This is a genomic window from Streptomyces sp. NPDC056479 (assembly GCF_042795335.1).
Lineage (GTDB): Bacteria > Actinomycetota > Actinomycetes > Streptomycetales > Streptomycetaceae > Streptomyces.
The window spans coordinates 151,771-382,456 of sequence record NZ_JBHTRZ010000009.1; the positions used below are offsets into that span (position 1 = coordinate 151,771).

A 230,686-nucleotide genomic window follows, 5' to 3' on the forward strand; every position below is an offset into this window, starting at 1 on the left:
AGCTCGTCGACCCGACCGGGCTGATCGGCGGCGTCCGCGGCACCGGCCTGCCCCTCGACCCGGGCCTCCTCGCGGACCATCTTCCGCTGCGCATGGAACTGTGCGATCTGCCGCTCGGCAGCATCGAGGACGACTTCGTGGCCCTGGCCGCGCGGCATGTGGGCCGGCTCCACTGGTGGAACCTGGGCTGGCCGCAGGTGCCCGAACTCGGGCTGCACGCGGATCGCAAGCACGCCGAGGTCACCGCGCTGTTCAACAGCCCGACGCCGGCCCTGCAGGAGCGTGTCGACGAACACACCGTCCTCGTCCACGTACGCGACAGGGACAACGAGGCGTACATGCTGCGTCAGGCCTCCTGGGTCGCCGGGCAGGTCGGACTGACGGTCATCGGCGATCCGATGCGGGGCTGACGGTGCCATGGGCGCGATGGGCGGCGGCCCGTGGACGACCAGGTCACGGAAGCCGCGGCTCCGGCGTAGCCCGGGTCCCTCATCGGCCGTACGTTCCACCGTGCGGGTGCTGGACGACGCGTGACCTCCGCCGCCTCGCCCGTCGCCCCGGTCCCCACCCCTCACAGCCCACCGCCAGTCTCGCCACCAACCCGTCACCCGCGCGATCTTTGCGCCCCCGGACGCACCCTTACGATGGGACGCATGACTGCTTCGCCTGGCCGCCGTGTCCTGCTCGCCGCCCCCCGTGGCTACTGCGCGGGTGTGGACCGCGCCGTGATCGCCGTCGAGAAAGCCCTGGAGCAGTACGGCGCTCCGGTGTACGTCCGGCACGAGATCGTCCACAACAAGTACGTCGTGCAGACCCTGGAGAAGAAGGGCGCCATCTTCGTCGAGCAGACGGAGGAGGTACCCCCGGGCAACATCGTCATGTTCTCCGCGCACGGCGTCGCCCCCGTCGTCCACGAGGAGGCCGCCCGCGGCCGGCTCGCCACCATCGACGCGACCTGCCCGCTGGTCACCAAGGTCCACAAGGAGGCCGTCCGCTTCGCGGGCGAGGACTACGACATCCTCCTGATCGGGCACGAGGGCCATGAAGAGGTCATCGGTACCTCCGGCGAGGCCCCCGACCACATCACGCTCGTCGACGGCCCGGACGACGTCGCCAAGGTCGAGGTCCGCGACGAGTCGAAGGTGGTCTGGCTCTCCCAGACCACCCTCTCCGTCGACGAGACCATGGAGACCGTCGACGCGCTGAAGGAGAAGTTCCCGCAGCTCATCTCCCCGCCCAGCGACGACATCTGCTACGCCACGCAGAACCGCCAGCTCGCGGTGAAGCAGATGGGCGCCGAGGCCGAGCTGGTCATCGTGGTCGGCTCGCGCAACTCCTCCAACTCCAAGCGCCTGGTCGAGGTCGCCAAGCTGGCCGGCTCGCGCGAGGCCTATCTGGTGGACTTCGCCAGCGAGATCGACGAGACCTGGCTGGAGGGCGTGACGACGGTGGGCGTCACCTCCGGCGCCTCCGTCCCGGAGGTGCTGGTCGAGGAGGTCCTGGAGTGGCTCGCCCAGCGCGGCTACGGCGACGTCGAGCTGGTCAGGGCCGCCGAGGAGTCGATCACCTTCTCGCTGCCCAAGGAGCTGCGCCGCGACCTGCGCGAGGAGGCGGCGGCGCTGATCGCCGAGCGCACGGGGTCCGCGGTCTCCGGCGACTCCGGGGAGTGACTGTCAGCCCTGCGTCGTAACGTAGAGCCATGCAGATCTTCGGCTTGGACATCGGTGGATCCGGGATCAAGGGCGCCCCGGTGGACCTGGACAGAGGTGAACTGGCCCAGGAGCGCTTCAAGGTGCTCACTCCGCACCCGGCCACGCCCGACGGCGTGGCCGACGGTGTGAAGCAGGTCGTCGAGCACTACGGCTGGACGGGTCCGGTCGGGCTCACCTTCCCCGGCGTGGTCACCGGCGGCTCCACGATCCGTACGGCGGCCAACGTCCACAAGAGCTGGATCGACACGGACGCGCGCACGCTGTTCAGCAACCGCCTCGGCGGCCACCCGGTGACAGTGGTCAACGACGCGGACGCGGCCGGCGTCGCCGAGATGCACTTCGGCGCGGGCCGCGGCCGCCGGGGCACCGTGATCCTCCTCACCTTCGGCACCGGCATCGGCAGCGCCCTGTTCATCGACGGCACCCTGGTACCCAACACCGAGCTGGGCCACCTCGAACTGCACGGGCACGACGCCGAGAAGCGGGCCTCCAGCAAGGCCAAGGAGGACGAGGAGCTGAGCTGGGAGCACTGGGCGCACCGCGTCCGGAAGTACCTCGCCCATGTCGAGATGCTGTTCTCCCCGGAGCTGTTCATCATCGGCGGCGGAGTGAGCCGGAAGGCCCAGAAGTTCCTGCCCTACCTCGAGGGCATCAAGGCGGACATCGTCCCCGCCGAGCTGCAGAACAACGCGGGGATCGTGGGCGCCGCGATGCACGCGGCGGAGCAGGACGGCTGACCGCACCGGACGGCCGCGGACGCGGCGGACGTCCCGCCGCCGGCTCAATACGGCCGGCGGCGGGCCGCTGCCCTCCTGGCGACCATGCGCACTCTGCGTACGACCACGACGAGAGCGGCGATCAGCGTCCCCGCGTACAGCCACCCGGCCTCCGTGGCGAGGGCGGTCACCAGCCCCATCAGCTGCCCGCCGAGCCCCCCGCCGCCGGCCACCGGAAGCACCCCCACGGCGAACGCGATCGGTACGACCACCGGCGCGGTCAGCAGATCGCCCTCACGCACCCAGACGGCGGTCAGCGCACACACCGGCAGGTACAGCACGCCGTACACCGTGAACGACGACCCGAACAGCAGCACGTCGAGGTAGCCCAGCAGCAGCATCACGGCACCGCAGAAGAGGCCACTGCCCAGCCCGGTCAGCCGGGGGTCGGGAAACCGGCGCACGGCCTGCGGCGCCGGAGCGGGCAGGGGTGCGGGTCGCCGTACCGCCGGCGCGGTCCGGTCGGTCCCCGGTCGGCGCTGGGCTACGGGCCGATCGGCGCGGGCGGGCCGGTCGGAGGCGAGGGCACGGGCCGACCGGGCGGAGCCCGATGATGGAGAGGACCCTGATGAACGGGCGGACCTGGCGGCCGCCGCCGATCGCGACGCCCGGGTGGCCCAGCCGGCCCGGCCCGAACCGCTCTCACCCCGCGCCAACCCGCTTTCGCCGCGCCTCGTACGACCCTCGCGCCGCTCCACACTGCCCCCGTCCGGCCGGATTCCGCCCACGTCCGGCGCGAACCGGCCCTCGCCCCGCGCCCTGGCTTCCTCTACTGCTCCAACCTAGGTCGGTTCATGCGGCGAATCGGCCCGCGGACACACCTTGGGGTCGACCTTGGCCACGTGTTCGACAGGGCGCCGGGGCCGGGCGCGGCACGCCGTAGACTGGTGGATCGGCCCGTGCATCCGCGTCATCTGCATCGAAGATCGAAGAAGGACCGGGCCCCAGCCCAGCCCCTGAAGTCCTCTCACGTACGGGAAGTCGCAACGTGTCGCTCACGATCGGAATCGTCGGTCTGCCGAATGTCGGCAAGTCGACCCTGTTCAACGCCCTGACCAAGAACGACGTGCTGGCGGCCAACTACCCGTTCGCCACGATCGAGCCCAACGTCGGCGTGGTCGGCGTCCCGGACCCGCGTCTGACCAAGTTGGCCGAGATCTTCTCCTCGCAGCGCGTCCTCCCGGCGACCGTCGACTTCGTCGACATCGCCGGCATCGTGCGCGGCGCCTCCGAGGGTGAGGGCCTGGGCAACAAGTTCCTCGCGAACATCCGTGAGTCCGACGCGATCTGCCAGGTCATCCGCGCCTTCAAGGACGAGAACGTCGTCCACGTCGACGGCAAGGTCTCGCCCAAGGACGACATCGAGACGATCAACACCGAGCTGATCCTCGCCGACCTCCAGACCATCGAGAAGGTCCTGCCCCGGCTCCAGAAGGAGTCGCGGATCAAGAAGGACATCGCGCCGAAGGTGAAGGCCGTCGAGGAGGCCCAGGCGATCCTGGAGAAGGGCGACACGCTGTTCTCCGCGGGCATCGTCCAGGGCTCCGGCAACGAGGAGCTCCTGCACGACCTGCACCTGCTCACCACCAAGCCCTTCCTGTACGTCTTCAACGTCGACGAGGACGAGCTGGTCGACGAGGACTTCAAGAACGAGCAGCGCGCCCTGGTCGCCCCCGCCGAGGCGATCTTCCTGAACGCCAAGCTGGAGGCGGACCTCGCCGAGCTCGACGAGGAGGACGCGCTGGAGCTGCTGGAGTCGGTCGGCGCGGAGGAGCCCGGCCTGGCGACCCTCGCCCACGTGGGCTTCAAGACCCTCGGCCTGCAGACCTACCTCACGGCCGGCCCCAAGGAATCCCGGGCCTGGACGATCAAGAAGGGCGCCACCGCCCCCGAGGCGGCCGGCGTCATCCACACCGACTTCCAGAAGGGCTTCATCAAGGCCGAGGTCATCTCCTTCGCCGACCTGGTGGAGACGGGCTCTGTCGCGGAGGCCCGCGCGAAGGGCAAGGCGCGTATGGAGGGCAAGGACTACGTCATGCAGGACGGGGATGTCGTGGAGTTCCGCTTCAACGTGTAGCGGGTGACATATCGCCACGTCGCTGATCTACCAAACGTGCAGGTCAGAGAGGGTCCGGCTCTTCGGGGTCGGGCCCTTGGTTTTTTCCCGTGCTGGGATGGTGCTGGGATAGCTGACCCCTCGTCACCTGTCGTCATCCCTGGTCATCCGTACCGTGCTGGGATCGTGCTGGGATGGGATGAGAAGCCCGTGCTGGGTTTTGGGCAGTGATCTGACCGGTGCGCGGGGAGGACGGGACGGGTTTCATCCACACGTCTTCTTCACGAGTCTGGGGCGCCGCGCGGAGGCCGTGGCGCTTTTCCTACTCGTTTGACACACTCGGGGTATGGGTGAGACGACGTACAGCATCGGGGAAGGCCCGGCGACGCGGGTGAGCCTGTCGCTGCCCGAAGGGACCGCGGAGGCGATCCGTGCCCGGGTGGGCAAGCGGGAGTTCTCCGCGTTCATCGCCGAGGCGGTCGAGCGTGAGCTGCGCGGGCAGGTCCTGGACGAGTACCTGGCGGACTACGAGAGCCGCAAAGGGCCGGTCTCCGAGCCGGCTCGGCAGCGGGCGCGGCAGGTCTTCGACGAGGTGTTCGCTGAGGAGGCCGAGTGGCCCGCCGCAGGCTGAGCCACGAGGGGACGCTGATCCTCGACAGCGAGGGACTCTCGAAGCTGCTCGCCGACGACGAGCAGGTGGTGGCTCTGATCGCTGAGGCGCGCTCGCGCGGCATGGAGGTCGTGATCAGTGCGCTCACCATCATCGAGGCAGTCCACGCCCGTACGAACAAGTCCCGCCTGAACTGGGTGCTTTCCGGACTGCGGGTCGTCCCGGTGGGCGACGAGGAGGCGAGGGCGGCCTCGAAGCTGCTGATGAATGCCGGGTTGCACGGGCACAAGTACGCGATCGATGCGGCGGTCGCCGAGGCGGCGCTGCGACAGCACCGCCCCGTGGTCATGCTGACTTCCGATGTCGACGACATGGCCAAGCTGTGCGGTGAGCGGATCCGGCTTGTGGCGGTGTGAGCTCCCCTGGTCCACCTTCTGTCTTTCGGTGGTTGGCCAGTGAATGGTGGTGGAGCTCCAAGTATTCGGCGGATCACCGGTTTCGGTAACCGGCGATCCGCCTATGTTGCCGCTCTTCCGCCTCTTGGCGCGTTCCTCAGGTCGCGGGCGGAGCCCAAGGCTCAGTAGGAGCGGGGTCCGTAGGGGCTCCAGTGGCCAAGGAAGGGCTTGAGGTCGTCGCCGCTGGGCTTCGGCGGTGTGGGCAGCTTTGGTGCTGAGGCGGATTCGGTGAGGTGTTGGAGGTGCGCGCCCGCGAATGCGAGCCACGCCTCGATCTCGGTCCGTTCCTGCCCGGGCGGCAGTGATGTGGCGCGGTCGCGTACTGCTGTGACGTATTCGGTCAGGTGGTTGGCCTTGTGCCAGGCGTCTGCCTGTTCTCCGAGGTGTTTGACGCGATAGGCGTGGGCGTAGGCGGCGCGGGCTTCCTGCATGGCGGCTTCCCACCGCTTTTGCTGCACCTCTCTGGCTTGCTGGTCTGCAAGACGTTTACGTTCCGCGGCTTCGCCGCGCAGGCCGACCTCTTGCACGATCTCGGCGAGTTGGTCTTCCAGCGGCCGGTCGGGGAGGTCGGCCCATTCGCTGGCGCGGTGCGGGCTGCCCCCGCGGAGCATGAAACGCAGGCGGCTGGAGGGGGTGTAGTCGAAGCGGGCAATGCGCATCCATGAGTATTTCTTGGTGTCGGCGAGTTCCTTGTCCGTGGGGACGTGTTCGCTGCGGTCTTGTTCTTGAAGGACGAGGAATCCGACACTTTCGCCTTGGGCGGTGATGGTGAAATGCGGTGGCGCCTTACGGCGCCGATGTGGCGGGGGCGCGCCCTGTGTGGTTCCGAGCGCCGCCTTATGGCCCTGTGCTTCGGTGGCGGTGATGAGGGTCTGCATGATGCGCAGGGCTCGGCCCTGGAGGGGTTTGGTCAGGCCCATGGGCTGCGGCTGCTTTTGGAGGGCGGCCACGACGGCATGGGGTTTGGTGAGTCTGGCCGGCACGGGGAGCGGGGTGAGTTCGGCGAGGCGCCAGGCGGGGATGTCGACGAGCTTGATTTCGTATCCGCTGTGGGTCGGGTATCCGCGGAGTTCCTGGGTGCGGGGGATCTTGTCGGACTTGCGGGCGGCGCTGACGCGTGATGCCCAGTTCACTGCGTGCGGGCCGGATTCGATGGGCTTGATGAGACAGCCATCGTTCGCGGCCAGTTCTTCGAGCAGTTGGTCCGCGTAGGTCGTACGGGCCTTCGGCACGGCTCTGGGACGGGGTGGTGCCGGCTTCCGGGCGGGCGGTTCCGGCGGCCGGGCGCTCTGCTCCACGGGGTGGATGCCGCGTTCGATGAGATGCTGCCGCCCCTTCTCGGTGAGGTGGGCGCTCCAATTCCCGCGGCGCTTGGTGATTTTGACGAGTCCTCGGTTCTGCAGGGCCTGTCCGCTGGTCTTGTACGTGCTGTCCGGCCAGACTCCGTCGGGGCACCCCTGACTCACCCAGTCGAGCACAGCCTGCTGCCGCTCGTTGAGGGCCTGGTCCATGTAGCCTCCTGCCGTTCCCTGAGTGTGCTGGCCTGGAACCCAATGCCCGCTGCTCCTACGGGAATTCGGGGCCGCCGACAGGACCCCCCGTTCGGATGAGAGGTGCTGGAAGGCGCGCTAAGGGCGAGGCCAGTTCTTGGTGTTGATCAGAAACGGCTTGGGTTCAGAGTCGTTCAAATCGGGCCTGAGCGAACTAACATCCCTGGCCGTGGCGTTGGGTCTGACACTGTTCCTGCGGCTGTGAAAGCGCGAGCCGCGAGATCGGCCGGCATGCCCCGCTCCAGCAGCGTGCGCAGGACGCGTTCGCGCAGCGCGAGGCCATGTGGACCGACGGGCACCTGGGCGATCAGCGCCGGGACCACGTTCGGGTGGCGGCGCAGCACCTCGTAGAAGCGCGGATCCATCGCGGACAGGACGTCCTGCCACGGCGCATCGGGCTTGAGGTGAGGCAGTTCGACCTCGCCGAGGACGCGATTGACGATGTGGGCGACGATCTCGTCCTTGCTCTCGAAGTGCCGATACAACATCGCCGTTCCAGAGTTGAGAGTGTCCGCGAGCATGCGCAGGGAGAAGGCCGGAACGCCGTGCTCGTCGACGAGCTTCAGCGCTGTCGCCACGATGTGACCGGGGTCGAGCGAGGGGCGGCCACGGCGGGGCGTGAGGTCAGGAACAGGGCGGGTCCCACCAGGAGGGCTGCCAGGAGCGGGAGCGGTCATGGAAGGTCTTCCTGTCGATGCGCCGGGACGGGGCGACCGGTGCCCTGGCCTGGTCAGGTGGGCGTCCGTCCGGGGGAGCGGGTCGGGATTGGACTGCCCCACCCGGGCGCACGAAATGCCTGAATCGAGCGCCTAAGGTGCGAATCTGGCTAAATGTGGTTACAGTGTATCCGTAATCAGGTGGGCCGCACGGCGCCCTGTACCCGGCGCCGAGGAGGCCAGATGAAAGCGGCAGTGGTGACCCAGGCGGGCGCCGCCCCCCAGTACCAGGAATTCCCTGAACCGGAGTCCGGACCCGGCTTCGAGATCGTCGAGTTCGTGGCCGCCGCGATCCACCCGGTCGTGCGAGCCAAGGTCGACGGTGTGCACTACAGCAGCACCGGTAAGTACCCGATGGTCCCGGGCGTGGACGCCGTCGCCCGGAAAGCGGACGGCACGCTCGCCTACACCGGCGAGACCCGGCTGCCATGGGGCACCTTCGCCGAGCGGATGGCTGTCACGATGGCCGCTCCGCTGCCGCCGGCGCCGACCCGGTCACGGTTGCCGCGGCCATGAAGCCCGGGATGTCCTCGTGGATGCCGCTGACCGCACACGTGGACGAGCGTGTGCCCGGCACTGTGCTGATCCTCGGTCCGACCGGCGCCGCCGGCGGACTCGCCGTACAGAACGCCCGCGCCCTGGGCGTGCAGAGGATCATCGGCGTCGGTAGGGGCGCCGCGGACCTGGCGCGAGTCGCCGGCATGGGAGCCGAGACCGTCGAGCTGACCGGCGGCAAGGCCCAGGATGCGAAGGCGATCGCTGCCGCCTTGGACGGCCGCAGTCCCGAGCTGGTGCTCGACTATTTGTGGGGCACGCCTGCCGAATCGGCCTTCGAGGCCCTGCACAGCATCCCCGGCGCGGCACCCACCAGCTATGTCGAGATCGGCTCCGTGGCCGGCGAGGACGCTGCTGTACCCGCCTCCCTTCTGCGCAGCCGCCCGTTCCGGCTGTCGGGCAGCGGCATCGGTTCCTTCCCGATGGATCGCTACCTCGTCCAGGGCATGGCCTACCTTCAGGTTCTCGCGGACGGAAAGATCACCGTCGACGCCACCACCTACCCGCTGGAGCAGTGCACCGACGCCTGGAACGCCGGGCCTGGACCTCGCGCGGTCCTGACCGCCGGCTGACCGGCCGGATCCTGTCCGGCCTCCATCGTGACCGCCCCGGCTGTAGCCGGAGCGGTCGCTTCTCTTGGGCGGTCGTCGATGGGCTGATCGAAGGGGGTGCCGCCTCTTCATGTCCAACCGGCGAGCTTCATAGTGGATACGGTGTTGCTGTTATGGTGCTGGCCGAGGAGGTAGACGTTCAGTGGCAGCACCTGGTCCTACGCGAGCGACCACGGCATCGGCTCGGCGCCCGGGGCGTCCGCCCCTGCCGCTGGAGCGCATCGTCTCCACCGCACTGCAGATCGTGGACGATGAAGGGGCCGACGCTCTCTCGATGCGGACGCTGGCCCAGCGCCTGGGCTCGGGCACGGCGACGCTGTACCGGCATTTCGACAACCGGGCAGCGCTGGTCGCCCATGTCGTGGACCGCATGTTCGGCGCCGTGGAGCTGGATGGCGACGAACTCCGCGCGATGGGCTGGCAGCAAGCGCTGCGGACGGTCGCGCACACCATGTTCGAGGCCCTGGCGCGGCACCGGAACGCGGCGCGCCTGATGGTCGAAGAGATTCCCCTGGGGCCGAACGCCATGGCGCTGCGGGAGCACTGTGTCGCGGCGCTGCTCGACAGCGGCTTCCCGCCGCGACTGGCCGCGCACGCCTATGCCACCCTCGCCCGCTACGTCCTCGGATTCGCCATACAGGTCAACGGGCATGGCGGCGGGCAACTCGACGACGCGCAACTGTCCGCCGTCTTTGAGAGCGCCGATCAAGCCTTGTTTCCGGCAACGGTCACCGTCGCCGGGTCGATGCCCGTTCCGATCGAGGACGAGTTCTCCTTCGGACTCGAACTCCTTCTCAGCGGGCTTGCCCACCTGCGCGACGACGCCTGACCAGCCAGGACGATGCGAACCTGAGGCCGCCCGCCCACGGAGTCATCTCGGTCGGCCTGGAGCGTCGCCACAGCTGCTGGTGCTGAGCGCGTGATCTCGTGTGGTCGGCGGCTCGTCAGCGGAAGGCGAAGTGCTCGGCGTGGAGATGCTGGCGGGGGACGCCCTGGCGATGGAGGGCGCGAGTGAGGTTTTCGATCATGGAGGCGGGGCCGCAGAGGAAGACGTGCGTGTCGGGGGTGATCGGTCCGGCCTCGGCCTGGATTCTTTCGGCGTTCAGACGGCCGTGGCTGCGGCTGAACGTCGGGTGGAGCCGGAGCTCGGGGCGGTGTGCTGCCGCTGCGGTGAGTTCCGGGAGGAACGGTGCGTCTTCGGCGGTGGGGGCGCAGTAGAAGAGATCGGTGCGGGGCGGCGCTGCACCGGGGTGGGTGAGCCAGCCGAGGAAGGGCGCGATACCGATGCCCCCCGCGATCCATATCTGCCGGGGTCCACCGAGGGTGTGGTCGAACATGCCGTAAGGACCCTTGAGGGTTGCGGGGTGTCCTTCACTTATGTCCGTGTAGAGGCGGCGTGTACCGCGGCCCAGGGCACGGATGGTGAGGCGTACCGAGTCGTCGGCCTGCATTCCTGCGACGCTGAAGGGGTGTTCGTGCCAGCCGCCGACCCGCAGGTAGACGAACTGGCCCCCTGTCACGGGAAGCGTCGTCTCGCCGGTGGGCGTGAGGGTGAGGGTGAGGATGTCGGGTGTCGGCCGCTCGACACGGTGGATGGTGTAGTCCGCCCGGGGTTCCCTGTGCCGTAGCACCAGTTCGTCGTAGGTGTAGGCGGTCATGCCGATGGTGGCCATCGTGACGTAGATCGCCAGGAGGGGCGTGGACCCGTTGATGATGAGATCGAGGAACCAGCCGTGCAACAGTGCCGACAGGAGCAGCAGGCCGGTGAGGCGATGCAGGAACAGCCAGCGCTCGTAGGGCAGTCGGAGGATGCGGCCGACCTGGCCGAGTGAGATGAGGACGAGCAGCAGCAGGCCGATGGCGGAGACGGCGCCGAGGAGATGGCCCATCCCTACCGACGCGGTCCGGTGGGCGTAGCCGTACTGACTCCCGTCGAAACCGGAGAAAAAGTGGAGGAGCAGGTGGGGGGTGAGCAGGAGTATGGACCATACGGCGTACAGCTTGTGCTGACGGTACATGCGGTCCAGGCCGCCGAACCACTGCTCCAACCACATCAGGCGGGTGGCCAGCACCAGGGTGCAGGACATCAGGTAGACGGACAGGACGCCGGCGAACTCGCCAACGAAATAGACAGCGCTGAAGCCCTCGGGCCTGAGCCAGTCCCAGGCCAGATAGAGCATGACCGCTCCGGTCGTGACCGACAGAGGTCCGACGTGGCGCTTCTTCAGGCGCGCGTCCAAGGGGGCGCGTGCGATCCGGATAGCGTAGATCGCTATCACGATCAGGACGGGCATTGTCTACCCCTCGGGGGTCGGCACTGTGGACGGAGGGGCGCCGGCGAAGGCAGGCGGACCGTGCGGTCGCGGCTTGAGCGCCCTCGAGCCCAGGTGGCTGCGTTCGGGGCAGCATTGCTTTCAGGGCGAAACTGCCGGAGCTGCCCATCCGTGGAGGCGTGGACTCGATCCGCAGCGCTTCAGGCGAACAAGGCCGCGAGGTATGAGGCGACAAGCACCGCGCACACGGCGGCGGGCGCGAATTTGGCAACCGGGTCGCCCTTGCGCAGGTGTACGACCGCAGCTCCGGCGAGCAGCAGGAGAAGCCCGGCCCCCGCGAGGCCGCCGAGCGGCGGCATGACGGGGCCGAGCGCCACGCCGGCGACTCCTGCCAGTTGCAGCACGCCGATGCGGCGGTAGGCGGCGACGGAGAAGCCGGTCTCGGCGGCCAGCTCGCGCGCCTTCGGCAATGCGAGTGTATTGAGCACTCCGATCCCCCCGAAGATCAGGGCGATGGCGCAGGCGAGGGTGATGGTGAGGATCATGAGGTATCTCCAGGGTGCCGGCGTCGCGGCGGCGTGGGCGTCAAGGGTGACGGCCTGATGGCGGGCAGGTCGTCACGAGACCGTTATGGGATGTATCGGGCGCGGTCGAGTTGCCGGCCGGGTGCATCGCTCGGCGCCCAGACGGGCGATTTGGTCGATCGATGCAGCGGCTCAGTCTAGCCCAATAACGGTAACAGTGTAGCCGTTATGATGGTCGGCTTCGGGGTGAGTTCGCGGTGTCGTGGGCGTAACGACGTTCACCCAGCCGGTGCCCGTCGCCAGGTTTCGCGGCCACGCTGAGGTTCCCTCAACGGCCTTGGTATTGGCCCGCAGGCTGATTGACGCTCCGGGGAGAACTGAGTGGCCGTTGGCACTGCCCTTAGAAGCGGAGTGCTCCTTCGGGCAGATCCCGCTCCGCGGTCAGCGGCAACTCCAAAGTGGTGAGCATGTCCCGGTACCGCTCGGCCAGTTGGGAGGGGAGCTTCCTGCTGAACACCACCAGTTCCCGGAAATAGCCGGGCCCGATCCGCCGGGCGTGCCTCGACCAGCGCAGCGGCACCGCGTTCTCCGGTGTCACCGTCACACCGATCCCCTCGACCGCGAACAGGAGCGCTGCGGAGACCTGGCCCGTGCGTGCGACGGCACGCGGCGTGAACCCGAGGCGCCCTGCCAGGCGGTCCACCACTTCGCTCATGCCCTGTTCCTGCTCGTAGAGCACCCAGTCGGCAGCGGCCAGTTCGGCCGGATCAGCCGCTGTTCCCGCCGGGTATTCGGCCGAGCCGGTCACCACCATCTCCTCATATCCCAGGGAGACGACGGGCCCCTCCCACGGGTCGGGCCGTGGACCGACCGCGATGTCGCCCTGGCCACTGCGCATGGCCTCTTCGAGGTCCCGGCGGTGGGAGTAGTCGTGCAGTCTCAGCACGGTGGAGGGGTACGTCGAGTGCCAGCGCGCCGCGGACGGCGGCAGGATCCCCGAGGCGACGGACCGTACGGTCAGGACGTGGACGTCGCCCTGACGGCCCTCCACCACCTCGCGCACCGAGTCCTGCGCGTCCTGCACCGCACGGACGACGTTCTGTGCTCGGGGCAGAAAGACACGGCCCGCGGGAGTCAGCGTCACCCCCTGCCGGCCGCGCTCCAGCAGGACCGCGCCCAGCTCCTTCTCCAGGGCACCGATCTGCTGGGACAGCGAAGGCTGCGTGACATAGAGCCGCGCAGCCGCTCCGCTGAAGGAGCCCGCCTCCCAGACCGCGAGGAAGTACTCCAGCTGACGTAGCTGCATGTGATCAAGTTACTCGGCCGAGCGCTGCCCGGTGCTCGTGCTGTGACCACACATCCGGTGTGGTTCAGGATCAGTCGGCATGGCACGCAGTTCGCGTGTGCGTCATGCCATGAGTGCGACCCTGCTGTCCTTGCGGGTGAGCCGGGACAGCAGGTAGTCGACCTCGGTGCGGGCACGCGCGGACAGCGCGGCCCCGGGCTTGCGCTGGGTGTCGGAGGCCAGGATTCCGCGGCGCTTCATGACGTACTTGCGCACGGCCAGGCCGATGCCCGGCTGCTGTTCGTAGCGCAGCAGGGGCAGGTGGGCGTCGAAGATGTCATGGGCGGCGTCACGGTCGCCGGCGGCGGTGTGGCGCACCACGTCGACGAGGAGCTCGGGAACGCAGTAGCCCGTCATCGCTCCGTCGGCTCCGCGTTCGGTCTCGAAGTCCAGGAAGAGGCCGCCGTTTCCGCACAGGATCGACAGGCGGGGCATCGCTCCGTCGGCTTCGAGTTGCCGGAGCGCGCTGATCTTCTCCAAGCCCGGCCAGTCCTCGTGCTTGAGCATCACGCACCCTGGCGCGGCGTTCGCGATGCGGGCGATGACGGCAGGGGACATGACGACGTAGAAGGACAGCGGATAGTCCTGGATCACGAACGGCACGTCCGCGCCGATGGCGTCCGCCGCTCCCTCGTAGTAGCTCACGATCTGGTCGTCGGCACGCAGCGTGTTCGGCGGGGCGATCATGACGCCGCCGGCACCGGCTGACATGACGTCGACCGCGAGAGCCCGCATGGCGGCGTAGCCGGGTGCGGAGACGCCCACGATGATCGGCAGATCGGTGCGCTTGAGGACGTGCTGGACGATGCGCACGCTTTCCTCGTGGGACAGCTTGGGTGCTTCGCCCATCTGGCCCAGGAGGGTCAGTCCGGTGACGCCGGCGTCTGCGTAGAAGTCGACGAGTCGGCTGAGCGAGTCGAAATCGATTGCGCCTTCCTCGTCGAAGGGCGTTGGTGCGATGGCGAAAACACCATTGCTGTTGCGGTCCAGGGGTGCCATTGTTCTGCCTCCTCAGAATTCCGATGTCTTTTTCAGAGGCTGGCGATGAGTCCGCCGTCGACGCGAATGACCGAGCCTGTGATGTAAGAGGCCTGGGCGCTTGCGAGGAAGGCGACGGCGGCGGCGTATTCCCGCGGTTCGCCGTAGCGGCCCACAGGGATCGACGCGACGCTCTCGGCGGACGTCTCCGCGACGGATTTGCCCTCCCGATCGGCCTTGGCCTGGTCGAGGAACTTGGTCCGCTGGGTGCCGATCCGCCCCGGAACGACCACGTTGCAGGTGACACCCTCTGCCGCGACTTCCCGGGCCAGCGTCTTGGACCAGCCGAGCAGGCTGCCCCGCAAGGCGTTCGACAGCCCCAGGTTGGGGATGGGGGCGATCACTCCCGAGCTGGCGCTGGTGATGACCCTGCCCCAGCCGCGGCTCCGCATCAGCGGCACGACCCTGTCCGTGATCGCGATGACGGACAGCACCATGGACTGGAAGTGCTTCAGCCAGAGGTCGGGGTCCTGCCCCGCAACCGGCGAGGGCGGCGGCCCTCCCGTGTTGTTGACCAGGATGTCCACAGGACCGAGCGCCCCTTCGACTGCCGTGATGTGCTGGTCGATCGCGCCCAGGTCCGCGAGGTCCCATTCCAGGGGCACGGCTTTCCCGCCCGCGTCGGCCACCGCCTCGGCGGTGCGCTCGGCGGCCTGTGGGCTGATGTCCGCGACGGCGACAGCGGCGCCTTCCGCGGCGAGAGCCTGGGCGATCGCGCCGCCGAGACCCCCACCTCCGCCCAGTACGAGCGCGGTCTTGCCCGAAATTCCCAGATCCACAGCTTCGCTCCTTGGGCGGTGGCCCCGTTCGTCGTTTCCAAATGACACTGCCACGAGGTCGTGATGGGTCTCCAATAGGAATCTCTCGCGACATGCATAAGGGATGCCTATGCGCCGCGAATAGGGAATAGGGGTTGTCGGCGTGCAAGATGAGGTGGGGAACAGGGCCGTTTCGGTCCGTCGATTCCCGAGGCATGTTCATGGCCGTAACTGGAGGCCCCTATGTCCTTGCCGGAAACCATGCAGGCCGCGGTGCTGGGCGAGCCCGGCACCCTCGCCGTCACGACGCTTCCCGTGCCGCGGGTGGGACCGGAAGACGTTCTGGTACACGTCCGCAGGGCGTCCCTGTGCGGAACGGACTTGAAGATCCGCAGTCGGCGCTTCTTCAAGGACGGCGGCCCGGCCGCGGGCGAGTTCGTACCCGGCCACGAGTACGCCGGCGTCGTCGCCGCGGTGGGCAGCGCCGTGGACGAGCTCCGGGTCGGCGACCGGGTGGTGACGGAAGCCCACCGCGGCTGCATGCGCTGCGCCAACTGCCTGGCCGGGGCCTACACGGACTGTCTCAACTACGGCCTGCGGCACACCGGGCACCGCGTGCAGGGGATGACCGTCAACGGGGGTTTCGCGGAGTACGCGCTCAACCACGTGGCGACCCTCCACCGGTTGCCGGACACCTTGGACTTCGACGCCGCGGTCGTCCTCACCACCGTGGGCACCGTGATGCACGCCTTCGACGTGCTCGACACCCTGCTCGTCGGATCCACGGTCGCGGTGATCGGCCCCGGACCGATAGGTCTGCTCGCGGTACAGGTCGCACGTGAACTCGGGGCCAGGACCGTGGCCCTGGCCGGCACGCGGGAAGCCAGGCTCACCATCGGCAAGTCCTTCGGCGCGGACCTGGTCGTCAACTCCCGGGAGGAGGACGCCGTAGCGGCGGTTCGGGAGGCGACCGACGGGATCGGCGCCGACATCGTCCTGGAGTGCTCCGGCGCCCCGAGTGCGGTGGACGACGCGCTGCGCATGGCCAAGCGGTCCGGGAAGGTCGTCCTCGTCGGCTTCTTCGAAGAGCCCGTACGGGCCGACCTCAACCACGCCGTGATGAACGGCATCTCGATCCACACGGTCCGCGGCGAGGGCACCCGTTCGGTGGCCCGCGCCGTGGGCCTGGCCGCCCGGGGCCGGCTGCGCACCGCGGAACTGGTCACCCACCATTTCGGGCTGCCCGACGTCGCCGAGGCGTTCGACACCTACGCCGAGCGCCGGGGCAACGCCATCAAGGTCATGCTCGACATCTCCGAGGACCCGGAGTCCACCGGTGACCGGTGACCGAGAGGGCACCGTGCCCGACGCCGCCCTGGCAGCCGAGCGGGAGAAGGCGGCGACCGCCATGGCCGACGCCGCCACCGCCTGGCTGAACAGCCTGAGCGAGGACCAACTCCCGCTCGCCGCCTACAACTCCCCGCTCCACCCGGACGCGGAGGCCGAGCGGCTGCGCTGGTTCTACACCCCCACCGACCACGGCGGGCTCGCCGTCCGAGACCAGAACGCCCGCCAACAGAGCCTGGCCATGCGGCTGGTGGCCACAGGACTGTCCATCCCGGGCTACGCCACGGTCACCACCGTGATGGGACTGGAGAACGTCCTGGACCAGTTGGAAGGGTGGCGGGTCCACTGGGGCCGGCAGCGCGGACGGGACCCCGGCCTGTATTGGCTGAGGATCTTCGGCCGCCCCGGCGACCGGGTCTGGGCATGGCGGTTCGGCGGCCATCACATCTCCCTGAACAACCTCGTCGTCGCCGGCCGGCTCGTCTCCACAACCCCCTGCTTCATCGGTGCCGACCCGGCCACGACCGAGCTGATCGGAGGCACCCTGCGGCCCTTGCAAGGCCCTGAGGAGACGGCCCGTCAACTGGTCCGCAGCCTGGACACGGGCCAACTCCACAGCGCCCTGCTCCACCCGTCCGCAGTCTCGGACATCGTCTCCGGCAACCGCCCACGCGTCGAACACGGCGACACGATGATGCACATGCAGGACCTGTGGCGCGGCCAGTTCGCCGACCCTGAGCTGGACCGGCTCGTCAACGACATCGACCGTTGGGCGGAAGCAGGCAGCGGATACACCGAGAACGATCACGCGCGCGTGGCCATCACGATTCCCCCCAAAGGCATCAGCGGTCGCGACCTGAACAACGAGCAGCGGCACCTGTTGCACCGGCTGGTCACCCTCTACACCGGACGGGCACCCGAGTTCCTCGCAGACGCCTACGACACCCACTACGCCTCTGACACCGTCCTCGACGCGGTGCATTTCGGCTGGGCAGGCAGCACGGACGCGGGGGAACCGCACTACTACCGGGTGCAGGACCCTCGCGTCCTCATCGAGTACGACAACACACAGCGGTACGCCAACCACGCCCACTCGGTGTGGCGTGACCTGACCTCCGACTTCGGACTGGACGTGCTCGCCGAACACCGCGCACACATCGCACACGAGTAGGGCGTACTCGGGGAGCGCTGTACACGCCCGTACCGCCGGTTCCCCCACCACGAAAAACCAGCACCATGACCACACCCTGCTGATCGCCGCCGACGAGTCCCTGCCACGCCTTGCCGCGCGCATGATCCGGCGGTGGCTTTCGCCTACGAAGTAGGGCTCGTCAGACCGGTCCTGCACATGTGACAACCTCCGCGAGGCGGACGGCATCGCGGTGCCAAGAAGGAGAGCCGTACATGAGCAGTCCCCAGATGAACGTAGTCGCCGCGTACCTGCGGTTGACCCGTAAACGCAGGACGGCCCCGGGCCCCGTGGCTGCATCGAAGGAGCCGCCTCGTCCGCCCGCCAAACTGGTACAGCGGCACGATGTGGGATCGCGCAGCATCGACGGTTTCGAATGCCACACCGTCAGTCCGCGCGGGCGCCGGGCGGAGCGAGCGGTCGTCTATCTGCACGGCGGCGCCTACATCAGCCACATGTTGCCCCAGCACTGGCAGTTGATATCGCAGCTTGCGGATGCCGGTGTACGAGTCGAGGTGGCGCAGTACGGGCTGGCGCCGAAGTACACCTACCGTGACGCCTATCCCTTCGTCACTGCCGTCTACCGCGACTTGCTCAGCGACCTGGACGCCGGCCAGGTCACGATCATGGGCGACTCCGCCGGCGCGGGCTTGGCTCTGGGCGTGGCGCAGAGCCTGGTCGGCTCGGGTCTGCCCCAGCCGGCCCGAGTAGTACTGATCTCCCCCTGGCTGGATCTGACGCTGACCAACCCTGCGATTCCCGAGGCCGAAGCCCGAGATCCATTTCTCACCACCAGCGACCTGCTCGCGGCCGGACGTGGCTGGGCAGGCGGGGATGACCCCGCCCAACCCCGGCTCAGTCCCGTCAATGGCCCGCTTGCCCCCCTGGCGCCCATCGACGTCTACATCGGCACTCGCGACTTGTTCTACCCGGACGTCCGGCGCCTGGAAGAACGGGCTGCTGCGGAAGGGGCGGCCGTGAATGTCATCGTGTGCGACGGGGCAGTCCATGCCTACCCGCTCGTCCCCGCTCCCGAGGGGCGTGCTGCGACCCTTGCCATCGTGCGGTCCGCGGCCTCCTGAGCGGGTGAGAGGCGATCTTCAGCCGACGTCGGGCGAGCCCTCGCCCCGCTTTTCGAGAGCGGTGTTGCACACCGACCAGCAGCTGTTTCCGAACTCCTGGTACGACACAGCCTGTGGAGGCGTGAGGTTGAGGAGAGATCAGGTCTCCTGCCCGTCGCCCTGTCTGTGCAGAGGAAGGTGGTCGAGCTGGGCGTCTGCCTCTTGTGCTGTGTCGGGTCAGGTAGGGGCGACAAGCCTGGCTTCGACGCCGTCGAGAAGCGACTGCAGTCCGAAGGACACATACGGGCGAGGGGTGGCTGCGAGGGCGGCGCCGATCGCGAACGTGACGACGCTCTGGGCGGCTTGCTCGGCATCCCGCCTGGTGAGGCCGGACGCCTCGCAGACCGCGAGCAGGTGCTCGTCATGGCGGTCCTTGGCCGGGCCGTCGAGAGGCTGGACGGTCATGGCGGCCAGCAGCCAGGGGTGCCTGAGAAGCATCGAACGCAGGTTGTCGGCCATGGCCAGGAGGGCCGGACGCCATTCGAGGCCGTCGAGAGCGGGGAGAGGCGTCTGCCCCCAGACGGTGTCAGCGGCCAGCAGGAGCAGATCGTGTCGGCTTTTGATGTGCCAGTAGAGTGCCGCCGCGGTGATGCCGAGACGGCTGCCGAGTCTTCGCATGGTCAGACTCTGGATGCCGCCCTCGTCCATAAGGGCGATGGCCGCCTGGATGATCTGCTCCTGGTGCAGAGCGTCGCGGGGCATCCTCGCGGTAGTCGGGATGGGGCTGCTCACGGCACCTTCTTGCTGTGGGAACGAGGCCGCGGTGTACGGCTCTGAGGGCGCCTGGCCATCGCGTCGACGAGGACGGGGTGTCGTGTGTGTCGGCGCGCGGTTCATGGGTGGGGGCCGTTGCGGTCTGTCAGCCGGCGGCGATGGTGTCGCCGTCGACGAGTATGTCGACATGCTCGGCGTCCGGCCGGTCCGGCGTCATCGTGATGACCTGCGCCCCGCGCAGCAGTATGCGGCTCATTCAGTGGCCCCCGAACCGGGGGAGGTGTGGCTCGACTGGGACATGGTGCGGCTCCTTGCCTGCGGCGTCATTGCCCGCACGGCGGCTTGTGTGGAGGTGAGGAAATCCCGAGTGGCGATGTGCCCGATGTAGCCGTCGGGACGGATCAGCAGCAGGGTGTCGCCGGTCAGGCCGTAGGCACTCTGCAGCGTGTTCTTGGGGTCGGAGAAGGCGCGGCCGTCGCCCGCGGCCGATCCGACGGTCAGCCGCTTCAGCTCGGCGCCCGTCGTCGGCCAGTCGAGGAGTTCGAGGTCCCGGGCGGCGCCGGGGCCGTAGGCGATGGCGGTGAAGTGCGGTCCCTGGAAGAGGTTGAACAGGCGGGTCTCGCCGCCGTCGGCGCCGAGCAGTCGGGCGTCCGGGGCGCGGTCGCCCACGTGCAGCGTGCTGGTGTCGCCGCTGTCGGCGGGGGCGAGCGGGCCGCCGTAGTAGGTCAGGGAGAGCTGCTGCTCGTCCTTGCCGCGCTTCATGCTGGAGGGGTCCAGCTTGGCGATGCCGCCCCATTTCTCCGTGGACAGGCCCAGGACCCTGGCGGCGATCGGCTGCCGCTCGGCCTCGTAGGTGCTCAGCAGGGCCGGGTCGGCTCCGGCGAGGACCTGGCCGAGCTTCCAGCCGAGGTTGTAGCCGTCCTGCATACCGGTGTTCAGGCCCTGGGCACCGGCCGGGGTGTGGACGTGCGCCGCGTCGCCGACGAGGAAGACACGTCCGCGGCCGTAGTGCTGCGCAAGACGGATGTTGGGCCGGAACACGGACTTCCAGTGGATCTCGTGCAGCTGGATGTGGCGGTTGCGGGTGTGGGAGTGGATCCGGTCGATGATGGCGCCGATCTCCTGGGGCGGTTTCTCGTCGGGCGTGAGCCGGATCATCCACTGGAACATGTCGCTGTCGGGGAGCGGGCAGGCGCCGATGAGCTTGCCGCCGAGGCCGGGCCACATGTGCCACCGGTTGCGGGCCAGGCCGCTTACGGAGGCATCCACGATCAGCACGCGGTCGGACTCGTCCGTCGTCCCCACGAAACCGATGTCGAGCTGCTTGCGCACCGCACTGGAGCCGCCGTCGGCCCCCACGGCATAGCGGGTGACGATCTCCTCGACCCCGTCCGCGCCCACCACCTTGGCGACCACCGTGTCCTCGTCCTGCGTCAGCTCGGTCAGTTCCTTGCCGAACTCGACCTCGCGGCCGAGCTCACCGAGCCGGGCGTGCAGGGCGCGGTCCGTGCGGAACTGCGGGATCAGCCAGGTGTTCGGGTACGGGACGTCCGGGGTTGCCTCTTTGTGGGGGAACATCTTCCACGGCACACCGATGGGTCCTGCATGGAGCCCGAGCTTGGGATAGATGTCGCCGCCGGTCAGCACGTCGTCGAGAGCGCCGAGGTCTTCGAGGACTTCGAGGCTGCGGGGCTGGATGCCCTTGGCGCGCGAGCCGTCGAAAGCGTGGGGGGACCTGTCGACGATCCGGACGTCGAGTCCGCGGCGTACGAGGTCGATCGCCAGGGCGGAGCCCGAGGGTCCGGCACCGATGATCAGTACGTCGATGGCCTGCGGGTTGTTCATGAGTCGAGCCTTTCGGTGCGTGCGGACACGAACGGGACGAGCTGATCGGCGATGTCGCGAGGCCGTTCGAAGGGGGCCATATGCCCGCATTTGGTAATTACATGATGTTTCTGGGGCTTCAGTAGAGCGTGCGCCGTGTCGAACTGCGTCAGCGGCGTCACGTTGTCCTCGTCGCCCCACAGCAGCAGCGTCGGAATGCCCAGTGCCCCCGTCCGCCGGAAGAGGTCGTCACGGCCGGTGAAAGGCAGATGCTGCAGCGTGTCGAAGACCGCGTACAGCGAGCCCTCGAAGCGGAAGGCGTCGAGGACCATCTCGGTCAGTTTCGCGCCGAGCTCGGGGTCGCGGATGTTGTGCCCCAGGTGTCCTTGAAGGATCTGTCGGCCGCGCCGCCGGGCGATGAGGCCGGCCAGCCGGTCGTTGCGCAGCAGCCGGTGGGGAGAGGTCAGGCGGGGTTTCGCAAGACCGGCAGGGCCCACGATGGTGAGCGTGGACAGCGACGAGCGGTACTGGGAGGCGTACGTCATGCTGACCAGCGCGCCCATGGAGGTGCCGACCAGGTGCAGGGGCCGCGCCGTCAGGCCGAGCCGGTCCGTCAGCTCGGCCAGCTGCCGGGCGAACAGCCTCTCGTCGTAACGCGCCTGTACCCGGTCGGAGTAGCCGCGGCCGTAGGCACTGCAGGTCAGCGTGCGCAGCCCGCGGGCGTGCAGTTCGCTGACGAGGCCGTCCCAGTAGAACAGCGGGATGGTCAGACCGCCCGCCATCAGGACCACTTCTCCGTCCTCGGGCCCCGTCAACTCGTAGTGGGTGACGCCGTCGGACAGCTCGATGAAACTGCCGCGCAGCGCCTTGCGTGAGTCGGCGGTGAGCTTGCGGTCCTCGCCCGAGGCGACGAGGTACTTCATGGAACGGGCCTCCTTGCCCTCAGTTCGCGGGGGTGTCGGCGCAGGAGCCGAGGAACTTCGCGATCGCGTCCGCGACCAACTCCGGTTCCTCCTCCGGCAGCAGATGTCCGCCGTGGGGGTGGACGAGCTCCTGGGCGCTGGGGACGTCGCGGGCGAAGTGCTGGCCGTCGATGCTCGCGCTGCGCAGCACCAGCGTGGGCACCGTGATGCGGGGGATCTGCGCGCTGCGGTCCGGCTGGTCGGTGTTGCAGAAGTCGACGAACGCCGAGCGGTTACCGGGGCGGCTCATGAGCTGATAGGCGCGGTCCACCATGGCGTCGTCCACGATCTGCGAATGCGGCCCGACGGCCTCGCGCAGGCTGCGCTCGATCGCCCCGCGCGGCATCACCCGCCTCAGCAGGGGCCGCACCAGCGGGTTGCGGGTCAGGCGCATCCCCGCGGGCACCGTCTTCTCCGGGTAGCCGGTGGCATTGACCAGTACTAGGCCGGTCAGCCGCTCCGGATGATCCAGCGCGACGTTCCAGGCGATGTTGCCGCCCAGGGAATTGCCGCCCAACGCGTAGCGCGGCACGCTCAGCGCCTCCGCGAAGCCCGCCACCGTCGCGGCGTACGCCGGAACACCGTAGTCGCGGTCCTTGCGCGGGCCCGTCAGTCCGAACGCCGGCAGGTCGGGTCGGATGACATCGAACGAATCCGACAGTAGATCCGTCGCGCGGTCGAAGTGCTGCAGGGATGAGGCACTGCCGTGCAGCAGCACGAGTGCCGGGCCGTGCCCAGCACGCTTGTAGTGGATCCGCAGGCCGTCCACCTCGACGAACCGGGAATCGGGCTGGGGCTCAGACCAGGTACTCATAATGGCTACACTGTTACCGATATGGTTTGGTGTCAAGAGGAAGTCCCCGCGTGTTACGGCCACGGTGGTCTTGAGCGAGGAGACGGATCAGTTGGTGCGCCGCGCCGCGCCGCGGTTCGTCCGCCGGCCCCACCGGACCGGATCGTCGCCATGGCGCTGCAGGTCGTCGACGAGGAGGGCGCGGACGCTCTGTCGATGAGGGCCCTGGCCGAGCACCTGGGCTGGATCTGTGGACGCTCGCGCGGGCCCCGAGGTCTGGACGTGCATCCTGGACGGTGGCCAGGCGGCGGAGCTGGCCGTCGGCGTCCTGGGGGGCCGCGAGCGAGCGCGGACGCTGTGGCGTCCGGTGAGGTTCGACGCGGTGGCACGAGCCTGATGTGGCGTGCGTAGAAGTTCCTCAGACTTCAGGCACGTGCGGGTACTGCCGGGTAGCGTTGGCGACCTTGGGTCTTCTTGTACTTTGTCGCGCATCCCGTGCTGGGATGGTGCTGGGATGCGCCCGCATTTCCGCAGGTCAGAGCCTTGTCGTGGAGTTCCGCTTCAACGTGTAGCGGGTGACACACCATCACGATGCCGGTCTGGCAGACGTGCGGGTCGAAAGGGGTCTGACTCTTCGGAGTCGGGCCCCTGGTTGGCATCAAGGGCCTGGCGGACACGCTGCTGTTCGGTGCCCCGCCGCGCTTCGTGAGCAGGATGCCCGACCGGCGCAGGACGTCCCCTTCGGCGCGTGACTGACACCCGGCGCCGCGACAGCATCACGGCCGCGCAGCAAATGTGCGGGACTTGACGCTGCCTACGGCCCCGATGAATTGCTGACCGCGTGGTCGCTGTGAGCGGCGGACTGCGGACGAGGCATAAATTGGAAGTGCCACGTAATGCAAGGCGAATTTCCGCCATAGGTGGGGTTGCAGATAATCGAGTGCTGCCTTTCGAAGGGCGGTCAGGGGCGGAATCCCCGGTTTCGGCAGCCGACGACGCCCGATGGGGAAGCTAACGGGAACAGGGTGGGAAGGCCCCCGTACACAGTGCCGTGTATGTGTGCACACTCCCCGAAAAGCTCGCAGTTCAGGCTGCTCCTGGTGATGCCGAGTCACCAACTTGTGCGAAGAGGGTTGGAGTTGGGGTTCCGAATCTGGTCGGTATGGGATCCGTCGCAGCTCGAGGCCGATTTCGCGCCACGCGTCGAAGAGGTCTCCGAACAGCTGCTGCTCACCGATTTCGCCGACGAGGCCGGGCTGCGCGAGGTCATCAGCCGTACCGCCCAGCGCCATGACATCGGCGCAGTGCTGCACTGCGGACACGGCGGCTCCGTCCTGCCGGTGGTCCGGGAGGCATGGCGGCTGGGCCTGTCTCCGAACCCTCCGGCGGTGTACGAACGGCTCCAGGTCCGGGAAGAGGGCGAGCGGGCCCCGGCAGAGGCTCCCAGGGTGAGCGTCGAGACGCTGACCGTGAACGGGACCCATCACATCGTGGGGATGACGGCTCAACGCACCACGGGGCCACCGCACTTCGTCGTGACCGGCCACCTTCATCCGGCGCCGTTGACCGACGTCGAGCAAAAGATGATCGGGGCGGCGGTCGAGGAGCGGCTGACGGCGAGCGGATACCGTTTCGGCCCGGCCCACACGCAGGTGGCGCTGCTGCGCGACGGGCCGCGGATCGTGTCCTGCCACGCGCACCTGGGCGCCGACCGCATCCCCCTGCTCATCGACATCGCGCGCGGATTCGACCTGGAGGCGGCGGTCTTCACGGGCCTCCAGGGCGACCGTCCGGTCGTGCCGAGCGCTTCCGGGTACGCGGAGGTCGGCTTCTTCCTGCTGCCCGAAGGGCGACTCGAGACGTACACCGGCACGGAGGACATCGCCGTGACCCCGTGGGTTCGCGGCGCCCGCTTCCCGTACACCGTCGGTGACCGGATTCCTCCCGTCGGCGATCCACGCGCCCGGCGCGCCTATGTGGTCGTCGAGGGTGACACACCGGAAGTAACCCGCGAACGGGTCGCCAAGGCGCGAAAGGACCTTGTCGCCGATATCCGGCCGGCCGCCCGATGACGCGTGCCGGGTAGTTGTGTTCTCCTTCTGAAGCGGTGAAGGCACGGAGACGGACCGCGGAAGTTAATCTGCCTGGTGCAGGTTCTCCGCGAGATGATCTAATCTCACGGTGACGTGTGTCGCATTTCATTGCTGACGGGGGAGGTCAGGGTGCGGGCCGCGACGTCAAAACTTATTGAAAATAGTACAAGCCCTAAACCGGAATTCGCGGTTCTGGGATCTCTGGAAGTTCGTAGCGGCAGCGCTCTCGTATCTCTCACGGGAGCTCTGCAACAACGTGTCCTTGTGACGCTGCTCCTGGAGGCGGGGCGCGTCGTGCCCGTCTCCCGTCTGGTGGCGGCCGCATGGAGCGAGGAACCGCCCGACAGCGCCGAGCACCAGGTGCGCAAGACGGTCGCCAAACTGCGCAGCCGTATTCCGTACGGCCCCGACATCATCGTCACCGACGGGCCGGGGTACCGCGCGGTCGTCGACACCGGGCAACTCGATCTGCTGCGCTACCAGGAGCTGTTGCGACAGGCCAGGTCGTCGGGGGACGCGGGGGAGACGGAGCGGGCCGCCGCACAGTTGCGTGAGGCGTTGGCGCTGTGGCGGGGGCCGGTGCTGGCCGGTTCCGGCGGCCGGGTGGTCGACGCCGCCTCGACGGCTCTGGAGGAGCAGCGGCTCACCGCCGCCGAGCAGCTCTACGATCTGTCCATCGAGGCGGGCGAGGCCGCCGGGATCACGGGCGAGCTGCGTGTCCTCGTCGACGAGCATCCGCTGCGCGAGGCGCTGCGCAGCCGGCTGATGCTCGCCCTCTACCACTCCGGCCAACAGGCCGCAGCGCTCGACGAGTTCGCCCGTGCCCGAGGGCACCTGGCGGACGAACTGGGCATCGACCCCGGCGCGGAGCTGACCGGACTGCACGAACGCATCCTGCGCCAGGACCCCTCGCTCAGCCGCCCGGAACGCGCCGTGCCCCGTGTCCCGCACCAGGTGACCGAGGCTCCGCACGCGCTGCCCTTCGACGTGCCCGACTTCTCCGGCCGCAGCTTGGAGCTGCGGTGGATCTGCGACGCGGCCCGACGTGCCCCGGAGGGCTGGCCGACGGTCCTGGCGCTCGACGGCATGGGCGGCGGCGGCAAGACGGCCCTCGCCATCCGGGCCGCCCATCAACTGGCCGAGCAGTATCCGGACGGCAGTCTCTTCATCGACCTGCACGGCTTCACACCGGGCCAGACGCCGCTCAGCGCGTTCCACGCACAAGGAGATCTGCTCGCCGCCGCGGGCATCCCCAGCGATGAGATTCCGACGGTGCCGGCCGGACGCGCCGCGCGGTGGCAGTCGTACATGCGGGGCCGTCGCATGCTCCTGGTGCTGGACAACGCCGCCGCCTCGGAGCAGGTACGGGAGCTGATCCCCGCCTCGTCCGACAGCGTGGTCCTGATCACCAGCCGCCCGCGGCTGACCGGACTGGACGGGGTGGAGTGGCTCTCCGTGGGCGCCCTTCCGGAGCTGGACAGCCAGCAACTCCTGCGCAACACCCTCGGCGCCGCACGGGTCGAGAAGGAGCCGGACGCGGCCCGTGAGCTGCTGCGGCTGTGCGGAGGACTCCCGCTGGCGGTCCGGATCGCCGCCGCCCGGCTGGCGAACCGTCCGCACTGGACCGTCCAGCGACTCGTCGAACGGCTGCGGGACCACGACCGGCGGCTGGACGAACTCACCAGCGAGGGCAGGGGAGTGGCGGGCGCGCTGCTGCTGTCGTACCAGTCCATGCCCCGGGAACAGCGCACGGCCTTCCGGCTTCTGGGGTACCACCCCGGACGCTATCTGGACGCCGAGGAAGCAGCCGCCCTGCTGGACACCGATGTCCTGACGGCCGAGGACGTACTGGAAGAACTGGTGGACGTACGGCTGTTGGAGGCCCGGGAGCCGGGCGTGTACGCGCTGCACGACCTGGTGCGCAGCTTCGTGCAACGCGTCGCGCAGGGCCAGCGGGCGCCGGAGGACGGGCAGGCGGTGCGGCGACTGCTGGACCACTACCTGAGCACGGCGGAACGCGCGTGCGACACGCTGTTTCCCGGACGGCGCCACTTCGGAGACCGCGACGAGGAAGTCCTGCCACACGACGAGTTCGACCACGAGGACACGGCGCTCCAGTGGCTCGACCAGCACCGCGACAGTCTGCTCGCGGCGGTGGACGCCGCGTACCAGGGGGGACTGCTGTGGCACGCCGCGCGGCTGCCGCGTGAGCTGGGCTTCCACTCCAGCATCCGCGGCTACGACGCCAGGGCGAACGCGGCACTGGAGACAGGGCTCAAGGCATCGAGGCGCCTCGGGGACCAGTCGTTGACCCGGCTGAACCTGATGAATCTGGCCATGGGCAAATGGCGGCAGGGACAGCTGCGCGAAGCGGTCGCCCGGCTGGAAGAAGCGGTGGAACTGTCCCGGCAGATGGCGGACGAGCACAGCGAGGCGGAGTGCCGGGCCCGGCTGGGGCAGGCGTACAACAGTATGGGGGAGCTGGAACGCGCGCTGCAGCTGAGCCAGGAGGCCAACCGGCGTGCGCAGGAGCTCGGTTTCACCCGGCTCGACGGTTCGTCGCTCAGCACGCTCAGCCTGATCCAGGTGCGGCTCGGACGGTTCGAGGAGGCGGCGGAGTCGGCGGTACGGGCGGTGACCATCTTCGAATCGATCAAGGAGATCCAGCTCTCCGTGGACGCGCTGAGCAATCTCTCCCAGGCGATCGAGGGCCTGGGCCGCTTCGAGGAGGCGCTCGCCCGGGCCGACGCGGCGCTGGAACGGTGCCAGCGCATGAGCATGCCCTCCGTACTGCCGCTCGTACTCGCCCGCAGAGCCGATGTACTGGTACGCCTGGGGGAGTTGGAGGAGGCGGCGGAGAGCGCCGACCACGCGCTCGCCAAGGCCACCAGCAGTACCGACGACATCCACCGTGCCACCGTGCACCTCTCGGTCGGGCGGGTGCTGTACGCGCAGGGCGACCTGGACACGGCTCAGGCTCAGCAGCTGCTGGCCCACGAGATCGCCTGCCGTATGGAGTTGCGCTACGACGAGGCGTGCGCGCTGTGGGGCCTCGCCCGTACCGCCGAGGCCCAGGGACACCCCCAGGCGGCCCAGCACCACCGCTCGGCGGCGGACGACCTCTTCTCCCTCATGAACGTGCCGGAGACGGCCCGATGACGGCCTGTGCGTCGGGCGGCCCACGACGCGGGGATCGGGCGGGTGTCCAGAGGGGAACGGGCCGGGAAGACGAATCGGGAGCATCAGCGGAGTCGAAAAGGCCTGCCGTTCTGAAGGAGCTCACACTTATGCGCGCCACTCCTATCGCCGCCTCCGCCCTCGCTCTCGGCGCACTTCTGGGGGGATTCACGGCCTCCTCCGACGCCGACGCGCCGGAGAGCGTCCAGCAGCGCACCGTCGCCGCCGGCTCCGCGACGGGCGGGGTCGTCCTCGCGCACCGTGGCAACAACGGCAACGGCTGATCGAACCCGCGTCCGGTCTCCCTTCACGTCACACAGGTTGCTGCATGTCACGTCGATGAGGCCGTACAGATGCCTTCCGGAGCGAGCCTCGCACCCTCGCGCACCGCGATCCGGTTCAGGACAGCGAGGCTGCTTCGTCATCCTTATCGAGGGGGAACACAATGACCATTCGGGTTCTCATCTGTGACCAGTTGCCTGTTATCGCGGACGGTCTGAGGACCCTCCTCGACGCGGTGCCGGACATCGACGTGATCGGCACGACCGACAACGGCATGGAAGCCATCGTTCGTGTACGCACCACGCGGCCCGATGTCGTGGTGACGGACCTGAACCTCCAGACCATCTCCGGCCTGGAGATGATCCGCAGGCTCGGCAAGGAGGACGAGCCGCCCAACGTAGTCGTGTTCACCGCGTCCGACGCCGACAAGACCGTGAGCGACGTGCTGCACGCCGGCGCGAGCTGCCTGCTCGGCAAGGACGCGAGCCCGCAGGAGCTGATCACCGCTATCCAGGCGGCGGCCGCCGGGCAGACCATGCTCGCACCGAGCATCGCCCAGCGCCTCGTCAGCTGGTTCCGTGCGCAGCCGGAGCCCCAGGAGGCCGCGGCCTGCCCGGAGGTGACCGAGCTGACCCCGCGGGAACGGGAAGTGACCCGGATGGTGGCGCAGGGCATGTCCACCGAGGAGGTGGCCCGCGAACTCATCATCGGTGAGGCCACGGTCCGTACCCATCTCTACCGAGTGCGCACCAAGCTCGGCGTCCGCGACCGCGCCGAGCTTGTGTCACTGGCCTACCGGACCGGGCTCATCCACTCGGCCGGACAGCCCCTCGCGGACGAGAGGCTGGAGCCGGCCATCGGCCTGCGCGCGAGTTGACCCCTACTGCCGGGCCGCCGCCGTGACCGGAGAACCCGCCCCGGCGGCGGCGCCCCGGGCCGTGCGGACGCGGTCGGCGCCGACGATCCGCCACAGTGCGGCGGGATCGCCGTACCGGGCCGACTCGGCCGCGGCCAGCCGGAAGTACCGGTGCAGACCCAGTTCCGCCGTCATCGCGCGCACCCCGCAGCTCTGCATGCTCAGCCGCACCACCTCGCGCGCGGTCTCGGCGGCCATCGCCAGCGCCACGACCGGTGCGGTACCGACCTCGTCCGGGTCGGAGTCGACCGACCAGGCCGCCTGGTACACCGCCGCCCTGGTCGCACGCAACGCCACCATGGCCCGCGCCAACGGAAAGGAGACCGCTGACAGATCACGCAGCCTGGTGCCGAACTGCCGCCGGAAACCGGCGTATCCCACGGCGATCTGGTGCGCGCCGTCGGCGATGCCCAGCAGGTAGGCCGCCTGCCGGAGCCGCGCTCGCGCGAGCGGACCGGTGGGCGAGTCGTCCAGCGCCCCGACCATGTCGGCAGCGGTGACCGGTGTGGCCGCCAACCGGACGACCGGCGGCCGGCACTCGCTCTGCGTGGTGCGGCCGGCCGCCCCGCGTGCCACCGCGACGAGCACCGGCTCGCCGCCCGTCCTGGTGGCCACGAGAAGCGTCCCGGGTTCCGGGTCGTCGACCGTGACCGTGCCGGTCAGCTCCCAGCCGCCCGCGCGCGGGGTCGCGGTGACCCGGTTGCCGACCGGCAGTGCTTCCAGTCCGGCCAGTGCCGCGCCTGCCGGACCACCCATGTCGGCCGCCATCGCGTCGGCCCGGTAGGAGTTGCCGCGTGCCGCGCGGCCGAGTTCCTCGCTGACCAGCGCCCCGGCGGCCAGGCCGAGGCCGAGTCCGCCGGCGGAGGCCGGCCGTTCGAAGTCGGCCGCGCCCAGCGCGTCGAGGACGGTCCGGGTCGGGCCGGTCGCTCCGTCGGCCACCGGCGCGCCATGCACCCCGTCCGGGGCGGGCACGCCGGCGAGGCCGTCGCGCAGTGCCTTGCGCAACTGCACGAAGAGAGGGTCGGGGGTGAGGTCCATGTCAGTGCTCCTCCTGTCCGAGGGAGTCGAACGCGGCGGCCATGATCTGGAGCATCACCTCGGAGGTACCCGCCGACAGCGTGAGCCCCGGCGCCTCTCGAAAGGCCGAGTCCAGGGTCAGAGCCGCTCGTGTGCGGTCGGCCCGCTGCTCAGGGGTGGGGACGTCGGCGGCCCACGCCGCGACGCTCTGGGCGAGTTCGCTGCTGTGGTACTTCGCGACGGCGGTCGAGACCTGGTCGACCTGTTCCGACGCCAGGCCGGTGAGCACCTCCCAGGCGAGGACGTGGTCGGCGGTGAGCGCGCCGTACCAGCGTCCGATCTGTTCGAGGTGCGCGTCGTGCGGGTCGTCGGCCCCGTGGTCGGTCAGTGCCTCCAGTGCCGCCTCCAGCCAGTGTTCGGCCTTGAGGTAGTAGTCGAGACCGGTGCGTTCGATGGCCAGTGCCTCATTGAGCAGCGGCCACCCCTCGTCGCGCGGCCCGAGGAGGTTCTCGCCCGGCACCGGCACCGCGTCCAGGTCGATGCGGTGGAAGTGCTCGTCGCCGATGCCCGGGATGAGCGACACCGCTACGCCGGGAGCGTTCATGTCGACCAGGAACAGACTGATCCCCTGGTACTTCCCGGCACCCGGCGTCGTGCGGGCCGCGCACAGCCCGAGGTCCACGAACCGGGTCTTCAGGCTGAACACCTTGGTGCCCGTGATCCGGTAGCCGTCGCCGTCCGGTTCGGCCACGGCCCGCAGCGCGCCGAGATCCGATCCCGCGTCCGGTTCGGTGTAGAGCACCGAAGCGAAACTCTCACCGCGGGCCAGCGCGGGCAGATACCGGCGCTTCTGCTCGTCGCTGCCCGCCATCACCAGGAACTGGCCGACGATCTGGATGGTGTTGACATGCAGGGTGTCCGGCACCCCCGCGCGCACCAGTTCCTCGGCGACGATCGCGGCATCTGTCAGCGGGCGCCCCTCTCCGCCGTACTCGACGGGCCAGTGCACGGCAAGCAGCCCCAGCTTGCCGAGCAGGCGGTAGAGCGGGCGAGCGTCCGGCTCGACACCGTCCGCGCCGGTGGCCTCCGCCGCCGCGGCCCGCACCTCCGCGGACCGCAGCGTCCTGCGTACGTCCGCCCGGAACCGTTGTTGATCCTCGGTGAACCCGAACCGCATGTGCGTCTCCTCAAGAGGCGAGCGTCTCTTCGATCGCCGCGACTACCCGGCTCAATGCCGGTTCTGTGAAAAGGGTGTAGTGATCGCCGGGCACGTTCTCCGCCCGGAACCGGCCCGTGCTCACCGTCCGCCACCGCTCACCCACGGCGTTGTCCGGCGAGGCGGCGAGCACCGTGACCGGTCCGCCGTACGGACCCGGTGGGCGGTACGCCTGCATCGACAGGGCGCAGGACCGGAAGGTCGCGAAGCGGGAGGCCAACTCCTGCTCGGTGAGGTCCAGTTCGACGCCGACGCGCGACAGGGTCCGCGCGACGTCGGCCGTGCCGGCCACCGGATCGTCCAGCACCGCCCGAATCGACGGGGTGTCGCGCCCGGTCAGCCTGGCGACGTCGTGCACGAACCGCTGGCGTACCGTCGGCTCGTCGAGCGGGTCGGTGTCCTCGTCGTAGTCGGCGTCCAGCAGCACCACCGGTGGCCGTAGCCCGGTCTCCCGCTCGATCTGCCGGGCGACCTCGAAGGCGAGCACACCGCCGTAGGACCAGCCGGCCAGGCAGCACGACTCCGGCAGGCCGCGCGCGGTCAGCGCCTGCGCGATCCTGGCGGCGGTCGCCGCCATCCCCTCGTGCGGGGCGACGGCGGCGTCCTGCGGATCGGCGGAGAAACCGATCACGCCGATGTCCTCGCGCAGCGCCCGGAGCAGCGGCATGTAGCAGAACAGCTCACCGCCCGAGGGGTGCAGCAGGACGACCTGAGCCGGGCCCGACGAACGCATCACCACCGGTGCCCGGTCGTCGCCCGGTCCGGCCAGGCTCGCCAGCGCGTCGAGCGGATCGCCGTCGTCGTCGCGCCGTGCGGCGCGGACGGAGTCGATGGTGGCGGCCAGGTGCGCGACGGTGGGGGAGACGAAGAAGTCGCCGAGCGAGATCTCCACCCCGAACCGGCGGTTGATCGCGGACATCAGCTGAACGGCCTGCAGACTGTTGCCGCCCGCCAGGAAGAAGTCGTCGCGCACACCGATCCGGCCGTCGTGCAGCAGGGGAGCGAGCACGTCGTGCAGCAGCCTGCGCTCCGTCTCGGTGACCGTCGCGTCGCCCGGTTCGCTGTCCGTACGCGTCAGGTCCGGCGGCGGCAGCCTGCGCCAGTCGACCTTGCCGCTGCTGGTGAGCGGCAGCTCGTCGAGCACCACGAAGTACGACGGGATCATGTACGACGGCAGGAGCGTGCCGAGATGCTCGCGCACCGACGGCACCTGCTGCTCGGCGATGCCCGTCACATAGCCGACCAGGTGCTTGTCACCGGAGTCGTCGGCCCACGCCCGTACGTTGACCGGCCCGATCCCCTCGAAGCCGGTCAGCGCCGACTCCACCTCGCCCAGCTCGATCCGCAGCCCGCGGATCTTGACCTGCTGGTCGAGCCGGCCGAGGAAGACCAGCCGTCCGTCCGCCAGCCGCTTCACCAGGTCGCCGGTGCGGTACAGCCGTCCGCCGGGCGCGGTGCCGAACGGGTCGGTGACGAACTTCTCCGCGGTGAGCTCCTCGCGTCGGAGATAGCCGCGCGCGAGCCCGGCACCGCCGATCACCAGCTCACCCGGCACACCGACCGGCACCTGGCGAAGGTCACCGTCCAGCACATGCGCCACATGGTTGGTCATGGGCAGACCGATCGGCGGCGAGGCCTCCCAGGTGCCCCCGCACTCCTCCACGATCATCGTCACCGTGCACTCGGTCGGCCCGTAGCCGTTGAACAGCCGCCTGCCCGGGTTCCAGCGGTTCACCAGCTCACCGCTGAACGCCTCGCCGCCGACGAACGCGATCCGCAGGGCGGCGAACTTCTCCGGCGCCAGCAGCGGCATCACGGTCGGAGGCAGATCGATGACGGTGATGCCGGCCCGTTCCATCAGCGCTTGGAGCCGGTCGATGGACAGCCGCTCGTCCTCGGTCGCCAGGTACAGCCGCGCTCCGGTCAACAGCGCCGAGAACGTCTCGAACACGGAGACGTCGAAGGTCACCGAGGCGAACCCGAGCACCCGGTCGGCCGGCGTCAGATCGAACAGGTCGCGCGTGGAGTCGATGAAGTTGACGACGCCTCGGTGTTCGAGCAGTACGCCCTTCGGCCGGCCGGTGCTGCCGGAGGTGTAGATGACGTACGCGATGTCGCCGGGCTTCGCGGCGAGCGGCGGGTTCCCGTCGGGCATCGCGGCCAGGTCGTCGCGGACGTCGTCCAGCGTCACGACGGGCGCGTCGACCTCGCTCACGGTCTTGACGACGTCGGCGTGCGCGAGCACCGCGCTGACCTCCGCGTCGGCGGCGATCTCCGCGACCCGGGCGGGCGGGTGTGTGGTGTCGAGCGGCACATAGGCCGCGCCCGCCTTGAGCACCGCGAGCATCGCGGTCGTCACGTCCACGTTCCTGCGCAGGCACAGGCCGACCCGTGAGCCCGGCTCGACGCCGTGCTTGCGCAGCAGGGCGGCGAGCCGGTTCGCGCGGGCGTTGAGCTCGGCGTAGCTGGTCTCGACGCCGGCGACGACGACCGCCACGCCGTCCGGCGACTCCTGGACGCGTGCCTCGAACTCCTGCACGACGGTGGATTCGCGGATCGGCCGCATCGGCCCCTGGCCGACCTCGGCGAGGAACTCCTTGTCCGCCGTGCTCAGCACCTCGGCGGTGGACAGCGGGGCGTCCGGCGCGGAGGTCAGGGTGCGCAGCAGTCCGTCGTAGTGCCGGGCGAACCTGGCGATGCTGTCGGCGTCGAACAGGTCGGTGTTGAACTCGATACGCAGCAGCGCCTCCCCGGCGGCCGACGGCCGCGTCAGGCTCCAGCTCATGTCGAACCGGGAGGCTCCGGACCGGACGCGCTCCTGCGAGGCGACGAGACCGGGCCAGGAGGCGGTGCGCACGCCCTCGGCGCCGAAGTCCTCCGTGCCGAAGACGATCTGGAAGATCGGTGAACGGGAAGGGTCGTGGACCGGGTTCACCGCGTCGACCAGCCTGTCGAACGACAGCCCGCCGTGCTCGTACGCCTCGGACGACACCCGCGCGACCCGCCGGACCAGCTCACGGAACGTCGGGTCGCCGGAGACATCGGCGCGCAGCACCCTCATGTCGGTGAAGAGTCCGACCACGGAGGACAGGGCGTCGTGCGGTCGGCCCGCGTCCGGCGAGCCGATCACCAGGTCCTGCAGGCCGGAGTAGCGGTGCAGCAGGGTGAAGAAGGCGGCGACGAGGACGTCGAACGGGCTCGTGCCTTCCTTTCGGGCCAACTCCCCCGCCCGCTCCAGGCCTTCGTGCCCGACCGTGAAGTCGCCGCTGCCGCCGGCGAAGGTCCGGCTGTCACCGCGGGGACGGTCGGTCGGGAACTCCAGCACCTCGGCGCCCGCGAGCCTGTCCCGCCAGTAGCCGCCCAGCCTGTCCAGGTCACCGCTGTCGAGCCGGCCGCGCTGCCACACCGCGTAGTCGGGGTACTGCACTTCAGGACGGGACAGCCGCGGCGTGTCGCCGTCGCACGACGACCGGTAGCACTCCGCGAGTTCCCGCAGCAGGACCTCCTGCGAGTGGGCATCGCACACGAGTCGGGGGATGTCGAGCACGAACAGGTGATCGTCCTGCGCCACCCTGATCAGCATCGCGCGCCACATGGGCGTCCGGCTCGGGTCGAAGGGCGCCCCGGCCCGTTCCTGGACCAGGGTCCGGGCGGCGGCGAGTCGCTGCTCGTGGTCGTCGCCCGCCACCTCGACCAGCGGCAGTTCGACCGGGACCTCGGTGGCGACCACCTGCATGGGGCGGCCCTCGCGTTCCACGATCGCGGTCCGCAGCGACTCGTGCCTGGCCACGACCCCGGCCAGCGCCGAGCGCAGCGCGGTCACGTCCAGTTCGCCCTGGAGGCGCAGGCACAGCGGCGCGTCGGAGGCGGGGCCGTCCGGGGCCGGGCGATCGAGGAACCGGAGGGTGCGCTGCGCGTGCGACAGCGGCGCCGGACCTGAGTCACCGCGCGGCATCGGACCCCGCCGGGCCGCGGCCTCCACCTGTTCCCTCAGCCGGGCGAGAAACCCTTCGCGGCGTTCCGCGGGCAGCGCGGCGAGGCGCTGGGTCATGCCGGTCACCTGAGACTCCTAATGGGCTGCGGCGCGTTGATCACCCGGTCGTCCGGGCGGGCGGGCAGGTGTGCCAACTCGGAGACGGCGAGAGTGAGCACGTCGATGCCGCGCATGAAGTCCGACAGGATGATGTGCTCGTCGTCGGAGTGATCGAGGCTGCTGTCGCCCGGTCCGTAGGTCGCCATCGGGATGTCCCAGACCTCGGCGAGGGTGTTCATGTCCGAGGTGGCCGTCTTCACCACCAGCCGTGGCTGGGCGTGCAGCCGCCGGACACCGGTCACCAGCGCGCGGACCACCGGGTCGGCCCGGCCCACCCGGCAGGCCGCCACCGAGTTCAGTACTTCGAGGTCGCCGGCCGGCAGCCGGTCCCGCAGTTCGCGCACCAGCCCGTCGACGTCGAATCCCGGCGGGATGCGGACGCTGAGGTCCGCCGTCGCCGTGGTCAGATCGCCGTTGAGTTGACAGAGCGTCGCGCCCGGCTGGGCGAACACGTCATGGCTCGCGTCCGGGCCGAGCAGCTCGACCAGCGCGTCCCAGCAGGCGACGGCCAGTTCGGACGCCTTCGGCGCCGGGTTGCTCGGGTGCGTGGCGGGACACTTGACGGTGTAGCGCAGGTCGAGCTTGCCCTTGTAGCCGAGCACCACGCTCGACCAGCCGCTCGGTTCCCCGATGATCAGCGCGTCCGGCCGGTCGTGGGTGGCCCGGATCGCCATCGCACCGCGGGAGCGCGGGGTCTCCTCCTCGACGACGCCGATCACCACGATCCGCCCGCGGAAGTCCACCGCGCCGGCCGCCGCGCAGATCATCGCCGCGAGCGGTCCCTTCGCGTCCACCGCGCCACGGCCGTAGAGCCTGCCGTCCTCGGAGCGGACCGGGACATGGCCGGAGACGGTGTCCATGTGCCCCAGCAGCATCACGGTGGGGCCGTCGCCGCGTTCGATCACGCCGACGACATTGCCGACCCCGTCGATGTGCGTCCGGAAACCCAGGTCCGTCATCGCCTCGGCCAAGTAGTCGGCCAGCGCGCGCTCCTGGTAGGACGCGGAAGGGATCTCCAGCATCTTGCGCAGCAGTCCGAGCGCGTAGGTCTCGGTGACACTGCCGGATGAAGTGAACGCCCAGTTCATCGCTGTGCTCGTTCCAGTAGATGGCCGACGATGTGGTCCGCGACATCGACGCGGTCGGCGAGCGCGGCCTGGAAACCGCTGAACTCCACCCGGTGATTGACCTCCAGCACCAGCAGCCGGCCGTCACGGTCCTCGATCAGGTCCACACCGGCGATGTCGGCACCGACCGCCGCGGCGGCGTCGATCGAGAACTTGGTGATCTCCGGTGTCACCTCGCACGGCCGGGCCTGTCCGCCGAGCGCCACATTGGTGCGCAACGACTCCCCGGTCCGGTAGACGGCGCCCAGCACCTCACCACCGACCACGATCACCCTGATGTCCCGGTCGGGTTTGTCGATCAGCTCCTGCACGTACCCGAGATGGGACTGCGGGCCGGGCAGCGCGGCGACGTACTCGAGCACGCCCTCCGCGCCGGCCCGGTCGGGCAGCCGCGCCACCAGCCGCCCCCAGGAGCCGACCAGCGGTTTGATCAGAGCCGGGTAGCCGATGGACTCCAGCGCGGCCAGCGTGGCCTTCGGCGTGAGGGCGAGCGCGGTGCGCGGCGTCGGCACCCCGGCCGCCTCGAGGACCTGGCTGGTGCGCCACTTGTCGCCGCACACCTCGGTCGCGTCCGTGCTGTTGACCACGACGACACCGGCCGCGGCGAGGCAGCGGGCGGCGTACGTCGCGCGCACCTGGCCTATCTCCCGGTTCAGCGCGTAACTCCAGGGCAGGTCGCGCTGCCCCGCCAGGAACCACTGTTCGCGTGTGTCGACATGGTCGAAGGGGACCCCACGCCGGTCGAGGGCGTCGAACAGTCGTTTCTCGTCCGCGCCGACCCTGCTGGCGAGTACGGCGATCCCGCCGTCACCTGAGCGCTTCGGTGTCGCTGACACGTGACCTCCGTATTGGGAACACTGACTGACCGGACGGCATTACCGGCCTGCCGCGTCAAAAGGACGGTACGAGCACGCCGATACCCCGTGCGTCCGCGGCAAGTTCATTTGCGGGGACGCATCGCGTTGACTTACCCCGCCGGTGACTGCGCATTTCACTTACCCGGCCCCGGTGACGTCCGTGGCACGCTGGACGGGATTCGAATACCTGCCGCAAAAGTCACTGCGCGCTTTCCGACCGGCTGCATTCAGTCGAGCCAGACAAGAGGGGAAACGTGGGACACACACCAGAGCAGATCCCGGTGCTCGCACTGTGGAGCGCGCCGCGCTCTCGCTCCACCGCGTTCGCGCGGATGATGACGGAGCGGGGCGACCGCGTCGTCGTGCACGAGCCCTTCTCCCAAGTCGTCGACTTCGGTGAGGCGGAGGTCGCCGACCGGGTCGCGCACAATGAGCAGGACGTGCTCGCGGCGCTGCGCGCCATCGCGGCCGAGAAGCCCGTGTTCTTCAAGGACACCACGGACTTCCACTACCCGACGCTGCTGGCCGACGAGGCCTTCCTCTCGGCCGCGACACACACCTTCATCATCCGGCACCCGGCCGAGGCCATCGCCTCGCACCATGCGCTCAACCCGAACCTCGGCCGTGACGAGGTCGGCTTCGCCTGGCTGTACGAGATCTTCACCGCCGTGCAGGCCGCCACCGGCACCACGCCCGTCGTGATCGACTCCGACGACCTGCTCGACCGGCCGGCCGAGACCGTACGGGCGTACTGCTCGGCGGTGGGCATTCCCTACCTCCCGGACGCACTGAGCTGGGACCCGGGCATGCGGTCGGAGTGGCAGGCGACCAGCAAGTGGCACCAGTCGACCAGTCGGACCGCCGGATTCACCCGCGGCACCGGCGACGGACACGAGAAGGTCGAGGCGGACCCGGTCCTGCGGGCCTACCGCGACCACCACCTGCCCTACTACGAGAAGCTGCGCGCCGCCGGGCTCCGGCCGTGACGTCCAGCGGAATAGTCAGCGTGATTACCCGGCGAGTACGCCGGAACAGAATTCGGGTATTCAAGGTAATCACCCTGCGGACGAGACGTGCGAATCGGCGGCCTAGATTTGAAACGTAAAACTCCGTTCCAGCGAGGTGGTCACTTGACGGGCATTTCGGTGTCCTCCGCCAAAAGCAGGCTGTGCGATCCGGTCGACATATCCGGCCATCGCAACAACACAGCCATCTCCGCGGCGACGGAGACCAAGGCGGGGGCATTCAATGTGTGGGGGAACTCGTTTGCGGCCGAATATCTGCCGGCCGGCAAGAGCCTCGTCCACGTGGACGGTGTTCCCTTTGATTTTCCTCCGGTCTGCGACGGACCGGACAACGTCCGCTGTGCCGGGCAGTTCATCGCCGTCCCGGCGGGTCGCTACGACTGGATACATGTCCTGGCCGCGTCCGAACGGCGCTGCGAGGACACGGTCGACCTGAGCTTCGCCGACGGTTCGGTCGACGCGGAACCGCTGCGGGTCTCCGACTTCTGGGCGGCGCCCGGGTGGTTCGGCGAGGTCAAGGCGTTCGAGAGCCTGGTCATGCACTACCCGCACCACGTGCAACGAGGCATTCCCGCTGTCATGTGGGCGCAGCGGGTGCCGGTCACCCGGCGCGCCGAGCTGACCGGCATCCTGCTGCCGCGCAACGTCGCGGTGCATGTCTTCGCGGTCACCCTCCAGCGGACGGAGATCTGACATGACCGTCGACACGACGGCACGGACGTACATGATCACCGGCCCGGAACCCGAGTTGTGGTACCGCGACCTCATCAGCTGCCTCCAGGCCACGTTCGGTTCGCTGCTGGCACGGGCGGGCGCCGATCCGCTGGAGGTGCTCGGAGCGGGCTGGCGGTTTCTGCACCTGCCGGGCGACGTGCGGTCCGAGGAGTTCTACTACCCGTGCCCGCCCGGCGAGTCGGAGAGCGTCGACCTCGGGGCCGCACTGGCCCCCCACCACGAACTGCACTCGCGCTGGTGGCAGCCCGCCGACGAGAACGACGTCTGGCGGGAGGTGCGCGAGACGCTGGCCGACGACCGGCTGGTCATCGCCGCCGTGGACAACTTCCACCTGCCCTTCCGGCCCGCGTACGGAGACGTGCACGCCGCGCACCTCGTGGTGATCTACGGCCTCGACGAGACCCGCGGCGTGGTCTACGTCTCGGACGCGATGCCGCCCGCCTTCCGCGGTGCCGTCCCGATCGAGGAGTTCCTGAAGAGCTGGGGTTCGGCGAACCCCACCGACGTCCAGGACGCCTTCTTCAGTGACTCGCGGATCGGCAGGCGCTGCCTCGACGTCCGTCTCGACGCCCCGCCCGCGCCGCTGACCCCCGAACTGCTCGGCGGCTACCTGCGCACCGATGTCGAGGCCTTCACCACGGCCGGTTCGGCGCGCACCGGCCTCGCCGGCTACGACGAATTCGCCGGCGAACTGCTCGACCGGTGCCGGGCCTCGGACGCCGGGGCGCTGCGCGAGCTGTATCCGTTCGGCTGGGGCATGCAGGCGCAGGCCTCGCTCCACGGTGAACTGCTGCGCCGCTGCGGCCACCGATGGAACGATCCGGCGCTCGCCGGAGCGGGACGGGCGGTCGAGGCCGTCGCGCACGCGTGGACCGGACTGCGGTTCACCGGTGCGCACGGCCTCGCGGACCCGCGAGCCGCCTCGACCGACATCGCACGCCACGCCACGTTGCTGCGCGGCGCCTACGCGCGCGCGGTCGACGCCGTCGGCGCGGCGGCGGCACGACTGTGACCGCGCGCGGATCGATCACCGTGACCCTGTGGAGTGGAGAGTGATGAGCAAGCTGGCAGCGTTCGGCGGTACGGCGACCGTGCCGAGGGAACGGCGCCGTGTGGAGTGGCCGCTGGTCGAGGACGAGGACCGCAAGGCCGTCCTCGACGCGCTCGACGGCGCGAGACTGGTGTCCGACACGGACGGTGTGAACCCGGTGTCCCTTCTGGAGGAGAACTGGGCCCGCCGCTTCGGATTCGAGCACTGCGTCGCGGTGTCCAACGGCACCGCGGCACTGTCCCTCGCGCTGGCCGCGCTCGGCGTCGGGCCGGGGGACGAGGTGATCGTGCCCGCGCTCAGCTTCATCGCCACCGGGCTCGCACCGGTGCACCAGATGGCCGTTCCCGTCTTCGCCGACATCGACCCGGTCACCTTCAACATCGATCCGGACGACGTGGAGCGCCGGATCACGTCCCGCACCAAGGCGATCATCCCCGTGCATCTGCACGGTGCGCCCGCCGACATGGACCGGATCACCGAGATCGCGCGCAAGCACGGCATCGCGGTGATCGAGGACGCCGCACAGGCCCCCGGGGCGACCCACCGTGGCCGGCCGGTCGGCGGGATCGGCGACGCGGGTGCCTTCAGCCTCCAGGTCAGCAAGAACATTCCGACCTGTGGCGAAGGCGGCCTGCTGGTGACCCGCGACGCCGATCTGGCCGAGGCGATGCGCCGCGGCAGGCAGTTCGGCGAGGTGATCGAGAGCGGTCGCGAACGCGACTACGTCTCCTACGGCCTGGGCTGGAACTACAAGATGAACGCCCTCCAGGCCGCGTTCACCGACGCACAGCTCGCCCGGTTCGACGAGTACGAGCGCGCCCGGCAGCACAACATCACCGGGTTCCTCGCGCGGCTCTCGAAGCTGCCCGGCCTGCGGGTGCCGACCGCGCTGCCGGACACCACCCACGCCTGGCACATCCTGCGGTTCCGGTTCGACCCGGCCGCGTTCGACCTGGACGGGGTGCGGCCCGAGGCGCTGCGCTCGGCTCTGCGGCGGCTGCTGCGCGCCGAGGGCGTACCGATGTCGCAGTACCAGCTCATGCCGCTGCCGGACCAGAAGGTGTTCGTGGACCGCCTCGGCTTCGGCTCGGGCTACCCGTGGTCCGTGACCGGCGCGCCCGGAACGGCCGCGGGTGAGGGCTACCCGGTGACCCGCGCGGTCATCGCCGACTCCCTGACCATCCAGAAGCGCCACCTCCACCCGGGATCGGGCGAGCTGCTCGATCTGTACGCGGACGCCTTCGAGAAGGTGTGGGCGAACAGCGAGATGGTGGCGACGCTCGCGAAGGCGGCCTCATGACCGTCACCCAGCTCCTAGAGCGGGACACCCTCGACACCGTCGCCGCACGCATCCGCTCGCACGTCGTCGACATGTGCGCGGGGCCCGAAGGCGGCCATCTCGGCGGCGCGTTCTCCAGCGCCGATGTGCTCGCCGCGCTGTACTTCTCGGTGCTGAACGTGGACCCGCAGCGACCGGACGACCCCGATCGCGACCGCTTCCTGCTCAGCAAGGGCCATGCCGCCGTCGGCCTCTACGCGACGCTGGCGGAACGGGGCTTCTTCCCGGTCGAGGAACTCGCCGGATACGCACAGCCCGGCAGCAGACTGATGGGGCACCCCGTACGCGCCGTGCCCGGTGTGGAGATGCCGACCGGTTCGCTCGGTCACGGACTCGCGCTGGGCTGCGGATTCGCGCTGGCCGCCCGGTACGCCGGCCGTGACGCGCGCAGCTTCGTCCTGCTCGGCGACGGCGAGCTCCAGGAAGGCTCGGTCTGGGAGGCGGCCATCGCGGCCGCGTCGCTGCGCCTGGACCGCCTAGTCGCGATCGTGGACCGCAACGGACTGCAGCTGACCGGCTCCACCGAGGGCATCGCGCCGATGGAACCGCTGGCCGACCGCTGGCGCAGCTTCGGCTGGGCGGTACGCGACGTGGACGGCCACGACCCGGACCAGCTGGCGGACCATCTGGGCGCCGCACCGTGGGAACTGGGCAAACCGAGCGTGCTGATCGCGCGCACGGTCAAGGGCCAGGGGCTCCCGTTCCTCGCCGGCCGCAGTGCCAGCCACTACGTGACGCTGTCGCCGCGCAACCACGCACGCGCGGTCCGCGCGCTACAAGCCACGGAGGCCGCCGAATGAGCCGCGCGACCCGGGAGGCGTACCGGGACACCCTGCTTCCGCTGCTGAAGCGGCATCCCGAACTGATGTGTCTGGACTCCGACACCGGCCTGTTCAACGCCGAGCACGCCGCGGCGGCCGGCGACCAGTACCTCAACATCGGGATCGCCGAGCAGAACCTGATGGGCGTGGCCGCCGGGATGGCCGCGAGCGGGCGGGTCCCGTTCGTCAACACGATGGCCGCCTTCGCCACCTCCCGGGCACTGGAAGCGATCAAGATCGACATCGCCTACAACCGGTTGCCGGTCCGCATCATGGCCACCCACGGCGGCCTCGCCGCGGGCCACCTCGGTCCGACGCATCAGGCCCTGGAAGACCTGGCCGTGATGCGGGTACTGCCCGGAATGACCGTGGTGGTGCCTGCCGACGTCACCGCCACGGAGGCGTTCGTCGAGCAGAGCCTGAATCTCCCCGGACCGCTCTACGTCCGGCTCGGCCGCAAACCGACCCCGCCACTGCCCGCGGCCCCGCCACCGGTCATCGGACGGGCACAGACGCTGCGGCAGGGCGGCGACGTGGTGCTCGCGAGCTGCGGCCCGTACCCGGTGCACGCCTGCCTCGCCGCGGCGGACGTCCTGGCCGAACAGGGCATCGAGGCCACCGTGTTGAACATGCACACCCTGCGGCCGTTCGACACCGAGACGCTGGTGGCCGCCGCGCGGCCGGCCTCGCTCGTGGTGACCCTCGAGGAGCACTGGCGCAGCGGCGGTCTCGGCGGCGCGGTGGCCGAGACGCTGGCGGAGGCGGCGCCCACACGGGTGTTGCGGCTGGGAATGCCGGATCAGTTCGTCGACGAGGTGGGCAACCAGGAACACCTCGTCGCACATTACGACCTCACCGCGGAGCGGGTCGTGAGGGCGGTCCGTACCGCTCTCGACACGGCGGCCCGCTCCGGGAGGACCGATCGGAAGGAACACATCTCATGACCACGACCACTGCGCAGGCCTGCCCGGAGTGCGAGGAGCCGGTACAGATCGGCGATTCGGTGCGGCTCAACGAGATACTGGAGTGCGCGGGCTGCCGGAACGAGCTGGAGATCGTGGCGCTCAGCCCCACGGTGCTCGCCCTCGCGCCCGAGGTCGAAGAGGACTGGGGCGAGTAGTCGTCCGCGGCAACCCGCCCGTCGACACTTTCCCTCGCGGTACTTCGCAACGCGACGACCCGACAGGACCCGGTCCGCCGGCGCCAGGCTTTCACAGCCGGCCCATGCGGACCGGGTCCGCTTCGTTGTGAGCCAAGGTCGCCTTATCCGGCCCCGCACATACAACTGCGCGGTCGTCACACGGATGAAGAATCCCGTGGACGCCGCGCAGCCAGAGCCACTTCTTCTGCGGACTCCCTACCGGGGGCCGATGTCGTAGAGGTAGTCCCGTTCGATCTGCCGCAGCTTCTGATAGTCGGCGAGAATCTGTGCCGGATCGTCGGAGATGAGAAATACGAACCCCGGCTGTGTGGCGACGTCGATCGTCCGGGAGATCGGCTGCCCTTCCGAATGCCTCATGACGGTGAAGACATGGGACGGGAGCGCCCGGATGGCGGCCATCGCCTCGTGGGACGGGGTGATGCCCTGTTCCCGCGGATTGATGAGATGCACGAAACGATGGTGCTCCAGGATCCGGTACGCGGTGGTGGGCAGGCGGTCGAACGCCTCCGGGTTCGCCACGGACAGGGCGAGGAGCTCCACCTGGTTGGTGCCGTAGCAGCGTGTGTTGATGTCCAGAACCTGGCCGCCGCCCATGCGTGCGGCGCTCTCGACGAGCACCGGTCCCCTCGCGGTCAGCATGACCTCGGTGTGACCGGCCGCGTTGTGCACCTCCAGCGCGTCGAGCACCTGGTGGGTGTAGGACTCCAGCTCTCGGGCGACCGGATCGTCCGGTGAAAGGGGCTCGTTGTAGTCGTAGATGATGCTGCCGCCGGGGATGCGAAGCTTGTAGTACCGGCATATCTCGACCGTGTGGTGCCGGCCATCCCGACTGACGGTATTGACGAAGTACTCGTCCCCCTCCAGGAACTCCTGTGCGAGCACCGTGGTGTTGGGCATCCCATGACGGTCGATGCTGTTCATGATTCTCTCGTGAACAGCGCGAATCTGTTCCGGGGACGTGCAGGCCACCACGTTGTCCGTGCTGGAGCTGGCGACCGGCTTCAAGATGACCGGATAGCCCACCGTCTTCTCGGTCCACGCGATGATCTCGTCGACATCGGTCGAGATCAGGCCGGCCGCGTGGGCCAGGCCGGCATCGCGCAGGGCCAGGGCCATCTCGTGCTTGTTGCGGCGGGCGGTCGGTCGGCTCATCCCGTTGCCGGGGGTGCCGAGTTCGGCGGAGAGCCGGTCGGCCAGTTCGACGCCCGCCTCCTGGCCGGCGATCACATGGGTGACGTCGTGCTTGCGCAGTACTGACGCCGTGGCCTCGACGTCGCCGAAGTCCTGGACGTCGTCGATGAAGCCCTCAGGGGCGCTCGACAGGATGACGTCGGGGTTGGGCGAGCGGACATGCACGCACTCGATGTCGTACCGGTCCAGTACGGCCGGCAGGAGGCTCCCTGTCGAGTAGGCGTCGACAATCGCCACTCGCTTCGTTCGTGTACCGAGGCTTGTCGGCATCGTCAGCCACTTCCCTTCTGAGTTGGGCTGGTCCCCGGGACGGGGCCCGCGGGGGAGTCGGAGAGCGAGTCAGAGGCGGTGGAGGCCGGGGAAGGTCAGGCCGAGGGTTTCGGATAGGCCCATGCGACACAATCCGCCGCATTGAAAACGCAACCTACAAACCCACCCCCACCGCGCGCGTCCGCGACAAGCGCATCCATGACGACGCACCCGGCTGACACCACCCGCACCGGACTACGCACACCGATTACGCGATCTGAACCCGGCCCGTGCCACCCTCGAAAGCGGACCCGGCATCCCTCTGCGCCAGCCCGTGCAATTCTCGACGCCGGTTTGAGCGCCGCCTGAAACCGGTCGCGCCACTCTCCGGCCGGATCCTGCTCGCCTTCGCGTGACCTTCTCCGCGACGCCGAGAAGAAGCCGGGCATCAATCGATCACCACTGCCGAACACCGAACCTCGGGAGGTCGCGGCTTGAAATCCGTACTCATCTTCTCCAAGCTGCACTTCGGCGCCGTTCCCCTCGTTGCCGAACAACTACGGGCCCGCGGGCTGCGTTCGGTACTGGTCTCCGAGCTTCCCGACAATCGCCACCGTGACAAATGCGATGACCATGTCGTGGTCGACTGGGAAAGCGAGGACCTGTCCACACTCACGACCCAGCTCGAAGAGCGCGGCATCGCCCCCATCGCCGTCGTCAACATCCTCGAATCGCTGGCGCCCTGGCAGACGGCCCTGGCCACGCACTACGACATTCCGGGGGCCGGCGAGAATCGCCAGGTGCTGTTCAGCAAGGTGCTGGTCCGCGAGCACATGCGGGACCTGGGACTTTCCGGCATTCGCTTCTCCAGCGATCCGGCGGCGGTGGACTTCTTTCCCTCCATCATCAAGCCCTCACGTGATTCCGGGGCCTCGCGCCTGGTCAGCCGGGTGGATGGCCCGGACGAGATTCTCGCCTACCGGCGTCAACTGGCTGAAGCCGGCTTCGCCGACACCGAGTTGATCGTCGAGGAGTATCTGCCCGGTGTCGAGTTCTCCGTGGACGGCATTGTCGTCGACGGCCGTTTCCATCCGCTCCTGACGGTCGAGAAGCCCGAGCACGACCACATCAAGCACCACGATGCGGGACTCGAGTTCCATCCGCCTCAGCAGGATCATGTGCGCGAGGGTGTGCGCGTCCTGTGCGAGAGGGTCGACACGCTCTGCGCCGACCTTCGTCTCGACCAGCTCTGGCTGCACTTCGAGGGCCGCTCCACCGATGACGGCCGGACAGAGCTCATCGAGATCAATCCGCGCTTCGGCGGCGGCATGATCCCCGCGGCGGTCCGCGAGATCAGCGGGATCGACCCCATCGAGGCATTCGTCTCCATGGCGCTGGGTGAATTCACGCTGGATCGGCCGATTCCCCTTCGCGACCGGCCGGTCATCGGCTGGATCGACATGGAGGGCGACGAGCTCGGCACGGTCGAGGTCACCACCACGGAGGAAGATCTGCGCGAACTGCCCGGCGTAGTCGGCGCACAGATCACCAACGGCTACCAGATCACCGACCTGGAGCGGGAGAACTTCTTCCTCCGCTTCGCGGTCACCGCCGATTCCGTGAGTGAGTTGCGGGACCGTGTGGAGACCGTCCGGAACAAGATCGATTACCGCATCACTGCGCAGCCGCAGATGAATTGAGCGCGCAGCCGGCCCGGGTGGTAAGCGAAATCCACAGTCGCCGAGACAAAAGTCAACGTGATGCGTCCCCGTGAATGCACTTGTCGCGGAGGTGCACGGTGCCGGTGTGCCCGTAGTGTCCGACGAGATGGAGGTAAGGAGGGCGAGTGAGTACCGACACAACGAATTGGGCGTATACCGGTCGGCGATACACCATGTATCGCTTCCCGACGGACGTGGCAAATGACCTGAAGGCGTTGAACACGCCTGACAATTGGCACGCACTGCTGGCATGGTTCGAGGACCTGGTGTGGATGGCCGGCTGTGTTCTGCTGTGCGTCTACGGGTCCTATTGGTTCTACCCCGTGGCAGCCCTCATCATCGGGGCCAGGCAGCGCGGTCTGTCCACGATTCTTCATGACTGCGCGCACGGGGTGGGCATATCGAACCGCAAGCTGCAGATGGCCGTCGGTACCGTGCTGACCGCGTACCCGATCTTTCAGCAGCACTACGCGTACAAGGTGTCGCACGTATACACGCACCACCCGCGCCTCGGCAGCCCTGACCTCGATCCCGATCTGCGGTTCTTCATCGAGCAGAGGGCCTACGAGAAGGCCACGGCGCCGACGTACATACGGCGGGTGGTGCTCATGCCGCTGTTCGGTTCGCAGACGTGGGCCTATATCCGCTATCTCATCCGCAATCGCTACAGGGTGCTCACGGGGGCGGAGAAGCCGTCGGCCCCCACGAATCCCGTGCAACGGCGGAAGCGGGTACTCGACGGGCTCGGCTTCTGGGCCTTCTGGGCGACGGTCTCGGGAGTGGCCTGGCAGGGAGACTGGCTCTTCGAGCTGCTGCTGTTCTGGGTCATCCCCTATCTGACCAGTTTTCAGATCCTGGGGTGGTACATCGAGTTGTCGGAGCACACACCGCTGGTGCGTGACTCCTCGGTGGACCTCTATATGACACGCAATCGCAAGAGCCGTCTCTGGGAGCGGCTGCTCACCGGGATCCACAACGACCACTATCACCTGGAGCATCACCTCGATCCCCGCACGCCCTTCTACAAGCTCCCCCAGGCACGCGACATACGAATGCGCGACCCGAAGTACGCAGAGGTGGACGCCCAGTTCGGCGGATTGTGGCACCGCGGTCCACAGGGGCAGCCCAGCGCGATCACCGCGATAGTCCGCTCCATGGTCCGAGTTGAGGAGGACAACGGTGTCCCGGTATGAGGTACCCGCACGACCCAAGGCATTCCGGGCCGCGGAGACAGCGGCCATCCACGGCGGATACGAATGGCGGCTCGGCATCACACCGCCGGTCGTCACGCCGATCTACCAGACCTCCGCGTACGAACTGCCCAGCACGGCCGATGCGGCCGGCATCTTCGACCTGCAGCAGGACGGACATGCCTACACACGGCTGAACAACCCCACGTGCGATGTGCTCGAAGAGCGCATGGCCGCGGTGGACGGGGCCGCGGCCGGGCTCGCCGTCGGCTCCGGGCAGGCGGCGATCTCACTCGCGCTGCTCAACCTGTGTCAGGCCGGCGACAACATCGTCAGCTCCAACGAGCTGTACGGCGGTACGTGGAACCTGCTCGCCAACACCTTCAAGCGGTTCGGCATCGAGACCCGGTTCGTCAGTCCGTCCGACCCGAAGAACTTCGCGGCCGCCACGGATGAACGCACCCGTTGCTACTTCGGTGAGACCCTGCCCAACCCGCGGCTGAGTGTCTTTCCCATCGAGGCCGTCGCCGAACTGGGCGAGCAGGCAGGTGTGCCGCTGATCCTCGACAACACGATGGTCCCGTACGTATGCCGGCCCATAGAGCACGGCGCGCACATCCTGGTCTACTCCGCCACCAAGTACATCGGGGGACACGGATCGACCCTCGGCGGGCTCATCCTCGATTCCGGGCGCTTCGACTGGGAGGCGCACGCGGACCGGCACCCGCTGCTCACGCAGCCCGATGCGGCACATGGCGGTGTGGTGTGGACGCGTACCGGAAAGGACCTGGACAGTCCGCTCGGCCGGAGCAGCTATCTGCTCAAGGCCCGCGAGACCCTGCTGCGTGACCTGGGTCCCTGTCTCAGCCCCTTCAACGCCTGGCTGTTGCTCCAGGGCCTGGAGACCCTCCACCTGCGGATGCGCGCCCATGGGGAGAACGCGACCGCGGTGGCCGACTTCCTCAGGACCCACCCCAAGGTCGGGGCGGTGCGCCACCCCAGCCTCACCACCGGCGAGGAGGCCCGGCTCGCCGCACGCTACTTCGGAGGGAACGGCGGGCCCCTGGTTCAGTTCGAGCTGACCGGCGGACGCGAGGCCGGCTGCAGGTTCATCGAGTCCCTCCGGCTGATCTCGCATGTGACCAACGTCGGTGACGTTCGCTCGCTCGCCACCCACCCGGCCTCCACCACGCACGCCCAGCTTCCCGAGCAGGAGCAGCTCGCCGCCGGGGTCACCCAGGGATCCATCCGGCTGGCCGTCGGCATCGAGCACATCGACGATCTGCTGGCCGACCTCGGTCAGGCGTTGGACGGCTCATGACCCGCCCGCTCGTCGCCCTCGCATGCTCGGCCGAGACATGGGACGGGGTGCGTCATGACGCGGTACGTCACGCCTACGTCGCCGCGTTGGAAGACGCGGCCGAGTGCACCGTGGCGCTCGTCCCGGGGGCCGGTCGCACCTTCGTCGCCGAGTTGGACCGGTTCGACGGACTGGTGCTCGGCGGCCATGAGACGAACGTCGCCCCGGAACGCTACGCGGCGACGGACGGGCCCGGTCCGTTCGACACCGATCGCGACACCCTCGCCCTGGCGGCGATCCCGGCGGCCATCGAGGCAGGTCTCCCTCTCCTCGGCATCTGCCGAGGGCTGCAGGAACTGAACGTCGCCTACGGCGGCACCCTCCGCGTCCTCGACCCACCGACTCATCGCGAGGACGTTTCGCTCCCGCGGGACCAGCAGTACCTGCCCGCACACGAGATACGGATCAGCGCGGGCGGAACGCTCGACGAGTTGACCGGTCGCATCGGTTCGGCACGGGTGAACTCCCTCCACGGCCAGGCCATCGACCGTCTGGGACCGGGGCTTCGGATCGAGGCCGAAGCCCCCGACGGCGTCGTCGAGGCGGCGTCCGTCGCCGATGCCCGGTCCTTCGTGCTCGCGGTGCAGTGGCACCCCGAGTGGTATGCCACCACGGATCGGCTGTCCAGGAAGATCTTCCACGCTTTCGGTGACGCTGCCCGAAAACATGCGGCGGGCCGCTGACTTCTGGAGGACAAGGAATTGAACGCGTTTCCCGTCATCGAAGACCACAGGGCTGCCGTATCCGGTATTCCCGCCACTCTCAGCCGTCATCTGAAGATCGCCACTCTCTTCACCCCGGAATATCCGCTCATTCTGGAGTCGGGCCGTACGCTCTCCCGTGTGCAGGTCGCGTACGAGGAGTACGGGACCCCGTCACGGCACCACGACAACACGGTGTTCGTCTGCCATGCCCTCACCGGGGACTCGCACCCGGCACGGCATGACCCGGACGACATACCGGGGTGGTGGGACCTGATGGTCGGTCCGGGCCGGCCGATCGACACCGACACCTTCCACGTCGTGAGCGCCAACGTCCTGGGCGGCTGCGCGGGGACGACGGGCCCGCTGTCCCCGGGGGAGACCGGACGCCCGCTGGGCCCTGACTTTCCCGAGGTCACGGTCTCGGACATGGTCACCGTGCACCGGGCGCTGCTCGCCCATCTCGGCATCGATCGCCTGCACTCGGTGGTCGGCGGCTCGCTGGGCGGCATGCAGGCGCTGGAGTGGCTTCTGCGTCACCCCGGCGACGCGGGGCGCTTCTTCCTCATCGGTACGGCGGCCTGTCTCACCGCCGACGGCCTGGCGGCCCATGCGGTCGGCAGAGCGGCGATCCGCTCCGACCCGCGTTTCGACGGCGGTCGCTATGTGGACGACCTCATCGAAGCGGGTCCACGCGACGGCCTCGGTATCGCGCGGATGGTCGCCCATCTCACCTACATGTCTCCCGAATCGCTGGAGAAGAAGTTCGGGCGTACCGTCCAACCCGGCCGCGAACCCACCGGCCCGGCCCACGGCCGCTATGCCATCGAGCGCTATCTCGAACACCAGGCTCGCAAGTTCGTGGACCGCTTCGATGCCAACAGCTATCTCCATCTGACGACCGCGATGGACCGGTTCAACGCCTTCGACCGCCCGCACGCCCTCACACCGGACGACGACCCGGCGGTCCACGTGTTCAGCTTCGCTTCGGACCGGCTCTTCGGCCACACGGTCACCAGCGCGCTCCTGGCGCAGCTGACGGCCACCGGACTGACGACGGTCACCCACTACCGGGACAGCACCTCGCCCGCCGGCCACGACGCCTTCCTGCTCAACGTCCCCGGATATCTGCGGGAGATGAGCGACATTCTCGCGCCGTCGGTCGTGTGACGCCCTCCGCCCCAAGCCATTCGATCCATCATCCGCAACGTCTGTAGGGACATGCCTTGATTGACTACGCGCCGACCGTACTGGACGCACAGGGCGGGGACTTGAGGAATCTCCCCGCCCGGGAGTATCTGGACCTGGGTACCTGTGTGAACCGCTACGGCCCTCCACCCGCCGTGGAGACAGCCCTGCGTTCCATCAAGCCGGAACACCTTCTCGCACACCCCTACGGCTCCGAGGAGAGCTTCACCGAAGCCTATGCGGAGTTCATGGGAACGGCGTCGGACCGGTTGATACCCGGACGCGGGATCACCGAGTTCATCCGCGTCCTCGCACAGCTGCTTCCGACGGAGCAGGTCGCCGTCATCACGCCTGACTACACCGACACCATCCGATGGTTCCCCACGCATCTCGACCCCCCGGCGGGAACCATGGAGACGCCCCGGTCACGCCTGGACCGGGTGGACCTGGCGATGCGCACCTATCCGTACGTCATGCTGTCCAACCCGAACAATCCACTGGGTTTCTATCTGCACCGAGACGACCTGATCGAGATCTGCCGCGCCAACCCGGACTCGGTTCTCATCGTCGACGAGGCGTACATCGAATTCCTGCCCGACCACGCCGAACTCTCGATGACGCAGAGCGGCCTGTCGAATGTGGTGGTGCTGCGCTCGCCGAACAAGTTCTTCGGTATCGCCGGCACGCGTACCGGGGCGCTGTGGACGTTGAACTCCGAGATCTTCCGAAGGGTGGCCGAGCGCAAGCTCAACTGGACGCTCTCCCATGTCGACGCCGTACTGGCGACGGCCGCTCTGGCCGAGACCGAATGGGCCGAGCGCACCCGGTCCGCGCTGCTGAGCAACGCCGCCGGCCTGGAGGAGATCATCGGCGACCGGTTCCCGGGCCTGGTGCGCGGCGTCCCCGTCCACTACCGCTTCATCGCCACCGACGACCCCATCGAGGGTCACCGCTTCTTCCTCGACCACGGTGTGGCCGTGCGGGCCCTCGACGGGCGGCAGCCGGGGCGGGTCTCCGGACTGCGGGTCACGGCCCCCACCGCCGCGGAGCTGGCCAACCTCAAGGACTCTCTGACGCAGCTGGAGCATGTGTGACCGGTCCGAGGCACGCCGGCCACGGATGACGCCCTCGATGTCGAGCTCAGCCCACAAGCTGTTCGGCGCCCGCATCAACTCAACGCCTTCCTGGCGGAGTTGGTACAGCGGGCGCCTTCGACGTTTCGCGGAGCTTCTCCGGGTACGAGGCGACGTCAAAAGAGATACCCGCGGTCCGCTCATGGGGCGGACCGCGGGTGGTGGTGACCGTTCAAGATCGACCGGCTGTTCGGCTAGCGCGTGGCCGGCCTGCGCACGTCGATCAGCATGGCGAGATCCGCGATGTGCGAAGCACCGACCAGCTCGTCCATCTCCACATTGACCGCGGTCTCCTGGAGGATGCGGAACTGTACGGCGACCACCTGAAGCGAGCCGGCGCCCAGCTCGCGCAGTGTCCGCGTGTCGACATCTTCGGACTCGGCCAACTGCAAGATCTCCCGGACCGTGGTCCGCAGCCACAGCAGCGTGGTCGGCCCGGCGTCGACGTCGACGACCCGGTTCTGGCCGGACGCGGAACTCACTGCGACCGACCCTGGTCGACACGGGCCGGAATGATCATTTTCTGCATTTCGGTGACTCCTTCATGGGTTCGTGTCGGCGTCGGCACGCAGCAGGACGCACACCCGCAGCCCGGACACGCTCGATGCCAGCAGGTAGTGCCCGCCCGCCCGGACGGAGCCGGCGGACCGTCGATCGACGAGGTTGATCAGCGGGTCCGCGGCAAAGCAGTGTCCGACCCTGGCGATGTTCGATGTGTCCAACTGGGATTGATCGAAGCCGGCCTGCACTTCCTTCATCGTCACGACCGGCAGATAGATGTTGTTGTGCAGCAGGCCGTCGATCGCCTCGATGCCGATGCCGGTCTCGGCGAACAGCCGCTGGTTGGCGACTCTGGTCAGATCGGCGCTGATCTCGTTGCCTCGGCCGAGCGCAGCCGGGTCCTGGGCGCAGGCGTCGGCGACCCATTCGTAGGATTCCGAAGCGCCGTCCGACCGCTGCGTGACCAGGCAACCGGCCGCACCGTCGCTGAACAGAGCGAAGTCGGTGATCCGCTCGGATTCGGCGGCCACCCGGTCCGCCGTGATCACCAGTACGTTCCGATGGCGGCCCGCGGCGACCATCGCGGCGGCGACCTGCAGTCCGGTCAGCAAGTTCGCGCACCGGTTCAGCGTGACGCCGGTAACCGGAACAGCCCCGAGCTCCAGCCCGCGGAGGACCGACGCAATCAGCTCACCGTGCGCCGAGACTTCGGAGGGAAAGGTGGTGGAGCACAGTACGAGCGCGTCGACTTCGCCCGGCTCGACGGCTGCCGCCCGCAATGTCTGCAGGCCGGCTCGTACGGCGAGAGCGGCCGTGTCGAGTGCCGTACGGTGAACCGTGCCCCATCCCCACATCTGGGCGTCGGGCACCATCCGCCGTTGGTCGACGAAATCGGTGAATCCCTCGATCTCGGTGTGCTTCATCGCGCTCTCGCCGAGCACATACCTGGGCGCACGTATCACCACGCCGGTGGTTTCAGCCACGTTCATCTCACCTCAACCGCTGGCGCAGGAATTCGGCGATCACTTCGAACGCGTCCCTGGCCGTTTCGAGTACTGAGGCCATGGCCAGAAAACCGTGCGTCAGGTCCGCATAACGGTGATACTCGACCGGCACACCCGCGCTCGACAGCGATTCCGCGTAGGCTTCGCCCTCGTCATGCAGCGGGCAGTACTCGGCCGTCATCATCAGCGTCGCAGGAAGTCCACTGTGGTCGGCCGCCTTGAGCGGTGAGGCCAAAGGGGAGTCTCCGTCGGCCGGCTCGGCGAGGTAGTGGTCCCAGAACCATGCGGACGAGATGGCGTTGAAGAACATCGGATCTCTGTGGTCGCGCATGGACTGCGTCACCGCGTCGTTGAGCGTCGGCGGGTAGACGAGCACCTGGGCGGCGAGCGAGGGTCCGTCTTCATCTCGCGCCTTCAGGGCCATCGCCGCGGCCAGATTGCCGCCGGAGCTGTCTCCCGCGACGGCCATGCGTCCACTGTCGCCACCGAGCTGAGACGCGTTCTCCGCCACCCATTTCAGGCCGGCGTAGCAGTCGTCGATGGCTGCCGGGAACGGGTGCTCGGGCGCCAGTCGGTAGCCCACGGACACGATCACGCAGGGAACCATGGGGGACAGCGCACGGCAGATCGCGTCCGAGGTGTCCAGGGAGCCGACGACCCAACCGCCGCCGAAAAAGTACACCACCACGGGAAGCGGGCCGTCGCTCTGCGGACGGTACACCCTGATCGGCAGCGGACCGGCCGGGCCGGGGATTTCCAGATCGAATACCTCGTCGGGTTGTTTGTGCCAATCCCAGTTCTCGGCCTCGGTTTCCCGATCCGCGTGCCGGGCCTGGTCCACCGACATTGTGTAAAGCGGCGTGAACCCGGTTGCAGCACGATAGTTTCTGACTCCCGCAACGATTGGATCAAGCGGCATTCAAACTCTCCCAGTTATTCGGCGCCAACGCTGCACAATGCTTCCATCGGACCAGCATCAAGATTGCACGGGCGGGGGCCGCACCGGGGTAAGCGTGGTGCTTAGGTGCAGGGGAGAAAGGTCAACGCAATGCGTCCCGGTAATTGAACCTGTCGCGGACGTACCTGGCATCGCTGCGGCCGTAGCGTTCTTTGCTGCGAGAAATAGAACGTGACCACCTCTACGTCAACAGTCCCCCCACACAGAGAACCTGCGGGAAGCCTGTCGATATGCGGCGTACCGCACGCGTAGGTTAAGGAGCCAGGTTGTCCAAGAATGTCGTACTCGCCAGCCAACGGTTCTCGGCCGGCGCCTGGGGCGCCGCCGCCGAAGCGATCGCCCACGGTGGACAGCCGGCCGTGGCGATCCACGTGCGCACCGAGTCAGTCGCGTGAACACCGCGGCGTCGGACCGGTCGAGCGTCGACGAGCCGCGTTTCCGTGACACTCTGCGCGGCCTGCCCCGCCGGGTCTGGGTCATCAGTCTCGGAACCCTGATCCTCCAGGTCGGCAGCTTCCTGCCCGTGTTCATCGTGCTCTACCTGACCCAGCGCGGCCATTCCGCCGGGGCCGCGGGGCTGGTGCTGGGCGCGTCCGGTGTGGGCAGTGTGCTCGGCCACGTCATCGGCGGCTATCTCACCGACACCATCGGCCGGCGAGCGGCCATCCTGCTGTCCGTCGTGGCCACTTCCGGGCTGACAGCGATCGTGCCGTTCGTCGGACCGCTCCCGCTCATCATCGTCGTGGTCGGTCTCATCGGCGTGATGTCGCAGATCCACCGGCCGGCCATGGCCGCGGTGCTGGTCGACGCCGTGGAGCGGCCCGAGCAACGGCTCGCCGCCTTCGGGGTGCTCCGGTTCGCGCAGAACATCGGCGCCGCCCTGGGCGGTGTCCTCGGCGGTGTGGTGGCCAGCATCTCCTACGTGGGGCTCTTCCTGGGAGAGGCCGCCGCACTCCTGCTGTTCGGCGTGATCGTGACGGTGCTGCTGCCGGGTTCGTCCCAGCCGCGGTCCGACCAGGACGACGCGGACAAGCAGGCGGACCGGACGGTGGGATACCGGCAGGCGCTCGCCGACCGCACCCTGGTGCGCTTCCTGCTGATGACCGTGTTCGCCATGTTCGTCTACATCCAGACCACCGTCGGCCTGCCCCTGCACGTCAACGACGTGGGCCTGAACGAGCGTCACTTCGGTCTTCTCATGGGGCTCAACGGTCTGCTGGTGGTGCTGCTGGAGCTGCCCATCATCAGCGTGGTCTCCCGGTACCGGCCGGAGTACGTACTGGCCGTCGGCAACCTGTTCACCTGTGTCGGTCTCGTGCTGACCGGGTTCACCACCGGAATGGGCCTGCTGGCGGTGGCGGTGCTGATCTGGACGTTCGGCGAGATGGTGTACTCCTCCATCGTCCAGGCCCACTTGGTGAGTCTGACGCCGCCGGGGATGGTCGGGCGCTACCAGGGGTTGTACGGCGCCGCATACACGATGGGTACGGGCGCCGGACCGGTCATCGGCGGTGCCGTGTACGCGATCGGCCCATGGGTGCTGTGGACCCTGGTCGGCTTGCTGGGGCTGGTGAGTGTCCAGCTCTGTCTGCGACTTCGCCCCCCGGTCTCCGCAGCGAGCGAACCGAAATCCTGAGCGCCGCGCTGCGCCGTAGCTGTTTTCCCAATGGTCTGAAATGAACAGGAGAGCATATATGAGTGATTTCGCAGGACTTGTGGCGATCGTTACCGGCGGTGCGCAGGGCATCGGTCTGGCCACGGCGAAGCTGCTGCAGAGCAGGGGAGCCACGGTTGCCGTACTCGATCTCAAGCCGGACGGGCTCCCGGACGGCATCCTCGGCATCGCGGCCGACGTCAGCGACGACGCCCAGGTCAAGTCCGCCGTGGACACCGTGGTCGAGCGGTTCGGCCGCCTGGACGTGGTGGTGAACAACGCCGGGATCCCCGCGGTCGGGGATGTCGCCACGAACGGCGACGACGAGTGGCTGCACGTACTGAACGTCAACGTGGTCGGGATGGTCAGGGTCGCCCGGCACGCGCTGCCTCATCTGCGGAAGTCGCCCGCCGCGGCGATCGTCAACACCTGCTCGATCGTGGCATGGGCCGGCCACCAGATGAGGGCGCTGTATTCGACCAGCAAGGGCGCGGTGTACTCCCTGACGCTGGCCATGGCGGCGGACCACGCCCGCGAGGGCATCCGGGTCAACTGCGTCGCCCCGGGCACGGCGGACACCCCGTGGGTGGAGAAGCAGCTCAACGGGACGGTGAATCCGGAGGCCGCACGGGAGTCGATGCTCGAGTTCCTGGCGCCGGGCCGTCTGGTGACCGCCGACGAGGTGGCGGGCGCGATCGCCTACCTGGCAAGCCCGTTGTCGAGCGCTTCCGTGGGCATGATGCTCGCCGTGGACGGCGGCCAGCACAGCCTGCGCATGCGCCCGCAGGGCCAGCAGCACCTCATCGGCAGGTGAGCGTTCACCGACACCAGGGCCTGTCCGGCGGGATCCGCCGGGCAGGCCCTTTCGCGGCAAGCTCATTCGCAAGGACGCATTGCGATGACTTTCCTCCGCTGCGACTGCGTATCTCGCTTAGTCAATTCGAACCCGGCCCGTGCCAATCTGTGAATGAAGGTAGAGAGAGGAGCTACGGAAGATGTCACGTGACCTCGCACTGACCGATAGATACCTGGAGAAGATAGGACGGGTCCTGGAGCCGGCGGACGTGAGTGAGTTCACTCATGTATTCACCACCGGGGTGTACGCGCCCCGTCCGGTGTTCTTCTCCGCGGCGGAGATCGACCAGTTGACCCGGGACCTGGAGACGCTGCGCGGCGCGCTCTATCGCCTCCCACAGCTTCTGTTCGACGGCGACATCGCCGCGTTCGCCAGTGCCAACGGGATGGAGAAGGCGCAGATACGCGCCATCGAGCGCTCCTCGGCCGCCGTTTCGAACTCGCCGACCAGCATGGGGCGGGCGGATCTCTACTCCGACGGGTCGGGTTTCCGCCTCATGGAATTCAACATGGGGAGCACGATCGGCTGGGACAGCGGAGACATATGCCGTGGAACCCTGGCGGACCCCGAGTTCAGCCGATTCGCCGCGGAAGAAGGACTTCAGTACGTCGACACGGCGGCGGAGCAGGTCCGCACGATCCGGCACGAGATGGGACTGGCGCCCGACGCTCGCCCCGTCATCGCACTTACCGAATGGCCCTCAAACCTTGAGGAGATGAGGGCGTACATGAGCGCCCTCGCAAAGTTGTGGACTGCTCACGGACTGGACGCGCATCTGTGTCACGCCGGGCAGCTCGAGAGGCGTGACGGCAAGCTGTGGCTGGAGGATCAGCCCATTGACATCGTCTACCGTTATTTCATGATGGAGGACCTGCTCGACGACAATGCCGACGCAGTGCTGGAGCCCTTGCTCGGGGCGCTGGAAGACGGTGAGGTACGCATGTTCACCTCACTGGAGTCCGAACTGTACGGCAGCAAGGCATCGCTGGCCATGCTCTCCGATCGCACACACCGGCATCTGTTCTCGGACGAAGAACTGGATGTCATCGACCGGCTGCTTCCCTGGACTTCATCGGTGACATCCGGTCGCGTCATTCTGGATGACGGTAGCGAAGGTTCCTTGCTGGACCATGCATTGGCCAACCAGCACGAGCTCATCCTCAAGCCCACTCTGCTGCACGGCGGGCAGGGTGTGGTTCCAGGCTGGTCACCGGAAGTCACCCCGGAAGACTGGCGCCGGCTGCTGCTCGATGCCCTGGACGGCCCTTATGTGCTGCAGAGGCGAATCCACGCGATACCTGAGCCCTTTCCGGAGCCGGACGGCGGAGTTCGGCCCTGGGTCGTCAACTGGGGAGTGATCCTGATGGCATCGGGATATGGCGGGTTGCTCACCCGTTGTGCCCCCGCTGACGGGGAAATAGAGGTGCTCAACCTCGGCCGCGGAGCGCTCCTCGGGTCCGGATTCCACGTAGGCCCGATTCCGCGTCCGTGACTCTTCGCCGGTGGGTGTAAGCGAGATACGCAGCCGCGGGGGAGCACGGTAGCCGCCATACGTCGCGGTGGATGAACTTGTCGCGGACGCGCAGGATGCCGGGATGACCGTAGCGTCATTTCAATGCGGCACGCCGAATTCTTATCCGAGTGAGGATCACGATGAGTGTCTCCGAAGTGTTCGATCCCGATGTCCTCGCCCTGCCGCTGTTCGACGACGCTCACCGCAGCCTCACCGACGAGATCGTGCGGTGGTGCGAAGACCGGGCCAAGGCATGGGCGAGCCTGGACACCGCCGATCCGGCCGCCACCGGCCGGGCCATGCTCACCGAACTCGGCCGGTCGGGTTGGCTGCGCCATCTCGACCCCGACCAGCCGGACTCCGACGTCAGGTCCCTGTGTCTCAGACGCCAGGCCCTGGCGTACCACGAGGACCTGGCCGACTTCACCTACTCGATCCAGGAGCTCACCGCCGCCGCGATCGCCCGCCACGGCACGGACCGGCAGCGTCGCCGCTATCTGCCCGGCCTGGCCGCCGGGACCAGTGCGGGGGCGCTGGCCGTCTCCGAGCCCGGGGCCGGCTCCGACCTCGCCGCCGTGGTGCTCGAAGCGACCCCCGACGGGGACGGATTCGTCCTCAACGGAACCAAGACGTGGATCGCACAGGGCGACATCGCCGACGTGTGTGTCGTCCTGGCCCGCACCGGAGACGGACCCGGCCCGCTGGGCCTGACCACCTTCCTCGTCGATCGCGGCGCCCCCGGCTTCGAAGCCGAGCCCATCGACGCGATCGCGCCCCGCTCATGGGCCGAACTGAGGTTCACCGATGTCCGCGTGGGCCCGGAGGCCGTGCTCGGCGAACGCGGCCAAGGCCTTGTCGTCGCTCTCGACGTGCTCGAACGAGCTCGTGCGACCGTGGCCGCCGCCGCGATCGGTTTCGCCAGGCGCGCCTTCCGGCTCGCCCTCGACCATGCCCGTACCCGCAAGGCCTACGGAGGCCGGCTCGCGGACCTCCAGCTCGTCAAGTCCTCTCTCGCGGGTATGGACGTCAAACTCTCGGCCGCCTCACTGCTGACCGCCCGCGCCGCCTGGGCGATGGACGCCGGACTCGACCATGCCAAGCACTCCTCGACCGCCAAGCTCTACGGCACCGAGGCCGCCGGCGAGATCGTCGACAGCGCCGTACAGATCTTCGGCGCTGCCGGGCTCGTCTCCGGCAGCCCGATGGAGCGGCTCTACCGCCAGGTCCGTTCCCTGCGCATCTATGAGGGATCGTCCGAAGTGATCGAAATGACGATCGCCGGCGCCCTATGACGGGACCCCTTCAGTACCCGACCTCCCCGAACGCCCGCACCCCCGTGCTCGACAAGGGAAGACACCCATGACGTCACCACACCTGTGGCTGCGCGCCGAGACCCACCCCGGCGAGCAACGCACCCCACTGACCCCTGCCGACACCGCCACGCTCATCAAGCAGGGCGTGCAGGTGACCGTCGAGCACTCGTCCGTACGCTGCCACCCGATCGCCGGCTACCTCGACGCCGGCGCCCGGCCCGCCCCCGCCAACTCGTGGATCGACGCGCCGGCCGACGCCTACGTCCTCGGGCTGAAGGCCCTCCCCGAGGACACCACCTCCCTCGGCGGCCGCCACCTGTTCTTCGCGCACGCCTTCAAGGGGCAGCAGGGTTCCGAGGAACTCCTGGCCCGCTTCGTGACCGGGGGCGGCGAGATCCTCGACCTGGAGTACCTCACCGACGCCCACGGACGGCGCCTCGCGGCCTTCGGTCACTGGGCGGGCTACGTCGGCGCCGCCCTGGCGGTCCGGCAGTGGACCGGGGACCTTGACGCTCCACTGCGACCGACCACCAAGGGCGCACTCGACGGCTTCCTAGGCCCGCTTTCGAGGCCGCCGCGCGTGCTCATCATCGGCGCCCGCGGACGCTGTGGCCGCGGTGCCCGCGCCGCTCTCGAACACACCGGCATCGACGCGACCCTGTGGGACCTGGCCGAGACCACCGACCTCGACCGTGAGGCCATTCTCGACCACGACATCCTCATCAACGCCGTCCAACTCAGCGAACCCGGCGAGCCCTTCCTGGCCCGCGAGCACCTGCGAGCCGACCGCCGCCTCAAGCTCATCGTCGATGTGACCTGCGACGTCGGCGCCCCCACCCATCTGCTGCCGGTCTATGACCGCCTCACCAGCTGGGACGAGCCGGTCCGTGCCGTCGCCGACGGCCTCTCGGTCATCGCGATCGACAACCTTCCGACCTTGCTGCCACGCGAAGCCAGCGACGACTTCTCCGCCCAACTGGCCCCGTATCTACCGCAGCTGCCCGACGGCGACTGCTGGGAACGCAGCCGCCGAGCCTTTCACACCGCCCTGAGCGAGACGGGTCTCCAAAATGTCTGACCTTCCCATCCAACCCACGGGGACCGTCCATTGGGTCGGCACCGGTCTGTCGACCGGCCGCACCGGACTCGACCTTCTCGGCCAGGAGGCCGAGGTCGTCCTGTGGGGCCGCACCCGAGAACGCGCCGACGCCCGCCTTGAGACGCTCGCCCCGCAAGCCCAGGTGCAGACGCGCGGTCTCGACCGCGACGACCTGGCAACCACGCTGCGTCCCGGTGACGTTCTCGTCTCGATGCTCCCGGCCGGCCACCACCCCGACCTGCTGCGGACCGCCATCGACGCCGGAGCCCACTTCGCCTGCACCAGCTACACCTCGCCCGAGATCGAGGAGCTGTCGAAGGAGGCGGCGGCGCAGCGCCTGGTGGTCCTCACCGAGGCCGGACTCGACCCCGGCATCGACCACCTCATGACTCACCTGCTCGTCGCCCAGGCGCGCGAGGCGGTCGGCGACCGCGCCGATCGCGTCTCGCTGGCCTCCTACTGCGGCGGTATACCCGCCGAACCGAACGAGTTCCGCTACCAGTTCAGCTGGGCCCCGCTGGGAGTGCTGACCGCCCTCACCGCCCCCGCTCGTTACGTGCGTGACGGCCAGGTACGTGAGGTCGAGCGGCCCTGGGAGGACACCGAGGAACTGGTGCTCGACGGTGAGGCCTTCGAGGTCTATCCCAACCGCGACAGCGTCGGCTTCATCGACCAGTACGGGTTCCCCCAAGGCTGGTCCACCGACGCCTTCGTCCGCGGCACGCTCCGTCCACAGGGGTGGAGGGCGGCCTGGAAGAGCGTCTTCGACACCGTCGCCGCCGGCGATCGCGTACGCCTCGCCGCCCTCGCCGACGAACTGGCCGAGCGGTATCCGACCACCGACACCGACCGCGACCGTGTCGTCCTCACCGTCGGCCTGGACGTCGAAGGCGACGGCCGGCACTGGTCCGGCCGCTATCGGCTCGATGTGACCGGCGACGACACCGACACCGCGATGGCCCGGTGTGTCTCGACCACCGTCGCCGCCGGCATCGAGCGCGTGCTCGCCGCGGCCCTGCCGCCCGGCCTGCATCGGGCCGCCGTCGACACCGATGAGGCGAGCCGCTGGCTCGACCGGCTCGCCCGGGCCGGCCTGAGCTGCACCCTGCAGTCGACCGACCGGGAACGACAGCACTGATCCCGACCTACGACCAGACACCGATGGCCCGCCTCCTTCTCGCCGGCGGCCACGGTGATCGCCGGGATCCGCGTCCGCGAATCTCGCCGGCCCGCCGACGCCAGGCCCCGCCATGGCGTCGTGAAACGGGCTCAACAGCCTGCACCACCACAGGAAGGACTTGACGTGGGACCTGTACCGAAGCCAAGGACGGCGTCCGTTTCCGCCGAGCAGCCCAGTCACCTCCGGCTCGTCGGCATCGGCGCAGGCCCAGCCAACCTGAGTCTGGCCGCACTGCTGCACGGTGACACGGGGCAGCCGAACCTTTTCCTCGACCGCAAGCCGAGCTTCACCTGGCACGACGACCAGCTCATCACCGGCGCGACCCTCCAGGTGTCGATCTTCAAGGACCTGGTGAGCCTGTCCGACCCGACCAACCGCTTCTCGTTCCTGTCCTATCTGCACGAGCACGGCAGGATGTACCACTTCCTCAACGCCCAGTTCGCCGAGGTGCCGCGCACCGAGTTCCGCAACTACCTGGCCTGGGCGGCCGAGAACAACGAGAACGTGGCCTTCTCCGAGACCGTCGAACGGGTGGAGTTCGACGGAGTCTTCCGCGTCACCACCGACCGTCGCCAGGTCACCGCCGACAACATCGCCGTGGGCGTAGGCACCGTTCCCTGGGTGCCCGAGTTCGCCGTCCCGCACCTGGGCGCGGGCCACTTCCACGTCAGCCAGTTCCTGGGCCAGGCGAAGAAGCTGGCGGGCAAGCGGGTCGCCGTGGTCGGCGGTGGCCAGTCCGGGGCCGAGGCATTCCTGGACCTGATCTCGCGGCCCGAGTCCGAGCGCCCGGCCTGGGTCTCATGGGTCTCCAGGCGGCGCAACTACTTCCCGATCGACGACTCGACCTTCACCAACGACTTCTACATGCCGGGGTACTCGGACTATTTCTACCGGCTCTCCGAGTCCAAGCGTGCCGAGCTCAACTCGGCCCACATGCTGAGCTCGGACGGGATCTCCGAGTCGACGCTGCGGGCCATCTACCAGCAGCTGTACCGGCTCCAGTTCATCGAGCGGGACGAGCACCGATTCGGGCTCCTGCCCAACCGGACCGTGGTGTCCGCCGACCGCACGGCCAGCGGTGTCTTCGAAGTGACGCTGCATCACAACGACGAGTCCGGTCAGAGCCAGTGCCTTCCGGTGGACGCGGTGGTGTGGGCGACCGGCTTCCGTCCCGCGCCCAAGCGCTTCCTGGAGCCCCTGATGGACCGCGTCGAGACCGAGAACGGTGAGGTCCGGGTCGACGAGGACTACGCGATCAGCTGGGACGGCCCGCCGGACCGGAACATCTTCGTGCAGAACGCGGTACGCGGCCAGCGCGGCCTGCCCGACGTGAACCTGAGTCTGAACGCCTGGCGGGCCCAGCGCATCGCCAACCGCCTGCGGGGCATCGACGCGCCCGAACCGGCGATGTCGTTCATCGACTGGTCGGCCAAGAACGGACGGGGCACACAGTGGACCCTGTAGACCTTGCCATAGTCGGCGGCGGAGTGATCGGTGCGCTCATCGCCCACGAAGCGGTCGCGGCCTTTCCCGACGCGAGAGTCGCCGTCCTGGAACGCGGCCTGATCGGCCAGGGCGCCTCCAGCCGCTCGGCCGGTGTCCACTTCCCGCGCGGTGCGACCGCACGCGTCCGGTCCATGAGCGAGCACTCCCACCACGTCTGGGGACGCCTGGCCACCGAACTCGACCTGCCGATCCGTGAAGTGGACGCGACCGTCGTCTCCACCGGCGACGCCGACGCGCTCTCCACCACCTACCTGCGACTCGGTGACGAGACCGCGCCGGCCGACCCGGCCCGCGGCTGGTCGGCTCCGCCGGGCGGCCGTGCCTGGACCCTGCACGGGTGCCACTACGCCGACGTCCAAGGAGTCGCCGGTCGCGTGCTGGCAAGTCTTCGCGACCAGGTGACCGTGCTGGAGGGAACCGAGGTCACGGAACTCTCCTCCGACGGCGCGTACCACCGCCTCACCCTCGGCCAGGGGGGCGAGCTGCTCGCCCGGCGGGTCGTCCTGGCCCCCGGTCCATGGCTCGCGCACCCCGCCTGGGCCGACCTGGTCGCCCCGCTCGGCCTGCGCGTCAAGAAGGTCGTCGCCGCCCATCTCGAATCGGCTCCCGCGCCCGACGATCCGCTCACGATCTTCCAGGACGAGGACGCCTTCCTCCTGCCGCTCCACGGGCGCGGCCACTTCCTGTTCAGCTACACCTGCGATCGCTGGGACGTCGCCCCCGACGACGTCGAACTCGCCCTGGAGCGGTCCGACCTCGACGATGCCCGAGCCGTCCTGGGCCGCTTCGCGCCCGACCTGGCGGCCCGGTGCAACTCGGGCCGGGTCTTCTGCGACGCCTACAGCCCGAGCCGCGAACCCGTCGTCGCCGAGCTGAGGCCGGGCCTGGTCTTCGCCGGGGCCGCCAACGGCTCCGGCTACCGCCTGGCCCCCGCCATCGCCGCCGAGACCGTGGCCGCCCTGGATCTCACACCGACCCCAAACCTCTCCCAGCCACGACAGAGGCAGTCATGATCCTGAACTATTACAGCGAATCCGAACTGTCCGAAGCCTTCGGCATCGACATGTCCTCGGTCGACGGCCTCGGTGTCGGTGCCGGCTGGGGCCGTGTCGCCCCCGGCGTCACCTCCACCAGTCACCAGCACGACGAGACCGAGTTCTTCGTCATCGTCGCGGGCACGGGCGAGCTGGCCATCGACGGTCACACCCACCCGGCCCGGCCCGGCACCGTGGTTCTGTTCGAGCCCTTCGAATCGCACACCATCACCAACACCGGCGAGACGGACCTGGTCTTCTTCACCCAGTACTGGCGCGACTCGGCCCGCGCTCGCGCCTCGGCGCTGTCACGCATTCGCGCGAACCACACCGACCGTCCCCAGTTCGTGTTCTCCACTCCTCCGACGCCCAACGGCGACCTTCATCTCGGTCACCTCTCCGGTCCCTACCTCGGTGCCGACGTCTACGTCCGCTACCAGCGCCTCAGCGGCAACCGGGCCTGGCACCTGACCGGCAGCGACGACTTCCAGAGCTACGTCACGGCCGTTGCCGCTCGCGAGAACTCCACCCCCGCCGAGGTCGCCGCCCACTACTCGGCCGAGATCGCCGCGACGCTCAAGGCGATGGACATCGAGGTCGACGAGTACTACGTCACCAGCGCGGACGAGGGCTACCCCGAAGGCCTCCAGCGCTTCTTCACCCGGCTGGTCGATTCCGGACACGTCGGCCCCAAGGCAACGCCCGCCCTGCTCGACTCCGAGACGGGCGAGTACCTCTACGAGGTCAACGTCGGCGGCACCTGCCCCAACTGTTCCCACGGCACCGGTGGCAACATCTGCGAGGAGTGCGGCGAGCCCAACCTCGTGGCCGACCTTGTCGATCCGGCCTCCGGCATCAGCGGCACCGCACCGAAGAACGCCGAAGTCGAGCGCTACACGCTGCCGTTGCACGAGTTCGCCGACGCCGTCGCCGAGCACCACCGGCTCGGCCGTGTCCCGGTCCGCCTGCGCGAACTGGCCCAGCGGGTCTTCGCCCGCGAGACGCTCGACCTGCCGGTCTCCCACCCTTCCGACTGGGGAGTGCGGCCCGCCGAGGACGACCTGGACGGCCAGGTCATCTGGGTCTGGCCGGAGATGAGCCACGGCTTCCTGCACGGCATCGAACGGCTCGGCGCCGGTCTGGGGGAGGACTGGTCGAAGGAGGTGCCGTCCCCCGACTGGAAGATCGTGCACTTCTTCGGCTACGACAACAGCTTCTACCACTCGATTCTCTACCCGGTCCTGTACCGGCTGGCCTTCCCGGAGTGGAACCCCGACGTCGACTACCACGTCAACGAGTTCTACCTGCTCGAAGGCCAGAAGTTCTCCACCAGCCGGCGGCACGCGATCTGGGGCAAGGAGATCCTCACCCCCGACACCGTCGACGCCGTCCGCTACTACCTCTCCCGCACCCGCCCCGAGGGCGAGCGCACCGACTTTCGCCGCGCCGAATTCGACCGCACCTGCGCCGACACGCTCGTCGGCCAGTGGGAGGAATGGCTCAACGGCCTGGGCGACCGGATCGACAGCCGGTACAGCGGCGTCGTCCCTGACGCAGGCACCTGGACCAGCGAGCACACCGCCTTCCTGGCCCGTCTGTCGCTGCGGCTCGACGAGGTCACCGGCGCACTCAATTCCGAGGGTTTCTCGCTGCGGTCCGCCGCCAGCGCACTCGACGGCATCGTCACCGACGTCCGTGCCTTCTCCCGTCAGCAGTCCGCCCTGGCCCAGGACGACCGATGGAGCTCCGAGGCCCGCACCGCCATCGCTCTCGAACTGGCCGCGGCCCGCCTCCTCGCCACCGCTTCGGCTCCCCTGATGCCGCGCTTCTCGGCCAAGCTGGCCGCCGCCCTCGGCATCCCGGCGATCGCGACCTGGCCCGACACGGCCGACCTGGTCGAGCCCGGCAGCCGCTGCACCCTCGCGGGCACCCGCTTCTTCGGCACCGACGAGCAGCGATGACCGAATCGATCATCAACCGCATCATCGCCACCAGGCCCTCCCACGACGGCGCCATCACCGTCACCGGCCTCGGCCACCGCACCACCATGCCGCTGGCCGAGTTCCACGACCGGGCCAAGGCCGTCGCCGGAGCCCTGCGCCGGCGCGGCATCGGCGCGGGCGACCGCATCGGCATCCTCTCGGCCAACCGTCTCGAATGGGTGCTGCTCGACCTCGCCGCCCTCATGATCAAGGCACAGACGGCCGGCTTCGAGCCCGGCAAGTTCACTCCCGACACCGGACTGATCGAGCGCTACGACCTCGACCTTCTCTACACCGACGCTCCGCTGTCCGATGACGCCCCGCCCCGGGCGCTGTCGATCTCGACCATCGCCGACGATGCCGAGGAAACCACCGAGGCTCTCGACGCGGAAGAGTGGGGCATCACGGAATGCACCACCGTCAAGTTCACCTCCGGCTCCACCGGAGCCCCCAAGGGACTTGAAGCCACCGCCGGCAGTATCGACTCCTCGCTGCGCGCCGTTCAGAGTCTCTTCGGCCATCGTCCGGGCGACGACATCCTCACCTTTCTGCCCCTCTCGCTTCTTCAGCAGCGCTACTGGCTCTATTCGGCGCTGTATTGGGGGCACGACATCACCATCACGACCTACCAGTCCGTCTTCGCCGTGATGCCGACCGTCCGCCCCACAGTCGTCATGGGTGTCCCGGCCTTCTTCGACACCGCCAAACGGCACCTCGAAAGCACCCTCGCCGACGGCATCGAGCCCGCCAAGGCCGCCACCGAACTCTTCGGCGACCGCATCCGCTACCTGTGGACGGGCTCGGCTCCCGCCGACCCGGCAACGCTCAGGTTCTACGGCGAAGTCGGCCTCCCCCTCTACGAGGGCTACGGCCTGAACGAAACCTGCATCACCACCAAGAACCACCCCGATGCCCATCGTGAGGGCAGCGTGGGCCGGCCTCTCCCCGGCAAGGAGATCATCATCGACGACGAGGGTGTCGTCTGCGTCCGCAGCGACCACCCGGTCAACACCGCCTACACCTACGCCGCCCCCGGTGACAGCGAACGAATGTTCAAACCCGGCGGCATCGTCCGCACCGGGGATCTCGGCCGCCTCGACGAGGACGGCTTCCTGTACATCCTCGGACGCACCGACGATGTCATCGTCCTCGACAACGCCAAGAAGATCATCGTCAGGCCCGTCGAGACCCGTTTCCGTGACACCGGTGCGGTGGCCGAATGCGTCCTGTACTGCCCCAGCCCGGCCGGACTGGTCGCCGTCGTCTCTCCCCACCCGGGCCCGATCGACACCACCGCGATCGCCGAGGCTCTCGGCTCGGTGAACGCCGCATCCGAACCCGATGAGCGCATCTGCCGCGTCATCGTCGCCGACGAGCCGTTCACCGTCGACAACGGGCTGCTCACTTCTCAGTTCAAACCGATCCGCAAGCGCATCGCCGAGCGTCACCGCGACGCAATCGACAACCCAAAGGCAGGTATCCATGCCCACTGACCTCGACACCCTGGCCCGCGAAAAGCTCTCCCAGGTACTACGCGACCATCCTGACCCGGTCGCCCTCGACCCTGCCGAGGACCTCGTCCAGACCTATGGGATCACCTCCCTCAACAAGGTCCTGTTCCTGACTTCCCTGTGCAAGGCGGCCGAGGTCGGTCTCGACAGGTTCACCGAGGACGACCTCGCCGGCATGCGCACCCTCGGTGACGTCGTCGACGCCCTCAGGCCCCACGCCTCCCAGAAGGGATGAGAATCTTGAGCCGCACCGCCTGGAGCGAGAGCGCCTCCACGCTTCTCGAGAACGAACACGTCGAACTCCATCCCCTCTCGGAGAGCGACCGTGAACCGCTGCGCCGGATCGCATTCGACCAGCAGATCTGGACCTACTTCGTTTCCCGGGTCGAGAACGACGCCGACTTCGAGGTGTTCTTCGACGCCATGCTCGCCGACCAGAACAGTGGCAAGCGCGCGGTCTACGTCATCGTCGACAAGGGCACCGGAGAGGTCGCGGGAAGCTCCAGCTACGGCAACCTCGCCGAGGCCGACGGGCGCCTTGAGATCGGGTGGTCATGGCTGGGTGTCAACTTCCAGGGGAAGGGCATCAACCGCTGGGCCAAGTACCTGCTCCTTGAGCATGCGTTCGAAGTCATGGGCGCTGAACGCGTCGAATTCAAGACCGACATCCTCAACGCTCAGGCCCGGGCCGGACTGCGCAAGATCGGTGCATACGAAGAAGGCGTCATGCGCAGCTTCAACCCGATGCCCGAAGGCAGGAGGCGCGACGCGATCTACTATTCGGTTCTCCGCGCCGAATGGCCCTCGGTCAAGGACCAACTCGGTCGAATCGGCAAGGCTGTCAACCCGTGCGCGTGAACAGCGCGCCGTTCATTGAGCTGTCCGGTCCGCCGCACTCCCGTGGAATCACCCACGGACGCGCGCTGGCCGGACGGCTCCGCGGATTCCTCGACGACTCGCTCGCCCGCCTCGGCCACCTCAACGACCGCCCGATGGACCTCGATTCGCTGCGACCGGGCATCGCCGCACACCGTGATGTCGTCGCCACCGCGTTGCCGGACCTCGCCGACGAGATCGACGGCCTCGCCGCCGGCGCCGGAGTCGACCGCGACGCGGCCTGGCTGCTGCAACTGCGCCGAGAGCTTCTGGGCTACAGCCGTGTCACCGGCGGGGACTGCACCACGTACGCCTCCGTCCGGGGCCGGCCGGTGCTGGCACAGACGGTCGACCTGAACGGGAACCTCGACGATCAGATCGCCCTCCTGGCGGTCTCCGGACCACGTCACCGCTCCCTGGTGCTCAGCTTCGCCGGACTCCTGGGCTATCTCGGTGTCAACGACGCCGGAATCGCCGTAGGCCTCAATCTCGTGCTCGGCGGCGCCTGGGAACCGGGAGTTCCGCCGTACCTGGCGATCCGGCATGTGCTGGACACCGCCGACAGCGTCGAGCAGGCCGTCGACATACTCTGCGAGCTCCCGCTGGCCAGCTCGCGATCATTCATGGTGTGCGGCGAGGAGCGGGCCGTGTGCGTCGAAGCGCTCGGCAAGGAACGCAGCATTGTCGAAGATGACGAACTGGCGCATACGAACCACTTCCTGGACGCCGATTTCGCCGAAAGAGACGAGATCAACGTCTTCGCCAAGAACTCATCAAGGCGACGTCTGGAGGCGGTTCGAGAGGCGGGCATCCCGAAGGCGAGCGACACCGCGAGCCATCACCGGCTCCTCTCGACGCCGCCGATCCTCGTGCCGGACAACGGCGACATCCGGCGTGAGCGGACCGTCGCGGCAGTGATAATGCGCCCGGATCTGGGGGAAATTCGGCTTTGGCCGGGTGATCCGTCGACTGCGCAGGAGCAAGTTCACTCCTTGCCGTAATCGAAGTGCGTAGTCGCACGGCAGGAAAGTCAGTCCGGTGCCTCCCCCTGAATGCGTTTGTCGCGGACGCGGGTGATGCGGATGAGTTCGTAGTTTTCCCTTCGTATACGTGATCGGTTCGGACTGGAGGGAGTTGTGGTGGTGGGTCGGGTTGTGTCGGTGAGGGGAGTGCGGTCGTGATGCGGGTTGCGGTGGTCGGTGCGGCCGGCTACATCGGCGGGGAGTTGCTGCGGCTGCTGATCGGTCATCCCGAGGTCGAGGTGGTCGGTGCGGTCTCCTCGCGTTTTCCGGGCAAGCGGGTGGACGGGGTGCACCCGAACCTGCGGTCCGCCACCGATCTGTCGTTCTGCTCGGCCGACGAGGTCGAGGACTGCGACGCGGTGTTCCTGGCCCTGCCGCACCGGGCCGCGATGACCCAGATCGAGCAGTGGACCCAGCGGTCCAAAGTCGTCATCGACCTGACCGGGGACTTCCGGCTCGATGACACCGACGTCTTCGAGCGCTACTACGGCGAGAAGCATCAGGCCCCGCACCTGCTTCACGACTTCGTGCCCGGCCTGCCCGAACTGCACCGCGAGAGCCTGCGCCACGCGAACCTGATCAGCGTGCCCGGCTGCATGGCCGCCGCCGGCATCCTCGCCCTCTACCCCCTCGTCGCCCACGACCTCATCGACACGCAGGCCGGCGCCCAGTTCGACGCCCGCACCGGCTCCAGCGGCTCCGGCTCCACCGCGGGACCGGCCAACCTGCACGCCGAACGCAGCGGCGCCATGCGTGTGTTCGCACCCACCCGGCACCGCCACGAGGCCGAGATCACCCGCCACCTCGGCATCGAAGCCGCGATGACCGCCACCGGCGTCGAAGCCGTCCGCGGCGTCCAGACCATCTGCCACGCCACCCTGCGCCCCGGCGTCGACACGCAGACCGTCCGCCGCGCGTTCCGCACCCAGTACGCCGACGAACCCTTCGTCCGCGTCGTCGCCCACCAACGCGGCATCTTCCGCTACCCCGACCCCAAGATCCTCCTGGGATCCAACTACTGCGACGTCGGCTACGCCCTCGACGAGGACACCCACCGCCTCACCACCATCGCCGCCCTCGACAACCTCGTCAAAGGCGGCGCCGGCAACGCCCTGCAATGCCTCAACATCCGCATGGGCCTACCCGAAACCCTCGGCCTGACCTTCCCCGGCCTCCACCCCCTGTGAACCCCGGCCAACCGGAGAGACCGTGACCACCAAACCGCTGACCGTCGTCAAATGCGGCGGCAATCCGGCCGTGGACGCCGAGGGCATCTGCGCCGACATCGCCCGTCTCGTCCACGAAGGACACTCCATCCTTGTCGTCCATGGAGGCTCCGGTGACATCGGGCGCCTCGCCGGCCGACTCGGCGTCGCACAACGCACCCTCGTCGCACCGGACAACGTGTCCACGCGCTACACCGACCCGGACACGCTCGAAGTGGTCGTCCTCGCCCTGGCCGGCGCGGTCAAGCCCCGGCTCGTGGCGGAGCTCTCCCGCCACAAGGTGCCCGCGGTCGGACTCACCGGCATGGACGGCGGCATGCTCCGCGCCCGCCGGAAATCCGCCGTCCGTGCCGTCGTCGACGGCCGTACCGTCCTGATCCGGGACAACCACAGCGGCCGGATCGGCACGGTCCACACCGAGCTCCCCGAGACACTGCTGCGCGCCGGCTACGTACCGGTGGTCTCACCGCCCGCCATCGACGAACACGACCACCCCGTCAACGTCGACGCCGACCGCGCCGCGGCAGCACTGGCCGCCGCACTGGGCGCCGACCAGCTGCTCCTGCTCACCGGCGCACCCGGTGTACTCGCCGACCCCGGTGACCCCACCAGCGTGCAGAGCACCCACCAGATATCCCGCACCGGCCCGCCCGACCCCTCCGCCACCGGTGGCATGGCGCTCAAGCTCATCGCCGCCCGCGAGGCGCTCACCGGCGGAGTCGCCACCGTACGCATCGCGGACGGACGCACCCCCGAACCCGTCAGCCGAGCACTCGCGGGGGCCGGCACCACGGTGCACCTCTCCAGCGCGGGGGCGCCGGCCCACAGCTCACGCGAAAGGTTGATCCGCACATGAGCGAACCGAATGGCACACCAGCCGAGTGGCAGGGCGGCACGGTCTGGCTGACCGGGCTGCCGAGCGCGGGCAAGACCACCATCGCGGTGGGTCTCGCCGAGCGACTGCGCTCCGACGGGCACCGAGTTCAGGTGCTCGACGGTGACGAGGTCCGTGCCGCCCTCTCCGCGGATCTGGGATTCTCGAAGGAGGACAGGGACACCAACGTGCGGCGGATCGGATACGTGGCCGGGCTGCTCGCCGAGCACGGCGTCACGGTGCTGGTGCCGGTCATCGCCCCCTACGCGCTGTCCCGCGCGGCGGTCCGGGACCGGCACGCGGCACGCGGCGTCCCCTACCTCGAGGTGCATGTGGCGACTCCGGTGGAGATCTGCGCCGACCGGGACGTCAAGAGCCTCTACGCCAGGCAGGCGGCGGGCGAGATCAGCGGACTCACCGGTGCCGACGACCCCTACGAGGCTCCGATCGACCCCGATCTGCGGGTCCACACGCAGCAGCAGACGGTCGACGAGTCGGTCCGGCAGGTGCGTGCGCTGCTCACGGAACGGGGACTGTCGTGACCGCCCCCACGCGGGTCCTGCCCGCCGGCCGTCCCACGAGCGCCCGCCCCGCGGTGTCCGCGGCGCCCTCGCTGACCCACCTCGAGATGCTGGAGTCCGAGGCGGCTCACATCTTCCGTGAGGTGGCGGGGGAGTTCGACCGGTCGACGCTGCTGTTCTCCGGCGGCAAGGACTCGATCGTCATGCTGCACGTGGCGCTCAAGGCGTTCGCGCCCGCGCCCCTGCCGTTCTCCCTGCTGCACGTGGACACCGGCCACAACTTCCCCGAGGTGATCGCCTACCGCGACCGGATCGTCGAGAAGCACGGCCTCCGGCTCGACGTGGCGTCCGTGCAGTCGTACATCGACGACGGAAGGCTCCGTGAGCGTCCGGACGGCACCCGCAATCCGCTGCAGACCCTGCCCCTGCTCGACGCGATCCGCGACGGCCGCTTCGGCGCGGTGTTCGGCGGCGGCCGGCGCGACGAGGAGAAGGCGCGCGCCAAGGAACGGGTGTTCAGCCTGCGGGACGAGTTCGGCGCCTGGGAGCCGCGCCGGCAGCGGCCCGAGCTGTGGCAGCTCTACAACGGTCACCACCTGCCCGGTGAGCACTTCCGCGTCTTCCCGCTGTCCAACTGGACCGAGCTGGACGTCTGGCAGTACATCGAGCACGAGGGCATCGAACTGCCGGAGATCTACTTCGCGCACTGGCGGGAGGTGTTCCAGCGGGACGGCATGTGGCTGGCGCCCGGCGACTGGGGCGGCCCCCGGGACGACGAGTCCGTGTGCGAGCGCCGGGTCCGGTACCGCACGGTGGGCGACATGTCCTGCACCGGCGCGATCGACTCGTCCGCCTCGACGGTGGACGAAGTGATCGCGGAGATCGCCGCGAGCCGCGTGACCGAGCGCGGCGCGAGCAGGGCCGACGACCGGATGTCCGAGGCCGCCATGGAGGACCGCAAGCGAGAAGGGTACTTCTAGACATGTCAACGGGCGTCGCGGAAGCGGCAGATCAGACGTGCTCCACCGACCGGCTCTCCGGCGGCCTGTTGCGGCTGGCCACCTGCGGGTCGGTCGACGACGGCAAGTCCACCTTGGTCGGACGGCTGCTCTACGACACCAAGTCCGTCCTCGCCGACCAGGCGACGGCCATCGAGGAGGTGTCCCGCAGGCGCGGGCAGGACGGCCCCGACCTGGCACTGCTGACCGACGGCCTGCGGGCCGAACGGGAACAGGGCATCACCATCGACGTGGCCTACCGCTACTTCGCGACGCCCGCGCGCCGGTTCATCCTCGCGGACACCCCGGGCCATGTGCAGTACACCCGCAACATGGTCACCGGCGCCTCCACCGCGGACCTCGCGGTGATCCTGGTCGACGCGCGCAACGGCGTGGTCGCGCAGACGATGCGGCACGGCGCGATCGCGGCACTGCTGCGGGTGCCGCACGTCGTGCTGGCGGTCAACAAGATGGACACCGTCGGCTACCAGGAGTCCACCTTCACCGCGATCGCCGACGAATTCGCCCAGCGGGCCCGCGAGTTGGGCATCAACGACGTCACGGCCATTCCGATGTCGGCGTTGACCGGCGACAACGTGGTCGAACGGTCGACCAGGATGGACTGGTACGACGGCGACACGCTGCTGTCCCATCTGGAGAACGTGCCGGTCGGAGCGGACCCGATCAGCAAGCCGCTGCGCCTGCCGGTGCAGTACGTGATCCGGCACCCCGCGGAGCACCGGCAGGTGGTGGAGCGCTGGCCGGCCGGACAACTCGCCTCCGGCCACCTCGAGGTCGGCGACACCGTCGTCGTACAACCCTCCGGAGAGTCCAGCACGGTCGTCGGCCTCAGCGTGCTCGGCCAGGAGACCGACAGGGTGTGGGCATCGCAGTCGGTGGCCGTCCGGCTCGCCGACGAGATCGACATCTCCCGGGGCGACATGCTGACCGCGGGCCCCGCTCCACAGATGCTGCGGCAGATCACCGCCACCGTGTGCCATCTGCACGACCGTCCGCTGCGCGCGCGTCAGCGTGTGCTGCTCAAGCACACCACCAGGACGGTCCCGGCGATGGTGGACCGGATCGACTACCGCGTGGACGTCACCGACGCCCGCCACCTGCCCTGCCCGGACGGTCTCGGCGCCAACGACATCGGCGGCGTACAGATCCGCACCGCCGAGCCGCTCGCCGTCGACGACTACCTGGAGAACCGGCGAACGGGTTCGTTCCTCCTCGTCGACCCGCAGGACGGGGCGACGCTCGCCGCGGGGATGATCGACGCGCGGGCAGGGGATCAGCGCCTTCAGCCCTAGCGGGCCCCGGGACTGCGGTCGGCGGTGTTCTCGCCGCTCCACCGCAGCGTGACGTCGAGATGGGCGCCCACGCCGGCGCTCGACAGGAGGGCGCCCAGTTTGGCGTCCAGGACGACGCCGAAGGTGACCTCCACCTCGTCGGGGGTCCGGGCGGTGTCGCGGAACTGGCCGATCACCTCGGAGGCGGCGGAGGTGATCGGGGTCAGGGCCTCGCGGAGGGTGGTGCCCGCGCTTTCCAGGCGGGACCCGAGGCCCACCGCACCGGTGCCGGCGCGGGCCGGCGGGGCGACGAGGACGACGGTTCCGTCGGCCAGGGTGAACTGGACTGCGTCCGGCATCGGGGCGGCTCCTGGGTGGGTGGGTGTGCGGGGGTGCGGGTCAGGGCCGGCTCGGCGTGGCGCACAGCGGTTCGGGCGCGGCGAAGGCCGGAGTTTCCCGCTCGGCGGTCTGCTGGACTCTCTCCAGCGCGTCGAGCAGGCCCTCCAGGTCCTTGCCGTTGGCGTAGTCGAGGACCGCTCGGTAGAAGGCGGCGGTGACATCGGGGTCCATCGCGTCGGCGGCGCTGAAGCACAGCGTGTGCCCGGAGCGGAGCATGTCCGCTATCCGCGCCTGGGCGGGGTCGGCGTACCCGGTCACCCGCTCGTTGGCCGAGATCGCGTATCCGGGCCTGTTCACCCAGGTCCGCTGGGCGCTCTCGCTCGCCAGATAGGCGATGAGCCGCTCGGCGCTCGTGCTGTCGGAAAACTTTCCGACGAAGTCAGCCGACACCTCCAGCGCCTTCGGGGACGGGGTGACGAACGTGTACGTCCCGTCCCGCACCCCGTCCGCCGGGAGGCCCATCGCGGACAGCGCGCCATGGCCCAGGGAGCAGGTGCGGTCGGCCATTTGGTCGGTGGCGTCGCTGAACTTGCGGGTGGAGGCGGCCTCGGGGTCGCCGCTCTCGATCAGGTCGCCCCACGCCGTCCACGCGTCGTCGACCTGCTGCGAGTTCCACTTCAGCCGGCCCGACACCCAGGCCTCGTAGGTGTCGGCGCCCTCTTCGGCGAGCAGGATGTCCGCGATCCAGTCGGCACCGGGCCAGCCGGACACCAGGCCGGACTCCAGCCCGAGGCACCAGGTCTCGGGCCGGGCCCGGAGCGCCGGCCAGTTCTCGGGAGGCGGCGGGACGACCGCCTTCGGCACGTACCAGACGAGGCTCTTGACGTCGGCCTTGACGGGCACCGCGTAGACCTTCCCCTCGCGCATGCCGAGACTGCGGAAGGGCTCCACGTACGACTCTGTGCGGACCTCGAGCGGCTTGAGCTCGCCCTGTTTCTGGTACTTGGCGATCGCCCCGACGCTGGGCAGCACCGCGAGGTCGGGCGCCGCGTCCGCGGCCACGGCGGCGTCGAGTTGCTGGGTCAGGGCGCGGGTGATCTGCGGTTCGACATCGATGCCGGGGTTGTCCCTCTCGAAGGCCTTGATGACCGAGTAGAACGCCTTGAACTCGGTGTCGGACCACGGAACCATGATCGTCACACGGTCCTTCCCCGGCTCCCCGCATGCTGCCGCCGCCAGGAGCAGCCCGACGACCAGGGCACAGCGCGCGAGCCGTGCCGTGAGCCCCCTCGACCGTGGTCCTCTCATGAGCGCGGGAACCTGTACTCGGCGACACGAGGGCGGTAGGCCAGATACGCCAGCACACCCGCGGCCAGGAGCAGGGGCAGCGTGATCGCCATGACCCATCCCTCGCCCGGCAGTACCGGATCGTCGGTGAGCTCGCCCGGGGTGACCCGGCACAGCAGGCACCCGGTGACGGCGACGGACGCGGTCGCCAGCAGCGCCAGGCCGAGGGCCGGGTGGGGGTAGCGGCGGAAGTGGCGGGCGACGACGTAGTCGGTCGCGCCGATCAGCAGCAGCATGACGACGGCGGGTGCGAGCAGCAGGGGCCAGAGCAGCCGGGGGTTCAGCCAGCGGGAGCGGAGCTGCTCGGCCAGGGCGATGGATTCGATCTCCCGCAGATCCTCCAGCGATTCGATCAGCCCGCCGGTGAACCTGACGTCCGCCCTCACGCCCTCCGCCTCCGGCTTGTCGTTCAGTGCCTCGCGTGCCGCCAGCACGCCCCGCTTGCCATCACTCACCACCCGGTTCGCCAGCTGCACACAGGTCGTCAACTGGCCCTGGACGAACTGGATGTGATGCAGTCCCCGTTCCCCGGCCGCGTTGCCCCCGGTCGCCGAGGTGAGGAGGGTGCCCACCCGGGTGGTGGCGTTGGCGAACTCGGCGCCGGGGCCGGTCAGTTCCAGCGCGCCGGTCGAGGACGCCTCGTCGAGCTCGTCCGACGCCGACTCGGCCTCGTCCCGCGCCTTGTCGATGGCAACGACGGCCTCGCGGGTGCGCTGAGCCGCCGCGACCTGTTCTCCCACCCGATTGGCCACGACCAGATACAGCAGCGCGGTCAGGGCCACCATGCTCAGGACGCCCGCCCGGAGCCAGCGCACCACCACGACGGGATGCGGCCCGCGCTCCCTCGGCCGCACCGGTCGTCGATCGTCCCGCACCCCGCTCACCAGGCATCCACCGGCGCGCTCCCCACACCCGCGTCCCCGAACCGATGCCCGCACTCCTCGCAGAACTTCGCCGCCGCCGATGCCGACGTCGCACCGCACCGCGGGCACGCACGCGGCGGCAACGGCGCCTCACGCATCGGCAGTTCCACCACGTCCACCGGTCGTGCCGCCGTCTTCGTCGAGTCGACGCCGATCCGCTGGATCTCCGCCCGGGAGACATCGCGCCGCACCCGCGGCCGACCGTCGGGCCCGTCGGCCGCCAGCGCGCGCAGCAGTCGTAGGCGCATGGTGTCGTGGAGGTTCTGGGCGAGACCGATCGCGCGGCCCAGTTCGTGGTCGGCGCGGTCGAGCTCCCCGCGCAGATGGGCGTCGGCGCAGGCCCGCATGGCCATGCCGAGTTCGCGTTCGTTCTCGACGCGGGTGAGGTTGGCCGACCGGGGGATGCCGAAGCCGGGGGTGGAGCGGCGGCGTACGACCATGGCCGCCGTGGCGGAGCACGGGCGGCGGGTGCCGTCCGGGCGCTCGGCGTGCAGGGTGATGCGGGCGGCCCGCAGGTCCTCGTCGACGGCGAGGGCGTGCGGGTCGAAGCGGAGGGAGACCTGGTACTGGCGGGTCTCCGGCGGCCAGGATCCCAGCGGCACATGGGTCTCGGCATCGTGTCGCTGGCGGGCCGTCAGTTCGGCTTCCGCCGGGCGGGTCTGGCGTACGAAGGCGAGCTGGAAGCGCTCGTTGAGGTGCAGGCCCAGATAGACCCGGGGCACGACGATGCGCTGTGCCTGCCGCAGGAGCCGGGTGAAGTCCTCGGTGAGGTCGGAGATGGTGACGACCGCCTGGGCGGTGCCGTGCAGGGCCTCGGTGATGCGCAGCAGTTCGGCGTAGTGCCAGTCGTCGCCCAACCCCCGCGCGTCACAGACGAACCGGTCGGTGCAGGCGGCGAGGATCTCCCCCAGTTGCTCCGGGGTCTCATGCTCGTCCTTGCCGTCCGTGTAGAGGACGGCGTGCCGCACGGTGCCGGGGGAGTCCGCCGAAGCGAAGAGCCTGCCGGCGCACTCCAGCCACTCGCCGATCGCCGTGCCGCCCTCGGCGAGCTGGCCGACCACCCGGAGCTTGGCGTCCTCGCGCGTCACCGCGTCCAGGCGGGCCAGGCCGCCGTCGGCCGGAAAGATCACGTCGGCCCGGTGGTTGCCCGCGATGATCCCCAGCAGGGTGCCGTCGCGCAGGGTGTCGATGGCCGCGCACATCGCCCGCTTGGCCTCGTCCAGTTTGCGGCCCGTCATCGACAACGAACGGTCCATGATGAGGATTTCGGCACCCTGAGCGCCCGGAGCGTCCGGCCCACCCGGGGCCGCGCCCGGAGCGGAGCGCGCGGTGACGGTGATGAGGGCGTCCGCGCGCTGCGCGTCGTAGGCCAGTTCCGAGGGTGCGTCCACTTCCAGGGCAAAGCTGAGTCCCAAGGGCGAGCTGTCCCCCACCGGCACCACCCGATCGCGTCGCTGCGTGTCCCTTACGGAGCGTGTGGTTGTCCACTACTCGGCGTATCAGGAGCTTAGCGGCCTGGGTGTTCGTCCGAAACGGGAATGACCGGTTCTTCCACGTCGTACGGACCATCTCCACCGCAGCGGGGGACGCAGCCGGTTGGCGAGGTCCACCAGTGCGACGTACTCACGCTCGGTGGGTGCGTGCGGCCCGAGTTCGCGCAGCGCGTCGGACAGCCGCTCACGGTCGCGGTGGTGCAGGAAGTGCGCGTACTGGATCTCGGCACGCAGCCCCGCGGCCGCGGCCCGGTCCACGTCGAGGCCGTCCAGACCCGCCCCGGCCCGCTCCAGGTCGTCCCCGTCCGGCTCGGGCCGGTCCGGCCCGTCGAGGACCATGACGCTCAGCCGTACGGCCGCCACGCGCGCCTCGCGTTCGTAGCGGAACTCCTGGGCCAGCCGTACGGCGGCGCCCACCGCCTTCGTCCGCTCGCCCGCCAGCAGATGGACCCGGGCCAGACCGAAGCCGGCCGCGCCGAGGGCCGGCGTCGTGTCGAAGACCGCGCCGTAGTGCGAGCGGGCGGCGGCCAGGTCCCTGCGGAGCTCGGCGCACAGGCCGAGGGCGAGTTGCGGTATCAGTTCGCCGGGAACCGCCCTGCGTACGGCGGTGAATGCCGTGGTGGCCGCCGTGATGTTCTCCCGGGCCAGTTCGATCAGGCCGGAGTGCCAGGCGTGCAGCCAGTGCCAGTCGTCCAGCTCCGCTGCCGCGAGCGCCCGCTCGGCCAGCTCCGGGTCCCGTCTGCGCAGGGCGAGCCGGCTCTCGGCCAGGGCACGCCTGCTCGAGCCCGCCATGTCCGGGGCGTCGGGGTCGGACACCGGCGTCGGCAGCGCGGTCGCGATGGCGGCGGGCTCGGGCGAGGAGAACGGTGCCCGCATCGCCAGCGTCGCGTCCTTGCAGGGCCGCGCCTCGACCCAGTGGGCGAGCGGTCGCGCGGCCCCGAGTCCGCCGTGCAGGGAATGCGGCATCGAACCGAACAGGGCGGACGGACGGGCCACCTGACGCTGCGTCGGCGGGGCCGCCACGACCTGCCGGATGACCCCGCTGAGCTGTTCCCCGAACTGCCGTGCCGACCCGAACCGGTGCCATGGCCGCTGGTCGTCCGTGGCGCGCTCCAGCAGCAGATGGAGCGAGTCGACGCCCGGTACCGAGCGGTCGGTCCAGCGGTCGTCGCACACCACGCGCAGGGTCATGCCCAGGGAGTAGAGGTCGAAGCCCGGGGTCGGGTGCCGGTGTTCGGGATCGCCCTCCGGGGGCGCGTACGCCGGGGTGTACGCCTCGATCGGCCCCTCGTCCCCTTGGCGCCGTACCGCCCCGAAGTCGATGAGCCGCACCCGGTCCAGCGCGCCCGCCGGGCTCTGCTCCCGGAACCGCATGATGTTCAGGGGTTTGACGTCGCAGTGCAGCAGACCCCGGGCGTGCAGGTAGTCGAGCGCCTGGAGGACACGGACGCCGTGCGCGAGCAGGGTCTCCAGCCGGTCGCCGTCGCTCGCCGAGAACGGTATGCCCGGGACGTACTCCAGGACGAGATGCGGCCCCTCCTGCTCGTAGCCGAGGATGCGGACGATCGCGTCGTGCCGGAGCCCGACCAGTACGTCCCGCTCGTGCAGGGCGGTCTCGGCGACCGACGGGTGCAGGGCCTTGAGGACGACGTGGGTCTCCAGGTTGCGGTCGTGGGCGAGGTGGGCCGAGCCGAACGCTCCGGCGCCCAGGACGCGTTCGACGTCGTAGCGGCCGGCGATGGTGCGGCCGTCGGGCTGGGTGAAGTCGAAGCCGGTGCCGCATTCCGGGCAGTAGCCCGCGGTGCGGCCCGGGTCGCCGCCGCGCCCGCGGCCGACCGGCTTCTGGCAGGCGGGGTTGGGGCAGAAGCGGTGCTCCTCGGCGACGGGCTCCGCCGACCGGGGCGGGACGGCCGGGGTGTCGGGGCCCTGATCGGAGTCGACCAGGGCGAGGCCGTACCAGGGATCCGGGCGCACATGCGCCACGCCGCCGCTCGGAGCCCGCACCGGCTCCGGGGCGCGGGCCGCCGGCGTCGCGTGGTCCTGCGGCAGCGGCCTGCGGTCGCAGCGGTCGCAGAAGCCCTGCTGGTCGATCTCGCCACGGCCGCAGTCGGGGCGATTGCACATCCGCACGGCGTCACCCTTCTTCGATACGGCGGTTGAGCTCGTCGATGTAACTGCGGACCGCCCGGCGGGCGACCGCCAGCCTGATCGGCACGGTCCCCAGCGCCCGGGCGGCCGGCGCGTGGAGTTCGGCGAGGCGACGGTCCTCGTCGCCGAAGTACCGGGCGGCTCGTAAGCGGTGCAGTTCCAGGGTCGAGGAGAGGTCCTGGTGGGTTTCGATCATCCGGCGCAGATCACGGTCGAAGCCGGCCAGGGCGGCGCGGGCCGCGACGGCCTGCTCGTGCACGGCGGTGAGTTCGGGGCCGGGCTCGTTCGCGCGGGCGACGGCCAGCCGGACCCGCAGGCGGGGCGCGGTGCGCGGCGGCAGCCGCGGCGCGGCGAAGAACCGTACGCCCCACTCCTGGTCCAGCGCGGCCGCGGCGTCCTCGTCGGCGGCGAGCCGGGCGACGACCGCCTGGGCCCGCTCGGCGCTCACGCCCCCGACGGCGGACCCGCGGATCGGTTCCGGGTCGAGGGACACGTCGTGGGTGAGACTTCGAGGCGGTGCGCCCTCGAAGCCGAGGACGAGCCGGATGCCCCGCGACCGGGCGCGGTCGGCCAACTCCCCGAGCAGGTCCCGCACCAGGGCCTGCGGGTCCTCGGCCCGGTCCACGCCGCCCACCACCAGACAGGCGGGCGGTCTGCGGCGCAGGAGCTGCCACGCCACGTCGCGGGCGTCCCCGCCGGGGAGCCCGAACCGGCGCGCGAGATAGCCGCAGACGTCGGCGACCGACTTGCCGCGCGCGTCGTAGGCCGCGTCGATCGCGCCGAGCCCGAGGACCGTGTCGCCGGGCGCGCCGGTGAGCTCCGCGTCGGAGACGCCGGCCCGGGAGGCCGGGTCGGCCGTGCGCACCAGGCGCACCAGCCAGGAGTCACCGACGGCGGTCGTGCCGCCGGTGCCGACGACGACGGTGCCGGGCCGGCCGCTGTCGAGCAGCCGGGTGAGCTCCTGCGTCAGGGCGAGCCGCAGCGGGTCGCCCAGCACGTCGTCGGGCAACTCACCGCGGGTTCGGCCGAATTCGTCGGTGGGGTCGCCGTCGGTGAACTCCAGCTCGCCGATCCGGGGCAGATACGTCAGCACCGTCTCCGTCGGCAGCATCCACGCCGCCTTCGCGTCGCCGTCGACGAAGTCGGCCACCACGATGCCGATGACACGCCCGTCGAACGCGCCGCCCATCGCCATCACGCCCGCGCCCGAGTACCCGCGCTCGATCCATGGATCGCCGGTGCGCACCCGTTTCAGCAGGCCCCACTCGCCCTGCCGCCCGCCGGAGCCGGCCAGTTGCGCGTCCGTCCCCATGCCGAAGAACGGCTCTGCCTGGGGAAAGCCGTACACCCGCACCGTGCCGCCGGCGATGGGCGCCTTCCACAGCTTCGTCCGGGTGCCGCAGCCGGACGGCTCGTCGAGTTCCAGCAGTGCCACGTCGCCGCGCTGTGTGCCGTTCTCGTGCACCCAGGTGCCCGGGGCGACGCGCGCGGTGACGGTCCACTCCGGCCGGCACGCCACACTGCTGATCCGCAGTCGATCCCTGGAGCCCCCGGGTGCCGCTCCGGTGTACCGGACGACATGCGCGCAGGTGAGCACATGACGGTCGTCGAGGAGCACACCGGCGCCACAGGGCGTGCCGTCCTCGTCGTCGACCCTCACTCGCCACGGACTGTCACTGTGGTGATGCAGCGCCATATGCCCACGGTATGGCAACGGGCGCCACATCGACCCGAGTTGTCAAGCCAGGGTGACCCCAGCACTCACGTACGAACGTCGATTTCGGCCAGCGCAGCCTCGCCCCGCACACTCACCCGCACGTACCGCACCGCGCTCCCGTCCACCGGATGCCACCGCCGTCCGTCCGCCGAGACCTCGGTGTCGTACGACGCCGGCCTCGTCTTCCAGCTCGGCCGCACCGTACCCACCCGCACCGCACGCCCCAGGTCCACCGTGAGGGACCCGCGCTCCGCCGCCGGGGACCAGACGGTGGCCGGGCTGCCGTCGACGGCCGCCTCCGCGTACAGCCCCGGCTCGGCGGAACTCGCCGTCGCCGTACGGCAGCGGGCCAGGTCCGGGGTGGGCGCGAGGTCGGGGCGGCGGGTCTTGAGGGTGACCTCGTCGGAGAGGGTGTAGCGGCCCTCGGGGGTGTCCAGCCGCAGCGGCTCACCGGAGCGCAGCCGGACGGTGGTCGTCTCCGGTCCGATCGCGATGTCGTACGCACGTCCACGCCACCGCAGCCCCGACAGCCTTACCCCGGCCGAGAGCTGGGGCGGCAGCGTCGGGTCGAGGCGCAGGGCGTCCGGGCGCAGCCGCAGACCGGTCAGGCCGTGCGTGAAGACCTGCAGGAAGCCGCCCTTGCCGGTGAGGAAGTCCTGCGCCGGGGAGCCCGCGAGCGGGTCGGCGGCGCCCGCCCGCTCGCCGCGCGCCTCCGAGAACAGTGCGAACGGGCCCCGCGCGAAGGGCTGATAGGCGCGCCGCAGGAAGGTGTACGCGGCACAGCCCGGTTCGCCGATCGCGGCGGCGTCGATCGCGTGCACCGAGTCGGTCATGGCCGGCCCGTCCGGATCGGTACGGGCGGTGTAGTGGTCGAGCGTCGCCGCCGCGGCACCGTCCGGCATCGGCCACTCCAGCGGGTAGACGAGCAGCACGGTGTCGGCCTGCTTGATCGGGGAGCCGTCGTAGCCGTCGTACTGGAGGAAGACCTTGCGCTCCGCGTCGTACGGGATGCGCAGCCGCCCGGCGATTCGCCGCCAGTCCGCCGGGGCCGGCCGGCCCAGCACACGGGCGGCGTCGGCCGCGGCGCGCAGGGCGGTCGCGGCGACGGCGTTGGTGTAGGCGCCGTCGGTGACGCCGTTGCTGTACTCGTCGGGACCGGCCACCTCCTTGACGGAGTAGGAACCGTCGTCGTTCGCCGTCACCCGCGAAGTCCAGTACTGCGCCAGCCCGTTGAGCAGCGGCCATCCCCGGTCCCGCAGCCAGGCGCGGTCGCCGGTGGAGAGGTAGTACTGCCAGGCGGCCAGCGCGATGTCGCCCTGGAGGTGGTTCTGGGTGACGCAGTGCGGCGGCCGCCAGCTCTGGCACTCGCTCCACAGCCGCCCGTGGCTCGCGCTCGTCCACGGATAGAACAGGCCCTTCACGGCCGTCTTCGCCGCGTTGTCGGCGGCGGCCGCACGGGTGCGGTGGCGGTACTCCAGGATCGGGCGGGCGAGTTCGGGATGAGTGGCCAGCAGCGACGGGAACATCCAGGTCTCCGCGTCCCAGAACACCATGCCCGCGTAGTTGTCGCTGGTCAGCCCGGTCGGCGCGATGCTGTCACGGGCGCCCGCACGCAGCGACGACAGCAGGCCGTACTGCGCCGAACGCACCCACAGCTGCAGGTCCGGGTGCCCCGGCACCTCGATGTCGGCCTTCCACAGGGCACGCCAGGCCGCGCTGTGCGAACGCAGCAGCGCCGCCCAGCCGCGCCCCGCCGCACGCTGCGCGGCCCTGCGGGCGTCGGAGCGGGGGTCACGGGAGGTGAGGGCGGTGTCGACGCCGACGTACTTGGTCGCGGTGTAGGTGCGTCCGGCACGGACGGGGACGGTGACGGCCTGACTGGCGCTCAGTTCCTTTCCCGTACGGGCGCCCTGTGGACGTCCGCCGGGCGGTGCGTGGAGGGTGGACGCGACCGCGCCGTCGACCCGGGTGCCGTCGGTGCGGAACGCCACGCCGATGGTGCGGGCGTCGACCCGGCGGGCGTCGGTCTGTGCGACGCGGCGGGCGCCGCGGCCGTCGATGCGGTCGGTGAGGGTGAGTTCGCCGTGCCAGTGCGGGGTGACGCGCAGGCGCACGGCGCCGGTGTGCGGGTCGTCGCGGGAGGTCAGCACGTCGTAGGTGAGGTCCGTGCGGCGGCCGTCGGGGGTGGTCCAGGTGAGGGCGGTGCGCAGCAGGCCGCAGCGCAGGGAGAGGGTCTGGCGGTAGCCGGAGACGCGGCTCTCGGCGCCGTAGGTCTCGCCGCCGGCCTTGACGTCGAGTCCGGTCCAGTTGGGCAGCGCGGCGAGTGCCTCACGGCCGGCGGTGTTCTCGGGGCCGCGGGCGTAGAGACCGGAGACGAACGAGCCGTCGTAGCGCGGCGTGTACAGCGGCCAGCCGGTCTTCTCGCCGGAGGCGGCGTAGCCGGTGCCGGTGGGCGGGACCCGGGTGGCCAGGTAGCCGTTGCCGACATAGGGGTGGTGAGCGTCCTCCGGGTCGATCCGGGTGGCGGTCGGGGCCCAGCCGGGTGCCTCGCAGCCGGTGCCGGGGGAAGGGGGCGCCGCGTGTGCCGGATGGAGGGCGGGGACGGGGAGGAGGAGCGTGGCGGCCAGGAGGGGGGCGATGAGGTGGGGCTTCGTCACGGGTCGACGATGCGGGGCGGGCGGGGTGGAGGGGAGGAAAGCGCGTGGAATTACCACGAATGGGGCGGGGCGTGCGGGGGTGCGGGAGCGCCGTTCGCGGCGTCAGTCGGTTCCCTCCGTGTGCAGTTCCAGGCTCACCGCCAGCTGGATCTGTGCGTCCGCCCAGGCCGGGACGGCAGCCGTCGCACCGTCCTGCCGGAGGGTCGCGTCCAGGTCGCGGACGAGGCGGGCGGCGGTGTGCAGGCCGGTGCGTCGCAGGGTCGCCGCGCTGTCGGCGAGGCGGGTGCGGGCCGGCGTGGTCAGATGACGCAGGCCCTGGTGGGCCGCCTGGGCGAGGGCGGTGAGGGCCGATTCGAGGGCGGCGGTGATCGGGTCGGCCGGGCGTGCTCCGGCCAGGGCGAGCGTGGTGTCGCCGTCGCCCGGAGCGAGGTCGGGGACGGTCACGCCCTTCGCGGTGAGCACGGCCAGGGGGTCCAGCGCGATCCGGCCGTGGGCGCGGTGCAGCATGCCGCTGACACAGTGGACCTCCTCCTCGTCGAGCGCGGCGGCCAGCGCGTCCAGACCGCCCGGGCACAGCGGGTTGTACTCGGTGCCGACCAGGACGTCGTTGCCCGCCGTGTCCCGTACGACCGCCTCCAGGCGCTGCGCGGCGGGGTCGTAGCCGACCGACTCCACGGCGGCCACCTCGACCACCCGCACCGACTCCGCCTCGACGCGTGGCCGGATCAGCCCCGGCGGCCGTTGGCCCGCCGCACGCAGATGGGCGGCGGTGTCCCGGACCAGCAGAGTGTCGGGCAGCTCCCGCCAGGCCGAGCCGAGCGGGGTGACGCCGGTCGCGGCGATCCGGCCCCGGGAGATGGTGACGGTCCGGTCGGCGGCGCGTGAGGTGTGCTCGCTGACGACGTTGGAGGCGGCGAGCGTGCGCAGCGGGGAGCCGAGCAGGCGGCGGGCGGCGAGTTCGTGCCCGGTCGGGTCCTGGCCCTCCGTCAGGTCCCAGCGTTTGCGCAGCACCAGCGCGATCCCGGCGTCGGCGTGGGCGAAGTACGTCTCGGCGCTGCGGTCGTTCGCGGTGCCGCCGATCCGGCAGCCGAGCGCCACCAACCGCACCCGGCGCAGCGGGGTCTCGGGCGCCTCCTTGGTGCCGAGCACCCCCACCGGGTCGCCGGCCGCCGCGCGGTGACGGGCGTGGAGCTCGGCCAGCAGCAGGGCGAACCGCTGCGCGGCGTAGTGGGTGCCGCGCGCGGCATACGCGTCGAGCTGCTCCCGCAACTCGGCCACGGCCCCGGCCGGCCAGTGCAGCGAGGCGGCCGTGAGCGACTCCTGGGCACGGGCGAGGGAACCGGCGAACACCGGCCCCGCCTGCTGCACGCCGTCCAGCAGAAGGTCGTCCGCGAGCGACAGCGCGGTGCGCAGGGCTCCCTCGGCGCGCTCGGTGGTGGCGGCCCGGCCGCCCACGCTCACGTCCGAGGTTCCCGCCTCGTCCCCGGCGCGGAACGCCCAGACCGCCAGCGTCACCACCTCGCCGCGCAGCGCGGCCGAGGCGTCGGTGAGGGCATAGCCCAGCTCGTGCGGGACCGGGAAACGGACGGTGCAGGTGGGCAGTTCGACCCGGGGCTCGGGGTCGTCGGCGGTGGGGCGGTGCAGCCGGGCGAGGTAGCCGCGGTCCCGGACCCGGCGCGCCGCGGCGAGGGACGGCCGGCCCAGCGTGGCGGCCAGGGCGTCGTCGTCGAACTCTCCCGGCGACCAGTCGGCCCAGGCGTCCGGCGCGGCCGGTCGGACATCCGCCCCGGCGCCCTGGTCCCCGGCGCCACCGCGCTGGTAGGCCAGCACCAGACCGATGAGATGGCGGCACACTCCCGTCGCCCCGCAGCCGCAGTCCGCCGCGTCCAGGCCGAGTCCCGGCGGCAGCGTCGTGTCCGTGCCGTCCGGGAAGCGCCCGCGTACGGTTCCGTCGTCGGCGACCGTCACCGTCGGGCCGGAACCGGCCGTCAGGTCCTTCTCGGCGCGCTTGACCAGGCCCCGGTTGGCGAGCGCGGCCAGCGTCTGGGGCGTCAGGGCCAGCAGATCGGCGCGGACCGTCACTGTCCCTGCCCTCCCCGGCCCACCTTCTCGGCGACGAACTCCGCGAGCCGGCCCGGCGTCATCGCGCCCACCGGGGCGCCCACCTGAGCCAGCCGCCCCGCCATCCCACGGTCGTACACGGGGTCGGCCCCCTCGTCGAGCGCGGCCAGACACAGCACCGTCGTCCCCTGTTCGACCAGCGCGCGCACGGTGCGGACCAGGCGATACGGGTCGCCGCCCTCGTAGAAGTCGGAGATCAGGGCGACGATCGTGCGTCTGGGGTTCTCGACCAGGGCGGCGCCGTAGTCCACGGCCCGGGCGATGTCGGTGCCGCCGCCGAGCTGCACCCCCATCAGCAGCTCCACGGGGTCGGTCACCTCGGAGGTCAGGTCCACCACCTCGGTGTCGAAGGCGACCAGATGGGTCTTCAGGCCCGGCAGGCTCCACAGACAGGCGGCGGTGACGGCGGAGTGGATCACCGAGCCGGCCATGGAGCCCGACTGGTCAACCAGCAGGACGAGTTGCCACTGCTCCAGATGGCGACGGGTGCGCGAGTGGAAGTGCGGGCGCTGGATGAGGATGCGGCGTTCCCCGGGCTGGTAGTGGGCGAGGTTGGCGCGGATGGTGGCCCGGAAGTCGAAGTCACGGGCCAGCGGCAGACGGCTGGGACGGCGGGAGCGGGAGCCGGTGAAGGCGCGGCGGACCTCGGGGCGCAGACGCTCCATCAGCTGTCGTACGACCGTTTCGACGATCCGTCGTGCCGCCGTCAGCACCTCGGGGTTCATCAGATGCTTGGTGCGCAGGACGGCGCGCAGGAGGGTCTGGCTGGGCTCCACGCGGGCCAGGACGTCCGGGTCGGTGACGATCTCGTGGATGCCGTACTGCTCGACGGCGTCCCGCTCCAGCCGCTCCACGGTCTCCTTGGGAAACAGCCGGTGGATGTCGTCGAGCCAGTCGACGGCGGTGAGCCGGGAGGGGCCGCTGCCGCCCTCGCGGGAGTCGGCCGAGCCGCCCCGGCGCACACCCCGGCGGCGCAGGTCCTCGTCACGGCCGTAGAGCCAGTCGAGCGCGGCGTCACGGGCGGCGGCCGAGGCGGGGAGGGGGCCGGTGCAGCGTTCTGCGGGGGAGCCGAGGACGAGGCGCCAGCGTTCCAGGCTGGGGTCCGGTGACGTGGACGGCCGGTCGGGCGTCGGGGAGTTCATCGCACCGTCCCCAGGCCGTGCCGGTCGAGCAGTCGGGTCACGTTCTCCTCCAGGGCGCGGGCGCGGGCCAGCAGCAGAGGGTCGGCGGTCGTGCGCAGCAGGGAGCGGGCCGAACCCTGCTTGCCGCGTCGCTGAAGCAGGCGCTCGGCGATCCGTTCGCGTTCGCGGGGCGGGAAGAAGGCGAAGGCCTGGCGCAGCGCGGGCAGACCGGTGAGGAAGTCGTCCTCGGCCATCGCGGAGACCACGCCGTCCAGTACGTCGATCAGGGGCTCGGTGTCGGCCGTCGCGTCCGCGGTGACCTCCTCGCGGGCCAGCGCGAACAGGCCGGCCAGCCAGTCCCCGAGGGCGTCGGCGGCACAGGACGCGAGAGCCTGTACGGCCGGCCCCGGGTCGTCGGGGGTGCCCAGCACCCAGCGCAGACCGAAGGCGGCGCCGCGCAGGTCGGCGGGCGCCCGCCGGTCACGGCCGATACGGGCGGCGGCCTCGGCGGCGGCTTCCCGGGTGACCGACAGCAGCTGCGGGGCGTGCAGCAGCGCGTCCCGGGCGGCCGCGAGTGCGCGCAACCGGGCGAAGTCCACCCCCGGACCGCCGTGCAGCCCCTCCGCCAGCCAGAACACGCGGTCGGCCGCGTCCGCGACGACGCTGCCCAGCAGCCGGCCACGGGCCACGCCGAACACCCGGTCGTGCCGCCACAGGCCCAGCGCCGCCGTCAACACCTCGCCGAGCGGGCCCAGTTCCGGAACCTGCCCGACCTGGCCGGCGAGTGCCTCCAGCAGCTCGTCACACAGGGGCCCGACGCCGCACAGCACCGCGTCGAACAGCAGCCCGGCGAGCGGCCCCGCCTCCGTGCCCGCCTCGCGCGCCCGCTCGCCGAGCACCACCGACGCCGCCTCCTCCAGCCGCGCCCCGTACGCGCCCGCCTCGATGAGCGCCGCCTCCCGCCCGCCCGCCTCACCGGGCTCCCAGCGCTCGGTGAACACCGGGTCCGCCCCGTCGGCCGGACCGCAGACTCGGGTGAAACCGGGGATATCGAGCACCCGCAGGCGATGCAGGACCTGGCTGCGCGTCAGGCCGTCGGGGTCGGTCAGGTCGAGGGCGACCGGGCCGTCGGGATCGGCGAGACCCAGGCGGGCGAGCCGCTCGGCGACGTCGTGCACCAGCGGGGGCAGCGGGGTGTCCGGATGCAGCCGCCCCTCGCTCTCACCGGCGCAGGCGGCCACCATCTCCACGACGACGGGATGGGTGCCGGCGCCGAGCGTGCCCCGGCCCGTCCACGGCAGCGGCTGATCCAGATCGTCACTGATCAGCGCCCCGGCGAGACCGTCCAGGACATCCACCCGGGCCTCGTACGCGTGGCCCCGCATCAGCGCCAGCCCCTGCGCCAGCCCGCGCGCGGCGATCAGGTCGGCCGTGGACGCCCGGATCCCGCGGCCGCGCAGCCGCTCGGCGACCGAGCGCAGCAGGCCCTGCGCGGCGGACTGCGGACCGGACTCCCAGAGCTGCTGGTAGTAGCCGGGCGAAGGCATCCCGGACTGGTAGCCGGCGAAGGCGTCCAACTGCCGGAAGGAGTAGGGCACGAGAAAGCTGCCGCCGAGGGCGCCGGGCGGCGGTGTGGGGATCTCCGGCCAGTCGCGGTCGCCGTCACCGTCGCCCCGGCCGTCGTTCCGGGACGACAGCGCGCGCAGCGCCGGCTGGTGGAAGCCGCCGGTCACCACCAGCACCGGCCGCTCGCCGGCGCGTGCCGTGGCCGCGCGCACCCAGGACGCCATGTACTCCTCGCGCGCCCGGTCACCCGCATCGGCCTCGGCGTCCCCGCGCACCAGCTCGAAGTAGGCGTCGAGGCGCGCTTCGAGGTCGTCGCCCGGGTCGGTGATCTCGAACAGCCCGTCCCACAGCGCGTCCACCGAGTCCACGGCGAAGTGCGCGCAGAGCCGCTCCGTCGCCTCCGCGTACCGCGCCTCGGCGTCGGCATAGCGGTTGGTCCGCCGGTCGGCCCGCTCCGCGAACGCCGGGTGCCAGGACGGCAGGTCGATGAAGCGCACCTCGGCCCCCGAGGCACGGCCCTGGTGCAGCGCGATCCACTCCGGGGAGTAGTCGCACAGCGGAGCCCACGAGGTCGCGACACGTGTCTCGTCGCGGTAGTGGCTGAAGACGGCGACCGGCAGCCGATGCCCGAGCAGCAGCTCGTCCAGCCGGTCGTTCATGTCGGCCGGTCCCTCCACCAGCACATACGCGGGCCGCAGTTCCTCGATCGCCCGGCCGACCAGCCGGGCGCACGCGGGCGAGTGGTGCCGTACGCCGAGGAAGACGGCGTCAGGGGTGGTGGCGGGCGGCGACAGGTCGGCGGCCCTCGATGTCCGCGGCATCAGTCCCCCAGCAGATGCCGCGCGTCATGCATCTCCCGCCACTGCGCGCCCTTGCGCCGAGGCACCTCCTGCTCCAGGAACCGCCGCAGCCGGGCCAGGTCCTCGGGACTGTCCTTCGCGGCTGTGCCCGCCAGGCTCGCCACCACGTCGGCCGCGCTGCCCGCCTCGCCGCGCAGGAACCAGCCGCGCACCCCCACCGCATGCGCGACGGACACGGCCTCGGCGGTGCTCATCACCGTCGACATCCGCTCGCCCCGCTCCGCCGTGCCCCGCAGTTCGCGGAAGGTGCCCACCAGGACCTCGAGCACGTCCCGGCGCGGCCCCGGCTCCACCCCCGACTGCCGCAGCAGCGCCGTGGCCTCGGCCTCGACCAGTGCCAGCTCGGTGTCGAAGTCGGGGATGGGGAAGACCGTCTCGAAGTTGAAGCGGCGTTTGAGCGCGGCGCTCATCTCGTTGACGCCGCGGTCGCGGGTGTTGGCGGTGGCGATGACGTTGAAGCCCTGGCGGGCGAAGACCATGCCCTGCGGCCCGTCCAGCTCGGGTACGGCGATGACCCGGTCCGACAGCAGCGACAGCAGACAGTCCTGCACCTCCAGCGGACAGCGGGTGATCTCCTCGAACCGCACGATCCGGCCCTCGGCCATGCCGCGCAGCATCGGCGCGGGGACGAGGGAGCGGGGCGAGGGGCCCTCGGAGACCAGCAGCGCGTAGTTCCAGGAGTACTTGATCTGGTCCTCGGTGGTGGCCGCGCCGCCCTGCACGGTGAGCGCGGAGCTACCGCTGACGGCCGCCGCGATCAGCTCGGAGAGCAGCGACTTCGCCGTGCCCGGCTCTCCCACGAGCAGCAGGCCGCGGTTGGTGGCCAGGGTGACCAGGGCACGCTCCACCAGGGAGACATTGCCGACGAACTTGCGGCTGACACCGGCCCGTTCGTCACCGGCGATGAAGCGGCGGGCCGCGCGCAGGCTGAGCTCCCAGCCCGGCGGGCGCGGGTCGCCGTCGGACGCGCGCAGGGCGGCGAGCTCGTCGGCGTAGCGGACCTCCGCGGGCGGGCGCTGAAGCTGTTCCTCGGTGGCCACGGGCGTGGCGGGTGCGCTCACTTCGCGGTCACCTCGGTGAGGTCGGCCAGGATCTCGGAGGCGACGACGGGGTCGAGACCGGCGAAACGCAGCGGGTAGTCGTGCCTCGGAGCGAAGTCGCCCGGGCTGTCGTCGAGCCAGACCGTCTCGAAGGTCTGGTCGCCGAACTCGTCGACCATGCCGACGGCGATCCCTGGGTCGAGTTCGATCACCAGATAGCTGCCGGCGTCGATGCGCCGGTGGAACCAGCGCTCCACGCCCGCGTCCTGCGGCTGGCCCCGCTCCCAGCCGCGCTTGGTCAGACCGAGCAGCCTGCCGACCGGCACGGCGGCGCCCTCGAACCGGGCCAGCCGATGGCCCGCGGCCTCCTCCTCGGAGAGCGCGTGCACGGCACGGCCCAACTGCGGGAAGGGCTGCAGGATCTCGTAGTCGGCGAACAGCTCCGACCAGGCGCCCAGGTCCTCACCCAGGTGCAGTGGATGCGCCAGCCGGACGCTCGCCTTCTCGGGCAGCGTCAGCTCGTCGTCCTCGACGTCGGCGAACGTACGGTCCTCCGCCACCCGGAACGCCGTCACCTCACCGTCCGCCTCGCTCAGCCACACCAGACGCCGCACCAGATGCCACAGCAGCGGATGCGCCACGAACAGCTCCTGGAACTCGGCGGCCGTCCAGGAACGCCCGGTGACCATCGCCGCCTCCAGGCGCCGTACCTGGTCGCCGGCCACCGTGCGCACGTCCTTCTTGAGCCCGGCGAACCGCTTGCGCTCGGCCGGTGCCAGCTCCGGGTCGTCCTTGGCGGCGGGCGCGGGCAGCGCCTTGCGGGGCTTGCCGTCGGCGTCGCGGACGTACGGCCGCAGCTGCTCGTCGAAGCCGACCGTGAACTGCCGGGTGCCGTAGTCGATGACGGTGCTGCCGTCCGCGTCGAGGCCGAAGTCGGGCACGAGCCGGTCGCCCAGCTGCTCGGCCGTCAGGCCCAGACCCTCGGCGACCTCGGCGATCTTCTCCTGGGCCCGGACCTTCAGGGCCTTGAACGGCACCCGCTGCGAGATGCCGTGCAGATGCAGCAGCGCCACATCGCTGCCGATCGTCGCGAGGACGTTCAGCCCCTCCACGGCACGGTGGTGGGCCCCCTCGCCGGGCCAGGCGCGCAGCACGGGAGTGAGACGGCGTACGGTCTCGTCGTCCCCGAGCCAGCCGAGCGCGTGCAGCGCCCAGCTCTCCTTCGGGGGCATCCCGGCGAGCCGCCACTGCTCGAACAGGCCCCAGGCGAAGGCGGCGAGGGAGTCGGCGGTGCAGTGCGCGGTCAGCACGTCGAGGCCGGGGTAGACCTCGCCTGGCCTGGACAGTGCCAGCAGGGTGAAGGCGTGGCGTACCGCGTCGGGGGGCAGCGCGCCGCCCTCCGTCAGCAGGATCTGCGGCAGCAGCGCGGGCTCCGCCCAGGCGCCGACGACCGGCATGCGCGCGGGAAGGGCGCTCTCCAGCGGGTCGAGCGACAGCAGCTCCTCGACGATGCCCAGGGCCTGCGGTCCGGACCCGGCGACGGCCGCCAGCACCGCCTCGGCGCCGTGTGCGTCGGCCACCAGGCGCAGTGCCTGCTCCGCGCCGCGCCGCACGGTGCCGGGCTTGCCCACCGCGTGCGGGACGAGCACCGGCACGGCGGCCGGTCCGTGCCGCGACACCCAGGCACGGGCCGTGGCGTCGGCCGACTTCAGCCGGGCCAGCCAGTCGCTCACCAGACCCGCGACCTCGACGTCCACGAACGGCAGGACCAGCGTGCCCAGCGTGGCGGGGTGCCGGGTGGCGGCGCGCAGCAGCAGCGGCAGGGCGTGCGTCTCGTGCCTGGCCGCGACGGGCTTGAGCGTGGCCTCACCGTCCCAGTAGTCCTCGGGGGCGCAGGTGGCCAGCAGCGGACGTACGACGTCCTCGGCGCCCACGACGAACAGCCGGGCGTCCCGGACGTCCTTCAACTGACCGCCCTGCTGGAGAAGTTCGATCTCCCGGCTCCAGGTGTACTGGTCGCGCCACTTGGCGTACCAGGACTCGACGCCGGCCCACCGCTCCCGCTCACCCGGCAGCCAGGCGACCCGCGGCTGCGGGACCACCGGCGTCTCGTCCGCCACGCGCGCCTTGCGAGCCGCGCGCTTCTTCGTCCACGGCGGGCCGACCAGCAGCGGGGGCAGCGCTTCCGCGGGGGCATCGGCCACCCGGTCGGGGCTGGTGAGCAGCGGTTCGACGAGAGCGGCGACCTCGGTGGGGAGGTCGGGCAGCGCGGCGGCCGTCAGCTTCGGGTGCGCCTGGATGTGCGCGGTCAGCAACTGCTCCGCCATGGAGGCGTACTTGGCGGAACCGAGTGCCGCCTGCCCCAGCAGGCGCAGGGCGCGGACCGGGTAGCGCCGCATCGCCTCCAGCAGGGACGGGCGGACGTGCTTTTCCTCGACGCGGGCGAGAAGGATCCCGAAGGCGTCGTCCGACGGCAGCTCGAGAAGCGCACCGGCGAGGCTCTTGGTCCGGTCGGAGCCGTACGCCTGCCGGAGCGCGTTCTCCAGCAGCGGCGCGAACGCCGCGCCGGTGCCCTCGGCGAGCGTCGCGATGAGTGCCATCGACCAGCCGCCCCAGCTCAGGCGCAGCTTGTCGCCGAAGTACGCGAGCTGGGCCGGGGAGTGGAGCGAACACAGCAGCATCTCCTGCAGCGTCGGGTCGTCCACGACCTCGCCCGTGCAGCACTCGGCGACCCATTCCCGCTCGCCCGGCACCAGATAGGACACGACGATCCGGTGGCGCTCGCCGTCCCGGAACCGCCCCAGCGCGGCCACGGCCTCCCCGTACACCTCCTCGTCGGCTACGGCGAGCAACACCCGCATCCGGTCCGCGAAGTGACGCCGGGCCCACTGGGCGTCGACCAGGCCGACGGGGTGCCGGAAGCGCAGCCGCGGATCCTCGCGCTTGCTGCCGTACTGCGTCCAGCGCGCGTCGATGTCGAAGTACTCCACCACCGCCCGCGCGGCGAACGCCAGGCCGTGGGCCTGGACCCAGGCGTCCACGAAGACCCCTTCGGGCAGCTGGTAGTGCATGGTCAACGAGGCCAGGGCCGCCGCGCCGAGCGGACTGGGGCTGCCGTTCAGATGCGCGCGGACCGCCTCGACGATCTCCGGCTCACTCTTCGGCGCGCAGAGCATCTGCTCGACCCAGTCCGCCTCCTCCTTCAGCCGGCCCGCCACCAGCTCCTCGGCGTCCTTGCGCGGCCCGCCGCCGCTCCGCCGGCTCCCGCCCCGCCTCGGGTGGGCCAACCGCCGCCAGGCGGGCGGTACTTCGAAGGCGTCCTCATCGGGAAGGACGACGTCGTCCGGCGAGGCCCCGGCCGGCTCCCCGGCGTCGACCGGAGCCTCGGCGGAAGCCTGCCCGGTCCCCCCGGCCACGACCTCGCCCGAACCCGCGGCCGCGGCGCCGACCGCTACCGCGACCTCCCGATACCCCTTGCGCTCCTTCTCCGCGATCACCTTGGCCAGATGGAGTTCAGCCGCCTCGGCCGAGCCCAACTCCTTGACCTGTGTACGGCCCTCGGTGCCGACCCGCCCGTAGCGCACGGTGACGGCGACCCCGTCGGCCTCCGCCTCCCAGAACTTCGCCGACCCGTCCCCGACAAACTCCCAGCGCCGCACGGCCCCTCCCCTTCGCCCGGCCCCCCGGCCGGTGATCGCTCGATCAACTGGCCGCCACAGTAGACGCGCCCACTGACAACGGCCCCGCGGCGGCCCGTTCCACCCTCACTGTCAGTACACCGGGCAGGCGTTGCCGTCCGTCCCGGCAATGGCAGGATGCGGGAACGCGATGAGAGGGGCGAGAGGGGCGGGGCGCGATGGGCCGGAGTGAGCGGGAGGCGGTGGCCGGGGGCCGGCGTCTGTGGGACGCGGCGCGGGCGGTGGCCGACGATCACGCACGGGCCGTCGAGGCGGTGCGCGAGGCACTGAAACCCCTCCATGACGACCTGGCGCGCCGCGAGCTGGACGCCATCCCCGTGGCCCGGCTCAAGGACCTCACCGAGGGCAGGCTGCGCCTGGGCGAGGTGGAGAAGGGCGGGTTCCGCACGGTCGGGCAGGTCCTCGACGCCGGTTCGTACCGGTTGCGGCAGCTGCCCGGGGTCGGACAGCAGACCGCCGACCAGACCGTGGCCGCCGCCCGCCGGATCGCCGACGCCGTGCGCGACACCATCGCCGTACACATCGACGTGGACCGGCCTGAGCCCCGGACCACCGCCCTGGTCGTCGCGCTCAGCGTCCTGGTGGAGGCGGGCCCCGAGGCACGCCGGGCCGTCGACACGGCCCGCACGCTCACCGAGCGGCTCGGCCCACTGCTCTCCGACGCGGCGCCCACGGCCGGGCGGCTGCGCATGCTGCTCGCGGGCCGAGCCGGACGGGAACGGGCGCTGGCGGCCCTGGCGGAGGTCCGCGCGCTCACCGAGCAGGCCGGCCAGGACGGCGTCCCGCAGCTGCTCGCCCAGGCCTCGGTCGACCTGCTGCGTCGCCCGGAGTCCGAGGTGGCCGCGCTGGTCGACTTCGAGCTCCGTTCCGCCGAGTACTACGGCCTGCTCGCCGAGCTCTCGGGCCGGGCCCCCGACCCGGCGGCATCCGAGGGGTTCCTGCCGGACGAGGTGGCCGAGCGGGTCAGGAACCAGACGCTCGACGACACGCACCGCCGGGTCTCACTGCGCGGCTACCAGGCCTTCGGCACACGATTTGCCCTCGCCCAGCGCCGGGTGATCCTCGGCGACGAGATGGGGCTCGGCAAGACGATCCAGGCCATCGCCGCACTGGCCCACCTCGCCGCCGAGGGCCAGAGCCACTTCCTCGTGGTCTGCCCGGCCAGCGTGCTCATCAACTGGACCCGGGAGATCGAGAAACGCAGCGCGCTGCGCGTGACCCCGCTGCACGGCCCCGACCGGCAGGACGCGTTCGCCGACTGGAAGGGGCGCGGCGGGGTCGCGGTCACCACCTTCGACGCGTTGCGCGGCTTCCCGGCGCCCGGCGGCGGCGAGTTGGGCATGCTCGTCGTGGACGAGGCCCACTATGTGAAGAATCCCCGAACCCGCCGCTCGACGACCGTCTCCGAGTGGGCGGAACACTGTGACCGCGTGCTGTTCCTGACCGGTACGCCCATGGAGAACCGCGTCGAGGAGTTCCGCAGCCTGGTGCGCATACTCCAGCCCGCCCTGGCCGAGACCGTCGACGGGGTGGCCGGATCCAAGGCGTTCCGCAAGGCCGTCGCACCGGTCTATCTGCGCCGCAACCAGCAGGACGTCCTCACCGAACTCCCCGCGCTCCAGCACACGGACGAGTGGGAGGAGCCCAGCGCGCAGGACGAGGAGGCCTACCGCGAGGCCGTACGCGCCGGCAACTTCATGGCCATGCGCAGAGCGGCGTACGCGCGTCCCGAACGGTCGGCGAAGCTGGAGCGGCTGCGCGAGATCGCCGAGGAGGCGGCGGAGAACGGGCTGAAGGTCGTGGTGTTCTCGGCCTTCCGTGACGTACTGGGAGCGGTCGACAAGGCGCTGACGGACGGCCGAGAGCCGGCTGACGGGATCAACGGCCGGGTCCACGGCCCGATCAACGGCAGCGTGCCGCCCGCCCGCCGTCAGCGGATCGTCGACGACTTCGCCGCCGCGCCCGGCCATGCGGTCCTGCTCGCGCAGATCGAGGCGGGCGGAGTGGGCCTCAACATGCAGGCCGCCTCGGTCGTCATCCTCTGCGAACCCCAGCTCAAGCCGACCATCGAACACCAGGCGGTCGCCCGCGCCCACCGCATGGGCCAGGTCCGCTCGGTCCGCGTGCACCGCCTGCTCTGCACGAGCGGGGTGGACGAACGCCTGGTGCGGATGCTGGAGAACAAGTCCCGCCTGTTCGACGCGTACGCCCGCCGCAGCGCGGTCGCCGAGTCGACCCCGGACGCCGTCGACATCTCGGATCTGAGCCTGGCCCGCCGCATCGTGGAGGAGGAGCAGGCCCGGCTGGGCACGACCCCGGCGGAGCCCGCGACGGAAGGGGCGTGAGGGCCGGGCGAGAAGGGTTCATGACCGCCCCGCCGCCCGGCGACAAGCCTCCGCGTACGCCCGTACGAGTGGCCGCCCGGCATCCTCGCGCCGCCAGGCCAGCGCATACCGGCTCGGCGTCAGCCCCCGCACCGGACGCGTCACCACCCCGCCCAGCGAGACCAGCGGGGCGTTGCCCGCGGCCACCAGGCAGACCCCCAGCCCCGCGACCAGCGCCTCGTACGTCTCCTCGGTGCTCGCGATCTCGGCCCCGATGCGCGGCAGGCGCCCGCCCCGCTCCTCCAGCGCCAGCCAGTGGTCGCGCAACGGCCCCGCGCTCGCCGGCAGGGCGAGGAACGGCTCCTCGATCAGGTCCGTGAAGTCGACCTCCGCGCGGGCGGCCAGCGGATGGGCCTCGGGCAGGGCGACCAGTCGGGGCTCCTTTGCGACCACGGTCCAGCCGTAGCGTCCGGCGTCCGGCAGCGGCAGCCACACGAAGGCCACGTCGGCCTCACCGTCCGCGAGGCCCGCCGTCGGGTCCTCCCAGCTCACCTGCCGCAGCCGCAGGACGGTGTCCGGGTGCGCGGCGGTGAAACGGGAGCGGATCGAGGGCAGCAGCCCACCGCGCCCCGGACTGGTGCTCATGCCCACCACCAGCGTGCCGCGTGCCACCGCCCGCGCGGCCTCCAGCGCCGCCGCCCCCTGAGACCAGGCGTCCAGCACCCGCCGGGCGTGCGGCAGCAGTGCCGCGCCGGCCTCGGTGAGCGTCACGTCCTGCGGCTCGCGACGGAACAGCTCCACGCCCAGCTGCCGCTCCAGCGCCCGGACCTGCTTGCTGAGCGCGGGCTGGGAGACGTACAGCCGCTCGGCCGCGCGCGTGAAGTGCAGTTCCTCGGCCACCGTCACGAAGTAGCGCAGGTCCCGTACGTGAACGTCCATAGCCATAACCATCGGTTATCAGCGTGGGTCTTGGACGGGCAACCCCATCGCGCAGCAGGCTGGTCCGCATCACGGCGATACGAGGAGCTGTCATGAACAAGGTGTGGCTGATCACCGGCGCGAGCAGCGGATTCGGGCGGGCCATCGCGGACGTGGCGCTCGCCGAGGGCGATGTGGTGGTGGGTGCGATGCGGCGCCCCGAGGGCCTGGACGACCTCGTGGCCGCGCACCCCGACCAGGTGGAGGCGCTGCGGCTGGACGTGGCCGAGACGGGTGCCGCGGAGGCGGCCGTTCGGGATGTGATCGACCGGCACGGGCGGATCGACGTGCTGGTCAACAACGCGGGCCGCACACACGTGGGCGCCTTCGAGGAGACCACCGAGCAGGAGCTGCGCGAGCTGTTCGAGGTGCATGTCTTCGGGCCGGCCGCCCTCACCCGCGCGGTGCTGCCGCACATGCGTGAGCGGCGCTCCGGGGCGATCGTGCAGATGAGCAGCATGGGCGGGCAGATGTCCTTCGCGGGCTTCTCGGCGTACAGCGGAACCAAGTTCGCGCTGGAGGGCCTGTCCGAGGGGCTCGCGGACGAGGTCGCCGAGTTCGGCATCAAGGTGCTGATCGTGGAGCCGGGTTCCTTCCGTACGTCCCTGTTCGAGACGGGGCGCAGGGGGACCAGCGCGGACAGCGGCCGGTACCCCAAGGTGAGCCAGACCCGCGGCCTGGTCTCGGGCGGCGACGGCACCCAGCCCGGCGACCCGGCGAAGGCGGCGGCTCTGATCCTCGCCGCGCTGGAGTCCGAGCACACCCCGCTGCGCCTGCCGCTCGGCGACGACGGCGTCGACGCCGTACTCGGTCACCTCGACCAGGTGCGCGGCGACATCGCGGCCTGGGAGAAGCGGACCCGGGCGACGTCCTTCGACGACTGACCTGATCCGGTGAACTCGGCAGGGCCCCACGGGCCGAGTTCGCCGTGCAGGCCCCTTGTGTAATTCCTGTGGAGCCCTCAATCTTTCGGCTGACGCACAGGTGCGACATCGACATTTGACATGTCCCTGTCTATGTCGCGTCCGCCTGGTGCGTGCACCCGTGCAACCCCCACCAGCGCACCACCGATTGAGGAGGACCCCTCAGATGGCAGTGATGCGTACTCCCCACAGCACGGCCCGCCGAAGACTGGCCCTGCTCAGCGCGGCGGCCACCGCGGCGCTCACCGCAGGCCTCGGCTCCGCGCTCCCCGCCGCGGCCGCACCCGAGGGCCGTATCCAGTACGCCGGTGCGGCGGGCGCCGTCGCCGACAGCTACATCGTGACCCTCAGGGCCGACCACGCCCGTTCCGGCTCCAAGGCGGGGCGTGACCTCGTCGAGGGGTACGGCGCCGGCATCGAGCGGACGTACCGGAAGGCCCTCAACGGCTACGCGATCGAGGCCTCCCAGGCCGAGGCGAAGCGGCTCGCCGCCGACCCCGCCGTCGCCTCCGTGGTCCAGAACCGCACCTTCAGCATCAACGCGACCCAGGCCAACCCGCCCTCCTGGGGCCTGGACCGCATCGACCAGAAGAACCTCCCGTTGAACAGCTCGTACACCTACCCGGACTCGGCCGGGCAGGGCGTGACCGCGTACGTCATCGACACCGGCGTCCGCATCACCCACAGCGACTTCGGCGGCCGGGCCTCCTACGGCTACGACGCCATCGACAACGACAACACCGCCCAGGACGGCCACGGCCACGGCACGCACGTCGCGGGCACGGTCGCGGGCGGCGCGTACGGCGTCGCCAAGAAGGCCAAGGTCGTCGGCGTCCGTGTGCTGAACAACTCCGGTTCCGGTACGACCGCGCAGGTCGTCGCCGGTATCGACTGGGTCGCCCAGAACGCGGTCAAGCCGGCCGTCGCCAACATGTCCCTCGGCGGCGGCGCCGACACCGCCCTCGACACGGCCGTACGCAACGCCATCGCCTCCGGCATCACCTTTGCCGTGGCGGCCGGCAACGAGTCGACCAATGCCTCCACCAAGTCGCCCGCACGGGTCACGGAGGCGATCACGGTCGGCGCGACGACCTCGACCGACGCCAAGGCGAGCTACTCCAACTACGGCTCGGTGCTCGACCTGTTCGCGCCGGGTTCGTCCATCACCTCGACCTGGAACTCCAGCGACTCGGCGACCAACACCATCTCCGGTACGTCGATGGCGAGCCCGCACGTTGCCGGCGCGGCCGCCCTGTACCTCGCCGACCACCCCACCTCCACCCCGGCCCAGGTCTCCACGGCCCTGACGTCCGCCGCCACCACCGGCGTCGTCACCGGCCCGGGCACCGGCTCGCCCAACCGGCTGCTGTACGTCGGCGGCGGTACGACCACCCCGCCCGGCCCGCGCTTCGAGAACACCGGTGACTACGCCATCGCCGACAACACCACGGTCGAGTCCCCGGTGACCGTCTCCGGCGTCTCGGGCAACGCGCCCGCGGCCCTGCCCGTCGAGGTGCACATCGTCCACACATACATCGGCGACCTCCAGGTCCAGCTGATCGCCCCGGACGGCACGGCGTACACGCTCAAGTCGTACGGCACCGGCGGCAGTTCGGACAACATCAACACCACGTACTCGGTGAACGCCTCATCGGAGGCCGCGGCCGGCACGTGGAAGCTGCGCGTGAGCGACAACGCGAACTACGACACCGGGCGGATCGACGCCTGGGCGTTGCAGTTCTGATGCCGGGTCAGTGATCGTCCTCGTCCTCGCGGAACGGCTCCGGGTCCGTGACCCAGCCGGCCGCGAGGACGAGCCGCGTGTGGCGGTGCACGGCCAGGAAGCCGAAGGGGCGGTCGAAGGCGGCCTCGACGGTGGTGGTCACCCAGCGGAGCCTTGGCATGCCTGCCCCGGCCATGCCGAAGGCCGTCACCGCCGCCGCCTCGAAACCGCGGGCGCCGAACCTCGCCATCGCTGACTGCTCGGCCGAGGCGACGTGCAGCGGACGGCCGCTGATGCCGGCGAAGTGACCCGAGGGCCGCTCGGTCATCGCCGCCGTGAGCCCGAACACCTCGTGGTGGTCACCGAGATCGTGGCTCGTCCGTACGTCGTACGCCACGGCCGTGACCGCCAGCGCCGGTGGCTCGGGGGTCGTACGGCGCTCCTTCACGACGTGCACACCGGGGCCCACCTCGCCGTAGGGCAGCCGGTACCCGGGGACGACGGGATGCCTGCGGGCCAGGATGCCCACTCCGGCCGCCAGCACCCGGCCGGGTGCCATCCCCACCTCGCCCAGCAGCAGATGGACGTCGATCGCTGAATTGCCCAGCACCTTCAGCTCGGTGACATGTCCCGCCGGTGTGTCGGCGACGCCGATCCGGTCCAGTAGCGAGCTCCTGCGCCACAGCCCCAGCAACTCCCGCCCGGACCAGGGCCCGGCCTCCGGCATCCAGCACGTCTCCCGGAACGGCTTCAGCCAAACGGTGCGCAACGCCAGCGCGCTCGCCAACACCATCTCGGTGTCCTCCGCGAGCGGAACGGGCATCTCTTCGATCAGCCCACCCGTCCGCTTCGCCGCCAGGAGTCCAGCCTCCCCTTGTCGGCCACCGGATCCCCCGACAGCACGCCGTGCGCCTCCGCCGGCAGCCCCGTCTCCCACCGCTCCCGCAGCTCCAGCGTCCGCTTCGTCCACAGTCCGAGGGCCGAGTCCAGCCCCGGCATCGCCGCCATCGCACCCAGCAACTCCCGCGCCGCGCCCGCCGCCTCGTCCGCCGGCAGGCCCACCGCGTCGGCCAGTTCCGCCCTCGCCGTACCGCTCGCGCCGTCCGCCAGGAAGGCGAGCAGCGGCCACACGCCCGCCCCCGAGAAGACCGTGCCGCCGCCCGCAGCGGGGTCCGACGCCTGCGCCCATCGGGCGGTCAGCTCGTTCACCGCCCGGATCGTCGCATTCGTCACTGGCATGACCATCCCCCTCGTTCCCCGCTTACCATTCGCCCAGTCGTACGCCCGTTCCCGTCGCCCGGCACCGCCGCCTGAACCAGGAGCACGGTACTCGTGTCCATACCTCCGCCTCCCGGACCTCACCAGCCACAAGGGTCCCCGGAGCAGGCCCAAGGGCCGTCCGCGCAGGGGCAGTACGCACCGCCGTCGCCCCCGACATCGCCGTACGGCTACGGCACACCCGGTGCCCAGGGCCCGTACGGGTACCCCTACGGCGCGTACGGCCCCTACGGCCGCCCCGTGCCCGTCAACGGCGTCGCCATCGGTGCCCTCGTCCTCGGCATCCTCTGCTTCGTGCCGGCCGTCGGGCTGGTGCTGGGGCTGATCGCGCTGGCGCAGATCAAGAAGAAGGGCGAGCGCGGCAAGGGCATGGCGGTCGCCGGCTCCATCCTGTCCTCCGTGGGGCTGGTGCTGTGGGCGCTGGCGCTCTCCACCGGCTCCGCCTCGGACTTCTGGGACGGCTTCAAGGACGCGGCGAGCGGCGACGGCACCGCCTACGCGCTGGCCAAGGGCGACTGCTTCGACTCGCCGAACGGCAACCTGGAGGGGGACGCGTACGACGTCGTCGAGGTGCCCTGCTCCGACCCGCACGACGGCGAGGTCTTCGGGGTCGTCACACTGCCGGGCGGCGGCTTCCCCGGTGACGACGAGGTCAGCCGGGCGGCCGACGACAAGTGCTATGCGCTCCAGGACGGTTACGCCATGGACACCTGGGCCGTGCCGGAGGACGTGGAGGTGTACTACTTCATCCCGTCCCGGCAGAGCTGGCGGTTCGGTGACCGCGAGATCACGTGCCTGTTCGGCAGCGCGGAGGAGAACGGCAAGCTGACCGGCTCGCTGCGCGTCGACCCGACGACGCTCGACACCGACCAGACCGTCTTCCTCTCCGCGGCCAACGCCGTGGACACCGCGCTGTACGAGGAGCCCGAGGAATACCCCGAGGAGGACCTGGCGGCCAACCAGGCATGGGCCAAGGACGTCCACGCCGTGCTCGGCGAACAGATCGAGGCGCTGCGCGGGCACCGCTGGGCGGCGGACACGAAGCAGCCGGTCGCCGACCTGATCGAGGAGATGGAGGACGCCCACAAGGAGTGGGCGCGGGCGGCCGCCGCGAAGGACGCGGACACGTACTACGCGCACTACGACAACGGCTACGAGTATGTGGACGGCCCCGCCACCGTCACCGCACGCAAGGCTCTGGGCCTGGAAACCACCGTGCCGACGTACGAGGACGACTCGGGCAGCGGTGACGAGAGCGGGAGCGCGGGGGGTCTCGATGTGTGAGCCCAGGTGTGAGCGCGGCTATAGCGGGGAGAAAGTGCCTGCGTAAAGCCCCCGGCGGGCACAAGTCATCACATCGAGTGATTCTCTGGCCTTTGCTTGCACGGGACAACTCATGGTTGCCACGCTGTTGCTGTCTGTACAACCTGATGGGAGCGGCCAGTGACTTTCGGTGAGCAGCCGGCGTACCTGCGCGTGGCGGGTGATCTCCGCAAGAAGATCGTCGACGGCTCGCTGCCACCGCACACCCGCCTCCCGTCCCAGGCCAGGATCCGCGAGGAGTACGGCGTGTCGGACACCGTCGCGCTGGAGGCGCGCAAGGTGCTGATGGCCGAGGGGCTGGTCGAGGGCCGTTCCGGCTCCGGGACCTACGTCCGGGAGCGCCCCGTCCCCCGCCGGGTCTCCCGCTCCGGCTTCCGTCCGCCGAGCGGTGCCACGCCCTTCCGTCAGGAGCAGGCCGACGGCGAGGTGCGCGGCACCTGGGAGTCCCGCAGCGCTCAGGCCGAGGCGAGCGTCGCCGTCGCCGAGCGGCTCGCCATCCGCCCCGGCGACCGGGTGATGTGCACGCGGTATCTCTTCCGGGACGCCGGCGAGGCGATGATGCTGTCCACCTCCTGGGAGCCCCTCGCCGTCACCGGCCGCACGCCCGTGATGCTGCCCGAGGAGGGCCCGCTCGGCGGCATGGGCGTCGTCGAGCGCATGGCGGCCATCGACGTCGTCGTGGACAACGTCACGGAGGAGGTCGGCGCCCGCCCCGGTCTCGCCGAGGAGTTGCTGACGCTCGGCGGCGTCCCCGGTCATGTGGTGCTGGTCATCCAGCGCACCTACTACGCGTCCGGCCGTCCGGTGGAGACCGCGGACGTGGTGATCCCGGCGGACCGGTACCGGGTCGCCTATCACCTCCCGGTGAAGTAGCGCACTCGTTCGTGAGGTAGCGCACACCTCACGGCAGTTGTCATCGGAAGGGCCTCAACTTCCGCCTCCTCCACCGCCGTTGGAATCTGGCCGTTCTCGCAGGTCGTCACAGGCGTGCGCGGTATGCCTGTGACCGGATGCATCCATGTCTCCGCACGGCGCGTTCGGCGCCGTGCGCCCCCTGCGACTTGGCTGGTTGCGTACCTCTTTGTGAAAAGCCGTATTCGCTGCGTAAAGGTTAGGCGTAGGCTCGGGCATATGCGGATTGCGGTTTCCTTAGCGGGCGGGGCACAGCACACGCCGCGAGCGAAGCGAGATGGGGGTCCCCCCGGCCGAAGGCTGGGGGAGGGACTCGGGCGGTGGTGGACGGGAGCGGGCAGCCGGTGGTGGGCGGGAAGGAGCGGTGGGGTGCGATGAACGACAGCACGATCACTCTCCCCTGGCTCGTCGTCCGGCAGGACGACAACGGCAATCGCTATCGCGTGGGCCGGTACGCGACCCGGGCGGAGGCCCAGAAGATCGCGGACAGCCTCGACAGCCGTGGACACAAGCAGCTGTACTGGGTCGAGCGGATCGCGCAGAACGGCGACAGCGCGGACCACTGACCCCATCTGAGCTCCCGTAGGCTCCGGCGCATGACGGAACGGATCGTGGTCGGCGCCGCCTTGCTGGACAGGGGCCGCCTGCTCGCAGCGCGCCGCAGCGCCCCCGTGGAACTGGCCGGGCGCTGGGAGTTGCCCGGGGGCAAGGTCGAGCCGGGTGAGACGCCCGAGGCGGCGCTCGTGCGCGAACTGCGGGAGGAACTCGGCGTGGACGCCGAGGTGATCGAGCGTGTACCGGGCATCTGGCCGCTGAAAACCCCTTACGTCCTGCAGGTGTGGACGGCCCGTCTCCGACCGGGCACTGGGGAACCCGAGCCCCTCGAAGACCACGACGCACTGCGCTGGCTGAGCCCCGGGGAACTCTGGGATGTGGACTGGCTGGACCAGGACGTGCCGGCGGTCCGGGAGGTCGCGGCGCGACTTCGGCCCTGAGCGGGGGCACCGGCGCCCGCCCGCCATTCGCACGCCATTCGCACGGTACCGCCCCCTGAATATCGGGTATGTGGTCATTAACCCTGCGAAACCGGACATGGGCGAACCCGTTGGCCTGGGAAGTGATCGGCGTGATCGACACCGAAGGCGACCGCGCCGAGTGGAGCTTTCCCGCGGAGGCGGGTGCCGTGCGCGCGGCCCGTGCCGCCGTTCGGGCGCGGCTGTGCGACTGGGGGCTCGACAGCCTCGCCGACATCGCGGCGCTGCTGGTCAGCGAGCTGGTGACCAACTCCCTGCGGCACGCCACCGGCCCGATCGACGTACGCCTGGTCCGTCCCAACCGCCTCGGTGACGTCCTCCTGGTCGAGGTCTCCGACCCGCTCCCGGACCCGCCGCGCGAACGCGTCCCCCACCTCGAGGACGAGAGCGGCCGCGGACTCCAGCTCGTGGCGCACTCCTCGCAGCGCTGGGGGACCAGACCGGGCCGGAACGCGGGCAAGACCGTCTGGTTCGAGCTGGCCGTGCCGGAGGACCCGGGGCGTCTCCCCGGGCCCTGTACAACCCGTCAGTAGGCGTCCATCCAGGTGTACGTGGGCCTCCGCGCTGTCGAACGAATGGTTCAGGCCAGTGGCAGTTGGCGAACTGCGTGATTCGACTGCGTGTCCGCTGGTTAGAAGTCTGGAAGTGTTTCTGCGGCCGGGACCGAAAACCATCGGGACCGTGCTGTGATCGTGAACACCGTGTTGTGCGGGGCCGTAGTGCTGGATACTGCGGGCAGCCGCCGCCGGTGACCGGTGCCGGGCGCGGTGAGCTGGAGGGGACGGTTCGCGTGAGCGAGATACCAGCGAAGGCCACGGAGTCCGAGGACCCGTCGGACGGCGCGAGGACGAGGGCCGCGGCAGAGCGGTCCCACGAGACACAGGCCTCGCAAGCCTCACCGGACACACGGGCCACGCAGGACACCACCCACGACTCCGCCTTCCCGTTCGACGAGCCCCGCCCCGGCGACCCCGTCTGGCAGAGCAGCCCGCCCGGCTCGATCTACGACTACATAAAGGTCGCGTCCTTCTCCATCGGCCCCGACGGCCTGGTCGACCAGTGGAGCCTGCGCGCCGAGCAGGTCTTCGGCATCCCGGCCGAGCGAGCGGTCGGCATGGACCCCATCGAGGCGTTCATCGACCCGGACCGGCGTGAGCAGGGCCAGCGCAAGATGGCCGAGATCCTGGACGGGCGGGAGTGGACCGGTGTGGTCCCCTTCCGGACGCCGGACGACACCGACGGCCTCTCCGGTGAGGACGGTCTCGCCGAGGTGTACGTCATGCCGACGCGGACCGAGGACGGCGAGAAGGCCGCCGTCTGCATCGTCGTGGATGTGCGCACCCTCCGCCGGATGGAGACCGACCTCGCGGCCTCGCAGGCGATTTTCGGTCAATCTCCCTTCGGCTTCCTGCTGATCGACCCCGACCTGCGGGTACGCCGCGCCAACCAGCGGTTCGCCTCCCTGTTCGGCGGCACCCCCGACGACCACCGCGGCAAGGGCGTCCACGACTATCTGCCGCGTCCCGAGGCCGACCGGGTCTCGGCCACCCTGCGCCGCGTCCTGGAGAGCGGCGACTCCATCACGGACATGCACGTCACCGGCTTTCTGCCGGGCTCCGACGAGCGCCGGCACTGGTCCGTCAACCTCTACCGGGTGCACAGCGGCAGCGGCCGCCCCATCGGCATCGCCTGGCTCGGAACCGACATCACCGCCCGCCGCGCCGCCGCCCGCGAGGCCGCCGCCGCCCGGCGCAATCTCGCGCTGCTGAACGAGGCCGGTGCCCGCATAGGCAACTCCCTCGACCTGGAGACGACGGCCCGCGAACTCCTCGACGTGGTGGTGCCCGGCTTCTGCGACCTGGCCACCGTCGACCTCTACCAGGGCCTGCTGGCCGGCGACGAGGCCCCGCCCGGCCTCGCCGACGGCAGCGCGGAGCTGCGCAGGGTCGCCTTCGCCAGCGCGGTCTCCGACGCGCCCTTCGTGGGCGGCGGTGCCCCCGTCGCGGTCGGCGCCGTCCACCACTACCCCTTCAACTCGCCCTGTGCGGACGCCCTGCGCACCGCCCGGCCGCAGCATGTGCCCGGCGAGGAGGGCGGCCTGGTGCAGTCCACGCTCGCGGTGCCGATGGTCGCCCACGACACCGTCGTAGGACTGGCGCAGTTCGCGCGTACGAAGGGCAGCGAGCCGTTCGGCGAACGGGACCGGGATCTGGCGGTCGAGCTCGCCGCGCGTGCCGCGGTCTGCATCGACAACGCCCGGCTGTACCGGCGGGAGCACGAACGCGCGCTGATACTGCAACGGTCCCTGCTGCCGCCCGGCGACCCGGTCGCCTCCGGCCTGGACATCGCGTGCCGCTATCTGCCCGGCAACTCCTCCGCCGACCGCCCCAGCGAGGTGGGCGGCGACTGGTTCGACGTCATCGAACTGCCCGGGCACCGTACGGCGTTGGTCGTGGGCGACGTCATGGGGCGCGGCCTCCGCGCGGCCGTCGCGATGGGCGAACTGCGCTCCGCCGTACGCACCCTGGCGTTGCTGGACCTCGAACCGGCCGAGGTCCTCTCGGCGTTGGACGAGATCGCGCGTGGCCTCGGCGCCCCCGGCGGCGTCCAGCAGGCCACCCGCGCCGCCCGCCGCCCCCGTGAGGCGGACCTGTCGGAGGTGTACCTGGCGACCTGTGTGTACGCCGTCTACGACTCCGTCACCCGCCGCTGCACCTTCGCGAACGCCGGTCATCTGCCACCGGTCCTCGTCGAGCCGGGCGAGTCGGCGCTGATGCTCGACGTGCCGCCGGGGATGCCGCTGGGCGTGGGCGGGGAGCCGTTCGAGGAGGTGGAGGTCGAGCTGCCGGAGGGCGCGCTGCTGGCGCTCTACACGGATGGACTGGTGGAGTCCCGCGACCATCCGCTGGACGAGGGCCTCCAGGCCTTCGTGGGTGCGCTCACCGACCCCGCCCGCCCGTCGCCCGACCACCACCCCTCAACGACGGCGCTGCGCGCCGACACCTCTCCCAACCTGGAGGACGTCTGCGACCACGTCCTCAACACCCTCGACACCCACCACGGCGAGGACGACATCGCGTTGCTGATGGCACGTGTCCAGGGGCTGCCCGCCGGGTCCGTCGGCGACTGGACCCTCCCGCGCGAGCCGCGCAGTGTGGGCCGCGCCCGCGAGTACGCCCGCGGCCAGCTGCTGTCCTGGGATCTGGAGCCGCTGGTCGACACGACGGAGCTCCTGGTCAGCGAACTGGTCACCAACGCCCTGCGCTACGGCGAGGGCGAGATCCGGCTCCGCCTCCTGCTGGACCGCACGCTGGTCTGCGAGGTCTGGGACTCCGGCCTGGTCCAGCCGCGCCGCCGCCGGGCCCGCGACACCGACGAGGGCGGCCGGGGCCTCCAACTGGTGGGCCTCCTCAGCGCGGCATGGGGCTCGCGCCGCACACCGCGCGGCAAGACGGTGTGGTTCGAACTCCCGCTGCCGGACGGCGAGAACGGGCTCACGGATCCGGCGGAGGCGCTGCTCAGCCTGTTCTGAGGGCCATGCCGCCCCGACGGTCCCGGCTGCGCGGTCCGCCGAAGCCGGCCGGGGCACCGCCGTCCGGCTTCCCGCCCAGCAGCACACCGCCGAGGACCGCCCCGGCGAGTCCGTCGACGTCGGCGCCCGGGACCTCGACGGGGTGGCCGTGCACGCGCATGTCCTGTTCGGCCAGCTCGCGGGCCTGCAGGCCCAGGGTGTCGGCCATGACCAGGTCGGCGAGCTCCGCGCGCGGGCCCCGCCCGGCCGGCGCGGGCACCGGGGGAGCGAGCAGCCGCCGTGCCTCCGCCAGCCGGGTGCGTGCCTCGCCGCCCACGGCCGCACGATGCGTGAAGACGACATCGTCCGCGCCGGTGACAGCACCGCGCGCGCAGACGAGGGCGGCGGCCGCGATCACCCAGGCCCGCCCCGCGGCGACGGGCGCGACGCCCCGCACGATCCTCCGCAACAGGTCGAGAGGGTCGTACGGCCGCCCCGACGCCAGCTCCTCCCGTACGCCGGCCAGGACGAGGTCGGCATGCGCGACCCGGGCACGCAGCTCACCGGGCGGGACGTCCTCGTACGGTGCTCCCGGCGCGGCCACCGACTCCCGTGCCCCGGCGATCTCCACCTCACCACCCGTGAGCGCGGCCGGCACCATCCCCGCGGCCGTCGTGAGTTCTCCGGCGAGCCGTTCGACGCCGTCGATGAAGGCGGCGGCCTGGGCGATGGCGCCCTCGGCGGCGCGCAGCTGTGCCGCGGCGCGTCCGTTCTCGCCCGAGTCGGCGCTCTGGCGGGCATGGTTGAGGCGGGTCGTGGCGAACACCAGCCGGTCCTTGGCCTGCTCGACATGCCCTGCGACGCCGGCGGTCGCGGAGTGGACGTACCGCTCACCGCACTCCCGCAGGACCACACCGGCGACCGCCACCCGCCCGGTCAGCTCCCGGAACCGCCCCTCGGCGACCGCCAGGCCCTGCCCCAGCCCGCCGCCCAGCCCCTCCTCCAACCCCCGCACCTGGTCGAACGCGGCCGCGTGCGCGTCCAGCAGCCGCCCCGCCTCCTCGCACCGCCCGACGATCCCCGCCAGGGCATGCCGCCGCGCCGCGCCCTCCTCCGGTATCCCGCCCTCGTACTGCCACCGCATCCGGAACGCCACCGCCAACTCGGCCTCCGCGTCCCGCAGAACCCGCGCGAAGGGCACGACATGCTCGACGTCCCCGGCCCCGAACCGCCCCGCGACGAACCCCAGCTCCTCGCCACTGACCCGCACCCAGTCGTCGGCCGCGACCAGCGAGGCCCGCGCCCGCTCGTCGAGTTCCGCCACCGGCGGCTCCGCGACCTGCGCGGCCGCCCCACCGGGAGTCGTACGCCCTCGCGCCCGCCGCCGGCGCCGCACGAATCCGTACCCCGCGAGCGCCCCCGCCGTGACGACGGCCGCCACCGGCAGCACGAAGTCGACGGCGGAACTCCCCTCGTCCTCCCGCTGCCCCACCGCCCCCGCGACGGGCCGCTCCGCCCCGCCCGCGACCGGACCCCCGCCACCCACCGTCAGAGCGGGCAACACCAGCCAGGCCACCCCGACCAGCCCACCCAGCAGCCCGTGCGCCACCCGCACCGATATCTGCGAGCGCGCACGCCGCGGCCGGCCCCGGATCAAGGATGACGTCACATTTCGGAGCGTATGGGCACCAATGGCCTCGCGCGACCGGTGTGCGTCAGGGGTGGGGCGGAGTGACGAGGGAGAGGGACGGGGCGCCCTGCGGCGGGCGCCTCACGCCTGTGACGAGCGCCTCCCGATCTTCGAACCCAGCCACACCAACGGGTCGTACTTGCGGTCGACGGCCCGTTCCTTCAGGGGGATCAGCGCGTTGTCCGTGATCTTGATGCCCTCGGGGCAGACCTCGGTGCAGCACTTGGTGATGTTGCAGTAGCCGAGGCCGTGTTCGTCCTGGGCGGTCTTCTTGCGGTCCAGTCCGGCCTCGTTCGCCGCGTCCAGCGGGTGCATGTCCAGCTCGGCGACCCGCATCAGGAACCGCGGGCCGGCGAACGCCGGCTTGTTCTCCTCGTGGTCGCGCACCACATGGCAGGTGTCCTGGCACAGGAAGCACTCGATGCACTTGCGGAACTCCTGCGAGCGGTCCACGTCCTCCTGCATCATCCGGTACTCGCCGGGGCCCAGACCCTCCGGCGGGACGAAGGCCGGCACCTGGCGGGCCTTGGTGTAGTTGAAGCCGACGTCCGTGACCAGGTCCCTCACGACGGGGAACGCCCGCAGCGGGGTGACGGTGATCGTCTCCTGCGGGGTGAACACCGACATCCGCGTCATGCACATCAGCCGCGGCCGCCCGTTGATCTCGGCGGAACACGAACCGCACTTGCCCGCCTTGCAGTTCCAGCGGACGGCGAGATCGGGCGCCTGGGTGGCCTGGAGGCGGTGGATGATGTCGAGGACCACCTCGCCGTCGTTCACCTCGACCTTGAAGTCCTCCAGGTCACCGCCCTGCACATCGCCCCGCCACACCTTGAAGCTGGCCTCGTAGCTGCTCACTGGTAGAGCTCCTCTTCGGCGAGGTACTTGACCAGCTCTTCCTTGTCGAAGAGAGCCAGCAGGTCCTGTCGGACGGGTTCGGTGGTCTCCGGTACGAGATTGATCTGGCCGCGTTCCGGGTCGGTGGCCGCGAGGCCGCCCGTCGGGTCGGCGAGGTGGCACAGCAGGTTGATGTTGCGCCACTTGCGGTCCATCGTCGGATGGTCCTCGCGGGTGTGCCCGCCCCGCGACTCCGTGCGCTCCAGCGCCGCCCGGGCCACGCACTCGCTGACCAGCAGCATGTTCCGCAGATCGAGCGCGAGGTGCCAGCCGGGGTTGAACTGGCGGTGGCCCTCGACACCGGCCCTTCGGGCCCGTACGCGCAGGTCGGCGAGCTTCTCCAGCGCCTGCTCCATCTCGCCCTCGCGCCGGATGATGCCGACCAGGTCGTTCATGGCCTGCTGGAGTTCCTGGTGCAGGGTGTACGGGTTCTCCGGCGGGCGCCCGTCGTCCTCGCCCCCGGCCGGGCCCTCCGCCGAGAACGGCCGCAGGGCCTCCGCCGCGGCCGAGTCGATCTGTATGTCGCTGACCTCGGGGCGTTCGAAGGCCCGCGCCGCCGCGTACTCGGCGGCGTGCCAGCCCGCCCGGCGGCCGAACACCAGCAGATCGGAGAGGGAGTTTCCGCCGAGGCGGTTCGAGCCGTGCATACCGCCGGCGACCTCACCGGCCGCGAAGAGGCCCGGGACCCCGCGCGCCGCCGCCGTGTCGGACTCGACCGCGATGCCGCCCATCACGTAGTGACAGGTCGGCCCGACCTCCATCGCCTCCGCGGTGATGTCCACGTCCGCCAGCTCCTTGAACTGGTGGTACATGGAGGGCAGTCGACGGCGGATGACCTCCGCCGGCATCCGCGTCGAGACGTCCAGGAACACTCCGCCGTGCGGCGAGCCGCGGCCCGCCTTCACCTCGGCGTTGATGGCCCGCGCCACCTCGTCACGGGGGAGCAGCTCGGGCGGGCGCCGGTTGTTGTCCGGATCCTCGTACCAGCGGTCGCCCTCCTCCTCCGACTCGGCGTACTTCTCCTTGAAGACGTCGGGGATGTAGTCGAACATGAACCGCTTGCCCTCGGAGTTGCGCAGCACCCCTCCGTCGCCACGCACCGACTCCGTGACCAGGATCCCCTTCACCGACGGCGGCCAGACCATGCCCGTCGGATGGAACTGCACGAACTCCATGTTCAGCAGCGGGGCCCCGGCGAGCAGCGCCAGCGCGTGCCCGTCGCCGGTGTACTCCCACGAGTTCGACGTCACCTTGAAGGACTTGCCGATGCCGCCCGTGGCGATCACGACGGAGGGGGCTTCGAGGACGAAGAACCGGCCCGTCTCGCGGTCGTAGGCGAAGACGCCGGAGACCCGGCTGCCGTCCTTGAGGATCCTGGTGACCGTGCATTCCTGGTAGACCTTCAGCCGGGACTCGTAGTCCCCGGTCTCCTGCTTGTCCTCCTGCTGGAGCGACACGATCTTCTGCTGCAGCGTGCGGATCAGTTCCAGGCCGGTGCGGTCGCCGACGTGGGCAAGGCGCGGGTACTCGTGGCCGCCGAAGTTGCGCTGCGAGATCCGGCCGTCCTTAGTACGGTCGAAGAGCGCGCCCCAGGTCTCCAGCTCCCACACCCGCTCCGGCGCCTCCTGCGCGTGCAGCTCGGCCATCCGCCACTGGTTGAGGAACTTGCCGCCGCGCATGGTGTCGCGGAAGTGGACCTGCCAGTTGTCGTGCTCGTTGGCGTTGGCCATGGCCGCCGCGATGCCGCCCTCGGCCATCACGGTGTGCGCCTTGCCGAACAGCGACTTGCAGATCACGGCCGTACGGGCACCCCGCTCGCGCGCCTCGATCGCCGCGCGCAGACCCGCGCCCCCGGCGCCGACCACGACGACGTCCCACTCCTGCCGTTCGACCACGGACATTCTGTTCAGTCCCCACTCAATCTAGAAGAAGCGCGGATCGTCGAAGACCCCGGACGCGACGAGATAGACGTAGAAGTCGGCGAGCGCCACGCTCAGCAGCGACGCCCACGCCAGCTGCATGTGGCGGGCGTTGAGCTTCCCGATCCACTGCCACATGCGGTAGCGCACGGGGTGTTTGGAGAAGTGCTTGAGCTTGCCGCCGACGATGTGCCGGCAGGAGTGACAGGACAGGGTGTAGGCCCAGATCAGCGCGATGTTGAGGAGGAAGACGAGGGTGCCGAGGCCCATGTGGCCCCACTCGTAGTTCTCGTCGCGGAAGGCGAGCACCGTGTCGTACGTCAGGATCCCGGCGACCAGGAGCGCGGCGTAGAAGAAGTACCGGTGGATGTTCTGCAGGATCAGCGGGAAGCGGGTCTCACCGGAGTACTTCTTGTGCGGCTCCGCCACCGCGCAGGCCGGGGGCGACATCCAGAAGCCGCGGTAGTAGGCCTTGCGGTAGTAATAGCAGGTCAGGCGGAAGCCGAGCGGGAAGATCAGGATGATGATCGCGGGCGAGATGCCCCACCAGCTCCCGAAGAGGTCCCAGTTGGGCCCGGCGCGCATGGTCTCGCAGTTCTCCGCGAGGCAGGGCGAGTAGAACGGGGAGACGTACGGCGCCGCGTAGTAGTCCGCGTTGGCGAAGGCCCGCCAGGTCGAGTACACGATGAACGCCAGCAGACCGGCCGCGGTGACGGCCGGGGCCAGCCACCAGCGGTCGGTCCGCAGGTGCGGGGCGGTGATCGCGGCGCGCGTACCGGTTCGTACGCCGCCGCTGTTCAGATGGGGTTCCGTACCAGTGGCCAATGCATGACTCCGGTCGGGTCAGGTGGAGGGATCAGGGGGCGCGGCGGTCCCGGGCGCCGAGACCCTCGTCGTCCGTGTCGATCCACAGAGAGTCGTCGTACGGCGTGTCGGGGATGGTGACGAGCTCCGGCCTGCGCTGCCCGGCGGGGGCCGCGGCGGACTCCCGCAGCAGCGCCACGCTCTCGCGCAGATGGTCGGCGTCGGTGCGCACACGGCGCATCTCCAGCCCGCCGGTGCCCAGCTGCTGCTCCAGGCGGCTCACGGACCGGGCCAGGTCGTCGAGGCAGCGCTGGACAGTTGTCAGGTCGTCTTGCACGGACATGACGTGACCTCACTTCCGTGGGCCCTTCGGCCCCTGGGTGGCAACGTTCATGCGCCTGCGAGTGTCGCGCGTCACACCTGCCCCTGTGAAGGCATGTGCAGCGATTGGCGGATTGCACGCCTCCGACGCGCGCCCGCATGCGCTCTGTGTACGCCGGGGAGTCGCAGGAGCGTGACGGGCGCGTTGCTCCGCCTGGGTGACCTTGTCCGCGCCCGCCGCCGTGTCGACTCCGCCTGGCGAACCCTTTCCTCTTCAGTGGGTGCCTTAGATCTGATCAACTCCAAAATACCGCCAAACGTGATCAAAACGCACTAATTGTCACCGGCGGGAGCCGCTCCCCGGAGGTACCTGAGATGTCCTACGACGGCGTCGGACCCAGGCCTGGCCGCAGCGCGGTCATGCGCTCGGTCGCGTTCCTCACCGCGGGGGTGCTCGCGGTGCCCGCGCTCGCCGGTTGCAGCGACCCGGATCCGGCCGGCAAGCCGCTGGCCGGACAGGACATCGCCCCGGCCGGCCGGGGCGATGTCACCGACGGCGGCACGCTGCGGTGGGCCGTGGACGCCGTACCGGAGACGCTGAACACCTTCCAGTCGGACGCCGACGCCACCACGACCCGGATCGTGCAGGCCACCCTGCCCTCGATGTTCCGGCTCGACCCGAGCGGGCGCCCGGAGCGCAACCCGGCCTATCTGGAGTCGGCCAAGATCGTCGAGACCGAGCCCAAGCAGGTCGTCCTGTACAAGCTCAACCAGCAGGCCGTCTGGAGCGACGGCCGCGAGATCGGCGCCGCCGACTTCTCCGCCCAGTGGCGGGCCCTGTCCGGCAAGGACAGCGCCTACTGGACCGCCCGCAACGCCGGCTACGACCGCATCGAGAAGATCGAGCGCGGCGACAACGACCTGGAGGTGCGGGTCACCTTCGGACGGCCCTACGCCGACTGGCGGTCCCTGTTCTCGCCGCTGTATCCGAAGGAGGTCATGGGCACGCCGGACTCGTTCAACGACGGGGCGCGGCGCAAGCTCAAGGTCACCGCAGGGCCGTTCGCCGTGAAGAAGATCGACCGCAAGGAGGGCGAGGTCACCCTCGCCCGCAACCCCCGCTGGTGGGGGGAGCCGGCCAAGTTGAACGAGATCGTGCTGCGGGCCGTGCCGCGCGACGAGCGGGCCGCCGCGCTGGCCGCCGGACGGCTCGACCTGGCCGAGGTCGACCCCACCTCGGCCCGGCGCATCGCGCTCGCCGCACCGCCGCGGCCGGTCATCGCCAGCGCCTCCGGTTCGCCGCTCAGTTCCGCTTCGCCGCTGATGGGTCCGGACCGGCGCACCCTGACCCTCAAGCAGCGACGGGACAAGGCGAGGTTCCGGGGCTTCGAGGTGCGCAAGTCGCTGGAGCCGGCCTACACCCAGCTCGCCCTCAACGGCGGCGACGGTCCGTTCGCCGACGAGCGGGTGCGGCGGGCGGTGGCGCGCGCCCTCGACCGCGAGAAGCTGGCGAAGCTGATCCTGTCGCCGCTCGGCCTGCCCGCCGAGCCGGTCGGCAGCCATCTCGCGCTCTCCGGCCAGGCGGCGTACGCCGACAACAGCGGGGCGATCGGCGACCAGGACACGGCGGAGGCGCAGGCGCTGCTCACGGATGCGGGCTGGGTGCCGGGCGGGCCGGTCGTGAAGGAGAAGAAGAAGGGGGAGAAGGCGGCGGGGAGCGAGGCGGACAAGGGAGAGAAGGGGGCAAAGGAAGCGAAGGCGGGCAAGGGAGAGAAGGCGGAGAGCGGCGAGAAGGGGAAGAAGGGCGAGAAGGCGGAGGGGAGCGAGTCGCAGAAGCCGAAGAAGCCGAAGAAGGACTCCGAGTCAGAGGGCGGGGACGACGGGACGTACATCGTCGGGGAGGACAACAAGGGGCACGACGACGAGGGCCGCACAGGTGAGCACCTGGCCCAGGACGGCAAGCAGTACGGCACCAAGCAGCTCGAGCAGGGCGGGGTGGCCGGCGCGTACGCCCCGCAGGGCACCCCCGCACCGGCGGGCGCGGCGGCGCGGCCGATGGCGAAGGACGGCAAGGCGCTGACGCTGCGCTTCGTGGTGCCGTCGGGAGAGGGGTCGCAGTCGCTGCGCACGGTGGCGGACCGGATCGGGATCATGCTGGAGCGCGTCGGCATCCGTACCGTGATCACCAAGGTCTCGGACGAGAGCTACTTCAAGGACCACATCGCGTCCGGCCAGTACGACCTCGCCCTCTACTCCTGGCCGGGCTCCGCCTACCCCGCGACCGACGCCCGGCCCATCTACGCCAAGCCGGTGCCGGCCGCCGACGGCTCGCTGAACGTCGAGCAGAACTACACGCGCGTCGGCACCGACCAGGTCGACCAGCTCTTCGACGAGGCCGTCGCCACGCTGGACGAGTCCGAGTCCCGTGCGCTGATCCGCAAGGCGGACTCCCGCATCTGGGCGGCGGCCGGTTCGATCCCCCTCTTCCAGCGCCCCCAGCTCACGGCGGCCAGGACGAACGTCGCCAACGCGGGAGCCTTCGGCTTCGGGACGCCGGTGTTCGAGGACATGGGCTTCCTGAAGAAGAGCACGGGACCGTCGGCAAGCGCGCCGCCCAACTGATCTTCTCTCCGGAACGCCGGCCGGGCGGCTTTTCGGCCCGGCCGGCGTTCGTGCACCGGAAAGTCGGCGCCCGCGCCTGCGGATCGCCCCCCAAACCCGCCCTCACCTGCACCGATGTATCCCGGCGAGCCGCAGCGGGAGCGGCCCCGTACCATGGGGTGAGGCCGTGGCGTGTCCAGCCCGGCAGGGCCCGCGTAACACAGACGTACGCGAGAGCCGTCCTCACCACTCCGGGAGAACGCCGCAATATGGCCACGCGCCACGACATCCGCAACGTCGCCATCGTCGCCCACGTCGACCACGGCAAGACCACCATCGTCGACGGCATGCTGAAGCAGGCCGGCGCCTTCGCCGCGCACCAGCTCGAAGGCGTCGACGACCGCATGATGGACTCGAACGACCTGGAGCGTGAGAAGGGCATCACGATCCTGGCCAAGAACACGGCGGTGAAGTACCACCCGAAGGACGGGGGGGACGTCATCACCATCAACATCATCGACACCCCCGGCCACGCCGACTTCGGTGGCGAGGTGGAGCGCGGTCTGTCGATGGTCGACGGTGTCGTCCTGCTCGTCGACGCCTCCGAGGGCCCGCTGCCGCAGACCCGCTTCGTGCTGCGCAAGGCGCTCCAGCAGCGCCTGCCCGTCATCCTGTGCATCAACAAGACGGACCGCCCGGACTCCCGGATCGACGAGGTCGTCAACGAGACGTACGACCTCTTCCTCGACCTGGACGCCGACGAGGAGCAGATCGAGTTCCCGATCGTCTACGCCTGCGGCCGTGACGGCATCGCCTCGCTGACCAAGCCGGAGAACGGCACGGTCCCGGCCGACTCCACCAGCCTGGAGCCGTTCTTCTCCACGATCCTGCAGCACATCCCGGCCCCGACCTACGACGAGGAGGCCCCGCTCCAGGCGCACGTCACCAACCTGGACGCGGACAACTTCCTCGGCCGTATCGCGCTGCTCCGCGTCGAGCAGGGCGAGCTGCGCAAGGGCCAGACCGTCGCCTGGATCAAGCGCGACGGCACCGTCAGCAACGTCCGCATCAGCGAGCTGATGATGACCGAGGCGCTGACCCGCAAGCCCGCCGAGAAGGCCGGCCCCGGTGACATCTGTGCCGTCGCCGGTATCCCGGACATCATGATCGGCGAGACCCTCGCCGACACCGAGAACCCGATTCCGCTGCCGCTGATCACGGTCGACGAGCCCGCGATCTCCATGACCATCGGCACGAACACCTCGCCGCTGGTCGGCCGTGGCGGCACCGGCAAGGGCGCCGACAACAAGGCGGCCGTCAAGGACCGCAAGGTCACCGCCCGTCAGGTCAAGGACCGCCTGGACCGCGAGCTGATCGGTAACGTCTCGCTCCGTGTCCTCGACACCGAGCGTCCCGACGCCTGGGAGGTCCAGGGCCGTGGTGAGCTCGCGCTCGCCATCCTGGTCGAGCAGATGCGCCGCGAGGGCTTCGAGCTGACCATCGGCAAGCCGCAGGTCGTCACCAAGGACGTCGAGGGCAAGACCTACGAGCCGGTCGAGCGCATGACGATCGACGTCCCCGAGGAGCACATGGGTGCGGTCACGCAGCTCATGGGCGTCCGCAAGGGCCGTATGGACAACATGTCCAACCACGGCTCGGGCTGGGTGCGCATGGAGTTCGTCGTGCCCTCGCGCGGACTCATCGGGTTCCGGACCGAGTTCCTGACCCAGACCCGCGGCACCGGCATCGGCCACTCCATCCACGAGGGCTTCGAGCCCTGGTTCGGCGCCCTGCAGACCCGTAACAACGGCTCGCTGGTCGCCGACCGCTCCGGTGCCGTCACCGCGTTCGCGATGACCAACCTCCAGGAGCGCGGCGTGCTGTTCACCGACCCCGGCACCGAGGTGTACGAGGGCATGATCGTCGGCGAGAACTCGCGCTCCGACGACATGGACGTGAACATCACCAAGGAGAAGAAGCTCACGAACATGCGGTCCTCCTCGGCCGACTCGTTCGAGGCGATCGTGCCGCCCCGCAAGCTCTCCCTGGAGCAGTCCCTGGAGTTCTGCCGCGACGACGAGTGCGTCGAGGTGACCCCGGAGGCGGTGCGCATCCGCAAGGTGAACCTGGACGCCCGCGAGCGTGCCCGCGCCGCGAGCCGCGCCAAGCACGGCTGATTTCCGCACACTTCTGGCATTTGAGCCTGGGCTCCCTCGCGAGAGGGGGCCCAGGCTTTTTTGCAAGCCGTTTTTCTGTGGCCGAGACTCGACCCCATGTCCGAAATGCGGAGATCCTCGCACGATAGCCATGTAACACGTCCGTTTCGCGCCCTTCTCCCCGCAAACACTTTGTCCGGATTTTGGAAGATCTAGGCGTGAGCTGTGACTGAATTGAGATTTAAAGACGGTGGTCGGTAGTTGGCTCATGGCAGATAGTTAGCCGCAGCGCTCGGGTCAATGGGTCTCGCACTGTGGGGACAGTGCCGACTCACGAGCACAGGCGGTTGCCTGATCCTTCGTCAGGGGTGTCGGAGGGTGGGGCGAACACCTCCTACGCGCGTCCGGCTGCGGACTTCCGTACGCCTCGCTTTGGCATACCCATACCAGCGAAACGGGCGAAACGTGACAAGTCGTATCGGTATTGAGGGTGGCGGGACCTCGGTCATCGCGGACGGTGAACCACCGGCGGCGGTGGAGACCGAGGACAAAGAGCTCATCGGCCGGTCTCCCGGCCAGCTGATGTGGATCCGCTTCAAACGCGACCGCACCGGCGTGATCTCCGCCTATGTCGTCCTCTTCTTCTTTCTGATCGGCCTGCTCGCCCCGGTGATCTCCTGGCTGTACGGCAAGGACCCGTACACCGTGTACGCCGACGAACGACCCGAGTTGTTCGACAGCGCGGGCGTGCCCGTGCAGCCCAACGGCGGGATCAGCGGCGAGTTCTGGTTCGGCCTCGAACCGGGCAACGGATACGACGTCTTCACCAAGTTGCTCTACGGCATCCGGACTTCGCTCGGGATCTCGGTCGCCGTCACGCTCGCGACCGTGCTCACCGGCATCCTGCTCGGCGTCACGGCCGGCTACCTCGGCGGGCGCACGGACTACTGGATCAGCCGGGTCGTCGACTTCCTGCTCGCCTTCCCGGCCCAGCTGTTCTTCATCGCCAGCATGCCGGTCGTGGTCTCCCTGTTCGTCAGCCCGCGCGACGAGACCCCTGTCTACGTCCGGGTGGTCGCCCTCATCCTCGTGCAGTGGTTCCTGGGCTGGATGAGCCTCGGGCGGATCCTCAGAGGCACCACACTCGCCCTGCGAGAACGGGAGTTCATCGAAGCCGCCAAGGTCAGCGGAGCGCCGCCGTGGCGGATCATCCGCAGGGAGATCCTGCCGAACGTGGTCACCCCGATCCTCGTGCAGGGCACCTACATGCTCCCCAACTTCGTGACCGCCGAGGCCGGTCTGAGCTTCCTGGGCGTGGGCATCGTCGAACCGACGCCGGACTGGGGGCAGATGTTCTCCAAGGCGTCCACCGAGCTCGTGATGCAGAACGACATCACCTACATGTTCTTCCCCGGCATCTCGATGATCATCTTCATCGTCGCGTTCAACCTGCTCGGGGACTCCGTCCGGGACGCCTTCGACCCCAAGACGGCTCGCTGAACCACTGGTTGGCACTTCCTTGGCACTGGTGACACACAGATGGGTGGTAACTGAGTGATGAGTAGGGGCGGACGCCACGTATACGCGGCAATCTCGGTGCTCGCGGCCGGCGCACTGGTGCTGACCGGGTGCAGCGAGGGCGGCAGCAAGGGCACGGGCAACGACAAGGAACAGAAGGAGAACGCCGAGCGGCAGCAGGCCGCCATCGAGTTCGGGGACGAGGCGGCCTCCAAGGGACCCGCCGCCGAGGTCCCCGGCGGCAAGGCCGGCGGCACCATCTCGGTGCTGGCCCGCGACAGTTACGCCCACCTCGACCCCGGACAGGTCTATGTCCAGGACGAGATGGCCGTGGCCCAACTGCTGCACAGAGGCCTCACCGGCTACAAGGCGACCAGCGACGACGGCAGCAAGCACGAGGTCGTCGGTGACCTCGCCACCGACTCCGGCACCACCACGGACGGCGGCAAGACCTGGAAGTACACGCTCAAGGACGGCATCAAGTTCGAGGACGGCTCCGCCATCACCTCGGCCGACATCCGCCACACCTTCGAGCGGCAGTTCGCGGCCTTCGTCAACCAGGGCCCGCCGTACATCCAGCAGTGGCTGGCCGACACCCCGGGCGCCGACTACCGCAAGCTGCTGCCGGACGGCCCGTTCAAGGGCAAGCACCTGCCGGACAGCATTCTGGAGACGCCGGACGAGAAGACGGTCGTCTTCAAGTTCAAGCAGCCGCACGCCGACCTGCCGTACGCCCTCGCGATGACGGGCTACGCCGTCGTCTCCCAGAAGGGTGACACCAAGGAGAAGTACGACAAGGCCCCGGTGGTGAGCGGGCCGTACAAGATCCAGGAGTTCAAGTCCGGCAAGTCCATGGTGCTGGTCAAGAACGAGAACTGGGACCCGAACACCGACCCGCTGCGGCACCAGTACGTCGACAAGTTCAACATCACCTTCAACCAGCAGTACGAGGACTCCACCAAGGCGCTCCTCGCCGACAGCGGCACCGACCAGACCGGCGTGAGCTTCAGCAACCAGGTCGACGCGGGCAACCTGTCCAAGGTCCTGAACGACCCGAAGATGAAGTCCCGCACGGTCTCCGGCTTCCAGCCCTACGTCGGCCAGATGAACATCAACCTGGCACACCCGGAGATGAAGGACATCAAGGTCCGCCAGGCCATCGCCTACGCCCTCCCGGTCACGCCGTTCGTGCGCGCCTACGGCGGCACCGACGCCATGGAGGTCGCGGGCGGCATCATCAGCCCGACCGTCACCGGCTACGACCCGGCCTTCGACCCGTGGGGCAAGAAGAAGAAGCCCGCCGGTGACCCGGCCAAGGCCAAGGCGCTGCTGGAGGAGGCCGGCAAGACCGGTCTGAAGCTGACCTTCGGCTACATCAACACGCCCGAGGGCCAGCAGTACTCCACCGCCATGGCGGCGGGCCTGGAGAAGGCCGGCTTCGACGTCCAGCGCCAGGAGATCCCGGCCGAGACCTACTACGACCAGGTCAGCAAGCTGAACAACAACTACGACATCTTCCACACCGCGTGGGGCGCCGACTGGCCGTCCGCCTCGACCGTGATCCCGCCGCTGTACGACGGCCGCGCGATCGCCGAGGGCGCGCAGAACTACTCCCAGGTCAACGACTCCAAGGCCAACGGCGAGATCGACCGGATCAACAAGATCACCGACCCGGCCAAGGCCTCCGAGGAGTGGAACAAGCTCAACGAGTACCTGGTGAAGGACGTCGTCAACATCGTCCCGACCGCGTACTACAAGCAGACCCAGATCGCCGGAACCAAGGTCGGCGGACTCGTCTACGACGACATCATCGCCGGCGTCGACCCGCGCCGCCTGTACGTCAAGTAACCCCGCCCGCCCGGCACCCGGTGCGCCCGCCTCGTCGTGGCGCACCGGGTGACGCCGGAGAGGTCTTCGAGCCCGCCGACGTCTGAGAGCTGCCTGCCATGCTGCGCTTCCTGGTCCGCCGGTCCCTCGGCGCCGTGATCATCCTCTTCCTGCTGAGCATCGTCGCGTTCCTGCTGTTCTTCGGGATGCCGCGCGACCCGGCGCTTCTGATGTGCGGCAAGACATGCACCCCGGCCAACCTCGAGAACCTGCACCGGGTGCTCGGCCTGGACAAGCCGATCCCCGAGCAGTACTGGATCTTCCTGACCAACCTCGTCATGGGCAGCGACGACTTCGCCCAGGGCCCCTGTCCCGCTCCCTGCTTCGGCTACTCGTACCACTCCAACGAGCAGGTCTGGGGCACCCTGATGGACCGGCTGCCCACCACCGTCTCGCTGACCCTCGGCGGGGCCGTCTGCTTCCTGATCGTCGGCCTCGGCACCGGACTGATCGCCGCGTGGAAGCGCGGCACGCTCGTCGACAAGAGCTTCACGGCCGGCGCGATGGTGCTCAGCTCGATGCAGATCTACTTCCTCGGCCCGCTGGCCCTGGCGATCCTCGTCTACCAGACACAGCTCTTCGACAAACCGGCCTACAACCCGCTCACCGACAATCCGGGGGCCTGGTTCACGGGCCTGATCATCCCGTGGGTCGTCCTGTCCACGATCTTCGCCTCGCAGTACACCCGTATGTCCCGCTCGTCGATGATCGAGCAGCTCCAGGAGGAACACGTCCGCACCGCCCGCGCCAAGGGCATGTCCAGACGGTACGTCTTCTTCCGCTACGCCTGGCGCGGGTCGCTGATCCCCATCGTCACCATCTTCGGCATCGACCTCGGCTCGCTGCTCGGCGGCGCCATCATCACGGAGTACACCTTCGGACTCCCGGGGCTCGGCCGGCTGGCGGTGGAGTCGGTGTTCTTCAGCGATCTGCCGCTCCTCTTGGGTGTGATGCTGTTCTCCGCCACCATGATTCTGCTCTGCAACATCGTCGTCGACGCCGCGTACGCCTTCATCGACCCGCGTGTGCGGCTGGCCTAGGCCGCGCTGAGGAACTGTCTGAGGAGCACTGACGTGAGCACTCTGACCAAGGAGGCCGGCGCCCCGGTCCCGGCCGGCGAGGGCGCGTTCCTCTCGGTGCGGGACCTGCACGTCAGCTTCCGGACCGAGGACGGCGTCGTTCGGGCCGTGGACGGGCTGTCCTTCGACCTGGAGCGGGGCAGCACGCTGGGCATCGTGGGCGAGTCGGGCTCGGGGAAGTCGGTGACCAACCTGACGGTCCTCGGTCTGCACAACCCGATGTTCACCACCGTCGAGGGCGAGATCCTGCTGGACGGCAAGGAGTTGACCACCGCCCGGGAGTCCGAGCTGGAGAAGGTGCGCGGCAACAAGGCCGCCATGATCTTCCAGGACCCGCTCACCGCGCTGTCGCCGTACTACACCGTGGGCCGGCAGATCGCCGAGCCCTATATGAAGCACATGCGCGCCTCGAAGAAGGCCGCCTGGGAGCGGGCGGTGGACATGCTGGGGAAGGTCGGCATCCCCAACCCGAAACAGCGGGCGAAGGACTACCCGCACCAGTTCTCCGGCGGTATGCGCCAGCGCGCGATGATCGCGATGGCGCTGGTCTGCGACCCGGACCTGCTGATCGCCGACGAGCCGACCACCGCGCTCGACGTCACGGTCCAGGCGCAGATCCTCGATCTGCTGAAGGACCTCCAGCGGGAGTTCGGCTCGGCGATCATCTTCATCACGCACGACCTCGGGGTCATCGCCGACATGGCCGACGACATCATGGTGATGTACGCGGGCCGCGCGGTGGAGCGGGGCACGGTCGACGAGGTGCTGAGAGCGCCGCAACACCCGTACACCTGGGGTCTGTTGAACTCGATGCCCCGGCTGGACTCCGATCCGCACACCCCGCTGGCGCCCATCCCCGGCACCCCGCCGTCCCTGCTCCGCCCGCCCTCCGGATGCCGATTCCACCCCCGGTGCACCTTCCAGGACCGCGTGGGCGGCACCCGCTGTGTCAACGAGATCCCGCTGCTCGGCCCGGACCGCTCCTCGGCCTGCCATCTCACGGCGGAGCAGAAGCGCACCATCTTCATCGAAGAGATCAAGCCCCGACTGGGCTAGGAGGACTACGGACATGACAGAGGACCTCGTCCTCCCCGCACCCCGTGAGGCCGTCACCGACGCGCCCGGCGAGCCACTGCTCGTGGTGGAAAAGCTAGTCAAACACTTCCCGGTCAAGGGCGGCTTCCCGATCCGCCGTACGGTCGGCCAGGTGCAGGCGGTGGACGGCATCGACCTGACCGTGCACGTCGGCGAGAGCTTCGGGCTCGTGGGGGAGTCGGGCTGCGGAAAGTCGACGACGGGCCGGCTGATCACCAAGCTGCTGGAGCCGACGGGCGGCAGGATCTCGTACCGCGGCCAGGACATCACCACGGCCACGCGCAGACAGCTGGCGCCGATCCGCTCCGAGATCCAGATGATCTTCCAGGACCCGTACTCCTCGCTGAACCCGCGCCAGACGGTCGGCAAGATCATCTCCGGGCCGATGGAGATCAACAACGTCAATCCGGCGGGCGGCCGCGAGAAGCGCGTCCGTGAGCTGCTGGAGATCGTGGGCCTCAACCCCGAGCACTTCAACCGCTTCCCGCACGAGTTCTCCGGCGGCCAGCGCCAGCGCATCGGCGTCGCCCGTGCCCTGGCCCTGGAGCCGAAGCTGATCGTCGCGGACGAGCCGGTCTCCGCCCTGGACGTCTCCATCCAGGCGCAGGTGGTGAACCTGCTCCAGAAGGTCCAGCAGGAACTCGGCATCGCGTTCCTGTTCATCGCCCACGACCTGGCCGTCGTACGGCACTTCTCGCAGCGCGTGGCGGTCATGTACCTCGGCAAGGTGATCGAGGTCGGCGACCGCGACTCCATCTACACCCGCCCCCGGCACCCCTACACCCACGCCCTGCTGTCGGCCGTGCCCGAGGTGAACGTGTCCGGCGAGGAAGGGGCGCAGCGGGAGCGGATCCGGCTGGCCGGTGACGTGCCGTCCCCGATCTCCCCGCCCTCCGGCTGCCGCTTCCGCACCCGCTGCTGGAAGGCGCAGGACAAGTGCGCGACCGAGGAACCGCCACTGATCCAGATCTCCGGCAACCACGCGGGCCACCTGACGGCCTGCCACTTCCCGGAGGAGCCGACGATCGAGGGGCGGGACGAGGACATCGTGCTGGATCCGGCGCTGGCGGCGTTGGAGGAGGACGTGGAGGGGAAGGGAGCGGGGAGCTGAGGCGCCGGAAGGCTAGGGCGCGGCCTCAGCCACGGTGATGATCTCGGTGGCGGCGGGGGTGAGCGGGCCTCGCCCCCAGTCGCCGTACTGGTCGACGACGTTGAAGCCGGCCGCGTGGAGGAAGCGGTTGAGGGTGTCGCGGCCGAGGAAGCGCAGGGTGGTGCGGCTGACACGGGGTCGTTGCCAGGTGTCGCTGTCGTAGGTCTCCGTGAAGGTCACGCGGTCTCCGAGCACGGGCCGCTGCACCTCGTGCCACACCCGTACGGCGTCCCCGTCCGGCCCCGTCACCTCGCGCACCCGCTCGGGTGTCCACGCCTCCCACGCCCGCGCCCTCGGGTTCCGGGTCTCGAACACGAAACGGCCACCTGGACGCAGGGCGGCGCGCACCGCCTCCAGTGCCGCGCGCAACTCCTCGTCGTGGACGAGCACTTGAAAGGCGTGCCCGTTCATCACGACCAGATCGAACTCCGCGCCCCAGTCCCGGGTCCGCAGATCCCCGAGCACCCACTCGACCCCGCTGTCGCGCCGCCGCGCCTGCACGAGCATGGCGGCGGCGGGATCCAGCCCCACGAGCCGCCCACGATGACCGTCATCATGAGCCCGCCGCAGCAACTGCCCCGTCCCGCATCCGACATCGAGCACGGCGCCGGCACCCATCACGAACCCGAGGTAGAAGTCGTCGCCCGGCCCCCACGGGTTCAGGATGTCGTACAACGCGGCAAGCGAGAGATCCGCGAACGAACGATCGACCACCCGCGGAAGTCTGCCACACCGGGGTCCAACACGAGGGAGAGGCAGAAGAGTTGCTGCATCACGTGGAGCTGTGGGTGCCGGATCTGGGGCGGGCGGTGGGGTCGTGGGGGTGGCTGCTGGAGCGGCTGGGCCATGAACTCCACCAGGACTGGCCGACGGGCCGCAGCTGGCGCGCGGGACGGACGTACATCGTCGTCGAGCAGTCCCCGGCGCTGACGGGCGACCACCACGACCGACTGCGACCCGGGCTCAACCACCTGGCCTTCCATGTGCCCGGCGGCCGGACCGACCTGGACGCACTGGTCGACGCGGCGTCCGAGCACGGGTGGCGGCTCCTCTTCCCCGACCGGCACCCCTACGCGGGCGGGCCGGAGCACTGTGCCGCCTATCTGGAGAACGAGGACGGGTTCGAGGTGGAGTTGGTGGCGGGCGCGGGCTGAGGCCGGTTCCCTATGATCACGTGATGATCGAAGGCAGGCTGGTACGGCTTCGCGCGCTGCGCGCCGAGGATCTCGACCATCATGTGCGCTGGCGCAACGACCCGGAGGTGGTGCACTGGGCCACCGGAGGGGATCCGCTGTTCGGTCCGGTGAGCCGGGAAGCGGTGGCGGGCTTCCACGAGGCCCGGCTACGGGACAACCCCCGCAGCGAGTCCACGTTCACGGTGGAAGAGCTCGCCGACGGGCGGCCGATCGGCATGGCCGACTACCGTGACCTCGATCCGTTCACCGGACAGGCGACGGTGGGCATCACCATCGGCGAGCGCGACCGGTGGGGCGGCGGCTACGGCTCCGAGGCACTGGAGCTTCTCGTGGGCCATCTGTTCGGGGCCTGCCGGCTCCGCAGGGTCGAGCTGGACACCTGGAGCGGCAACGAACGCGCCATGCGTGCCTTCAGCCGGATCGGGTTCGTCGAGGAGGGACGACGACGAGCCGCCGTCCGGGTGGGCGAAGCGTGGTACGACAGGGTGCTTTTCGGGATGCTTCACGAGGAGTGGACGGAGCGCCGGGCCACGGACGGGCGTTAGGCCCGTCTCGGGCGCTCAGCGCACGACCCGCCCCCGCAGCACGATCCGCCTCGGATGCCGCAGCACCCCCGGCTCCCGTCGAGGGTCCGCGTCGTACACCGTGACGTCGGCCAGGCCGCCCTCCACCAGCCCCGGCAGGCCCAGGAAGTCCCGGGCCGTCCAACTCGCCGCCCCCACCGCCACATCGGCGGGGAGCCCGGCGGCGATGAGATGCCCGACCTCGGTGGCGACGTTCCCGAAGGGCGCCGAGTCCGTGCCGGCGAGGACGGTGACGCCGGCGTCGTAGGCCTCGCGCACCCGGCGGATCATGATGCCGTGCCCCTCGTGCCAGAGCCGGCCGCGCGGGTTGTCGATGACCTGGGGCGCTCGGCGGGCGAACGCGGTGAGGGTGGGGACGTAGGTCGTCCCGTGCGCGGCCATCAGCGCCACGCACTCCTCCGGCATCGCCATCCCGTGCTCGATCGAATCGACGCCCGCACGGGCTGCGTTGAGCACCCCCTGTGCCGACTGACAGTGCGCGGCGACCCGTCCCCCCGCCGCGTGCACCGCGTCCACGACCGCGCGCAGGACGTCGTACGGCACCGGGTCCGCCTCGTAGTCCCAGTCACCCATGAGCTTGCACCAGCCGTCGTGCGCCTTGGCCTCGGCGACGGCGACGGCGACCAGGTCGTCGGTCACGGTGTGGAAGTCGGCGTTCCGCGACAGCCCGGCCCAGGCCAGCCACCGCCCGGCCGTGATCATGCGGGGCGCGTCGGGGGCCTCCCGCATCTCGTCCGGGATCTCCCCGAGCAGCCCCGGAAACCGCAACGCCGTCGTCCCGGCGTCCCGATGCGCGGCGATCTGCTCGCCGAACGCGTCCGGGTCCCACCGCGGCTCGTCCTCGGACGGGGCCCCCGGGTGCGTGTGCACGTCGACCAGCCCCGGCAGCAGAAATCCCCCGTCGGCCACCGTCTCCGCCTCGGCGGAAGGCCGGTCGAAGGTGATGCGGTCGCCGAGCACCCAGAGGTCGCGGAGGGTGCCGTCGGGGAGGAGCGTGCCGCGCAGGTGAAGGGCCATGCCCTCCAACCTAGTTGCTCATCTCGACCCTGAGCCACCCGTCACAAGGGCGAGGGCCCGCGCCGGGGAGGCGCGGGCCCTCGGTCCCCTGGAAGCGGACGTTCATGGGCTCGGGTCAATGGGCCGGTGAAAGTCCGTTCCGTGCTCGGCGACCGACGAAAAGGGGTGTGTCAGGCCGCCGGCTGGGGGTCCTTGGCGAGACGGGGCGCGGGGGCCGCGTCGTCCGTCTCCGGGTAGTGGCAGGCGGTCAGATGGCCGGGCTTGTTGCCCTCGACCTGGACCAGCGGCGGTGCCTCGGTCGAGCACTTCTCCGTCGCCTTCCAGCAGCGGGTGCGGAAGCGGCAGCCGGAGGGCGGGTTGATGGGGGAGGGGACGTCGCCCTGGAGGCGGATGCGCTCCCGGGGGGTCTCCTCCACCGTCGCCTCGGGCACGGCGGACAGCAGCGCCCGGGTGTACGGGTGGCGCGGGTTCTCGTACAGGTCGTCGCGGTCGGCGATCTCGACGATCTTGCCGAGGTACATGACCGCGACGCGTTGCGAGAAGTGCCGTACGACGGCCAGGTCGTGGGCGATGAAGACGAACGCGATGCCGAGTTCCTGCTGGACCTTCTGGAGCAGGTTCACCACCTGTGCCTGGATGGAGACGTCCAGGGCGGAGACCGGCTCGTCCGCGACGATCAGCTTCGGCTCCAGGGCCAGGGCACGGGCGACGCCGATGCGCTGGCGCTGGCCGCCGGAGAACTCGTGCGGGAAGCGGTTGAAGTGCTCGGGGTTGAGGCCCACGATCTCCAGCAGCTCACGGACGCGCTTCTCGCGGCCGCCCGCCGGGTTGACGTTGTTGATCTCCATCGGCCCGGAGATGATCTTGCCGACCGTCTGGCGCGGGTTCAGCGACGCGTAGGGGTCCTGGAAGATCATCTGGATCTCGGACCGGATCGGCGCCAGCTGCTTGCGGCCCGCGTGCGTGATGTCCTGGCCGCGGTAGGAGACCTTGCCGCCCGTCGGCTCCAGCAACCGGGTGATCAGCCGGCCCGTCGTCGACTTGCCACAGCCCGACTCGCCGACCAGACCGAGGGCCTCGCCCTCGGCCACCTGGAAGTCGAGACCGTCCACGGCCTTGACGGCGCCGACCGTGCGTTTGATCGGGAAGCCGCCCTTGATCGGGAAGTGCTTGGTCAGACCGCTGACGTCCAGGAGCGGTTGCGCGTTGCTCATGATGGTGAAGTCCCGTCTCGTGTACGTCAGTCAGTGCCGGGATCCGGCGAAGTCGGCGAAGAGGTCCGTGCGCTGCTCCAGCGGCAGGTGGCAGGCGGAACCCCTGCCCTCCACCACGTCCAGCGCGGGCCGCTCGGTGGAGCACAGCCCGCCCGCGACCTTCTCCGCGAAGGTGCACCGCGGGTGGAAACGGCAGCCCGAGGGCGGGTTCAGCAGCGACGGTGGCGCACCCGGGATCGGCGAAAGCGGCACGTCGACCGGGCCGTCGAGGCTCGGCATGGAGCTCAGCAGCCCAAGGGTGTAGGGGTGCTGCGGCGTCTGCAGCACCTCCTTCTTGGTGCCCCGCTCCACGCACCGGCCGCCGTACATCACCAGCACGTCGTCCGCGATGTCGGCGATGACGCCGAGGTCGTGGGTGATGAAGATGATCGCCGTGCCGAACTCCTGCTGGAGGTCCTTGAGCAGGTCCATGATCTGGGCCTGGACCGTCACGTCGAGGGCCGTGGTCGGCTCGTCGGCGATCAGCAGCTCGGGGTCGCAGACCAGTGCCATCGCGATCATCGCGCGCTGGCGCATACCGCCGGAGAACTGGTGCGGGTAGTCGTCCACCCGCATGTCCGGCTGGGGGATCCCGACCCGGCGCAGCAGCTCGATCGCCCGCGCCCGGGACTCCTTCCTGGAGGCACCGGTGTGCTTGCGGTACGTCTCGCCGATCTGCGTGCCGATGGTGTGGTACGGCGACAGCGAGGCGAGCGCGTCCTGGAAGATCATGGACATCTTGTTGCCGCGTAGCCGCTCCATCTCCCGCTCGGAGGCGGTGAGCAGCTCCTTGCCGTCCAGCAGGATCTCGCCGTCGATCGTGGTGCGGAACGGGTCGTGCAGGCCCAGGATCGTCAGGTTGGTGACGGACTTGCCGGACCCCGACTCACCCACGATGCCGAGCGTCTTGCCCTTGGCGAGGTCGAAGGAGAGCCCGTCGACGGCCTTGACGATGCCGTCCTCGGTGGAGAAGTGGACCTGAAGGTCCCTGACGGAGAGGAAGGGCTGCTGATCGGTGCTCGTCACGGGGACGCTCCTGGAGGGGTGATGCGAGGGGGATTGCCCGGTGGGGCGGTGGGAGGGATTCGGCTCGGCGGAGGTCAGGCGAGCCGGATCCGCGGGTCGATGAGGGCGTAGACGGCGTCCACGATGATGTTGGCGAAGACGATCGCGCCGGCCGCAAGGAGGGTCACACCGAGCAGCATGGGCAGGTCGCTCTGGTCCACGGACTTCACCGCGAGCCGGCCGATGCCCGGGAGGCTGAAGGTCGACTCGGTGATGATGGCACCGCCGATCAGCGTGCCCAGGTCGATGCCGAACACCGTGACGATGGGGCCCATCGCGCCGCGCCAGGCGAACCGGAAGAAGACGTTCGACCGGGACAGGCCCTTGGCGCGGGCCGTACGGACGTAGTCCTCACTGAGCTGCTCCACCAGCTGGGAGCGGGTCATACGGGTGTAGTTGGCCGTGAAGATGATCGCGAGGACCAGCCAGGGCAACAGCAGCCCGGAGAACCAGGCGGCCGGGTTGTCGGTGAGCGGGGTCCACTGCGGCTGGTCGAGCCATCCCAGCTGCGCGACGAAGAAGAACATCGCGATGTAGCCGACGAAGTAGATCTGCAGCGAGGAGCCGAGCAGCGAGGCCGAGCTGGCGAACTTGTCCAGGAACTTGCCCTGCTTGAGGGCCGCGATCATGCCGGCGCCGACGCCGAGGATCAGGAAGACGACGGCCGCGCCGAAGGCGAGCGAGAGGGTCGTCGGCAGACGGTCCATGATCGTGCCGAAGACGGGCTCGTTGTTCGAGAAGGAGTACCCGAGGCACGGGGCTTCGCAGTGGCCCCAGGTGGTGTAGTCGCGTCCGACGAACACGCCGACGAGCCACAGCCAGTACTGCACCGGGATCGGCTTGTCGATGCCCAGGTTCTGCCGGATCTGCGCCAGGTTCTCGGGCGTGCAGTTCTTGCCGCAGGACATCATCGCGGGGTCACGCGGCACGGCGTAGAAGAGCCAGAAGGTGATGGCGCTGATGATCAACAAAATGACCAGCGCGCCGGTGACTCGGCGGACAAGGAAGCGGAACATGAGGCGTGACTTTCCGGACGGGGCGCCGTCGCCGGGGGGAAGTAGAGGGGGGTGGGCCGCAGGGGCGGCCATATGGGATGGCCGCCCCCAGGGTGTCGTGCTCGCTTACTTCATGGCGTAGAGCTTGGAGAGCGCGACGCAGGTGTTGCCGGCGTCCCAGATCACGTTGCCGACCTTGGAGCCGTACATGTAGTTCCGGATCTTGTGGTAGTCCGGGACGACCGCGGCCAGCTCCATGATCATCTTGTCGACGTTGCCCCAGGCCTTGTTGGCCTCTTCCACGTCCGCGATCTTGCCCGCGGCGTCGATGGCCTTGTTGACGCCCGGGTCGTTCAGCTGGGCGTAGTTGCTGCGGCCGTCGCCGATGTTCTTGCCGCTCCAGCAGGGGTAGAACTGCGAGTAACCGCCCGGCCAGTCCGGGCTCCAGCCGGCGGCGAACAGGTCGAAGTCGTTGTCGATCTTGCCGATCTGGGTGTAGAACGTCGACTTGTCGACCTGCTTGTTGACGACCGTGAAGCCGGCCTCTTCCAGCGCGTTCTTGATCGCGACGGCGGTCTTCACCGCGGTGTCCGACTGCTGGTAGGCGATGACCAGCTTCTGGCCGACCTTGCCGGCCTCCTTCAGCAGGGCCTTGGCCTTCTCGGGGTTGCCGCCCGGCTTCTTGTCGACGCCGTACAGGTCGAACTTGGTGTAGCCGGGGGTCACCGGGGCGAAGATCGTGGTGGCGACCTCCTGGCTCGCGGCGCCGCCGCCGATGGTCTGGAGCTGCTGGTGCGGCCAGGCGTAGTTGATGGCCTGGCGGACCTTGACGTCCTTGATGCGAGTCATGTTGATCGGCCAGTAGTACGTGACCGTGTCGACCGCGGTGAGCACGCGCTTCTTGTACTCGGCGTTGGTGAGAACCTGGGCGAGGCGCTCGGGGGCGACCTCGTTGAAGATCGGCACCGCGTACTGGTCGTTGCCCTGGTCCGCGATCCAGCGGTCGGTCGAGGCGACCAGCTCGTAGCCGAACTGGAAGAGGTACTTGTCCGGGTAGGCGTTGCGGATCGGGTCCGTCTTCGGGTCCCAGTGCTCGTTGCGCACGAAGGTCATCGACTTGCCGATGCTGCGGCTGTCGATCTTGTACGGGCCGCAGGAGACCGGCTTCTTGTCGTACTTCTCCTTGGTGTCGGCCTTCTTCGGCACGAACGCGTAACCGCGCATCGCCAGCGTGTAGTTGAAGTCGACGCGGGCTTCCTTGAGGCGGAAGGTGACGGTCTTGCCGTCGATCTCGATGGAGTCGAGGCTCTTGCCCTCGTAGGGGCCCTTGTACTTGTCGCCGCCCTCGAGGAAGTCCTGGACGTAACGCGGACCCTCGGTGACGAAGGACGCGAAGAGGCGCTCGAAGGTGTGGCGGACGTCGTCCATGGAGAGGTCGGTGCCGTCCTCCCACTTGATGCCGTCCTTGATCGTGTACGACCAGGTCTTGCCGCCGTCCTTCATGGTGCCGGCGTCGGTCGCGGCGTCGCCGACCAGGATGGCGTTGCCCTTGTCGTCCAGCTTGTAGCCGGTCAGACCGCGCATGATCGGCACGGTGATGGCGGCCTCGGTCGAGACGTAGATCTGCGCCGGGTCCATGTGGTCCATGTCGAACTGCTGGAGCGAGTAGATCGTCCCGCCCTTGACCGCGCCCTTGACCTCGGGGGCCGGGCCGGTGGAGTCGGCCTTGGTGCCCACCGGGATCTCGGTGGTCTTGGAGCCGGTGACCTTCGGGGCCTTGTCCTGCGAGCCGCCCTCGCTGCCGCTGCTGCATGCGCTCAGCACCGAGGTGGACGCCGCGGCCACGCCGGTGGCGATCAGGAAGTTTCTACGCGAGAAGGACATCGCATCCTGCCTTGAAGTGGGTTGATGAGAGAGATCCGGCACCCCGGCTGTTGCCGTGGTCCTGAAAAGAGCCGGAGTCAGCGCTTGGACTTCGGGTCGAGTGCGTCACGCACCGAGTCACCGAGGAGGTTGAACGCGAGCACGAAGATCACCATGGACAGGCCCGGGAAGAGCATGAAGGTGAGGTCCTCGGTGTAGAACTGGGCGCCTCGCTGGATCATGACGCCCCAGTCCGGGGTCGGGTCGATCATGCCGACGCCGAGGAAGGCGAGACCCGCCTCCGCGGTCACGAATGCCGGGAGCATCAGCGTGGACTGGATGATGATCGGCGTCCACAGGTTGGGCAGCAGCTCCTTGAAGACGATACGCCGCGGTGATGCGCCCGTGACCTTGGCCGCCTCGACGAACTCCCGCTCACGCAGGCCGAGTACCTGGCCGCGCAGCAGACGGGCGATGGACGCCCAGCCGAAGGCGGAGAGCACGATGATCAGGCCTGCGGCACGTAGCGAGGTCGGGATGTTCTCGTCCGGAGCCACGAAGAGCCCGTACACGACAGGCATGAAGGCGATGAAGAAGAGGGTGGACGGGAACGACAGAAGGATGTCGATGATCCGGCCCACCAGGTAGTCCGTCTTGCCGCCGAGATAGCCCGCGGTGACACCGATGACCACGCCGACGACGACGGTGAGCACGGTGGCGGCGAGGGCGATGCCCAGCGAGGTGCGGATCGCGTAGAGCAGGAAGGTGAAGACGTCGCGGCCGAGCTGCGGCTCGACGCCGAACCAGAAGTCGGAACTGATGCCGCCGTTCGGGCCCGCCGGGTACGCGAAGGCGTTGAGCAGCTCGGGCTGCTTGCTCGCATAGGTGGTGTACGGATCCTTCCCGTACAGCTTGGCTATCAGCGGAGCACCGAGCGCGATGGCGAAGAAGAAGATCACGATGTACGCCGATATGACGCCCGTGCGGTCCCGCTTGAAGCGGTTCCACGCCAGCCGTCCCGGCGAGCGGCTCTCGCTGCCCTTATGGGTGGAGGGCGAAGGCGACTTGTCGATGCTCTCGTCAGTCGCCTCAAGCGGGGCAGCCGCGGATGGAGTTGGGGGGGTCATGGTGCTCCTGGCCCAAGGGAGGGTCTGATGACTCCGCAGGGCACGCTCCCCTACGGGCTACGCCGGACTTTTTCAACGCAATTCATTCAAGGTCAATAAATTCTCGGCCGAGTTGGTTGTCTCTTTACGTTCTTTACCCTGCCTTGACCATTCCGTAGCTACGCGGGTAGCGCAACGTGATGGAGTCGTGCCTTGACTCGGACCAACAGGACTATTCGGGCAACGAGTTCGTTATGCGGACGCTCCAGTACCGAAATGTGTACATCCAAGGGTCGTAATCCAACGGTTCGGCATCGGATGGCGAAGATCCATTGCGTGACCCCTCGAAGATCGGCGGACCGGGTGAAGGGGGTGGGTGGGAGAAGTCCGTTTCGTCGCCCCCGCGGATGCGTGCATCCGGATGGTGTGTCGCCCCATTGGCCGGAGCCCGTGTGCGGTATGCGGCTTTTGAGTCGATATTGGCCCGTAATGGATCAGCACCAGAGGAGGCACTCCATGCGCGGAGCCACATACGCCGGATGGGCCGCATGCGCGATGGCGGTTGCGCTCGTGACGACGGCCTGCGGTGGCGGGGGTGACAGCGGCAGTGCCGGAGGCGCGGTGCTGAGTTCCTCGTGGACCGATCCGCAGAACCCGCTGGAGCCGGCCAACACCAACGAGGTGCAGGGCGGCAAGGTGCTGAACATGATCTTCCGGGGGCTGAAGCAGTACGACCCGAAGACCGGCGAGGCCGAGGACGTGCTCGCCGAGCGGATCGAGACCACCGACTCGCGGAACTACACCGTCACCGTCAAGGACGGCTGGACCTTCAGCAACGGTGAGAAGGTCACCGCCAGATCCTTCGTGGACGCCTGGAACTACGGGGCGAGCCTGAAGAACAACCAGAAGAACGCCTACTTCTTCGGCTACATCGAGGGCTACGAACAGGTGCACCCGGAGAAGGGCGCCCAGACCGCGGCCACGATGTCCGGCCTGAAGGTGGTCGACGACCGCACCTTCACCGTCCGGCTCAGCCAGAAGTTCTCCAGCTTCCCCGACACCCTCGGCTACAACGCCTTCGTCCCGCTGCCCCGGGCCTTCTTCGACGACCACGCCGCCTGGCTGGCCCAGCCGGTCGGCAACGGCCCGTACACGGTGGAGTCGTACACCAAGGGCTCCGAGATGCGGCTGACGAAGTGGGCCGGCTACCCGGGCGAGGACGCGGCCCGCAACGACGGGGTCACCCTCAAGGTCTACACGGACAACAACACGGCCTACACCGACCTGATGGCCGGCAACCTCGACCTCGTCGACGACGTACCGGCCCAGCAGCTGAAGAACGTCAAGGCCGATCTCGGCGACCGCTACCTCAACACCCCGGCCGGCATCATCCAGACGCTGTCCTTCCCGCACTACGACAAGGACTGGAACAAGCCCGGCTCGGTCAAGGTCCGCCAGGGCCTGTCCCGGGCGATCAACCGCGAGCAGATCACCCGGACCATCTTCCAGGGCACCCGCACCCCCGCCACCGACTGGACCTCACCCGTCCTCGGCGCGGAGGGCGGGTACAAGGCGGGGCTGTGCGGACAGCTGTGCGAGTACGACACCGCCGCGGCGAGGAAGCTGATCGAGGAGGGCGGCGGGCTGCCCGGCGGTCAGGTGAAGATCACATACAACGCGGACACCGGCTCCCACAAGCTGTGGGTGGACGCCGTCTGCAACTCCATCAACAACGCCCTGGACAACGACCGGGCCTGCGTCGGCAACCCGATCGGCACCTTCGCCGACTTCCGGAGCAAGTCCACGACCCAGAAGCTCTCCGGTCCCTTCAGGGCGGGCTGGCAGATGGACTACCCGCTGCCGCAGAACTTCCTCCAGCCGCTGTACTACACGGGCGCCTCCTCCAACGACGGCAAGTGGTCCAGCCAGGAGTTCGACAAGCTCGTCGACGAGGCGAACGCCGAGACCGACCCCGCGAAGGCAGTGGAGATGTTCCAGAAGGCCGAGGCGGTCGTCCGGGACAACATGGCGTCCATCCCGCTCTGGTACCAGAACGGCAGCGCCGGCTGGTCCGAGCGGCTGTCGAACGTGGCCCTCAACCCCTTCAGCGTCCCCGTCTACAACGAGATCAAGGTCGGCTGAGCCCGCCATGGGGCAGTACGTCGTCCGGCGCCTGCTGCAGATGGTCCCGGTCTTCATCGGGGCCACCCTGCTGATCTTCCTCATGGTGAACGTGATGGGCGACCCCATCGCGGGCCTGTGCGGCGACCGGCAGTGCGACCCGGCGACCGCGGCCCAGCTGCGCAAGGAGTTCGGCCTCGACAAGCCCGTGTGGCAGCAGTACCCGACCTACATGGCGAACGTCTTCACCGGCGACTTCGGGACGGCGTTCAACGGCCAGGAGGTCACCGAGCTGATGTCCACGGCCTTCCCCGTCACCACCCGGCTGACCATCGTCGCGATCGTCTTCGAGGTCCTCATCGGGATCACGCTGGGCGTCGTCACCGGCCTGCGCCGCGGCCGCCCCGTCGACACGGGCGTCCTGCTCCTCAGCCTCGTCGTCATCTCCGTCCCCACCTTCGTCACCGGTCTGCTGCTCCAGCTGCTGCTCGGCGTGGAGTGGGGCTGGATCCGGCCGTCCGTCTCCCCGGCGGCCCCCTTCGGCGAGCTGATCCTGCCGGGCCTCGTCCTCGCCTCGGTCTCCCTCGCGTACGTCACCCGCCTGACCCGCACCTCCATCGCGGAGAACCGGAGCTCCGACTACGTCCGTACGGCCATCGCCAAAGGCCTGCCCAGACGCCGGGTCGTCACCCGGCATCTGCTGCGCAACTCCCTCATCCCCGTCGTCACCTTCATCGGCGCCGACATCGGCTTCCTGATGGGCGGGGCGATCGTCACCGAGCGGATCTTCAACATCCACGGCGTCGGCTATCAGCTCTACCAGGGCATCCTGCGCCAGAACACCCAGACCGTCGTCGGCTTCGTGACGGTCCTCGTCCTCGTCTTCCTCCTCTGCAACCTGGTCGTCGACCTCCTGTACGCCGTACTCGACCCGAGGATCCGCTATGCCTGAGCCGCCGTTCGACTCCGAGGGGGCCGTCGCGGGGACGGGGGCCGGAGCGGCCATGCGCCTCGCCACGACCGAGGCACAGACGCTGGAGAAGCGGCCGGCGGCCCCCGACGGGGTGGAGCCGGGCGGCGGTACGGAACCGGCGGGCAAGCCCCGGTCCCTGTGGTCCGACGCCTGGCGAGACCTTCGCCGCAACCCGGTCTTCGTCCTCTCGGCCCTGATCATCCTCTTCCTTCTGGTGATCTCCCTGTGGCCCTCGGCGATCGCCTCCGGCAGCCCCCTCAAGTGCGACCTCGCCAAGGCCCAGCAGGGCTCCGCGCCCGGCCATCCCTTCGGCTACGACGGACAGGGCTGCGACGTCTACACGCGCACGGTCTACGGCGCCCGTACGTCCGTCACGGTCGGCGTGTGCGCCACGCTCGGGGTCGCGGTCCTCGGCTCGGTGCTGGGTGCGCTCGCCGGCTTCTTCAGCGGCCTGTGGGACTCGGTCCTGTCCCGGATCACCGACGTCTTCTTCGCGATCCCGGTGGTCCTCGGCGGTCTGGTCCTGCTGTCGGTGGTGACGAGCAACAGCGTCTGGCCGGTCATCGGCTTCATCGTGCTGCTCGGCTGGCCGCAGATCTCCCGCATCGCCCGGGGCGCGGTCATCACCGCCCAGCAGAACGACTACGTCCAGGCCGCCCGGGCCCTGGGCGCCTCCCCCACCCGCATCCTGCTGCGCCACATCGCCCCGAACGCCGTGGCGCCGGTGATCGTGGTGGCGACCATCGCGCTGGGCACCTACATCGCCCTGGAGGCGACGCTGTCCTACCTGGGAGTGGGCCTCAAACCCCCCAGCGTCTCCTGGGGCATCGACATCTCCGCGGCCTCCCCGTACATCCGCAACGCCCCCCACGCCCTCCTGTGGCCCTCGGGGGCCCTGGCGATCACGGTCCTGGCGTTCATCATGCTGGGCGACGCGGTGCGCGACGCCCTCGATCCGAAGCTGAGGTGAGCGGGCCATGGAGTTCGCGGCGCGAGAGGCGGGGCGGCGCGCAGGCGACGCGCTTTTGCGGGACGCCGTGGCCGGCCGCGTCGGTCATCCGGACCCAGCGGCGCCACCCTGCCCTGCGCCCCACGCCACGTTCCCCGTTCCGAAGCCGAGGTGAGCCGACGTCATGCTGCTCGAAGTGCGGGACCTGCACGTGGAGTTCAAGACCCGGGACGGGGTCGCCAAGGCCGTCAACGGGGTCAGCTACGGGGTGGACGCGGGGGAGACCCTCGCCGTGCTCGGTGAGTCAGGCTCCGGGAAGTCCGTCACCGCGCAGGCGATCATGGGGATCCTCGACATGCCGCCCGGCAGGATCACCGGCGGCCAGGTCCTCTTCCAGGGCAGGGATCTGCTCCGGCTGAAGGAAGAGGAGCGGCGCAAGGTCCGCGGTGCCGAGATGGCGATGATCTTCCAGGACGCACTGTCGTCCCTCAACCCGGTGCTCTCCGTGGGCGAGCAGCTCGGCGAGATGTTCGTCGTGCACCGGGGCATGTCGCGCAAGGACGCGCGCGCGAAGGCGGTCGAGCTGATGGACCGCGTACGCATCCCCGCCGCCAAGGAGCGTGTCAGGCAGTACCCCCACCAGTTCTCCGGCGGCATGCGCCAGCGCATCATGATCGCGATGGCCCTCGCCCTGGAGCCGGCCCTCATCATCGCCGACGAGCCGACGACCGCCCTCGACGTCACCGTCCAGGCCCAGGTCATGGATCTGCTGGCGGAGCTGCGGCGCGAGTACGACATGGGCCTGATCCTCATCACCCACGACCTCGGCGTGGTCGCGGACGTGGCGGACCGGATCGCGGTGATGTACGCGGGCCGGATCGTGGAGTCGGCGCCGGTCCACGACATCTACAAGGCGCCCGCCCACCCGTACACCCGCGGCCTGCTGGACTCCATCCCCCGGCTGGACCTCAAGGGCCGGGAGCTCGACGCCATCAAGGGCCTGCCGCCCAACCTCATGAACATCCCGCAGGGCTGCGCCTTCCACCCCCGCTGCCCGATGGCCCAGGACGTGTGCCGCACCGACGTGCCCGCTGTGCACGAGGTCTCCGAAGCGCGGGGCAGCGCCTGCCACTTCTGGAGGGAGTGTCTGAATGGCTGAGGCGATTCTGGAGGTCAGCGGGCTCGTCAAGCACTACCCGCTCACCCGGGGCATCCTCTTCAGGAAACAGGTCGGTTCGGTGAAGGCCGTCGACGGCGTCGACTTCACCCTCCACCGCGGCGAAACCCTGGGCATCGTGGGCGAGTCCGGCTGCGGCAAGTCGACGGTCGCCAGGATGCTGGTCAACCTGGAACGCCCGACGGCAGGCTCCATCAAGTACAAGGGCGAGGACATCACCAGCCTCTCCGGCCGCGCCCTGAAGGCCGTACGGCGCAACATCCAGATGGTCTTCCAGGACCCGTACACCTCGCTCAACCCCCGGATGACGGTGGGCGACATCATCGGGGAGCCGTTCGAGATCCACCCCGAGGCGGCACCCAAGGGCGACCGGCGCAGGAAGGTCCAGGAACTGCTGGACGTCGTCGGGCTCAACCCGGAGTACATCAACCGCTATCCGCACCAGTTCTCCGGCGGCCAGCGCCAGCGCATCGGCATCGCCCGGGGCCTGGCCCTGCGCCCGGAGGTCATCGTCGCCGACGAGCCGGTCTCCGCGCTGGACGTCTCCGTCCAGGCTCAGGTCATCAACCTGATGGCCCGCCTCCAGAGCGAGTTCGACCTCTCCTACGTCTTCATCGCCCACGACCTGTCGATCGTCCGGCACATCTCCGACCGGGTCGGGGTGATGTACCTCGGCCGGATCGTGGAGATCGGCAGGGACGCCGAGATCTACGACCACCCCACGCACCCCTACACCCAGGCGCTGCTCTCCGCGGTCCCCGTCCCCGACCCCGAGGCCCGTGAACACCGTGAGCGCATCATCCTCGCGGGCGACGTCCCGTCCCCGACGAACGTGCCCTCCGGCTGCCGCTTCCGCACCCGCTGCTGGAAGGCGCGGGAACGCTGCGCCGAGGAGGTGCCGCCGCTCACGGTGCCGCCGTGGTTCCGGGAGCCGAGCGGACTCGCGGCGCACGACTCGGCCTGTCACTTCGCCGAGATGAAGGCATAGCCCGACAAACACACATCAACTGCGTTAACACACAGGCAACTTGGCCGACCCGATTCCGATATACGGACGCGACAGTCTGAACAGCGTACGGCCGTGCGGGTGCCGTAAACGGACCGGGGCGCGCCATGTCGCCCCGGTCCGTTGCCGTGTGTGCTTCCGGTGAAAGCCACGGGGCCACCGTGTGTGAATGGGAACACACTTTCTGTTTCCTGTGTGAACTGTTAGGTTTTCCTGTGACTGGCGGGGGGCCGGATGCTGACCACATCACCCCCCGTGCATGGAACTACATGGGGGATTTCTTTCGCATGCGCGCCAAGACCGCGTTTCGCTCTGCCCTGGCCATTTCCGCTCTCGCGCTGATCGGCACGTCTGTGCCGGGCCAGGCCGTCGCCGCCACCGACAACGCGTCGGCCGGGGCGGCCGTCGTCCAGACCGACGACCTCACCTTCGCCTCGCAGGCGACCAAGGCCGACCGCTCCATCGTGGCCGCGAACCCGCAGGCCGCCGCCCGCGCCGCGACCGTGTGCGGCTCGGGTTACACGAAGATCCTCACCGCGAAGAGGCTGCCGAACGACAGCACCCGGTACGCGACCGTCTACGTCTACACCGACGGTTCCACGACCGGTCCGCGGATCTACGACAAGCCGACCTGCGGCGTGCTGCACAACGAGACCGGATCCGCCCAGTACATGGGCATCCGGCTGAAGGACAACTACACCGACACCCCGGACGACGAGGACTTCGGCACGTTCAGCACGTACGCCGGTCCCGTGCGCCAGAAGAAGGGCTACTGCGGTGAGGTGTACTCGTACATGAAGAAGGGCGGCAGGGTCGTCATCGACAACATCTCGTCGGTCGGCACCTGCAACTGACCACCGCCATCGGCGGTTTCCTCTTTCGGCCGGGACTCGTGATCCCGATTCCGGTGCGTCGGCGTCGTTCCGGCGCACCGGACTGATGCCACATCCCGGGCGCGCTGTCGTCGCGCTCGTGGCCAACTCCGGCCCGGCCTGATCACACATCACTTCACCGCACCCGTCGCCGTATGCCCTCGGCGGCGGGGCGCTCCGCCGTGCCCGCTTGCAGCTGCCCGGCACGCGGACCCACCGTGAAAGTAGGAAATTTGAGACGCGACATACTGCGGTATGCGCGCATCCCCCTGACAACGGCAATCGTCATGTCGTTGTCGGCGGGCATCGCCACGACCCAGGCATACGCAGAGGCCGCCCCGCCCGGTGCGGCCGACGGATGGTCGGCACCGTCCTCGCGCGGCGCCGACGAGCAACCGGGCGCCATCCCCGCCAAGAAGCGGGAGGGTGTCCTCGGCAAGGACTACCGCTCAAGCAAGGACCGGGCGTTCACCACCATCGGTGACGGCACCGGCTTCCATGTGCTGATCGCCGACGAGAAGGACGGCTACGCCTGGAAGACCGCCGCCTCCCTCTCCGAGCCCGGCTTCGACACCGACACCTGGATCGGCAACGCCTGCCTCACCGAATCCGGGAAGTACGCGGCGGTGGCATACGCGCCCCGCACCTTCACCAACAAGCCAGAGCTGATGACGCGCGGCGCGTTCACCGCGCTCGTCGACCTCTCCAACGGCGAGGTGCGCAAGCTCCCCTTCACCGCCACGCTCGGCTACTTCTCGCCCGGCTGCGGGACCGGTGAGCAAGCGGTGTTCACCGCGCTGACGGACGACGAGGCCACCAAGGACCGGACCCGGCTCGTCACCGTCGACGCGCGCACCGGCAAGGTGCGCGCACGGCAGACCGTGAACGGACAGGTCACCTCCGCGATCCCCACGAAGCAGGGCATCGTGGCGGCGGAGGGCAATCACGTCGTGCGCGTCGCCGGCTCCGAAGTGCGCGTGGTGGCCCGGACGAAGACCACCCCGTTCCAGCTCAAGGCGGACGCCGGTGGCGGTGTCACCTTCATCGATCGCGAACCCTCCGCCGACAGGCTGCGTGCCACCACCGACGAGCGGGCCACGGTCAACCGTGTCACCGCCGCGCAGATCAGCACCCCCAGGGCGAAGTCGCGTCCCGCCGCCCTCGCGTCCGGCCGCCTGGCCGCGTTCGACCTCACCTCGACCCCGGCGGGCGAGGTGTACGTCACCGGCAGGGCGACGACCACCTCCCGGTCCGCGGGCTCCCTGCACAACCCCGGGGGACTCGCCAAGGACGCGCGCATCTCCAGCCGCGGACAGGCCGCCGTCAGCACGCGCTGGGCGGACGGGAAGACCTCCCGCATCACCCAGTCCGAGGCCGACTCCGCCCGCCTGGTGCGCACGGACATCAAGGCGCTGGACACCGGCCGGACCTCGGTCGTCGACACCAGCCCCGACGCCGCGGTGCTCGGCACCCCGACCCGTCACAGCAAGGGCAACGACCTCACCCCCGCGATCACGTTCGGCGGGAGGCAGGGCTCGTCCCGGGCCGCCACCGTGGACACCGAGCGCGCCTGCTCCGTGCCGCGCAACGACCCCAAGAAGCAGGCGTTCCAGCCGACCCCGCGGCAGATCGAGTGGGCCGTGGACCAGGCCGTAGTCGGCAAGCTCAACAAGGGCGCCTCGCGGTCCGCGAACTGGAAGAACACCGGCATGCCCGCGTACGCGCCGCAGTCGCTGTTCCCTCTGCGGACCTTGAGCGGCGGCTCCGGTGAGGACTGGCACATCCCGGCGACGGTGATGCTCGGCATCACGGCGCAGGAGTCCAACATGTGGCAGGCCGCCCGTACGACGGTCCCCGGCGTCACCGGCAACCCGCTGATCGGCAACTTCTACGGCGTGCCGTACTCGGCGGACGGTGACCAGGCCGACCCGTTCTTCATCGAGTGGGGCGAGGCCGACTGTGGCTACGGCGTCACCCAGGTGACCGACGGCATGCGGATGAAGGGCAAGGAGAAGCCCGGCGAGACCGCCCTGTCTCCCACGCAGCAGGATGCGGTGGCACTGGACTACGCGGCGAACATCGCCGCCGGTGTCAACATCCTCATCGAGAAGTGGAACCAGACCCGCGCCGACGGGATCGTCGTCAACGACGGCAAGCCGAAGTACATCGAGAACTGGTTCGCCGCGCTGTGGACCTACAACACCGGCTATCACCCCAAGTCGAAGCCGGAGAACGGCAAGTGGGGCCTGGGCTGGACGAACAACCCCGCCAACCCGCTGTGGAAGGCCAACCGCACTCCGTTCCTGGAGACCGCCGACGGCGGAGACGCCTACTGGCACGCGGCGAACCCGCAGGACTGGCCGTACGAGGAGAAGGTGATCGGCTGGGCCGCCCGTCCGATCTCCGCGATGTTCAAGCCCGGCGACTTCCAGGCCGGATACAAGCAGGCCTGGTGGAACACCACCATGGACCGCACGCTCGCCAAGCCGCCGGTCGGCCTGTTCTGCGACGCGAGCAACGACTGCGACCCGGCCAAGATCACCGACACGGACAGCAACACCACCGGCAAGGGCGCCTGCAAGCTGCCCGGTGACCCGGACGAGCACAACCCGCTGTACCTGAAGTGCTGGTGGAACAAGGCGGCCAAGTGGAAGGACTGCAACACCCGCGCCCAGTGCGGCAACCCGATCCACCGCTTCGACGACACCTACCCCGAGCAGCCCGACGCGGACTCCTACCCGCCGCGCTGCAACACCGGTCTGCCGGCCGGCTCGCTGATCGTCGACGACCTGCCCAACGGCACCGTTCCGGCGGGCTCCTCCAACCGGTGTGCGGGCGTGTCCTCCCAGGGCAAGTTCGAGCTGACCTTCGCGCAGCCCAACGGCCGGGTGGACCTGCACCAGATCGGCGCCGGCAACGGCAACCACTTCTGGTTCACCCACACCCGCTCCAAGACCGGGGACGCCAACGGCATCCGCATGTACACCAAGGGCACCTGGACCCTGAACAGCACCAAGCGGGGCTGGATGCGGGTGTTCACGCACATGCCGGACCACGGTGCCCACACCCGGCAGGCCGCCTACCGCGTCGGCGGCACCGACTCCAAGAGCCCCGTCCGGGTGCACCCGCAGCGGGTCGGTGAGAACAAGTGGGTCGACCTCGGGGTGTTCAACTTCACCGGGACCCCGACCGTCTCGCTGGACACGGACACCGCCGACGGGCGCGGCGAGGAGGACATCGCCTGGGACTCCGTGGCCTTCCAGCCGCTGCCGGGGAAGCCGAAGAACTTCGTGGTCGCGATGGGTGACTCCTACTCCTCCGGCGAAGGTGCCACCGAGCCGGGCGGCAAGGACTACTACGCGGAGACCGACTTCCGCGACAAGGTGAACGAGAAGGCCCACGACGAGGGCAAGGCCGAGGTCGACACGACCTCGAAGTGCCACCGGTCCAAGATCGCCTGGTCCCGCCAGGCGACCCTGCCCGGCCACGCCAAGTCCATCGGGGCGTTGTCCGACGCCCGCGACAACAACATGGACTACCACTTCGTCGCCTGCTCCGGCGCGCGCAGCTACAACGTGCTGACCGGCGGCCAGGGCGAGGTCCCGCAGATCGACGCGGGCTACCTCGACCAGAACACCTCCCTGGTGACGATCAGCATCGGCGGCAACGACGCCCGCTTCACCGACGTCGTCAAGAAGTGCGTGGACATCCCCGTCCCCTCCCTCGTCAACTGCCAGGCGGCGTCGATTGCCAACATCGACCCCGACAACGGCAAGGAGATCGGCGGGGAGACCGGCCGCCTGGACGAGTGGGCGCCGAAGTGGCTGCACGACGCGGTCCGGCCGCGGATCGCGAGCCTCCTGAGGACCATCCACAGCAAGGCGGAGAACGCCAAGATCGTTCTCATGGGCTACCCGCGCCTGCTGGAGAAGGACGGCTCCTGCCTCCCGGCGCTGGACAACGTCGAGGGCCAGTTCATCAACAAGGTCGCGGACGTCCTCGCCGACGAGATGAAGGGGGCGGCGTCCGACGCGGGTTCCTACGCGGTCTTCTCCGACCCGCGCGACGAGTTCGCCGGCAAGGCGATCTGCGGTGATCCCGAAAGCGTGCACGGCATCGTCATGACGGGCCGCGCCGAGGCGGACGCGGACTCACCGGCTCCTTCGATGCAGTCGTTCCACCCCAAGCCCGCGGGTGCCCGACTGTACGCCGACTCCCTGGAGCACACGCTCCAGGGCAACTGACGCGCCACATCCATGGGGCCGGGCGCACCCGCCCGGCCCCTCCCCACGAAGGGAACCTCATGCGCAAGCTGCTCACCACTGCCGGACTCGCCGCCTCCGCACTCGCGACCGGCGTCCTGCTGGCCACGCCGGCGGCCGCCGCCTCGGCCGACTCGGACTTCGAGGTGTACTTCCCCGGCAACAAGCCGGAGACGCTCTACAACGTGACGAACACCGCCGACGCCGCCAGCGGCAAGATCACCGCGAAGTCCGTCGTCTCCTGGCAGATCCTCGTCGACCAGGTGGTCGACAACAGCAAGCGGTTCACCAGCTTCAAGATCACCACCCGTCTCGAGTCGCGCCCCGGCAAGGACAGCGCCGACGTCGTCGAGACGTCCAGGACGTGTGACCTGACCAAGATCGTCAACGACGAGTACAGCTGGTTCCTGATCGAGCCCGTGAACACCTGCGTCGCCCCGTCGATGACGTACGACGGTGAGGTCTGGTGGTCGTCGGACTCGACGATCGTCTACGACATCGAGGGCGACGGAAAGGGAGCGGTCACCAAGCAGCTCCAGGGCTCGCCGCTGGTCCACGGCTGACACGGGTGACAGACGGGCCGGCGTCCTGAGCGGATGAGTACGGGTACTCAGGACGCCGGCCCGCCCCTACGAAAGGCTTGACCCATGGAACGCCGACCACGTGAGCACGACGGTCTGATCGCCGTCCTCGTAGGCGTCTTCGACATCCTGCTCGTGATCATCCTCGGCCTCGGCATGGTCGTCTCCGGTATCGGATCCGGCTTCGACGAGTACGCCGACCGGCGGGCGGCCGAGGATCAGCACGGCATCCTGGTCTTCATCGCATGCGTGACCGGCGCAGGCTTCGCTCTCGCCATGATCCTGCGCTACTGGAAGACCGGTGTCGTCCACCTGCTGCTCACCGGTCTTCCCCTCCTGGTCTTCCTCGGCGGACAGGGCAACTGACCCGCAGACGGGGTCAGTCCAGCCCCAGCGACCGCTTCAGGAAGTCGAGCTGGAGCAGCAGCAGATTCTCCGCGACCTCCTCCTGCGGGGTCATATGGGTCACCCCGGACAGCGGCAGCACCTCGTGCGGGCGGCCGGCGGCGAGCAGGGCCGAGGACAGGCGCAGGGAGTGGGCGACGACCACGTTGTCGTCCGCGAGACCGTGGACGATCACCATCGGGCGGTGCGGCTCGGCCGGGTCCACCAGGCCCGTGTCGTCGATCAGCGAGTTGCGCCGGTAGACCTCCGGCTGCTCGTCGGGGTGCCCGACGTAGCGCTCCTGGTAGTGGGTGTCGTACAGACGCAGATCGGTGACCGGGGCGCCGACGACCGCCGCGTGGAAGACGTCCGGGCGGCGCAGCACCGCGAGTCCCGCGAGATAGCCGCCGAAGGACCAGCCGCGCACGGCCACCCGGGTCAGATCGAGCGGGAACCGCTCGGCGAGCGCCTGGAGCGCGTCGACCTGGTCCTGCACCACGATGGCCGCGATGTCGTCCTTGACGGCCTTCTCCCAGGCGGGCGAGCGACCGGGCGTGCCGCGGCCGTCCGCGACGATCACGGCGAAACCCTGGTCGGCGAACCACTGCGAGGTGAGGTGCGGATTGTGCGCCGCCACCACCCGCTGGCCGTGCGGACCACCGTAGGGATCCAGCAGCACCGGGAGCGGGGTGTCACCGGCGTAGTCCCGAGGCATAAGCACGGCGCACGGAATGCGGCGTGCGCCCCCTTCGGTGAGGGTCATGCGCGGGGTCAGACCGGGATCTTCGGCGTACGACCGGACCGTCGCCGTCCGCTTTCCGTCGTGGAGTACCTGGACCTCGGCCCCGGGGCGATCGGGCGTGTGGGACACCAGTACCGTCACGCCCCCGGCGCGTACCGCCGCGTGCACGCCGGGCTCCTGGGACACACGCTCCACGCCGAGCTCGTTCACCCGATACACATGCACTTCGCCGGTCTCCGGATGGGCCGCGGCCTCGCCCGCCGACGCCGAGATCAGTACGTCGTCCGACGTGACGTCCAGGACCGCACGGACGTGCAACTGCGGTCCGGTCAGCGGGCGTTCGCCCACCGTGAGGACGCGCGCGCCGCCTTCGTCGGCGATGCGCACGAGATGCCCGGCAGGGCTCCAGCAGGGCACCCCAGGGAAAAGATCCAGCCATTGTGGATCTTCGTCCGCGTGGACCATCCGGGTCGCCCCGGTCGCCGGGTCCACGGCGAGGAACAGCTGGCTGCGCTGGTCGCGCGCCTGTACGAGCAGCAGCGGCGCACCCGCCGCTGACCAGTGCACTCGCGCCAGATAGGGGTACCGCGCCCGGTCCCACGAGACCTCCGTGCGCACCCCGTCCAGACCGATCACGAACAGCCGTACGTCCGCGTTCGGTGTCCCCGCCGCCGGATACGCCACCCGCTGCGGCTCGCGCTCCGGACGTGCCGGATCGGAGATCCACCACCGGCGCACCGGCGTGTCGTCGGCGCGCGCCACCAGCAGCAGGTCCGACTCGGGCCCCCACCAGAAGCCCCGGTAGCGCGCCATCTCCTCGGCCGCGATGAACTCGGCCAATCCGTAGGTGACGCCGTCCGACTCCGGCTCGGCGAGCGCACGGTCGCCCTCACCTTCGGCGCCGACCACGCGCAGGGCACCCTGCGCGACGTACGCGATGTGCCGTCCGTCGGGGGAGGGGCGCGGGTCGATCACCGGCCCGGGGACCGGGAGTTCGCGTGCCGTACCGGCTTGCAGCTCGGCCGTGAAAAGCCGCCCTGACAAGGCGAAAGACGCCAACTCCACGGCGTTGTCGGTGGCGTGGGCGATGATGCCGGCGCCACCCTCACGGCTGCGCTCGCGCCGCGCCCGCTCCTCGGGCGAGAGGTCTTCCGAGGCGCCGCCCAGGAGGGCGCGCGGGTCGGCCGCCACGCGCTCCTCACCGCTCGCCGTGTCGAGCACCCACAGCGAACTCGCCGGGTCCGTACCGGAGGTGGAGCGCAGGAACACGACACGGTTGCCGTCGGGCGCCACCGTGAACGCGCGCGGCGCGCCGAGGGTGAAGCGCTGGGTGCGGGCGTGCCGTCGGGGGAAGGACACAGGCTCGGTCGTCATGCCCTGACCATATTGGCCAGTGCGCCCCCTTGTGCGGCTGTGCGCCGATCGATGCGCACGTACGGATAGTTATGATCACTGTCGCATAGTGGGTATGAACCTGCTGGCCGCTGCATGGATTTATCTGCCCCCATAGTCCGACCCCCGCGCCTGGGATTCTTGGAGGTGAGCCGCCGTGGCACTCTCGATTTCGGCGGTGGTGCTACTGGCGATCATCGTCTTTCTGCTGATCAAGAAATCAGGGCTGAAGGCCGGCCACGCGGTCGTCTGCATGCTGCTCGGTTTCTATCTGGCGTCCTCGACCGTCGCTCCCACCATCAGTGAGCTGACGACGAACATCGCGGGCATGATCGGCAGCATCAAGTTCTGAGCGACGCCGCGCGGTGTTGTCGGCGGCGCCTCGTAGGGTGGGGTCCATGACGGATCTGCCCGACCGGCGTCTCCTCCTGGTGCACGCGCACCCGGACGACGAGTCGATCAACAACGGCGCGACCATGGCCAAGTACGCGGCCGAGGGTGCCCGGGTGACCCTGGTCACCTGCACCCTCGGCGAGCACGGCGAGGTCATCCCGGCCGAGCTTCAGCACCTGACCGGCACCGCCCTGGGCGAACACCGCCTGGGCGAGCTCACCGCCGCGATGCGCGAGCTCGGCGTCGAGGACTTCCGTCTCCTCGGCGGCCGAGGCCGCTATGAGGACTCGGGGATGATGGGCATCGCCGACAACGACGACCCGGCAAGTCTGTGGCAGGCGGACGTCGAGGCGGCAGCCCGCGCGCTGGCCGAGGTGATCCGGGAGGTACGCCCCCAGGTCCTCGTCACCTACGACCCCGACGGCGGCTACGGCCACCCCGACCACATCCAGGCCCACCGCATCGCGATGCGCGCGGCCGAGCTGGCCGCCGACGCCGGGTGGGAGATCCCCAAGGTCTACTGGAATCGCGTCCCGCGCACGGTCGCCGAGGAGGCGTTCGCCCGGCTTCAGGCGGATCTGCCCGCACTGTCCTTCGGCAAGTCCGCCACCGTCGACGACGTACCGGGTGTGGTCGACGACGAGCGCGTCACCACCGTGATCGACGGCACCGCGCACGCTGGTGCCAAAGCCGCCGCGATGCGGGCGCACGCCACCCAGATCGAGGTGGCCGACCTGTATTTCGCGCTGTCCAACGAGCTCGCGCAACCCCTCTTCACCACCGAGTACTACGAGTTGGTGCGCGGCGAGCGGGGAGCGGGGACGGAGTCCGACCTGTTCGCCGGTCTCGGGTCCGGGGAGGCGTCATGAGCTCGATGCTCGCCCAGCCGCTGAAGCTGAAGCGGCCCTCCGCGCTACGGGTCCTCGCCTACCTCGGGCTCTTCGTGCTCGGCGCGGTGGTCGGCGTGGCCGGGGCGCTGGTGCAGCCCGCGTGGTTCCCGGGCGGCCTGCTGCTCGCGCTCGCGGGCGAGGCCGGGCTCATGCTGGGCGCCGGCCGGGCCGTGGGCAGCCGGGCCGGGGCCGTCGCGCCCGCCGCCGGCTGGATGATCACCGTCATTCTGCTCACCGCCACCCGCCCCGAGGGCGACTTCGTCTTCGGCACGGGAGCCGCCTCCTATCTCTTCCTGCTCGGCGGCATCGCTGTTGCTGTGATCTGCGCCACCCTCGCACCATTGCGGCAACCGGGTGGTGACCGCGTCCGACTTGGCAAGTGACGTACCACTTCTCCACACCGCACACGTGCGAGTCCCGTGTGGGTTTCCCAGGCGGTCGTGGGATACGGGCCAGAAGTGGCCAGTATGGTGGAGCGCGCCGCCGAGCCGTCCGCAGCGATGAGGTCGAATGGGCGGCGGAGCCAACCGGGAGAACATGCCTTGAGTCGTGAAACTGACACTCCGTCCTCCGGGCCCAACGGGCGCGGAGGAGCCGCATACCCCTCGGGCACGCCGCCGTACGGGACCCCCATGGCTTCCGACAGCGGTGCGGACGCGGGCCGTTCGGCCACGCAGCCGGAGGAACGTAAGACCGAGACCACGCTGACGACCCGGATCCGGATCAACATCCCCGGGTCACGGCCCATTCCGCCGGTCGTCGTGCGCACGCCCGTCTCCGAGGCCGAGACCGCCGCTGACAGCCCGGACACCGAGGACCCGGCGCCGGTCGGCGCCACGTCCACGGCCACCGGCATCGCCGAGCCCCCGGCCGAGCCTTCGGCGCAGGCCGAGGAGAAGACGAGCGACTGGTTCGCACCGCGTAAGTCCGCGCCTGGCAAGGGCGGTCAGGGCGGCGCCCCCACCAACGGGGCCGGTCTGCCGGGCGCTTCGGGCCCCGCCGCGGGCGGTTCCGGCGGCGCCGGTGCCGGTGCCGGGCGGCCCGGCGGTGTCGTCGGCTCCATGAGCGTGCCCGGTGGTTCCCGCCCCGGTGGTGCGAACGGCGCCCGGCCCGACGGCGGCTCCCGTCCGGGCGGCGCGAACGGCGCGGGGCTCCCCGGTGCGACCGGCGGTCCCGTGGCTCCGGGGCACGGCGGCGGCACCGGTTCCTTCGACGTGACCGAGGCGCTGGCCGCGGGCCCGCTGGGCGGCGGCAACGGCTCCCGCCCCGGCGGCGAGGTGCGCCGCGACGACCTGCCGTACTTCTCGGACAACGGGACCGGCGGCCAGAACGGCCAGGGCGGCCCGAACGGGCAGAACGACTTCGGCGGCCAGAGCGCTCCGAACGGCCCCGCAGGCTACGGCGCGCAGGGCGGCCCGGCCGGCTTCGACCCCGCCGCCGATTTCAACGCTCCGGGCGACTTCGGCGGCTCCAGCGACTTCAACGGCCCGAACGGCCGTGGCGGACGAGGCGGTCCCCAGGGCCCCACCGGCCCCACGACCGGCCCGGTCACCGGCGACGGACCGGCGGTCCCGCCGGTCGCGGGCGGCGGCCCCGGCGGCATCGGTGGCCCCACCGGCCGGCGCGGTCCCGGCGGCCCGGGCGGTCCCGGTGCCGCCGGTGTGCCCGGCATCAATGTCGGCCCGACTCGGCCCGGCGGACCGGGCGTTCCCGGCGGCGGCCCGAGCGGCCCCGCGGGCCCGGGTGTCCCCGGCAGCGGGCCGAACGGCCCCGCGGGCCCCGGTGCCGGGTTCCACACCCCCGGCCAGGGCCCCGGCGGCGGTCTCAGCGACGACACGGCGATCCTCACGCCGCAGAAGCCGGCCCCCGAACCCGGCTCCCCGAACTACGGCGTCGCCGACAACGTCTCCGGCCACACCGTCACCAGCGGCATCCCGGTCGTGCCCGGCGGCGCCCAGAGCGGCCCCTTCGGGCCGGGCGGCACCGACACGCCCGGACCGCACACGCCCCCGAAGCTGCCCGAGCCGTCCTCGTCGAACTCCTCGGCCTCCCGCGCGCCCAAGAAGAAGAAGGGCCGCAACAAGCTGGCCCTGGTCGGCGGTGGCGCGGTCGTCCTCGTGGGCGGCCTCTACGGCGCGGGCCTGCTGATGAACCACACCGACGTGCCCAAGGGCACCACCGTGCTCGGTGTCGACATCGGCGGCGGCACCCGCGACGACGCGGTCAAGAAGCTCAACGACGCCTTCGACGAGCGGGTCAACAAGCCGCTGAAGCTGTCGGTGGGCGGCAAGACCGTCGACCTCGAGCCGGACCAGGCGGGGCTCCAGTTCGACATGCAGCAGACGGTCAGCACGGCCGCGAGCAGCGACTACAACCCGATCTCGGTCATCGGCTCCCTCTTCGGCAACCACCGGGTCGTCGACCCCGTCATGCCCACCGACGAGGAGAAGCTGGCCGCCGCCCTGGAGGACAGCTCCGGCGGCTCCGGCTCGGTGACCGAGGGCACGGTCACCTTCAAGTCCGGCAAGGCGGTCGCCGTGTACGGCAAGGCCGGCAAGGGCATCGACGTCGGCAATTCGACCACCGCGGTCGAGGAGGCGTACCGCACCCAGGTGGAGACGGGCGCGTCCTCGGCGGTGCAGGTCGCCACGACCACTCAGCAGCCGAAGGTCGCGAACGCCGAGGTCGACCGGTTCATGAAGGAGTTCGCCGAACCGGCGATGGCCACCAAGGTCACGGTCCAGACGGACGCCGCGCACAGCATCCCGTTCGGCTCCCTGTCACTGCCGAAGATCCTCGGAGTCAAGGCCGTCGACGGCAAGCTCGTGGACACCTACGACCTCAAGGCGCTCAAGGCGGCGTACGGCGCCACCTTCGACGGTGTGCAGATCAACGGCGCGAGCGGCAAGCGTGACGTCCTTCCGCAGGATGTCGCCTCCGCCCTGCGCAAGGCGCTGCGCGGCAAGACGGCGGCGGAGCGCACCGTCACCATCGACACCAACCCGAGCTAGCGCAACCGCTCGGACCAGGGGCACCCGGCATTCGCCGGGTGCCCTCGGTCGTTCCTATGACATCTGTCATCCGGCAGTCAGGACCGCCGACACTGCCGGGCTCCGGGGGCGCGCGGCCACTCTGGAGCGCATGACAACGACTGCGTTGAACACGGCGACCGCGGTGGTCGGATTCGACCGTGTGAGCAAGAGCTACGGGAGCGTACGGGCCGTCGACGGCCTCACGCTCGCGCTGTACCCGGGGGAGACCGTGGCCCTGCTGGGCCCGAACGGGGCCGGCAAGTCCACCACGCTCGATCTGCTGCTCGGCCTCAAGCGCCCCGACAGCGGCACGGTCGGCGTCTTCGGCACCGAGCCGCGCGAGGCGATCGTCGCCGGCCGGGTGGGCGCCATGCTGCAGAGCGGCGGGCTGATGGACGAGGTCACGGTCGCCGAACTGGTACGGCTGGCCTGCGATCTGCATCCACGGCCCTATTCCGTCTCCGACGTCCTGACCCGTGCGGGCATCGCGCAGATAGCCGACCGCAAGGTCGACAAGCTCTCCGGCGGCCAGGCCCAGCGCGTCCGATTCGCCCTCGCCACGGCAGGTGACAGCGATCTGATCGTCCTGGACGAGCCGACCACCGGCATGGACGTCACCACCCGTCAGGCGTTCTGGGCCACCATGCGCGACCAGGCCGACCAGGGCCGTACGGTCCTGTTCGCCACGCACTACCTGGAGGAGGCCGACGCCATCGCCGACCGGGTGCTGGTCCTGCACCGGGGCCGGCTGCTGGCCGACGGCACGGCGGCCGAGATCAAGGCGAAGGCCGGTGCCCGCAGGATCTCCTTCGACCTGGCCGACGGCCCGATCGACGAGGCCGCGCTCAGGGACCTGCCCTTCCTGACGTATCTCGACGTCTCGGGCCACACCGTGCGCATCCAGTCCGCCGACGCCGACGCCACCGTCCACGCCCTCTACGGCCTCGGTCTGTACCCCCGCAATCTCGAAGTCGCCGGGCTCGGCCTGGAGCAGGCGTTCGTCGCCATCACCGCCGCCGAGGAGTCACGCCGGTCATGAACGGTCTCATCAGGCTCGAACTCGCCCGCGCCCTGCGCAACCGCAAGTTCCTGTTCTTCTCGGTGGCCTACCCGGCCATCCTGTTCCTGCTGATCGCCGGCAGCGCCGACAGCACCACGAAGGTCGACGGCACCGGCCTGACCCTGCCGACGTACATGATGGTCTCGATGGCCTCCTTCGGCGCCCTGACGGCGGTCCTGATGGGCAACAGCGAGCGCATCGCGAAGGAGCGGGAGGGCGGCTGGGTACGGCAGCTCAGGCTGACCGCGCTGCCGGGCCGCGGGTATGTGCTGGCCAAGACCGCGAGCGCCGCCGTGGTCAGCCTGCCGTCGATCGTGGTCGTATTCGTCGTCGCCGCGGTCGTGAAGGACGTACGCCTGGACGCCTGGCAGTGGCTCGCCCTCACCGGCGCGATCTGGGCCGGCAGCCTGGTCTTCGCCTCGCTCGGGGTGGCGATCGGCTATCTGGCGAGCGGGGACGCGGTGCGGCCGATCACAATGATCATCTACTTCGGTCTGTCCATCCTCGGCGGCCTGTGGATGCCTACGACGTCCTTCCCGGGCTGGCTCCAGGACATCGCCAAGTGGGTGCCCACGCACGCGTACGCTGCCCTGGGGCAGGCCATCGAGCAGAGCCAGGCTCCCCACGCCAAGGACCTCGTCGTCCTCGTCGTCTCCTTCGCCCTGTTCACGGGCGGCGCGGCCTGGCTGTACCGGAAGGACACGTTGAAGGCGTGAGCGGCACAGGCGTCGGGATCGGACAGCGCCCGGAGAATCGCAAGCAACGCTTCGTCAAGCTCCTGTGGACCGGCATCTGGCTGGTGTACCTGAGCGCACCGGCCAACGACCTGCTGCACGGCGGTCACAGCACGGGTGTGCGGATCCTCGGCTGGATCGGCCTCGCGGCGTTCGTCACCTGGTACATGCTGCTGCTTTTCCGCACCGGCCGCGGCGAACGCAACAGCGTCGTGCTCGCCTCGCTCGGCGTCCTCGCGGCCCAGTCCACGCTCCTCGCCCTCACCCTGGGCCGGGAGTGGCTGGTGCTGTTCGTGTACGTCTCGATCGCGTCCGGCGCGGCCCTGCCGCTGCGTATGGCCCGCTGGACGATCCCGGGCGCGTCCGTGCTGATGACCCTCATCGCGTTCGCGACCCCGGGCGGCAAGGCCTTCCTGGCCGGGCTGCTGATCCCGGCGCTGCTCGGCGGCTTCGCCATGACCGGCGTACGGGAACTGGTCCGCACCACGATCGCGCTGCGCGAGGCCCGCGCCACCGTCGCCCAACTCGCCGCCAACGAGGAGCGCCTGCGCCTGGCGCGAGACCTGCACGACCTGCTCGGCCACTCCCTGTCCCTGATCACCATCAAGAGCGAACTCGCCGGCCGTATGCTCCCCGACCACCCCGACAAGGCGGCGCAGCAGGTCGCCGACATCGAGCAGGTCAGCCGTCAGGCCCTGGTCGATGTGCGGGAGGCCGTCTCCGGCTACCGCCGACCGCGTCTGGCCGCGGAACTGGCGGGTGCCAAGGTCGCCCTGACGGCGGCCGGAGTCAGCGCCGAACTCCCGGCCGAGCCCGACCTCACGGACATCCCCGAGGACAGCGAGACGGCCCTCGCCTGGGCTCTGCGGGAGGCGGTCACCAACGTCGTACGGCACAGCGGCGCCCGGCACTGCACGGTGGAGCTCCTGCACCGGCAGACCCTCGACGGTCCCGTCCTCGTCCTCTGTGTCGAGGACGACGGCTCGGGCGGCCAGGGCAGCGGGCCCGGCCACGGTCTGACGGGCCTGACGGAACGTCTGACGAAGGCCGGCGGCACTCTCGAGGCGGGCGGGACCCGGAGCGGTTTCCGGCTGACCGCCCGGGTGCCGGCCGCGGCCAGGGCGGACGTAGGATCCGCGACATGAGCCCCACGATCAAGGTCCTCCTCGCCGAGGACCAGTCGATGGTCCGCGAGGCCCTGGCCGCCCTGCTGGGCCTGGAGGACGACATCGAGGTCGTCGTGCAGGTGGCCCGCGGTGACGAGGTGCTGGCGGCGGCCCGCGCGCATGACGTGGACGTGGCGCTCCTGGACATCGAGATGCCGGGCGCGACGGGCATAGAGGCGGCGGCGCTGCTGCACACGGAGCTGCCGGCCGTGAAGCTGGTCATCCTCACGACCTTCGGCCGCCCCGGTTATCTCCGCAGCGCGATGGAGTCCGGCGCCGACGCCTTCCTGGTCAAGGACGCCCCCGCGGCCCAACTGGCCGAGGCGGTACGGAAGGTGCTGGCGGGGGAGCGGGTCATCGACCCGACGCTGGCGGCGGCGGCCCTGGCGGAGGGCGCCAACCCGCTGACGGACCGCGAGCGAGAGGTCCTGCGAGCGGCGGAGGACGGCTCGACGAACGCCGAACTGGCGGCGGCCCTGCACCTGTCCCAGGGCACGGTCCGCAACTACCTGTCCACGGCGATCCAGAAGCTGGCGGTACGGAACCGGGCGGAGGCGGTCCGGATGGCGAGGGAGAAGGGCTGGCTGTGAATCGCTGAGCCGGGCAGCCCACCCAGGGGCGCGGGGCTGGATCGATATGCGGCTCCGCCGCGTGGGCGCGACAAGCCACGACGTACCCGCACTCGCACAACCGCAGAGGCCCCCACGGCGAACCGGCGAACTCAATTGAGCAAAGCCCGGGCCGCCCGGGCTTGCCCCCGCACCCGTTCCGCCGCCCCCTCATCCACCGCACCGATCAACTCCGCGTACTCCTCCAACTCCACGGCCCCCTCGACGAAGTCCCCCCGCTGCACGAGCAACTGCGCCCGATCGAACCGCAACCGAGCCGGATGCTTCGGCAACGACAGCGACAACTCCACCGCCCACAACGCCACATCCGTCCGCTCGGGCCGAGTGGTCGCCCATGCCCGGACGTTGTTCAGTACCCGCAGCACCACGTCCAACGGATCGGCCGGCGTCAGCATCGACTGCTGCAGCGGCGCCCCCGTGGCCCCCGCCACCAGAAGCTCCGCATCGCCCCCCGTCAGTACCCGCCCCCCGTCGAAGGGATCGGCGAGCACCTGCTCATCCGCCGGCCCGAACCCCACCACGAAATGACCGGGGAGCGCGACACCGTACACAGGCGCCCCCGCCCGCCGGGCGACCTCCATCCACACCACCGACAGCAGAATCGGCAACCCGCGCCGCCGCTGGAGCACCTCGTGCAGCAACGACGACTCCAGCCGCTGATAGTCCGCGGCACAGCCACGAAACCCGTACCGCTCCCCGAGGAGATCCCGCAGCGCGTGCGCCCACGCCCTGGGCCCGCCGGGCCGGAACGGCAGCTGTCCCGCCAGGTCGTCCAGCTCCACCTGCGCGCAGTCCATCCCCGACTCGTCCAGCGTGCCGTCGGCCTCGGCTCCGACCAGCAGACACAGCGTGGACAGGTCGGGCCGCTCGGACCGTGCCTCTTCGGCGAACCGCCGTCGTAGCTCGGCGGAACGCTCCGGGGGTGGGGGGTACAGGGGACGCATAGCTGGCTCGTGCCCTTTCACGGCGATCGGTACCGCCGCTCACAGTGATCGATCGTGGTGGCGGTAGTGGTGGTACGCGTGATGCGCGGCGAAGCCCATCCCGGCGTACAGGCCCCGCGCGCCCGCGTTGTCCGTCTCGACCTGGAGCCACGCCGCCGACGCGCGCTCGTCGAGGGCCTGCCGGGCCAGCGCGGCCATCACCCGGGTGGCCAGCCCCTGCCGCCGCAGCGCCGGATCCACCTCCACGGCGGCGAACCCGGCCCACCGCCCGTCCACGACACACCGCCCGATGGCGGCAGGGGCACCGCCGCCTTCGCCGGGAACCGTCGCGAACCACACCGAGGGTCCGCTGCCCAGCACCTTCAGGGCCACCTCGCTCACCCCCTTGCGCTGGTACCGCGTAAGCCAAGCGTCGTCCGCCTCCCGGGACAGCACCACTCCGGCGCCCTCGTCCCGGTCGGCGACCGGCGCGAGCGCCGCTGTCCACATCTCGGCGGAGACCTCCCGCGCCCACCCCAGCCGTTCCAGCTCCGCGCACAGCAGCTCCTGTGTGCCCGCGGCCCCGGTCGCGGTCTGGACGTACGCGGGGAGCCCACGGTCGCCGTACCAGCGCCGTACGACGTCGAGCGCGGCCGGCAGCGGCAGTCCCGGGTCGCCGAGCGGCAGCGCCGAATTGGCGCGGCGGGTGAACCCGGATGCGGCCCGCAGCTCCCACTCGCCGAGCCGCTCGCTCTCCACCGGCCGCCACGCGCGCGAGGCGACGTGCGCGAGCTCCTCGTACGAGGCGGCGGGCCCGCGGCGCCGGGCCGGGGCGGCGGGTACCACCTTGCCCGCGACCAGCGACGCTTCCGGAATATGGACGGTCTCGCCGCTCTTCCGTGTGATCAGTAGCACACCGTTGTTCCATGATGCGAGAACACCCACCGTGTCGGTGAACTTCTCACCCTCGCCCGCAGGATCGTTCAGGCGGCGTACGGAGACCCGTTTACCCACGTCAGCAGCGGTGATACGGACCTCAAGGCGCCCTGTCGCGGAGATTTCCACAGGTCGGTTCACCCCTCCTGTTCGGATCATGCCCAAGAACGGAGATACTAGGGGCGGGCATCGACGACGCCGCGCTCCCGCGCGCCAGGCGGCGGAGCCTGAGGAGGCCCGCCAGCGCCCTATCGAGGAGGAACGACAGCGTGACCTACGTCATCGCGCAGCCTTGTGTCGACGTGAAGGACAAGGCGTGCATCGAGGAGTGCCCGGTCGACTGCATCTACGAGGGCCAGCGGTCCTTGTACATCCACCCGGACGAATGCGTCGACTGTGGTGCCTGTGAGCCGGTCTGCCCGGTCGAGGCGATCTTCTACGAGGACGACACTCCGGAGGAGTGGAAGGACTACTACAAGGCGAACGTCGAGTTCTTCGACGAGCTCGGCTCGCCCGGTGGCGCCAGCAAGCTGGGTCTGATCGAGCGCGACCACCCGTTCGTCGCCGCGCTGCCGCCGCAGGCCGAGTAATCCCCACCGGCGACCCGCACAGCGTGCCGCCTCGGTCCCGTACGGCCTGATCGTCGTGATCACCCCGATCGCCTTGATCGTCGTACGGGACCGAGGCGTTGCCGTATCGGGCAGTACCGGCCGGACCGCCAGTACCAGAAAGTGAGCCAGATCCCGTGTCCGCAGTCTCCGACCGCCTTCCGACCTTCCCCTGGGACAAGCTGGAGCCGTACAAGAAGACGGCGGCCGCGCATCCGGGCGGCATCGTCGACCTGTCCGTCGGTACACCGGTCGACCCGGTTCCCGAGCTGATCCAGAAGGCCCTGATCGACGCGGCGGACTCCCCGGGATATCCGACGGTCTGGGGCACGTCGGCGCTGCGCGACGCGATCACGGGGTGGGTGGAACGCCGCTTGGGCGCCCGTGAGGTCACCCACCGGCACGTCCTGCCCATCGTCGGCTCCAAGGAACTGGTCGCCTGGCTCCCCACCCAGCTGGGCCTCGGCCCCGGCGACAAGGTGGCCCACCCGCGCCTGGCGTACCCCACCTACGAGGTGGGCGCCCGCCTCGCCCGCGCCGACTACGAGGTCTACGACGACCCGACGGAGCTGGACCCGCGGGGCCTGAAGCTGCTGTGGCTGAACTCCCCGTCGAACCCGACGGGCAAGGTGCTGGCGAAGGACGAGCTGACGAGGATCGTCGCCTGGGCCCGGTCGCACGGCGTCCTGCTCTTCTCCGACGAGTGCTACCTGGAGCTGGGCTGGGAGGCCGAACCGGTCTCGGTCCTGCACCCGGATGTGAACGGCGGCTCGTACGAGGGCATCGTCGCGGTGCACAGCCTGTCCAAGCGCTCGAACCTGGCCGGCTACCGCGCCGCGTTCCTCGCCGGCGACCCCGCGGTCCTGGCTCCCCTCCTGGAGATCCGCAAGCACGGCGGCATGATGACCTCGGCGCCGACCCAGGCGGCGGTCGTCGCGGCCCTCGGCGACGACGAACACGTCCGCGTCCAGCGTGACCGCTACGCCGCCCGCCGCAAGGTCCTGCGCGAGGCCCTGGAGGCCCACGGCCTCCGCATCGAACACAGCGAGGCCAGCCTCTACCTCTGGGCCACCCGCGACGAGTCCTGCTGGACCACGGTCGCCCACCTGGCCGACCTGGGCATCCTGGCGGCCCCGGGCGACTTCTACGGCGAGGCGGGCGCCCGGCACGTACGGGTGGCCTTCACGGCGACGGACGAGCGGGTGAGGGCCGCGGTCGAGCGCCTGGCGTAGCCGCACCGACCGCCGCGTGATCCGGACGCACGCAAAAGCCGACGGGGCTCAGGGAAACCCCTGAACCCCGTCGGCGTCCAAAGCCAGACGCGAGCCGCGCGTCAGCCGACGGGAAGGCCCTGCACCGGCAGCGACCCGGTCGACGGCAGGCCGCTCCCGGCCGCATCGCCGAGGACGGCCCCGACCGAACCCGCCACGCCACCCGCGGTCTCCTGCGCCGCGGCGGCACGGTCCTTGGCGACCTTGCCGCCGGTCTTCGTCACCTTGCCACCGGCCTTGGCGGCCGTCGGTACCGCCTTCTTCGCGGCCTTGCCACCGGTCTTGGTCACCTTGTCGCCGGTCTTCGAGGCGGTCGGCAGCGCCTTGTCGACCGCCGTGTCGACGGCGCCGCCCGCGATCCCGGTGGCGTTCTGAGCCGCGCCGTCGACGACCGTGGTGCCGTCCAGGGCGGTCAGCCCGCCGACCTTGGCGGCGTCGGGAAGTTCGGGGGCCGCGCTGGCGGAGCCGGCCGCACCGACCCCGGCAGCCGCTCCCGCAGCGACGATGAGCGCGGCACGGGCGATCCGGCGGGTCAGGGGGAGGGACATGATGCTCCTTCGACGGGTATGTCGGATGAGAACGATGAAGTGTCCGACCGCGCCCGGCAGTTGACCGACTGGCTGTTGATCTCCGGGCTCGGACGCAGTGACTACCGCTCGAAGCCCGTGAAGGTTGCGGCGTGCCAACGTAAAGAGTTGGCAATGCGTCGCATTATCGCCTGCGGATAAAAACGGGCAAAGCGCGTCCCGTCCGAAAGCCCGCGGAATCCTTACAGCCCTTTGTTTCCAAGGGCTTTGACGGATTCCAAAGTGGCCGCGCGAAAACCTGCCCACGTGGCCGCCGCACGACACCTCGGGTAACCCGCGAGGAGGAGTCGTCGAACTGCTGGGCGTACTACGGAGTCGTCACGATGCGGACCGATTGCGCGCCGCTCGCGCCTTCCGCGGCGCCGGGCGCGGTGATCGCACGCCACGTGCTGTCGGTGTTCCCGGCGGTCCACTCCCGTCCCGCGTACGACACCCGCTTGATGTGCAGCTCGGAGGCGTTGGCCACGGCCCAGTGGGCCAACTGCCAGCCGCGCTCGCCCGCACCGCGCCCGGCCGCGGAGTCCTTGCCTGCGGGCACCGGCAGGACGACGGTCCGCTCGTCCTTCTTGATCACGGACGGGGTGGGCGAGGGTGTCGCCTTCGCGCCGCTCACCTCCGCCGCGGTCGGCTGGAGCGCGTCCCGCCCGAAGTCCCGCAGCAGCGCGGCCCGTACGGAGTCGGCGTCGCCCGCGGTACGGGTCGCCCCGGGACGCCCCTCGCAGGTCAGGGTGGCCGCCGAACGCCCGGTGAGGGCGGCGGCGAGCAGTGCCGCGTCCGGCTCGTGCTTGGCGTAGGCCTCCGGGAAGCCGCTGCGCTGGACGCGCTGTGCGGCGACGGTGAGCGGCAGCCGTGTGTAGTCGGGGACCTTGGCCAGGTGCTCGTAGAAGATGCCCGCCGAGTAGGTCGGGTCGAGGATCTCCTCCTGCGTGCCCCAGCCCATCGAGGGGCGCTGCTGGAACAGGCCCAGCGAGTCGCGGTCGCCATGGGTGATGTTGCGCAGCCCCGACTCCTGGAGCGCGGTGGCGAGCGCGATCGTCACGGCCCGCTCGGGCAGCCCGCGGCCGGTGCCGACGGCGGCGATCGTCGCCGCGTTCACCGCCTGCTCGGGCGTGAACTCGTATCTCGCCGGACCACCCTTGTCCGAGACGACCTCGCAGCCCGGCCCCCCCGTGCCTCCGGTGACGTACTGCACCGCGAGATATCCCGCGACGGCGAGCAGGACCACGAATGCCGCCCCGCGACGCAGGAGGCGGCCACGGCGTTTGGGGGAAGGGGACGACTGTGGCACGCCTACAAGGTAGCCGAGGCTACTGAGGGGTACGGGCCGAGTGGGAAAAGTGGGCCGACGGCTCCCCGGCGGGGCGCGTTAGGGTCGGCGGCATGGCCGACACCTCCCTTGACCTCACGCTCGACGCCGCGCAGCTCACCGCGCAGCTGGTCGACTTCCCCTCCGTCAGCGGCACCGAACAGCCCCTCGCGGACGCCATCGAGACCGCCCTGCGCGCCCTGCCGCACCTGACGGTCGAGCGGTACGGCAACAACGTCGTGGCGCGGACGGACCTGGGGCGGCCGGAGCGCGTGATCCTCGCCGGTCACATCGACACGGTGCCGATCGCGGACAACGTCCCGTCGAGGCTGGACGAGGACGGCGTCCTGTGGGGATGCGGCACCTGCGACATGAAGTCCGGGGTGGCGGTCCAGCTGCGCATCGCCGCGACGGTCCCGGCCCCGAACCGCGACCTCACCTTCGTCTTCTACGACAACGAAGAGGTGACCGCCGACCTCAACGGCCTCAAGCACGTCGCGGAGCAGCGTCCCGAGTGGCTGGAGGGCGACTTCGCGGTGCTGCTGGAGCCGTCGGACGGCGAGGTGGAGGGCGGCTGCCAGGGCACGCTCAGGGTGCTGCTGAAGACCAAGGGGGAGCGCGCCCACTCCGCGCGCTCCTGGATGGGCTCGAACGCGATCCACGCGGCGTCGCCGATCCTGGCGAGGCTGGCGTCGTACGAACCGCGCTACCCCCTGATCGACGGCCTGGAGTACCGGGAGGGCCTGAACGCGGTGGGCATCTCGGGCGGCGTGGCGGGCAACGTCATCCCCGACGAGTGCGTCGTGACGGTCAACTTCCGCTACGCCCCGGACCGCACCGGGGAGGAGGCGATCGCGCACGTCCGCGAGGTCTTCGCCGACTGCGGCGTCGAGGAGTTCGTGATCGACGACCACAGCGGCGGCGCGCTTCCGGGCCTCTCCCACCCGGCGGCGGCGGCGTTCATGGAGGCGGTCGGGGGCACCCCGCGCCCCAAGTACGGCTGGACGGACGTCTCCCGCTTCTCCTCCCTCGGCATCCCGGCGGTGAACTACGGCCCCGGCAACCCGCATTTGGCGCACAAGCGGGACGAAAGGGTCGAAACGGCCAAGGTCCTCGCGGGCGAGGAGCGACTGAGGGCGTGGCTCACGGCGTAGTCCCGCGGTGAGGGCGCTTCATGGCGGACATGCCCACGTACCCCCTCCGTAACCCACGTGGATCTACGCTGAGGCGGAACGACCTGCAAGACCCGCAGGCCCCGCAGCGGAGGGAGCGCACATGGCTACCGGCAACCCCGAGGGGAAGAAGCAGCCACCGTCGGAGCAGCGTCTGGGACCGGTTCTCCGGAGGCGGGACCAGGTGACGGCGAGTACGACCGACCAGCGACTGCTGGACGCGGGTGGGCCCTCCGACTGGGTCCACACCGATCCCTGGCGCGTCCTGCGCATCCAGTCGGAGTTCATCGAGGGCTTCGGCACGCTCGCCGAACTCCCGGCGGCGATCAGCGTGTTCGGCTCGGCGCGCACCCCGGTCGACTCTCCCGAGTACGAGGCCGGAGTGCGCCTCGGCCAAGGGCTGGTCGAGGCGGGCTTCGCGGTGATCACCGGCGGTGGCCCCGGTGCCATGGAGGCGGCGAACAAGGGCGCCTTGGAGGCCAAGGGCATCTCGGTCGGCCTCGGTATCGAGCTGCCCTTCGAGCAGGGGCTGAACCCCTACGTCGACATCGGCCTGAACTTCCGGTACTTCTTCGTCCGCAAGATGATGTTCGTCAAGTACGCCCAGGGCTTCGTGGTCCTCCCCGGCGGCCTCGGCACCCTCGACGAACTCTTCGAGGCCCTCACACTGGTCCAGACCCAGAAGGTCACCCGCTTCCCGATCGTCCTGTTCGGCAGCGCGTACTGGGGCGGCCTGGTCGACTGGCTGAGGAACACGCTGGTGGCCCAGGGCAAGGCGGCGGAGAAGGACCTGATGCTGTTCCACGTCACGGACGACGTGGAGGAGGCGGTGGCACTGGTGTCCAAGGAGGCGGGGCGCTAGCGCGGGGCTTGAGCCGGGGGGCGGAGCCTGTGGGGCTCCGCCCCCTGGACCCCGGGGGGTTGCCCGCCCGCCCACCTGGCTTTCAAAGTCGCGCCCCCACTCACCTGCTGGGGGCGCGCCTGCTCTCTAGGTGCCGGTCCAGGTATTTCAGCCCGTCCGGCGTTTGAGGACGAGGCCCGTTCAGGGCCGACAGTGGGGGTCTGGGGGCGGCAGCCCCCAGAAGAGCGGCCGGGGTCGAAGGGGCGGAGCCCCTGGGGATGGGACGGGTAGGGGCGCCGGGGGCGAAGAAACGGCCTCTACGCCAAACCCCGCCGAGCCACCGCCGGAGGCCGACGCCCAGCGATCGACGCCACCATGTCCAGCACCTGCCGCGTCTCCGCCACCTCATGCACCCGATACACCTGCGCCCCCAACCACGCCGACACCGCGGTCGTGGCCAACGTCCCCACCACCCGCTCCTTCAGCGGCCGGTCCAGCGTCTCCCCGACGAAGTCCTTGTTGGACAGCGACACCAGCACCGGCCACCCGGTCTCCACCATCTCCCCGAGCCGCCGGGTCGCCTCAAGGCTGTGCCGCGTGTTCTTCCCGAAGTCATGCCCCGGATCGATCATGATCGACTCACGCGGCACCCCCAGCGCCAGCGCCCGCTCCGCCAGCCCCACGGTCACCCGCAGGATGTCCGCCACGACGTCGTCGTACGTCACCCGATGCGGCCGGGTCCGAGGCTCCGCGCCCCCGGCATGCGTGCACACCAAACCCACCCCGTACCGAGCGGCGACCTGCGCCAGCCCCGGATCCACCCCGCCCCACGCGTCGTTCAGCAGATCCGCCCCCGCCTCGCACACCGCCGCCCCCACCTCGGCCCGCCAGGTGTCCACGCTGATCACGACATCGGGAAACCGCCGCCGCACCTCGGCCACGAACCCGACCGTCCGCCGCGCCTCCTCCTCGGCGGTCACCTCTTCCCCCGGCCCGGCCTTGACCCCGCCGATGTCGATGATGGCCGCGCCCTCCGCCACCGCCTGCTCCACGCGCGCGAGGGCCGGCTCGTCGCGGAACGTCGCTCCCTGGTCGTAGAAGGAGTCAGGGGTCCGGTTCACGATCGCCATGATCACCGGCTCATGCGCGTCGAATTCACGCGTTCCCAGCCTGAGCATCCCCTATGACCTCTCCTAGTACGTCCTGGCAAGTCGTCGGCCGTCGGCCGCCTGCGACCCTAACTGTCAGAGTCGCATGGCACGATCGGACACTGAGACACTCGACCGCACGTATCAACCGACCGTGGGGGCCACAGCGATGGTCATGTTCCTGTTCCTGGTCGTCGCGCTGGCCGTCGTGGTCGCCGCGGTGACACTCGCCGTGGTGGGCGGCGGCGAGGGCGACGGCCCGCTGCCCGAGGCCGCGCCAGAGCGCCTTCACGACCCGCTGCCGCCGGACCGCCCCGTCGACCGCGCCGACGTCGAGAGCCTCCGCTTCCCGCTCGCCGCCCGCGGCTATCGCATGGCGGACGTCGACGACGCCCTCGGCCGCCTCGGCGCCGAGCTCGCCGAGCGTGACGCCCGTATCGCCGACCTGGAGTCCGCGCTGTCCGGAGCCCAGCCGCCGGCCGGCGGCCATGTGTCCATGGACAAGCCCGCCCAGGAGGACCAGCAATGAGCGACGGTTCGGCCATCGCGGGTCCGGACGGCGCCCTGCGCTGCCCCTGGGCCCTGTCCACCCCGGACTACGTGACGTACCACGACGAGGAGTGGGGCCGCCCGGTCCACGGCGACGAGGCGCTGTTCGAACGCCTCAGCCTGGAGGCCTTCCAGTCCGGCCTGTCGTGGATCACGATCCTGCGCCGCCGCGAGGGATTCCGCGCCGCGTTCGCCGAGTTCAAGATCGCGAAGGTCGCCGCCTTCACCGACGACGACCGCGACCGCCTCCTCGCCGACCCGGGCATCATCCGCAACCGAGCCAAGATCGACGCGACGCTCGCCAACGCGCGCGTGCTGGCCGACTGGACCCCGGGCGACCTGGACGAGCTGATCTGGTCCCACGCCCCGGAGCCGGCCGGCCGCCCGGTCCCGAAGACCCTCGCGGACGTCCCCGCGGTCACCCCGGAATCGACGGCCCTGTCCAAGGCGCTGAAGAAGCGGGGCATGCGGTTTGTCGGACCCACGACGGCCTATGCCCTGATGCAGGCATGCGGCCTGGTCGACGATCACCTGCAGGCATGCGTGGCCAGGAGCGCCCCCTGAGGGGCGCGCGCTCATCGGCCCAGGTACTTCGGCTTCTCCTTGTTGACGAAGGCCTGCACCGCGATCGCATGGTCCTCGGACGACCCCGCCCGCGTCTGCAGCTCGTCCTCCTTCTCCAGGGTCTCCTCAAGCGAGTGCGACAGCCCGTACGCCACGGCCTCCTTGATCGCTCCGTACGCCACCGTCGGCCCCTCGGCCAGCGCCCGCGCCACCTTCTCGGCCTCGGCGCGCAGGTCGGCCGAGGGCACCACCCGGTTCGCGATCCCCAGCTCGTACGCCTCCTGCGCCTTGATGTTCCGCGGGAAGAGCAGCAGGTCGGCGGCCCGGCCAGGGCCCACCACCCGCGGCAGCGTCCATGAGATCCCGGAGTCCGCGGTCAGGGCCACCCCGGCGAACGACGTGTTGAAGGCCGCCGTGTCCGCGACCACCCGGTAGTCCGCGGCCAGCGCGAACCCGAAGCCGGCCCCGGCCGCGACCCCGTTCACCCCGGCCACCACGGGCTTCGCCATCCCGGCCAGCGCCCGCACGATCGGGTTGTAGTGCTCCCGCACCGTGCTCATGGTCTGACCCGACCCGTTCTCCCGGTCGGCGATCAGCAGCCCGATGTGCTCCTTCAGGTCCTGCCCCACGCAGAACGCCCGCTCGCCGGCCGCGGTCAGCAGCACGGCCCGTACGGCGTCGTCGCCCGCCGCGGCCTGGACCGCGTCCCGCAGGGCGACCTTGGCCGCGATGCTCAGCGCGTTCATCGCCTCCGGGCGGTTCAGCGTGATCGTCGCGAGTCCGTCACTCACCTCGTAGAGCACGGTGTCGGCCATGGCGTATCCCCTCCGGTGTCGCGGCTCGGGCGTACTGGTCGGTACGCGCCTGTCTGAGGACAGCATGGCGGAGATCGCGGACAACGGCCCTGACCGGACGTGTGACCTGCGTCAAAGAATTCGTGTCCGATTGTGTTCGGCCGAAGTGTGTGCGGTGGCGCAGTATCGCAGTCACATCGCCGAATTGGGTGGTTTTGCTCGCGTGCGTTGCCCAAGCGATGCCGACTGATGTTGGTCATCGGGTCCTGAGATGCGGGATAATGGCTTGGAAGCAATGTGTTCGATGCCGGTGTCGCGTGTCTCATGCCAGACGCGCGTGCCCTCCATGGGGCCGTCGGCTTTGACTATGAGCTGGTTTCAGGAAGGGGAACGAGCATGGCGGCCATGAAGCCGCGGACGGGTGATGGCCCGCTCGAGGTGACCAAGGAGGGGCGGGGCATCGTCATGCGCGTTCCGCTCGAAGGCGGCGGTCGGCTCGTCGTCGAGCTGACCCCTGACGAGGCCGACGCGCTCGGCGACGCCCTCAAGAAGGTCGTCGGCTGACGCGGCAGCGACCCTACCCTTTCGGCGGCCCCGGCATCGCACAAGGTGCCGGGGTTGCTGCGTCCGAGGTACGGCAGTGTCCGAGGTACGGCAGTGGCGTACGGCCCCTCAGATGCTCAGCGCTTGACCGCGCACAGCAGCCCGTCGCCCACCGGCAGCAGCGACGGCACCAGCTCCTGGCTCTCGCGCACCGCGCGCAGCAGCTCCCGGATGCGTATGACCTCGGTGGGCTGCGGGCCCGAGTCGACCGTGCGGCCGCTGGCGAAGACGCCCTCGAAAACGACGAGGCCACCCGGACGCAGCAGGCGCAACGATTCAGCGAGATAGTCCAGGAATTCCAGCCGGTCGCCGTCACAGAAGACGAGGTCGTAACCGGCGTCGGCGAGACGGGGCAGGACGTCCAGAGCGCGGCCCGGGATGAAGCGGGCGCGGTTGCTGGCGAAGCCGGAGGCGCGGAAGGCCTGGCGGGCGAACTGCTGGTGCTCCGGCTCGGGGTCTACGGTGGTCAGCACGCCGTCCGCGCGCATGCCGTGCAGGAGATGGATACCGGAGACGCCGGTGCCGGTGCCGATCTCCGCCACCGCCTTCGCGTCCACGGAAGCGGCCAGCAATCGCAGCGCGGCGCCCGTGCCGGGCGACACCGAGCGCAGCCCCGCCTCACGGGCCCGGTCCCGGGCCCAGCGCAGGACGTCGTCCTCGGCGACGTAGGCGTCGGCGAACGCCCAGCTCGTCTGCCGGTTGCCGGTAATGGCCCTCTCCTGTCCCCGTGGTTGCCTCGGCGTGACTGTATCCGTTGCGGCCGGGAACCCGCAGATGGGACCGCGCGTTTAGAGGGGTGGGAAGACGAGCGGGGGGACACAGTTGGATCACGACGACGAGCAGGGCCGCGAGCAAGGGCTGAAGCAGGCGCACCAGCCGTGTCAGCCCAGATCAAATTCTCGTAAAACCGCTTATCCGGAGCTAACGGGCGAGGTGGCTATGGTAGGGGCTCCACTGGACACCACCAGAGCCGACAGGGGAGGTGCGGCTGCGCCTGTGGATCGGGGAGGAGTGCTGCGGCGCTTTCTCGGATCGGCGGGCAGGCCGAAATCCGTGAACGACACCGCTGACCACAGCCACGCCGGCGACTACGCCCAGACCGCGACCTTCTCCACCGACGCGGACGGGCAGGCGTGGACTCCGCCCACCTGGGAGGAGATCGTCAGCACGCACAGCGGCCGCGTCTACCGGCTGGCGTACCGCCTGACCGGCAACCAGCACGACGCCGAGGATCTCACGCAGGAGGTCTTCGTCCGCGTCTTCCGCTCTCTGTCGACGTACACGCCCGGCACCTTCGAGGGCTGGCTGCACCGCATCACCACCAACCTGTTCCTGGACATGGTCCGCCGCAAGCAGCGCATCCGCTTCGACGCGCTGGGCGAGGACGCCGCCGAGCGGCTGCCCAGCAAGGAGCCCACGCCCCAGCAGGTCTTCAACGACGCCCACTTCGACGCGGACGTCCAGCAGGCCCTCGACACCCTCGCGCCCGAGTTCCGTGCCGCGGTCGTCCTGTGCGACATCGAAGGACTGTCGTACGAGGAGATCGCCGCGACCCTGGGCGTCAAGCTCGGCACCGTCCGGTCCCGTATCCACCGCGGCCGCTCGCAGCTGCGCAAGGCCCTCGCCCACCGCTCGCCGGAGGCGCGCGCCGAGCGCCGCTCCTTCGTGCCGCGTGTGGCCGCGCTGGGGGGAGGGGGCACGACCGCGTGAACGGCTCCCGACCCAACCCCGCCGAACGGCTCCTGGCCGAGCAGCATCTTGGCGACCGACTCTCCGCCCTCGTCGACGGAGAGCTCGGTCATGAGACGCGTGAGCGCGTCCTGGCGCACCTGGCGACCTGCGCCAAGTGCAAGTCCGAGGTCGACGCCCAGCGCCGGCTGAAGAACGTCTTCGCCGAGGCGGCCCCGCCGCCCCCCTCCGAGAGTTTCCTGGCCCGCCTCCAGGGGCTCCCCGGGGGAGGTGACCTCGACGGCGGCGGCTCGCCGCTGGGCGGGGGAGGATTCGGCGGACTGTCGGGACGGCCCGGCGCCCCGGGCGTCTTCGGCGTGAAGCGGAGCGACCGCTTCGAGTTCGGATACGTTCCGGCGCGGCCGCACACCCCCGGGCTCCCCGCCTCGGACGGTGGCTTCCGCACCCACCCCGTGGGCCGTCATGACGCCGACCGCTCCGCGTCTTCGCGCATGCGGTTCGCCTTCGTCGCGGCGGGCGCGGTGTCGCTGGCCGCCATCGCACTGGGCGGCGTCACGACGAGCGCGCCGACCGACGCGGAGGCACGCGGCGGCTCGGGGTCCGGCAGCAATGTGACGCCGGCGCGCACCCAGGGCTCCGGCGCCGCGACGGCCCCCGAGAACCAGCGTCGCCGCGGACTCGGCCCCTTGCTCGCGCAGGGACAGGGCCAGCCCTCCCTCGACACCCCGGCCTCCTCGACCGAGGTGTCGGCCCCGCTCCTGCCCGGAATGCCGGTCCAGGCGGCCGACCAGGAGATGCACGCCCTGACGGCGCCCGTGGTGGCCGGCGCGGCCGCCATGTCCCCGCTGATACGCCCGCTCCTGCTCGCCGCGCCCGTCGCCGACGCGACGCCGTCCCCCTCCGCCTCCTCGGCCACCAACCGCTGACCGGCCTCTGCGCAGCGGCCCACGAACCTGATTGAATCCGGGGTGGGCCGCGCGCCGTGCCTGTGGGCCGGGCGCGGAGTGGAGGAACCGCGGTCGCCGTTGTCGCCGCGTGCAGGTGGGGGAGGTAGCACGAAGTCGCCGGTTTCCCGAGGGAAGTCGAGCGCGACAGCGCAGAGTTGAGTAGGCGTTCGGGCGCCGGGACGTGCCCGGTGGTGGTCTGCCGAGGGTTCAGGGCGGTCACTGCCGTGCCGCGGAACGACGGCCGCTCCACGCAGGCCGCCCAGCCGGACTCCGGTCGTTTCCCTACGGACGCGGCACAGAGTGAGGCGTCCTACTCGAGCCACGGTCAGCAGCGAGTAGGAAGCAGAGCATGAACGAGGGGAAGCCCGCGAAGGCGAAGTGGTGGAGCCGGCCTCGGCCGCAGGGAGGCGCCGGTGCCGACGCGGACGGTGACTTCGAGCTGGCGCGGCCGGTGGCGAGCACGGCCGGCGACGGTGCGGCTTCGGCTGACGGTGACTTCGAGCTTCGGCCCGCTGCGAGCGGGGGTGGCGGCGAGGTGGCTTCCCAGGGGGATTTCGAGCTGCGCCGGCCCGCTGCGAGCGGCACCGATGGTGCGGCTTCGGGCGACGGTGACTTCGAGCTTCGGCCCGCCGTGAGCAACGGTGGCGACGGGGCGGCGGCTTCCGCTGACGGTGACTTCGAGTGGGAGCGGCCCGTCGAGGATGCCGGTGCCGTGATCGCCGAGTCCGCCGACGGGGCAGCCTCGGCTCCCGCAGAGCCCTCAGGCCCCGCGGATGAGCGTCCCAGGCCCCTGCACGACCCCGACCCCTACAGCACCCCGCCCTACGGCAAGCCCGGCCCCTGGGCGCCCGCCCCGCCGGTTCAGCACCCGGCGACGACGCCCGCGCACGGGACTGCCGTGCCGATGCCGTCCCCGCCGGCTCAGGCTGCCCCGGCACTGGGCGCTCAGGCTCCCGCGCATCCCGCACCAGTGCCGTCGGCCGCGGCCCCGGTCCCGGGCGCCGGCGAGCCCGCCCCCGCGTCGGCTCAGGCCGTCGGCACCCCCGCTCCCGCGCCGACCCCAGCCCCCTCCGTCCCGGCGCCGTCCCCGGGCATCCCTGCCCAGGAGCCGGCCTCGGTCCACGGGGCCTCAACCCCGGCCATCCCCGCCCAGCCGACGCCGGCAACCCCTGCCGCCTCCGACCGGCCTACCCGTACCCCCACCCCCACCGACACCCCACCCCCCACCAACCCGTGGCAGAACTACGACCCCTGGGCCCAGCCCTCCCCCCTCCTCGCCGCACCCCTCCCCACCGCCCCCCTCCAGCAGAACGGCGCCGCGGTGGCCAGCCGGCAGCAGCGGCGCAAGCGGGCCAGGAAGGTGCTTCTCGTGGGAGCGCTGCTGCTCGCGCTGGTGTCGGGAGGCATCGGTGGGGTCGTGGGGGCGTATCTGGAGCGCAACGGTGGTGTGGGGGACGTGGAGCTGCCGCAGGCCGGGGCCGAGTCCGGCGGGCGGGCGCCGGACAGTGTCGCCGGGATCGCCGCGCGTGCCCTGCCCAGCGTCGTGACGCTGCATGTCAGCGGCAGCGAGGAGCAGGGCACCGGCACCGGGTTCGTGCTCGACGACCGCGGGCACATCCTCACGAACAACCACGTCGTCGAACCGGCCGGCGACGACGGCCAGATATCGGTGACCTTCCACAGCGGCGACACCGCCAAGGCCACCGTCGTCGGACGGGACAGCGGCTACGACCTCGCCGTCGTGAAGGTCAGCGGGGTCAGCGGGCTCACACCCCTGCCGCTCGGCAACTCCGACAACGTCCAGGTCGGTGACCCCGTCGTCGCCATCGGCGCCCCGTTCGACCTGGAGGGCACGGTCACCTCCGGCATCATCAGCGCCAAGGAGCGGCCCATCACGGCCGGCGGCGAGAGCGACGGGAGCGACGTGTCGTACGTGGACGCGTTGCAGACCGACGCCCCCATCAACCCGGGCAACTCAGGCGGCCCCCTCCTCGATGCCCAGGGCCGGGTCGTGGGCATCAACTCCGCGATCCGTTCCGCCGACAGCGGCTCCGATCTCGACGGCGGCCAGGCCGGCTCCATCGGCCTCGGCTTCGCCATCCCGGTCAACCAGGCCAGGCGTGTCGCCGAGGAGCTGATCAACACCGGCAAGGCGACCCACCCGGTCATCGGCGTCACGCTCGACATGGACTACGCCGGCGACGGCGCCCGGGTCGGCACCAAGGGCAGCGACGGCGGCTCCGCGGTCACCGAGGGCGGCCCCGGCGACAAGGCCGGCATCGAGCCGGGCGACGTCATCACCGAGGTCGACGGCCAGCGTGTCCACTCAGGCGAGGAACTCATCGTCAAGACCCGCGCCCACCGCCCCGGCGACCGGCTGGAACTGACCCTGAAGCGCGGCGGCAAGGAGGTCACGATTTCCCTGACGCTGGGTTCGTCGAGCGGGGACTGAGACTCACAGAAACCTCTCAACGTGGCCCGTGTCACCACCCCGCACGGGCCCTGACAAGGCAAACAACCCGGAAAACCGCACGCCCACCCGCATTCGGAGGCCTCGGGACAGTACCGGTCGTACCGGATCGCCGGGTACCGTGGATCCGGCCCGGACCACGGAACCACTCAGACCGCCGAGGGCCGAGGGCCGAGGACATCGCAAGGAGCTTCAGGTGTTCAATGACATAGGACCGCTCGAGCTGGTGACGCTCGTTGTCCTCGCCGTGCTCGTCTTCGGTCCGGACAAGCTCCCGAAGCTCATCCAGGACGCCACGCGGACGATCCGCAAGATCCGCGAGTTCTCGGAGAGCGCCAAGCAGGACATCCGGCAGGAACTGGGCCCGGAGTTCAAGGACTTCGAGTTCGAGGACCTCAACCCCAAGACGTTCATCCGCAAGCAGATGGACAACGACGACCTGGGGCTGAAGGAGATCCGCAACGGCTTCGACCTGAAGAAGGAGATGGCCGAGGTCACCGACGCCGTCCACGGTCGTGACGCGGAGTCGTCGTCCTCCTCCGGCTCCGCCGCGTCCTCCGGCGGCAGCATCGACATGACGAAGAAGCCCGACAGTCCCCGCGAGGAGCGCCCGCCCTACGACGCGGACGCCACCTGAGCCGTACGAACAGGGGAGCGGGCGCCGCTCGTACGTGACGCTTCTCATACTCCGCCCGGGTCGTGCACGGCCTGAACCCGCCGTCTGCGCGCCCCACGCGCCGGGCGGTTTCCCGGCTGCTCGGAGCGGTGTGGCTATGCTGCCGAGTTGTTGTGCGGACCGGACGAGTACGCCCGAAGGGGGGCGGGCCGGGCTGGTCCGGCGAGAGCGAGGAGGCGTCCGGGCACATGGAGACGACGAGTCAGACGACGAGTCGCGCAGTCGCGCAGGAACCGGCCGCGGAGAGCGGACAGCAAGTCCCCTCTGCCCGGCGCACGGTCGACGGCTACCTGCTGGCGTCCTTCCCGTGGTACGGCCTCGACGAGGCGTTCACGGGGCCGCGCTGGCTGATGCAGGTCGGGACGGCGGCCGACGGGGCCGTGGAACACGGATCGATCGGGCACGGCGACGAGCCCTCCGTACGCCACGAGTCGACGGAGGACCGGGAGAAGTTCGCGGTGGTGGTGACCGTCGCGGCGAATCCGTCCCGGCGGAGCGCGGACGGTACGGGGCTGCTGGAGGCCACCTCGGTGTCCTCGGCGGCGTGGCTCGCGGGGGTGGGGCTGCTGTCGTTCACCTGGCCGGGGCAGATGGACCACTCGCTGCGTGACGACTGGCTGGACCAGCAGACCGAGACGGCCTGGGCCCTCGCGGACGACCTGGCCGGTCCGGACTGGTCGACGCTGTCCCTGCCCGTGGACGGGGTGCCCACACCCTTCCACTACCGGGAGTCGGAGTTCGGCTGGGTGCTGGCCGGGTCGACCCAGTCGGGGGTGCATGTGGGGGCGTACGGGAGAGGGATGAGTGCGTACGGTCTCGGGTTCGCGATGATCAAGGACATCGCGGCCTACGCCTAGGTCTCGCCCGCACAAGGACAGAGTTACGACGATGGGGGCGCCGTCCGACCGGACGGCGCCCCCATCGTCGTACGGGAGTCAGAACTTGTTGCGCGGCGTGATCCCCAGTGACAGGCCCGACAGGCCCCGCTGGCGTCCTCCCAGCTTGCCCGCGATGGCCCGCAGGGCCGCGCCCGCCGGGCTGTCCGGGTCCGTCAGGACCACCGGCTTGCCCTCGTCGCCGCCCTCGCGCAGACGGACGTCGATCGGGATGCTGCCGAGGACCGGGACGTTCGTGCCGGTCGTGCGGGTGAGGCCCTCGGCGACCGCCTGGCCGCCGCCCGTGCCGAAGACGTCGACCATCTCGCCGCAGTGCGGGCAGGGCAGCCCGGACATGTTCTCGACCACGCCGACGATCTTCTGGTGGGTCTGCACGGCGATGGAGCCGGCCCGCTCGGCGACCTCGGCCGCGGCCTGCTGCGGGGTCGTCACGACCAGGATCTCGGCGTTCGGGACCAGCTGGGCGACGGAGATCGCGATGTCGCCGGTGCCCGGCGGCAGGTCGAGGAGCAGGACGTCCAGGTCGCCCCAGTACACATCCGCCAGGAACTGCTGGAGCGCCCTGTGCAGCATCGGGCCGCGCCAGACGACGGGGGCGTTGCCCGGCGTGAACATGCCGATGGAGATGACCTTCACGCCGTTCGCGGACGGCGGCATGATCATGTTCTCGACCTGGGTGGGACGCCCGTCGGCGCCCAGCATGCGCGGCACGCTGTGGCCGTAGATGTCGGCGTCGACGACGCCCACCTTGAGACCGTCGGCCGCCATCGCCGCGGCCAGGTTGACCGTGACGGACGACTTGCCGACGCCGCCCTTGCCGGACGCGACCGCGTAGACGCGGGTGAGCGAGCCGGGCTTGGCGAAGGGGACCTCGCGCTCGGCGGTGCCGCCGCGCAGGGCGTTCGCCAGTTCCTTGCGCTGCTCGTCGCTCATCACGTCGAGCGTGACGTCGACGCGGGTGACGCCCTCGACCGCGGAGACGGCGTCCGTCACGCGCTGGGTGATCGTCTCGCGCATCGGGCAGCCGGAGACCGTCAGGTACACGGTGACCGCGACCGCACCGTCCGCACCGATCTCCACCGACTTGACCATCCCGAGTTCGGTGATGGGACGGTTGATCTCGGGGTCGTTCACCGTCGCCAGTGCTTCGCGCACCGCGTCTTCCGTAACCATAAGGACGATGGTACGGCCCGGTAGCCGTGCCCCGGAAAGCCCGTCAGCGGTCGTCTACGTCACGTCCGCGCGACCGTTCTGCCGGGAATACCCCGTGCTCGCGGTGACCGTTGCGCCGCTCCTCCAGCTCCTTCGTCAGATCCTGCAGCTCCGAGCGCATCCAGTCGCGAGTGGCGACCTCGCCGAGGCCGATGCGCAGCGCGGCGATCTCGCGGGTCAGGTACTCGGTGTCGGCGATGGAGCGCTCGTTCTGCTTGCGGTCCTGTTCGAGGTTGACCCGGTCGCGGTCGTCCTGCCGGTTCTGCGCGAGCAGGATCAGCGGGGCGGCGTAGGAGGCCTGCAGCGAGAGCATCAGGGTCAGGAAGATGAACGGGTACTCGTCGAATTTCAGGTCGCCGGGCGCGAAGACGTTCCACAGCACCCACACGATGATGACGACCGTCATCCAGACGATGAACCGTCCGGTGCCCAGGAAGCGCGCGATGCGCTCCGAGAGCCGTCCGAAGGCCTCCGGGTCCCACTCGGGCATGATCCGGCGGCGCGGCGGACGGGGCTGGTCGAGGCGCGCGCGGGGCGACCGGGAGGCCGCGGTGGCGCCCGTCGCGTGGCGCTCGCGCGTGCCCTCGCGATCATTCACCATGCGCCGTCACCCCCTGCCCCGCGTCGTTGTCCGCTTCCTCGTCCAGATGGAACTCCGTCTCCCGCCAGTCCTCGGGCAGCAGATGGTCCAGCACGTCGTCCACGGTCACCACGCCCAGCAGCGACCCGGAGTCGTCCACCACGGGCGCCGCGACCATGTCGTACGTCGCGAAGAACCCGGCGACGACCGGCAGCGCGGCGTCCGGCTCCAGCGCTTCGAGCGCCTCGTCGACCATCGAGCTGACCAGGGTGTACGGCGGATCGCGCAGCAGGCGCTGGAAGTGGACCGTGCCGAGGTACTTGCCGGTCGGCGTCTCGTCGGGCGGGCGGCAGACGTAGACCTGGGCGGCGAGGGCGGGGGACAGATCGCGGTTGCGGACACGGGCGAGGGCGTCGGCGACGGTGGCGTCGGGGCGCAGGATGATCGGCTCGGTCGTCATCAGACCGCCGGCCGTGTGCTCCTCGTACGCCATCAGGCGGCGCATGTCGGCCGCGTCGGCGGGCTCCATCAGGCTCAACAGCCGCTCCTGCTCGTCCGTCGGGAGCTCGCCGAGCAGGTCGGCGGCGTCGTCCGGGTCCATGGCCTCCAGGACGTCGGCGGCGCGCTCCTCCTTCAGCTTGCCGAGGATCTCGATCTGGTCGTCCTCGGGGAGCTCTTCGAGCACGTCCGCCAGGCGGTCGTCGTCGAGGGCGGCGGCGACCTCGGCGCGGCGCTTGGCGGAGAGATGGTGCAGGACGTTGGCGAGGTCGGCGGGGCGCAGCTGCTCGAAGGTGGCGAGCAGGCTCTCGGCGCCCTGGCCCTGCTCCTCCAGGGAGAACCCGGTGACGGCGGACCACTCGACGGTCAGCGACTCGCCCTTGGCGCGCCGCAGCGGGCCGCTCCTGCCGCCCTTGCGCACGAAGACCTTGTAGATCTCCCAGTCCCGGCGGGCCGGCAGCTGTCCGACCGACAGATCCAGGACGGTGACGTCCTCGCCGGTCTCGACGAGGGTGACGCGCCGGTCGAGGAGCTCGCCGAAGACGAGGCGCTCGGTGGGGCGCTGCTCGAAGCGGCGGACGTTGAGCACGCCGGTGGTGATGACCTGGCCGGACTCGACGCCGGTGACGCGGGTCATGGGCAGGAAGATGCGGCGCCTGGTGGAGAGTTCGACGACGAGGCCGAGCAGCCGCGGAGGGCGTCTGCCGACCCGGAGCATGACGACCAGATCGCGGACGCGCCCCACCTGGTCGCCGTTCGGATCGAAGACGGCGATGCCGGCGAGGTGCGAGACGAAGATCCGGGGAGAGCCGGCTGCCATGGCTTCAGGCTCCTTTGGGTGCGGGGTGTGCAGTGGTGCTGTCGCGGCTGCGCTGGCCGTGCCGCATATCCGAATTGCCCGCTCGGGTGGGCTTCAGGCTAGCCCGTCCGGATCCGATACGCCCTGGTGAGAGGTCCGGACGGACTGGCTCCGCCCAAGGGGTGACGTGCCGGTACGCTGCCGTACGCCGCTCAGGTCCCACAACAGAAAGGCAGCCCCACCTGTGACTGCGATTCCCCAGGGTCGTACGCGCCGGGCCGCGCTGGTGACCGCCATGTGCGCCCTGGTCGTGTCGGGAACGGGACTGACGGGATGCAGTGAGGACCCGGACGAGGGCACCAACGGGGTCGGCAAGCTGCCGGCCGCCGAGATCCAGCGCAAGACCCGTACCGCCGCCGAGTCCGCCGAGGCGGTGCGCCTCTCGGGGAACGTGGTGACCAGCGGGCGTACCTACACGCTCGACATGCGGGTGAAGTCCGAGGGTGCGGCGGGGTCGGTCACCGCGCAGGGGTCGACCTTCCAGCTGCTGCGGATCGGTGAGCAGCTGTTCCTGAAGGCCGACGCCGGGTTCTGGAGCGACGCGGGCGGCGACGGCAAGGCGGACGCCGCGGCCGTGGACAAGCTGAGCGGCAAGTACGTGAAGGTGCCGCAGGGCGACCCGGCGTACAAGAAGTTCAGCGGCTTCACCGACAAGGATGTGCTCCTCGACGGTCTGCTGACCCTGCACGGCGCGCTGGCCACCGACGGTCACCACGAGCAGGAGGGCACCCGCACCATCCGCATCACCGGCGACAAGGGCGCCGGCGGCACCCTCGACGTCTCCCTGGAGGGCACCCCGTACCCCCTGCGCCTGGCCCGGGCGGGCGGCGGGGGCACGCTGACCTTCGCGTCCTGGGGGGACGACTTCCCCCTGGAGAAGCCGAGCAAGGGTGACACGGTGGACTACGGCAAGCAGCTGCCGACGTCCTGACGGCCTAGCGCCGCTTCTTCTTCAGCAGCAGGCGCGGCAGCCCCGCCGGGATCGGCTGACGGGTCGTCGCCGGGGACGGCAGCGGTGCCTCGGCCAGGGAGCCGTCCGGCAGCGCCGTGGAGATGCCCGTCGGCTCCAGGCGCAGCACCCGGCACTCGCCCGCCCAGCGGGACGGCATGGCCTCGCCGTCGGGCGCGTTGAGACGCTTGCCCTTCAGCTCGGCGACCGTCGCCTCCCACTGCTCGGAGCCCGAGGCGAGCTCGACGACCTTCGCCGACCAGGAGACCAGCCGGCCGCCCTTGTCCTTGCTGCGGACCGTCACCTCGGCCGTGGCCCCGTCGGTGAGCCCCGGCAGCGGCTGCTCGCCCGGACCGTCGCCGACGACACAGGCCGCACCCTCGTGCCAGACGTGCCACAGCGCTCGGGCCGGGTGACCGGGCCCCTTGACCCAGATGAGGCCGGACTTCTTCGTGGCCTCCTCGACGAGGGCCTGGTCGAGCAGCTCGCTTGTCATGCGCCCAGCCTATCCAGGCACCGTCACAGCCAGCCGTTCCGCTTCAGCGTGCGGTGGATCCCCAGACACAGGGTGACCGTGATGCTCATGATCACCGGGTAGCCGTACTTCCAGTGCGTCTCCGGCATGTAGTCGAAGTTCATGCCGTACACACCGCACACCATCGTCGGTACGGCGATGATCGCGGCCCACGACGTGATCTTCCGCATGTCCTCGTTCTGGGCGACGGACGCCTGCGCGAGGTTGGCCTGGAGGATCGAGTTGAGCAGCTCGTCGAAGCCGATGACCTGCTCGTGCACGCGTGCGACATGGTCGGCGACGTCGCGGAAGTACTTCTGGATGTCCGGGTCGATCAGCCGCATCGGACGCTCACTCAGCAGCTGCATCGGGCGCAGCAGGGGCGACACCGCGCGCTTGAACTCCAGCACCTCGCGCTTGAGTTGGTAGATCCGCCCCGCGTCGGTACCGCGCGGCGTGCCCTTGCGCCCCGGCGAGAAGACCTCCGTCTCCACCTCGTCGATGTCGTCCTGCACCGCGTCGGCTACGGCGACGTACCCGTCGACGACATGGTCGGCGATGGCGTGCAGCACGGCCGACGGACCCTTGGCGAGCAGCTCGGGGTCGTCCTGGAGGCGGTGCCGCAGCGCGCGCAGCGAGCCCTGACCGCCGTGCCGGACGGTGATGAAGAAGTCCCGTCCGGTGAAGCACATGACCTCGCCGGTCTCGACGATCTCGCTGTTGGCGGTGAGTTCGTCGTGCTCGACGTAGTGGATGGTCTTGAAGACGGTGAACAGCGAGTCGTCGTAGCGCTCCAGCTTCGGGCGCTGGTGGGCCTGCACGGCGTCCTCGACGGCCAGCGGGTGCAGCCCGAACTCGCTTGCGATACCAGAGAATTCGGCCTCGGTCGGCTCGTGCAGGCCGATCCAGACGAAGCCCCCGTCCCGGCGCACCCGGCGCATCGCCTCGTGCGGGGTCAGCGGCCCCGGGGTCTCGACCCGGGCGCCGTGCCGGTAGACGGCGCAGTCGACGACGGCCGAGGGAGTCGCGGGGTCGCGGGTGGTGTCGTACGGGCCGTTGTCCTTGCGCAGTGAGACACGGGACGGGCGGACCACGGCACGCAGGTCGCGGATCATCGACATGAGCAGGCTCCTTCGCGACGGGCAACGAAGCGTGGAGAACCGCGGGACGGTTGGAACTGCCCGGAATGGGGACGTCCTGACCTCAGGATGTTTGGTACGTCCACAAAGCGGGGAGCACCGCACCGTTGCGGTGATGTGGGCTTCGTTGCTGATTCAGATCGGACCGATCAGGCAAAGCGAAACGAAGTGCTCTTCCGCGTGAGGACGCGAGCGTGAAAGGCGGCGGTCAGCGAGAGCCGGAACAGCCGAATCAGCTACATCAGCGGCGGGAAGAGCGAGTGGTACTGCACGGTCGACTTCGATCCATGACAGCCCCACCTCCTCCGGCCGGTCCCTCGTGAGGGACGTTCCATACCCCGTTCGGGGTTCCCCGTAGGGGAGTCTCAACCTCGGCGCCGGGACTCGAGCGCAAAGCTTCTGCATGCTGTCCCGAACACCGGGCAAGAGTATCAGCCGACTGAAGTGTCAAGGCGCTGCTTTGCCCGGTACTGACGAGTTCTATGCTCGCGGCATGGCTGATGTTCTCCCCCTGGTCGAGGCCCGGTTGCGCACCGCCCTCGGCGAACCGGACGCCCGTGCGGCGGTCACCTTTCTCGGTACGGAGCGCATCGAGGTGCTCCGTTTCCAGCAGGGCGACATCGCCCGCTACGCCACGCTCGGCATGTCCGCACAGCCCATGAACGACCCCACCGCGATGGTCGCCGACCCCGTCAAGGGCGCCCGCGCGGAGTTGGTCCTCTCGGTGCGCGCCGGCCTTGCCGACACCGACAAGGTGCTCCGCCCGCTCGCCGTGCTGGCCGCGTCCCCGCAGGTCGAGGGTGTGATCGTGGCCCCCGGTGCCTCCCTGGACGTCGGCGAACCGCTGTGGCCCGGCGCCCCGTTCACCACGGTCCTGGTCGCCGAGCCGGGCGGCCTGGTCGAGGACCTGGAGCTCGACGAGCCCCTCGATCCCGTCCGCTTCCTGCCGTTGCTCCCCATGACCCCGAACGAGGCGGCCTGGAAGCGGGTGCACGGCGCCCAGGCCCTCCAGGAGCGCTGGCTCACCAACGGGACGGACCTTCGGGATCCCGCCCGCAGGTCCGTCCCGCTGGAGTGAGGAACCTCACCAGCTGGTGGCCGAAAACCGTCAGTTGGCGAACACGGTGACACCGTCCTCGGTGGCGTGCCTCGTCTCCAGCTCCTCGGCCTCGGTCGTGAGCGCCCTGCGCCGTACGACGACCACGAGCGCGCCCGCCACAGCCGCGACCGCGGCCACGACGAACGGGATGCGGACACTGCCGGTCCACTCCTCGATCCTCGGCGCGAAGTAGGGCGCGGCCGCCGCCGCGAACCAGCGCACGAAGTTGTAGCCCGCGCTCGCCACCGGGCGCGGCGCGTCCGAGACGCCGAGGGCCAGCTCCGTGTAGACGGTGTTGTTCACGCCGATGAACGCGCCGGACAGGATCGTGCAGACGACGGCCGTGGTGTGGTCGCCGTAACCGAGGACCAGCACGTCCACTGCGAGCAGCACCAGCGAGCCACCGAGCACCTTCAGCGAACCGAACCGCTTCTGCAGGCGCGGAGCCACGATCACCGAGGACACCGCGAGCAGCACACCCCAGGCGAAGAACACCGCTCCCGACCGGTACGGGCTCATGTTCAGCACGAACGGTGTGAAGGCCAGCACGGTGAAGAACGTGTAGTTGTAGAAGAACGCCGAGACCGCCGCGGACGCGAGGCCGCCGTGGCCGAGCGCCCTGATCGGGTCCAGCAGTGAGGTCTTGCGGGCCGGCCTCGGCTGCTCCTTCAGGAACGTCGCGATGCACAGGAAGCCGACGGCCATCAGGAAGGCCGTACCGAAGAACGGATAGCGCCAGCTGGCGTCGCCGAGCAGCGCGCCCAGCAGTGGTCCGCACGCCATGCCGAGGCCGAGGGCGGACTCGTACAGCAGGATCGCCGCGGCGCTGCCGCCCGCCGCCGCGCCGACGATGACGGCGAGGGCGGTGGAGACGAAGAGCGCGTTGCCGAGCCCCCAGCCCGCCCGGAACCCGACCAGTTCGCCGACCGATCCCGAGGTGCCCGCGAGCCCGGCGAAGACGACCACGAACGCGAGGCCGAGCAGCAGGGTCTTGCGGCCGCCGATCCGGCTGGAGACGAAGCCGGTGACCAGCATCGCCACGGCGGTGATGAGGAAGTACGAGGTGAAGAGCAGGGAGACCTGGCCGGTCGTGGCGTTCAGGCCGCCGGCGATGGACGGCAGGATCGGGTCGACGAGTCCGATGCCCATGAAGGCGACCACGGACGCGCCGGCTGTCGCCCACACGGCCCGCGGCTGCCGCAGAAGGCCGCCCGCTCCCGCGTCGAAGGGGTCCATACCGTTCTCCAATCCGGACTGAGGTGGTTGGCTGATACACAGAATATGTTAGCTAAGCTAATTAATGCAAGCTACATCTATATATCGACGGGTCCGCTTTCCCGGACCGGTTCCGCCCGGACGGGTGATCGTCCTTGACGTGACGCAGCAGGGGTAGGACCGTGGGGGCCTATGAGGGGCGAACCCAGTTGCCCGAAGTGTGGTGGCCGGGTCAGGGCTCCCGGCCTCTTCGCCGACACCTGGCAGTGCGATGTGCACGGCACCGTGCATCCGGTGCAGCCCGTGATCCCGCCCAGCGTCGAGGCCCTCGGTGTGGTCGTGCACCGCACCCAGGTGCCGGTGTGGATGCCGTGGCCGCTGCCGATCGGCTGGCTGTTCACCGGGGTGGCCAGCGCGGGTGACGACCGCAGTGGCGGCAGAGGGAGCGTGGTGGCCTGCTCAGGGCCCGGACCGCTCGGCGGCATGGGCGAGCTGATCCTCGTCGCGGAGGAGCTGGGTGTCGGTCTCGGCGCGCGTTACGCGGGCATCGACGGCCCGGACCCGGGGTCGTACATGAACGTCGAGAAGCCGCCCCAGGCCAAGGTTCTCGCCGCCGGGCGTCCGACGCCGCTGTGGCATGTGTCGGGGACGCCCGACGACCGTGCCGTGTTCGCGGGGGAGGCGCTCGGGATGTGGCTGTGGGCGGTCATGTGGCCCGAGCAGTCGGGGTTGTTGATGTACGACGAGCTGGTGCTGACGGATCTGCGGGACGCGGGGGCCGAGGTGGAGCTGGTGCCCTGCGGAGCGTTGTCGCCGCGCTTGCTCGAGCCGTAGCGCCCACCGGGGTGGGGGGTGCTCTTGAGGGGCGGCTGCGGGTTGGCTGTGGCTGGTCGCGCAGTTCCCCGCGCCCCTGAGGTGGGTTGATGTAAGGGGCGTTCGGCTGTGCGGGTGTGACAGGGGTCGCTGAAAGTCTGGTTATCCTTAGTCGTCCCCTTCCTGCCGTCCCCGACTGGAGTCCGCGTCGTGCGTATCGATCTGCACACCCACTCCACCGCTTCCGACGGTACGGACACGCCGGGTGAGCTGGTGCGCAATGCCGCCGCGGCCGGGCTCGATGTCGTGGCGCTCACCGATCACGACAGCACCCGTGGGTACGCCGAGGCCATCGCCGCGCTGCCGGAGGGGCTCACCCTCGTCACCGGTGCCGAGCTGTCCTGTCGTATCGACGGCATCAGCATGCACATGCTGGCCTACCTCTTCGACCCCGAGGAGCCCGCGCTGCTCGCCGAGCGGGAGCTCGTGCGGGACGACCGGGTGCCCCGGGCCCAGGGCATGGTCGCCAAGCTCAACGCGCTGGGCGTGCCCGTCACCTGGGAGCAGGTCCTGCGGATCGCCGGGGACGGCTCGGTCGGGCGGCCGCATGTCGCCACCGCGCTGGTCGAGCTCGGGGTCGTGCCGAGCGTGGGCGACGCCTTCACCGAGGACTGGCTGGCCGACGGCGGACGGGCCTTCGTGGAGAAGCACGAGACCGACCCCTTCGAGGCGATCCGGCTGGTCAAGGCCGCGGGCGGCGTGACGGTGTTCGCGCACCCCGCCGCGAGCAAGCGGGGCCGTACGGTGCCGGAGGCCGCCATCGCCGAGCTGGCCGCGGCCGGGCTCGACGGCATCGAGGTCGACCACATGGACCACGACCCCGACACACGGGCGCGACTGCGCGGATTCGCGAAGGAGCTCGGGCTGCTGGCCACCGGGTCCAGTGACTACCACGGCAGCCGCAAGACGTGTGTGCTCGGCGAGTACACGACGGACCCCGAGGTGTACGGGGAGATCACGCGGCGGGCCACCGGGGCGTTTCCCGTGCCGGGGACCGGCGGGGTCTGAGGCTCACCCCGTCACACCCCGCACGCCCCTGTCCCGTTCGTTTCGTTTCTCCGCAAGGCACCCATGTTCGACGTCGCCGTCTTCGGCTCCCTTTTCCTGACCCTGTTCGTCATCATGGATCCCCCCGGGATCACCCCGATCTTCCTCGCGCTCACCGCCGGCCGGCCGGCCAAGGTGCAGAAGCGGATGGCCTTCCAGGCCGTCTGTGTGGCGGGCGGAGTGATCACGGTGTTCGGGCTCCTCGGCCACCAGATCCTCAACTACCTGCATGTCTCCGTCCCCGCGCTGATGATCGCGGGCGGGCTGCTGCTCCTGCTGATCGCGCTCGACCTGCTCACCGGCAAGACGGACGAGCCGAAGCAGACCAAGGACGTCAATGTCGCCCTGGTCCCGCTGGGCATGCCGCTGCTGGCCGGGCCGGGTGCGATCGTGTCCGTCATCCTCGCCGTGCAGAAGGCCGGCAGCGTCGCCACGCAGGTGTCGGTGTGGTCGGCGATCCTCGCCATCCACGTCGTGCTGTGGCTCGTGATGCGGTACTCGCTGCTGATCATCCGGGTCATCAAGGACGGCGGCGTGGTGCTGGTGACACGGCTCGCGGGCATGATGCTGTCGGCGATCGCCGTGCAGCAGATCATCAACGGGGTCACCCAGGTGATCCAGGGCGGCTGAGCCCGGTGGGCGCGAAGAGCCTCGATGCGCGAAGCCCCCGTACGGCACATGCCGTACGGGGGCTTCGAAGCCACTGCGGTGATCCGCGCCTGTTACGAGGCCGTGGTCTCGGCCGGTCGGATCCAGAGCCGCTGGCCGATTGCTGCGGCCTGCTGAACGATCCGGTTGACGGAGGCGGCGTCCACGACGGTGCTGTCCACGGGCGTGCCGTCCAGCTCGTCGAGTCGCATGATTTCGAAGCGCAAGGGCTTCTCCCTTCGTCTGGTCATCCTCCTGAGGAGAACTACTTGGTCACACGGGTAACAACCTGCTTCGGGTGGCAAACATTCCCTACGCTAAGGAAATTTTTTCAGTGTCTAAATACTGACCGGTAAACGGCCGGTCGATGATCAAGGGGAGACTGACCGGGACCGGTTGTGTTCGCAGCGTGACCGCCGGGACAATGGAAGCGATGAACGACGACCTCGGCGCACTCGCCGCCCGCATCGACCGCACCAACGAGCTGCTGCAACGCATGCTCGCCGAGGTGGCGAAGACGCCCTCGACCCATGCGATCTTCGTCGACGCGGGATACCTGTACGCGGCCGCGGGGCGCCTGGTCGCCGGGACGGAGGATCGCCGGGCCTTCGATCTGGACGCCGAAGGGCTGATCGAGGCGCTCATCGACCGGGCCCGCACGATCTTCGCCGACAGCAGGCTGCTGCGGGTCTACTGGTACGACGGCGCGCGGCGCCGCATCCACACCGCGGAGCAGCAGTCGATCGCCGAACTGCCCGATGTGAAGGTGCGGCTGGGCAACCTCAACGCCAACAACCAGCAGAAGGGCGTCGATTCACTGATCCGGACCGATCTGGAGTCCCTGGCCAGACACCGCGCCATCAGCGACGCGGCCCTGCTCGGCGGGGATGAGGACCTGGTGTCGGCGGTCGAGGCGGCGCAGGGGTACGGGGCGCGGGTGCACCTGTGGGGGATCGAGGCGCCGGAGGGCCGTAACCAGGCCGAGCCGCTGCTGTGGGAGGTGGACAGCCAGCGCACCTTCGACCTCGACTTCTTCAAGCCGTACGTGTCCCGGCGCACGGCCGCCGCGTACGAGGTGGCCGGGGCCCGGCCGACGCGGGAGGACGTCCGGTTCGTAGGCGCCCAGATCGCGGCGAAGTGGCTCGCCGCGCGGGGACGGGAGTCACTGGTCGAGCTGCTGCCCGGGCATCCGTACCTTCCCGGGTCGGTGGACCAGGATCTGCTCGTGGAGGCGGAGGGGTTGCTCCAGTACTCGCTGCGGGGCCAGGCGGATCTGCGACGGGCCTTGCGGGACGGGTTCTGGGAGCACCTGCAGACGCAGTACTAGGCGTCCGACGGGGGTGCGCTCCCGATGTCCTCGGCGCTGTTCACGCTGTCCCAGAAGCCGGCCACGGCCCGGGCCGTGCGCAGGGGCTGGTCGGCGTTGGGGGAGTGCTCGGCGCCGGGGATGACCGTGCGGTGGGCCTTCAGGCGTACGGCCATGTCGTCGAGGACCGGGACCGGCCAGGTGTCGTCGCTGGCGCCCGACAGTACGTGGAACGGGAGCGGGAGGGCGGCGAGTTCGTCGACGCGGTCCGGCTCCGTGCACAACTGACGCCCGGTGACGATGAGTTGGGCGGGCTTCGTGCCGAGCCAGCGGCGGCGCAGCAGTTCCTCGCCGCCGATGCCGCGGGCCGGCCCGCCGACCTCCTCCGGGGGACCCATCGCGAGGATCGCCTCCCAGGTCTCGGCCATGGTCATCACCGCGAGGGCGTCCCGCAGGAGCTTCACTCGCTGCTGCTGGGAGTCGGAGATCTGCGCGGGGCCCGATGCCATGAGGGTGAGTGACCGGAACGGCGTGGCGTCGAGGAGGACGGCCGCGCGGGAGATCTGGCCGCCCAGGGAGTGTCCGAGGAGGTGGACAGGGGTGTCGCGGGCGCCGAGGGCCGTCGCCTGGGCGAGGACGTCCTTGGCCAACTCGCCCCGCGCGTACGCGGATTCGTCGTCCTCGGGTCCGTCCGACTCGTGCTGTCCGCGTCCGTCGATGGCGACGGTGCGGTAGCCGCGGTCTGCCAGCGGCTCGTGCATGAGCCTGAAGTCCTCCTTGCTGCCCGTGAATCCGGGGAGCAGCAGGGCGACGCCTCGGGGTTCTACGCCGGCGGCGGCCGGGTGGTCGACGACGGCGAAGGTGCCCCGGGCGGTCTGGAGGGGGTAGGCGCGGGCGTTCGGGGGCGGGGTGAAGGCGGGTTGGGTGGTCACGTGGGGAGGGTAGCCGGTGCCGTCCAGGGCGGGCCGGGCCGGCCGGGGAACGCCGACGGCCCGGCCCCGCGTGCAGCGGGACCGGGCCGTCGTACGGGAGATCAGCCCTCCGTCGGCTCCGCGGCGGCCGTGGCCTTGCGGGTGCGGCGGACCTTGGGCTTGGCCTCGGCCGTGCCGTCGGCGGCCTCCACGGTCGCCGCGGCCTTGCGGGTGCGGCGGCGCGGGGCGGGTGCCTCCGTGGCCGTCGGCTCCTGCGTGGCCTGGGCCGGGATGCCGGCGACCTCGGGGACCTCGGTGGCCTTGGCGGACGCCGCGGTCTTGCGGGTGCGGCGGACCTTGGGCTTGGCCTCGGCGGCTTCGGCCGTGTCCACGGCCGCCTCGGCCGAGGCGGCCGTCTTGCGGGTCCGGCGGGGCTTGGCCTCGGCGGCCTCCGGCTCGGCCACGGCAGCGGCGGCCTTGCGCGTACGGCGCGGCTTGGCCTCCACGGCCTCGGCCGTGTCCACGGCGGCTTCGGCTGCGACGGCGGCCTTGCGCGTACGGCGCGGCTTCGTCTCCACGGCCTCGGCCGTGTCCACGGCGGCCTCCGCCGCCTTGCGGGTGCGCCGTGCCTTCGGCTTGGCCTCGGCGGCCTCGGGCTCCTGGACCGTCTGGGCCGGGATCTCGGCGGCCTCGGTGGACACCGCGGTCTTGCGGGTGCGGCGTGCCTTCGGCTTGGCCTCCACGGCCTCGGCCGTGTCGACGGCGGCTTCGGCCGCGGCCGTTGCCTTACGGGTGCGGCGACGCGGCTTGGGTTCCGTCGCCTCCGGGGCCTCCGGTACGGGCTCGGTGGCGGCCTCGGCCGTGTCGACCGCGGTCTCCGCCGCGGCCGTCGCCTTGCGGGTGCGGCGGCGCGGCTTGGCGGCGGGAGCCTCCTCGGTCTCCGCCGGTGCCGTGGCGCTCTCGGACGGCTCCACGGCCTCCGCGACCGGCGCGGTCTCCGGTGAAGTCGCCGTCGGCTCGGCCGACTTACGCGTACGGCGGCGGCGCGCCTTGGCCGGGGTCTCCTCGGAGGCGTCCAGCGAGGGGCCCTCCGCCGTGGTGACGGCGGCCTCCGCGGCGTCCTCGGCAGCCGTTGCCACGGCCGGCGTCTCCGCCTGCGCTCCGTTGCGGGTACGGCGACGGCGGCGCGGGGTGCGCGGTGCCGTGACGGACTCCGCCGGGGTGGCCTCGATGGTCTCCTCCGGCGTCCCGGAACCGGCGGCGGGCGCCGACGCCCCGTCCAGCGGGGTTCCGTTCCGGGTACGGCGGCGACGACGCGGCGTCCGCGCCGGGCGCTCGCGGTCCGGCGAGGACGAGCGGGACTCGTCCCGGCCGCCCCGGCTGCCACCGCGACCGCGTGCACCGCGTCCGCCGGTCTCGCCGAGGTCCTCGACCTCCTCCGCCGCCAGCCCGGCGCGCGTGCGCTCCGAGCGGGGCAGGACACCCTTGGTGCCCGCGGGGATCTTCAGTTCCTCGAAGAGGTGCGGGGACGTGGAGTACGTCTCCGGCGGGTCGTTGAACTTCAGCTCCAGCGCCTTGTTGATCAGCTGCCAGCGCGGGATGTCGTCCCAGTCGACCAGCGTGATCGCCGTACCCGTGTTGCCCGCGCGGCCCGTACGGCCGATGCGGTGCAGGTACGTCTTCTCCTCTTCAGGCGACTGGTAGTTGATGACGTGCGTCACGCCCTCGACGTCGATTCCGCGTGCGGCGACGTCGGTGCAGACGAGGACGTCCACCTTGCCGTTGCGGAACGCGCGCAGCGCCTGCTCACGGGCGCCCTGGCCGAGGTCGCCGTGGACCGCGCCGGACGCGAAGCCGCGCTGCTGGAGCTGGTCGGCGAGGTCCGCCGCGGTGCGCTTCGTACGGCAGAAGACCATGGCCAGTCCCCGGCCGTCGGCCTGCAGTATGCGCGAGACCAGCTCCGGCTTGTCCATGTTGTGCGCGCGGTAGACGTGCTGCGCGATGTTCGCGACCGTCACGCCCTCGTCGTCCGGCGCGGCGGCGCGGATGTGCGTGGGCTGCGACATGTAGCGGCGCGCGAGACCGATGACCGCGCCCGGCATGGTCGCCGAGAACAGCATCGTCTGACGGCGGGTCGGCAGCATGTTCATGATCTTCTCGACGTCGGGCAGGAAGCCCAGGTCGAGCATCTCGTCGGCCTCGTCGAGGACGAGCGCCTTGATGTGCTTGAGGTTGAGCTTCTTCTGGCCCGCGAGGTCCAGCAGCCGGCCCGGGGTGCCGACGATCACGTCGACGCCCTTCTTGAGGGCCTCGACCTGCGGCTCGTACGCCCGGCCGCCGTAGATGGCGAGAACGCGGACGTTACGCACCTTGCCCGCGGTCAGCAGGTCGTTGGTGACCTGCGTGCACAGCTCGCGCGTGGGGACGACGACGAGCGCCTGCGGGGCGTCGGTGAGGGACTCGGGCTGGGCGCGGCCGGCCTCCACGTCCGCGGGGACGGTGACGCGCTCCAGAAGCGGGAGACCGAAGCCCAGCGTCTTGCCGGTGCCGGTCTTGGCCTGGCCGATGACGTCCGTGCCGGAGAGGGCGACGGGGAGGGTCATCTCCTGGATGGGGAAGGGGTTGATGATGCCGACGGCCTCAAGGGCCTCGGCGGTCTCGGGAAGGATTCCGAGCTCTCGGAAAGTCGTAGTCAGGGTGCTGCCTCTTCTGTGTGCGCGGTGCGAGGCGAGCGCGGGGGTCGTTGACGGACCGTGCCGGGGACGTCGGCTGCCATACGGATTGGCCGTAGGACACGGGACCACTGCCGACGCTCTAGCGCTCGTACCGCTGAGGGTGTCCCTCCGGTCGTCGTACGCACAGTGCCGTACGGCCAGGGAGGGCTGTCGGGTCGGAGCCGATCGGGCCACCGACCGGGCATCCTCATAACGTGCGGCCCGTCGAGTACATCAGAGTGCTCAGCGGGCGCATTACCACCATACCCCGGAAACGCGCACATGCGATGGCCGAATTGGTCACGTAGTCGTCGTCACAGTGATTGACCAGGGACTTCCGTGGCGCTGCGAGCGGGCTATTGTGCGCTTCATGACGACGCCTGACAACACTCCTGACGCCTCCGACACCGCCGCCTCCGCCGTCGAACACACCGGGGTCGCCGCCCAGGACTGGGCGCGGGCCTCGGCCGATCCGCAGTACCGGGCCGCTGTCGTCGATCTGCTCGGCGCGCTGGCCTACGGCGAGCTGGCGGCGTTCGAGCGGCTGGCGGAGGACGCGAAGCTGGCGCCGACGCTGGCGGACAAGGCGGAGCTGGCGAAGATGGCGTCCGCCGAGTTCCACCACTACGAGAAGCTGCGGGACCGGCTGACCGAGATCGGCGCCGAGCCGACGCAGGCGATGGAGCCGTTCGTCGCCGCGCTGGACGGGTTCCACAAGCAGACGGCCCCGTCGGACTGGCTCGAAGGCCTCGTCAAGGCGTACGTCGGTGACTCGATCGCCAGTGACTTCTACCGGGAGGTCGCGGCGCGCCTGGACTCCGACTCGCGTGGGCTGGTGCTCGCCGTGCTCGACGACACCGGGCACGCGTCGTTCGCCGTGGAGAAGGTGCGGGCCGCCATCGACGCCGATCCGCGGGTGGGCGGTCGGCTCGCGCTGTGGGCCCGGCGGCTGATGGGCGAGGCGCTGTCCCAGTCGCAGCGGGTGGTCGCCGACCGGGACGCGCTGTCGACGATGCTCGTGGGCGGGGTCGCGGACGGGTTCGATCTCGCGGAGGTCGGCAAGATGTTCTCGCGGATCACCGAGGCGCACACGAAGCGGATGGCCGCGCTGGGGCTTGCGGCCTAGCGGCGCCGCCCCACTGTGGGGGCGGCCGGGCCGAGACGAGCGACCGGCGTCGAAGACATCAGGTCTCCGGCGGCCGGTCGTCCTTGGAATCTACGCGGTCGCCGAGTGCCGGCTCAGTCTTCCCGCCGGGCGTACCAGCAGGGAGAGGGAGGCGGCGGAGACGATCGCCGCGCCGACGAGGATCACGAAGAGGTTGCCGAAATCGAGCGCGGTGTGCGTGATGAAGGCGCCGAAGAGGGCTCCGGCGACACCCGTCGGCAGCACCAGCGAGCGGGCGGGCAGGCGGTGCGGCAGGCGGCGTGCGGCGGCCCATGCCAGGGCCAGGCCGAGGATCGCGGAGCTGAGCGCTTCCAAGAGCATGTTGGGGTCCCTCCCACATGGCCGACCTGCTCGAAACGGTCGTAGCCCGTCATACCCCTGACCTGCGGAATGCAATCCTCCCCTGAGAGCGGCCTGTGCTCCGTCCGTGGACATGACGGGAGGGGCCGGCGACCCAGTCGCCGGGCCCCCCCCTCCTGTCGGTGCAGGCCGTACGCCTCTTTTGCACCGCGGCCTTCTACAGCGCGCCGAAGCCCACCTTGCGCGGAGCCGGCTCACCGAGCTCCACGTACGCCAGACGGTCGGCCGGGACCAGGACCTTGCGGCCGTGCTCGTCCACGAGGCTCAGCAGCTGCGTCTTTCCGGCCAGCGCCTCGGCCACCGCCCGCTCGACCTCCTCGGCACTCTGCCCGCTCTCCAGAACGATCTCGCGGGGCGCGTGCTGCACGCCGATCTTGACCTCCACGGCTTTGTCCCTCCGACGGTCAGTGAAGTGCGCGACCTTCCGCGCCGTACCCAGCACACATTAGCCCGGTGAGGGGACGTCCACGCTCCGACCAAGAACGCCAACAGCGAACATCGGACGGGAACAAACGTCCCCCGGGCTGGGCGAGCGTCAGTGGTGCTCGCTGCCGTGCAGCGGGAAGCCCGCGATGCCGCGCCATGCCAGGGACGTCAGCAGCTGGACCGCCTGGTCGCGCGGGACGCTGCGGTCGCTGTGCAGCCAGGAGCGGGCCACGACCTGGGCGAGGCCGCCGAGGCCGGAGGCGAGCAGCATCGACTCCGCGCGCGAGAGGCCGGTGTCCTCGGCGATGACCTCGCAGATCGCCTCGGCGCACTCGTTGGTGACCTTGTCGACGCGCTCGCGCACGGCCGGCTCGTTCGTCAGGTCCGACTCGAAGACCAGACGGAAGGCGCCGCCGTCGTCCTCGACGTACGCGAAGTACGCGTCCATCGTCGCCCGTACGCGCTGCTTGTTGTCGGTCGTCGACGCGAGCGCGTGCCGTACGGCCTGGATCAGGGACTCGCAGTGCTGGTCCAGCAGCGCGAGATAGAGGTCGAGCTTGCCCGGGAAGTGCTGGTAGAGCACCGGCTTGCTGACGCCGGCGCGCTCGGCGATGTCGTCCATCGCGGCAGCGTGGTAACCCTGCGCGACGAAAACCTCCTGGGCAGCGCCCAGCAACTGGTTCCGTCGGGCACGGCGCGGCAGGCGCGTGCCCCGCGGGCGTGCCGCCTCTGTCTGCTCGATGGCTGTCACGCCGCCTCCCAATGTCGTCCACATGCGGTGTGCGCCGCGTCGCCATCGTACTTTTCGGTAACCCTGGTGTGCGCGGTGCGAGCGCAGAATTTCACGGACCGGACGGTGGCGAAAGTCGCGCAGAAGGTTTGAAACCTGGACGGAACGGGCAAGGGGCGCCCTCTTTTCGGCTCTTTCCTGCTCAACAGCCTCACACGTGCGCCGGTGTCGCCGGTGTCACCGGTAATCGTCCTCGTCGATGGAGACGACGCGTGCCTGCTCGATCAGATCGGCCTCGTTCGCCCGGTCCGGGTCCACGCCGGTCAGCGGGTCGTCGCGGTCGGGCCTGACGTCGGCGTGCTGCTCTGCCGCGTCGGCCGGGGGCGCCTCGACGTCGAACTCCTCGGACTCGTCGGTGTCGTCGGCCACGAATGTGTCGGGGTCGGTCGGATCGACGGCCATGGCGGGCTCCCTTCCTAGAACGTCCCCGGGGGGACAGCGTCCCTGGGTGAAACAGGGGTCCACATCCGGGTGCCCTGCGTACGAGCCTAGGAGACACGGGTTCCGGACGCTATGCGATCCGCGGGGGATCTGCGGGCAATTCGGGCGTGTTCCGGACGGCTTCCGCCAGGGCGGTGCGCGGGGCGGGTTACCCGCCCTCCGACTGCCATGTACGTGTCCACTTGTGACGGCGAACACATGAACCACTGCGTGATCGTCTCGTAACATTGCCCCATGTCTTCGACCGAGCTCCCCTCCGCGCCGGCCGCCAGCGTGCTCCCCAAGGTGGCGACCGTCAGGGTCGCCGAGGGTGAGCGGCTGCGCTCGGTCGGACTGCCGGGGATCACGCTGTCGGTGCGGTCGAGACCGCCCGCGCGCCAGGGCCTGCCGCCCGCGCTCTACGTCCACGGACTCGGCGGTTCCTCGCAGAACTGGTCGGCGCTGATGGAGCAGCTGGAGGGCCTGCTCGACGGCGAGGCGGTCGACCTGCCGGGCTTCGGCGACTCGCCGCCGCCGGACGACGGCAACTACTCGATCACCGCGCACGCACGCGCGGTGATCCGCTATCTGGACGCCTCCGACCGAGGCCCGGTCCATCTCTTCGGCAACTCGCTCGGCGGCGCGGTCACCACCCGCGTCGCCGCCGTGCGTCCCGACCTCGTCCGTACGCTCACCCTCGTGTCGCCCGCGCTGCCGGAGCTCCGGGTGCAGCGCACCGCCGTGCCCACCGGGCTGCTCGCGGTGCCCGGGGCGACCGCGCTGTTCACCCGGTTCAGCAGGGGCTGGACGGCGGAGCAGCGTGTCCGCGGAGTGATGCACCTCTGCTACGGCGACCCCGGGCGGGTGACACCGGAGGGCTTCAGCAACGCGGTCGAGGAGATGGAGCGACGACTCCAACTGCCGTACTTCTGGGACGCGTTGACGCGTTCCGCGCGCGGGCTGGTCAACGCCTACACGCTGGGCGGCCAGCACGCGCTGTGGCGCCAGGCCGAGCGGGTGCTGGCGCCGACGCTGCTCATCTACGGCGGCCGGGACCAGCTCGTGGGTTACCGCATGTGCCGCAGAGCCGAGCACGCCTTCCGTGACTCCCGTCTGCTGAGCCTGCCGGAAGCGGGGCATGTCGCGATGATGGAGTACCCCGAGATCGTCGCCGGCGCGTTCCGTGAACTCCTCGCGGAGGCGGAGGGCGCGGCGGCAGGGGAGTCGGAGAGCGAGCCGCCGGGCGTCGGCGCAAGCGACGCCGTGACCGAGAACGCGGGGAGCTGAGGCGCGACGTGGGACGCCACAGCCGCCGCGGATCGGCCGCCGCCAAGCGCGACACCGCGGACACCACCGCACGACAGGGCTCACGGGGAGCACCACCGGAGCCGGGCACGGCCCCGCGGGGGCCGTCCGCGCCTGGTGCAGGACCCGGGCCCGGCAGGGTTCCGGGTGCGCGACCGGGTACGGCTCCGGGGCCGGGCCAGGGTGGCTGGCCGCAGTCCGGCGGGCCCGCCGGCCGTCGCATACCCGGTCCGGCGCCCGTACGGCAGGGGATGCCGGAGGGCGGGCCGGCGGCATACGGCGGGCGGGGCTTCCCCGACGGGACGCCGGCGCATGGCGTCCCCAGGCTCCCCGACGGCACGCCCGCCCACGGTTTCCCGAGGCTGCCGGACGGCACGCCCGCACATGGCGTCCCGAGATTCCCGGACGGCACGCCCGCGCACGGCGTCCCGAGGATGCCCGACGGCACTCCCGCCCACGGCTCCCCCCGGCTTCCCGACGGCACCCCCGCCCACGGCATCCCCCATGCCCGCGGCACTCACCCCGAGCAGCGCGAACCCGGCGGTGGCTGGGGTCAGTTGAGGGGGCAGGCCGCAGTCGCGTACGGCGCTCCCGGAGCGGCCGGCGCCCCGCCTGCGACCGGCGTCCCCCTACCGCGCCCCCGAAGGGCACCGCGGTCCGAAGCGCCCCGGCAGGACTACGTCGACGCCTTCGACGAGGACGTAGACGTCTTCACGCCCCGTACGTCCGAGGCCGCGCACGCCTCCGACCCGTACGCCTCCGTCACCGACTGGGACACCAGGACCGGTGCCCGCACCGACCCCGACGGCGATGACGCCCCGCCGACCGGCGAGCCCGTCACGGCGCAGGGCGGCAAGGGGCGGGCCTTCACCGGTATCGCCGCTGCCGCCGTCGTCACCGTGCTGGCCGTCGTCGTCGCCGGTCAGGTCGCCAAGGGGCGGGACGACGGCGACGTACAGTCCCAGTCCGCCACCGATCGGGCGCGGAACGCCCGGGACTCCGCAGTGGACGGGGACGGGCAGCCGACGCCGTCCGGCGGGAAGGGCGCGGCGCCGCTGACGTACGGCCAGAAGATGGCCGTGACGTATCCGCTGAGCGCCACCCTCAAGGGCTCGGGCGAGTTCGAGGCGGTCCAGGGGATCGACAAGGCGCCCGGCAAGGGGCAGCGGTTCACCTATCGCGTGGACGTGGAGCAGGGGCTCGGGCTGGACGGTGAGCTGTTCGCGCAGGCCGTGCAGAAGACGCTCAACGACGACCGGAGCTGGGCGCACAACGGCGCCCGCACCTTCGAGCGCATCTACACCGGGAAACCCGACTTCGTGATCACGCTGGCCAGCCCCGGAACGACGGCCGACTGGTGTGCCAAGTCCGGTCTGGACACCACCGTCGACAACGTCTCGTGCGACTCCGCCGCCACCGAGCGCGTGATGATCAACGCCTACCGATGGGCGCAGGGATCGAAGACGTTCGGTGACCGAATACATGAGTACCGGCAGATGCTGATCAACCACGAGGTCGGCCACCGGCTCGGCTTCTCCCATGTGACCTGCGACAAGGACGGCGAGCTCGCGCCGGTCATGCAGCAGCAGACCAAGTTCCTCGACCACGACGGGATCCACTGCAGGCCCAACGCCTGGGCGTTCCCCGGGAGTTGACGGGTGACTCATATGTCACATTGACATGTGCAGCGAGATCATCCATATTTCTGCACATGTCGACCCGTCACGCCCCCACGCGCGCCGCCATCGAGCTGGCGCTCATCGGTGTGACCGCGCTGTGCGTGGCCGACATTCACTGTCGCTGACGCTCGCCCTTGGCGTTCGCGTCGCGATCTCTTTCCCTCCCGTGATCATGTGACTCCGATGTCCCGTGATGCCGTCACGGGTGTCCGACGACCCGGCGCCGGGGCAGACGTCTGCTCACTTTCGTCTCACTCCGCGTCACTTTGTCTCGCCATTCGATATGCCGAGGCGAGATCCATCAATCCGAGAGGTCGTCTCCGATGCGTCAACCGTCCGTCATAGCGCGCCGCGTGGCCGCGGCAACCGTCAGCCTGGTCGTGGCAGCGGGCGCCGCCGCCTGCGGGCCTGAGGACAACGATGCCAAGAGTGCCGGCGGCGACTCCACGCCCCACAAGGGCGGCACGCTCACGGTCCTGAACTCCAATCCGCAGCAGGACTTCGACCCCGCCCGCCTGTACACCTCCGGCGGCGGCAACGTCCCCTCCCTCGTCTTCCGCACCCTCACCACCCGCAACCGCGAGAACGGCGAGGCCGGCGCGAAGGTCGTCCCCGACCTCGCCACCGACACCGGGCGCCCGAACAAGGACGCGACCGTGTGGACGTACACCCTCAAGGAGGGCCTGAAGTACGAGGACGGCACCCCGATCACCTCGGCCGACATCAAGTACGGCATCGAGCGCTCCTTCGCCCCCGAGCTGTCCGGCGGCGCCCCCTATCTGCGGGACTGGCTGGTCGGCGCCGCCGACTACCAGGGGCCCTACAAGGACAAGAAGGGTCTGTCGGCGATCGAGACGCCGGATGAGCGGACGATCGTCTTCCGTCTGAACAAGCCCGAGGGCGAGTTCCCGTACCTCGCCACGCAGACGCAGTTCACGCCGGTCCCGAAGGCCAAGGACACCGGCACCAAGTACGAGCAGCACCCGATCTCCTCGGGGCCGTACAAGGTCGTCGAGAACGAGAACGACGGCGAGCACCTCGTCCTGGAGCGCAACACGCACTGGTCGGCCTCTACGGACGAGGAGCGCAAGGCGTACCCCGACAAGATCGACGTACGGTCCGGGCTCGACTCGTCCGTGATCAACCAGCGGCTGTCCTCGTCCCAGGGGGCGGACGCCGCCGCGGTCACCACGGACACCAACCTCGGCCCGGCCGAGCTGGCCAAGGTGACCGGTGACAAGGAGCTGGCCGCTCGAGTGGGCACCGGTCACTTCGGCTACACCAACTACATCGCGTTCAATCCGACGGTCAAGCCGTTCGACAACGCCAAGGTGCGGCAGGCGATCTCGTACGCCATCGACCGGTCGTCCGTGGTCAACGCCGCGGGCGGTTCCGCGCTGGCCGAGCCCGCCACCACCTTCCTGCCGAACCAGAAGTCCTTCGGCTACACGCCGTACGACCACTTCCCGGCGGGCACGGCCGGTGACCCGGCCAAGGCCAAGGAGCTGCTGAAGGAGGCCGGTCACGCCGGCGGGCTGACCGTCACCCTGACCCACTCCAACGCCAAGGACTTCGAGACCAGCCCCGAGATCGCGACCGCGATCCAGGACGCGCTGAAGAAGGCCGGCATCACCGTCAAGCTCCAGGGTCTGGAGGAGAACGACTACTCCGACAAGATCCACAGCGTGAAGACCGAGCCCGGGTTCTTCCTGGCGCACTGGGGTGCCGACTGGCCCTCCGGCGGTCCCTTCCTCGCCCCGATCTTCGACGGCCGGCAGATCGTCAAGGACGGCGCGAACTTCAACACCGGCCTGCTCGACGACAAGTCGGTCAACGGCGAGATCGACGCGATCAACAAGCTGACCGATCTCACCGCCGCCGCCAAGCGGTGGGGCGCGCTGGACCAGAAGATCGGCGAGCAGGCGCTGACCGTGCCGCTCTTCCACCCGGTCTACAAGCGGCTGTACGGCGAGGACGTCAAGAACGTCGTGATCAGCGACTGGACCGGCGTGCTGGACATCTCCCAGGTCGCGGTGAAGTAGCGCCGTGAGTGAGGCAGTTCTCGCCGTCGAGGCTCCCGGGGTGTCCGCCCCGGGGGCCTCGGGGGCCCGTCAGTTCTGGCGGCGGCTGCGGACGCAGCGCGCCGCCCTCGTCGCGGCGGTCGTCGTCGCAGCTCTCGTCCTGGTCGCGCTCGCCGCGCCCCTGCTCACCGCGATCGAGGGCCAGGACCCGACCACCTACCACCCGTCCCTCGTGGACTCCGCGCGCGGCGGCGTGCCCATCGGGTCGTTCGGCGGAGTGAGCGCCGACCACTGGCTCGGCGTGGAGCCGCAGACCGGGCGGGACCTGTTCGCGCGGCTGGTGTACGGCGCCCGGGTCTCCCTCGGGGTCGCACTGGCCGCGACCGTCGTCCAGGTCGCCATCGGCGTCGTGGTGGGCGTCACGGCAGCGCTCGGGAGCCGCTGGGTCGACCAGCTGCTGAGCCGGTTCACCGACGTCATCGTCGCGATGCCGCTGATGATCATGGCCTTGGCGCTGCTGGCCATCGTGCCGTCGAGCTTTCCGCGGCCCGTGCTGGTCGCCCTCGTCATCGGTCTGATCGCGTGGGGCAACATCGCGAAGATCGTGCGCGCCCAGACGCTCACCCTCAAGGGACTCGACTACGTCGCCGCGGCCCGGCTCAGCGGCTGGGGCACCTGGCGGATCGCCCGCCGTGAGCTGCTGCCCGGCATCGCCGCGCCGGTCATCACCTACGCCGCGCTGCTCGTCCCGTCCAACATCACCGTCGAGGCCGCCCTGTCCTTCCTGGGCGTCGGCGTGAAGCCGCCGACGCCGTCCTGGGGACAGATGCTCACCGCCGCCGACGTCTGGTACCAGGCCGCCCCGCAGTATCTGCTGCTGCCCGCCGGCGCGCTCTTCGTGACCGTCCTCGCCCTGACCGTCCTCGGCGACGGCGTGCGCACGGCGCTCGACCCGCGCGCGGCGTCCCGGCTGCGCGTCGGCACGGGCCGCAAGAGGGAGGCCAAGGCATGAGCGGCTTCCTCGTCCGCCGGGTCCTGGGCGCCGTCGTCACCCTGTTCGCCATCTCGGTGATCGTCTACGTCGTCTTCTACGTCACTCCCGGCAACGTCGCCCAGATCACCTGCGGCCCGCGCTGCTCGCCCGCCCAGGTTCAGCAGGTCGCCGAGCAACTGCACCTGAACGACCCGTTGTACGCGCGCTACTGGGACTTCCTCCAGGGCCTGGTCGCCGGTCAGGACTACTCGACCGGCACGTCCGTGCAGCACTGCTCGGCGCCCTGCCTCGGGCTGTCGTACCAGAGCGACCAGCAGGTCACCGCGCTGATCCTGGCGAAGCTGCCGGTGAGCCTGTCGCTGGTGTTCGGCGCGATGGTGCTGTGGCTGATCCTCGGCGTCGGCACCGGCGTCCTGTCCGCATGGCGACGCGGCCGTCCCACCGAGCGGCTGCTGACCGGCGTGACGCTCGCGGGCGTGGCCACCCCGGTCTTCGTGATCGGCCTGGTCCTGATGATCGTCGTCTGCGGGCAGCTGCAACTGCTGCCGTTCCCGCAGTACGTCGCCTTCACCGACGACCCCGAACAGTGGGCGTGGAACCTGCTCCTGCCCTGGCTCTCGCTCGCCCTGATCGAGGCCGCCGCCTTCGCCCGGCTGACCCGGGCGGCGATGCTGGAGACGCTGGCCGAGGACCACATCCGGACCTTCCGGGCCTACGGCGTCGGCGAGCGGTCCGTCATCGGGCGGCACGCGCTGCGCGGGGCCCTCGCGCCGGTCATCGCGCTCAACGCCAACAACTTCGGCGGCGCGGTCGGCGGCGCGGTGCTCACCGAGACGCTCTTCGGCCTGCCCGGCATCGGTCAGGAACTGGTCCACGCCGTCAAGGTGGTCGATCTTCCGGTGGTCGTCGGCATGGTCCTGGTCATCGGCTTCTTCGTGGTCGTCGCCAACGCCGTCGCGGACGTGCTGTACGCGGTGGCCGACCGACGGGTGGTGCTGGCATGAGCGACATCGAGAAGGCTCCCGCGCGGAGCCTCGTCGAAGTGAGCGGCCTGACGGTCGACTTCGGTGACCTGCGCGCAGTCGACGGACTCACCTTCCGGCTGGAGCGCGGCGCCGCCCTCGCCCTCGTCGGCGAGTCCGGCTCCGGCAAGTCCACGGTGGCCTCGGCCCTGCTCGGGCTGCACCGCGGCACGGGCGCACGGGTCGGCGGCTCCATCGAGGTCGCCGGCGTCGACGTAGCGGAGGCCTCCGACGAGGAACTGCGGCGGCTGCGCGGCGGGAAGGCGGCGATGGTCTTCCAGGACCCGCTGTCGTCGCTGGACCCCTACTACGCCATCGGCGATCAGATCGCCGAGGTGTACCGCGTGCATACGCGTGCCTCGCGACGAGCGGCACGCGCGCGTGCCGTCGAAGTGCTGGACCGGGTCGGCATTGCGGACGCGGTACGGCGATCCCGGTCCCGGCCGCACGAGTTCAGCGGTGGCATGCGCCAGCGCGCCCTCATCGCCATGGCGCTGGCCTGCGAGCCCGACCTGCTGATCGCCGACGAGCCGACGACCGCGCTCGACGTGACCGTCCAGGCCCAGATCCTCGACCTGCTGCACACACTCCGTGAGGAGACCGGCATGGGGCTCCTGCTCGTCACGCACGACGTCGGCGTCGCCGCCGAGAGCGTCGACGAGGTGCTCGTCATGCGACGCGGCCGGTCGGTGGAACACGGCCCCGTCGCCGACGTACTGGGCGCCCCCGAGCAGCCGTACACGCGCGAGCTGCTCGGCGCGGTTCCGCGCGTGGACGCGCCGCGGGTCGGCTCGCGGGTCGCCTCGGGGGTCTTGGAGGAGGTCGTCATCGAGGCGAAGGGACTGCGCCGCGACTTCGGACGGGGCAAGCGGGCCCTCACGGCCGTGGACGACGTGACACTGACCGTCCGCCGCGGCGAGACCCTCGGCATCGTGGGGGAGAGCGGCAGCGGCAAGACGACCCTGGGCCGCATGCTGGTCGGTCTCCTGGAGCCGGCGGCGGGGGAGGTCCGGTACGACGGGCACGCGCGTGTGGGCGTGCATCCGGCCGTGCAGATGGTCTTCCAGGACCCCGTCGCCTCCCTCAACCCCCGCCGCACCGTGGGGGAGTCGATCGCCGACCCGCTCCGCGCGCGTGGCGAGCGGCAGGAGGGGCGCATACGCGAGCGCGTGCGGGAACTGCTGGAGCGCGTGGGGCTCGAAGCGGCGCACCACGATCGCTACCCGCACGAGTTCAGCGGCGGCCAGCGCCAGCGCGTGGGCATCGCGCGGGCGCTCGCGGCGGACCCGCGCGTCATCGTCTGCGACGAACCCGTCTCCGCGCTCGACGTCACCACTCAGGCCCAGGTCGTCGCCCTGCTGGGCGAGTTGCAGCGCGAGCTCGGCCTCGCGCTCGTCTTCGTCGCGCACGACCTGGCCGTCGTACGCCAGGTCAGCGACCGGGTCGCGGTGATGCGGCGCGGGCGGATCGTCGAAGAGGGCCCCGCCGACGAGGTCTACGACAACCCGCAGGACCCGTACACCAAGCAGCTCCTGGCCGCCGTACCTGCGCTCGATCCGCGGATCGCGGCCCAGCGGCGGGCCGCACGACGAGAGTTGGCCGCGGTGTGACCGTCCCGTCCGTCCCCGCAGTTCAGGTGTGACGATCCGTGCGCGTTTGATCTCCTAGCGCGACGGAACGCGACCTGCACGGGAAAGTTACGACCGTTCACCCCTTTTGGTGGCGCGATGGACAACCGTCCGTCGCGCCACCGCCTTGTCCGCATACGTTCGTCCCGCTGTGAGCCGCCGGGGGAACGGCGGCTCCCCTTACGGGAGATCGGGGGTGTACTCGTGCGCATCGGACTGATTGCGGAGGGTGGCTATCCGTATGTGAGCGGTGACGCCAGGCTCTGGTGCGACCGGCTCGTGCGCGGGCTGGCACAGCACGAGTTCGACATCTACGCGCTCAGCCGCAGCGAGCGCCAGGAGGACGAGGGCTGGGTCCCGCTGCCGCCACAGGTCAGCCGTGTGCGCACGGCGCCCCTGTGGAGCGCCGAGGGCGACAGCTACGGGCGGGGTCCGAAGGGCCTCCGTGGAAGGGCGGTGGGCGGCGACGGGTGGGTGTACGGGCGCCGCGCGCGCCAGCGGTTCGCCGACTGCTACGGCGAGTTGGTGGCCGTGCTCTGTGCGGACGGCACCCGAGAGGTTTCCGATGGCCCCGAGGGGGCGTCGGCCACTGAGGCGGACCGTTTCGCCAACGCGCTGTACGGCCTTGCCGAACTCGCCCGCGACGAGGGCGGTTTGGTGGGAGCGCTCCGCTCCGAGGCCGCCGTGCGCGCCCTGGAGCGCGCCTGCCGGACGCGGGGCGCCCTGCGGACGGCGCGCGAGGCGCGCGTACCCGATCTGCTGACCGTGGCGGCCCACCTGGAACGCGCCCTGCGCCCCCTCTCGCTCGACTGGTACGAGGACGACGGCCTGGGCTCCACCGACCTGTGCCACGCGACCTCCGGCGGCCCCGCGGCCCTGCCCGCCCTCCTCGCCCACCACTTCCACGGCGTACCGCTTGTGCTGACCGAGTACGGCGTCCGGCTGCGTACGCACTATCTGGCCGCCCCCGACGCCTCGCCCGCCGTACGCTCCCTGCTCGCCGCCTTCCACGGCAGGCTCGCCGCCGAGAGCTACGCCAAAGCCGCCCTGGTCACCCCCGGCAACGGTCACGCCCGCCGCTGGCAGGAGCGCTGCGGCGCCGACCGAGAGAAGCTCCGCACGGTCTACCCCGGCATGGACGCCGCCCGTTTCGCGGAGGTCGGCGAGAGCCCGGAGTGCGTGGGCCCGGACACGCTGGTCTGGGTCGGCCGCGTCGAACCCACCAAGGACCTGGTGTCGTTGCTGCACGCCTTCGGGGAGGTCCGCAAAGAGGAGCCGAAGGCCCGCCTGCGGATCGTCGGCACTCCCTCCGGTCCCGAGGGCGCCGCCTACCTCGGCCACTGCAAGGCGCTGGCCGCGCAGCTCTTCCCCGACGAGGCGGAGGGCCCGCACAGGGTCGGCGACAACCCCGTCTCCTTCGAGGAGATCGGCGGCCCCGAGATCCCGACCCCCGCCGACGCGTACGCCTCGGGCGCCGTAACCGTCCTGTCCAGCGTCGTCGAGGGCTTCCCCATCGGCCTGGTCGAGGCCATGTTCTGCGGGCGCGCGACGGTGTCCACCGACGTCGGCGCGGTGGTGGAGGTCATCGGCGGCACCGGTCTCGTCGTCCCCCCGCGCAACCCGCGGGCGCTCGCGGAGGCGTGCGTGGCGCTGTTGCGCGACCCCGAGCGCGGTGAGCGCCTGGGCGCGGCCGCACGCGCACGTGCGCTCGAACTGTTCACCGTCGAGCAGAACGTCGCAGCATTTCACGGCATTTACCTGGAGATCGTCTCGCACACCCCGGTCCGCCGAGTCGTCCTCGACGAGTCCGGAGACCCCCTGCCCTTCGCCGTCCCCGCCGAGGCCCACATCCCCGGCCGCTGGACCGAGCGAACGGCCCGCCTCGTCGCCCGCGGCGGCCCGCCCCGCCCCCCGGAAGCCCCCGTACGCGCCACCGCGCTCCCGGCGACGGAGGGAGCACGATGACCGGCCTGGGAGGACTGGACCGTCCCGGAGCCCCGACCAGCCCGGGGGCGTGGAACGAACGGTCGGAGGACTGGCTGACGGCCGACGGGGAGGCGCGGGGCGACATGCCCGCGCGGGCCGACACGGACGCGTGGGTCGATACGACCGCTCGGGCAGACACGCCCGCACGGGCCGGGACATCGGTCCCCGGATCCGCCGAGGATCCGACCACGGCCCCCCGGCCGGCCTCCCCCCGTCGCACGGGCGCCGACCCCGTGAAGGCCCTGATGCACCGCCACCGAGACCTGTGTGAACGCGCGGTGGACCCGTTGGAGATCGCGGCCGGACTGGAAGCCCACGGCGTCACCGACCGCACCGCGGCACGCTTCCTGCACCGGGACGTCTTCTCCCTCGCGGAGGAGATGTACGTCCGCACGCCCCGAGACGGGGAAACACCCGCCGCCCCGTCGTCACTCCCGCCACTTCGCGCACGAGCCGGCTGGATGGTCCTCACCCTCCTCCCCGGAGCCCTCTGCGCGGCGGCCGTGGCGGGCCTGCACCTCACCGATGGCCGGTCCCGGCTGATCGCGGCCGCCGCGGGGGTCCTCGCCGTGACCCTCGCGCTGCGCGCCGCCCTGACCCGGGGCCCCCTCGCCGCCAAGCAGGGCACCCGCCCGACCGCCACCCGGATCTGCTGGCTCATCGCCTACGCCCTCCTCGGCGACGGCCTTCTCCAGGCGGTCGCCACCGGAGGCCCCGACGCCCTCCCCGACGGCACCGCCGACGGCCCCTGGCCCCTGGCCGCCGCCCCGGTCCTGGCCCTAGCCCTCTCGTGCGCCCCCGCGGCCTGGTGCGCCCATGTCCTCGCCGTACGGGCCCGCCGCAGACTCACGGCCAGCCGGGCCCTGAAGGACTTCGCCACCTCCGCGAAGCCCCTCCTGCTGGGCACCCTCGCCCTCTATCTGGCCGCCCTGACGGCCCTGCTCACCCTGACCACCAGCACTCTCGGCGAGCCCGGCGCCTACCCCCAGACCCTCACCCTGGGCGCCCTCTTGCTCCTCACCCGCCTCCTCACCACCCACGGCTTCACCCAAGCCCCCGCCCTGGTCCTCACGGCCACAGCCTCGGCCGAGGCAACGGCCCTGGCGGCCCTCCTCGCCGCCCGCCTCCCCGGCTGCGCCTGGCTGGGCGCCCCCGTCGAGGCCCTGATCGACGTATGGGGCTTGGCGGCGATCCCCACACTCGCCTGCGGCGCAGGCGCCCTCACGCTCCTCCTGCACGCGATGCGCACGCTGACCAGGGCGTCGGCCCACACCCCGCAGGTCCAGCCGTGGTGACCCGGCGGCACTCCCAGCGCCCCGCAGTCGACTACGGCCCCGACCCACAACGCGCCCCCAGGCGGTACCCGCACCCCCACTCACACGCGCGGGCCGTCCCAGGGATGCACTCTCCACACCCCCACGAACCAGTTGAAACCCTCCTGTCTGAAGCCCTCGAAGGAGACCCCAAATGATCACCTCCCGACCCGACCGCCCCTCGGCAACGGGAGCCGCCCGATGAGAGTCCTGCTGATCGGAGCCAACGGCTACCTGGGCCGCTTCGTAGCCGACCGCCTCCTGGCCGACCCCGCGGTCCAACTCACCGCGCTCGGCAGAGGCGACGACGCCGACGTCCGCTTCGACCTCGCGTCCGGCAGCCCCGGTGCCCTGACCCGCTTCCTCGACGCGGTCCACCCCGGCGTGGTCATCAACTGCGCCGGCGCCACCAGGGGCGGCGCCCGTGAACTCACCCGCCACAACACCGTCGCCGTCGCCACCGTCTGCGAGGCCCTGCGCCGCAGCGGCTGCGGCGCCCGCCTCGTCCAGATCGGCTGCGGCGCGGAGTACGGCCCGAGCCAGCCCGGCTCCTCCACGGCCGAGGACGCCGTCCCCCGCCCCGGCGGCCCGTACGGCGTCAGCAAACTCGCCGCCACCGAACTGGTCCTGGGCTCCGGCCTGGACGCCGTGATCCTCCGCGTCTTCTCACCGGCAGGCCCCGGCACCCCCGCCGGCTCCCCGCTCGGCCGTCTCGCCGAGGCCATGCGCCGTGCCATGCAGTCGGGCGACGGCGAGCTCAAACTCACCGGCCTCGGCGCCCAACGCGACTTCATCGACGTCCGCGACGTGGCCCGCGCCGTCCATGCCGCCTCGCTCTCCGCGGCGCAGGGCGTCATCAACATCGGCTCCGGCCGCGCGGTCCGCCTGCGCGACGCCGCCGCCGTCCTCGCCCGCGTGGCCGGCTACGGCGGCGCCCTGCACGAACTCGACGGCCCGCCCGGCCCGTTGCGGTCCTCCATCGGCCACCCGCGCGCCGACTCCGACCACGCGACCCACGCGGTCCATGCGACGACCCACGCGGTCCACGCCACCCACGCGGCGCACGCCGCTCCCATCGCCTACCCGGACGGCTGCGGCAGCTGGCAGCAGGCAGACGTGCGCACCGCACGCGATCGTCTCGGCTGGCGCCCCCGGATCAACCTCGAGGAGTCACTGGGCGACATCTGGATGGAGGCGGCATGCCGTATCTGACCGGCACCCCACCCACCCCGTCGAGCACCGACCTCCACACCGGCCTCGGCGTCCCCGGCTATGCCCACCCCCTCCTCGCCCCCACCGAATGGGGCGAACTCACCCGCCCGGGCACCCCCCTGCACTGGGTCGCCCTCAACGTCGCCGACGGCCCGGGCACCCGCCCCGACCCGCACTGCCTCGAAGCCGCAGGCCGGCTGCGCAACGCGGGAATCCGTGTCCTCGGCACCCTCGACGCGGCCCGGCTCGACAGGGTCCACCTCGGCACACCCCACGGCGCCCGCGTCTTCGGGGACCTGGTCTCCAAGGCGCAGCGCTACGTCGACTGGTACCGGGTCGACGGCTTCCTCCTGGACCGGTGCCCGACCGACGGCACCGCCCTGCCGGAGGTCCTGCGCACCGTCACCACCCTTCGCGGAATGCGTGACAAGGCCCACATCGTCCTGGGCCACGGCTCCCACCCGCACCCCGGCTATGCCGAGTCCGCCGACCAGCTCGTCACCTTCTGCGGCCCATGGAGCGACTACCGCTGGTCGCAGGTCGCGGAGTGGACGGCCGACTATCCACCCGACCGCTTCTGCCACTTCGTCCACGGAGTGCCCCTCGGGCACCTCGACGAGGCACTGCGCATCGCCCGCTGGCAGGGTGCCGCGACGATCTGGTTCACCGATCACACGGACAGGGGCGGTCGGGCCGATCCCTGGGAGACCATGCCCGGCTACTGGGACGAAATCGTCTCGCGGATCGGAACAGGTGTCTCGGAATGAAAAAGGCCATGGCACTGTTACGGGGAGAACAACTGTAGTGATCGACCGACCAACGGAGTCCCCGTGTCGCTGCCACCCCTGGTCGAGCCGGCCCCCGAGCTCACCGTAGACGAGGTTCGCAGGTACTCCCGCCACCTGATCATCCCCGATGTGGGGATGGACGGGCAGAAGCGGCTGAAGAACGCCAAGGTGCTCTGTGTGGGCGCCGGCGGCCTGGGCTCGCCGGCGCTGATGTATCTGGCCGCCGCGGGCGTCGGCACGCTCGGCATCGTGGAGTTCGACGAGGTCGACGAGTCGAACCTCCAGCGCCAGATCATCCACAGCCAGGCCGACATCGGCCGCTCCAAGGCCGAGTCCGCGCGTGACAGCGTCAAGGGCATCAACCCGTACGTGAACGTGATCCTTCACGAGGAGCGGCTCGAGGCCGACAACGTGATGGACATCTTCAGCCAGTACGACCTGATCGTCGACGGCACCGACAACTTCGCGACCCGCTACCTGGTCAACGACGCCTGCGTGCTGCTGAACAAGCCGTACGTGTGGGGCTCGATCTACCGCTTCGACGGCCAGGCCTCCGTCTTCTGGTCCGAGCACGGTCCCTGCTACCGCTGCCTCTACCCGGAGCCCCCGCCCCCCGGCATGGTCCCCTCCTGCGCCGAGGGCGGCGTGCTGGGCGTGCTGTGCGCGTCCATCGGCTCCATCCAGGTCAACGAGGCCATCAAGCTCCTCGCGGGCATCGGTGAGCCGCTGGTCGGCCGCCTGATGATCTACGACGCCCTGGAGATGCAGTACCGCCAGGTCAAGGTCCGCAAGGACCCGAACTGCGCGGTCTGCGGCGACAACCCGACCGTCACCGAGCTCATCGACTACGAGGCCTTCTGCGGCGTCGTCTCCGAGGAGGCCCAGGAGGCCGCCGCCGGCTCGACGATCACTCCCAAGCAGCTCAAGGAGTGGATCGACGACGGCGAGAACATCGACATCATCGACGTCCGCGAGATCAACGAGTACGAGATCGTCTCGATCCCCGGCGCCCGTCTGATCCCGAAGAACGAGTTCCTCATGGGCACCGCCCTGGAGAACCTCCCGCAGGACAAGAAGATCGTCTTGCACTGCAAGACGGGTGTCCGCAGTGCGGAAGTCCTCGCGGTGCTGAAGTCCGCGGGCTTCTCCGACGCGGTGCACGTCGGTGGCGGTGTGATCGGCTGGGTCCACCAGATCGAGCCGGACAAGCCGGTGTACTGAGCCTCGGCTCGTCCCGTCCTCCGGTCGGCGGGGGCCTCGCGCACCACGGGTGCCCGAGGCCCCCGCCGTCGTCATGAGCAGACCTTGCCGTCCTTCGGCACGGTCCCCTGCAGCAGATACGCGTTCACCGTGGAGTCGACGCAGTCGCTTCCCTTCCCGTACGCGGAGTGGCCCTCGCCCTTCCAGGTGAGCATCACACCGACGTCCTTGCCCAGTTCGTCCGCCATCCTCCTGGTGCCCTCGTAGGGCGTCGCCGGGTCGCCGGTGTTGCCGACCAGCAGGATCGGTGCCGCACCGGGCGCGCTGACCTCCGGGGTGTCGTACTGTCCGGCCACCGGCCAGTCGTGGCACCAGCCGGCCGTGTCCCAGCCGAGCATGGGCCCGAACACCGGCGAGACCTTCTTGAACCGCGGCAGCAGCTTCTTCGTCTCCTCCAGCGTCGGCCGCTGCTTGTCGTCCAGGCACGATATGACCCGTTGCGAATGGGTCCCCGTGCCGTAGCGCCCCGACGCGTCGCGTTCGCTGTAGTCGTCGGCCAGCGCCAGCAGTTCCGAGCCGTCTCCCCGCTCGGCCGCCTCCAGGGCACTGGTCAGGGTCGGCCAGCTCGCCTTGCTGTACAGCGGCCTGATGATCCCTATGAGCGCGAGGGCCTCCGTGAGCTTCCGGCTGGACGACGTGCGCAGCGGGCTCGCGTCGATCCGCTTCAGCAGGTCCACGATCTTCCGCGTGCCGCCTTCGGCGCCCTGACCGGTCGACTTCAGGTAGTTGTTCAGTGCGCGCTGGAAGCCTCTGGCCTGGTTCTCGGTGTGGCCTTCCGAGTCCGCGCCCGGGTCGACCACCGCGTCCAGGATCACGCGCCCCACCTTCCTGGGGAACAAGTGGGCGTAGACGCCGCCGAGTTCGGTGCCGTAGGAGATGCCGAAGTAGTGCATCTCGGTGTCGCCGAGGACCTGGCGCAAAAGGTCCATGTCGCGGGCGGTGTCGGTGGTCGACACATGGGCCATCAGCGTCCCCACGGACTTCTGGCAGCCCTTGCCGAAGGCCGCGGCGTCCCGGAAGTACGCCGTCTCCTCGGCCGCGGTGTCCGGCGTGATGTCCACGGACTCGGACGCCTCGATCTCCTTGTCGCTGCGGCAGCGCACCCCCTCACTGGCGCCCACCCCGCGCGGGTCCCAGCTCACCAGGTCGTAGCGCTCGCCCAGTTGGGAGGCGTTGGTGGCGTACCACGGCATGGTGGACACCCCGGAGCTGCCGGGGCCGCCGAAGTTGAACAGGAGCGAGCCGATGCGGTCGTCGCCCGTGGCCTTGGCGCGGATCATCGCCAGATCGATGGTCCTGCCCTTCGGTTTCGCCCAGTCCAGCGGCGCTTTGAGCGTCGCGCACTGCCATTCGTCGCCCGGTGCGGGGGAGTCCTCGGTGGCCTTGCAGCGCCCCCAGTCGAGCTTCTGTGAGGTCAGCGATGATGGCAGCGGAGTCGCCGAGTCGCCGGAGGCCGCCGATGAGCCCGACCCGCTCGATTTGTCACCGGCCTCCGCGTCGTCCGACGAGCCTCCGCTGCAACCCGTCGCCAACAGCGCGGAGGCGGCCGCCACGGCCGTCCACCGTACAAAACGCGTCATGTCGCTTCCCCCCTCGCGAGCCGCCCGCGTCGTGCCGCGGATGGCGGTCAGGCCATAGTAGGCGGATCACGAAATAGCCGTTGCGGCCTGTGGATAACTCTCTGACCTGCGGATTTATAAGCGCCCGAGTGGTTTCAGGAGCACACCGTCCCTGCCGCCGGCACCTTCCCGTCCAGCAGATATCCGTTCACCGCGTCGTGCACACACTTGCTCGTGCCGTTGTACGCGCCGTGCCCCTGCCCCTTGTACGTCAGCTCGACGCCGACCCCTTTGCCCAGCGTCTGAGCCATCCGCCGCGCGCCCTCGTAAGGCGTGGCCGGGTCGCCGGTGTTGCCCACGACGAGGATCGGCGTCGAGCCGGGTGCGCTGACGTCGGGATGGTCGGCGGCGCCCGCCACGGGCCAGTCGGTGCAGCTGAGCATGGACCAGGCGAAGGCGTCGCCGAACAGCGGCGAGGCGGCCCGGAACTCGGGCAGCCTCCGCTCCACGTCCTCGGGGGTGTACCGCGGCTTGTAGTCGGCGCAGTTGATCGAGATGTTGGCGGCGGTGATGTTGCTGTACTCACCGTTCTCACTGCGCCCGTTCAGCGAGTCGGACAGCAGCATCAGGGTGCTGCCGTCACCGTCGTAGGCCTCCTCCAGACCCTGGGTGAGGTATTGCCAGAGGTCTTGCGAGTACAGCGCCTGCACGATGCCGTTGGTCGCGGCGCTCTCGGTCAGCTCGCGCGGGAAGATGCCCTGGATCGGCTTGCTGTCGAGGTCCTTCAGCAGCTTCGCCATACGGTCCTTGACCTCCTGGGCGGTGCCGCCGATCGGGCAGTCCTCGGTCTTGGAGACGCAGTCCTCGGCGAAGTTGTCGAGCGCCAGCTGAAAGCCCTTGACCTGCCCGAGCGAGCCCTGCTCGGAGTTCTGCGTGGGGTCGACCACCGCGTCGAAGACCGCCCGGCCCACGTTCTTGGGGAACAAGTGGGCGTAGACGCCGCCGAGTTCGGTGCCGTAGGAGAATCCGAAGTAGTGGAGTTTGTCGTCGCCGAGGACCTGGCGCATCAGGTCCATGTCGCGGGCCGCCTCGGTGGTGCGCACATGCGGCAGCATGTCCTCGGAGTTCTTCTCGCACGCGTCGTTGAACTCCTTGGTGCTGTCCAGCAGTTCCGTCCGCTCGGCGGCGTCGTCCGGCGTGGGGTCCTGCTGGAAGTAGGCGTCGAGCTGCTGGTCGCTCTCGCACCGCACGGGTTCGCTGCGGCCGACCCCGCGGGGGTCGAAGCCCACCAGGTCGTAGCGGGTGCGCAGCTTCTCGTACCGGTCGCCGAAGGAGGGCAGCGTGGTGACGCCGGAGACGCCGGGCCCGCCGAAGTTGAAGATCAGCGAGCCGATGCGCCGGTTCTCGTCGCCGCTGGACTTCGCCCGGATCAAATCGATGTCGATCGTGTCGCCCTTGGGTTCGTCCCAGTCGCGGGGCGCCTTCATCGTGGCGCACTGCCAGCTGCCGTTGTCCGGCAGCGGCGACGGTCTGCCTCCACCGCCCTGTGCCTGGGAGGGGGCCGGGCAGTCCTTCCAGCTCAGCTCCTGGGCCGTCAGGTCCTCGTCCCCGGAGTCGTCGTCGCTGCAACCCACCAGCAGACAGGGCAGCAGCAGAGCGGTGACGGTCAGGGCAGCTGCGCGCATCCGGGGAGGCTTCGGCATGGTCCCATCCTGCGGTTGTGCGGGGTGGGGCGCTCGGGGCACGGGCCGTACGAGGTACGGCGGCGCCTCACCGTCCGTGCCCCTACAACGTACGGCGCCCTGGTCGCCGTACGACAAGTCCCCGCGGCCTTCCGTACGCCACCGGCGCTAGAGCGCGCCCTTGCGCGTCAGGTGGTTGAAGGCCAGCCAGCCCGGCAGCACCGGCAGCCACAGCGTCAGCAGCCGGAACAGCAGCACCGAGGGCGCGGCGACCTCGCTGGGCAGGCCCACGGCGATCAGGCCGACGGTCAGGGTCGCCTCCACGGCGCCCACACCGCCGGGGGTCGGGGCCGCGGAACCGAGCGCGTTGCCCGCGAGGAAGACGACGGCCACGCTGGCGATGCTGATCGAGGTGCCCTCGCTGCCGAACGCCCGGATCGACGCGTCCAGGCACATCACGAAGCAGGCGGTCAGCAGCAGCATGCCGCCGATGCCGGTGACCAGCTTCTGCGGCCGCTGGAGCACATCGAGCATGCGCGGCACGACACCGGCGAACAGCGACCGCACGCGCGTGACGACGAATTTCCGCAGGAACGGCACCGAGGTCACCACGAGCACCAGCACCGCCACCGTCAGCAGTCCCGCGATGACGGTCCGGGAAGGCGACAGCGAGGGCGTCTTCTCGGTTCCGGTCAGATAGCCGAAGGACAGCAGCATCAGGATGTGGCAACCGAGCCCGAAGAGCTGCGACGCGCCGACGCTCGCCACCGCGAGCCCCGGCCGCACTCCCGCGCGCTGCAGGAAGCGGGTGTTCAGGGCGACGCCACCGACCGCGGCCGGCGCGACGATCTTCACGAACGACCCGGCGACCTGCGCCCCCACGGTCCGCTTGAACGGCACCCGCTCGGGCACGAACCCCAGCAGCGCCATGGCCGCCGCCACATAGCTGGCCGCCGAGAACAGCACGGCCGCGGCCACCCAGCCCCACTGGGCGTTGGCGACGAGCGGGCCGAACTCGATGTGGGTGAGCTGCGTCAGCAGGAAGTACGCGCCGATGGCACCGGCGATGAAGCTGATCAGCGTGCGCGGCCGCACCCGCTCCAGGCGGGCCGGCTCGACCGGGGCCTGCGGCCTGATCCGCAGCACCGCATGCCGGATCTGGGTGAGCAGATCCTCCTCGCGCGCCTCGTCCAGGGCGTCGTCGATGGCCCGCTTCTCGGCCCGCGCCTGCGCCCGTACGGTCTTCTTGTCCGGCTTGTCGAGTACGACCCCGGAGTCCTCCGCGGCCTCTTCGCTGCGGGCGTGCTTGGCCTGCCGGGACGCCTCCAGCACCGCCTCACGCTCGCGCTCGGCACGCTCGCGCGCGAGTCTGCGCAGCGTCGCGCGCGTGGAGCGGCTCAGCGCGATGGGCTGGAGCATCGGCAGACAGTCGGCCACGGCGTCGGGGCCGAGCACGCTCACCGCCGAGGCCACCGCACGCTCGGCGCCGACGCGCAGGCCGAGCGTCACCAGCAGCTGGGAGATGTCCATGCGCAGCAGCAGACTGTTGGCCGCGATCTCGCCGATACGCAGGTCGGTGATGATCACCTTGCCGGAACGATCCACCAGAATCGCGTCACCCACGAGCCTGCGGTGCGCGATGCGCCGCGACTGCAACGCCTGGACCTGGCGCCAGGTGCCGCTCAGCAGCTCGTCGGTGATCTCCTCGTCCGACAGCGAGTCCAGGGTGTGCCCGCCGGTGTGCTCGTAGACCAGCATCACGGCGTCCGGGCCGAGCTCGGAGGTGGCGATCAGCTTGGGCGCGTTGGCGCCGGCCGCGATGGCCGCGTAGGCGAGCAGAGCCTCCTGCTCAAGAGCCTGGCGCAGCGACTGGAGGCTGCTGCGGGTGGCGAAGCCGCGCAGGGTCAGATTGCGCCACGCGCGATAGAAGAAGCCCTGGGCCTGCTGCTCGCGGTCCACCACCGTGACATCCAGCGGCGGACCTTCCTCCAGAGTGACGAAGTAGCGCCGGCCGCGATCGCCGCTCTCTTCGGAGACCTCCTCGCGGGCCGCGCTCACCGGGCGGAAGCCGACGTGCCTCAGGCCCGCCATCAGCGTCCGGCCCGTGGGGCGGACGTTGGGCGAGCCGACCGCGTACAGCGTGCCGTAGGCGACCGTCCAGCCGATCAGCAGCGTCAGGATGATCGAGAACGGCGTGGTGTAGCCGGTGACCAGCATGGAGAACGCGTACAGGACCAGGACGGCCCACAGGACCGCACGCCAGCGGGGTCTGCGGGACATGCCCACGGCCGTCATGTACGCGATGACCGGGGCGAGATAGCCGTGCACCGGGTCGGTGAGGGAGCCGACGTCGCCGGGGGAGGGCTGGGTGAGCGCGTCCCGGATGGAGTCCGGGGCGGCCCGCGCGACCCACAGGTCCGTGGCGAGCGTCACGCCGTGGGCGAGGACGGCCGCGAGGACACCGTCGGCGATGCGCAGCCCGTCCCGCTTGATCAGCCGCTCGATCGCGAAGGCGACCGGCACCAGGAGGATCGCGATGCTGGACACCAGGCCGGCCATCTTGCTGAACACGTCGGGCGCCTGCCCGGTGCCCTTGTTGATGTCCTGCTCGAGGCCCGAGGTCGTTCCGTGCGCGAAGGCGGCGATCGCGAGCAGCAGCGCGATGCCCAGCACGCCCACCAGCAGCCGCATCAGGTCGGACGGACGGTGCACGCGCGCGGGGAGCAGCGGTTCGTCGCCCTCGACCTCGTCGACATGCACCTCGTCGAGTTCGCGGTCGTACGCCGCCTTCCCCGCGACGGCCTTGCGGCCCGCGTCCACAGGGTCGGCGCTCTTCCTGAGCTCGTGCTTCTTGCCGCTTTCGCCCTCGCCGGTGTCCTTCTCGTCGGCGTTCACGGTGCCAGGGCGCGACGAAGCGTCAGAGGTGCTCTCCGTGTCCTCCGGGTGCACACCCTGCTGCCTCATCGTCTCTTCTTGATCTCGTATCACCAGTCACCGCCCGCACGATGGTGGCATGCTCCACCGACACACGCGGGCATCAGGGTGCAAATGCGGGGGCGCACAGTCTGCCCGAAGCGCCGCCCCAGGGCGAGGGATACGCACAGTGGCGAGCGCGTCACATTGTCGGTGGAGTGGGGCAGGATGGGGCGGATGAGCGAGGAGAGCCTTCCCGACGCCGCCCGTCCGCCGTACGACGACGCCCGTCCGGAGTACCCGGACGCACTGCCCGAGTACGCCGAGCGGGTCCTTGAGGTCGCCGAGCTGATCCCGGCGGGCCGCGTCATGACGTACGGGGACGTCGCCGAGTGGCTGGAGGAGGGCGGCCCCCGTCAGGTCGGCCGTGTGATGGCTCTCTACGGCGGTGCTGTTCCGTGGTGGCGAGTGGTCCGCTCGGACGGCGTCATGCTGCCCGGCAACGAGCTGAGAGCGCTGGAGCGGTACCGCACGGAGGGCACGCCCCTCAAGGAGGCGAGCAGGGCCGCCGAGGGCCATCTGCCGCGCCTCGACATGAGGCGGGCGCGATGGGACGGCGGCGAACGTGCACAGGGTCACACCTGACAGCTTCCGGCATCGGGCGGCCCGCCGTGTGACCTCTGATCCGTACGGGGTAAACAGGGCACGTCCGTGACATGACGTACGTTCGTGAGTCGAGGGACGCACGTGGCACGAGTGCCCCGAGGGATGAACCGGAAGCCCTGCTTCCGCGCCAGCCCTCGGCGTAGCGTCGGCTGCACGTGTCCCCCTCACCCCGCGGCCATCGCCCTCCACGCGGGAGGGGCGACCCACCAGCACACCCCAGGACCGGCGAACCACGTGAGCTCCTCTTCCTCCACCAGGCGCCTGTCGCACCCCCAGGTGCGACAGGGGAGCCGTGGCGCTTACCGGCTGGTGCGTACTCCTGCGGTCCGAGTGGCTCCCCCTCGTGTGGACGCCGCGCAGCGCGTCGTGGTTGACCACAAGGCCGGCCCGTTGCTCGTCCTCGCAGGTCCGGGCACCGGAAAGACCACCACGCTCGTCGAGTCGGTGGCGGCGCGCATCGCCCGTGGCGGGGACCCCGAGCGCATCCTGGTGTTGACGTTCAGCCGCAAGGCCGCGGTGGAGCTGCGTGACCGCATGGCACTGCGCATGGGGGCGGCCCGCGCGCCCCAGGCGACCACGTTCCACTCGTTCTGCTACGCCCTGGTCCGCGCCCACCAGCACAGCGACCTGTTCGCGGAGCCGCTACGGCTGCTGTCCGGCCCCGAGCAGGACGTGACCGTACGGGAGCTGCTCGCGGGCCAGCCGGACCTGGAGCGGCTCGGACTCGCCCATGTGCGGTGGCCGGACGACCTGCGTGCCTGTCTGACCACCCGCGGATTCGCCGACGAGGTCCGCGCGGTCCTCGCCCGCAGCCGCGAGCTCGGCCTCGGCCCCGACGCCCTGGACGCCTTCGCCCGCCGTATCGGCCGCCCGGACTGGCGCGCCGCGGCGTCCTTCCTCGCCGAGTTCCTCGACGTGCTCGACATGCAGGGCGTGCTCGACTACGCCGAACTCGTCCACCGCGCGGTGCTCCTCGCCCACCGCCCCGCGGCCGCCGAGCGACTCGCCGCGCGGTACGACGCCGTGTACGTCGACGAGTACCAGGACACCGATCCGGCGCAGGTACGGCTGCTGCGCGCCCTCGCCGGCCACGGGCGCACCCTGGTGGCCTTCGGCGACCCCGACCAGTCGATCTACGCGTTCCGGGGCGCCGACGTCAACGGCATCCTGGAGTTCCCGCACACCTTCCCGCGCGCGGACGGCCGACCCGCGCCCGTCGAGGTCCTGCGCACCTCCCGCCGCTCCGGTGCCGGCCTGCTGGCCGCGACCCGGCTGGTGACCCAGCGCATGCCGCTCACCCGGCTCCCGGCGGAGAAGGTACGGGCCCACCGAGAACTCGCCCCGGTCCGCGAGGGCGGCCGCGTCGAGGTCTTCACCTACCCGACGCCCGGCACCGAGCTGGACAACATCGCCGACATCCTGCGCAGGGCGCATCTGGAGGACGGCGTGCCCTGGGGCGAGATGGCCGTCCTGGTGCGTGCGGGTTCGCGCACGATCCCGACGGTGCGCCGGGCGCTCACGGCGGCCGGGGTGCCGCTGGACATCGACGGCGATGATCTGCCCCTGCGGCACGAGCCGGCGGTGGCACCGCTGCTGACGGCGCTGCGGGCGGTGGCGGAGGCTTCCGTACGTCGCGAGGGCGAGGCGGCCACCGACGAGGAGGCAGCGGCGTGGCTCGACACCGAGACCGCCCTCACCCTGCTCGCCTCCCCCCTCGCCGGCATGGACGCCGCCGACCTGCGCCGCCTCGGGCGGGCCCTGCGCGAGGAGGAGCGGGCCGCGGGCAACGCCTTGCCGCCGCCCTCGGACGACCTGCTCGCGAGGGCGCTGGCCGAGCCGGAGCGTCTGGCGGTGCACGACCCCGCGTACGCGCGTGGCGCCCAGCGACTCGGCGCGCTGCTGCACAGGGCCCGTGAGCGCCTCGCGGGCGGCGGCACGGCCGAGGAGGCGCTGTGGGACCTGTGGGAGGGCACGCCCTGGCCCACGCGCCTGGAGCGGACCGCCCGCCGCGGCGGCGCCGCCGGACGTAACGCCGACCGCGATCTGGACGCCGTATGCGCCCTGTTCGCGACGGCGGCCCGCGCGGAGGAGCGCACCGGCGGCCGGGGCGCCCTGAACTTCCTGGAGGAGATCGACGCCGAGGACATCGCGGCCGACACCCTGATGCGACGTGCCGTACGCCCCGACGCCGTTCGCCTGATGACCGCGCACCGCTCCAAGGGCCTGGAGTGGCGCCTGGTCGTCGTCGCCGGTGTCCAGGAGGGCCTGTGGCCCGACCTGCGGCGCCGCGGCTCCCTGCTGGAGGCCGACCGCATCGGCCGCGACGGTCTCGCCGAACCGCTCACTCCGGGAGCGCTGCTGGCCGAGGAGCGCCGCCTGTTCTACGTCGCCGCCACACGCGCGCGTGAACGCCTCGTCGTCACGGCGGTGAAGGCCCCGGCCGACGACGGCGATCAGCCCTCCCGCTTCCTGACCGAACTCGGCGTCGAACCGAAGGACGTGACAGGGCGCCCGCGCCGACCGCTGGCCGTCGCCTCACTCGTCGCCGAACTCAGGGCGACGACGGTCGACCCGCGCGTGTCGGACACGCTCAGGGAGGCCGCCGCCCGCCGACTGGCCCGGCTTGCCGCGCTCGCCGACGAGGACGGCCGACCGCTGGTCCCCGCCGCGCACCCCTACCGCTGGTGGGGCATGTTCGAGCCGACCGAGTCCAAGGTGCCGCTGCGCAACCGCGACCAGCCCGTCGTGCTGTCCGGAAGCGCCCTGGACCAGCTCGCCAACACCTGCGCCCTGCAGTGGTTCCTGGGCCGCGAGGTGAAGGCCGACGCGCCCGCCACCGTCGCCCAGGGCTTCGGCAACGTGGTGCACGTCCTCGCCGACGAGGTCGCCTCCGGACACACGCCGGCCGACCTCGCCGTCCTCATGGAGCGCCTGGACTCCGTGTGGAACGCGCTCGCTTTCGACGCGCCGTGGAAGTCGGCGCAGGAGAAGGGCAACGCGCGCGCGGCGCTCGAACGCTTCCTGAAGTGGCACGTGATGGACCGCGCGGGGCGTACTCCGGTGGCGAGCGAGCACGACTTCGACGTGACCCTGGGGGCCGGCGACTTCGAGGTGCGCATCCGCGGCCAGATGGACCGCGTCGAAACCGACGGCGATGGACGCGCCTACGTCGTCGACTTCAAGACCGGCAAGCAGGCACCGAGCGCGGCCGAGGTGGCCCGCCATCCGCAGCTCGCCGTCTATCAGCTCGCCGTCAGCGAAGGCGCCGTCGACGAGGCCTTCGACGGCGTGCACCCCGAGCCGGGCGGCGCCGAACTCGTCCAGCTGCGCCAGGGCGCCGCCAAACGGGACGGCGGCGAGACACTGCCCAAGGTGCAGGGACAGGAGCCGCTGGAAGGGCCGGAGGGGGAGTGGGTCGGCGAGCTGCTGGCCACGGCCGCGGGCAAGGTCCTCGACGAGCGGTTCGCACCCAACGCGGGACAACACTGCACACACTGCGCGTTCCGGGCGTCGTGCAGTGCGCGGCCCGAGGGGCGGCACGTGGTCGAGTGACGCATCGTCAGTATCCAGAGTGATCGATCACACCATCCGTGCTGACCTGCGCTTCTCCTGACCCGAGAGGCGGTCCGGCATCCACTGTCAGTGCCCGCCGCTAGCCTCTCCGATGTGTCCGCCCGTATCACCGATCCCGAGCAGCTCAAGGAGCTCCTGGGCATCCCGTTCACTCCGGAGCAGACGGCGTGCATCATCGCGCCGCCCGCCCCGCAGGTGATCGTGGCCGGAGCCGGGTCGGGCAAGACGACGGTGATGGCGGCCAGAGTGGTGTGGCTGGTCGGCACCGGCCAGGTCGCCCCGGAACAGGTCCTCGGCCTGACCTTCACCAACAAGGCCGCCGGTGAACTCGCCGAGCGCGTCCGCAAGGCGCTCGTCAAGGCCGGCGTCACCGACCCCGACGTCATCGACCCGGACAACCCGCCGGGTGAACCGGTGATCTCCACCTACCACGCCTTCGCGGGCCGCCTGCTGACCGACCACGGCCTGCGCATCGGCCTCGAACCGACGTCCCGCCTGCTCGCCGACGCCACCCGCTACCAACTCGCCGCGCGCGTGCTGCGCGAGGCCCCCGGCCCCTACCCGGCCCTCACCCGCTCGTTCGCCGACCTCGTCAGCGACCTGCTCAACCTCGACGCCGAACTCGCCGAGCACCTCGTACGGCCCGAGGCCCTGCGCGCCCACGACGCCGAGCTGCTGCTCACCCTTCAGGGCGCCAAGCTCACCAACGCCGATCTGCGCAAGGTCCCCGAGGCGGCGGCGGCCCGGCGCGAACTCGCCGAACTCGTGGTCCGCTACCGCGCCGCCAAACGCGAGCGGGACCTCCTCGACTTCGGCGACCAGATCGCGCTGTCGGCGCAGCTCGCGCGGCTCCCCGAAGTGGGCCGCATCCTGCGCGACGAGTTCCGCGTTGTCCTCCTGGACGAGTACCAGGACACGTCCGTCGCCCAACGTGTCCTCCTGGCGGGCCTGTTCGGTGACGGCACCGGCCACCCCGTGACCGCCGTCGGCGACCCCTGCCAGGCGATCTACGGCTGGCGCGGCGCCTCGGTCGCCAACCTCGACGACTTCCCCGAGCACTTCGCCCACGCCGGGGGCAGCCGCGCCGCCCGCCAGGCGCTCAGCGAGAACCGCCGCAGCGGCGGCCGCCTCCTCGACCTCGCCAACGGCCTCGCGGAGCCCCTGCGCGCCATGCACGCGGGCGTGGAGGCCCTCCGCCCGGCCCCCGGAGCCGAGCGTGACGGCATGGTGCGCTGTGCGCTGCTGCCCACGCACGCCGAGGAGATGGACTGGATCGCCGACTCCATCGCCCATCTCGTCCACACCGGCACAGCACCCGGCGAGATCGCCGTCCTGTGCCGGACGGCGACCGACTTCGCCGAGATCCAGGGCGCGCTCGTCGCCCGAGACATCCCCGTCGAGGTGGTCGGGCTGTCCGGGCTGCTGCATCTGCCGGAGGTCGCCGACCTGGTCGCCGTCTGCGAGGTCCTCCAGGACCCGGGCGCCAACGCCTCCCTGGTCCGGCTGCTCACCGGCCCGCGCTGGCGCATCGGCCCGCGCGACCTCGCCCTCCTGGGGCGCCGAGCACGGCGGCTGGTCTCCCACGCGCGCGTGGAGGGCGACGACGACCCGGACCGCCGGCTCGCCGAGGCCGTCGAGGGAATCGACCCTGCCGAGGTGATCTCACTCGCGGACGCCCTCGACACGTTCCTGGAGACGCCGATGGACGGCGGCGGGGACGACGACGGCCTGCCCTTCTCGCCGGACGCGCGCGTACGGTTCGCGCGCCTGGCCACCGAACTGCGTGACCTGCGCCGCTCCCTGTCCGACCCGCTGATGGACGTCCTCCACCGCGTCCTCGCCGTCACCGGCCTGGAAGTGGAGCTGTCGGCCTCCCCGCACGCGCTGGCCGCCCGTCGCCGCGAGACCCTGTCCAACTTCCTCGACATCGCCGCCTCGTTCGCCGCCGGTGACAACGAGGCGTCCCTGCTCGCCTTCCTCGGCTTCCTGCGCACCGCCGCGCAGTACGAGAAGGGCCTCGACAACGCCCTCCCCGGCGGCGAGAACACCGTCAAGGTGCTCACCGCGCACAAGTCCAAGGGCCTGGAGTGGGACGTCGTCGCCGTCCCCGGCCTGGTCACCGGCACCTTCCCCAGCACCCAGGGCCGAGAGAAGTGGACCGCCCAGGCCAAGGTGCTCCCGCACGAACTGCGCGGCGACGCCGACACGCTCCCCGACGTCGCCTCCTGGGACTCGCGCGGCCTGAAGGCCTTTCAGGAGGCCATGAAGGACCACCAGCACACCGAGGAACTCCGCCTCGGCTACGTCACCTTCACCCGCCCCCGCTCCCTGCTCCTCGGTTCCGGCCACTGGTGGGGCCCCAGCCAGAAGAAGCCGCGCGGCCCCTCCGACTTCCTGCACGCCCTCCACGACCACTGCGCGGCCGGGTACGGCGAGATCGAGGCGTGGGCCGACGAGCCGGCCGAGGACGAGGAGAACCCGGCCCTGCGCCGGGAGGGCGCCGACGAGGTATGGCCCCTGCCGCTGGACGACGCCGCCCTCACCCGGCGCCGTGCGGCCGCCGAGACGGTGCTGGCCCACCTGGCCCGCCTGGAGAACCTCGGCTCCCACGAGGACGGTCACCCCGCCGCGACGCACGACCCGGACACCTACGACGACCCGGAATGGCCTCCGCCGCCGGACGACGACGAAGCGTTCGCCGACGACGTCCCCGATGAGGGCGATCCCTTCTCGGGCGACCCCGTCCCCGAGGAGGACCCCGACGACTGGGACTCCTGGACCACCCACCGCCCGACCATCCCGCACCAGGCGACCTCCCCGGAGCCCGCCGCTCAACCACCCGCGCGCCCCCACCCCACCGAAGCGGAACCCCTCACCCCCGAGGAGGCCCGCACCATCTCCTCCTGGGACCGCGACCTCGACGCGCTCACCGGGGAGCTCCTGCGCGCCCGCGCGAGCGTCACCGACGTACCCCTGCCCGCGTCGCTCACCGCGTCCCAGCTGCTGCGGCTGGCCGCCGACCCGGACGGGTTCGCGCAGGAACTCGCGCGCCCCATGCCGCGCCCCCCACAACCCGCCGCACGTCGAGGCACCCGATTCCACGCCTGGGTCGAGGCCCGCTTCGAAGCGCTGACGCTGCCCATGCTGGAGCCGGACGACCTGCCCGGCAGCGAGGCCGAGATCGCCGACGAGCGCGACCTGGAGGCCCTCAAGGACGCCTTCGAACGCACCGCGTACGCGCACCGCACGCCGTACCGGGTCGAGGCCCCCTTCCAGCTCTCGATCGCCGGCCGCGTCGTACGGGGCCGTATCGACGCCGTCTACAAGGAAGGCGAGGGCGAGGAGACCACGTACGAGATCGTGGACTGGAAGACCAACCGCACGCGAACCGCCGACCCGCTCCAGCTCGCCCTGTACCGGCTCGCCTGGGCCGAGCAGCAGGACGTACCCCTGGAGTCGGTGGACGCCGCGTTCCTTTACGTCCGCAGTGGCGAGGTCGTACGCCCGGACGATCTGCCGGACCGGACGGCACTGGAGCGGCTGCTGACCGAGGAACCGGTCGCCGAGGTGAACTGTGAGGAACAGCCCAATCGGGATGTCGGTGCGGGCCGATAGGCTCGTGACCATGAGCCAGACCCCGGACAGCGCTGTCCGCCAGTACATCGAGCAGCATCGCGCCGCCTTCCTCGACGACCTCGCCGAGTGGCTGCGCATCCCTTCCGTGTCGGCTCAGCCCGACCACGCGCCCGATGTACGCCGCAGCGCCGACTGGCTCGCCGCCAAACTCAAGGAGACCGGTTTCCCGACCACCGAGGTCTGGCCGACGCCGGGCGCCCCCGCGGTCTTCGCCGAGTGGCCCTCCGACGACCCCGAGGCACCCACGATCCTCGTCTACGGCCACCACGACGTGCAGCCCGCCGCCCGAGAGGACGGCTGGGACAGCGAGCCCTTCGAGCCCGTCGTCCGCGAAGGACGCCTCTACGCGCGCGGGGCGGCCGACGACAAGGGCCAGGTGTTCTTCCACACACTCGGTGTCCGCGCGCACCTCGCCACCACCGGCCGCACCACCCCCGCCGTCAACCTCAAGCTGCTCATCGAGGGCGAGGAGGAATCCGGCTCCGCGCACTTCCGCGCCCTCGTCGAGGAGCACGCGGAGCGGCTCGCGGCCGACGCCGTGATCGTGTCCGACACCGGCATGTGGTCCGAGGACACCCCCACCGTCTGCACCGGCATGCGCGGCCTCGCCGAGTGCGAGATCCGGCTGCAGGGCCCCGACCAGGACATCCACTCCGGCTCCTTCGGCGGCGCCGTCCCCAACCCGGCGACCGCGGTCGCCCGCCTGGTCGCCGCCCTGCACGACGAGCACGCGCGCGTGGCGATCCCCGGCTTCTACGACGGCGTCGTCGAACTGACCGACCGCGACCGCGAACTCTTCGCCGAGTTGCCCTTCGACGAGGAGCGGTGGCTGCGCACCGCCAAGTCCTACGCCACCCAGGGCGAGGCCGGCCACACCACCCTGGAGCGCATCTGGGCCCGCCCCACCGCCGAGGTCAACGGCATCGGAGGCGGCTACCAAGGCCCCGGCAGCAAGACGATCATCCCGTCCTCCGCCATGGTGAAGCTCTCCTTCCGGCTGGTCGCCGGACAGGACCCCGACCACATCGAGAAGGCCGTCCGCGCATGGGCCGCCGACCAGGTGTCCCCCGGCATCCGCTGCGAGATCACCTTCACCGGGGCCACGCGCCCGTGTCTGACGCCCCTGGACCACCCCGCCCTGCAGTCCGTCGTACGCGCCATGAGCCGCGCCTTCGAGGGCCCCGTCCGCTTCACGCGCGAGGGCGGCTCAGGACCCGCCGCCGACCTTCAGGACGTCCTCGGCGCACCCGTGCTCTTCCTCGGCATCTCCGTCCCCTCCGACGGCTGGCACGCCCCGAACGAGAAGGTCGAGCTGGACCTGCTCCTCAAAGGCGTCGAGACCACCGCCCACCTGTGGGGCGACCTGGCCGCGAACTGGCGCCATGCACCCTGAGGCACCGAGGCCGTCCGGACGGGCATCGCGCGCGGGGCACACTGGAGACGCCGCCCCGCACCGCCCAGCCCTGCCGCATCAGGTCGCCTCCCGCCCTACGTCCCGCCGATCAACCCGCCGAAGCACACCGTTCCACTGGGGGAGTTGGAAGCACCCGTGACCACCTGGACCGACCACACCGCCGACCGACCCATCTCGCTCACCGCCCCGAGCGGCATCGACCGCGCAGCCCACCACCGGCTCGACGAGGCCTGGCTCGCGGCGGCATGGAGCCACCCCACGACCCGCTGCTTCGTGGTCTCCGGCGGCCAGGTCCTCATCGACGAGACGGCTGACGGACGCACCGAACTCGTCATGACCCCCTCCTTCGAGGCCCCGCTCACCGAGGCACACCGCTACTTCCTCGGCATCGACGAGGACGGCGTCAGCTACTTCGCGCTGCAGAAGGATGCCCTGCCAGGCCGTATCGACCAGTCCGCGCGCGCGGCCGGCCTGCGCGAGGCGGGCCTGCTGCTCTCCCCGCGCGACGTGGGTCTGATGGTGCACGCCGTCGGCCTGGAGAACTGGCAGCGCACCCACCGCTTCTGCTCCCGCTGCGGCGAACGCACCGTGATCGCCGCGGCCGGCCACATCCGCCGCTGCCCCGCCTGCGGTGCCGAGCACTACCCGCGCACCGACCCCGCGGTCATCATGGCCGTCACCGATGAGGACGACCGCATCCTCCTCGGCCGCCAGGTCCACTGGCCCGAGGGCCGCTTCTCGACGCTCGCCGGCTTCGTCGAGCCCGGCGAGTCCATCGAGCAGGCGGTGCGCCGCGAGGTCTACGAGGAGGCCGGCATCACCGTCGGCCAGGTCGAGTACGTCGCCAGCCAGCCCTGGCCGTTCCCGTCCAGCCTCATGCTCGGCTTCATGGCCCGCGCCACCACCACCGAGGTCGAGGTCGACGGCGACGAGATCCACGAAGCCCGCTGGTTCTCCCGCGAGGACCTGCGCGCCGCCTTCGACTCCGGCGAGGTCCTGCCGCCCTACGGCATCTCCATCGCGGCCCGCCTGATCGAACTCTGGTACGGCAAGCCGCTGCCGACGAGGACCTTCGTCTGAGGGGTGGCCATGTCCGGCCCCTACGCGGGCCGGACATGCCCTGAGCAGGAGAGAAGCACCGGGCGCACAAAAGAAGGCGGCCCCTGAAGCGCCTCAGGGACCGCCTTACGAGAACCGCGCTCGTGCTGCGGTTACGCGCTGATCTTCTGCTTGACCTGCGCCAGCGACGGGTTCGTCAGCGTCGACCCATCGGCGAAGAGCACGGTCGGGACCGTCTGATTTCCGCCATTCGCCTTCTCGACGAACACCGCGGACTCGGGATCCTGCTCGATGTTGATCTCGGTGTACGCGATGCCCTCGCGGTCCAGCTGCTTCTTCAGCCGCTGGCAGTAGCCGCACCAGGTGGTGCTGTACATCGTCACAGTGCCCTGCATGTCTCGCGCGCTCCTTAGATGGCTCGGGGGAACAGGTCGTCCAGAGGGAGGAACACACACGACCGGGACGCCATTCCCACCCGGGGTATGGCCGCCACGTGACGCCTGCCGCATTAGTACGACTATCAGTGCCTGCCTGTGGACAACCGGCACAGCCGTCTCCGGCGACCTGGCAGCATGGCCGTGTGACAGCAGCAACGCACTCCACCCTCTTCCCGCAGGCACCGGACTCGGCCGACGCGGTGCTCGAAGGGCTCGACCCCGAGCAGCGCGAGGTGGCCACCGCCCTGCACGGCCCGGTGTGCGTACTCGCAGGCGCCGGCACCGGCAAGACCCGGGCGATCACCCACCGCATCGCCTACGGAGTGCGGGCCGGCATCCTCCAGCCCTCCAGCGTGCTCGCCGTCACCTTCACCAACCGCGCCGCCGGAGAGATGCGCGGCCGACTGCGCCAGCTCGGCGCCGCCGGAGTCCAGGCCCGTACGTTCCACTCGGCCGCCCTGCGCCAGCTCCAGTACTTCTGGCCGAAAGCGGTCGGCGGCTCCATGCCCCGCCTCGTCGACCGCAAGATCCAGCTCGTCACCGACGCGGCCGCCGCCTGCCGCATCCGCCTCGACCGCAACGAACTGCGGGACGTCACTGCCGAGATCGAGTGGTCCAAAGTCACCCAGACCGTCCCCGCCGACTATCCGCTCGCCTCCGCCAAAGCGGGCCGCGACACCCCCCGCGACCCGGCCGAGACCGCCCAGATCTACAACGTCTACGAGGACCTCAAGCGAGACCGCTCGGTCATCGACTTCGAGGACGTCCTGCTGCTCACCGTCGCCGTCCTGCAGGACCGCCACGACATCGCCGACCAGGTCCGCTCCCAGTACCAGCACTTCGTGGTCGACGAGTACCAGGACGTCAGCCCGCTCCAGCAGCGCCTGCTGGAGCTCTGGCTCGGCGACCGGGACAACCTGTGCGTGGTCGGCGACGCCAGCCAGACGATCTACTCGTTCACCGGAGCAACCCCCGACCACCTCCTCGACTTCCGCACCCGCCACCCGGGCGCCACCGTCGTCAAACTGGTCCGCGACTACCGCTCCACCCCCCAGGTCGTCCACCTCGCCAACGGCCTGCTCACCCAGGCCACAGGCCGCGCCGCCGACCACCGCCTGGAACTGATCTCCCAGCGTGCCCCGGGCCCCGAACCCCTCTACACCGAGCACACCGACGAACCCGCCGAGGCCGAGGGCGCCGCCCGCCGCATCCGCGAACTCATGGACTCCGGCTTCCCGGCCAGCGAGATCGCCATCCTGTTCCGCACGAACTCCCAGTCCGAGACCTACGAACAGGCCCTCGCCGACGCGGGCATCCCCTACCAGCTGCGCGGCGCCGAGCGGTTCTTCGACCGCCCCGAGGTGCGCAAGGCCGGCATCGCCCTGCGCGGCGCGGCCCGCTTCGGCGGCAACGACTCCCTCCTCGACGACGCCGTCGACCTGCCCTCCCAGGTCCGAGCCGTCCTGTCGGGAGAGGGCTGGACAACCCGGCCACCGGCCGGCTCCGGGGCCGTCAGAGAGCGCTGGGAGTCACTCGCGGCCCTCGTGAACCTCGCCCAGGACTTCGCCGCCGCCAAACCCGGCGCCACCCTCGCCGACCTCGTCGCGGAACTCGACGAACGCGCGAACGCCCAGCACGCCCCTACGGTCCAGGGCGTCGCCCTCGCCTCCCTGCACTCGGCCAAGGGGCTGGAGTGGGACGTCGTCTTCCTGGTCGGCGTCGCCGAGGGCATGATGCCGATCACCTACGCAAAGACCGAAGAGCAGATCGAGGAAGAACGCCGCCTCCTCTATGTCGGCGTCACCCGCGCCCGCCAGCACCTCCATGTCTCCTGGGCACTCACCCGCGCACCCGGCGGCCGCCCCAACCGCCGCCCCAGCCGTTTCCTCGACGGACTGCGCCCCGGCTCGATCTCCACCGCTGGACGAGCCGCCGCCGGCGGTCCCGGAGGCGTCGAGCGGGGCTTCACCAGCCGACCGGAAGCCGCCCCACGGCGCATCCAGCGCACCCCGGCCCGCTGCCGCGTCTGCGGACGCACCCTCACCGACGCGGGCGAGATGAAACTGATGCGCTGCGAGGACTGCCCCTCCGACATGGACGAGGGACTCTACGAACGACTCCGCGAATGGCGCGGGGTCCAGGCACGACTCAGCGGACAGCCGGAGTTCTGCGTCTTCACGGACCGCACCCTGATGGCCATCGCCGAGACGGAGCCAAGCAGTCCGGTTGAGCTGTCCCGCATCCCGGGCGTCCTCAAGCGCAAGCTCGATCGCTACGGAGCCGATGTGCTGGCCATCTGCGCAGGCCAGGAGCTTGAGGAGGGCGCCGACGGGGAATGACACGAACTCGTCGAAAAAATAGTTTGCGCATGCCCCAGCAATCCCCATAGGTTCTTAGCCACGGGAACGGAGGCCTTCTCGGAGGCCCTAATTCCGTGTTCTACTTGCATACCCGTCGGACTGGCTCACCCCAGTCCCCCTAGACGCCGAGAGGAGGCGAGTCCAGTGATCAGCATCAACGCCAGCACCATCAGCACCGCCAAAATGACCGATCGCTCGGTCGTCGCCTCCCTGTGCATGCTCGGCGCCTCGAACCAGGGCACCGGTCTGTCCGGCATCCGTGCCGTCCGTCCGGCGTCCTCCGTGTCTCTCGCGGGTCTTCCCGTTCGTGAGCGCGATGAGCGACCGACCAAGGCACTGGAAGCGGCAGTAACGGCAAAGGCGCAGGCCTATGCCTCTACGGCGAC

Annotated in this window: 193 protein-coding genes and 1 pseudogene (2 of these 194 running past the window's edge); 122 read left to right on the forward strand and 72 right to left on the reverse strand. The window is 70.4% G+C overall.

Going from position 1 to position 230,686, the window contains the following annotated elements; all coding sequences use genetic code 11:
* The 3 genes from ACFQ6S_RS32210 to ppgK all read left to right on the forward strand — a co-directional run.
* Window positions 1–410, forward strand: the 3' portion of a protein-coding gene (locus tag ACFQ6S_RS32210; RefSeq protein WP_383417618.1) for a hypothetical protein. It extends 214 nt beyond the left edge of the window; the window shows 410 of its 624 coding nt (coding positions 215–624); its start codon lies off the left edge, out of view; it ends in the stop codon at window positions 408–410.
* A 234-nt stretch (window positions 411–644) separates the two neighbouring features.
* On the forward strand, window positions 645–1,670 hold the full coding sequence (locus tag ACFQ6S_RS32215; RefSeq protein ID WP_383417620.1) for a 4-hydroxy-3-methylbut-2-enyl diphosphate reductase: 1,026 nt from the start codon (window positions 645–647) through the stop codon (window positions 1,668–1,670).
* A 29-nt stretch (window positions 1,671–1,699) separates the two neighbouring features.
* Entirely contained in the window at window positions 1,700–2,449 is a 750-nt protein-coding gene (gene ppgK, locus ACFQ6S_RS32220; protein ID WP_383417623.1) for a polyphosphate--glucose phosphotransferase, read from the forward strand.
* A gap of 44 nt (window positions 2,450–2,493) precedes the next feature.
* Here ppgK and ACFQ6S_RS32225 read toward each other — a convergent pair whose 3' ends face one another.
* Window positions 2,494–2,892, reverse strand: coding sequence for a DUF6542 domain-containing protein (locus tag ACFQ6S_RS32225; RefSeq protein WP_383417626.1), 399 nt, complete (start codon window positions 2,890–2,892; stop codon window positions 2,494–2,496).
* A 584-nt stretch (window positions 2,893–3,476) separates the two neighbouring features.
* Here ACFQ6S_RS32225 and ychF point away from each other — a divergent pair.
* The 3 genes from ychF (at window position 3,477) to ACFQ6S_RS32240 (ending at window position 5,570) form a co-directional block, all read left to right on the forward strand.
* Window positions 3,477–4,565, forward strand: a complete 1,089-nt coding sequence (gene ychF / locus ACFQ6S_RS32230) for a redox-regulated ATPase YchF (RefSeq protein WP_383417629.1) — start codon at window positions 3,477–3,479, stop codon at window positions 4,563–4,565.
* 325 nt (window positions 4,566–4,890) lie between these two features.
* Complete coding sequence (locus tag ACFQ6S_RS32235; RefSeq protein WP_093721254.1) at window positions 4,891–5,175, forward strand: hypothetical protein; 285 nt, start codon at window positions 4,891–4,893, stop codon at window positions 5,173–5,175.
* Complete coding sequence (locus ACFQ6S_RS32240) at window positions 5,157–5,570, forward strand: DNA-binding protein (protein WP_383417632.1); 414 nt, start codon at window positions 5,157–5,159, stop codon at window positions 5,568–5,570. Before ACFQ6S_RS32235 ends, ACFQ6S_RS32240 begins: the two co-directional genes overlap by 19 nt.
* A gap of 161 nt (window positions 5,571–5,731) precedes the next feature.
* Here the strand turns inward: ACFQ6S_RS32240 and ACFQ6S_RS32245 are convergent, their stop codons facing one another.
* Window positions 5,732–7,120, reverse strand: a complete 1,389-nt coding sequence (locus ACFQ6S_RS32245) for a hypothetical protein (protein ID WP_383417635.1) — start codon at window positions 7,118–7,120, stop codon at window positions 5,732–5,734.
* Between the two features lie 173 nt (window positions 7,121–7,293).
* Window positions 7,294–7,737, reverse strand: a complete 444-nt coding sequence (locus ACFQ6S_RS32250; protein WP_383417638.1) for a TetR/AcrR family transcriptional regulator — start codon at window positions 7,735–7,737, stop codon at window positions 7,294–7,296.
* Between the two features lie 321 nt (window positions 7,738–8,058).
* Between ACFQ6S_RS32250 and ACFQ6S_RS32255 the strand changes: the two genes are divergently transcribed.
* The 3 genes from ACFQ6S_RS32255 to ACFQ6S_RS32265 all read left to right on the forward strand — a co-directional run bounded on the left by ACFQ6S_RS32255 (window position 8,059) and on the right by ACFQ6S_RS32265 (window position 9,870).
* Complete coding sequence (locus tag ACFQ6S_RS32255; RefSeq protein ID WP_383417640.1) at window positions 8,059–8,391, forward strand: hypothetical protein; 333 nt, start codon at window positions 8,059–8,061, stop codon at window positions 8,389–8,391.
* A gap of 8 nt (window positions 8,392–8,399) precedes the next feature.
* Complete coding sequence (locus ACFQ6S_RS32260) at window positions 8,400–9,002, forward strand: hypothetical protein (protein ID WP_383417642.1); 603 nt, start codon at window positions 8,400–8,402, stop codon at window positions 9,000–9,002.
* A gap of 244 nt (window positions 9,003–9,246) precedes the next feature.
* Window positions 9,247–9,870 carry a TetR/AcrR family transcriptional regulator gene (locus tag ACFQ6S_RS32265; RefSeq protein WP_383418272.1) on the forward strand — a complete coding sequence of 208 codons (624 nt, stop codon included), beginning with the start codon at window positions 9,247–9,249 and terminating at the stop codon, window positions 9,868–9,870.
* Between the two features lie 115 nt (window positions 9,871–9,985).
* Here ACFQ6S_RS32265 and ACFQ6S_RS32270 read toward each other — a convergent pair whose 3' ends face one another.
* From ACFQ6S_RS32270 to ACFQ6S_RS32290, 5 genes are all read right to left on the reverse strand, one after another.
* Window positions 9,986–11,335, reverse strand: a complete 1,350-nt coding sequence (locus tag ACFQ6S_RS32270; RefSeq protein ID WP_383417644.1) for a ferric reductase-like transmembrane domain-containing protein — start codon at window positions 11,333–11,335, stop codon at window positions 9,986–9,988.
* Window positions 11,336–11,514: 179 nt separating this feature from the next.
* Window positions 11,515–11,859: a DoxX family protein gene (locus tag ACFQ6S_RS32275; RefSeq protein WP_383417647.1), complete on the reverse strand. Its 345-nt coding sequence runs from the start codon at window positions 11,857–11,859 to the stop codon at window positions 11,515–11,517.
* Window positions 11,860–12,238: 379 nt separating this feature from the next.
* Window positions 12,239–13,144, reverse strand: a complete 906-nt coding sequence (locus ACFQ6S_RS32280; protein ID WP_383417650.1) for a LysR substrate-binding domain-containing protein — start codon at window positions 13,142–13,144, stop codon at window positions 12,239–12,241.
* 102 nt (window positions 13,145–13,246) lie between these two features.
* Window positions 13,247–14,182: a dihydrodipicolinate synthase family protein gene (locus tag ACFQ6S_RS32285; protein WP_383417653.1), complete on the reverse strand. Its 936-nt coding sequence runs from the start codon at window positions 14,180–14,182 to the stop codon at window positions 13,247–13,249.
* 32 nt (window positions 14,183–14,214) lie between these two features.
* Complete coding sequence (locus ACFQ6S_RS32290) at window positions 14,215–15,000, reverse strand: SDR family oxidoreductase (protein ID WP_383417656.1); 786 nt, start codon at window positions 14,998–15,000, stop codon at window positions 14,215–14,217.
* 222 nt (window positions 15,001–15,222) lie between these two features.
* Here ACFQ6S_RS32290 and ACFQ6S_RS32295 point away from each other — a divergent pair, with 222 nt between their 5' ends.
* From ACFQ6S_RS32295 to ACFQ6S_RS32305, 3 genes are all read left to right on the forward strand, one after another.
* Window positions 15,223–16,326: a zinc-binding dehydrogenase gene (locus ACFQ6S_RS32295; RefSeq protein ID WP_383417659.1), complete on the forward strand. Its 1,104-nt coding sequence runs from the start codon at window positions 15,223–15,225 to the stop codon at window positions 16,324–16,326.
* Complete coding sequence (locus ACFQ6S_RS32300) at window positions 16,316–17,497, forward strand: DUF3500 domain-containing protein (protein WP_383417662.1); 1,182 nt, start codon at window positions 16,316–16,318, stop codon at window positions 17,495–17,497. The genes ACFQ6S_RS32295 and ACFQ6S_RS32300 overlap by 11 nt, the downstream gene beginning before the upstream one ends.
* A gap of 233 nt (window positions 17,498–17,730) precedes the next feature.
* Window positions 17,731–18,597, forward strand: a complete 867-nt coding sequence (locus ACFQ6S_RS32305) for an alpha/beta hydrolase fold domain-containing protein (protein ID WP_383417665.1) — start codon at window positions 17,731–17,733, stop codon at window positions 18,595–18,597.
* A gap of 216 nt (window positions 18,598–18,813) precedes the next feature.
* Here ACFQ6S_RS32305 and ACFQ6S_RS32310 read toward each other — a convergent pair whose 3' ends face one another.
* From ACFQ6S_RS32310 to ACFQ6S_RS32325, 4 genes are all read right to left on the reverse strand, one after another.
* Window positions 18,814–19,368 (reverse strand): TetR/AcrR family transcriptional regulator C-terminal domain-containing protein, encoded by a 555-nt coding sequence (locus ACFQ6S_RS32310; RefSeq protein WP_383417668.1) that lies wholly within the window; start codon window positions 19,366–19,368, stop codon window positions 18,814–18,816.
* A 234-nt stretch (window positions 19,369–19,602) separates the two neighbouring features.
* Complete coding sequence (locus ACFQ6S_RS32315) at window positions 19,603–21,195, reverse strand: FAD-dependent oxidoreductase (RefSeq protein ID WP_383417671.1); 1,593 nt, start codon at window positions 21,193–21,195, stop codon at window positions 19,603–19,605.
* Entirely contained in the window at window positions 21,192–22,097 is a 906-nt protein-coding gene (locus ACFQ6S_RS32320; protein WP_383417674.1) for an alpha/beta fold hydrolase, read from the reverse strand. Before ACFQ6S_RS32320 ends, ACFQ6S_RS32315 begins: the two co-directional genes overlap by 4 nt.
* A 19-nt stretch (window positions 22,098–22,116) precedes the next feature.
* Window positions 22,117–22,950 carry an alpha/beta fold hydrolase gene (locus ACFQ6S_RS32325; protein ID WP_383417677.1) on the reverse strand — a complete coding sequence of 278 codons (834 nt, stop codon included), beginning with the start codon at window positions 22,948–22,950 and terminating at the stop codon, window positions 22,117–22,119.
* A gap of 229 nt (window positions 22,951–23,179) precedes the next feature.
* Here ACFQ6S_RS32325 and ACFQ6S_RS32330 point away from each other — a divergent pair, with 229 nt between their 5' ends.
* The 5 genes from ACFQ6S_RS32330 (at window position 23,180) to ACFQ6S_RS32350 (ending at window position 29,358) form a co-directional block, all read left to right on the forward strand.
* Window positions 23,180–23,326: a hypothetical protein gene (locus ACFQ6S_RS32330; RefSeq protein ID WP_383417679.1), complete on the forward strand. Its 147-nt coding sequence runs from the start codon at window positions 23,180–23,182 to the stop codon at window positions 23,324–23,326.
* A gap of 742 nt (window positions 23,327–24,068) precedes the next feature.
* Window positions 24,069–25,001 (forward strand): phosphoribosylglycinamide synthetase, encoded by a 933-nt coding sequence (locus ACFQ6S_RS32335; protein ID WP_383417681.1) that lies wholly within the window; start codon window positions 24,069–24,071, stop codon window positions 24,999–25,001.
* A 285-nt stretch (window positions 25,002–25,286) separates the two neighbouring features.
* Complete coding sequence (locus ACFQ6S_RS32340) at window positions 25,287–28,181, forward strand: BTAD domain-containing putative transcriptional regulator (RefSeq protein WP_383417684.1); 2,895 nt, start codon at window positions 25,287–25,289, stop codon at window positions 28,179–28,181.
* Window positions 28,182–28,309: 128 nt separating this feature from the next.
* Window positions 28,310–28,483 (forward strand): hypothetical protein, encoded by a 174-nt coding sequence (locus ACFQ6S_RS32345; protein WP_383417687.1) that lies wholly within the window; start codon window positions 28,310–28,312, stop codon window positions 28,481–28,483.
* 161 nt (window positions 28,484–28,644) lie between these two features.
* The gene (locus ACFQ6S_RS32350) at window positions 28,645–29,358 is read left to right on the forward strand and encodes a response regulator (RefSeq protein ID WP_383417690.1); all 714 of its coding nucleotides are present in this window, start codon (window positions 28,645–28,647) and stop codon (window positions 29,356–29,358) included.
* Between the two features lie 3 nt (window positions 29,359–29,361).
* On the opposite strand, the gene ACFQ6S_RS32355 is transcribed toward ACFQ6S_RS32350, so the two are convergent.
* From ACFQ6S_RS32355 to ACFQ6S_RS32375, 5 genes are read right to left on the reverse strand one after another with little or no spacing between them, the layout of a single operon-like run.
* A complete protein-coding gene (locus ACFQ6S_RS32355; protein ID WP_383417693.1) occupies window positions 29,362–30,435 on the reverse strand; it encodes an acyl-CoA dehydrogenase family protein in 1,074 nt (357 codons plus the stop codon).
* 1 nt (window position 30,436) lies between these two features.
* Window positions 30,437–31,591, reverse strand: a complete 1,155-nt coding sequence (locus ACFQ6S_RS32360; RefSeq protein WP_383417696.1) for an acyl-CoA dehydrogenase family protein — start codon at window positions 31,589–31,591, stop codon at window positions 30,437–30,439.
* Window positions 31,592–31,601: 10 nt separating this feature from the next.
* Window positions 31,602–35,681, reverse strand: a complete 4,080-nt coding sequence (locus tag ACFQ6S_RS32365) for an amino acid adenylation domain-containing protein (protein WP_383418274.1) — start codon at window positions 35,679–35,681, stop codon at window positions 31,602–31,604.
* A gap of 5 nt (window positions 35,682–35,686) precedes the next feature.
* Entirely contained in the window at window positions 35,687–36,811 is a 1,125-nt protein-coding gene (locus ACFQ6S_RS32370; protein ID WP_383417702.1) for a M20/M25/M40 family metallo-hydrolase, read from the reverse strand.
* The gene (locus ACFQ6S_RS32375; RefSeq protein ID WP_383417705.1) at window positions 36,808–37,686 is read right to left on the reverse strand and encodes a RimK family alpha-L-glutamate ligase; all 879 of its coding nucleotides are present in this window, start codon (window positions 37,684–37,686) and stop codon (window positions 36,808–36,810) included. Before ACFQ6S_RS32375 ends, ACFQ6S_RS32370 begins: the two co-directional genes overlap by 4 nt.
* Before the next feature lie 275 nt (window positions 37,687–37,961).
* Between ACFQ6S_RS32375 and ACFQ6S_RS32380 the strand changes: the two genes are divergently transcribed.
* The 7 genes from ACFQ6S_RS32380 (at window position 37,962) to ACFQ6S_RS32410 (ending at window position 43,798) form a co-directional block, all read left to right on the forward strand.
* On the forward strand, window positions 37,962–38,693 hold the full coding sequence (locus ACFQ6S_RS32380; RefSeq protein ID WP_383417708.1) for a sulfotransferase family protein: 732 nt from the start codon (window positions 37,962–37,964) through the stop codon (window positions 38,691–38,693).
* Between the two features lie 144 nt (window positions 38,694–38,837).
* On the forward strand, window positions 38,838–39,425 hold the full coding sequence (locus tag ACFQ6S_RS32385) for a hypothetical protein (protein ID WP_383417711.1): 588 nt from the start codon (window positions 38,838–38,840) through the stop codon (window positions 39,423–39,425).
* Window position 39,426: 1 nt separating this feature from the next.
* A complete protein-coding gene (locus ACFQ6S_RS32390) occupies window positions 39,427–40,479 on the forward strand; it encodes a BtrH N-terminal domain-containing protein (protein ID WP_383417714.1) in 1,053 nt (350 codons plus the stop codon).
* 43 nt (window positions 40,480–40,522) lie between these two features.
* Entirely contained in the window at window positions 40,523–41,818 is a 1,296-nt protein-coding gene (locus ACFQ6S_RS32395; RefSeq protein WP_383417717.1) for a DegT/DnrJ/EryC1/StrS family aminotransferase, read from the forward strand.
* A complete protein-coding gene (locus ACFQ6S_RS32400; protein ID WP_383417720.1) occupies window positions 41,815–42,657 on the forward strand; it encodes a transketolase in 843 nt (280 codons plus the stop codon). Before ACFQ6S_RS32395 ends, ACFQ6S_RS32400 begins: the two co-directional genes overlap by 4 nt.
* Window positions 42,654–43,622, forward strand: coding sequence for a transketolase family protein (locus ACFQ6S_RS32405; RefSeq protein WP_383417723.1), 969 nt, complete (start codon window positions 42,654–42,656; stop codon window positions 43,620–43,622). The genes ACFQ6S_RS32400 and ACFQ6S_RS32405 overlap by 4 nt, the downstream gene beginning before the upstream one ends.
* On the forward strand, window positions 43,619–43,798 hold the full coding sequence (locus ACFQ6S_RS32410) for a lysine biosynthesis protein LysW (protein ID WP_383417726.1): 180 nt from the start codon (window positions 43,619–43,621) through the stop codon (window positions 43,796–43,798). Before ACFQ6S_RS32405 ends, ACFQ6S_RS32410 begins: the two co-directional genes overlap by 4 nt.
* 237 nt (window positions 43,799–44,035) lie before the next feature.
* On the opposite strand, the gene ACFQ6S_RS32415 is transcribed toward ACFQ6S_RS32410, so the two are convergent.
* Entirely contained in the window at window positions 44,036–45,268 is a 1,233-nt protein-coding gene (locus ACFQ6S_RS32415; RefSeq protein WP_383417729.1) for an ATP-grasp domain-containing protein, read from the reverse strand.
* A 506-nt stretch (window positions 45,269–45,774) separates the two neighbouring features.
* On the opposite strand from ACFQ6S_RS32415, the gene ACFQ6S_RS32420 reads away from it, so the two are divergent.
* From ACFQ6S_RS32420 to ACFQ6S_RS32445, 6 genes are all read left to right on the forward strand, one after another.
* Window positions 45,775–46,980, forward strand: a complete 1,206-nt coding sequence (locus ACFQ6S_RS32420; RefSeq protein ID WP_383417732.1) for an acetyl-CoA carboxylase biotin carboxylase subunit family protein — start codon at window positions 45,775–45,777, stop codon at window positions 46,978–46,980.
* 215 nt (window positions 46,981–47,195) lie between these two features.
* A complete protein-coding gene (locus ACFQ6S_RS32425; protein WP_383417735.1) occupies window positions 47,196–48,194 on the forward strand; it encodes a fatty acid desaturase family protein in 999 nt (332 codons plus the stop codon).
* Window positions 48,181–49,512, forward strand: a complete 1,332-nt coding sequence (locus ACFQ6S_RS32430; RefSeq protein WP_383417738.1) for an O-acetylhomoserine aminocarboxypropyltransferase/cysteine synthase family protein — start codon at window positions 48,181–48,183, stop codon at window positions 49,510–49,512. The genes ACFQ6S_RS32425 and ACFQ6S_RS32430 overlap by 14 nt, the downstream gene beginning before the upstream one ends.
* Window positions 49,509–50,234, forward strand: a complete 726-nt coding sequence (locus ACFQ6S_RS32435; RefSeq protein ID WP_383417741.1) for a gamma-glutamyl-gamma-aminobutyrate hydrolase family protein — start codon at window positions 49,509–49,511, stop codon at window positions 50,232–50,234. The genes ACFQ6S_RS32430 and ACFQ6S_RS32435 overlap by 4 nt, the downstream gene beginning before the upstream one ends.
* A gap of 18 nt (window positions 50,235–50,252) precedes the next feature.
* Window positions 50,253–51,422: a homoserine O-acetyltransferase gene (locus ACFQ6S_RS32440; RefSeq protein WP_383417743.1), complete on the forward strand. Its 1,170-nt coding sequence runs from the start codon at window positions 50,253–50,255 to the stop codon at window positions 51,420–51,422.
* 56 nt (window positions 51,423–51,478) lie between these two features.
* A complete protein-coding gene (locus ACFQ6S_RS32445) occupies window positions 51,479–52,534 on the forward strand; it encodes an aminotransferase class I/II-fold pyridoxal phosphate-dependent enzyme (RefSeq protein ID WP_383417746.1) in 1,056 nt (351 codons plus the stop codon).
* Window positions 52,535–52,767: 233 nt separating this feature from the next.
* Here the strand turns inward: ACFQ6S_RS32445 and ACFQ6S_RS32450 are convergent, their stop codons facing one another.
* The 3 genes from ACFQ6S_RS32450 to ACFQ6S_RS32460 are packed head-to-tail and all read right to left on the reverse strand — an operon-like array spanning window position 52,768 to window position 54,925.
* Complete coding sequence (locus ACFQ6S_RS32450) at window positions 52,768–53,055, reverse strand: acyl carrier protein (protein ID WP_383417748.1); 288 nt, start codon at window positions 53,053–53,055, stop codon at window positions 52,768–52,770.
* Window positions 53,056–53,115: 60 nt separating this feature from the next.
* Window positions 53,116–54,057 carry a 3-oxoacyl-ACP synthase gene (locus tag ACFQ6S_RS32455; RefSeq protein ID WP_383417751.1) on the reverse strand — a complete coding sequence of 314 codons (942 nt, stop codon included), beginning with the start codon at window positions 54,055–54,057 and terminating at the stop codon, window positions 53,116–53,118.
* A 7-nt stretch (window positions 54,058–54,064) separates the two neighbouring features.
* Window positions 54,065–54,925: an alpha/beta hydrolase gene (locus ACFQ6S_RS32460; protein ID WP_383417754.1), complete on the reverse strand. Its 861-nt coding sequence runs from the start codon at window positions 54,923–54,925 to the stop codon at window positions 54,065–54,067.
* Between the two features lie 377 nt (window positions 54,926–55,302).
* Between ACFQ6S_RS32460 and ACFQ6S_RS32465 the strand changes: the two genes are divergently transcribed.
* The 19 genes from ACFQ6S_RS32465 (at window position 55,303) to ACFQ6S_RS32555 (ending at window position 75,514) form a co-directional block, all read left to right on the forward strand.
* Window positions 55,303–55,431 carry a hypothetical protein gene (locus ACFQ6S_RS32465; protein ID WP_383417757.1) on the forward strand — a complete coding sequence of 43 codons (129 nt, stop codon included), beginning with the start codon at window positions 55,303–55,305 and terminating at the stop codon, window positions 55,429–55,431.
* Entirely contained in the window at window positions 55,428–56,672 is a 1,245-nt protein-coding gene (locus tag ACFQ6S_RS32470) for an MFS transporter (protein ID WP_383417759.1), read from the forward strand. The genes ACFQ6S_RS32465 and ACFQ6S_RS32470 overlap by 4 nt, the downstream gene beginning before the upstream one ends.
* 58 nt (window positions 56,673–56,730) lie before the next feature.
* The gene (locus ACFQ6S_RS32475) at window positions 56,731–57,504 is read left to right on the forward strand and encodes an SDR family NAD(P)-dependent oxidoreductase (protein WP_383417762.1); all 774 of its coding nucleotides are present in this window, start codon (window positions 56,731–56,733) and stop codon (window positions 57,502–57,504) included.
* Between the two features lie 181 nt (window positions 57,505–57,685).
* Window positions 57,686–59,038, forward strand: a complete 1,353-nt coding sequence (locus ACFQ6S_RS32480) for a hypothetical protein (protein WP_383417765.1) — start codon at window positions 57,686–57,688, stop codon at window positions 59,036–59,038.
* 161 nt (window positions 59,039–59,199) lie between these two features.
* Entirely contained in the window at window positions 59,200–60,351 is a 1,152-nt protein-coding gene (locus tag ACFQ6S_RS32485) for an acyl-CoA dehydrogenase family protein (RefSeq protein ID WP_383417768.1), read from the forward strand.
* Between the two features lie 67 nt (window positions 60,352–60,418).
* Window positions 60,419–61,450, forward strand: a complete 1,032-nt coding sequence (locus tag ACFQ6S_RS32490; protein WP_383417771.1) for a saccharopine dehydrogenase — start codon at window positions 60,419–60,421, stop codon at window positions 61,448–61,450.
* A complete protein-coding gene (locus tag ACFQ6S_RS32495) occupies window positions 61,443–62,609 on the forward strand; it encodes a saccharopine dehydrogenase family protein (protein WP_383417773.1) in 1,167 nt (388 codons plus the stop codon). The genes ACFQ6S_RS32490 and ACFQ6S_RS32495 overlap by 8 nt, the downstream gene beginning before the upstream one ends.
* Before the next feature lie 165 nt (window positions 62,610–62,774).
* A complete protein-coding gene (locus ACFQ6S_RS32500) occupies window positions 62,775–64,115 on the forward strand; it encodes a lysine N(6)-hydroxylase/L-ornithine N(5)-oxygenase family protein (RefSeq protein ID WP_383417775.1) in 1,341 nt (446 codons plus the stop codon).
* Window positions 64,103–65,170: an NAD(P)/FAD-dependent oxidoreductase gene (locus ACFQ6S_RS32505; protein WP_383417778.1), complete on the forward strand. Its 1,068-nt coding sequence runs from the start codon at window positions 64,103–64,105 to the stop codon at window positions 65,168–65,170. The genes ACFQ6S_RS32500 and ACFQ6S_RS32505 overlap by 13 nt, the downstream gene beginning before the upstream one ends.
* Window positions 65,167–67,152 carry a class I tRNA ligase family protein gene (locus tag ACFQ6S_RS32510; RefSeq protein WP_383417781.1) on the forward strand — a complete coding sequence of 662 codons (1,986 nt, stop codon included), beginning with the start codon at window positions 65,167–65,169 and terminating at the stop codon, window positions 67,150–67,152. Before ACFQ6S_RS32505 ends, ACFQ6S_RS32510 begins: the two co-directional genes overlap by 4 nt.
* Entirely contained in the window at window positions 67,149–68,666 is a 1,518-nt protein-coding gene (locus ACFQ6S_RS32515; protein WP_383417784.1) for an AMP-binding protein, read from the forward strand. The genes ACFQ6S_RS32510 and ACFQ6S_RS32515 overlap by 4 nt, the downstream gene beginning before the upstream one ends.
* A complete protein-coding gene (locus ACFQ6S_RS32520; protein ID WP_383417787.1) occupies window positions 68,656–68,919 on the forward strand; it encodes an acyl carrier protein in 264 nt (87 codons plus the stop codon). The genes ACFQ6S_RS32515 and ACFQ6S_RS32520 overlap by 11 nt, the downstream gene beginning before the upstream one ends.
* 5 nt (window positions 68,920–68,924) lie before the next feature.
* The gene (locus ACFQ6S_RS32525; protein ID WP_383417790.1) at window positions 68,925–69,542 is read left to right on the forward strand and encodes a GNAT family N-acetyltransferase; all 618 of its coding nucleotides are present in this window, start codon (window positions 68,925–68,927) and stop codon (window positions 69,540–69,542) included.
* A complete protein-coding gene (locus tag ACFQ6S_RS32530) occupies window positions 69,533–70,561 on the forward strand; it encodes a C45 family autoproteolytic acyltransferase/hydolase (protein WP_383417793.1) in 1,029 nt (342 codons plus the stop codon). The genes ACFQ6S_RS32525 and ACFQ6S_RS32530 overlap by 10 nt, the downstream gene beginning before the upstream one ends.
* Before the next feature lie 179 nt (window positions 70,562–70,740).
* Window positions 70,741–71,769 carry an N-acetyl-gamma-glutamyl-phosphate reductase gene (argC, locus tag ACFQ6S_RS32535; protein ID WP_383417796.1) on the forward strand — a complete coding sequence of 343 codons (1,029 nt, stop codon included), beginning with the start codon at window positions 70,741–70,743 and terminating at the stop codon, window positions 71,767–71,769.
* Window positions 71,770–71,791: 22 nt separating this feature from the next.
* Window positions 71,792–72,664 carry a [LysW]-aminoadipate kinase gene (locus ACFQ6S_RS32540; RefSeq protein ID WP_383417798.1) on the forward strand — a complete coding sequence of 291 codons (873 nt, stop codon included), beginning with the start codon at window positions 71,792–71,794 and terminating at the stop codon, window positions 72,662–72,664.
* Window positions 72,661–73,224 carry an adenylyl-sulfate kinase gene (cysC, locus tag ACFQ6S_RS32545; protein ID WP_383417801.1) on the forward strand — a complete coding sequence of 188 codons (564 nt, stop codon included), beginning with the start codon at window positions 72,661–72,663 and terminating at the stop codon, window positions 73,222–73,224. The genes ACFQ6S_RS32540 and cysC overlap by 4 nt, the downstream gene beginning before the upstream one ends.
* Before the next feature lie 86 nt (window positions 73,225–73,310).
* A complete protein-coding gene (cysD, locus tag ACFQ6S_RS32550; RefSeq protein ID WP_383418276.1) occupies window positions 73,311–74,183 on the forward strand; it encodes a sulfate adenylyltransferase subunit CysD in 873 nt (290 codons plus the stop codon).
* A gap of 2 nt (window positions 74,184–74,185) precedes the next feature.
* Window positions 74,186–75,514: a sulfate adenylyltransferase subunit 1 gene (locus ACFQ6S_RS32555; protein ID WP_383417804.1), complete on the forward strand. Its 1,329-nt coding sequence runs from the start codon at window positions 74,186–74,188 to the stop codon at window positions 75,512–75,514.
* On the opposite strand, the gene ACFQ6S_RS32560 is transcribed toward ACFQ6S_RS32555, so the two are convergent.
* The 12 genes from ACFQ6S_RS32560 to ACFQ6S_RS32615 form a co-directional block, all read right to left on the reverse strand.
* Window positions 75,511–75,852, reverse strand: a complete 342-nt coding sequence (locus ACFQ6S_RS32560; protein ID WP_383417807.1) for a CU044_2847 family protein — start codon at window positions 75,850–75,852, stop codon at window positions 75,511–75,513. The two genes, ACFQ6S_RS32555 and ACFQ6S_RS32560, sit on opposite strands and share 4 nt — an antisense overlap.
* 40 nt (window positions 75,853–75,892) lie before the next feature.
* On the reverse strand, window positions 75,893–77,140 hold the full coding sequence (locus ACFQ6S_RS32565) for an extracellular solute-binding protein (protein WP_383417809.1): 1,248 nt from the start codon (window positions 77,138–77,140) through the stop codon (window positions 75,893–75,895).
* Complete coding sequence (locus ACFQ6S_RS32570) at window positions 77,137–78,063, reverse strand: hypothetical protein (protein WP_383417812.1); 927 nt, start codon at window positions 78,061–78,063, stop codon at window positions 77,137–77,139. Before ACFQ6S_RS32570 ends, ACFQ6S_RS32565 begins: the two co-directional genes overlap by 4 nt.
* Window positions 78,060–79,517, reverse strand: a complete 1,458-nt coding sequence (locus tag ACFQ6S_RS32575; protein ID WP_383417814.1) for a VWA domain-containing protein — start codon at window positions 79,515–79,517, stop codon at window positions 78,060–78,062. Before ACFQ6S_RS32575 ends, ACFQ6S_RS32570 begins: the two co-directional genes overlap by 4 nt.
* A gap of 84 nt (window positions 79,518–79,601) precedes the next feature.
* Complete coding sequence (locus tag ACFQ6S_RS32580; RefSeq protein WP_383417817.1) at window positions 79,602–81,719, reverse strand: tetratricopeptide repeat protein; 2,118 nt, start codon at window positions 81,717–81,719, stop codon at window positions 79,602–79,604.
* A 10-nt stretch (window positions 81,720–81,729) separates the two neighbouring features.
* A complete protein-coding gene (locus tag ACFQ6S_RS32585; protein WP_383417820.1) occupies window positions 81,730–83,439 on the reverse strand; it encodes a serine protease in 1,710 nt (569 codons plus the stop codon).
* A gap of 65 nt (window positions 83,440–83,504) precedes the next feature.
* Window positions 83,505–86,117 (reverse strand): glycosyl hydrolase family 65 protein, encoded by a 2,613-nt coding sequence (locus ACFQ6S_RS32590; RefSeq protein ID WP_383417823.1) that lies wholly within the window; start codon window positions 86,115–86,117, stop codon window positions 83,505–83,507.
* 102 nt (window positions 86,118–86,219) lie between these two features.
* Window positions 86,220–88,199 carry a hypothetical protein gene (locus tag ACFQ6S_RS32595; RefSeq protein ID WP_383417826.1) on the reverse strand — a complete coding sequence of 660 codons (1,980 nt, stop codon included), beginning with the start codon at window positions 88,197–88,199 and terminating at the stop codon, window positions 86,220–86,222.
* Entirely contained in the window at window positions 88,196–89,380 is a 1,185-nt protein-coding gene (locus ACFQ6S_RS32600) for a VWA domain-containing protein (protein WP_383417828.1), read from the reverse strand. Before ACFQ6S_RS32600 ends, ACFQ6S_RS32595 begins: the two co-directional genes overlap by 4 nt.
* Complete coding sequence (locus tag ACFQ6S_RS32605; protein ID WP_383417832.1) at window positions 89,377–91,746, reverse strand: DUF5682 family protein; 2,370 nt, start codon at window positions 91,744–91,746, stop codon at window positions 89,377–89,379. The genes ACFQ6S_RS32600 and ACFQ6S_RS32605 overlap by 4 nt, the downstream gene beginning before the upstream one ends.
* Window positions 91,746–92,846 carry an AAA family ATPase gene (locus ACFQ6S_RS32610; RefSeq protein ID WP_383417835.1) on the reverse strand — a complete coding sequence of 367 codons (1,101 nt, stop codon included), beginning with the start codon at window positions 92,844–92,846 and terminating at the stop codon, window positions 91,746–91,748. Before ACFQ6S_RS32610 ends, ACFQ6S_RS32605 begins: the two co-directional genes overlap by 1 nt.
* Window positions 92,843–96,484, reverse strand: a complete 3,642-nt coding sequence (locus tag ACFQ6S_RS32615) for a WGR and DUF4132 domain-containing protein (protein WP_383417837.1) — start codon at window positions 96,482–96,484, stop codon at window positions 92,843–92,845. Before ACFQ6S_RS32615 ends, ACFQ6S_RS32610 begins: the two co-directional genes overlap by 4 nt.
* 197 nt (window positions 96,485–96,681) lie before the next feature.
* On the opposite strand from ACFQ6S_RS32615, the gene ACFQ6S_RS32620 reads away from it, so the two are divergent.
* A complete protein-coding gene (locus ACFQ6S_RS32620) occupies window positions 96,682–98,868 on the forward strand; it encodes a DEAD/DEAH box helicase (RefSeq protein WP_383417839.1) in 2,187 nt (728 codons plus the stop codon).
* Between the two features lie 18 nt (window positions 98,869–98,886).
* On the opposite strand, the gene ACFQ6S_RS32625 is transcribed toward ACFQ6S_RS32620, so the two are convergent.
* Window positions 98,887–99,792 carry a LysR family transcriptional regulator gene (locus ACFQ6S_RS32625; protein WP_383417842.1) on the reverse strand — a complete coding sequence of 302 codons (906 nt, stop codon included), beginning with the start codon at window positions 99,790–99,792 and terminating at the stop codon, window positions 98,887–98,889.
* An 86-nt stretch (window positions 99,793–99,878) separates the two neighbouring features.
* Here ACFQ6S_RS32625 and ACFQ6S_RS32630 point away from each other — a divergent pair, with 86 nt between their 5' ends.
* Window positions 99,879–100,709: an oxidoreductase gene (locus tag ACFQ6S_RS32630; protein ID WP_383417845.1), complete on the forward strand. Its 831-nt coding sequence runs from the start codon at window positions 99,879–99,881 to the stop codon at window positions 100,707–100,709.
* Between the two features lie 205 nt (window positions 100,710–100,914).
* Window positions 100,915–102,492: a S8 family peptidase gene (locus tag ACFQ6S_RS32635; RefSeq protein WP_383417848.1), complete on the forward strand. Its 1,578-nt coding sequence runs from the start codon at window positions 100,915–100,917 to the stop codon at window positions 102,490–102,492.
* A 7-nt stretch (window positions 102,493–102,499) separates the two neighbouring features.
* Here the strand turns inward: ACFQ6S_RS32635 and ACFQ6S_RS32640 are convergent.
* Window positions 102,500–103,710: pseudogene (locus ACFQ6S_RS32640) on the reverse strand (serpin family protein).
* Between the two features lie 93 nt (window positions 103,711–103,803).
* Between ACFQ6S_RS32640 and ACFQ6S_RS32645 the strand changes: the two are divergent.
* The 6 genes from ACFQ6S_RS32645 to ACFQ6S_RS32670 all read left to right on the forward strand — a co-directional run bounded on the left by ACFQ6S_RS32645 (window position 103,804) and on the right by ACFQ6S_RS32670 (window position 110,550).
* Window positions 103,804–105,033 (forward strand): DUF4190 domain-containing protein, encoded by a 1,230-nt coding sequence (locus ACFQ6S_RS32645; RefSeq protein WP_383417850.1) that lies wholly within the window; start codon window positions 103,804–103,806, stop codon window positions 105,031–105,033.
* 159 nt (window positions 105,034–105,192) lie between these two features.
* Window positions 105,193–105,945, forward strand: coding sequence for a GntR family transcriptional regulator (locus tag ACFQ6S_RS32650; RefSeq protein WP_383417853.1), 753 nt, complete (start codon window positions 105,193–105,195; stop codon window positions 105,943–105,945).
* A gap of 413 nt (window positions 105,946–106,358) precedes the next feature.
* Window positions 106,359–106,550 (forward strand): SPOR domain-containing protein, encoded by a 192-nt coding sequence (locus ACFQ6S_RS32655; RefSeq protein ID WP_328423875.1) that lies wholly within the window; start codon window positions 106,359–106,361, stop codon window positions 106,548–106,550.
* Window positions 106,551–106,580: 30 nt separating this feature from the next.
* Window positions 106,581–106,979, forward strand: coding sequence for a (deoxy)nucleoside triphosphate pyrophosphohydrolase (locus tag ACFQ6S_RS32660; protein ID WP_383417857.1), 399 nt, complete (start codon window positions 106,581–106,583; stop codon window positions 106,977–106,979).
* Window positions 106,980–107,047: 68 nt separating this feature from the next.
* Entirely contained in the window at window positions 107,048–107,551 is a 504-nt protein-coding gene (locus ACFQ6S_RS32665; protein ID WP_383417860.1) for an ATP-binding protein, read from the forward strand.
* A 257-nt stretch (window positions 107,552–107,808) separates the two neighbouring features.
* Window positions 107,809–110,550 carry a SpoIIE family protein phosphatase gene (locus ACFQ6S_RS32670; RefSeq protein WP_383417862.1) on the forward strand — a complete coding sequence of 914 codons (2,742 nt, stop codon included), beginning with the start codon at window positions 107,809–107,811 and terminating at the stop codon, window positions 110,548–110,550.
* Here the strand turns inward: ACFQ6S_RS32670 and ACFQ6S_RS32675 are convergent.
* The 5 genes from ACFQ6S_RS32675 to ACFQ6S_RS32695 form a co-directional block, all read right to left on the reverse strand.
* Entirely contained in the window at window positions 110,537–112,198 is a 1,662-nt protein-coding gene (locus tag ACFQ6S_RS32675) for a hypothetical protein (protein ID WP_383417865.1), read from the reverse strand. The two genes, ACFQ6S_RS32670 and ACFQ6S_RS32675, sit on opposite strands and share 14 nt — an antisense overlap.
* Before the next feature lie 102 nt (window positions 112,199–112,300).
* On the reverse strand, window positions 112,301–113,077 hold the full coding sequence (locus ACFQ6S_RS32680; protein WP_383417868.1) for a succinate dehydrogenase/fumarate reductase iron-sulfur subunit: 777 nt from the start codon (window positions 113,075–113,077) through the stop codon (window positions 112,301–112,303).
* The gene (locus ACFQ6S_RS32685; RefSeq protein WP_383417871.1) at window positions 113,074–115,017 is read right to left on the reverse strand and encodes a fumarate reductase/succinate dehydrogenase flavoprotein subunit; all 1,944 of its coding nucleotides are present in this window, start codon (window positions 115,015–115,017) and stop codon (window positions 113,074–113,076) included. The genes ACFQ6S_RS32680 and ACFQ6S_RS32685 overlap by 4 nt, the downstream gene beginning before the upstream one ends.
* A gap of 21 nt (window positions 115,018–115,038) precedes the next feature.
* Window positions 115,039–115,860 (reverse strand): hypothetical protein, encoded by an 822-nt coding sequence (locus ACFQ6S_RS32690; protein WP_383417874.1) that lies wholly within the window; start codon window positions 115,858–115,860, stop codon window positions 115,039–115,041.
* A 31-nt stretch (window positions 115,861–115,891) separates the two neighbouring features.
* Window positions 115,892–116,182, reverse strand: a complete 291-nt coding sequence (locus tag ACFQ6S_RS32695) for a hypothetical protein (RefSeq protein ID WP_383417877.1) — start codon at window positions 116,180–116,182, stop codon at window positions 115,892–115,894.
* 353 nt (window positions 116,183–116,535) lie between these two features.
* Between ACFQ6S_RS32695 and ACFQ6S_RS32700 the strand changes: the two genes are divergently transcribed.
* The 7 genes from ACFQ6S_RS32700 (at window position 116,536) to ACFQ6S_RS32730 (ending at window position 127,607) form a co-directional block, all read left to right on the forward strand.
* Window positions 116,536–118,782 carry an ABC transporter family substrate-binding protein gene (locus ACFQ6S_RS32700; protein WP_383417880.1) on the forward strand — a complete coding sequence of 749 codons (2,247 nt, stop codon included), beginning with the start codon at window positions 116,536–116,538 and terminating at the stop codon, window positions 118,780–118,782.
* A 248-nt stretch (window positions 118,783–119,030) separates the two neighbouring features.
* Window positions 119,031–120,938 carry a translational GTPase TypA gene (gene typA / locus ACFQ6S_RS32705; RefSeq protein WP_383417883.1) on the forward strand — a complete coding sequence of 636 codons (1,908 nt, stop codon included), beginning with the start codon at window positions 119,031–119,033 and terminating at the stop codon, window positions 120,936–120,938.
* A 444-nt stretch (window positions 120,939–121,382) separates the two neighbouring features.
* Window positions 121,383–122,417 carry an ABC transporter permease gene (locus tag ACFQ6S_RS32710; protein ID WP_383417886.1) on the forward strand — a complete coding sequence of 345 codons (1,035 nt, stop codon included), beginning with the start codon at window positions 121,383–121,385 and terminating at the stop codon, window positions 122,415–122,417.
* 57 nt (window positions 122,418–122,474) lie between these two features.
* Window positions 122,475–124,283, forward strand: a complete 1,809-nt coding sequence (locus tag ACFQ6S_RS32715; protein ID WP_383417889.1) for an ABC transporter substrate-binding protein — start codon at window positions 122,475–122,477, stop codon at window positions 124,281–124,283.
* A gap of 98 nt (window positions 124,284–124,381) precedes the next feature.
* Entirely contained in the window at window positions 124,382–125,362 is a 981-nt protein-coding gene (locus ACFQ6S_RS32720; RefSeq protein WP_383417891.1) for an ABC transporter permease, read from the forward strand.
* A 33-nt stretch (window positions 125,363–125,395) separates the two neighbouring features.
* Window positions 125,396–126,457: an ABC transporter ATP-binding protein gene (locus ACFQ6S_RS32725; protein WP_383417893.1), complete on the forward strand. Its 1,062-nt coding sequence runs from the start codon at window positions 125,396–125,398 to the stop codon at window positions 126,455–126,457.
* Between the two features lie 13 nt (window positions 126,458–126,470).
* Window positions 126,471–127,607 (forward strand): ABC transporter ATP-binding protein, encoded by a 1,137-nt coding sequence (locus tag ACFQ6S_RS32730; RefSeq protein WP_383417895.1) that lies wholly within the window; start codon window positions 126,471–126,473, stop codon window positions 127,605–127,607.
* Between the two features lie 12 nt (window positions 127,608–127,619).
* Here the strand turns inward: ACFQ6S_RS32730 and ACFQ6S_RS32735 are convergent, their stop codons facing one another.
* The gene (locus tag ACFQ6S_RS32735) at window positions 127,620–128,360 is read right to left on the reverse strand and encodes a class I SAM-dependent methyltransferase (RefSeq protein WP_383417898.1); all 741 of its coding nucleotides are present in this window, start codon (window positions 128,358–128,360) and stop codon (window positions 127,620–127,622) included.
* Between the two features lie 50 nt (window positions 128,361–128,410).
* On the opposite strand from ACFQ6S_RS32735, the gene ACFQ6S_RS32740 reads away from it, so the two are divergent.
* Window positions 128,411–128,800, forward strand: coding sequence for a VOC family protein (locus tag ACFQ6S_RS32740; protein WP_383417900.1), 390 nt, complete (start codon window positions 128,411–128,413; stop codon window positions 128,798–128,800).
* A 23-nt stretch (window positions 128,801–128,823) separates the two neighbouring features.
* Window positions 128,824–129,387 (forward strand): GNAT family N-acetyltransferase, encoded by a 564-nt coding sequence (locus ACFQ6S_RS32745; protein ID WP_383417902.1) that lies wholly within the window; start codon window positions 128,824–128,826, stop codon window positions 129,385–129,387.
* 15 nt (window positions 129,388–129,402) lie between these two features.
* Here the strand turns inward: ACFQ6S_RS32745 and ACFQ6S_RS32750 are convergent, their stop codons facing one another.
* From ACFQ6S_RS32750 to ACFQ6S_RS32775, 6 genes are all read right to left on the reverse strand, one after another.
* Window positions 129,403–130,443 (reverse strand): amidohydrolase family protein, encoded by a 1,041-nt coding sequence (locus ACFQ6S_RS32750; RefSeq protein ID WP_383417905.1) that lies wholly within the window; start codon window positions 130,441–130,443, stop codon window positions 129,403–129,405.
* A gap of 170 nt (window positions 130,444–130,613) precedes the next feature.
* Entirely contained in the window at window positions 130,614–131,657 is a 1,044-nt protein-coding gene (locus ACFQ6S_RS32755) for an ABC transporter ATP-binding protein (RefSeq protein ID WP_383417908.1), read from the reverse strand.
* A gap of 30 nt (window positions 131,658–131,687) precedes the next feature.
* Window positions 131,688–132,722, reverse strand: coding sequence for an ABC transporter ATP-binding protein (locus ACFQ6S_RS32760; RefSeq protein ID WP_383417911.1), 1,035 nt, complete (start codon window positions 132,720–132,722; stop codon window positions 131,688–131,690).
* A gap of 74 nt (window positions 132,723–132,796) precedes the next feature.
* A complete protein-coding gene (locus ACFQ6S_RS32765; RefSeq protein ID WP_330356066.1) occupies window positions 132,797–133,777 on the reverse strand; it encodes an ABC transporter permease in 981 nt (326 codons plus the stop codon).
* Between the two features lie 105 nt (window positions 133,778–133,882).
* Window positions 133,883–135,640, reverse strand: coding sequence for an ABC transporter substrate-binding protein (locus ACFQ6S_RS32770; RefSeq protein ID WP_383417914.1), 1,758 nt, complete (start codon window positions 135,638–135,640; stop codon window positions 133,883–133,885).
* A gap of 77 nt (window positions 135,641–135,717) precedes the next feature.
* Window positions 135,718–136,746: an ABC transporter permease gene (locus ACFQ6S_RS32775; RefSeq protein ID WP_383417917.1), complete on the reverse strand. Its 1,029-nt coding sequence runs from the start codon at window positions 136,744–136,746 to the stop codon at window positions 135,718–135,720.
* Window positions 136,747–137,241: 495 nt separating this feature from the next.
* On the opposite strand from ACFQ6S_RS32775, the gene ACFQ6S_RS32780 reads away from it, so the two are divergent.
* From ACFQ6S_RS32780 to ACFQ6S_RS32820, 9 genes are all read left to right on the forward strand, one after another.
* Window positions 137,242–138,867: an ABC transporter substrate-binding protein gene (locus ACFQ6S_RS32780; RefSeq protein ID WP_383417920.1), complete on the forward strand. Its 1,626-nt coding sequence runs from the start codon at window positions 137,242–137,244 to the stop codon at window positions 138,865–138,867.
* Between the two features lie 7 nt (window positions 138,868–138,874).
* Window positions 138,875–139,798, forward strand: a complete 924-nt coding sequence (locus ACFQ6S_RS32785; RefSeq protein WP_383417923.1) for an ABC transporter permease — start codon at window positions 138,875–138,877, stop codon at window positions 139,796–139,798.
* Window positions 139,791–140,789: an ABC transporter permease gene (locus tag ACFQ6S_RS32790; protein ID WP_383417926.1), complete on the forward strand. Its 999-nt coding sequence runs from the start codon at window positions 139,791–139,793 to the stop codon at window positions 140,787–140,789. Before ACFQ6S_RS32785 ends, ACFQ6S_RS32790 begins: the two co-directional genes overlap by 8 nt.
* Before the next feature lie 163 nt (window positions 140,790–140,952).
* Window positions 140,953–141,927, forward strand: a complete 975-nt coding sequence (locus ACFQ6S_RS32795) for an ABC transporter ATP-binding protein (RefSeq protein WP_383417928.1) — start codon at window positions 140,953–140,955, stop codon at window positions 141,925–141,927.
* Window positions 141,920–142,933 (forward strand): ABC transporter ATP-binding protein, encoded by a 1,014-nt coding sequence (locus ACFQ6S_RS32800; protein WP_383417930.1) that lies wholly within the window; start codon window positions 141,920–141,922, stop codon window positions 142,931–142,933. The genes ACFQ6S_RS32795 and ACFQ6S_RS32800 overlap by 8 nt, the downstream gene beginning before the upstream one ends.
* 305 nt (window positions 142,934–143,238) lie before the next feature.
* Window positions 143,239–143,805: a hypothetical protein gene (locus ACFQ6S_RS32805; protein ID WP_383417933.1), complete on the forward strand. Its 567-nt coding sequence runs from the start codon at window positions 143,239–143,241 to the stop codon at window positions 143,803–143,805.
* Between the two features lie 305 nt (window positions 143,806–144,110).
* Complete coding sequence (locus ACFQ6S_RS32810; RefSeq protein ID WP_383417936.1) at window positions 144,111–148,067, forward strand: NocE; 3,957 nt, start codon at window positions 144,111–144,113, stop codon at window positions 148,065–148,067.
* A gap of 59 nt (window positions 148,068–148,126) precedes the next feature.
* A complete protein-coding gene (locus ACFQ6S_RS32815) occupies window positions 148,127–148,648 on the forward strand; it encodes a hypothetical protein (protein ID WP_383417939.1) in 522 nt (173 codons plus the stop codon).
* 84 nt (window positions 148,649–148,732) lie between these two features.
* The gene (locus ACFQ6S_RS32820) at window positions 148,733–149,032 is read left to right on the forward strand and encodes a hypothetical protein (RefSeq protein WP_383417942.1); all 300 of its coding nucleotides are present in this window, start codon (window positions 148,733–148,735) and stop codon (window positions 149,030–149,032) included.
* A gap of 13 nt (window positions 149,033–149,045) precedes the next feature.
* Here ACFQ6S_RS32820 and ACFQ6S_RS32825 read toward each other — a convergent pair whose 3' ends face one another.
* Entirely contained in the window at window positions 149,046–151,166 is a 2,121-nt protein-coding gene (locus ACFQ6S_RS32825) for a prolyl oligopeptidase family serine peptidase (RefSeq protein WP_383417945.1), read from the reverse strand.
* 175 nt (window positions 151,167–151,341) lie between these two features.
* Between ACFQ6S_RS32825 and ACFQ6S_RS32830 the strand changes: the two genes are divergently transcribed.
* The 8 genes from ACFQ6S_RS32830 to ACFQ6S_RS32865 all read left to right on the forward strand — a co-directional run bounded on the left by ACFQ6S_RS32830 (window position 151,342) and on the right by ACFQ6S_RS32865 (window position 159,049).
* Window positions 151,342–151,536, forward strand: coding sequence for a hypothetical protein (locus ACFQ6S_RS32830; protein ID WP_019755516.1), 195 nt, complete (start codon window positions 151,342–151,344; stop codon window positions 151,534–151,536).
* 46 nt (window positions 151,537–151,582) lie between these two features.
* The gene (mshB, locus tag ACFQ6S_RS32835; protein ID WP_383417949.1) at window positions 151,583–152,446 is read left to right on the forward strand and encodes an N-acetyl-1-D-myo-inositol-2-amino-2-deoxy-alpha-D-glucopyranoside deacetylase; all 864 of its coding nucleotides are present in this window, start codon (window positions 151,583–151,585) and stop codon (window positions 152,444–152,446) included.
* Complete coding sequence (locus ACFQ6S_RS32840) at window positions 152,443–152,850, forward strand: DUF6113 family protein (RefSeq protein ID WP_383417952.1); 408 nt, start codon at window positions 152,443–152,445, stop codon at window positions 152,848–152,850. The genes mshB and ACFQ6S_RS32840 overlap by 4 nt, the downstream gene beginning before the upstream one ends.
* A 249-nt stretch (window positions 152,851–153,099) precedes the next feature.
* Entirely contained in the window at window positions 153,100–155,478 is a 2,379-nt protein-coding gene (locus ACFQ6S_RS32845; RefSeq protein ID WP_383417955.1) for a hypothetical protein, read from the forward strand.
* A 130-nt stretch (window positions 155,479–155,608) separates the two neighbouring features.
* Window positions 155,609–156,538 (forward strand): ABC transporter ATP-binding protein, encoded by a 930-nt coding sequence (locus ACFQ6S_RS32850; RefSeq protein ID WP_383417958.1) that lies wholly within the window; start codon window positions 155,609–155,611, stop codon window positions 156,536–156,538.
* Window positions 156,535–157,275 carry an ABC transporter permease gene (locus ACFQ6S_RS32855; RefSeq protein ID WP_383417961.1) on the forward strand — a complete coding sequence of 247 codons (741 nt, stop codon included), beginning with the start codon at window positions 156,535–156,537 and terminating at the stop codon, window positions 157,273–157,275. The genes ACFQ6S_RS32850 and ACFQ6S_RS32855 overlap by 4 nt, the downstream gene beginning before the upstream one ends.
* Window positions 157,272–158,438 carry a sensor histidine kinase gene (locus ACFQ6S_RS32860; RefSeq protein WP_383417964.1) on the forward strand — a complete coding sequence of 389 codons (1,167 nt, stop codon included), beginning with the start codon at window positions 157,272–157,274 and terminating at the stop codon, window positions 158,436–158,438. The genes ACFQ6S_RS32855 and ACFQ6S_RS32860 overlap by 4 nt, the downstream gene beginning before the upstream one ends.
* The gene (locus tag ACFQ6S_RS32865) at window positions 158,435–159,049 is read left to right on the forward strand and encodes a response regulator transcription factor (RefSeq protein WP_383417967.1); all 615 of its coding nucleotides are present in this window, start codon (window positions 158,435–158,437) and stop codon (window positions 159,047–159,049) included. Before ACFQ6S_RS32860 ends, ACFQ6S_RS32865 begins: the two co-directional genes overlap by 4 nt.
* A 131-nt stretch (window positions 159,050–159,180) precedes the next feature.
* Here the strand turns inward: ACFQ6S_RS32865 and ACFQ6S_RS32870 are convergent, their stop codons facing one another.
* Together ACFQ6S_RS32870 and ACFQ6S_RS32875 are read right to left on the reverse strand one after the other, a co-directional pair.
* The gene (locus ACFQ6S_RS32870) at window positions 159,181–160,032 is read right to left on the reverse strand and encodes a tetratricopeptide repeat protein (RefSeq protein ID WP_383417970.1); all 852 of its coding nucleotides are present in this window, start codon (window positions 160,030–160,032) and stop codon (window positions 159,181–159,183) included.
* Window positions 160,033–160,071: 39 nt separating this feature from the next.
* Complete coding sequence (locus ACFQ6S_RS32875) at window positions 160,072–161,106, reverse strand: GNAT family N-acetyltransferase (protein ID WP_383417973.1); 1,035 nt, start codon at window positions 161,104–161,106, stop codon at window positions 160,072–160,074.
* A gap of 110 nt (window positions 161,107–161,216) precedes the next feature.
* Here ACFQ6S_RS32875 and fdxA point away from each other — a divergent pair, with 110 nt between their 5' ends.
* Window positions 161,217–161,537, forward strand: coding sequence for a ferredoxin (gene fdxA / locus ACFQ6S_RS32880; protein ID WP_007495984.1), 321 nt, complete (start codon window positions 161,217–161,219; stop codon window positions 161,535–161,537).
* Between the two features lie 155 nt (window positions 161,538–161,692).
* Entirely contained in the window at window positions 161,693–162,787 is a 1,095-nt protein-coding gene (locus tag ACFQ6S_RS32885; RefSeq protein WP_383417976.1) for a bifunctional succinyldiaminopimelate transaminase/glutamate-prephenate aminotransferase, read from the forward strand.
* A gap of 101 nt (window positions 162,788–162,888) precedes the next feature.
* On the opposite strand, the gene ACFQ6S_RS32890 is transcribed toward ACFQ6S_RS32885, so the two are convergent.
* Together ACFQ6S_RS32890 and ACFQ6S_RS32895 are read right to left on the reverse strand one after the other, a co-directional pair.
* Complete coding sequence (locus ACFQ6S_RS32890; RefSeq protein ID WP_383417979.1) at window positions 162,889–163,374, reverse strand: ATP-binding protein; 486 nt, start codon at window positions 163,372–163,374, stop codon at window positions 162,889–162,891.
* Window positions 163,375–163,720: 346 nt separating this feature from the next.
* On the reverse strand, window positions 163,721–164,701 hold the full coding sequence (locus ACFQ6S_RS32895; RefSeq protein WP_383417981.1) for a heavy metal transporter: 981 nt from the start codon (window positions 164,699–164,701) through the stop codon (window positions 163,721–163,723).
* Window positions 164,702–164,793: 92 nt separating this feature from the next.
* Here ACFQ6S_RS32895 and dapE point away from each other — a divergent pair, with 92 nt between their 5' ends.
* Together dapE and ACFQ6S_RS32905 are read left to right on the forward strand one after the other, a co-directional pair.
* Entirely contained in the window at window positions 164,794–165,873 is a 1,080-nt protein-coding gene (gene dapE, locus ACFQ6S_RS32900; RefSeq protein ID WP_383417982.1) for a succinyl-diaminopimelate desuccinylase, read from the forward strand.
* Between the two features lie 121 nt (window positions 165,874–165,994).
* A complete protein-coding gene (locus ACFQ6S_RS32905; protein ID WP_383417983.1) occupies window positions 165,995–166,753 on the forward strand; it encodes a TIGR00730 family Rossman fold protein in 759 nt (252 codons plus the stop codon).
* Window positions 166,754–167,049: 296 nt separating this feature from the next.
* On the opposite strand, the gene folP is transcribed toward ACFQ6S_RS32905, so the two are convergent.
* Window positions 167,050–167,910 (reverse strand): dihydropteroate synthase, encoded by an 861-nt coding sequence (folP, locus tag ACFQ6S_RS32910; RefSeq protein WP_383417986.1) that lies wholly within the window; start codon window positions 167,908–167,910, stop codon window positions 167,050–167,052.
* Window positions 167,911–168,049: 139 nt separating this feature from the next.
* Between folP and ACFQ6S_RS32915 the strand changes: the two genes are divergently transcribed.
* Together ACFQ6S_RS32915 and ACFQ6S_RS32920 are read left to right on the forward strand one after the other, a co-directional pair.
* Window positions 168,050–168,409 (forward strand): DivIVA domain-containing protein, encoded by a 360-nt coding sequence (locus ACFQ6S_RS32915; RefSeq protein WP_383418278.1) that lies wholly within the window; start codon window positions 168,050–168,052, stop codon window positions 168,407–168,409.
* Window positions 168,406–168,993 carry a DNA-3-methyladenine glycosylase I gene (locus ACFQ6S_RS32920; RefSeq protein WP_383417988.1) on the forward strand — a complete coding sequence of 196 codons (588 nt, stop codon included), beginning with the start codon at window positions 168,406–168,408 and terminating at the stop codon, window positions 168,991–168,993. The genes ACFQ6S_RS32915 and ACFQ6S_RS32920 overlap by 4 nt, the downstream gene beginning before the upstream one ends.
* An 11-nt stretch (window positions 168,994–169,004) precedes the next feature.
* On the opposite strand, the gene ACFQ6S_RS32925 is transcribed toward ACFQ6S_RS32920, so the two are convergent.
* The gene (locus ACFQ6S_RS32925) at window positions 169,005–169,808 is read right to left on the reverse strand and encodes an enoyl-CoA hydratase/isomerase family protein (protein ID WP_383417990.1); all 804 of its coding nucleotides are present in this window, start codon (window positions 169,806–169,808) and stop codon (window positions 169,005–169,007) included.
* 375 nt (window positions 169,809–170,183) lie between these two features.
* On the opposite strand from ACFQ6S_RS32925, the gene ACFQ6S_RS32930 reads away from it, so the two are divergent.
* Window positions 170,184–170,351 (forward strand): DUF3117 domain-containing protein, encoded by a 168-nt coding sequence (locus ACFQ6S_RS32930; protein WP_003966491.1) that lies wholly within the window; start codon window positions 170,184–170,186, stop codon window positions 170,349–170,351.
* Window positions 170,352–170,467: 116 nt separating this feature from the next.
* On the opposite strand, the gene ACFQ6S_RS32935 is transcribed toward ACFQ6S_RS32930, so the two are convergent.
* Entirely contained in the window at window positions 170,468–171,100 is a 633-nt protein-coding gene (locus ACFQ6S_RS32935; RefSeq protein WP_383418280.1) for an O-methyltransferase, read from the reverse strand.
* Between the two features lie 301 nt (window positions 171,101–171,401).
* Between ACFQ6S_RS32935 and sigE the strand changes: the two genes are divergently transcribed.
* The 5 genes from sigE (at window position 171,402) to ACFQ6S_RS32960 (ending at window position 177,029) form a co-directional block, all read left to right on the forward strand.
* A complete protein-coding gene (gene sigE / locus ACFQ6S_RS32940) occupies window positions 171,402–172,100 on the forward strand; it encodes an RNA polymerase sigma factor SigE (RefSeq protein ID WP_383418282.1) in 699 nt (232 codons plus the stop codon).
* Window positions 172,097–173,005, forward strand: a complete 909-nt coding sequence (locus ACFQ6S_RS32945; protein WP_383417992.1) for an anti-sigma factor family protein — start codon at window positions 172,097–172,099, stop codon at window positions 173,003–173,005. Before sigE ends, ACFQ6S_RS32945 begins: the two co-directional genes overlap by 4 nt.
* Before the next feature lie 370 nt (window positions 173,006–173,375).
* Window positions 173,376–175,478, forward strand: a complete 2,103-nt coding sequence (locus ACFQ6S_RS32950) for a trypsin-like peptidase domain-containing protein (RefSeq protein ID WP_383417994.1) — start codon at window positions 173,376–173,378, stop codon at window positions 175,476–175,478.
* A 214-nt stretch (window positions 175,479–175,692) separates the two neighbouring features.
* Complete coding sequence (locus ACFQ6S_RS32955) at window positions 175,693–176,133, forward strand: sec-independent translocase (protein WP_383417996.1); 441 nt, start codon at window positions 175,693–175,695, stop codon at window positions 176,131–176,133.
* A 227-nt stretch (window positions 176,134–176,360) separates the two neighbouring features.
* Entirely contained in the window at window positions 176,361–177,029 is a 669-nt protein-coding gene (locus tag ACFQ6S_RS32960) for a hypothetical protein (protein ID WP_383417998.1), read from the forward strand.
* A gap of 78 nt (window positions 177,030–177,107) precedes the next feature.
* Here the strand turns inward: ACFQ6S_RS32960 and ACFQ6S_RS32965 are convergent, their stop codons facing one another.
* Genes ACFQ6S_RS32965 through ACFQ6S_RS32975 form a run of 3 tightly spaced genes read right to left on the reverse strand, consistent with a single transcriptional unit; the run spans window position 177,108 to window position 180,178 of the window.
* The gene (locus ACFQ6S_RS32965; RefSeq protein ID WP_383418000.1) at window positions 177,108–178,241 is read right to left on the reverse strand and encodes an Mrp/NBP35 family ATP-binding protein; all 1,134 of its coding nucleotides are present in this window, start codon (window positions 178,239–178,241) and stop codon (window positions 177,108–177,110) included.
* 43 nt (window positions 178,242–178,284) lie between these two features.
* Window positions 178,285–178,881, reverse strand: a complete 597-nt coding sequence (locus ACFQ6S_RS32970; RefSeq protein WP_383418001.1) for a DUF1003 domain-containing protein — start codon at window positions 178,879–178,881, stop codon at window positions 178,285–178,287.
* On the reverse strand, window positions 178,871–180,178 hold the full coding sequence (locus tag ACFQ6S_RS32975; protein WP_383418003.1) for a magnesium transporter MgtE N-terminal domain-containing protein: 1,308 nt from the start codon (window positions 180,176–180,178) through the stop codon (window positions 178,871–178,873). Before ACFQ6S_RS32975 ends, ACFQ6S_RS32970 begins: the two co-directional genes overlap by 11 nt.
* Before the next feature lie 223 nt (window positions 180,179–180,401).
* Between ACFQ6S_RS32975 and ACFQ6S_RS32980 the strand changes: the two genes are divergently transcribed.
* On the forward strand, window positions 180,402–181,148 hold the full coding sequence (locus tag ACFQ6S_RS32980) for a hypothetical protein (RefSeq protein WP_383418005.1): 747 nt from the start codon (window positions 180,402–180,404) through the stop codon (window positions 181,146–181,148).
* Between the two features lie 4 nt (window positions 181,149–181,152).
* Here ACFQ6S_RS32980 and ACFQ6S_RS32985 read toward each other — a convergent pair whose 3' ends face one another.
* On the reverse strand, window positions 181,153–181,662 hold the full coding sequence (locus ACFQ6S_RS32985; protein ID WP_383418007.1) for a hypothetical protein: 510 nt from the start codon (window positions 181,660–181,662) through the stop codon (window positions 181,153–181,155).
* Between the two features lie 23 nt (window positions 181,663–181,685).
* Window positions 181,686–182,801 carry a magnesium and cobalt transport protein CorA gene (locus tag ACFQ6S_RS32990; RefSeq protein ID WP_383418009.1) on the reverse strand — a complete coding sequence of 372 codons (1,116 nt, stop codon included), beginning with the start codon at window positions 182,799–182,801 and terminating at the stop codon, window positions 181,686–181,688.
* A gap of 511 nt (window positions 182,802–183,312) precedes the next feature.
* Between ACFQ6S_RS32990 and ACFQ6S_RS32995 the strand changes: the two genes are divergently transcribed.
* The gene (locus ACFQ6S_RS32995; RefSeq protein WP_383418011.1) at window positions 183,313–183,897 is read left to right on the forward strand and encodes a suppressor of fused domain protein; all 585 of its coding nucleotides are present in this window, start codon (window positions 183,313–183,315) and stop codon (window positions 183,895–183,897) included.
* 30 nt (window positions 183,898–183,927) lie between these two features.
* On the opposite strand, the gene ACFQ6S_RS33000 is transcribed toward ACFQ6S_RS32995, so the two are convergent.
* Window positions 183,928–185,154, reverse strand: a complete 1,227-nt coding sequence (locus ACFQ6S_RS33000) for an MFS transporter (protein WP_383418013.1) — start codon at window positions 185,152–185,154, stop codon at window positions 183,928–183,930.
* A 171-nt stretch (window positions 185,155–185,325) separates the two neighbouring features.
* On the opposite strand from ACFQ6S_RS33000, the gene ACFQ6S_RS33005 reads away from it, so the two are divergent.
* The 3 genes from ACFQ6S_RS33005 (at window position 185,326) to ACFQ6S_RS33015 (ending at window position 187,683) form a co-directional block, all read left to right on the forward strand.
* A complete protein-coding gene (locus tag ACFQ6S_RS33005) occupies window positions 185,326–185,967 on the forward strand; it encodes a DUF6758 family protein (protein WP_383418014.1) in 642 nt (213 codons plus the stop codon).
* 189 nt (window positions 185,968–186,156) lie between these two features.
* Window positions 186,157–187,014 (forward strand): PHP domain-containing protein, encoded by an 858-nt coding sequence (locus tag ACFQ6S_RS33010; RefSeq protein ID WP_383418016.1) that lies wholly within the window; start codon window positions 186,157–186,159, stop codon window positions 187,012–187,014.
* A 63-nt stretch (window positions 187,015–187,077) separates the two neighbouring features.
* On the forward strand, window positions 187,078–187,683 hold the full coding sequence (locus ACFQ6S_RS33015) for a MarC family protein (RefSeq protein ID WP_383418017.1): 606 nt from the start codon (window positions 187,078–187,080) through the stop codon (window positions 187,681–187,683).
* A gap of 92 nt (window positions 187,684–187,775) precedes the next feature.
* On the opposite strand, the gene ACFQ6S_RS33020 is transcribed toward ACFQ6S_RS33015, so the two are convergent.
* Entirely contained in the window at window positions 187,776–187,952 is a 177-nt protein-coding gene (locus tag ACFQ6S_RS33020) for a hypothetical protein (RefSeq protein ID WP_383418288.1), read from the reverse strand.
* Window positions 187,953–188,134: 182 nt separating this feature from the next.
* Here ACFQ6S_RS33020 and ACFQ6S_RS33025 point away from each other — a divergent pair, with 182 nt between their 5' ends.
* A complete protein-coding gene (locus tag ACFQ6S_RS33025; protein WP_383418019.1) occupies window positions 188,135–189,028 on the forward strand; it encodes an NYN domain-containing protein in 894 nt (297 codons plus the stop codon).
* Here ACFQ6S_RS33025 and ACFQ6S_RS33030 read toward each other — a convergent pair.
* A complete protein-coding gene (locus ACFQ6S_RS33030) occupies window positions 189,025–189,939 on the reverse strand; it encodes an alpha/beta fold hydrolase (RefSeq protein ID WP_383418021.1) in 915 nt (304 codons plus the stop codon). The genes ACFQ6S_RS33025 and ACFQ6S_RS33030 overlap by 4 nt on opposite strands.
* Before the next feature lie 101 nt (window positions 189,940–190,040).
* Window positions 190,041–192,521, reverse strand: coding sequence for a DEAD/DEAH box helicase (locus tag ACFQ6S_RS33035; RefSeq protein ID WP_383418023.1), 2,481 nt, complete (start codon window positions 192,519–192,521; stop codon window positions 190,041–190,043).
* A gap of 481 nt (window positions 192,522–193,002) precedes the next feature.
* On the opposite strand from ACFQ6S_RS33035, the gene ACFQ6S_RS33040 reads away from it, so the two are divergent.
* Window positions 193,003–193,758: a ferritin-like fold-containing protein gene (locus ACFQ6S_RS33040; protein WP_383418025.1), complete on the forward strand. Its 756-nt coding sequence runs from the start codon at window positions 193,003–193,005 to the stop codon at window positions 193,756–193,758.
* A gap of 90 nt (window positions 193,759–193,848) precedes the next feature.
* Here the strand turns inward: ACFQ6S_RS33040 and ACFQ6S_RS33045 are convergent, their stop codons facing one another.
* The 4 genes from ACFQ6S_RS33045 to ACFQ6S_RS33060 form a co-directional block, all read right to left on the reverse strand.
* Window positions 193,849–194,118, reverse strand: a complete 270-nt coding sequence (locus ACFQ6S_RS33045) for a hypothetical protein (RefSeq protein WP_383418027.1) — start codon at window positions 194,116–194,118, stop codon at window positions 193,849–193,851.
* A gap of 196 nt (window positions 194,119–194,314) precedes the next feature.
* On the reverse strand, window positions 194,315–194,542 hold the full coding sequence (locus tag ACFQ6S_RS33050; RefSeq protein ID WP_031058845.1) for a DUF3107 domain-containing protein: 228 nt from the start codon (window positions 194,540–194,542) through the stop codon (window positions 194,315–194,317).
* A 150-nt stretch (window positions 194,543–194,692) separates the two neighbouring features.
* On the reverse strand, window positions 194,693–195,334 hold the full coding sequence (locus ACFQ6S_RS33055) for a TetR/AcrR family transcriptional regulator (protein ID WP_272125275.1): 642 nt from the start codon (window positions 195,332–195,334) through the stop codon (window positions 194,693–194,695).
* 216 nt (window positions 195,335–195,550) lie between these two features.
* Complete coding sequence (locus ACFQ6S_RS33060; RefSeq protein WP_383418030.1) at window positions 195,551–195,775, reverse strand: hypothetical protein; 225 nt, start codon at window positions 195,773–195,775, stop codon at window positions 195,551–195,553.
* A gap of 273 nt (window positions 195,776–196,048) precedes the next feature.
* Here ACFQ6S_RS33060 and ACFQ6S_RS33065 point away from each other — a divergent pair, with 273 nt between their 5' ends.
* The 12 genes from ACFQ6S_RS33065 (at window position 196,049) to moeZ (ending at window position 210,962) form a co-directional block, all read left to right on the forward strand.
* Window positions 196,049–197,080, forward strand: coding sequence for an alpha/beta fold hydrolase (locus tag ACFQ6S_RS33065; protein ID WP_383418032.1), 1,032 nt, complete (start codon window positions 196,049–196,051; stop codon window positions 197,078–197,080).
* A 452-nt stretch (window positions 197,081–197,532) separates the two neighbouring features.
* Window positions 197,533–198,753 carry a DUF3152 domain-containing protein gene (locus ACFQ6S_RS33070; protein ID WP_383418034.1) on the forward strand — a complete coding sequence of 407 codons (1,221 nt, stop codon included), beginning with the start codon at window positions 197,533–197,535 and terminating at the stop codon, window positions 198,751–198,753.
* A 56-nt stretch (window positions 198,754–198,809) separates the two neighbouring features.
* Window positions 198,810–198,902, forward strand: coding sequence for an Ms4533A family Cys-rich leader peptide (locus tag ACFQ6S_RS33075; RefSeq protein WP_383418036.1), 93 nt, complete (start codon window positions 198,810–198,812; stop codon window positions 198,900–198,902).
* Window positions 198,903–199,100: 198 nt separating this feature from the next.
* On the forward strand, window positions 199,101–200,819 hold the full coding sequence (locus tag ACFQ6S_RS33080; protein WP_383418038.1) for an ABC transporter substrate-binding protein: 1,719 nt from the start codon (window positions 199,101–199,103) through the stop codon (window positions 200,817–200,819).
* Between the two features lie 4 nt (window positions 200,820–200,823).
* Window positions 200,824–201,810 (forward strand): ABC transporter permease, encoded by a 987-nt coding sequence (locus tag ACFQ6S_RS33085; protein ID WP_383418040.1) that lies wholly within the window; start codon window positions 200,824–200,826, stop codon window positions 201,808–201,810.
* On the forward strand, window positions 201,807–202,796 hold the full coding sequence (locus ACFQ6S_RS33090; protein WP_383418042.1) for an ABC transporter permease: 990 nt from the start codon (window positions 201,807–201,809) through the stop codon (window positions 202,794–202,796). The genes ACFQ6S_RS33085 and ACFQ6S_RS33090 overlap by 4 nt, the downstream gene beginning before the upstream one ends.
* Complete coding sequence (locus tag ACFQ6S_RS33095) at window positions 202,793–204,424, forward strand: dipeptide ABC transporter ATP-binding protein (RefSeq protein WP_383418044.1); 1,632 nt, start codon at window positions 202,793–202,795, stop codon at window positions 204,422–204,424. Before ACFQ6S_RS33090 ends, ACFQ6S_RS33095 begins: the two co-directional genes overlap by 4 nt.
* Window positions 204,425–204,646: 222 nt before the next feature.
* Window positions 204,647–206,407 (forward strand): DUF3492 domain-containing protein, encoded by a 1,761-nt coding sequence (locus tag ACFQ6S_RS33100; protein WP_383418045.1) that lies wholly within the window; start codon window positions 204,647–204,649, stop codon window positions 206,405–206,407.
* A complete protein-coding gene (locus ACFQ6S_RS33105; protein ID WP_383418047.1) occupies window positions 206,404–207,723 on the forward strand; it encodes a hypothetical protein in 1,320 nt (439 codons plus the stop codon). Before ACFQ6S_RS33100 ends, ACFQ6S_RS33105 begins: the two co-directional genes overlap by 4 nt.
* 219 nt (window positions 207,724–207,942) lie before the next feature.
* Window positions 207,943–208,953: an NAD-dependent epimerase/dehydratase family protein gene (locus ACFQ6S_RS33110; RefSeq protein WP_383418049.1), complete on the forward strand. Its 1,011-nt coding sequence runs from the start codon at window positions 207,943–207,945 to the stop codon at window positions 208,951–208,953.
* A complete protein-coding gene (locus ACFQ6S_RS33115) occupies window positions 208,941–209,720 on the forward strand; it encodes a spherulation-specific family 4 protein (protein WP_383418051.1) in 780 nt (259 codons plus the stop codon). Before ACFQ6S_RS33110 ends, ACFQ6S_RS33115 begins: the two co-directional genes overlap by 13 nt.
* A gap of 63 nt (window positions 209,721–209,783) precedes the next feature.
* Window positions 209,784–210,962 carry an adenylyltransferase/sulfurtransferase MoeZ gene (gene moeZ, locus ACFQ6S_RS33120; RefSeq protein ID WP_383418053.1) on the forward strand — a complete coding sequence of 393 codons (1,179 nt, stop codon included), beginning with the start codon at window positions 209,784–209,786 and terminating at the stop codon, window positions 210,960–210,962.
* A gap of 71 nt (window positions 210,963–211,033) precedes the next feature.
* Here the strand turns inward: moeZ and ACFQ6S_RS33125 are convergent, their stop codons facing one another.
* From ACFQ6S_RS33125 to ACFQ6S_RS33135, 3 genes are all read right to left on the reverse strand, one after another.
* Window positions 211,034–212,581 (reverse strand): alpha/beta hydrolase, encoded by a 1,548-nt coding sequence (locus ACFQ6S_RS33125; protein ID WP_383418055.1) that lies wholly within the window; start codon window positions 212,579–212,581, stop codon window positions 211,034–211,036.
* 134 nt (window positions 212,582–212,715) lie between these two features.
* The gene (locus ACFQ6S_RS33130) at window positions 212,716–214,263 is read right to left on the reverse strand and encodes an alpha/beta hydrolase (RefSeq protein ID WP_383418057.1); all 1,548 of its coding nucleotides are present in this window, start codon (window positions 214,261–214,263) and stop codon (window positions 212,716–212,718) included.
* Between the two features lie 147 nt (window positions 214,264–214,410).
* Entirely contained in the window at window positions 214,411–217,206 is a 2,796-nt protein-coding gene (locus ACFQ6S_RS33135) for a YbhN family protein (RefSeq protein ID WP_383418059.1), read from the reverse strand.
* A gap of 186 nt (window positions 217,207–217,392) precedes the next feature.
* Between ACFQ6S_RS33135 and ACFQ6S_RS33140 the strand changes: the two genes are divergently transcribed.
* The 5 genes from ACFQ6S_RS33140 to nudC all read left to right on the forward strand — a co-directional run bounded on the left by ACFQ6S_RS33140 (window position 217,393) and on the right by nudC (window position 227,524).
* A complete protein-coding gene (locus tag ACFQ6S_RS33140) occupies window positions 217,393–217,800 on the forward strand; it encodes an MGMT family protein (RefSeq protein ID WP_383418061.1) in 408 nt (135 codons plus the stop codon).
* A 255-nt stretch (window positions 217,801–218,055) separates the two neighbouring features.
* Window positions 218,056–221,373 carry an ATP-dependent helicase gene (locus ACFQ6S_RS33145; protein WP_383418063.1) on the forward strand — a complete coding sequence of 1,106 codons (3,318 nt, stop codon included), beginning with the start codon at window positions 218,056–218,058 and terminating at the stop codon, window positions 221,371–221,373.
* 114 nt (window positions 221,374–221,487) lie between these two features.
* Entirely contained in the window at window positions 221,488–225,009 is a 3,522-nt protein-coding gene (locus tag ACFQ6S_RS33150; RefSeq protein WP_383418064.1) for a UvrD-helicase domain-containing protein, read from the forward strand.
* Window positions 225,010–225,019: 10 nt separating this feature from the next.
* Window positions 225,020–226,423 carry a dipeptidase gene (locus ACFQ6S_RS33155; protein ID WP_383418066.1) on the forward strand — a complete coding sequence of 468 codons (1,404 nt, stop codon included), beginning with the start codon at window positions 225,020–225,022 and terminating at the stop codon, window positions 226,421–226,423.
* Window positions 226,424–226,579: 156 nt separating this feature from the next.
* On the forward strand, window positions 226,580–227,524 hold the full coding sequence (gene nudC / locus ACFQ6S_RS33160; protein ID WP_383418068.1) for an NAD(+) diphosphatase: 945 nt from the start codon (window positions 226,580–226,582) through the stop codon (window positions 227,522–227,524).
* A 131-nt stretch (window positions 227,525–227,655) separates the two neighbouring features.
* Here the strand turns inward: nudC and ACFQ6S_RS33165 are convergent, their stop codons facing one another.
* Window positions 227,656–227,898, reverse strand: a complete 243-nt coding sequence (locus ACFQ6S_RS33165) for a mycoredoxin (RefSeq protein WP_383418070.1) — start codon at window positions 227,896–227,898, stop codon at window positions 227,656–227,658.
* 185 nt (window positions 227,899–228,083) lie between these two features.
* On the opposite strand from ACFQ6S_RS33165, the gene ACFQ6S_RS33170 reads away from it, so the two are divergent.
* Entirely contained in the window at window positions 228,084–230,279 is a 2,196-nt protein-coding gene (locus ACFQ6S_RS33170) for an ATP-dependent DNA helicase UvrD2 (protein WP_383418072.1), read from the forward strand.
* Window positions 230,280–230,444: 165 nt separating this feature from the next.
* Window positions 230,445–230,686, forward strand: the 5' portion of a protein-coding gene (locus ACFQ6S_RS33175) for a hypothetical protein (protein WP_383418074.1). Its footprint extends 85 nt past the window's final position; only the first 242 of its 327 coding nucleotides appear in the window; its start codon is at window positions 230,445–230,447; the stop codon falls past the right edge of the window.

Excerpts from the sequence above, each read along its gene's own strand:
- ACFQ6S_RS32215 (WP_383417620.1), top strand. The coding sequence starts at position 645 with ATGGGACGCATGACTGCTTCGCCTGGCCGCCGTGTCCTGCTCGCCGCC.
- ppgK (WP_383417623.1), top strand. The coding sequence starts at position 1,700 with ATGCAGATCTTCGGCTTGGACATCGGTGGATCCGGGATCAAGGGCGCC.
- ACFQ6S_RS32235 (WP_093721254.1), top strand. The coding sequence starts at position 4,891 with ATGGGTGAGACGACGTACAGCATCGGGGAAGGCCCGGCGACGCGGGTG.
- ACFQ6S_RS32245 (WP_383417635.1), bottom strand. The coding sequence starts at position 7,120 with ATGGACCAGGCCCTCAACGAGCGGCAGCAGGCTGTGCTCGACTGGGTG.
- ACFQ6S_RS32255 (WP_383417640.1), top strand. The coding sequence starts at position 8,059 with ATGAAAGCGGCAGTGGTGACCCAGGCGGGCGCCGCCCCCCAGTACCAG.
- ACFQ6S_RS32260 (WP_383417642.1), top strand. The coding sequence starts at position 8,400 with ATGTCCTCGTGGATGCCGCTGACCGCACACGTGGACGAGCGTGTGCCC.
- ACFQ6S_RS32270 (WP_383417644.1), bottom strand. The coding sequence starts at position 11,335 with ATGCCCGTCCTGATCGTGATAGCGATCTACGCTATCCGGATCGCACGC.
- ACFQ6S_RS32275 (WP_383417647.1), bottom strand. The coding sequence starts at position 11,859 with ATGATCCTCACCATCACCCTCGCCTGCGCCATCGCCCTGATCTTCGGG.
- ACFQ6S_RS32280 (WP_383417650.1), bottom strand. The coding sequence starts at position 13,144 with ATGCAGCTACGTCAGCTGGAGTACTTCCTCGCGGTCTGGGAGGCGGGC.
- ACFQ6S_RS32285 (WP_383417653.1), bottom strand. The coding sequence starts at position 14,182 with ATGGCACCCCTGGACCGCAACAGCAATGGTGTTTTCGCCATCGCACCA.
- ACFQ6S_RS32295 (WP_383417659.1), top strand. The coding sequence starts at position 15,223 with ATGTCCTTGCCGGAAACCATGCAGGCCGCGGTGCTGGGCGAGCCCGGC.
- ACFQ6S_RS32305 (WP_383417665.1), top strand. The coding sequence starts at position 17,731 with ATGAGCAGTCCCCAGATGAACGTAGTCGCCGCGTACCTGCGGTTGACC.
- ACFQ6S_RS32315 (WP_383417671.1), bottom strand. The coding sequence starts at position 21,195 with ATGAACAACCCGCAGGCCATCGACGTACTGATCATCGGTGCCGGACCC.
- ACFQ6S_RS32320 (WP_383417674.1), bottom strand. The coding sequence starts at position 22,097 with ATGAAGTACCTCGTCGCCTCGGGCGAGGACCGCAAGCTCACCGCCGAC.
- ACFQ6S_RS32325 (WP_383417677.1), bottom strand. The coding sequence starts at position 22,950 with ATGAGTACCTGGTCTGAGCCCCAGCCCGATTCCCGGTTCGTCGAGGTG.
- ACFQ6S_RS32345 (WP_383417687.1), top strand. The coding sequence starts at position 28,310 with ATGCGCGCCACTCCTATCGCCGCCTCCGCCCTCGCTCTCGGCGCACTT.
- ACFQ6S_RS32350 (WP_383417690.1), top strand. The coding sequence starts at position 28,645 with ATGACCATTCGGGTTCTCATCTGTGACCAGTTGCCTGTTATCGCGGAC.
- ACFQ6S_RS32355 (WP_383417693.1), bottom strand. The coding sequence starts at position 30,435 with ATGGACCTCACCCCCGACCCTCTCTTCGTGCAGTTGCGCAAGGCACTG.
- ACFQ6S_RS32360 (WP_383417696.1), bottom strand. The coding sequence starts at position 31,591 with ATGCGGTTCGGGTTCACCGAGGATCAACAACGGTTCCGGGCGGACGTA.
- ACFQ6S_RS32365 (WP_383418274.1), bottom strand. The coding sequence starts at position 35,681 with ATGACCCAGCGCCTCGCCGCGCTGCCCGCGGAACGCCGCGAAGGGTTT.
- ACFQ6S_RS32370 (WP_383417702.1), bottom strand. The coding sequence starts at position 36,811 with ATGAACTGGGCGTTCACTTCATCCGGCAGTGTCACCGAGACCTACGCG.
- ACFQ6S_RS32390 (WP_383417714.1), top strand. The coding sequence starts at position 39,427 with ATGACCGTCGACACGACGGCACGGACGTACATGATCACCGGCCCGGAA.
- ACFQ6S_RS32395 (WP_383417717.1), top strand. The coding sequence starts at position 40,523 with ATGAGCAAGCTGGCAGCGTTCGGCGGTACGGCGACCGTGCCGAGGGAA.
- ACFQ6S_RS32400 (WP_383417720.1), top strand. The coding sequence starts at position 41,815 with ATGACCGTCACCCAGCTCCTAGAGCGGGACACCCTCGACACCGTCGCC.
- ACFQ6S_RS32405 (WP_383417723.1), top strand. The coding sequence starts at position 42,654 with ATGAGCCGCGCGACCCGGGAGGCGTACCGGGACACCCTGCTTCCGCTG.
- ACFQ6S_RS32410 (WP_383417726.1), top strand. The coding sequence starts at position 43,619 with ATGACCACGACCACTGCGCAGGCCTGCCCGGAGTGCGAGGAGCCGGTA.
- ACFQ6S_RS32435 (WP_383417741.1), top strand. The coding sequence starts at position 49,509 with ATGACCCGCCCGCTCGTCGCCCTCGCATGCTCGGCCGAGACATGGGAC.
- ACFQ6S_RS32460 (WP_383417754.1), bottom strand. The coding sequence starts at position 54,925 with ATGTCGGTGGACCAGGCCCGGCACGCGGATCGGGAAACCGAGGCCGAG.
- ACFQ6S_RS32475 (WP_383417762.1), top strand. The coding sequence starts at position 56,731 with ATGAGTGATTTCGCAGGACTTGTGGCGATCGTTACCGGCGGTGCGCAG.
- ACFQ6S_RS32480 (WP_383417765.1), top strand. The coding sequence starts at position 57,686 with ATGTCACGTGACCTCGCACTGACCGATAGATACCTGGAGAAGATAGGA.
- ACFQ6S_RS32485 (WP_383417768.1), top strand. The coding sequence starts at position 59,200 with ATGAGTGTCTCCGAAGTGTTCGATCCCGATGTCCTCGCCCTGCCGCTG.
- ACFQ6S_RS32490 (WP_383417771.1), top strand. The coding sequence starts at position 60,419 with ATGACGTCACCACACCTGTGGCTGCGCGCCGAGACCCACCCCGGCGAG.
- ACFQ6S_RS32495 (WP_383417773.1), top strand. The coding sequence starts at position 61,443 with ATGTCTGACCTTCCCATCCAACCCACGGGGACCGTCCATTGGGTCGGC.
- ACFQ6S_RS32510 (WP_383417781.1), top strand. The coding sequence starts at position 65,167 with ATGATCCTGAACTATTACAGCGAATCCGAACTGTCCGAAGCCTTCGGC.
- ACFQ6S_RS32515 (WP_383417784.1), top strand. The coding sequence starts at position 67,149 with ATGACCGAATCGATCATCAACCGCATCATCGCCACCAGGCCCTCCCAC.
- ACFQ6S_RS32520 (WP_383417787.1), top strand. The coding sequence starts at position 68,656 with ATGCCCACTGACCTCGACACCCTGGCCCGCGAAAAGCTCTCCCAGGTA.
- argC (WP_383417796.1), top strand. The coding sequence starts at position 70,741 with ATGCGGGTTGCGGTGGTCGGTGCGGCCGGCTACATCGGCGGGGAGTTG.
- cysC (WP_383417801.1), top strand. The coding sequence starts at position 72,661 with ATGAGCGAACCGAATGGCACACCAGCCGAGTGGCAGGGCGGCACGGTC.
- cysD (WP_383418276.1), top strand. The coding sequence starts at position 73,311 with ATGCTGGAGTCCGAGGCGGCTCACATCTTCCGTGAGGTGGCGGGGGAG.
- ACFQ6S_RS32555 (WP_383417804.1), top strand. The coding sequence starts at position 74,186 with ATGTCAACGGGCGTCGCGGAAGCGGCAGATCAGACGTGCTCCACCGAC.
- ACFQ6S_RS32560 (WP_383417807.1), bottom strand. The coding sequence starts at position 75,852 with ATGCCGGACGCAGTCCAGTTCACCCTGGCCGACGGAACCGTCGTCCTC.
- ACFQ6S_RS32565 (WP_383417809.1), bottom strand. The coding sequence starts at position 77,140 with ATGAGAGGACCACGGTCGAGGGGGCTCACGGCACGGCTCGCGCGCTGT.
- ACFQ6S_RS32580 (WP_383417817.1), bottom strand. The coding sequence starts at position 81,719 with ATGTGCAATCGCCCCGACTGCGGCCGTGGCGAGATCGACCAGCAGGGC.
- ACFQ6S_RS32585 (WP_383417820.1), bottom strand. The coding sequence starts at position 83,439 with ATGGCGCTGCATCACCACAGTGACAGTCCGTGGCGAGTGAGGGTCGAC.
- ACFQ6S_RS32600 (WP_383417828.1), bottom strand. The coding sequence starts at position 89,380 with ATGAACTCCCCGACGCCCGACCGGCCGTCCACGTCACCGGACCCCAGC.
- ACFQ6S_RS32605 (WP_383417832.1), bottom strand. The coding sequence starts at position 91,746 with ATGCCGCGGACATCGAGGGCCGCCGACCTGTCGCCGCCCGCCACCACC.
- ACFQ6S_RS32620 (WP_383417839.1), top strand. The coding sequence starts at position 96,682 with ATGGGCCGGAGTGAGCGGGAGGCGGTGGCCGGGGGCCGGCGTCTGTGG.
- ACFQ6S_RS32625 (WP_383417842.1), bottom strand. The coding sequence starts at position 99,792 with ATGGCTATGGACGTTCACGTACGGGACCTGCGCTACTTCGTGACGGTG.
- ACFQ6S_RS32630 (WP_383417845.1), top strand. The coding sequence starts at position 99,879 with ATGAACAAGGTGTGGCTGATCACCGGCGCGAGCAGCGGATTCGGGCGG.
- ACFQ6S_RS32635 (WP_383417848.1), top strand. The coding sequence starts at position 100,915 with ATGGCAGTGATGCGTACTCCCCACAGCACGGCCCGCCGAAGACTGGCC.
- ACFQ6S_RS32655 (WP_328423875.1), top strand. The coding sequence starts at position 106,359 with ATGAACGACAGCACGATCACTCTCCCCTGGCTCGTCGTCCGGCAGGAC.
- ACFQ6S_RS32660 (WP_383417857.1), top strand. The coding sequence starts at position 106,581 with ATGACGGAACGGATCGTGGTCGGCGCCGCCTTGCTGGACAGGGGCCGC.
- ACFQ6S_RS32665 (WP_383417860.1), top strand. The coding sequence starts at position 107,048 with ATGTGGTCATTAACCCTGCGAAACCGGACATGGGCGAACCCGTTGGCC.
- ACFQ6S_RS32685 (WP_383417871.1), bottom strand. The coding sequence starts at position 115,017 with ATGTCCGTGGTCGAACGGCAGGAGTGGGACGTCGTCGTGGTCGGCGCC.
- ACFQ6S_RS32695 (WP_383417877.1), bottom strand. The coding sequence starts at position 116,182 with ATGTCCGTGCAAGACGACCTGACAACTGTCCAGCGCTGCCTCGACGAC.
- ACFQ6S_RS32700 (WP_383417880.1), top strand. The coding sequence starts at position 116,536 with ATGTCCTACGACGGCGTCGGACCCAGGCCTGGCCGCAGCGCGGTCATG.
- typA (WP_383417883.1), top strand. The coding sequence starts at position 119,031 with ATGGCCACGCGCCACGACATCCGCAACGTCGCCATCGTCGCCCACGTC.
- ACFQ6S_RS32715 (WP_383417889.1), top strand. The coding sequence starts at position 122,475 with ATGAGTAGGGGCGGACGCCACGTATACGCGGCAATCTCGGTGCTCGCG.
- ACFQ6S_RS32720 (WP_383417891.1), top strand. The coding sequence starts at position 124,382 with ATGCTGCGCTTCCTGGTCCGCCGGTCCCTCGGCGCCGTGATCATCCTC.
- ACFQ6S_RS32730 (WP_383417895.1), top strand. The coding sequence starts at position 126,471 with ATGACAGAGGACCTCGTCCTCCCCGCACCCCGTGAGGCCGTCACCGAC.
- ACFQ6S_RS32745 (WP_383417902.1), top strand. The coding sequence starts at position 128,824 with ATGATCGAAGGCAGGCTGGTACGGCTTCGCGCGCTGCGCGCCGAGGAT.
- ACFQ6S_RS32750 (WP_383417905.1), bottom strand. The coding sequence starts at position 130,443 with ATGGCCCTTCACCTGCGCGGCACGCTCCTCCCCGACGGCACCCTCCGC.
- ACFQ6S_RS32755 (WP_383417908.1), bottom strand. The coding sequence starts at position 131,657 with ATGAGCAACGCGCAACCGCTCCTGGACGTCAGCGGTCTGACCAAGCAC.
- ACFQ6S_RS32765 (WP_330356066.1), bottom strand. The coding sequence starts at position 133,777 with ATGTTCCGCTTCCTTGTCCGCCGAGTCACCGGCGCGCTGGTCATTTTG.
- ACFQ6S_RS32770 (WP_383417914.1), bottom strand. The coding sequence starts at position 135,640 with ATGTCCTTCTCGCGTAGAAACTTCCTGATCGCCACCGGCGTGGCCGCG.
- ACFQ6S_RS32775 (WP_383417917.1), bottom strand. The coding sequence starts at position 136,746 with ATGACCCCCCCAACTCCATCCGCGGCTGCCCCGCTTGAGGCGACTGAC.
- ACFQ6S_RS32780 (WP_383417920.1), top strand. The coding sequence starts at position 137,242 with ATGCGCGGAGCCACATACGCCGGATGGGCCGCATGCGCGATGGCGGTT.
- ACFQ6S_RS32785 (WP_383417923.1), top strand. The coding sequence starts at position 138,875 with ATGGGGCAGTACGTCGTCCGGCGCCTGCTGCAGATGGTCCCGGTCTTC.
- ACFQ6S_RS32790 (WP_383417926.1), top strand. The coding sequence starts at position 139,791 with ATGCCTGAGCCGCCGTTCGACTCCGAGGGGGCCGTCGCGGGGACGGGG.
- ACFQ6S_RS32795 (WP_383417928.1), top strand. The coding sequence starts at position 140,953 with ATGCTGCTCGAAGTGCGGGACCTGCACGTGGAGTTCAAGACCCGGGAC.
- ACFQ6S_RS32800 (WP_383417930.1), top strand. The coding sequence starts at position 141,920 with ATGGCTGAGGCGATTCTGGAGGTCAGCGGGCTCGTCAAGCACTACCCG.
- ACFQ6S_RS32805 (WP_383417933.1), top strand. The coding sequence starts at position 143,239 with ATGCGCGCCAAGACCGCGTTTCGCTCTGCCCTGGCCATTTCCGCTCTC.
- ACFQ6S_RS32810 (WP_383417936.1), top strand. The coding sequence starts at position 144,111 with ATGTCGTTGTCGGCGGGCATCGCCACGACCCAGGCATACGCAGAGGCC.
- ACFQ6S_RS32815 (WP_383417939.1), top strand. The coding sequence starts at position 148,127 with ATGCGCAAGCTGCTCACCACTGCCGGACTCGCCGCCTCCGCACTCGCG.
- ACFQ6S_RS32820 (WP_383417942.1), top strand. The coding sequence starts at position 148,733 with ATGGAACGCCGACCACGTGAGCACGACGGTCTGATCGCCGTCCTCGTA.
- ACFQ6S_RS32825 (WP_383417945.1), bottom strand. The coding sequence starts at position 151,166 with ATGACGACCGAGCCTGTGTCCTTCCCCCGACGGCACGCCCGCACCCAG.
- mshB (WP_383417949.1), top strand. The coding sequence starts at position 151,583 with ATGACGGATCTGCCCGACCGGCGTCTCCTCCTGGTGCACGCGCACCCG.
- ACFQ6S_RS32840 (WP_383417952.1), top strand. The coding sequence starts at position 152,443 with ATGAGCTCGATGCTCGCCCAGCCGCTGAAGCTGAAGCGGCCCTCCGCG.
- ACFQ6S_RS32845 (WP_383417955.1), top strand. The coding sequence starts at position 153,100 with ATGGCTTCCGACAGCGGTGCGGACGCGGGCCGTTCGGCCACGCAGCCG.
- ACFQ6S_RS32850 (WP_383417958.1), top strand. The coding sequence starts at position 155,609 with ATGACAACGACTGCGTTGAACACGGCGACCGCGGTGGTCGGATTCGAC.
- ACFQ6S_RS32855 (WP_383417961.1), top strand. The coding sequence starts at position 156,535 with ATGAACGGTCTCATCAGGCTCGAACTCGCCCGCGCCCTGCGCAACCGC.
- ACFQ6S_RS32865 (WP_383417967.1), top strand. The coding sequence starts at position 158,435 with ATGAGCCCCACGATCAAGGTCCTCCTCGCCGAGGACCAGTCGATGGTC.
- ACFQ6S_RS32870 (WP_383417970.1), bottom strand. The coding sequence starts at position 160,032 with ATGCGTCCCCTGTACCCCCCACCCCCGGAGCGTTCCGCCGAGCTACGA.
- ACFQ6S_RS32875 (WP_383417973.1), bottom strand. The coding sequence starts at position 161,106 with ATGATCCGAACAGGAGGGGTGAACCGACCTGTGGAAATCTCCGCGACA.
- ACFQ6S_RS32890 (WP_383417979.1), bottom strand. The coding sequence starts at position 163,374 with ATGTCCCTCCCCCTGACCCGCCGGATCGCCCGTGCCGCGCTCATCGTC.
- dapE (WP_383417982.1), top strand. The coding sequence starts at position 164,794 with ATGGCCGACACCTCCCTTGACCTCACGCTCGACGCCGCGCAGCTCACC.
- ACFQ6S_RS32905 (WP_383417983.1), top strand. The coding sequence starts at position 165,995 with ATGGCTACCGGCAACCCCGAGGGGAAGAAGCAGCCACCGTCGGAGCAG.
- folP (WP_383417986.1), bottom strand. The coding sequence starts at position 167,910 with ATGCTCAGGCTGGGAACGCGTGAATTCGACGCGCATGAGCCGGTGATC.
- ACFQ6S_RS32915 (WP_383418278.1), top strand. The coding sequence starts at position 168,050 with ATGGTCATGTTCCTGTTCCTGGTCGTCGCGCTGGCCGTCGTGGTCGCC.
- ACFQ6S_RS32920 (WP_383417988.1), top strand. The coding sequence starts at position 168,406 with ATGAGCGACGGTTCGGCCATCGCGGGTCCGGACGGCGCCCTGCGCTGC.
- ACFQ6S_RS32925 (WP_383417990.1), bottom strand. The coding sequence starts at position 169,808 with ATGGCCGACACCGTGCTCTACGAGGTGAGTGACGGACTCGCGACGATC.
- ACFQ6S_RS32930 (WP_003966491.1), top strand. The coding sequence starts at position 170,184 with ATGGCGGCCATGAAGCCGCGGACGGGTGATGGCCCGCTCGAGGTGACC.
- ACFQ6S_RS32950 (WP_383417994.1), top strand. The coding sequence starts at position 173,376 with ATGAACGAGGGGAAGCCCGCGAAGGCGAAGTGGTGGAGCCGGCCTCGG.
- ACFQ6S_RS32960 (WP_383417998.1), top strand. The coding sequence starts at position 176,361 with ATGGAGACGACGAGTCAGACGACGAGTCGCGCAGTCGCGCAGGAACCG.
- ACFQ6S_RS32965 (WP_383418000.1), bottom strand. The coding sequence starts at position 178,241 with ATGGTTACGGAAGACGCGGTGCGCGAAGCACTGGCGACGGTGAACGAC.
- ACFQ6S_RS32970 (WP_383418001.1), bottom strand. The coding sequence starts at position 178,881 with ATGGTGAATGATCGCGAGGGCACGCGCGAGCGCCACGCGACGGGCGCC.
- ACFQ6S_RS32975 (WP_383418003.1), bottom strand. The coding sequence starts at position 180,178 with ATGGCAGCCGGCTCTCCCCGGATCTTCGTCTCGCACCTCGCCGGCATC.
- ACFQ6S_RS32985 (WP_383418007.1), bottom strand. The coding sequence starts at position 181,662 with ATGACAAGCGAGCTGCTCGACCAGGCCCTCGTCGAGGAGGCCACGAAG.
- ACFQ6S_RS32990 (WP_383418009.1), bottom strand. The coding sequence starts at position 182,801 with ATGTCGATGATCCGCGACCTGCGTGCCGTGGTCCGCCCGTCCCGTGTC.
- ACFQ6S_RS32995 (WP_383418011.1), top strand. The coding sequence starts at position 183,313 with ATGGCTGATGTTCTCCCCCTGGTCGAGGCCCGGTTGCGCACCGCCCTC.
- ACFQ6S_RS33000 (WP_383418013.1), bottom strand. The coding sequence starts at position 185,154 with ATGGACCCCTTCGACGCGGGAGCGGGCGGCCTTCTGCGGCAGCCGCGG.
- ACFQ6S_RS33005 (WP_383418014.1), top strand. The coding sequence starts at position 185,326 with ATGAGGGGCGAACCCAGTTGCCCGAAGTGTGGTGGCCGGGTCAGGGCT.
- ACFQ6S_RS33015 (WP_383418017.1), top strand. The coding sequence starts at position 187,078 with ATGTTCGACGTCGCCGTCTTCGGCTCCCTTTTCCTGACCCTGTTCGTC.
- ACFQ6S_RS33020 (WP_383418288.1), bottom strand. The coding sequence starts at position 187,952 with ATGACCAGACGAAGGGAGAAGCCCTTGCGCTTCGAAATCATGCGACTC.
- ACFQ6S_RS33025 (WP_383418019.1), top strand. The coding sequence starts at position 188,135 with ATGAACGACGACCTCGGCGCACTCGCCGCCCGCATCGACCGCACCAAC.
- ACFQ6S_RS33035 (WP_383418023.1), bottom strand. The coding sequence starts at position 192,521 with ATGACCCTCCCCGTCGCCCTCTCCGGCACGGACGTCATCGGCCAGGCC.
- ACFQ6S_RS33040 (WP_383418025.1), top strand. The coding sequence starts at position 193,003 with ATGACGACGCCTGACAACACTCCTGACGCCTCCGACACCGCCGCCTCC.
- ACFQ6S_RS33045 (WP_383418027.1), bottom strand. The coding sequence starts at position 194,118 with ATGCTCTTGGAAGCGCTCAGCTCCGCGATCCTCGGCCTGGCCCTGGCA.
- ACFQ6S_RS33060 (WP_383418030.1), bottom strand. The coding sequence starts at position 195,775 with ATGGCCGTCGATCCGACCGACCCCGACACATTCGTGGCCGACGACACC.
- ACFQ6S_RS33065 (WP_383418032.1), top strand. The coding sequence starts at position 196,049 with ATGTCTTCGACCGAGCTCCCCTCCGCGCCGGCCGCCAGCGTGCTCCCC.
- ACFQ6S_RS33070 (WP_383418034.1), top strand. The coding sequence starts at position 197,533 with ATGCCCGACGGCACTCCCGCCCACGGCTCCCCCCGGCTTCCCGACGGC.
- ACFQ6S_RS33075 (WP_383418036.1), top strand. The coding sequence starts at position 198,810 with ATGTCGACCCGTCACGCCCCCACGCGCGCCGCCATCGAGCTGGCGCTC.
- ACFQ6S_RS33080 (WP_383418038.1), top strand. The coding sequence starts at position 199,101 with ATGCGTCAACCGTCCGTCATAGCGCGCCGCGTGGCCGCGGCAACCGTC.
- ACFQ6S_RS33090 (WP_383418042.1), top strand. The coding sequence starts at position 201,807 with ATGAGCGGCTTCCTCGTCCGCCGGGTCCTGGGCGCCGTCGTCACCCTG.
- ACFQ6S_RS33095 (WP_383418044.1), top strand. The coding sequence starts at position 202,793 with ATGAGCGACATCGAGAAGGCTCCCGCGCGGAGCCTCGTCGAAGTGAGC.
- ACFQ6S_RS33105 (WP_383418047.1), top strand. The coding sequence starts at position 206,404 with ATGACCGGCCTGGGAGGACTGGACCGTCCCGGAGCCCCGACCAGCCCG.
- ACFQ6S_RS33110 (WP_383418049.1), top strand. The coding sequence starts at position 207,943 with ATGAGAGTCCTGCTGATCGGAGCCAACGGCTACCTGGGCCGCTTCGTA.
- ACFQ6S_RS33115 (WP_383418051.1), top strand. The coding sequence starts at position 208,941 with ATGCCGTATCTGACCGGCACCCCACCCACCCCGTCGAGCACCGACCTC.
- ACFQ6S_RS33125 (WP_383418055.1), bottom strand. The coding sequence starts at position 212,581 with ATGACGCGTTTTGTACGGTGGACGGCCGTGGCGGCCGCCTCCGCGCTG.
- ACFQ6S_RS33130 (WP_383418057.1), bottom strand. The coding sequence starts at position 214,263 with ATGCCGAAGCCTCCCCGGATGCGCGCAGCTGCCCTGACCGTCACCGCT.
- ACFQ6S_RS33135 (WP_383418059.1), bottom strand. The coding sequence starts at position 217,206 with ATGAGGCAGCAGGGTGTGCACCCGGAGGACACGGAGAGCACCTCTGAC.
- ACFQ6S_RS33140 (WP_383418061.1), top strand. The coding sequence starts at position 217,393 with ATGAGCGAGGAGAGCCTTCCCGACGCCGCCCGTCCGCCGTACGACGAC.
- ACFQ6S_RS33155 (WP_383418066.1), top strand. The coding sequence starts at position 225,020 with ATGAGCCAGACCCCGGACAGCGCTGTCCGCCAGTACATCGAGCAGCAT.
- ACFQ6S_RS33165 (WP_383418070.1), bottom strand. The coding sequence starts at position 227,898 with ATGCAGGGCACTGTGACGATGTACAGCACCACCTGGTGCGGCTACTGC.